Source organism: Morganella sp. HSTU-ASny43, assembly GCF_022819185.1.
Lineage (GTDB): Bacteria > Pseudomonadota > Gammaproteobacteria > Enterobacterales > Enterobacteriaceae > Morganella > Morganella morganii.
On record NZ_WSPG01000001.1, the window covers coordinates 113,986 to 290,711 of the forward strand.

Below are 176,726 nucleotides of genomic sequence, written 5' to 3' on the forward strand. Positions count from 1 at the left end.
CAGGACAGCCGTGAAATCGGCGAAGCTCTGTATGATCTGTACCCGGACACAGATCCGAAAACAGTGCGTTTCACCGATATGCACCAGTGGATCTGCGAACTGGAAGAATTTGACGATGCCCCTGAAAAATCTAACGAAAAAGTATTAGAAGCAATTTTGTTAGTCTGGCTCGACGAATTTGAATGATGTCTTTTGTTACGCGCATCAGGCCGCACAATTGTGTTAGCGTGCGGTCTCTGATGCGCGTATGCTGTTAGCGCCTCCTGTGCAGACCGGCACGCCGTGCATTCCTCAAATAAAATCTGACTGTTACGGCAGTCTAAAAGTCAAAAGAGAGAACGAAATGACGCAACTCATCATGCCTGTAACCTTATCGTATGAACCTGCTTCTCCGGCGTGGGGAGAGAAAGCCCTGGTCAGCGCGACTGACAAAGGAATGACCGTTCATTTAAGCCGTAAAGGGATGCTGTGCGCCGTGCAGAGCGCGGGCCGCAAAATCGATGGTCAGGGTATCCGTAATGTGGTACTGAGCGGCAGTAACTGGGATCTGGAAACCAGCTGGGCATTCTGGCAGGGCTTCCGTGGTCCGAAAGGCGCACGCTCGATTGAATGGCCGGAATTACCGGAAGCGGATAAAACCGAACTGGAACACCGTATCCGTATCATCGACTGGGTACGCGACGTTATCAATACCCCGGCGGAAGAGCTGAGCCCGGAACAACTGGCGCAGCGTGCGGTTGATCTGCTGTGCGGTGTTTCCTGCAATTCAGTCGGTTACCGTATCATCAAAGGGGAAGATTTACGCGAGCAGGGCTATATGGGGATCCATACGGTTGGCCGTGGTTCTGTACGTCCGCCGGTACTGCTGGCGCTGGATTACAATCCGGGCAAACAGGAAAATGCGCCGGTGTTCGCCAGCCTGGTCGGTAAAGGGATAACCTTTGACTCCGGCGGCTACAGCCTGAAACCAACTTCCTCCATGGACTCCATGAAATCCGATATGGGCGGCGCAGCCACCCTGACCGGCGCACTGGCAATGGCTATCAGCCGCGGCCTGCAAAAGCGCGTCAAACTGTACCTGTGCATCGCGGATAACCTGGTGAGCGGTAATGCCTTCAAACTGGGTGATATTATCCGTTACAGCAACGGTAAATCCGTTGAAATCATGAATACTGATGCGGAAGGGCGTCTGGTACTGGCGGATGGTCTGATTGAAGCGGACAAAGATAACGCCGGGTTTATCATTGATGCAGCGACCCTGACCGGGGCGGCGAAAACTGCCGTCGGTAACGACTATCACTCTGTGATGAGCTTCGATGATGCGCTGTACAATGAACTGATGTCAGCCGCTGATCAGGAAAAAGAGATGTTCTGGCGCCTGCCGCTGGCAGAATTCCACCGCCGTCAGATGCCGTCCTCCTTTGCGGATCTGAGCAACACCGGGGCACCGAATACTGCCGGGGCAAGTACCGCTGCGGCATTCCTGTCTCATTTTGTGGAAGATTACCGTAAAAACTGGCTGCACATTGACTGCTCAGCCACTTACCGCAAAGCGCCGTCAGACTTATGGTCTGCGGGTGCAACCGGGTACGGTGTGCGCACTGTGGCGGCACTGCTGCTGAAAAAAGCCGGACAGTAACCGGGTATTGCCCTGCTGATTCTGCTGTAAAACGGTCACATAACATGTGGCCGTTTTTCTGTGATATTTACGAAGACAGATGCTGAAATAAGGAGTTCTGTAATGGCGGATATACTCCCGGTACAGGAAGTGATGATTGAACAGGGCAGCGCACTGCTGCTCAGCGTACCGGAAAACAAACCGGACGCGGTGCTTGATGCGCTGACCGGCGTGTTTAAACAGCACAAACCGGTGCGCCGTGCATTTTGGGTAATGGCTGCCGAAAAAAACAATACTGTCCCAGATGAACCGGTGCTGCTGATTGTGCTGGAGCTGAATGAAGAGCAGGAAGTGGATACCGTGATCCGTCAGGCGGCTGAGGCTGCGATGGAGCACCTTGCTGACGGGGAGCATATTGATTTTTGTCTGTTAAATCCGGATGAAAATGACGGGCTGACGCACTTCCTGACACAGCACACTCAGGCATTCTATCAGCGCCGTCTCGGTGGCTGGCTGCGTAACGCCATTCCGGTAACAGAAGCGTAACAATAATTTATCCGGATGGTGAATATGTGTAGTGCATATATTCAGAATAATGCACTATACGCTTGTTTAGGCTTTGTTTACACTTCGTGAAATAATACCGAACAAGTGCCCGTTTTCCGGGCTCACCAGAAAGGATTGATTATGCGTTCTCCGATTGCAGGACAGGGTCCCGGCAAAAAACGCTGCATTGCAGTGCTTCTTGCATCAGCGCTGGCGCTCATGGGTTGTGATGACACCGGCAGTAAAACCACGGCGGCGGGCAGCAATGACAGCGCGCCGGCCAATAATAATAAAGAAAACTCGTCTTCTTCATCTGCTTCCTCTCCGTCTGTGAAAAAAACACAGGATGCCGCATCACTGGCAGAGCTGAGTAAGCGCTACGCCGGGAAAGATGTGACTATCATCGACGCCTCTGAGATCCAGCTCGACGGCGCAAATGCGATGGTGGTGACCTTCTCTGTTCCGCTGGATCCGAACCAGGATTTCAGTCAGTTTGCCCGTCTGGTGGACGTGAAAAACGGCAAGCTGGAAGGTGCCTGGGAGCTGTCGGATAACCTGATGGAACTGCGCATGCGCCATCTGCCGCCGTCACGGGAATTGCAGCTGAGTATCGATCGCGGCGTGCGCGGTATCAATGAGCGCACACTGGTTAATGGTTATGACTTAAAACTGACCACTGCGGATGTGGTACCGAGTGTCGGTTTTGCCAGCCGCGGCTCGCTGTTCCCGGCTGATGTCCTGCAGGGACTGCCGGTATTCGCGCTGAACGTGGACAGTATTGATGTCAATTTTTACCGCATCAAACCGGATTCCCTGGCGTCTTTCCTCGCCAGCTGGCAGTACGGCAACAATCTCCAGTACTGGAATTCTGATGACCTGCTGAATAACACTGATCTGGTCTATACCGGGCGTTTTGATCTCAATCCGCAGAAAAACACCCGTGAAAATATGCAGATCCCGCTGAAGGATATCAAGCCGTTACAGGAAGAGGGCGTGTATCTGGCGGTGATGCAGCAGGCCGGGCGTTACAGCTACACCATGCCGGCCACACTCTTTACCCTGAGTGATATCGGCGTTTCCATGCACAGCTATCTTAATGAGCTGGATGTATTTACTCAGTCGCTGGCGAAAGGCAGTGCACTGAAAGGCGTGGAAATCCGTCTGCTCGACAGCAAAGGTCAGCTTCTGGGCAAAGCAGAAACCGACAGCAGCGGTCATGCAAAACTGGATCGCGGGGCGGATGCCGCGCTGTTACTGGCGATTAATAACGGCCAGACCAGTATGATCGACCTGAAAAACCCGGCGCTTGACCTGGCAGAGTTTGATATCGCCGGTCCGCAGGGCTATGCAAAACAATTCTTCGTTTTTGGTCCGCGTGATCTGTACCGTCCGGGGGAAACTCTGGTAATTAACGGCCTGCTGCGCGACGGCGATGGCCATCCGGTTAAAGATCAGCCTGTCAAAGTGGATGTGCTGAAAAATGACGGTCAGGTGGCTTCCACCTTCGTCTGGCAGCCGGAAAACGGTCTTTATCAGTACCAGTATGCGATTCCGGAAAACATTGAGACCGGTAAGCTGACACTGCGTTTTGACCTCGGGGATAACACACCGCGCTTCTACAGCGTCAATGTGGAAGATTTCATGCCTGAGCGCATGGCGATGGAAATCAAAACCGACAAACAGCCGATCACCACACAGCAATCCGCTGATTTTGAAATTGAAGGCCATTATCTCTATGGAGCGCCTGCTGCCGGTAATCAGCTGACCGGGCAGCTGTTTATGCGTCCGGATCGTGAGGCATCCGCCAAATTGCCGGGCTTTGAATTCGGTGATATTCAGGAAGAGAGCCTGACCCGCACCCTGGATGAGTTCGACGAAACCATGGATGACGGCGGCGAACTGGCTTTCACCATCAGTAATGATTACTGGAAAGAGGTGAAATCGCCGTTTAAATTAATCCTCCAGGCAAGCCTGATGGAAACCGGCGGCCGTCCGGTGACCCGCCGTGCGGATGTCGCGGTATGGCCAGCCGCGAAAATGACCGGTATTCGTCCGGTCTTCGCCAAAAAAGAGGTTTACGACTACCGCACTGACAAATATGTGTCGCAGTACAGCATGGATGAAGATTCACTGGCTGAATTCGAAATTGTCTATACCGACCGTCAGGGTAATAAGTTAAAAGCGGATGATCTGAATGCGCGTCTGATTTATGAGCGCCGTGATTATTACTGGCGCTGGTCCGACTCCGAAGGCTGGTCATCCGGTTATGATCAGAAAGACCTCGTGATGTCTGATGACAAAATCAGTATCGCCAAAGACGGTACCGCAAAAGTGACCGTCCCGGTCTCCTGGGGGGCATACCGTCTGGAAGTGGTGGATCCGTCTACCGGGCTGACCAGCAGTGTGCGTTTCTGGGCGGGCTATTCCTGGCAGGATAACACCGGCGGTACCGGTGCGGTTCGCCCGGACCAGGTGAAACTGAAACTGGATAAACCAAATTATCACGCCGGTGATAAAGTTAAACTGAATGTGACTGCACCGCAGGCCGGTAAAGGCTATGTGCTTCTGGAATCCAGTGACGGCCCGCTGTGGTGGCAGGAAGTGGATGTGCCGGAAGGCGGCATCGATGTGGAAGTCCCGCTGAACAAAGAGTGGACACGCCACGACCTGTACGCGACTGCGGTGGTTGTCCGCCCGGGCGACAGCTCCCGTCAGGCGACCGTCAAACGCGCGGTCGGTATCCTGCATATCCCGATGGCCGATCCGGCCCGTAAGATTGATGTGACATTGGATACGCCGGCCCGCATCCGTCCGAATCAGGATCTGACCGTTAAAATCAAAGCAAAAGCACAGGACGGCAAAGCAGCACCGGAAAAAGTGAATGTGCTGATTTCCGCCGTGGACACCGGTGTGCTCAATATCACCGACTATAAAACGCCGGATCCGTATGACGCCTTCTTCGGCCGCAAACGCTACAGCGTGGACCAGTATGATGTCTATGGACAGTTGATTGAGGGCAGTGGTCGTCTCGGCACACTGCGGTTTGGTGGTGACGGCGGCGATGATCTCGATCGCGGCGGCCTGAAACCGCTGACCGAAGTGCAGATTATCGCGCAGCAGGCGGCACCGGTGGAACTGAATGCGCAGGGCGAAGGGACTGTTACTCTGCCGATTCCGGATTTCAACGGTGAACTGCGCCTGATGGCTCAGGCCTGGACGGACGAAGATTTCGGACATGCGCAGAATAAAGTGATTGTTGCTGCACCGGTGATCAGTCAGATGGCACTGCCGCGCTTTATGGCCGGTGGTGACCGTTCACAGCTGACGCTGGATCTGACCAACCTGACCGATGAAACACAGAATCTGACCGTGAATTTCAGTGCGGACGGCATGGTGCATCTCAAAGGGGCGGCAGAGAAAGAAGTCACCCTGGCGAAAGGCCAGCGCACCTCCGTGAATGTCCCGGTTGAAGCTGCCAACGGCTTTGGTCAGGGCGAGGTGTTCATGACGGTCAAAGGGCTGAAACTGCCTGATGAAAGCAGCAACACCTACAAAAACAGCTGGAAAATCGGTGTGCGTCCGGCATACCCGGCTGAAACTGTTTCTTACTCCATGTCACTCGGCAATGGCGGGGAATGGGCGTTACCGGCAGATCAAATCGGTTATCTGGATGCCGGTACCGTGTCCGGTGAAATGACGCTGACCAGCCGTCCGCCGCTGGATATCTCGCGTTACATCCGTGAACTCTATGCCTATCCGTACGGCTGTCTGGAGCAGACAGTGAGCGGGCTGTATCCGTCTCTGTACTCCTCTGAGGCTGAGCTGAAAAAACTGGGCATCAAAACCCAGACGGACGCCGGACGCCGTCAGGCGGTGATGACCGGTATCCCGCATCTGCTCGGCATGCAGCGCAGTGACGGCAGTTTCTCCCTGTGGGATAACAGCGGCGCGGAAGAGCCGTGGCTGACCGCATACGCGACAGATTTTCTGTTCCGTGCCGGACAGCGCGGGTTTGATGTCCCGGCGGATGCCCTGAGTAACGCCAATAACCGCCTGCTGCGTTATCTGCAGGATCGCTCGGTGATCAGCAGCAACTATTACGGTAACAGCGATCAGATGCGCTTTGCGGTACAGGCGTATGCCGGTTATGTGCTGGCACAGCAGCAGAAAGCACCGCTCGGTGCACTGCGTCAGGTCTATCAGCGCCGTGATGATGCCGCAAGCGGACTGGCACTGGTACAGCTGGGTATCGCCCTGAAGAAAATGGGGGATGCGGATCGCGGTAACGAAGCCATCCGTCTGGGTGTGATGAAGAACCGTGACAGCGTCTACACCGGCGATTACGGCAGCACCATCCGTGATGATGCGATGATTATTGCGCTGCTGAGTGAGGCGGATTCCAATGCGGATCAGCGTTACGGCAAGTTGCAGGCACTCTCTGCGGAGATACAGAATAACCGTTACTTCTCCACTCAGGAGAGCAACGCCCTGTATCTGGCAGGCCGTCAGTACATTAATCAGAGCGAAAAACCGTGGTCTGCCCTGATCAACGGACAGGCCCCGGCGGTCAGCCGTGACAGCGCACTGCGTGAAATCCTCACCGCGGCACAGCTGAACAACGGCATCAGTGTCGCGAACCGCGGGGATGCGGAGCTGTTCGGTCGTGTGAATATCACCGGCTATCCGTTACAGGCACCGCACCCGTCATCTGAAGTGCTGAAGATCAAGCGGACGTATATGGATCTGAACGGTAATCCGATCAGTATTGACCGTCTGAGCAGTGGTGACCTGGTGGCAGTCCGTCTGGATATTCAGGCTGACCGCAACGTGCCGGATGCGCTGGTGGTGGATCTGTTACCGGCCGGTCTGGAGCTGGAAAACCAGAACCTGGCGGCAGCCAGTGCAAGTCTGGCGGACAGTGCGCCGAACCTGGCTGAAGCTATCCAGGATATGCAGCAGGCCAATATCCGTCATACCGAGTACCGCGATGATCGGTTTGTCTCCCAGGTGGCGGTGGAAGAGTACCGTCCGGTGACGCTGGTCTATCTGGCCCGCGCGGTTACACCGGGTAAATACAGTGTTCCTGCACCACAGGTGGAATCGATGTATATTCCGTCCTGGCGTGCCACCGGTGTGACACCGGCGACACTGGAAGTGGTTCGTTAACAGCACCGTTTGTAGTCCGCAGCCTCCGGGCTGCGGCAGCAAAATATGTTTTATGCCCTTATAACAAACTATAAGGGCATTTTTATCTTAAGAATTCTGATAATGCGGTTTGATACATGAAAGTGTGGTTTAAACGTCTCGCGCTGACCGGCCTGATAACAATTGTTCTGACACCGCCGCTGCTCTGGCTGGCCGATAAAATCTGGCCTTTACCGCTGGATGAGGTGGTGATGGCGCGTACGGTTACGGCTGAGGACGGGTCACCGCTGTGGCGTTTCGCTGACAGTAACGGCGTGTGGCGCTACCCGGTCACACTGAAGGATGTATCACCGGAATTTATTGAAGCGCTTCTGACATACGAAGATCGCTATTTCTATCAGCACCCGGGCATCAACCCGGTGGCTATCGGCCGCGCGGCGTTGCAGGATCTGACTTCCGGACGTATTGTCTCCGGCGGCAGCACGCTCTCCATGCAGGTCGCCCGTCTGCTCGACCCCCATGACCGCACCCTGACCGGCAAACTGAAACAGGTTTTCCGCACCATTCAGCTGGAGTGGCACTATTCCAAAGATGAGATTCTGGAGATGTATCTTAACCGCGCCCCGTACGGCGGCACGGTGGAGGGTATTGGTGCGGCGAGCTGGATGTATCTCGGCAAACCGCCGTCGGAACTGACTGCCGGGGAAGCGGCACTGCTGGCGGTACTGCCGCAGGCACCAAGCCGTCTGCGGCCGGATCGTTATCCGCAGCGCGCGGAAGCAGCCCGTAATAAGGTGCTTGACCGGCTGGCCGAATTTGAGGTGTGGCCGCAGTCAAAAGTGAATGATTTAAAGCAGGAGAGTATCTGGCTGGCACCGCGCCAGGTGCCGCATTCCGCGCCGCTGCTGGCACGGCGTGTGGCGCAGGGGGTGAAAGACCCGGTGATCCGCACCACCATCAATCCGGCCATTCAGCGTCAGCTGGAGGAGATGGCCCGCAACCGCAAATATCAGCTGCCGGAAAAAACCTCGCTCGGCATTATGGTGGTGGATAACCGCGATATGAGTGTGAAGGGCTATGTCGGCTCTATCGATTTCTCTGATGACACCCGTTTCGGCCATGTGGATGTGAACAGTGCCTGGCGTTCACCGGGTTCCACACTGAAACCGTTTTTATATGCCCTGGCGATGGATGAGGGGCTGATCCACAGCGAATCTCTGTTACAGGATGTGCCGCGCCGTTTTAATGATTACCGGCCGGGCAACTTTGATACCGGGTTCAGCGGGCCGGTGAGTGTCAGTGAGGCACTGCGCCGTTCTCTGAATCTGCCGGTGGTTCAGTTGCTGGATGTTTACGGTCCGAAACGGTTCAGTGCCAAACTGCGTAACGTCGGTCTGGAACTGCGTTTTCCGCTCGGCAGTGATCCGAACCTGTCGCTGATCCTGGGCGGTACCGGGGCGCGGATGGATCAGCTGATTGCGGCCTACAGCGCGTTTGCCCGTCAGGGCAAAGTGGCACCGGTGCGTTTTCGTCCGGAAGATCCACTGGCAGAGCGGCAGCTGATCTCCCCGGGCGCGGCGTGGATCACGCGCCGGGTGATGGCCGGAGAGACACGGCCGCTGGCAGATGACCGGCTGGCGCAGGATGTGCCGCTGGCGTGGAAAACCGGCACCAGTTACGGCTACCGTGATGCCTGGGCACTGGGGGTGAATAACCGCTACACCATCGGGGTGTGGGTCGGCCGTCCGGACGGTACGCCGGTGGCCGGCCAGGCCGGGTTTGCAACCGCGATCCCGATCCTGTATCAGGTGGACAGTTATCTGCGGGCACGCGGCGGCAAAAAATTGCCGGATCCGAAACCCATCAGCGTCAGCAGTAAGATGATTTGCTGGCCGTCAGGGCTGGCGGCGGACAAACAGGATCCGAACTGCCGTCAGCAGCGGATAGCGCTGGTGCTGGACAATACTGTGCCGCCGACACTGCCGTCCGCAGGGCAGGAAAGCCTGTCCGGCACCAATGCGGTGATCTGGGTTAACGGACAGGGGGAACGGGTGTCGCCGGATTGTCCGGATGCACAGGAGAAAACCGTGGCGCTGTGGCCGATTGCGCTGGAGAGCTGGCTGCCGCCGGGTGAACGCCGCAGCCACCGTCTGCCGCCGGTGAGTAAAACCTGTCCGCCGTTGCGGGTGGAAGCGGCTCCGCTGCTGATTTCCGGGATCCGCGAAGGGGATGTGCTGCGCCGTCTGCCGCTGGCGAAAACCCTCGATCTGCGGGTGGTGACGCAGGGCGGAGAGGGCACTCAGTGGTGGTTTCTTAACGGCGACCAGGCGGGCAGTACTGAGTCCGGTGAGCCGCTGTTGCTGACGCTGGACACCCCGGGGCGTTATCAGCTGACGGTGCTGGATCTCAGCGGCCAGGTCAGTTCAGTCAGTTTTACTCTGAAATAGCAGAAACGGCGGGAACCGCAGCGGAAAAAGTGTGATACAGACGGAAAATCTGTGATCTGTTATGCGGAATACTTTGCAAAAATGTTGCGTAACTGTAGGAAAAACAGAGGTGAGCCCGTATAATCACTGCCTTACCACAAGGTGTGGACCGGTCTGCCGTCAGCCGCAAATAACAATGACAACAGCGCACATGCGCACAATGAGGTCAATTCATGTCTGTACAACGCACATTTTCTATCATTAAGCCAAACGCCGTAAAGAAAAATGCTATCGGGGCCATTTATCACCGTTTTGAAAGCGCCGGTTTCCGTATTATCGCCGCCAAAATGCTGCACCTGACCCGCGAACAGGCGGAAGGATTCTACGCTGAGCACAAAGGCCGCCCGTTCTTTGATGGTCTGGTGGAATTTATGACATCCGGCCCGATTATGGTACAGGTACTGGAAGGGGAAAATGCCGTGCAGCGTCACCGTGATCTGATGGGCGCCACCAATCCGGATAACGCCCTGGCCGGTACACTCCGCGCAGATTACGCCGACAGTTTCACTGAAAACGCCGTACACGGCTCTGATGCGGAAGAATCCGCTGCCCGTGAAATTGCCTATTTCTTCACTGAAGATGAAATCTGCCCGCGCTGATAACACAAAGCAGGAAAAAACCTGTGTTATCCTGCTTTATCAGTGAATTCAGTCTCAAAAGCCCGGTAATCCGGGCTTTTGCTTTTTTACCGGACAACAAGGACTGAGATATTGGCGTAGTGGATCAGTGCGGACGCGGTGGAGCCCAGGAAACGGCTTTTCATGGTCGGGTTTTTGGAACCGATAACAATCAGGTCGGCTTTAATTCTTTCTGCATTATCAAGAATGGCCTCTGCCGCACTTCCGATAAGTACACCGGTGGAAATCTGTTCTTTCTGTACAGCAAATTTTTCGGTGGCGGCATCCAGTTTTGCAAGCAGAGCTTTGATGCGCTGGTCTTCTGACTTGGCATTTTCGGTCATCACAGGGAATGTCAGACCATAGTCAAAAAGCTGTTCAGACGGAAGAATTACCGTAACGAAATGAAATTTCACATTTTTATCTTTGGCATAGTCGTTAATCTCAGTAATGACGTTCTGAGATAACGCACCGGCATTCAGATCGATCGGAACCAGTATAATTTTATGCATAACAACTCCTTTATTTCAGATTAAATGACCTGTAAAAGATGAGTGTTAATATTATTAATATCTGAAAAAATGATTTAAACAAGTACTATTATCCAATAAATCGATTTACATTTACGTGTTTTAATTTGCCATATCACCATTAATGTTTGTACAATGCCGCGCCCCGTTATGATACGGGGCTTTTATATTTCCGCCGTATCCGTGACGCAGTCCGTTTCAGCGGCTATCCTTATTCCTGTATCTGTGATGCGCGCCGCGTGTCACCGCCGAAAGTGTAACAACGAGGCAATGTTAACAATGTCAGAACTGACCACTCAAGACGCCTGTGTAACAGGCTCCGCACCGATTGCTCCTGAAAAAATCAACGGAAAAATTAATTTACTCGACCTGACCCGCAAAGAAATGCGCCAGTTTTTCGCCGATATGGGTGAGAAACCTTTCCGTGCTGATCAGGTGATGAAGTGGATTTATCACTATTGCTATGATGATTTCGATCTGATGACCGATATCAACAAAGTGCTGCGCACCAAACTGAAAGCGGTGGCGGAAATCCGGGCCCCGGAAGTGTCAGAAGAACAGCGCTCTGCGGACGGCACCATTAAGTGGGCTATCCGTGTCGGCGACCAGGAAGTGGAAACCGTCTATATCCCGGAAGATGACCGCGCTACTCTGTGTGTCTCTTCCCAGGTCGGTTGTGCGCTGGAATGCAAATTCTGCTCAACCGCGCAGCAGGGTTTTAACCGCAACCTGCGCGTCTCTGAAATTATCGGCCAGGTCTGGCGTGCCGCGAAAATCATCGGCTCCCTGAAATCCAGCGGCCGCCGTCCTATCACCAACGTGGTGATGATGGGGATGGGTGAACCGCTGCTGAACCTGACCCATGTTGTCCCGGCGATGGAAATCATGCTGGATGACTTTGGTTTCGGGCTCTCCAAACGCCGCGTGACGATTTCCACCTCCGGTGTGGTTCCGGCGCTGGATAAACTCGGCGATATGATTGATGTGGCGCTCGCTATTTCCCTGCACGCACCGACGGATGATGTGCGTGATGAAATCGTGCCGATCAACAAAAAATATAACATTGAGACATTCCTGGCATCTGTGCGCCGTTATCTCGGAAAATCCAATGCGAACGGCGGCCGTGTGACTGTGGAATATGTCATGCTGGATCATATCAATGACAGCACTGATCAGGCGCATCAGCTGGCGGCCTGTCTGAAAGACACGCCGAGCAAAATCAACCTGATCCCGTGGAACCCGTTCCCGGGCGCCCCTTACGGGCGCAGCTCAAACAGCCGGATTGACCGTTTTGCCAAGGTACTGATGGAATACGGATTCACCACCATTGTCCGCAAAACACGCGGTGATGATATTGACGCTGCCTGCGGACAGCTGGCCGGTGATGTTATCGACCGGACCAAACGGACACTGAAAAAACGCATGGCCGGTGAACCAATCTCTGTCAAAGCAGTCTGACAGTAATATTAAGTAACACTCCCCGGTGACTGTTTACGTTAATATACCTGCCTTACAGACAAGGAGGCAGTATGATAAGGACGTATTCCCCAGGATTAATTGCAGTAATGCTGCTGGCAGGATGCCGGACAGCACCCGTGACACAGACCGTACCGGCTGCGACCGGTACCCGTCTTGCACTGGGTGAGGCTTATCTTCAGGCCGGCCGGTATGATGCTGCACGGTATCATTTTGACCGGGTACTGAAAGCACAGCCGCAGCATACCGGTGCGCTGACAGGCGCGGCGCTGAGTGCAAAATGCGATCAGCAGCCTGAAATTGCGGAAAAATACCTGAATTTAGCCGTGAATTCCCCGTCAGGCAGTGATAGTGTGGTACAGTACATTTTGGCTTATGAGTGTCCGCCGGATAACAGTCTGTAAAACAATATAAAAGTGATGTTGTTTTCAGGATTATTTTTATCATTACGGGTGGCATGCAGTATGCCGGAATACGGAACTTCGGTGCGCGGAAGGGCAGATCTCCGCGCTTTCTCGTAACCAGAACTGTTTGTGTCCTGAAACTCATGAATAACTCTCAATCTCAAGATAATCTCCAACTCACTCTTGGCCAATTCTTAACACAACGTCGGGAACAACTTCAGTTATCACGGGAAACAGTCGCCGACAGACTTTGTCTTAAACTGACTACAGTGCGTGAAATCGAAGAAGATGCACTGAAAGAAGGCAACCCGACCTTTATCCGCGGTTATGTCCGTACGTATGCCAAGCTGTTGCAGATCCCTGAATCTGCGATCATGCCTTATCTTGATAAAATCGCCCCCGCTCAGATGACCAAAGTCCAGCCGATGAAAAGTGTGACTATCGGCCGCCAGCGTAAAAAACGCGAAGGCTGGCTGATGAAGTTCACCTGGCTGGTACTGCTGGTGGTTCTGGCGCTGGTTGGCGTGTGGTGGTGGCAGCAGTATCAGGCACAACAGGCTGATATTGCTTCACTGGCACAACAGAATGATGTCACCGTGAATGCTCCGGCAGATGTTCCGGGTACCGATCCGGCAGACAGCACCGCACCACAGACACTGAATGCCCCTGCCGGGACGCCGGACACCGCTCCGGCCGGTAATACCAATACCGCTGCACTGGAATTATCGGCAGCCACCCCGCAGGATCAGGAAATTGACAGCAGCAAGATTGTGCCGCTGCCGGGCAGTGACCGCGTACCGGCGGTTGTTAACCGTGCCGTAGACAGTGAAGGCGGCACGCTGCCGACCACCACACAGACACAGGATGGTCTGGTTCTGACCTTTAAAAACACCTGCTGGCTGGAAGTGACAGATAACAAAGGTACAAAAATTTTCAGCGGCACCAAACAGAAAGGGGATACCCTGGAATTTGCGGGCGCAGAACCTTACCGTCTGAAAATCGGCGCACCGGCTGCCGTGGATGTGCAGTTCAAAGGTCAGAGTGTTGACCTGAGTCATTTTGTTAAGGCAAACCGGGTGGCAAACCTGAGTGTGCCGAAAGCCGGTGAATAATTGGTTTATAAATTAAATCTTTACTACACAATAAACACAGCAATGATTAAGGACACAAGGATGTTCCGGAGAAAGACTTATGCATAATGAATCCCCGATAAAAAGACGCAAATCCACCCGAATTTACGTGGGAAATGTGCCGGTCGGTGATGGTGCACCAATCGCCGTACAATCAATGACAAACACCCGGACAACGGATGTTGAGGCGACCGTCAGACAAATTAAATCCCTGGAACGCGTCGGCGTGGATATTGTCCGCGTATCAGTACCGACCATGGATGCGGCGGAAGCATTTAAACTGATTAAACAGCAGGTCTCTGTACCGCTGGTGGCGGATATTCACTTTGACTACCGCATTGCGCTGAAAGTGGCGGAATACGGCGTGGATTGTCTGCGTATCAACCCGGGTAATATCGGCAGCGAGGAGCGTATCCGTCAGGTTGTGGATTGCGCCCGTTATTATAATATCCCTATCCGTATCGGGGTTAACGGCGGTTCACTGGAAAAAGATATCCAGGAAAAATACGGCGAACCGACACCGGAAGCGCTGGTGGAATCTGCCATGCGTCATGTGGACATTCTTGATCGCCTGAATTTTGACCAGTTTAAAGTCAGTGTAAAAGCGTCAGATGTGTTCCTGGCAGTCGGTGCTTACCGTCTGCTGGCACAGAAAATTGATCAGCCGCTGCACCTGGGTATTACCGAAGCGGGCGGCGCACGTGCCGGTTCTGTGAAATCCGCTATCGGGTTAGGTATGCTGCTGTCGGAAGGTATCGGTGATACGCTGCGTATCTCGCTGGCAGCGGATCCGGTGGAAGAAGTGAAGGTCGGGTTTGATATCCTGAAATCCCTGCGTATCCGTTCGCGCGGCATTAACTTTATCGCCTGTCCGACCTGCTCCCGTCAGGAGTTCGACGTGATTGGCACCGTGAATGCCCTGGAACAACGGCTGGAAGATATCATCACTCCGATGGATGTGTCGATTATCGGCTGTGTGGTTAACGGTCCGGGCGAGGCGGAAGTCTCCACACTGGGTGTGACCGGTGCGAAAACCCGCAGCGGGTTCTATGAAGATGGTGTCCGTCAGAAAGAGCGCCTGGATAACACCGATATGATTGATCAGCTGGAAGCGAAAATCCGTGCCAAAGCGGCCATGCTGGATCAGAATAACCGGATTGATATCAGTCTGGTTGAGAAAGAATAATCGCGGACCGGCTCATTATTGATGAGCCGGTTTTGTCTGTTTTGGCAGATATGCTGTTTTAAGACGATATATCCGCCTCCCGATATTGCACCCGCACAGGGTCGCTTTTATAATCGGAAACATATTTCATTGAGTTAAGAGAATTAACGTGGCGACAAAAATCCAATCTGTTCGTGGTATGAATGATTATCTGCCTGCTGATACTGCGGTATGGCAGCGTATTGAAAACACGCTTAAACGCATTCTGACAAGCTACGGGATCAGTGAAATCCGTACGCCGATTGTCGAGCATACCCCCCTGTTTCAGCGCGCCATCGGTGAAGTGACTGATGTTGTTGAAAAGGAAATGTACTCTTTTCAGGACCGCGAAGAAAATGTGAGCTTAACACTGCGGCCGGAAGGAACAGCGGGCTGTGTTCGTGCCGGGATCGAGAAAGGCCTGCTGTACAATCAGGAACAGCGCCTCTGGTATATCGGACCGATGTTCCGCCACGAGCGTCCGCAGAAAGGCCGCTATCGTCAGTTCCATCAGCTGGGTGCGGAAGTTTTCGGCCTGAGCGGTCCGGATATCGATGCTGAGCTGATTATGATGACCGCCCGCTGGTGGCGTGAGCTGGGCATTGCGGAGCATGTTACCCTGGAACTGAACTCAATCGGTTCGTTACAGGCGCGTGCAAACTACCGTGAAGCACTGGTTGCCTTCCTGGAACAGCACAAAGACAAACTGGATGAAGACTGCAAACGCCGGATGTACACCAACCCGCTGCGTGTGCTGGATTCCAAAGACAAAGTTGTTCAGGAACTCCTGAACGATGCACCGGCACTGTTTGATTATCTTGATGAAGAATCAAAAGCCCACTTTGACGGCCTGTGTGCCATCCTGGATGCTGCCGGTATTCAGTACCGCATCAATCAGCGTCTGGTCCGTGGTCTGGATTACTATAACCGCACCGTGTTTGAGTGGGTGACCACCGCACTGGGTTCGCAGGGAACTGTCTGCGCGGGCGGCCGTTATGACGGGCTGGTTGAACAGCTCGGCGGTCATAATACCCCGGCGGTGGGTTTTGCCATGGGTCTGGAGCGTATGGTACTGCTGGTTCAGTCCGTCAATCCGGACTTTGTGAGCGAAACTGCAGTGACCGATATTTATCTGGCCTCCTTCGGTGAAGGCAGCCAGGTTGCGGCAATGATGCTGGCGGAACAGATCCGCGACAGCCTGCCGGATGTGCGTATCATGACCAACTACGGCGGCGGCAACTTTAAACGTCAGCTGAGCCGTGCGGATAAAAACGGTGCGCGCATCGCCCTGATTTTAGGTGAGGATGAAATTGCCAACGGGACAGTCACTGTCAAAGAACTGGCCACCGGTGAGCAGCAGACGCTGGCACAGAGCGGGCTTTCCGCTCGTCTGAGCGAACTTTTAGGTTAAGGAGAGACGTGTGGAAGTCTATACCACAGAAAATGAACAGGTATCAGCGCTGAAGAATTTCTTTGTCGAAAACGGCAAAGCAATCGCGGCAGGTTTGATCATCGGTATCGGCGGTATTGCCGGCTGGAACTACTATCAGTCTCACCAGGTCAGCAAATTACAGGATGCGGCGATTGCCTATGAAACGGCGATCACAGCAAAAGGCACTCCGGCGGAGCAGACCGCCCGTCTGCAGGCTTTTGCGAAAGAAGCCAATAACAACTACGGTGCTATCGCCGGTCTTGATCTGGCGATGAAAGCGGTTGACAGCAACGACCTCCCGGCGGCAGAAAATGCCCTGAGCCAGGCGCTGACAAAAACCGATAATGAAGATTTAAAAGATCTGATTAATGCACGTCTGGCCCGTGTACAGCTGGGTCAGAAAAAACCGGATGCCGCGCTGGCGACCGTTGCGGCAGTGAAAGGGAAAGGCTGGGCGGCTTACGCACAGGATATCCGCGGTGACGCCCTGTTACAGAAAGGGGATGTGAAAGGCGCGCAGGAAGCCTACACCACCGGTATTCAGAGTGAAGGTGCCGGGACTATCAAATCCGTTATGACATTCAAACTCGATAACTTAGCCGGGTGAGGGGACTCTCGATAATGCAACTGCGTAAAACACTGCTGGTAGGATTAGTCGCCTCTGTGCTGCTGGCCGGCTGTTCAAGTGAACAGGATACTATCGTGATGTCACCACTGCCGGAAGTGACAAGTCAGTTCACCCCGGAAACCGTGTGGGATAAATCCGTCGGTGACGGTGTCGGTAAATACTACTCTCATCTTTCCCCGGCATGGGAAGGATCCAGTGTCTATGCGGCTGACCGCAATGGCCTGGTCAAAGCCCTGGATACCGATTCCGGTGTTGAAATCTGGTCAGTGAATCTGGCGGAAAAAACCGGTTTCTTATCCGCGGATATCCCGGCGATGTTATCCGGCGGTCTGACCGTTTCCGGTGAACACGTTTATGTGGGTACAGAGCGCGGTACGCTGATCGCCCTGAACGCGAACGACGGTGAAATCGCATGGACAGCCAACGCCGGTGGTGAAGTATTGTCCCGTCCGGAAGTCAGTGACGGCCTGGTGCTGGTGCATACCGGTAACGGCCTGTTACAGGCATTTGATACCGCGTCCGGCGAACAGCGCTGGAGCCTGAACCTGGATACCCCAAGCCTGTCTGTCCGTGGTGAATCAGCCCCGGCTGTGGCCATGGGTGCGGCATTTGTCGGTGGTGACAACGGTCGTGTCAGTGCGGTTATGCTCGGCCAGGGTCAGATTATCTGGCAGCAGCGTATTTCCCAGACAACCGGTACCACCGAAATCAGCCGTCTGAATGACGTGGATATGACCCCGGTTGTTGCTGACGGTCGTGTTTACGCTATCGCGTATAACGGCAATCTGGTGGCGATGGATATGCGCAGCGGTCAGATTCTGTGGAAACGCGATTTCGGTTCAGTCAACGAACTGGTGCTGGATGGCGAATCCCTCTATGTTGTTGACCAGGATGATAACGTCTATGGTCTGCGCGCAGCGGATGGCGTCACCATGTGGTCACAGGATAAATTACTGCACCGTAATCTCTCCGCACCGGAAATCTTTAACGGCTATCTGGTCGTGGGTGACGGTGAAGGTTATCTCCACTGGCTGGATACCTCCAACGGACAGTTCGTGGCGCAGAATAAACTGAACAGTTCCGGTATTCTCAGCCGTCCGTCGATTGCCGGTGATAAACTGATGGTGCAGGCCCGTGACGGACGCCTGTACCTGCTCCGCCGCTGACAGTAAACCGCTGTTTCCGGCATCACTCCGGCAGGGTAACTGACTGCGGAGTGGTTTCATTGACGGCTCCTGAATGACAGGGGCCGTTTCGTCTTTAATCTCCTGTATGGTGCAGGGGATTTTTTCAGTGTTATGAGGCAGTAAAAGCATGATACCTGTCGTTGCTCTGGTCGGGCGTCCCAATGTCGGGAAGTCCACATTATTCAACCGCTTAACGCGTACGCGCGATGCGTTGGTTGCTGATTTCCCCGGCCTGACGCGGGATCGTAAGTACGGTCGTGCAGAGGTTGAGGGACAGGAATTTATTATTATCGATACCGGCGGTATTGATGGCACGGAAGAGGGCGTTGAAACCCACATGGCCGCACAATCGCTGCTGGCGATTGAAGAAGCCGATATCGTGCTGTTTATGGTGGATGCCCGTTCCGGCCTGATGCCGGCGGACAGCGGTATTGCCAAACATCTGCGCAGCCGTGATAACAAAACCACCTTTGTGGTGGCGAACAAAATCGACGGTATCGATCAGGATCAGGCGCTGGGTGAATTCTACAGCCTGGGTCTGGGTGAAGTGGTGCCTATTGCCGCCTCGCACGGACGTGGTGTCAGTCAGTTGATCACCCGCGCACTGGTGCCGTTCTACGGCGAGCCGGAAAGTGAGGATGATGATCGCGAGTTAACCGAAGAAGAGGCTAACGCCGCTTACTGGGCAGAGCAGGAAGCCCTGGCACAGGCAGCAGAAACGGAAGACAGCGAAGAGGAAGATGATTTCAACCCGATTGATCAGCCGATTAAAATGGCGATTGTCGGGCGTCCGAATGTCGGGAAATCCACGCTGACCAACCGTATCCTCGGTGAAGAGCGTGTAGTGGTTTACGATATGCCGGGTACCACCCGTGACAGTATCTATATCCCGATGGAACGCGACGGACGTGAGTATATTATTATCGATACTGCCGGTGTGCGTAAACGCGGTAAAGTGACTGAAACGGTTGAAAAATTCTCCGTTATCAAAACACTGCAGGCGATTGAGGATGCGAACGTGGTGCTGCTGGTGATTGATGCCCGTGAAGGGATTTCAGACCAGGATCTGTCACTGCTGGGCTTTATCCTCAATGCCGGCCGTTCTCTGGTTATCGCCATCAACAAATGGGATGGCATGACCGCAGACGATCGTGAGCACGTCAAAGATATGCTGGAACTGCGTCTCGGCTTCGTCGATTTCGCCCGTATTCACTTTATCTCCGCGCTGCACGGCAGCGGTGTCGGTAACCTGTTTGACTCGGTGCAGGAAGCGTATGACTGCGCGACCCGCCGTGTCAGTACCGCACTGGTGACCCGCATCATGAAAATGGCAGCGGAAGATCACCAGCCGCCGCTGGTTCGCGGCCGCCGTGTCAAACTGAAATATGCGCATGCAGGGGGTTATAACCCGCCGATTATTGTTATCCACGGTAACCAGGTTTCGGATTTACCGGATGGCTATAAACGTTACCTGATGAACTATTTCCGTCAGTCACTGAAAGTGATGGGAACGCCTATCCGCATCCAGTTTAAAGAGGGTGAAAACCCGTTTGCGGATAAGAAAAACGTGCTGACAGCGACCCAGCTGCGGAAACGTAAACGCCTGATGTCTCATATCAAAAAAGGCCGTTAATCAGGAAAACCCGCATTTTTTAATGCGGGTTTTTTATTTTCCGGCATTTTACGGCTCCAGCCCGACGGCTTTCCATGCGTTCATCAGCACAGCAGTCACTTCCTCATCATAGTTCTCATCAGCGATAGTCAGGGTTTCGCGGGCGAAGGTGAGGAAATTACATTCCGGCGGCAGGTTGCCTCTGCGCAGCGTGTCGAACCAGATCTGTCCGGCCACTTCCCAGCTGTACCCGCCGAGGGCGGAGGCGAAGTGGTAAAATGCATGGTTCGGGATGCCGGAGTAACAATGAACGCCGCCGTTATCATTCTCCGGGTCATCCGGCAGCTCAATATAATCTCTCATATGTGCTACCTGTTTATCTTTGCCGATCACCGGGTGATTATAGGCATTTCCCGGTGACGAAAGGGAGCGCAGTGCTTTAATTCCGCTTTGTTTATTAAACAATGTTCTGCCGATATGCCAGTCCCCCTGATGGCTGGCGTGACGGCGGTGGTAATGACCCAGCATGACGGTAAACACATCACAGACCGATTCATTCAGAGCACCGGACTGATGGCTGTAAGTCAGCGGGGAAAGGTGATCAATCACAGCGTGGGAAAATTCGTGTGTGGCGATATCCAGCTGGGCAAAACTCAGAAACAGGGGAGTGACGCTCATTCCGGCATCCCCGGCACCAAACACCAGATGTGCGCCGTTCCAGAAGGCATTGCAGTAGCCGCGTCCGTAATGTGTCATGGCGGAGATAGTGGCATTGTTGTCATTAAAGGATTTGTAATCAAAGATATCATCAAAAAAACCGTAAATGATATCAAGATACTCAAACATATTATCGGTATCTGTATCCTGCCGCACAGGCATATGTGGCTGTGGGTTTTCTGCTTTCCGGTCTTCGCGGTAATACAGGTCCGGAACGGTGGTCAGGTTTTTCAGATGCATCACCCGGCGGTGTGCCTGCGAAGTACATCCGGATTCCGGCAGAGCAGCATAACTGAGAGGCATCATTTCTGTTTCCGGCAGGCGTCGGTAACCGAGCAACCGCTGCATATGCTGATAACATAACTGTGTCTCTTCGTGATCCCCTTCATGAAGCAGGCGTTTTTTCAGGATCCAGGGCGGTAAAAATGAATAGCGCGGGGCATGTGCTGACATAGGCGGTTCTCCTGTGGTTGGAATGACCATCTTTACGGAGAAAAATATTTACCGCAGCAGACTATCAGCCTGCTTTTCAGTCAGCACACTGTGAAGGGTTGTCAGACCCAGTCACGGGGAATAAGAAAATCACTCAGTGCGGCTTCCGGAGAACCGGGCTGCGGCTGGTAGTCATATTCCCAGCGCACCAGCGGCGGCATTGACATCAGGATGGACTCGGTCCGCCCGCCGCTTTGTAAACCGAAGAATGTGCCGCGATCCCACACCAGATTAAACTCCACATAACGGCCGCGCCGGTAGAGCTGAAACTGGCGCTCGCGCTCACCATAAGGGATGGAACGGCGTTTTTCCGCGATCGGCAGATAAGCCCGGGTAAAGCCGTTGCCGACAGCCTGTGTGAAGGTAAAGCATTCCTCAAAACCGGGTTTATTCAGATCATCAAAGAACAGGCCGCCGATACCGCGCGCTTCGCTGCGGTGTTTCAGATAAAAATAGTCGTCGCACCATTTTTTATAACGCGGCCAGGCATCTTCGCCCAGCGGCGTGCAGATATCCCGGGCGACACTGTGCCAGTGTACGGCATCTTCTGTGAAAGGATAGAAAGGAGTCAGGTCAAAACCGCCGCCGAACCACCAGACCGGGTCACAGCCGGCTTTTTCGGCAATAAAAAAGCGTACGTTGGCGTGTGCGGCCGGGACATACGGATTATGCGGATGAAGCACCAGCGAAACCCCCGTGGCCTGATAGTGGCACCCGGCGAGTTCCGGGCGGTGTGCCGTGGCAGACGGCGGCAGGCTTTCCCCGCTGACATGTGAAAAATTAACACCGGCCTGTTCAAACAGTGCACCGGATTTCAGTACCCGGCTGCGTCCGCCGCCGCCGGACTCCCGCTGCCACTTATCTTCGGTAAACTCAGCACCGGCGTCACAGGTGGCGAGTTGTCCGCAGAGGGAATCCTGTAATCTGAGAAAAAAATCTTTAACACTGTCACTATCAGGGATATTCATTACATCACGACCATTGAGCTGCTGATAAACTTTAGTATATCATTTTGTTTTTATAAGATATCACACCCGTTCCGTCACGGACACGGGCAGACAACCGGCAGACAGGTAACGGTATGGACATTCGCACATTTCAGCAAGGTGATTTTGAAGAGGTTGTTGCGCTCTGGGAGCGTTGTGATCTGGTCACCCCCCCGGATGACCCGGAAACCGTGATTGAGCGGAAAATGGCACATGATCCGGCCCTGTTCCTGGTGGCGGAAGTCAACGGCGAAGTGGTGGGCACACTGCTGGGCGGTTATGACGGATACCGGGGCTATGCCTATTATCTGGCAGTACATCCGGAATTTCAGGGACGGGGGATTGCCAATGCTATGGTGGCGAGGCTGGAAAAAAAACTGCTGGCGCGGGGATGTCCGCAGTTGCTGCTGTCGATTCCGGATGATAATACCGCCACGCTGAGCATGTTTGACAAGCTGGCCTACGACGAGTGTCAGCAGGACAGCCTGACCTACAGCAAACGGCTGATCACCGACCCGGAATATTAACTGCCGGGGTTGACCACACTGAGTGTATCGGCGGTTACCACAATCGCATGGCGGTCTTTTTCCATTCCGCCTTCAATGCGGATGGTATCATTAGGGGTGATAATCTTTTTCCCCCATAATTCCGCCGGAATTTTTACCTCGACGATACCGCTGTAATCCCCCAGCAGATAGTGCTCCGCTGAAATCTGAGACTGAATATTACCTTCCAGAATCACCCGGCTGTTATCCTGCAGATAGGGCAGTTGTTTGATGATAAAGCGCTGTGGTGTTTCACATTTTACTGTGCTCTGATGATACTCATAGGCAGAAAATGACGGCAGAGCCGCAGCAGGCTGAAACCAGAATGTACCTGTCAGAACAACCGCTGAAAACAGGTAAAAAGTCGATGATGTGAATGTCATTTCAGCCATAGCTTACGACGCCGGTAAATGAAAAATGTCGGTTATATACCAGGAGATATCTTATCGGAAATGTTACGTTACTGAATTGGTAAACATACCTATTTCGTTAAAATTATTTGATGTAATAATTCAGAATGAATGTTTTGTCAATTCCGGAGTCTGATATCTGAACCGAATGCAAAGGAGCAATGAATGAAGTGTTATCAGGCAATGAAGCTGGCCGCCGCGGCCGGTGCCGTACTGATGCTGAACGGGTGCAGTTCGTTTTCATGGTCATCATTATCGCCGGTAAGCTGGTTCAGCAGCAGTGGGCTGACGGTAACGGCACAGGGCGTCGGTGGTGTGAATAATCAGACGGCCATGACCGAAACGGCGATCAGTCAGGGACTGGACGATAAATACACACTGCGCGGTGGTATGCAGACCGAGCAGGGGCAGATCGTTAAAATTTTTGAAGGCCGGAAAGATGATAAAACGGTTATCCGTCTGTCCGGGCCGGAAAATGGCACTGTGCAGCGCATTGTTGCCAATGATGCGGATATCCGCACGGAATGGGACATCAAAACAGGAACCCTCTTTTCGGACATCTATCCGCAGGCCGTTGCCGGTGCCTGTACCCTGACCACTGAATTTGATGACAGCGCACAGGTTATCTGCCGTTCACCGCAAACCCCGCGTGTTTCCTATGTTTTCCGCGGAACCTGGAACGGCCCTGAAACACTGATGCCGTCAGATGATATTCTGAAAAACTGGACAGTCAGTTATATCGTCTGGGCCAATAAATAATCCGTAAAAATAAATGAACTTGCGGAATAACAAAGTAATTCCGCGTCAGTGATTTATGATAAGGCCATTTCCTGATCAGACTGACGATGCAAAGGGAGCAATATGTCACAAGCACAAAGCGGTATTCTGCCGGAACACTGCCGTTTCGGTATTTTTATTGAAGCAAACACCAAAGGTGATTTACCGGCGATCCGGCGTGGTTGTCAGGTTTTCCTGGCAGCTCTGAAAAAGTTACAGACACAGTTTGCGGCTGATCAACTGAGTGCCACGGTGGCATTCGGTCATGACCTGTGGCGTCAGCTGGGCAGTCAGAGCAGTGCACCGGAGCTGAAAAACTTCCGTGAACTGGGGCGCGGCCTGGCGCCGGCCACACAATATGATTTACTGATCCACATTCATTCTCAGCGTCATGATATCAACTTCTCGTTGGCACAGGCAGCGGTGGCGGCATTTGCGGATGCGGTTGAGATTCAGGGCGAAACCCACGGCTTCCGCTGGACGGAAGAGCGTGACCTGAGCGGTTTTATCGACGGCACCGAAAACCCGGAAGGGGATGAGCGCCCGGACGTGGCACTGATCGCAGAAGGGGAAGATGCGGGCGGCAGTTATATCCTGACTCAGCGCTGGGCACACAGCCTGAATAAATGGACCCGTTTTTCTGAAGAGCAGCAGGAAAAAATGATTGGCCGCACCAAAGCAGACAGCACAGAGCTGGATGAAAATGTGCGCAATGTAACCTCTCATGTTTCCCGCGTGGTGATTGAGGAAGAGGGCGAAGAGCTTTCCATTCTGCGCCAGAGCCTGCCGTACGGCACTGCCAGCGGTGAGCACGGCCTGTTCTTTATCGCGTACTGCGGTCGTCTGCACAATATTGAGCAGCAATTGCTGAGTATGTTCGGTGAAACCGACGGTAAATTTGATGATCTGCTGCGGTTCAGTAAACCGAAAACCGGGGCTTATTATTATGCGCCGTCGCTGGAACAACTGAGTGCGCTGTAAGAGGGTGTCACTTTAAGCCCGGAACCGGCTGATAACGGGCAAAAACGAAAAGTCGCTGTGAATACATCCCTGTAAGCTCAGGCGCGCCATCCGTAGCGCGCATGCTTTTCGTTTCCTTTGCCCGTTATCACCGTCATACTTTTCCCGCAGTGATGCACATTTTTGTGTCTGTTTTTATCCTTATTCCTCTGTACCTTCCCCTGAAGGCAACCTCTATCCTTCGTGTATACACAACACAGGAAGAGAAGAAACATATCGATGCATAATATCGTGAAGTAAATAATCACTATATATAATTCCATAATGATATAAGTAAATGGCTTGTGTCACTTTACGGATATATGCACACTGGCCGGAGTTACCTGAAACGCATCATCATAATGAGGTTCTCCGCCGTGAAACTGTCTGTCAACGCTGTATTACCTGCCGGTCTGCTGCTCCTTTCTGCTGTATGGAGCGGCGCTGCCGGTGCTGCTCAGTTACTGAACAGCTCCTATGATATTGCCCGTGAGCTGTTCACGGAAATCAACCCGCTGTTTGAAAAACAGTGGAACGCGGAACATCCGGACGATCCGCTGACTATCCGCCAGTCTCACGGGGGGTCCTCAAAACAGGCGCTGGCGATATTACAGGGACTGCGGGCGGATGTGGTCACTTATAACCAGGTGACCGATGTGCAGGTTCTGCATGATAAAGGTAATCTGCTGGCAGCGGACTGGCAGGCGCGTCTGCCGAATAACAGTTCTCCGTATTATTCCACCATGGCTTTCCTCGTGCGCAAAGGCAATCCGAAGCAGATCAAAGACTGGGATTCCCTGCTGCGTGATGATGTGAAAATCGTTTTTCCGAACCCGAAAACTTCCGGTAACGGTCGTTACACCTATCTGGCTGCGGAAGGTTTCTGGCAGCAGAAAAACGGTAAAAACAGTGCTAAAACACAGGAACAAATGAAAAAATTCCTCAGCAATGTCGCGGTATTTGATACCGGCGGTCGGGGAGCCACGACGTCATTTATTGATCGCGGGCTGGGCGATGTGCTGATCAGTTTTGAATCAGAAGTGAATAATATCCGCAATGAATATGGCGCGGATGATTATGATGTTATCGTCCCGGCGTCCAATATCCTGGCAGAATTCCCGGTGGCGCGGGTGGATAAAAACACGGAAAAGAACGGCACACAGGCTGTTGCTGATGCCTATCTGACTTTCCTGTACAGCCCGGCGGCGCAGGCAAAAATGGCGCAGTTTAATTACCGGGTGACTGATCCGGATGTGATGGCCGCCAATAAAGGCCATTTCCCGCCGGTGACCTTATTTAAAGTGGAAGATCAGTTCGGTTCATGGTCTGAAGTAATGACAAGCCGGTTCAATTCAGGCGGTGAATTTGACACCCTGATGGCTCAGGGACGCTGATATGGCAAGACGGGTGTTGCCGGGATTTGGCCTGTCCCTCGGGTTTACGCTGCTCTACAGCGGACTGATCCTGCTGCTGCCCCTCACTGCACTGGTATTACAGCTGGCGCAGATGAGCTGGGCGCAGTACTGGCAGGTGATCACCGGCCCGCAGGTGGTCGCCGCTTATAAAGTCACACTGCTCGCCGCGCTTGCTGCCAGTCTGTTTAATGCAGTGTTTGGTGTGCTGATGGCCTGGATCCTGACCCGCTACCGCTTTCCCGGCTGCCGTATTCTCGACGGCCTGATGGATTTGCCCTTTGCGCTGCCCACGGCGGTTGCGGGGCTGACACTCGCCACTCTCTTTGCCCCGAACGGCTGGTACGGCCGTTTTTTTGATTCGTTTAATATCACCGTGGTGAATACCTGGATTGGTATTGCGGTCGCGATGATGTTTACCAGTATCCCGTTTGTGGTCCGCACGGTACAACCGGTGCTGGAAACTCTGAAACCGGAGTATGAGGAAGCGGCAGAAACGCTGGGTGCTTCGCGTTTTCAGATATTCTGCCGTGTGATCTGGCCGGAAATCGCCCCGGCAGCGCTGGCGGGAACCGTTTTGTCCTTTACCCGCAGCCTTGGTGAGTTCGGTGCGGTGATTTTTATCGCCGGTAACCTGGCGTGGCAGACGGAAGTGGTGTCATTCCTGATTTTTGTCCGCCTCCAGGAGTTTGAATACCCGGCGGCTGCGGCGATTGCCTCGGTGGTGCTGATGACTTCGCTGGTGTTATTGCTGGCGGTCAATATTATTCAGAGCCGCGCCGGATTGCGTACCGGGAGGTCTCATGGCTGATACACTACGCCGCCGGCGTTTCCCTTGGCAGAAGTGGCTGCTGATTTCTGCCGGGCTGCTGCTGACATTTTTCATCCTGGTTATTCCGCTGGTGTGGATTTTTGTGACCGCGCTGTCTGATGGTATCGGCGGTGTGATCCGCGCACTGGCGGAGGCGGATATGTTGCATGCTATCTGGCTGACAGTGATCGTAGCGCTGATCACCGTGCCGGTGAATCTGATTTTCGGCACACTGCTGGCGTGGCTGGTAACACGGTTTCATTTTCCCGGCCGCCAGTTACTGCTGACACTGGCGGATCTGCCGTTTGCAGTATCGCCGGTGATTGCCGGGCTGTTGTATCTGCTGCTGTACGGCTCAAACAGCTGGCTGGGTGGCTTTCTCGAAAACTCGCTGAATACCCAAATCATGTTTGCGTTGCCGGGAATTGTGCTGGTGACGATTTTCGTAACCTGTCCTTATGTGGTGCGGGAACTGGTGCCGGTAATGCTCAGTCAGGGTGCACAGGAAGAAGAGGCCGCCGTGCTGCTGGGGGCCCGTGCATGGCAGATCTGGTGGCGGGTGACACTGCCGAATATCCGCTGGCCGCTGTTTTACGGTGTGATCCTGACCAACGCCCGGGCTATCGGGGAGTTTGGTGCTGTGTCAGTGGTCTCCGGCGCAATTCGGGGAGAAACCTTCACTTTACCGTTACAGGTGGAATTATTGCATCAGGATTATCAGACCGTGGCGGCATTTACCGCATCCGGTCTGCTGGCGCTGATGGCTGTTGTGACCCTGTGTATCCGCCACGGCGTGATGGCATATCAGGGATCCCGGAGGAAATATGAGCATTGAAATCCGTCATCTGACACACCATTTCGGTGCGGAGCCGGTATTGCAGGATATCTCGCTGTCGGTGGCGGACGGCGAAATGGTGGCGCTGCTGGGGCCTTCCGGCTCCGGGAAAACCACACTGCTGCGGATTATTGCCGGGCTGACCCCTCATAGCGCCGGAGAATTGTATATCAGCGGAGAAGAGGTTTCCGGGCTGGCGGCAGGCGAGCGCCGGGCCGGGTTTGTCTTCCAGCACTATGCACTGTTCCGGCATATGACGGTGTTTGACAACATAGCATTCGGGCTGACGGTATTGCCGCGTAAAACACGGCCATCAAAAAAAGAAATCCGCGCTAAAGTGATGTCACTGCTGGAAAAGATTCAGATGCCGCACCTGGCGGATCGCTATCCGGCACAGCTTTCCGGCGGACAACAACAGCGGGTGGCACTGGCGAGAGCGCTGGCGGCAGAGCCGCGTATTCTGCTGCTGGATGAGCCGTTCGGTGCCCTGGATGCAGGGGTGAGAACCGAACTGCGCCGCTGGCTGCGTCAGCTGCATCAGTCGCTGGGATTTACTGCTGTGTTCGTGACACACGATCAGGAAGAGGCGCTGGAGGTGGCTGACCGCATCGTGGTGATGCGTGGCGGACATATCGAGCAGGTCGCGGTACCTGAAAGCCTCGGCAATGATGACAGCAACCGCTTTGTAACAGAATTCCTCGGTCAGATAAACATTTTCCGTGGTGATATCGGTACGGATGGCGGGGTGCGGATTGGCGGTGTGCGCCAGCCGGTTGCCGCACTGACCGCCGGTTTCGGGCCGGTATCGGTATTTGTGCGCCCCTGGTCGCTGACATTGCAGCACACTTTTTCAGCCGATGCGGTTGCTGCCCGGATTGTGACCATCCGTTCACACGGGCATTACCGCACTGCGGTGGTAACCACGGAAGCGGCTGAAGATGAAGTGACGGTAATATTACCGCCGGACACCCGTGCCGCCGCCGGTGATTCTGTCTGGCTGACAATCAGGGAACTGCGGCTGTTTCGCGGCGAAGATGAACTGGCGCTGCTGCCGCAGGCACAGTGCGCATAAAGATGAAAATAATTCCGGTTGCATACTGCCTTGCGGCGGCGGTATGGTTTCCGTTTATGGCTCAGGAGGCAGAACAACGTGGCATCTATCAGTAATGGGATCGGTAATACCCCGCTTTTCCGGCTTGCACGGCTGGGTGAAGTCAGTGGCGCAGAAATCTGGGTCAAACCGGAAGGCAATAACCCCGGCGGTTCGGTAAAAGATCGTGCGGCGAAAAGTATGATTGAAGGTGCCGAACAGCGCGGGGAGATCCGTCCCGGGGATACGCTGATTGAAGCCACCAGCGGTAACACCGGTATTGCGCTGGCGATGATCGCAGCGATTCGCGGTTATAAATTAAAGTTGCTGATGCCGGAAAATATGAGTGCCGAACGCCAGGCCGCTATGAAAGCTTACGGCGCGGAGCTGGTGCTGGTCAGCCGGGCACAGGGCATGGAAGGGGCACGGGACCTGGCGCAGCAGATGGCAGCGGACGGGGAAGGTTATGTGCTTGATCAGTTTAATAATCCCGATAACCCGCTGGCCCATTACCGGACAACCGGCCCGGAAATCTGGCAGCAGACGGACGGGCGTATCACGCACTTTGTCTCAGCTATGGGCACTACCGGCACCATTACCGGGGTGGCGCGTTATCTGAAAGAGGTCGCACCGCAGATCAATATCACCGGTCTGCAACCGGCGGAAAACAGTCAGATTCCGGGGATCCGCCGCTGGTCACCGGGGTATCTGCCGGGGATTTTTCAGCCGCAGCTGGTGGATGATATTCTGGATATCACACAGCAGGAAGCAGAAGATACGATGCGCCAGCTGGCACAACAGGAAGGCATTTTCTGCGGGGTCAGTTCCGGCGGCGCGGTGGCCGGTGCACTGAGAATTGCAAAAGCGAACCCGGGAGCGGTGATTGTCGCCGTAATCTGCGATCGCGGCGACCGTTATCTCTCGACCGGCGTTTTCGGCTGAGACATTATCCCGCTGTTTTGCCGGTGTATTTCATGTGCAGCAGCGGGAACGGATTTCCCTCCCCATCCAGTTCAGAACGGCCTGTCTGTGTAAAACCCATATGGCGGTAAAAACCGACACCCTGCGGGTTTTGTTCATTCACATCCAGCTCATCTGCCTGTAACTGCTCAACAGCATAATTCAGCAGGAATTTACCGGTGCCTTTACCGCGAATAGCCGCATCCACAAACAGCATCTCAATCCGGTTCGCGTCTGTGCCGAGAAAACCGAGGATCACACCGTTTTCATCCTGCGCCACCACCACATTCAGGTTCGGCAGATAGGTATTGAGCAGCAGCGGATGCAGTTTTTCAATATCAGCCTCACATAAAAAATCGTGAGTGGCGCGGACAGATGATTCCCAGATGGCAACCAGGCGCGGGAAATGATCCGGTTTGGCGGGGGTGATAATTAACATAAAGAAATCCGTAAACAGAGGATACTGAGAATGGCCGGTGTCCCGGTATCCCGGGACACGCTGCGGGTGATCAGTTATTGGTATAACGTCTCTTCGGGGTGCAGATATACACCCAGGCTGGCGGAACGTTGAACAATACACGCTCTTTGCGGAAATGGAAATAACGGCGCAGATATTTCTCAAATTTGGTGGTGTACTGAAACAGAATAAACTGCCCGTCGCTGAGTTCGATATTGTCACGCACCGCTTTCAGAATACGCAGCCCGGTGCGGCGGTCAATTGACAGGAACGGCAGACCGGAGAAAATCACATTATACGGGCGGTTCAGTTTCTCTGCTGAGTCAGAAAAAATCCCCAGCCGGCCATCCTGAAATTTATTCAGCAGGCTGACAAAATAGGGGTCAATTTCATAGGCATCCAGTTTAGCCAGTGGATCCATCTGATCCAGAATCTGACGGGTAATTACCCCGGTACCGGCACCCAGCTCAGCAAAATGCTGCACACCGCTCCAGTCGACGTGACGGACCATTGCACGGCACAGCCAGCGTGATGAAGGGGTAATTGTTCCCATCGTGGCCGGCGATGCAATAAACTTTTTGATGTACGCGTAATAGCTCAGTAACGGTGAATAGTTTGATACTTCCATAATAAGCATTCCTTACAAACCCGGATACAACGCACGTGTAAATAGTCACGTCAGTGAAATGTATTCAATATCATATGCCGATTATTCTCTTTCCTCTACAGATAAATAAGGAATTTTTCAGACGGTGAAAAAATTAAAAAGTTCATAAAACTGTCATATAAAACAAAGCAATAGGGTGTTTTATTTTAGTTTTTAATTAACAGGCAGATAAGATTGATTTGTTATAAACAATAATCAGATGAATGAATGAGATAGCTGACAGGGAAAGCATAGCGGATTAAAAGGCGGTTAGTACAGGAATGAACGCGACTTTTGCAAAAGCTGACATTAACGGAATAAACATGACACTCCGTACCGGTATATTATTCTGGTAATAAGCCGGTACGGAATAAGAATTAACTAGTGATGTATTTTTCCGTGATCCATTATCGCCTGGCGGAGGCGCTGCTGTAATTCATAACGCTGTTCATACGGCAGCGGGTTGCTGTCACCCAGGCTGACCATCATTTCGTTCATTTCAGTGATACTGTTACTCTCAATGGCTTTTTCCACATCAGCAACACTCTGTGCATAATCGCTCATACGGCTGTCCTTATTCAGTCTGATAGTAATGCGGTTATCCTACCTGAACAGCGGTAAAAGCGTTAGTGCAAAACGGCGGTGATCAGGCCGCGTGATCATTGTGGCGGGACGGCGGCTCCAGCGGCGGCAGGCCGTGTGCGGCTCTTGCCCGGTCACAGGCGGCATTGTGTACACCGCTGACCCACGACTGATCAAACTCGCGGCACGGCGACGGGCGCTGTGCGTAAGCGCTGCACGCTACACACTGACCGACTTCCCCCTGAAGATTGATACAGCGCGGGGATTTCTGATCAGTGCCTTTCATACAGGCCATAAAGTCATTCACTTTTTCTGTCATCTCTGCCGGCACCACGCCGCCCGTACTGTCCGTTTCCCCGTGATAAAACGAGACCCGGAAATAGGCACAGCACGCCCCGCACTGCATACAGGGATTGGTGTCCGCATCAGTAAACGCAATTACATTGCTCATGATAGTTAACCACATTATGCAAACGCGGTGATTATTTCACCGCAGGCCGAGTTTTGTCCTGAATAAGCTCTCAGGGCGGATTATTATTTTTATTTTGCCGCGCAAATTCAATAAAAATAAACAGCAGCAGATCACAAAATAATGAATGAAATTAAAATAATAATTCTGCTTATGAAAGACAGGAAAAATAATTTACTGCATATAAAGGTATATTTCTGTTTTTAAAAGATAAAGTAAATATCCCTCCGGCGGTCTCTCTCTGCACGATATGCTGCTGAGTCTGATAACCGGTACCGTAATGCAAAATACAGCACGGTACGGTCTTTTCCGTTATGCTGTAGCCCTGTTAATCAGTCGCTGAGAATATAATGGAAACGGATGATCGCCTGCGCTGCCTGAAACAGTTGTTACAGACTTACACCGCAGAGCGCAGCGGCGGGTGGGATACGACCGTTCCCGGTCTCGCATTGTGCCGGTGGACGGCTCCGTCACAGGCGCAAACCTGGACTTATGAGCCGGGTATCGCACTTGCGGTTCAGGGCGCAAAACGGATCACACTCGGAGATAACACCTATTGTTACCGCCCCGGGGATGTATTGCTGACATCCGTGGATATCCCTGCGATTGCGCAGGTCTGTGAGGCATCAGAGCAGGCACCGTTTCTGGCTCTGCTGGTCAGTCTTAACCTCAGCGACCTTCCGGTACTGATGCAGGAAAGCGGTTTTCAGCTGCTGACTTCAGAACCCGCTGTACCGCAGGCAGTGTGTCCGGTCACAGAAGCGTTGCTCAGTGCGGTCTGCCGCCTGGTGGCGCTGCTGGAAAAACCGGACGATATCCCGGTCATGGCTCCGCTTATCCATAAAGAAATTCTCTATTACCTGCTGAAAAGCGGCCAGGGCGCACGGCTCCAGCTGATGGCCGCACATAATAAACAGTGCCGCCAGATAAGCGGCGTACTTAGTTACCTGAAAGCGCATTTTGATCAGCCGGTGTCGGTGGAGACACTCTGCCGCCGGGCTCAGATGAGCGAATCCTCTTTTCACCGCCATTTCCGCCGGGTCACCCGGATGAGCCCGCTGCAATATCAGAAATGGCTGAGACTTAATGAAGCCCGTCGCCTTCTGCTGGTGGAATCGGCGGATGCCTCGGAAGCGGCTTTTCGTGTCGGGTATGAAAGTGCCTCTCAGTTTAACCGTGAATACCGGCGGTTATTCGGGTTACCTCCCGGACAGGATAAAAAGCGGGTTCTTCTCTGACCGGTGTGTGATTTCCGGGCAAAATGACAGGATCAGGCAAACATCAGAGCGGACAGGCTAACGTATTTGCGGGACAGGCCGGTTAGGATAACAGGATTGACGACATCATTCCTGAGTGAGTAACACAATGAAAAACATCTTTATTATTAACGGTTCAAAAGAATTCGGCGGCTCTGACGGCAAACTGAACGACCATATGACCGATATCGCCCGCCGCCATCTGACAGAAAAAGGCATGAATGTCCGCGTTACCCGTATTGATGACGGTTATGACGATGAACAGGAAGTACTGAATTACCTGTGGGCGGATGTGATTATTTACCAGATGCCGGCCTGGTGGATGGAAGGGCCGTGGATTGTGAAAAAATACATTGATGAGGTATTTACACAGTCTGATGACCGTTTTCATATTAATGACGGGCGCAGCCGCCGTGACAGCAGTAAAAAATACGGCTCCGGCGGTGTGCTGACCGGTAAAAAATACATGTTATCCGTGACCTGGAACGCACCGCAGGAAGCCTTTGAGGATGAAAAGCAGTTCTTTGAGGGGCGGGGTATCGACAGTGTGTATTTCCCGCTCCACAAAACCAATCAGTTTACCGGGATGACATCACTGCCGACATTTTCCTGTTTTGACGTGGTTAAAAACCCGCATATTGATGCGGATATTTGCCGCTATCTGGCTCACCTGGATGTGAATATCGCAGGCTGAACCCTCAGCGGGCCACTGATGCCAGGCGCAGACCGAGAGCGATAAAGGTGGTACCGACGAGGCGGTCAATCCAGTAATGCGCTTTCGGGCTGCCGGAGATCCGTGCAGCCAGTGTCCCGGCAATCAGTGCCAGCGTGGTATCAGTGCAGAACCCGAGCAGGGCATAGGTTGCGCCGAGCAGCAGGAAAGATTCCGCATAATAACTGCCGCCTGCCGCAATAAACTGCGGGAAAAAGGCAATAAAAAACAGCAGCACTTTCGGATTGGTCAGTGTGGTGATAAACCCCCGGATAAGAATCGATTTTGCGGCTGCCTTCTGAATCACCACTTCTTCATTATCATCAGCGGTCTGCCCGCGCTTTCTGAGTGTGCCGAGGATCATTTTGGCGCCGAGGAACGCAAGGTACAGCGCACCGAGATACTTAATCACGGTAAACAGTGTCGGCGATGCGGCAATAATCGCCCCCAGCCCGACAGCCCCGGCAACAGCATGCACACTGCTGCCGAGCATCACCCCCAGCGCGGACAAAATACCGGCTTTGCGGCCGTTGGCCAGGCTTTGTCCCAGTACATAGGCAATATCCGGCCCCGGCGTTACTGCAAAGATAAAAACGGACAGTAAAAACAGCGGGTAATGGATAATATCCAGCATGTGACAGCCCTCCGGAGTCAGAGAAAACGTTATATTATGGCGGATATAATGCCATTAAGTATGATCCGCTGGCAAATGACATTTTTGCCGGTTATTTATACGCGTATATTGATTTGCTGAATTATATAAACTTGTTCAATATTTATAATGAATTACTCACTTTATAATTTATCAGTGTTAAAAAACGGGCGGAAAAAGAGTACGCATCAAAAGAGTGTTTCCGGATGGCAGATAGTGTAACAAAACGTAAAAGCACGGCTTTACATCCGGTAAAGTGTATTATACTCAGCTGCACCAATGGTACCGTATCATCAATTAATTAGCTGAATTAAAAGATGATATTTTACTTTTGGCCTTGTTTTTATTGTGGATATCGCCGGATATCTGCGAACTTATTTTTCATTGTAAATGATAATTATCTGATACTTATCACTGTATGCGCGGTTTATGCGGATAAACAATAATAACAACCTGATACCGTTGATTTGTGACAATAACGGCAGTGATTAATCGGAATTTCTTATCAACGGGTGACCGGAAGCCGTCGGTTACCCGACGATATATGTGACGCCGGAAAAACAGATTCCGGCGCTTACAATCCGCAGGAGATTGCAGTTGAAACGCCTATTTTTCAGACAACGGCGACGCCGTTTGCTCATCATATTACTTGTTTTCCTGACGATTCTGGCAGGTTACGGGGTATACAACGCCATTCTGATGAAGGCAAAAGGCGTTGAAGAACATTACACTCACCGCGGAGAGATTAAACAGTATTCTCTCCGTGACGGCAGCCAGCTGAAGCTGGATACCGAATCCCGTGCTGTGGTTGCTTACGATAACGGCAGCCGGTCAGTAAAACTGCTGTCCGGACGGGCACGTTTTGCCGTCAGCGAAAACCGTGAAGAACAGCGTCCGTTCCTGGTCACCGCTAATGGTGTGCGGGTGGAATCCGGCAACGGTAACTTTGTGGTGGATATTGCGGATAATAAAGTCTCCGTCTGCCCGCTGGATGAAACCGTGACCACGTTTTTTGACGGTAAAACCGAAACCGTGGGGCCGGGACAACGGCTGGAGATTCTGCCGGAAGGCCGGGCAAAAGTATTCCAGCGCCAGTACACCGATATCGACTGGTTATCCGGCTCACTGGTGCTGAATAATATCCCGCTGTCAGAAGCGATTGAGATGATCAACAGTTACCGCGCGGTGCCGGTAGTTCTGCTGAATAATGATAAGAAAGATATTATTGTGGATCGTGTGCTGCATCTCAGCCGTCTGGATGAAGAGGTTGAGGAGATGATGCGTTCCCTCGGGCTGACCCGTGAATCGCTGCCGGGCTCAGAGGCTTACCGCTGAGTTGCCTGTCCGGCGATAAAATCTGACTGTCCGGCAACAGCGGCGGTGTCTGATCACCGGTATAATGATGCGGAATATTACCCTGATTAACCACTGTACAGCAGCCGGAGAGACCGATGACATCAGCAGAAATTGAATGGGCCGATTTTGAAAAAGTGGAATTGCGTGTCGGTGTGGTACTGACCGCAGAGCTTAATCCGAAAGCCCGCAAACCCGCCTATATCTTTACTGTGGATTTTGGAGAGTGCGGGGTGAAAACCTCCAGCGCACAGGTTACCGCATTATACAAACCGGAAGAATTAACCGGGCGTCAGGTATTATGTGTGTGTAATTTTGCCCCGAAACGGGTGGCCGGAGTGAAATCAGAAGTGCTGATAACCGGCGCTGCTAATGCGGACGGAGATATCGTTCTTGCGGAGTTTTCCCTGCCGGTACCTGCCGGTCACCGCCTGATGTAACACCCCGCCGCCTGTCGTTTTCCGTACTCTCAGGGGCATTCCATGAAACGACCTGTTATCTCATTACGTAGCTACCGGCAGGAAACCCTGGAGCACAGTCATGATGACATGTGGCAACTGGTGCTGGGCGGCAGCGGCGCAATGGAACTGACTGTCGGCAGCGACAGCGGTTCGGTGGAGCAGGGACGGATGGCGGCGATCCCGCCGGGGTATCACCACCGTTTCTGCGGCACCGGTCATAACCGCCAGGTGGTACTTGAACTGCCTGCGGACAGCCTCTTCTTCACTTCCCCTGATTCTCTGTGGTCTGTGCTGCCGGATGCCACCCGTACTTATGTGGACTGGCTTATCAGTTATCCGCAGATGATTGAACAGCATCCGGAAAGTGCGCGTATCCTGCTGGCAGAGCAGCTTGCGGCGCAACTGCAGCCGGACGGGCAGGACAGGCGCTGGCTGCATACTCTGACACAACAGCTGACCGCGCGTCCTGATTACCCGTGGACGGTCAGTGAAATGGCGTCGTGCTGTGCACTATCGGCCAGTACTCTTCAGCGCCGCCTGCTGGCGGCCACCGGTAAAACCCCGGCGGTTTTTCTGACTGAAATACGTCTGCGCCGGGCACATCATCTTATCTGCCATACCCCGCTGACACTGCCGGAAATTGCCCTGCGCTGCGGTTACAGTACCCAATCTTCCCTGACCAGTGCTTTCCGCCGCTTTTACGGCGATACACCGGCCAGTCTGCGCATAAAAAAAGGGTGAGCCGGAGCTCACCCTTTTGCTTTTGTACATTATTTCAATCAGGCAGATTTGTTGTCTGCGCTTTGCAGCATTTTGCGTACCGGCACAATCAGCACACACAGCACTGCGGCACAGATAAGCAGGGCAACAGAAACGTGTGAGAAGAAGCCCGGCAGGTTCATCAGCTGATCCGGACGGACATTACCGCCCATGATACCGGCTGCAAGGTTACCCAGCGCACTGGCACAGAACCACAGACCCATCACCTGGCCGCGCATTTTCATCGGTGCCAGCAGTGTCATGGTCGCCAGACCAATCGGGCTTAAGCACAGCTCACCCAGGGTCAGCAGCAGGATACTGAAGGTCAGCCACATCGGGGAGACACCGGCGCTGGTTTCAATCACGCGCTCGGACGCCATCATCATCACTGCAAAACCACCCGCAGCGAACAGGACACCGAACATAAACTTGGTGATACTGCTCAGGTTCATATTACGGCGCGCCAGGGCAGGCCATAACCAGCTGAACACGGGGGCCAGTATAATGATAAACAGGGCGTTGATGGACTGGAACCAGACAGTCGGGATTTCAAAACCGAACAGGTTACGGTCAGTGTAATCCTTCGCAAACAGATTGAATGACGTCGGTTTCTGTTCAAACGCAGACCAGAACAGGGCGGCGGTGACTAACAGAATAAAACAGACAAATAACCGGATGCGTTCACTGCTTTCCAGACCGGCAAACACAAACAGGTAGATGAAGTAGAGAATAACCATCCCGGAGATGAGGTAAACCATGTTGGTGGCAACCAGCATCGGGTTGAACGGGATAACGCCGGAGGCGATCAGGACAGTGACAGCGGCGATAACCACAGCCGCCAGGCCAACCCACTTACCGACATTTTTGCGCGCGACAGTCGGGCGATCCCAGCTGGAGTCCAGACCCACTTCACCGTCATACTGACGCATCAGCGGTACCGCGTAGAAGCGGAACACCAGCAGGGCCACTAACATCCCCAGACCACCGATACCGAAGCCCCAGTGCCAGCCGAAGTTAGGGACTAACCAGCCGGTCGCCAGCGGCGCGATAAAGGAGCCCATGTTAATCCCCATGTAGAACAGGGAAAAACCGCCGTCACGGCGTGTATCGTCCTGTTTGTACAGCGTACCGACCATGACCGTCACACAGGTTTTAAATAACCCGGTACCGATAACGATAAACAGCAGACCGACAAAGAACAGCTTTGGTGACCAGATTGCCGACAGGGCAATCGAGAGGTGACCGAGTGCAATAATGATTGAGCCGTACCAGACCGCCATGCGCTGCCCGAGCCAGTTATCCGCCAGCCAGCCGCCCGGCAGGGAGGTCAGGTAAATCGCACCGGCAAAAATACCGACGATAGCGGAAGCCTGTTCACGCGGAATATCCATCCCGCCTTCATAGACGGTGGCTGCCATAAACAGGATCAGTAACGGACGGATACCGTAGAAGGAGAAGCGTTCCCACATCTCGGTAAAGAACAGCGAGCTGAGCGGGTAAGGGTGCCCGAAGAAAGTACGTTTTTTGTTTGTTGTTGATTGCATCTGTAATTTCCCAAAGGTTTATTCCGGAGAATAAGCCTGAAAATGGTAAGGATAAACAGTTCCTGTTAACAAAATGATACTTTTGTGTATCAATAAACATCCTGTCTTATTAAAGTATTATTAACACACTTATCGTGAATCGTATTCACTTAAAGCACGTTTTCTATTTTATAAACCATTTTTTAGATGAAATGTCGACAAAAATCTCATTTCACAAGACTTATTTATACAAAATGTGATGAGGTCTATTGACAGAAGATGTGGATTATGAGGCTTACGTATATTTGCAAAATTATTTTAAATCAACCAGTTAAAGTTGACTCATAACGGAAAGATGAAATTTCAGTAACAAATTGCTGACAGCGAAAAGTAACCGGATGAAAACCGGCGATATCTACCCGATATCGGCCGGTTTAATTTTCGGGGCGCTCTGCGATTTTATGCACCACCACGAATAAAACAGATTAAACAGTACAACCGCAGCGGTGAAATAAAAGACAGATGCGAAGCCGAAATGCGCAGCCACCCAGGCGCCCATTAACGGTCCTGTAACATTACCGGCGTCGCGCAGTGCCTGGTTATAGCTGAAAATCCGTCCGGCAATTTCATGGGTGATATGATAAATAATCAGGGTCTGGACGGCGGGCAGCAGAGCGGCATTGACGGCGCCGAGCAGAAAACGCAGGGCACCCAGCTGCCAGTAATGGGTGACCCAGGCCATCGGCAGAATAACAAACACAGACACTGCCAGCATGGCGATCAGTACCTTATCCGGCCCTATCCGGTCACTCAGTTTTCCGAGGCGCGGGGCGCTGATCAGCGCGGCCAGCCCCGGCACAGAGGCAATTAACCCGCTGATAAACGCCAGGTTTTCAGTATGTCCGCCCAGCTCACGGATATACAGGGTGATAACCGGGCTGACCGAACCTGCCGCAATCTGAATACACATGGTGGTGAAAAACAGGCAGATTACCAGGCGCGGATTTTTTATCGCTGCAAAAACCTGCTTTGTGTTGAGGGCATCTTTGCGTGACACCGGCGTGAAGTTTTCGCGGACAAAAAACAGTGTCACGAAAAAGCAGATAAACAGCACGCTGGCGGTGATATAGAAGACAGGACGCAACCCGGTGTGATCCGCCAGAAAACCGCCGATAAGCGGGCCGATAAGTGCGCCACTGACAGCGCCGGTGGAAAGCGTGCCCAGTGCCCAGCCGGTGCGTTTGACCGGCACCTGGGTGGCTATCAGCGCATTGGCATTCGGCACGAAACCGCCCAGCAGCCCGAGCAGGGCGCGCAGGAACAGCAATTGCCAGACATTCTGTGCAAAGCCCATCAGCAGCATGACAATCGCCATACCGAGCGCGGAGCGCAGCAGCATCAGCTTACGGCCTTTGCGGTCAGAGAGTTTGCCCCAGAAAGGGGCAGCGATGGCGGAAAACAGGAAGGTAATACTGAATGCCGCCCCCGTCCACAGATTGAGTTCCTCATGGTCTGTCACCCCGAGCTCTTCCACATAGAGCGGCAGAAAGGGCATGATCAGGCTGAAGGCGGCGCCGGTCAGAAAACAGCCGAACCACACAACATAAAGATTTCGTTTCCAGTTACGGTTGGGGGCTTTGTTCTGCATCAGGGTAGTAATTTAATTCCTTTTTTAATGGACTTTGTCCCGGTCATGATAGAGGGACGGTTCACCTTCCGGCCGTGTTTTGAAGCGCCGATGCAGCCACATATATTGTTCCGGGGCGCGTAAAATTTCTTTTTCCACAACATGGTTCATAAAGGTTGCGGCAGCCACATCATCATCTTCCGGAAAACCGTCCGCAGGGGGCTGGATCAGCAGTTCATAGCCTTTTCCGTCCGGCAGACGGCGCGGTGTGAACGGGATCAGTGCTGCACGACCGGCTTTGACCAGAATAGACGTACCGGTGGTGGTGGCGGCTTTCTCCACGGCAAACAGCGGTGCGAACACACTTTTGCGCGGGCCGTAATCGTGATCCGGTGCATACCACAAAATCTGTCCGTCACGCAGGGCGCGGATCATCCCTTTGACATCCTTGCGGTCGAGCATGGATTTGTTGGATCGCAAACGACCGGTGGTCTGCATCCAGTCCATCACCGGGTTATCGTTCGGACGGTAAACCCCGATGCCTGGATTGAGCATACCGAAAATCCGTGCGCCCAGTTCCAGGGTCAGGAAATGGATGCCTATCACGATAATACCTTGTCCGGATGCCTGTACTTTCTGAATATGTTCGCGGCCTTCCACCTTAAACCAGCGTTTTACCCGCCAGTCCGGCCAGAACCAGGCCATGCCGGTTTCAAACAGCCCCATGCCGACGGATTCAAAATTTGCCACCACCATCGCTTTGCGCTTTTCTTCCGGCATATCCGGAAAGCACAACTGCAGATTGCGGTCAGCAATCTCCGCGCGGCGTTTGAGAAAACGCATGGACAGACGACCCAGACGGGTGCCCAGCCGGTAAATCACCGGATACGGCAGCAACACCAGCACATACAGTACACCCAGGCCAAGCCAGGTCAGCCAGTAGCGGGGATGCAGAAACGAGCGTTGAAATTCAGGAGCTGTAATCATAGTCAGACATCGTTATTGTTTAAAGCATCAGCAGATGCGGGTTCATGTAAATGATATAACACTAAATTATACGTGGTATCGGTTGCAGATGTTAGTGCTCTGCGGTGCTGTTTTCAGCGTCCGTAATGCTGTTGAGCTGCGTGACCAGCTCCGCGAGGCTGCCCGCCGCCATTTTTTCCATCACTTTGGCGCGGTGCACTTCGACGGTTCTTACCGCAACATGGGCAATATCAGCGATTTCCCGGTTCATCAGTCCTTGTGCGACAAAACCGGCGATCTGACGCTCTTTCGGCGTCAGAGTCTGAAAACGGTCACGGATTCGGGCACAGGCCACGGCTTTGCCGGTTACCGCGGCGGCGCGGGTCAGTGCTGCCTGCAACGGTTGTGTGGCCACCGGTTTCTGCAGAAAATCCACCGCACCGAGTTTCATCTGTTCAACCGCCATCGGCAGGTCGCCGTGGCCGGTCAGGAATATCACCGCCAGCGTGCTGTGCCGCTCCTGAAGGATCTGATGCACACGGCAGCCGTCAAAATGCGGCATGCGCATATCCAGTAACACAATACCGTAAGTGTGCAGCGGTGCCTGTGCAATAAATGTCCGGCTGTCATTCCAGACACACACCTCATAACCGAGGCTCTCCAGCAAAAACTGACACGCCTGTGTCACAGCAACATCATCATCAACCAGGTGGATCACGGGCATGGGGATTCCTTTGTCGGTTCACTGAAGATAAGGGTAACACATAAGCCGGGCTGTTCGTCCGGGCCGGAACAATTTTCCATATGAATATCACCACCCTGGCTGCGCATCAGGCGCTGGCAGATCACCAGCCCGAGCCCGAGTCCTTCGGACCTGGTGGAGCGGAACGGGGCAAAAGGTTGTGTCAGCTGCGTTTCATCCATCCCGCCGCCGTTATCCTGCACCACCAGAATCTGTCCGCCGGGGGGGTGGTGATGCATCACACGGATGCAGTCCGCCCCGGCCTGCAAACTGTTACTGAACAGGTTGGAAAGCACCTGATCCAGCAGTGCCGGCGGTAAGTGTAATACGGCATCATGAGCAACGGTGTTATATAAAACTGCAGAAGGATATCGTTCTGTAACCCGCAGCAGTTTCCAGACCAGTTCCGGTACCGCCGCCACATTCTGCGGCACAGGTGCACCTTCCGGGGAGGATGGGCTGTTTCCCGCCCACAGCCGCAGGTTGCGGATAATACTGGCACCGCGTTCGGCCTGGCTGTCAATCTGCGACATGACCGGCAGCAGCGGATGTGCGGGATCTTCCCGCTCCAGCCGGATTTGCGAGCCCTGGGCGTAATGGCGGATAGCGGACAGCGGCTGATTCAGCTCATGCGCAAAACCGGAGGCCATCTCCCCGAGCACACTCAGTTGCTGGGCTTTTTCCAGATCCTGCTGCTGGCGCTGTAACTGTGAATGGGCGGCTTCCAGCTGGCGGGTGCGGCGGCGCACCCGGAAAGCAATCCACACATGATTGATACCGAGAAGCAGAAAAACCAGGGCAACCGAGCCTAACAGCCAGCTGTTTTTCCGGCTCCAGCTGATAATCTCCTGCCAGAACTGCCGCTGCTGCGGGTGCTGATTGACTTCCCTCAGCAGATTTTCCACCTGGCGGGTGGATGACGGCGCACCCCAGCGCATGGTTTTTTCGCCGTGGCTGTTAAGCAGCACCCGGGTGACTTCATCCGCCAGTTCGTCCGGTACACCGCTGCCCGCCGCAAATGACCAGTTCGGGTATAGCTCGCTGCTGGTCCAGCAGGGAATGGTGCTGTCCCGTCCGAGAAGCGGCCGGAAATCATCCTGGTGAATGAGTCCCTCTTTATCCATGGATTCAATCAGGCAGGCCGGAACAATCGCACCGGAAATTGCCTTATCCCGCAGCAGATAAAGCAGGGCATCGGCCGGAAAACCGGAGAACTGAAGATGGTAATCACGCGGCGGGTCGATACCCGCATCACGCAAGGCTTTATAGCCTAATAAATAGCCGCCGAAGGCATCCGGCGCGACTGCCCCGACTTTTTTACCGGTCAGATCCGCCGGAGTCTGATAAGGGCTCTCTTTGCGCACCAGCAGCACACTGCCGATCACATTACGGGTGGCGTTATCCGGCTCATAAGCCGAACGCAGGGAGACCAGCCAGCGCAGGGGAAAGTTGCTGTCCAGCTGGATAAACTGTGCCGGATTGGTGAGGACAAACTGAATCTCGTTATTGTGCAGCGCTTCCCGCATCTGATCCAGCGTCAGCGGCAGCAGGGTGAAGTGTTCACCGGGCAGGGCGCGGTTGAGCTGCTCTGTCAGCGGCTCCCAGTAATGACGTGTCGGTGCATCCCCCCGCAGTGCCAGCACACCGATGGTCCACTGTGCGGCAAATGAAAAAGAGGTGAAAAATAACAGTGCGGTCAGCAAACCTGTGCGTGCGGCTATCTGCATGTGTCCCCGGGTCAGTGCGTCCTGTGTCCGTTTTCTGAGAAAAATCTGTTGTTTTAGATCAATGTATTCCCCGTTATGTGGTTAACCACAATAGGGGGACTCTCCGGCAATTTTTACAATCCCCATAATGACATATCCCTTTACTCAACAACATGTTTATTCCTTTTTGGTTGAGTTTGAATACGACGAGCAATGAAGTTCCAAATACACCGGAGAGCAGTATGGATCTTGGCAAACGAAAATTTCTGCAAAACCTGGGCGTCCTGACAGCAGGTACGGCCCTGGTTCCGATGGCGGAGGCAGGTCTGCATTTTTCGCCGACCCGCCGTGAAGGCGACCCGTCAAAGCGCTACGGTATGCTGATTGATTTACGCCGCTGTGTCGGCTGTCAGTCCTGTACCGTCAGCTGTTCAGTTGAAAACCAGAGCCCGCAGGGGCAGTTCCGCACCAGTGTCAGCCAGTATCAGATTCAGATCCGCAATGAAGAGGCGACCACCAACGTGCTTCTGCCGCGTCTGTGCAACCATTGTGATAACCCGCCGTGTGTGCCGGTATGTCCGGTGCAGGCCACTTTCCAGCGCGAAGACGGCATTGTGGTGGTGGATAACACCCGCTGTGTCGGCTGCGCCTATTGTGTGCAGGCCTGTCCGTACGATGCCCGCTTTATTAACCACAGCACACAGACCGCAGATAAGTGCACCTTCTGCGCCCACCGTCTGGAAGCGGGGCTGTTACCGGCCTGTGTGGAATCCTGTGTCGGCGGCGCACGTATTATCGGTGACCTGAAAGATCCGTCCGGCACCATCAGCAAAATGCTCAGAGAGCATGAAGCTGCGATTAAAGTGCTGAAACCGGAAAACGGCACACTGCCGCAGGTGTTCTATCTGGGACTGGATGAGGCTTTCGTTCATCCGCTGGAAAACCGCGGACAGCCCGCATTATGGCAGGAGATCCACTGATGACTGAACAAGCGATGTTAATTCAGGAAGTGCTGGCCCGGCCGCAGGAAATCACCTGGCTGCCGTGGGCGGTGCAATACTTCTTTATGATAGGGATCGCCGCCTGTGCCGCCCTGTATGCCTGCTGGCAGCGCTGGCGGGGAGACAAACGGGATGCCCGCCTTGAGATGCTCGCGGTCTTTATCAGCATCACCCTCGGGATCGCCGCGCCGATGGCACTGACAGCGGATCTGCATCAGACCGCCCGTGTCTGGCATTTCTATGCTTATCCGACGCCGTGGTCGTGGATGCCGTGGGGCGCTCTGTTCCTGCCGGCGTTTACCGGCTGTATCGGTCTCTATTTCCTGGCGCTGGTGGCGGACAAAATCTGGCATAAGCAATTTAAACTGACCCGCTGGGTGGCACTCGGCAGTGCCGCATTCGCCATCGGCCTGCTGCTGTATACCGGCCGTGAGGTTTCAGTGGTGCGTGCGCATCCGATCTGGTTCAGTTACTGGATCCCGGTGCTGCTCTTCTTCAGTGCATTACAGGCACTGCCTGCCCTGATGATGCTGGGTGCCCGCCGTGAGCCGCAGTATCAGGCGCAACTGGCGCGTCTGCAGGTGGTTTCGTTACTGCTGCTGGCGGTGTGTATGGGATTCTGGATCGCCGGTGACACCATTTCCGGTGCCGCTATCCGCGCCCAGCTCCGTTTCGGCACAACCGGGTGGACACTGGCGATGGGTGAAATCGTTCTGTGGATTGCGCTGATGGTGCTGGCGGTCCGTCTGCTGACCCGCCGTGGCTCAGTCGCGTATATCACCGTTCATGCGCTGCTGACACTGTTCCTGACCTGGTCGCTGCGCTGGCTGCTGCTGATGCAGGTACAGACGCTGCCGAAATACAATGTCATGCACAATCCGTACAGCCTGCCGATGGGCACGGATGGTATTCAGGCCATTATCGGCACGATCGGTTTATGGATAGCTCTGGTGATTATATTCCGTGAAGGTATCCGCTGGGTTAATAACAAAGTACAGAATCAACAGAAAGTCGCGCAGGACGGGGGTGTACAACATGGCTAAGTCAACAAGACGTCAGTGGTTAAAAGCAGGTTTGGCGATCGGCGGACTGGCAGCGTTCGGTTACAGTTACCGCGATGTGGCGAAACGCGCCGTCGACGGGCTGATGAACGGTACTTCCGGTAAAGTGACTCTGCACCGCATTAACGGTAACTCGCTGATCCCGGAAGGGAATGCCCTGAAAGGCTGGCAGGCGGAAAACGCACAGGCGGTATCGATGACCCAGTGCTTCGGCTGCTGGACGCAGTGCGGGATCCGTGCCCGTGTTGATCGCGAAACCAATCAGGTGATCCGCATTGCCGGTAACCCGTATCATCCGCTCTCTCACGACCACCACATCGCCTATAACACGCCGCTGGCGGAAGCCCTGAAAAACATGGGCGGCGAAAGCGGCCTGGAAGGACGTTCCACCGCCTGTGCCCGTGGCGCGACACTGATGGAAGGGCTGCACAGCCCGCTGCGTATCCTGGAGCCGATGAAGCGCGCCGGTAAACGCGGCGAAGGTAAATGGCAGCGCATCAGCTTTGAACAGCTGATAAAAGAAGTGACGGAAGGCGGTGATCTGTTCGGCGAAGGTCATGTGGACGGGCTGCGTGCTATCCGTGACCTCGATACGCTGATTGACCCGGCACAGCCTGCACTCGGCCCGGTGGCAAACCAGTTACTGGTGACCAACGCCGGGGATGACGGGCGCGATACCTTTATCCGCCGTTTTGCCCAGAATGCCTTCGGCAGCAAAAACTTCGGCGCACACGGCGCTTATTGCGGACTGGCCTATCGCGCCGGCTCCGGTGCGCTGATGAACGACCTGGACAAAAACGCCCACGTCAAACCGGACTGGGATTATGTGAAGTTTGCCCTGTTCCTCGGCACCTCTCCGGCGCAGTCCGGTAACCCGTTCAAACGCCAGGGGCGTCAACTGGCCAATGCGCGGATCCGCGACAGCTTTAACTATGCGGTGGTTTCACCGGCACTGCCGCTGACCACTACGCTTGCCAATGACCACGGACACTGGATCCCAATCACACCGGGCACCGATTCCGCGCTGGTCATGGGTATGATCCGCTGGATGATTAAGAATAACCGCTATAACGCGGAGTATCTCGCCGTTCCGGGGGAAGCCTCCATGAAGCGTGTCGGTGAGAGCAGCTGGACAAACGCCACTCACCTCGTGATCACTGATGATGCACATCCGCTGGCCGGTCAGCATCTGACAGCTGAAGCCCTGAGCGGACAAACATCCGAAGAGCAGGTGTATATGGTGCTGACAGAGCAGGGTGAGCTGGTTCCGGCGGATAATTGTGACCGTGCGGTACTTGAAGTCAGTCAGCCGGTCACGCTGGCAGACGGCACCACGGTGAATCTGAAGAGCAGTTTCCTGCTGCTGAAAGAATCCGCACAGCGTTTTACCCCGGCAGAATACAGTGCCCGCTGCGGTGTGCCGGAAGAAACGATTGCTGCACTGGCGAAAACACTGACCTCATACGGCCGTCAGGCGGCGGTCATTTCGCACGGCGGGATGATGTCCGGTAACGGATTCTATAACGCCTGGGCGGTGATCATGCTCAATGCGCTGATCGGTAACATGAACCTGAAAGGCGGCGTGTCTGTCGGCGGCGGCAAGTTTAACGGCGCCAATGACGGGCCATGCTACAAAATGGACAGCTTCCCGGGCAAAGTGAAGCCGAAAGGCATGAACCTGGCGCGCAGTAAGTCGGTCTATGAAAAATCTGATGAATACAAAAACAAGGTTTCCGCCGGTCAGAACCCGTATCCGGCCAAAGCACCGTGGTATCCGCTTGCAGCCGGTCAGCTGACCGAGCAGCTCGGCTCTGCACTGGAAGGGTATCCGCACAAACTGAAAGCCTGGATCACCAATATGACCAACCCGCTGTACGGCATTGCGGGGATCCGTCAGGTGATGGAAGAGAAGCTGAAAGACCCGGCGTATCTGCCGCTGATTATCGGTATCGATGCCTTTATGAATGAAACCACCGCGCTGGCGGATTACATTGTGCCGGATACCCACAACTTTGAAAGCTGGGGATTCAGTGCGCCGTGGTCCGGTGTACAGACCAAAGCCACCACCGCCCGCTGGCCGGTTGTTGCGCCGCGTGTGGCAAAAACGGCGGATGGTCAGCCGGTAGCGATGGAATCCTTCTGTATTGCGGTGGCGAAAGCCCTGAACCTGCCGGGATTCGGTGATAATGCTATCGCGGACAATGACGGCAACACTTATCCGCTGAACACGGCGGAGGATTACTATCTGCGTGTGGCGGCCAATACCGCCTTTATGGGCGAAAAACCGGGGCCGGAAGCCAAAGAGGCGGATATCCGTCTGTCCGGGGTGGATCGCATCATGCCTGTTATGCAGCAGGTGCTGAAAGCAGAAGAAATCAGCCGTGTTGCTTATCTCTTCAGCCGCGGCGGCCGTTTTGCGCCGTATGAAAAAGGCTGGGACGGGGAGAAAACCGGGCCGCAGTGGAAACAGCCGCTGCAGATCTGGAACGCGGAAGTGGCGCAGAACCGCCATGCCATCACCGGCGAGCGTTTCAGCGGGTGTCCGGCCTATTATCCGCCGCGTCTGTCGGACGGCAGCGATATTGACCGCGTCTATCCGGCGGAAAGCTGGCCGCTGAAACTGATGTCCTTTAAATCCCATGTGATGAGTAGTTCAACCACCATGATTGAGCGCCTGCACCATGTGAAACCGTCAAACCTGGTGGCGATCAACCCGGCGGACGGCGAGAAGTTCGGCGTGCAGCACGGGGATCTGGTGCGTATCACCACGCCGGGCGGCAGTGTCGAAGCGCAGATCAGCCTGCTGACCGGTGTGATGCCGGGTGTGGTGGCGATTGAACACGGTTACGGACATCACGAAATGGGCGCACGTCAGCACTATCTTGACGGCGAAGCGCTGGCGATGGATAAACGCATCGCGTCCGGCATTAATATCAACGACCTCGGCTTCGCTGACCCGACCCGCCAGGTGGCTAACACCTGGCTGGACTGGGTAACCGGAGCGTCTGTGCGGCAGGGATTGCCGGCGAAAGTGGAACGGATTTCCGCAGCCTGATAACACTGTCTGCCTCAACCCATCATCCAACAATTATAATAAGTCGTAATGCAATACCTCTGACCACCTCCGGGTGGTCTTTTTTTTTGCCGCAGAAAACACAAAGGACACCAAATGGTGTCCCTCTTGTGCAGTCTTTGCGTGTCAGTGTCTGATATTATCTGACTGATTATAATATTCGCCGGACTCAATTTTATCGATACCGGCCTGAAGTATGTCAATCAACTGGCGGGCGACATCGGTCGTCAGCCACATAGTTTTATCCACTTCTGCATGTTCGGGAGACTGGGACTGATCCTGCAGATAATGCAGGCGCAGCATCATGGCGTCGTAACTGTCGACGGTACTGATATCCCATCCGATAACTGGATGAGTCTGGATCACGGTTTTTTTATCGTTCATGGAACCTCCTAATCATACGGCAAGATGGTTAAGTATCTCTGACTAAGAGCTAACGTCCCGTTAACAACGGGTGATATCAGTATAAGGTCTTTTCGCAAAGTAAAAAGGGGGGATCAGACTTTTATTATGCAAAAAACGGCAAAAACGCCTTCTCTGAACATAATAGTAGTGCAATAAGATGGTTTTTACCTTATTGCACTAAAAGTCTGAGTGTTTATACTTGGTTTATTTTGCTTAACGACAGATTTTAACATCCCAGCGGGCATCGGTTCCGGCCAGGAAAGGCACTAAAATATCCTCTGCGCCGTTAATGATTTCCGGGGTGATGACTTCCTGACGGGTTAATTCGATAAAGCCGTCATTGACCGGCAGACCATAAAACGCCGGGCCGTTCAGTGAACAGAATGCCTCAAAGTGCTCCAGCGCGTTCAGCTCCTCAAATACCGTGGCATAAGCGGCCAGTGCGGTCGGGGCATTGAACACCCCGGCACAGCCGCAGGAGGACTCTTTGCGGTGACGGGCATGCGGAGCGCTGTCCGTGCCGAGGAAGAACCGTTTGCAGCCGCCGGCCACTGCCTGACGCAGTGCTTCCTGATGTACATTACGTTTCAGAATCGGCAGGCAGAACAGATGCGGACGTACACCGCCGACCAGCATATGGTTGCGGTTAAACATCAGATGCTGCGGTGTCAGTGTGGCGGCGACATTATCATCCCCGTCCAGCACATACTGAGCAGCTTCTTTGGTGGTGATATGCTCGAACACCACTTTCAGTGCCGGGAAATCACGGCGCAGCGGGATCATCACATCATCAATAAAACGGGCTTCGCGGTCGAAAATATCAATATCGGCGTGTGTCACTTCACCGTGTACCAGCAGCGGCATACCATTGCGGGACATCATCTCCAGCACCGGATAAATATTGCGGATATCTGACACGCCGTGTGCGGAGTTGGTGGTCGCATTCGCCGGATACAGTTTACAGGCGGTAAACACACCTTCGCGGAAACCGCGTTCAATCTCAGCCGGGTCTGCGTTATCGGTCAGATAGCAGGTCATCAGCGGGGTGAAACTGTGCCCCTGCGGTACGGCGGCCAGAATGCGTTCGCGGTACGCAATGGCGGCATCGGTGGTGGTGACCGGCGGAACCAGGTTCGGCATCACAATGGCGCGCCCGAAAAATTCACTGGTGAAAGGCACAACAGTACCGAGCATCGCACCATCACGGAAATGGATATGCCAGTCGTCAGGGCGGCGGATTTTCAGGGAAGTAACAGGATGAGTCATTGAACCGGCTCCGAAATAAGTAAAGGATAACCTGATGGCGGGTGCCATAAGCCGGAAAAGAATGATAGAACGATTCGCCGGTAAATACCATGTTAATTTGCGCTTTTGCGTTACCGGCGGAGAAACGGTAGCTCTGTTGCAGAAACGGGCAGGGGGTTTCTGAATGTTTGTCCGGGTTACCGGCATCACGGGTCGGTTGTCGTAATGACCTGTTGTAAAATCCGCACTATTGCTTTGCACCTATATAGCATATGATCTATATTATAAGGACATAACGTGTGGAAGATAGTCACAACAGATAATTTTACAGCGTGGTTTGCAAAAACAGGAGTTAACAATGGGAAAGTCACTCAGACAACTGCTGGCTGAGGAAAAGCCGGAAGTCGCGGCTGCTGCACGGGTTCAGGCGGATGAGATCCTGCTGAATATCCATCTGGCGGAGCTGCGGGAGAAAGTGAAGAAAACACAGGTGGAAATGGCGCAGGCACTGGGAATAAAACAGCCGACAGTCGCAGGGATGGAAAAACCGGGGCGTGATGTCAAATTATCCACGCTGAGACGCTATGTGGATGCCATCGGCGGAAAACTGAATATTGATGTTGAACTGCCGGACGGCACGCATTATATGTTCCGGGTCTGATACGGGATACTGCGGATAAAACAGAGAAATAAACAGGAGAGGTAAACGTTGGCTCCTCCAGCTGGACTCGAACCAGCGACATACGGATTAACAGTCCGCCGTTCTACCGACTGAACTATGGAGGAACATCTTCAACGCGGGGTGCATAGTAGTGCGGCGGGGCCGGTTTGTCAAAATGAAAAATGACTTTTTGAATCGTTTGCTTTGTTTGTGATCACTTTGCAGGAAATAACAGCAAAAAGCATAATTTCTGCCTGTAAATCAGTCAGTCATGAAAAATAAAAACAGGCAGACAGAAATTACCGGATGGCATAAACGAAAAAGCCCGCTCAGTGAGCGGGCTCTTAAATATGGCTCCTCCAGCTGGACTTGAACCAGCGACATACGGATTAACAGTCCGCCGTTCTACCGACTGAACTATGGAGGAAGCGTGTTCCCTTGGGAACGAGGCGCATATTAACGGGGTGCCCCGGTTGTGTCAACGGGAAAAAGGCAATTTTATTCTGTTTGCTCAGCAAGTAACCCGGGTGAGTGAAAAACAGGCATAAACAGTGGCTTAAGCTGCACCTTTCATCCAGTGAGAGCGTGGTTTTTCCGGATGCGCTTCCGGGTACGCCATCAGATGCAGATCATAAAATGACACGGTACCTTTTGTTTCTGTCATATGGCGGATCTCCTGTTTCAGTGAATCACTGACCTGCGGGTGGTCAAGTAACGCCGTCAGGGTTTCCGGGGGCACAACTTCACTGACAAACCATTCGCCGTTGTAGCACACCCGCAGATCCAGCACGCCGATATCCGTAAAGCGGTAAACCGGTCTGACCTCAAACAGCAGAACCGCAGCCATTACCAGGAACAGAGCACTGAAACCGAGCAGCCAGTAAAAGCCGAAGTAGGGTGCATAATAAATAAGAACACCCAGAACAAGATAGGACACCACCATCGCCAGACATAAATAAGGATAGGTGCGGATAAAATGACTGCTGAAACGGGGTTTTCCGTCCCGTTTCTCACGCTGGTTGATATTATCAAGAGCGCCGGTAATAAGTGTTCTGACGACATCCATATGAATGACCTCCGCAGGTCTGCTGACTATTCTGATACATTATATTAACATGTCCGGTACACAACCGCGCAGAACAGTTACGGGCTTTGTGAGGGATAACTGTTATGATGCGAGGATTATTAAGAATAGTCTTATTTGGCTTAAGTCTGGCCTGATTGTCAGTTCAATACGCTGAAATCGCAGACAATTAACCAAACAAAAGTTAATAAATATGAGCTCTTTCACTTTTTTTAAAATTCACGGCAATAAATCAGTTGCTATTCATCCCCACTCATGAGTTAATGCTTGCGGCCCTAAAAAGAGCAGCTTTATGTATGACAACTGAGTTTGAGCGTTTAAGTTGAGTGTTATCCCGGATAGCCTTTGACCGTTTCATATGCTGTGTGCCTCCATTTAGTTTTTGCTTCCGGCCAGTACCTGCCAAAATGGCAATGCATTTATTTATATATAGGAAAGTCACATGTCTGACAAAATGAAAGGTCAAGTTAAGTGGTTCAACGAATCTAAAGGCTTTGGTTTCATCACTCCAGCTGATGGCAGCAAAGATGTTTTCGTTCACTTCTCTGCCATTCAGGGCGCAGGTTTCAAAACCCTGGGCGAAGGCCAACAAGTAGAATTCACCATCGAGAATGGTGCTAAAGGCCCGGCTGCAGCTAACGTAACTCCGCTGTAAGATATAGCCAAACCGAATTCCAAGCCTGCCGCGTAAGTGGCGGGCTTTTTTTATACCTGATTTTTATGCTAATCACACTATCGTGACGACCGGGAGCCGGATGATGCAGATTGACGACACAGTTTATGTCAAAACCGATGCGGATGAGCCGCGTGAAGGCCGGATATTGCTGATCGAACCGTTCAGTGAAGGTGTGATGTATCTGGTGGCGTTACCGGAATATCCGGAGGGAATTTGGTTTTTTAATGAAAAAGAGGGCGGGGATGGTGTATTCATCACGCCGAAAAATAATTTCTGACTTTACATATTTTCGCGGACATCCTATACTCCGCGCATCTTTTCTGAACAGAGGACCCGGATTTGGACAGTCACAGTTATAACTCAATTAACTGATCCGGCACACCTTTCTCTTCTGAAACTGTCTGCCGGAATGATAATGGCGGGCAGCACCTTTCTTGCGGTACTGCACTTTTTTATTGATACAGATGATCCGCCGGTTCCCGGTCGTATCACTGCTACAGGTATGCAGTATGTTTATTGTTTCTCACGCACTCTTTCCTCCTGGTTACTGAGCAGAATTTTCAGTCATTTTTACTTTTTCTGCTGTTAACACCTGACGCCATTGCGTCTTTCGGGTGGAGGTTACTATGTTTGCAATTCCTTATTTACTCAATTTACTGGCGGCGCTGGCACTTGGCGCCCTGATTGGTGCGGAGCGCCAGTGGCGTCAGCGGATGGCAGGTCTGCGCACCAATGCGCTGGTGGCAGTAGGTGCCGCTGTATTTATCTTAAGTTCGGTGACCACATCACCGGACAGCCCGGGACGTATAGCCGCACAGGTGGTTTCCGGGATCGGTTTTCTCGGGGCCGGCGTTATTATGCGTGAAGGCATGAATATCCGCGGGCTGAATACCGCCGCGACATTATGGTGCTCAGCCGGTATAGGTGTGCTGTGCGGACTGGGGGAATTTGGTCCGGCAGTGACGGCAGCACTGGTTATCTTATGCGCCAATATTTTGCTGCGGGAAGCTGCGCAGCGCATCAATGCCCGGCCGGTCATTCACGCCACGGACCTGGTGCAGGACTATAAAATCCGTGCCGTTTGTCATGAAAAAGATGAAATTCTGGTCAGAACCGTGATCCTTCAGGCGCTGAATGGTTCACATGTCCGGCTGCACTCACTCAGTAGTGCGGATACTTCCGGCGGAAAACTGGAGGTTTGTGCGGAAGTGCGTGCCACACCGGCAGAGCAGAAGGAGATAGAAGCCATTGTTTGCCGGGTCAGTCTGGAGAGAAGTGTCAGTGCGGTCAACTGGATGATTGCCTCTGAACTGCCGGTCTGATGCCTTTCTGTACGCTGGTCAGCAACTATCGATCTTTTTTTAATAAAGCCTTAAGGTTTGTGCCGGTGGTTATTCCACCGGCTTTATTCTGTGTATCAACAGAATATTTATATTTAGTGATAATTTTTGATGGAAGAGGCAGAGGATTTTTAGCTTATTTTAAGAATAAAGAACTAAATCTTCAGCTATCCGCTTGATGGAAAGTGCCGGATTAGTGTCACACTACGGCAGATTTTTTGTGGCAGTAAAGTGAGGTTACGGGGTGGAGAGCGTGACGTCTGTCATAAATATCGGCCCGGATTTCAGAAACTTTTCAGAAAATCAGCAATAAACCGTGATGACAATCACAATTTAATAACATTTTATCGCTAATCAGGCGATGGTATAAAAAGCGCAGGATCGCAAATTTTGATCTGCTTACTGATTTTCAGTGCTGCGGGATAAAGAGCACTGTTCTGCGGGACTGAATAGCGTGAAATAATTACCCTGAATCGTCACATGACTGCGATACACTTTTAATTTGTAAAAACAAAAGTATATAGTAACTATATGTTACTATATTGTAGGTTATTACTTCAGACACGATCCTATCTTTTAATGCTACATTTAATTAACGACTTTGCTAATAGGAAAATGCCGGGATTGTGATGGTATGATGCCATTTCTGTGACAGAAGGATGTCAGTGTGTTTTTCAGAACAGTAACCGGTTTATCAAAGAGGCGGCGAGTTTATAAAAGTATCATCCGAAGGTATATACATAACCTTATCAGCTCCGGAAAGACAAATAAGTGAGCATATAAAAAGAGAGAGCCATTATTTTTAAAAAGAAATAAAGACAGCCTGAATTGAAAACCACAACAATGAATTAAATTCATTTAATCTTCAGTTACCTTCCTTCCAAATAACCCCTTGGCTATAACATAAAGTTATCTTATGATTTATCATCATGAATGGCTATTTTTTGTTAAAAATAACTAAACATTGATCAGCGGGGATGTTATGTAATGCTCACAATTTCACATTGTTATTGCAGGGTCATAAACCGGGTGAAAATGAACAAAATCGAGCTTTATATAACCATTTAGGTGAAAAATAAGAGTTTTGTACCGCTATTTTTGCTAAGTATACCTTCGATAGATAGGGTAAAGCAGAGTTTCCCAATAAAGCTCATTGATCTGGATCAATATAGGCAGTCACATTATATGATTGGTGCAATGGACTTGAGTCACACACATTTTGAGTCGTATTCGCCTGAAGATTATTGACATTTGACTTATGGGAGTGATAAGTACGGTGAGTATTTGGGATATGGTGAGACAAAATATAATTAATAGTAAAATTGTACTAATGCATGGTGGGATGTTTATCTTTCTCTGCCAAAAACAAACATCAGTGGCTTGAATAGTTAATTTTGTGGTGCATAATAAATAACGTCTATAAATGATATAAGATGATTCAGACATTAAATAAGCTGGTGCTGATTTTAATCGTTACCTTTATTGTTTACAGGTATTCCTGATATGTATTTAATTTAAGTTTACTTTTGTGTGTTTCGCACGCATGCCGGATATTTATATGGATTGGCAGTAAACGATGGAATGAGCTTCTCCGGTATTTATTACATTACGTAAAACAGGATCTCCGGTATCACACAGCGCCGGAGATAGTTTCTGCTGTACTTTGTTGCTGCTGATATTCGGAAAGGAAAAAAAATGAGCCAGACGACTGATTTTCTGAAGCATATTTATGATATTAACCTCTCATACCTGCTGTTAGCCCAAAAACTTATTGCTCAGGAAAAAGCTTCTGCCATGTTCCGCTTAGGCATTAACGATGCAATGGCAACTACGTTAGCAAACCTTACGCTCTCTCAATTGGTCAAATTAGCGGAAACCAACCAGCTAATCTGTCAGTTCAGATTTGAAAGCAGCGAAACCATTGAAAAACTTACACGCGATTCCCGCGTGGATGAATTACAACAGGTTCATACCGGAATTTTACTGTCAACCCGTCTGCTGCAAACGCACGGCGCGGCTGGCACTGACTCACACGCAAGAAAAAGATAAGTATCATGGCCGAAAAAAGTATCATCAAAGAGGCTCAGGATATCCGTCTCGCGATGGAATTAATCTCTCTGGGTGCTCGTCTTCAGATGTTGGAAAGCGAAACGCAAATCAGCCGCGGACGCCTGATCCGCCTCTACAAAGAGCTGCGCGGATGTCCGCCCCCGAAAGGTATGCTGCCGTTTTCCACCGACTGGTTTATGACGTGGGAACAAAATATTCACGCCTCCATGTTTTATAACGCCTATGAGTTTCTGATGAACAGCGGACAGTGCACCGGTGTTGATGTGATAGTAAAGGCTTACCGGCTGTACCTGGAGCAGTGTCCTCCGGCGCCCGGTGAAGAGCCGCTGCTGGCACTGACCCGCGCCTGGACCCTGGTGCGTTTTGTGGAGAGCGGGATGCTTCAGCGCTCGGTCTGCAGTTGCTGCAGCGGGTCATTTGTTACCTACGCGCACATCCCTGAAAACAGTTTTACCTGCAGTTTGTGCCAGCCGCCGTCACGGGCAATAAAAAAACGTAAACTTTCCGCGCTTCCCGCCGATATAACGCTATATCGAGAGGATGGCATTGCCAAAGCGGTAATGTGACTGGATTGATTTGGTAAACAGGCAAATCCGTTTTGCCTGTCCTTCCTGAAAATTCCCTTTGACTGCCATCCGATACCTAACTGAGTTAAAGGGAATAGTGTGTTAATACTCATCGGATACATCATTGTTACGGGCACGGTCATCGGCGGCTATCTGATGGTTGGCGGCCATATGGGCGCACTTTATCAACCCGCTGAATTTGTTATTATTTTAGGTGCCGGTTTTGGTGCATTTGTCGTCGGTAACAGCGGAAAATCCATTGTTGCCCTGGGTAAAGTACTGCCGCGTCTGTTCCGGCGCTCCTCCTACAACAAAGCGATGTCAATGGATCTGATGGCGCTGTTGTTCCAGTTGCTCAATAAATCCCGCCAGCAGGGGCTGCTTGCCCTGGAAAAAGATATCGAAAATCCGCAGGAAAGCGATATTTTTTCCCAGTACCCGCGCATTCTCAAAGATCCGGCTGCACTGATGTTTCTGGTGGATTATCTGCGTCTGATGATCACCAGTAACCTGCAAAGCCACGAAATTGAAGCCCTGATGGATGAGGAACTGGAAACCTTCCGTCAGGAGAGCGAAGTGCCGGCTTCCGGCCTGAATATGGTCGGGGATTCCATGCCGGCATTCGGTATTGTTGCCGCCGTTCTCGGGGTGGTTAATGCGCTGGGTTCTGCTGACCGTCCGGCCGGTGAGCTGGGGGCGCTGATTGCGCATGCGATGGTTGGGACATTCCTCGGTATTCTCGTCGCGTATGGCTTTATTTTACCGCTGGCGTCACTGATTCGTCTGCGCAGTGGTGAACAGCTGAAAATGCTGGAATGTATCAAAGTCACTTTCCTTTCATCCTTACAGGGTTATCCGCCGCAAATCGCGGTTGAATTCGGCCGTAAAGTCCTGTTCAGCGCCGACCGTCCTTCCTTTACCGAGCTGGAAGACAAAGTCCGTGAAGTAAAAGTCAGCCACCGTACCGAAGCACAGGACGGGGAGTAAACCGACGATGAAACCGGGCAATACGCATGTTATCCGCGTCAAAAAGCGGGGCGGTCACGGGCACGGCGGCGGACACGGCGGGTCATGGAAGATTGCTTACGCTGACTTTATGACCGCCATGATGGCGTTCTTCCTGGTGATGTGGCTGATTTCTATCTCCAGCCCGCAGGAGCTGACTCAGATTGCGGAATACTTCCGCACGCCGCTGAAAACAGCGATCAACCCGGGAACAAAAACCGGGGATGCCACTAACCCGATTCCGGGCGGCGGCAAAGACATCATTTACAAAGACGGTGACACACTGCCGGACCCGGACAGCATGCAGGAAGAGCAGGGGCAGGATGAAGCCGGTCGTTTTGAGAAACTGAAACAGGATCTGGAGCAGGCGATTCTCAAAGACCCGCGTCTGAATGAACTGAAGCCGCATCTGCTGATTGATACCACAGATGACGGGCTGCGGATCCAGATTGTCGACAGTGCCAACCGCCCGATGTTTATGGTCGGATCCACTCATGTTGAGCCGTATATGCGGGACATTCTGCGGGCTATCGCGCCGATCCTCAATGACGTGCCGAACCGCATCAGTATTTCCGGTCACACGGATGACCTGCCGTATGCCAACGGCGGTAATTACAGCAACTGGGAACTGTCTGCCGAACGCGCCAATGCCTCGCGCCGTGAACTGGTGCGCGGTGGTATGGCCGAGAACAAAATTCTGCGGGTGGTCGGGATGGCATCCTCTATCCATCTGGATAAAAACGACGGACTTGCGCCGGTGAACCGCCGTATCAGCATCATTGTTCTGAATGAGTCGGAGATGGCAAATATTCTCCATGAATATGATGGTGCTGTTCCCATTACCGATTTACAGCAGCTGAAGCAGTTACCGGCGCCGCATACAGAGACACCGGCTCCGCCGGAGATCCCGCCGGAAAAAGTGCCGGAACCGGCGGCACCGGAGCAGACACCGCCGCAGAACAGCGCTGCGGCGGCAGATACAACACAATAAACAGGATGGACAGGTACTGCCGGATTGCCGGCAGTACCTGTCAGCCGTAACACAAGAAAAAAATTGGATAACCGCGATGGATATAACCGAGTTTTATCAAACGTTCTTCGATGAAGCCGACGAGCTGCTCCGGGATATGGAACAGCACCTGCTGGAGCTTGATCCCCGGGATCCGGACAGTGAACAGCTCAATGCTATCTTCCGCAGCGCGCACTCCATTAAAGGTGGTGCGGCAACATTCGGATTCACGCTGTTGCAGAAAACCACACACACCCTGGAAAACCTGCTTGATAAAGCCCGCCATGATGAGCTGACGCTGACGCCGGATATCATTGATGTCTTCCTTGATACCAAAGATGTGATGGGCTCGCAGCTGGATGCCTATAAGAGCGACACACTGCCGGATGAAGAAAGCTTTAACCGCATCTGTGAAGTACTGGGGCATGTGGAGCAGAGTGTGGCGGACGCCGCTGTTGTCACGGAAACCGCCGCGCCGGAACCGGTCAGTGAAACCGCAGAAATTACTGCCGGCTCAGAAGAGAGCAGCACAGTACCGGAAACCGGTTTTTCACATCATTTCACGTTCACGCTCAGTAAGTTAAAGGAGAGCGAAGTCGCTCTGCTGGCCGATGAGCTGTCGCTGTTCGGCACGGTATACAAAACTGAACAGGGTACCGATACCCTGAAAGTCTGGCTGGGCACCAATACCGCGATTGATGACATCAGCGGCGTGCTCTGCTTTGTGGTGGATGATTCTCAGATTGCGTATGAGGAAACACCGGCAGCGGAATTAACCGCCATGCTGGCCGCAGACAATACCCCGGCAGAGGCGGAAGAAGAAACCGTCAGCGCACCGGTTGCTGTACCGGCACCGGCAGCAGCATCGTCATCTGCTCCGGCGGCGCGCAAAGCACCGGCTGCGGCGGCAAAAAATAAAGGTGACAGCGGCAGCATCCGTGTGGCGGTGGAAAAGGTGGATCAGCTGATCAACCTGGTCGGTGAGCTGGTGATTATCCAGTCAATGCTGACTCAGCACAGCCAGCAGGTGGATCAGGCCGAATATGCGGAACTGCTCAGTTCGATTGTTCAGCTGGAACGCAACTCGCGGGCGCTGCAGGAATCTGTCATGTCTATCCGCATGATGCCGATGGATTATGTCTTCAGCCGCTTCCCGCGCATGGTGCGCGATATCGCCTCAAAACTGAATAAGAAAATTGAGCTGAAAGTGGAGGGTAGCTCCACCGAACTCGATAAGAGCCTGATCGAGCGGATTATCGATCCGCTGACCCACCTGGTGCGCAACAGCCTCGACCACGGTATTGAGAAACCGGACGTCCGCGCGGCAAACGGCAAACCGGAAGCCGGGACTCTGACCCTGGCGGCGGAACATCAGAGCGGCAATATCTGCATTGAAGTGCGGGATGACGGTGCCGGTCTGAACCGGGAGCGGATCCTGGCCAAGGCCCGTCAGCAGGGCATGGATGTGCACGACAACATGACTAACGATGAAATCGCGATGCTGATTATGGCACCGGGTTTCTCCACTGCCGAAGTGATCACCGATGTGTCCGGCCGCGGCGTGGGTATGGATGTGGTGAAACGGAACATTCAGGACATGGGCGGCCGTATTCAGATTGGTTTCACCGAAGGGCGCGGCACCGTGACCCGCATCCTGCTGCCGCTGACTCTGGCTATCCTCGACGGTATGTCCGTCAAAGTGGCCGATGATGTCTTTATTGTGCCGCTCAGCGCCATTATCAGCACACTCCAGCCGCGTCAGGAAGACATTTACCGCCTTGCCGGTGAGGAAAAAATGCTGCTGGTGCGCGGCGAATATCTGCCGCTGGTGGAAATGCATCAGGTCTTCGGTATCGAAGAAGCGGAACGTGATCTGGCGAAAAGTATCGCCCTGATTGTTCAGAACGCCGGTAACCGTTACGCCCTGCTGGTTGACAGACTGATCGGACAGCAGCAGGTGGTGGTGAAAAATGTTGAAAGTAATTACCGCAAAATTCCGGGGATCTCTGCCGCCACTATTATGGGTGACGGTTCTGTCGCACTGATTATTGATGTGGCGGAACTGCAGCGGATGAACAACGAAATTTTGTGCAAAAAGAAAATGAACACGTCACACGTCGTGATGCAATAAACAAAGGTAAATAACCATGTCGATGATGGATGAAGATTTAAACAAACTCGATGAAGAGAAAAACGGCGAAGGGTACCTGATTTTTACCCTGGGCGAAGAAGAGTACGGCATTGAGATCCTGAAAGTACAGGAAATCCGTGGTTATGAGCAGGTCACCCGCATTGCGAATACCCCGGATTTTATCAAGGGTGTCACTAACTTACGCGGTGTGATTATCCCGATTATCGATCTGCGTGTGAAGTTCTCCCATCAGAACGTCACTTACAACGACAACACCGTAGTGATTGTGGTCAATCTGAAAGATCGTGTGGTGGGGATTGTGGTGGACGGCGTGTCTGACGTGCTGGTGCTCAAAGATGAGCAGATTGCCCCGGCGCCGGATTTTGCGGTCACTTTATCAACCAAGTATCTGACCGGCCTGGGCACCATTGGTGACCGGATGCTGATCCTGGTGGATATCGAAAAGCTGCTTTCCAGCGAGGAAATGGCACTCATCGACAGCATGGCTGAATGATAATTCAGCCAAATGGTTTTGGTTAAGCCATCACTAAAGTTTTTTGTCGTGTGACCGATATCAAAAATACAATAACACTATGCCAGTAGAAAATTATGTATAGCAGAATTAAAATTGTATCAGGGCTTTTATCCGTTATTCTTATATTTGTACTGTTGCAGCTGGCATCCAGCGGGCTGATGTTCAGCAAACTGGGTGAAAACCGCGACAGTATCCACTTTTTGGATTCACTCCAGAGTCAGAGACAGGTTCTGACCCAGAGCTGGGTTAATCTGATCCAGGCCCGCGCCAATTTAAACCGGGCGGCAAACGGCTTTTTGCTCAGAGAGCACACCTTTAAAGACGATGCCACCCCGGATGAGCTGATCAAACAGGCCACCCGTCAGTTAGCGGATGCAGACGCTGCGTATGCCCGCTACATGAAAATGATGGAAGGCACCAGTTACGACAAGGCGAAGTTTGAAAAGCTGCTCTCCACGTATGAAACCTACCGTAATGCACTGACCCGGCTGATGTCCTATGTCCGGGAAGATCAGCTGGAACAGTTCTACACCTATGCCACATCCGGTTATCAGATGAAGTTCGAAGAGCAGTTTAATTCGTATTTCGACAGTATTTCTGCGGCGTTCCGGGGTGAAGTACAGAATGCGGAAGATAACTTCAGTGAATCCCTGTATATGCTGATTGCCCTGGCTATTATCCTTGCGCTGATCAGTCTTATCAGTTACCGCTATGTACAGCGCGGCATTATTCACCCTCTCAATGGCCTGGTAGACCGCATCAAAATCTTTGCTGCCGGTGACCTGACCCCGACAGTTGCGGTGAACGGTAAAAATGAAATCGCTGATCTGGGCCGCGGTGTGCAGCACATGCAGCAGGAGCTGATTAATACGGTGCGCGGTGTGCGCGACGGCAGCGAAAATATCTATCAGGGTACCAGCGAAATCGCCGCCGGTAACAATGATCTGTCTGCCCGTACCCAGGAGCAGGTTGCCTGTCTGGAACAGACTGCTGCCAGCATGGAAGAGCTGACCGCAACGGTGAAACAGAACACCGAATACGCCCATCAGGCCAGTGAATTTGCCGGTCAGGCTTCTGACATTGCCCGTGAAGGCGGCAAAGTGGTGTCCAACGTGGTGAATACCATGCTGAATATCGCTGACAGTTCACAGAAAATTTCCGATATCACTGCCGTTATCGACAGCATTGCGTTCCAGACCAATATTCTGGCCCTGAACGCGGCAGTTGAAGCTGCCCGTGCCGGTGAACACGGCCGTGGTTTCGCGGTGGTGGCGGATGAAGTCCGTAACCTGGCGCAGCGCAGCGCGGATGCGGCAAAAGAGATCAAAATCCTCATCGAAGACTCGGTATCCCGTACCGGAACCGGTGCCCGTCAGGCAGAAGATGCCGGCGAAACCATGACCAAAATCGTGGAATCCGTTACCCGTGTCACCGACATCATGGCGCACATTGCCACGGCATCCGATGAGCAGAGCAAAGGTATTTCACAGGTCAGTATTGCAGTTGCTGAAATGGACAAAGTGACGCAGCAGAACGCCTCACTGGTTGAGCAGTCTGCGGTGGCGGCAAATGTGCTGGAAGAACAGGTGGCGAAACTGTCACAGCTGATAGCCATTTTCCGCTTACCGGCCTTGAAGCACAGGGACGATAAACACACTGAACCGGCGGCAAGAACGATTTCCAATGTCGTGAAAACCCCGGATCTCAGCAAAATATCATCGAAGAATCATCAAGATGATGACAATTGGGAAACTTTTTAACGACGCGTCTGTGCTTTGCGCTGTCAGGGAAACCTGACGGCGCTTTTGTGCATCACAGCGATAACAACAACCGAAGCAGGTGAGCCCGGCCGGACGCAGTGGGGATAGCATTATGTTTGGTAAGAGAATACGGATTTCTGTCAGTTTATATCTGTTGCTTATTTTCTTTTGCGGCATGCAGATAGTGTCCAGCGGATTATCGCTGGGGATTGTTTCATCTGAATTATCGTCACTGGAACGGGTCGATCTCGGCTCAAAAAAACGGGCATTACTGGTGTCTTCTTATGAAGATCTGATGCAGGCCCGTAACCTGCTTACCCAGGTTGTTGTTCATATTAAAGTCGGCTCTGAAGAGAGCGATATCCGCCAGGTCAAAGCAGCATTTGATTTGCTGCTGGATAAAGCGGCGGAAGATTACAGCAATTTCAAATCCCAGCCGGTTCTCAGTGAAAAAGAGGATTTTGCCGGTATTGAAGAACAGTATCAGTCTTACCTTGGTGTGATTAAAGAACTGCGCGGTTACATTGATAACGCCAATATCCCTGCCTATGTGGAACACCCGACCCAGATGTATCAGGACAGAATGGGTGCGGTGGTGAATGATTATCTGGCGCTGCTGGATGAAGAGAGCCGCAGTGCGATTGAGTCCGGTACGTTCTATAACCGGATGGCGTGGATTATGTTCTTCGGCGTTACCGCCACCATTCTGCTGATTTCCGGTCTGGCTCATTTCTGGATGCGTTACAAAGTGATTAATCCGCTCACCAGTATGAGCGAGCACTTTATGCAGGTCGCACAGGGCAAACTGAACCAGAAGATAGAAGTGACCACCCGTGATGAAATCGGTGTGGTATTCGGTCAGCTTAAGCTGATGCAGGAATCGCTGGCAGAATCTGTCTCAAACGTTCGCCTGAATACAGACCAGATGTATACCGGAATTCGCGAGATTGCCCTGGGCAATAATAATTTATCATCACGGACAGAGCAGCAGGCTGCCTCCCTGGAGGAAACCGCTGCCAGTATGGAAGAGCTGACCGCAACGGTGAAACAGAACGCCGATAATGCCCGTCAGGCCAGTGAACTTGCGGTGACGGCATCGAAAACCGCCAGCCGTGGTGGTCAGATCACGGACAGCGTGATTGAAACCATGACCTCGATTGCCAACAGTTCGCAGAAAATCAGCGCCATTATCAGCGTGATCGACGGTATTGCTTTCCAGACCAATATCCTGGCACTGAACGCTGCCGTGGAAGCCGCCCGTGCCGGTGAGCAGGGACGCGGATTCTCCGTGGTCGCCGGTGAGGTGCGTGCGCTGGCACAGCGCAGTGCGGATGCCGCGAAAGAGATTAAATCCCTGATTGATGAGTCAGTTGACCGCGTCGGTCAGGGAACGCAACTGGTGGACAGCGCCGGTAAAACAATGGAAGAACTGGTCACTGCGGTGAACCAGGTGACGGAACTGATGAGCGAAATCGCGTCTGCCTCCAACGAGCAGAGCCGTGGTATCGAGCAGGTGGCAACCGCCGTCAGCCAGATGGATCTGGTGACCCAGCAGAACGCCGCACTGGTTGAGCAGTCAACAGGTGCAACAGCCGCACTGGAAGATCAGGCGAATAACCTGGTCGACACGGTCGCTTTCTTTGAGCTGCCGGATAACAGGGGCACTCAGTCCGGCTTTGCCGGCTGACAGTCCTGATCACCGCCTGACACCGGTTCGTATCGCAGACGCCGGTGTCAGGGGGTAACTGATCGGTTTGTACTGAAGACTGTCAGTGAATCGTTTTTACCGAAAGGACAACAAGTACGATGCTTTTTGCGCCACAGATAGAACCACTCACAGATGATGAGTTTGGTCGGGTGTGCCGGTTTATTCATAAAAAGTCAGGCATCGTCCTTAGCATGAATAAAAAGAATATGGTCTACAACCGCCTGTTAAAGCGGCTCAGAGACTGCAATATGAGCACATTCGCCGAGTACCTGCGTTTGCTGGAACGGGAGCCGCTGCACCCGGAATGGCAGGCATTTATTAACGCAATGACCACCAATCTGACCGCATTTTTCCGGGAGCCGCATCACTTTCAGACACTGACTGACTTTATCCGTCCCCGCCGTAACCAGCCGATCACTATCTGGTGCGCGGCTGCCTCGACAGGGGAAGAACCGTATTCGATCGCCATGACACTCAGTGATGTTCTCGGTGCGAACGCCATGAATGCCAAAGTGATCGCCAGTGATATCGATACCGAAGTTCTGGAGAAGGCCCGTAAGGGCGTCTACCGTATCGAAGAGCTGAAAAGCCTCAACGCCCTTCAGCGTCAGCGCCATTTTATGAAGGGGGTCGGGGAATATGAAGGCTATGCCCGGGTGAAACCGGCGCTCGGCCGGATGATTGATTTCCGTTATCTGAATCTGACGGACAACGACTGGCAGTTTCAGGGGCAGTTCGATGCCATATTTTGTCGTAATGTCATGATTTATTTCGATAAGGATATGCAGAAACAACTACTGGAACGTTTTGTTCCGCTACTGAAGCCTGACGGGCTGCTGTTTATCGGGCACTCGGAGAACTTATCACAGTTATCTTCGCGTTATGTCATCAGAGGACAGACCGTGTACAGCATTCAGGCGGCCGGGAGAAGTGATGAAAAAAATAAAAGTACTTTGCGTTGATGACTCGGCGCTGATGCGCCAGTTAATGCGTGAAATTATTAACAGCCATCCGGATATGACCGTGGTGGACGTGGCACCGGATCCGTATGTTGCGCGTGATCTGATTAAACAGCATGAACCGGATGTGGTAACGCTGGATGTGGAAATGCCGCGGATGGACGGCATCGATTTTCTGGAAAAACTGATGCGTCTGCACCCGGTACCGGTGGTGATGGTCTCCACACTGACCTCCAAAGGCTCGGAAGTGACGCTGAAAGCCCTGGAACTCGGAGCGGTGGATTTTGTCACCAAACCGCAGATCGGGATCCGCGAAACCATGATGAGTTACCGCGACCTTATCGGTGAAAAAATCCGTGCCGCAGCGATGTCAAAAATCACGCAGGGTAACCGCTTCCGCCGCCAGGAAAAAGTGACGGCAGCACCGGCGGTTATCAGCAAACCGCTGTCATCGTATGCCTGCCATAACCGCCTGATTGCGGTGGGCGCATCGACCGGCGGAACGGAAGCTATCCGTCAGTTCCTGGAGATGCTGCCGCCTGAGTGTCCGCCGGTGGTGATCACCCAGCATATGCCGGCCGGTTTCACCCGCTCATTTGCCGAGCGTCTGAACAAGCTCTGTGCGCTGACGGTAAAAGAGGCGGAACACGGCGATGTGCTGCGCAAAGGGCATGCTTATATTGCCCCGGGCGATGCGCATATGCTGATCGCGGATAAAGGCCAGGGTTACCAGGTGGTGCTTCAGCAGACACCGCCGGTGAACCGTCACCGTCCGTCCGTGGATGTGCTGTTTGACTCAGTGGCCGAATGTGCTGCCCGCAAATGCATCGCGGTCCTGCTGACCGGTATGGGTATGGACGGTGCGCGCGGCATGCTGAATCTGCGGCAGAAAGGCGCGGTCACGTATGCCCAGGATGAGCGCAGCTGCGTGGTCTTCGGTATGCCGCGCGCGGCGATTGAACTGAATGCGGTCGATGAAATTCAGGATCTCGTCAAAATTGCCCCCAGTGTGCTGGGCAGACTTGCTGCCGTTTCCGCCTGACGGAACCGGCAATTATTCATTGTATTATTGCAGGAGTGGTTATGGCCGCTAAAGATTTGAATTTTCTGGTAGTTGATGATTTTTCCACCATGCGCCGTATCGTGCGTAACCTCTTAAAAGAGTTGGGCTACAACAAAATTGAAGAGGCGGAAGACGGTGTGGATGCACTGGAGAAAATCCGTGCAGGTCAGATTGATTTCGTGGTGGCGGACTGGAACATGCCGAACATGGACGGGCTGGAGCTGCTGAAAACCATCCGCGCGGATGATGCACTCAAACATATCCCGGTCATGATGGTGACCGCCGAAGCGAAAAAAGAAAATATTATTGCCGCCGCTCAGGCCGGTGCCAGCGGTTATGTTGTCAAGCCGTTCACTGCCGCGATCCTCGAGGAAAAACTGAATAAAGTCTTCGAAAAAATGGGTCTGAACTGAGGGGCTTCAGCAGAAGGAAAGCAGGATGACGGAAAATAAATCAACGGACAGAAACAAAAACAGTGATGATGATTTAAAACAGATCATCACCCGGGTCGGTTTTTTAACGAGGATGTTAAGAGAAAGCATGCGTGAACTGGGATTAGAAAAGGGCGTGCAGCAGGCGGTCGCGACAATTCCGGACGGAAAAGACAGACTGCGCTACATCGCTCAGATGACTGCACAGGCGGCGGAAAAAACACTCAACGGCATCGACACTATCAAGCCGTTGCAGGTAAAAATGCACGAGGACGCGCTGGATTTGCAGGCGCGCTGGCAATCCTGTCCGTCAGCAGAGGTCGATCCGGCTCTGCAGGAATCCACCATGGCGTTTATCCGCCGGGTGATTGACGGCAGTGCGGTGACCAAAAGTGAGTTACTGGAAATTATGATGGCTCAGGATTTCCAGGATCTGACCGGTCAGGTCGTGAAAAAAATGATGGAAGTGGTGGAAGAAACAGAGAAACAGCTGCTGTTTCTGCTGATGGAAAACACCCCTGCGGAAATCCGTGCAAAACATCCGGTCGACAGTCTGAAAAACGGACCGCAGATTGATCCGAAAGGGACCAATGTGATGGCATCACAGTCACAGGTTGATGATCTGCTCGATGAGCTTGGTTTCTGATATAAAAAAACCGCAGCAGGGATGCCGCGGTTCAGAACGGTCAGTCTGTCACAACGGAAATCAGATACCCATTGCCTGCTTAATCTGAGCCATTGCGTCGCTGCCTGCTTTGCATGCTGCGTCCTGCTGCTCTTTCGGCAGTGTTGCGATTTGTTTTTTCGCTTCGTCAAACTGTTTCAGCATTGGTTCTAACTGTGCTTTGGCTGCTTCGTTGTCACCGGCTTTTTCAGTTGCTTTCTTCACTAAATCATCGACTTCAGCAAAGTATTTGTTACAGGTTTCAGTTGCACCCGGAACGGATGATGCTGATTTTTCTTCGCCGGAACATGCAGTCAGAGCCAGAGCCATTAAACCCAGAGAGCAGGCTAAAATTGTTTTTTTCATCAGTGAGTACCTTGTGATTATCGTGGAATAAAACAGTGGCAAATTATAAAGTACCGGTAACAACTGCCTATCGGAATTGTTCCTAATTTAACACTCCGTGCGAAATACGGGCTTTCATCAGGTTCAGCGGCTTAATTTGACTATATTGCGTTGCTGACCACTGCCTGCGGGTGTCACTGAGTGATTTTCTGCTGATAATTCCGTCACTCCTGCTTTAATCAGGGAATTACACCGTTAAGACCGGTCATTTTCCACCATTGAATTTGCCGCATTCTGTCATGCTATAGCCATAAGCAAAATCCCGGCAGACGGCGGAGGTGTGAGTGTCTGATGAAAGTGATGTGGAAAAAACAGAAGAACCCACCCCCCATAAAAAACAGAAAGCCAAAGAAGACGGACAAATTGTCCGCTCCAAAGAACTCAGCTCACTGATGATGATGCTGGCCGGTATCAGCCTGCTGTGGTTAAGCGGCGGTCATCTGGCGGGACAACTGCGTGATATTTTTCGTCAGGGATTTCTCTTTGATAACTTTTATCTGCAGAATCCGGGGCTGATGCTGCGTTTTCTCGGAAAAGTCATTGGTGAAGCGTTATTTGCGATGCTGCCGGTTGTCGGCGGGCTGGCGCTGGTCGGTATTTCTGCGTCGGCACTGGTCGGCGGACTGGCGTTTAACACCAAATCCATCAAATTTGACCTGACAAAACTGAGCCCGCTGAAGGGCTTTAAACGTATTTTTTCCATGAATGCGCTGGCCGAATTATTCAAGGCGATTCTTAAATCCCTGCTGATTGGCCTGGGCGCATGGATTTTTTTATGGCAGGCGTGGCCGTCCTTACTGCATCTGGCGATGGAATCCCCGTCAACGGCAATGGCCAATGCGATGCAGAAAGTGATTTTTGCCGGTTACCTTATCATCTTCATGCTGATCCCGATGGTGGCGTTTGATGTGTTCTGGCAGTTCCGTTCGCACCTGAAAAAGCTGCGGATGAGCCGCCAGGAAATCAAGGATGAATTTAAGCAGCAGGAGGGTGACCCGCAGATAAAGGCCAAAATTCGTCAGCAGCAGCGCGCGATGGCGCGTAACCGCATGATGGCGGATGTACCGCAGGCGGATGTGATTGTGACCAACCCGACGCACTACGCCGTTGCCCTGAAATATGACGAGAAAAGAATGACCGCGCCGAGAGTGCTGGCCAAAGGTGCCGGGGTGCTGGCGCAGCGGATCAAAGAGATAGGTGCGGAGAACCGCATTCTGCTGCTGGAGGCACCGCCGCTGGCGCGGGCACTTTACCGCCATGCCGAGGTGGGGCAGTCAATTCCGGTGGCACTGTATTCCGCCGTGGCGGAAGTGCTGGCATGGGTGTTTCAGCTGCGCCGCTGGCGTCGTGAAGGCGGCCTGAAACCGAAAAAACCGAAGAATTTACCGGTGCCAAAGGCACTTGATTTTGTTGGAGAAAATACCCGAAATGGCTAATCTGGCTGCACTTTTGAGATTACCGAAAACGATGCAGGGAGCACAATGGCAGCTACTTGCCGGGCCGGTCCTCATCCTGATGATCCTGTCAATGATGGTACTGCCGCTGCCGGCATTTGTGCTGGATTTGCTGTTTACCTTTAATATCGCGCTGTCCATTATGGTGCTGCTGGTGGCGATGTTCACCCGGCGTACCCTCGATTTTGCCGCGTTCCCGACTATCCTGCTGTTCTCCACCTTACTGCGTCTGTCACTGAACGTGGCATCCACCCGTATCATCCTGATGGACGGACACACCGGTCCTGCTGCTGCGGGCCGGGTGGTTGAGGCGTTTGGGCACTTCCTGGTCGGCGGTAACTTTGCCATCGGGATTGTGGTCTTTATCATCCTGGTGTTAATTAACTTTATGGTTATCACCAAAGGTGCGGGACGTATCGCCGAAGTCGGTGCGCGCTTCGTGCTCGATGGTATGCCGGGCAAGCAGATGGCGATTGATGCGGATCTGAACGCCGGGATCATCAATGATGAAGAAGCCAAACGCCGCCGTGCGGAAGTAACCCAGGAGTCCGATTTCTACGGTTCTATGGACGGGGCCAGTAAGTTTGTCCGTGGTGATGCCATCGCCGGGATTATGATCATGGTGATTAACGTGATCGGCGGCCTGATTGTCGGCGTGGCTCAGCACCATATGCCGCTGGGCGATGCGGCCAGCACCTATACCCTGCTGACCATCGGTGACGGTCTGGTGGCACAGATCCCGGCACTGATTATCTCAACCGCAGCCGGTGTGATTGTGACCCGCGTGGCGACAGATGAAGATGCCGGTGAGCAGATGGTCACCCAGTTGTTCAATAACCCGCGTGTGATGTGGCTGAGTGCCGGGGTTCTGGGTTTGCTGGGGCTTATCCCTGGCATGCCGAACTTTGTATTCCTGCTGTTCACGGTGGCGCTGGCATCTCTCGGCTGGTATCTGGTGAAGAAAAGCAAAGAGCCGGTCAAAGAGACGGATAACAATGTGCAGGAGCAGCAGTTCCGTGAGGCGAATAAAGTCACGGAAGCGACCTGGGATGATGTGGTGGCGGAAGATTTGCTGGCGATGGAAGTCGGTTACCGGCTGATTCCGCTGGTGGATAATGACCAGCAGGGCGAATTGCTCGGGCGGATCCGCGGGCTGCGCAAAAAATTTGCCCAGGAAGTCGGCTATCTGCCGCCGGTGGTGCATATCTGTGACAACCTCGAACTGGCACCGACTGCTTACCGGATCCTGATCAAAGGGGCGGAAGTCGGGCGCGGCGAGGCTCAGCCGGGCCGCTGGCTGGCGATTGACCCGGGCAATGCGGCGGGCTCTCTGGAAGGGGATGCCACACAGGAACCGGCATTTGGTTTACCGGCAGTGTGGATTGATGATGATCTGCGTGAGCAGGCACAGATTCAGGGTTACACCGTGGTTTCAGCCAGTACGGCGGTGGCGACACACTTTAATCAGATCCTGCTGGAATACGCCAGCGACCTGTTCGGCCGTCAGGAAGCACAGATGCTGTATGACCGCGTGAAGAAAGAGATACCGAAGCTGGCGGATGACCTGATCCCGGATACTTTATCACTGACCGTTTTCCACCGCGTGCTGCAAAATCTGCTGACTGAAAATGTCATGATCCGCGATATGCGCACTATTATTGAAACCCTGGCAGAGCAGGTTGGTGAGAACGGCGAGCAGAAAGATACCGATGTTCTGACGTCGCAGGTGCGGATAGCACTGGGCCGCGCTATTACCCAGCAGTGGTTCGGGGCATCAGGGGAAATTCAGGTGATTGGTCTGGATGCGGGGCTGGAGCAGATCCTGTTGCAGGCCGCGAAAAGCGGCGGCGGTCTGGAGCCGAACCTGGCACAGAATATCGAAATGCAGGCGATGAGTGCGGTACAGCACCAGGAAGCGATGGGTGCACCGACAGTATTGCTGGTCAATCATTCACTGCGTCTGATCTTATCCCGCTTCCTGCGCCGCAGTCTGCCGCAGCTGGCGGTGATGTCCAACCTTGAACTGAACGATCGCCGTCAGATACGGATGACTTCTATGATCGGCGGTTAATCACGGGTTAAACCATTACCATCATACTTTGCGGGAATCTGTGAAAACAGGTTCCCGTTTTTTGTATATTGAGCCGGTCAAATCATGACCGGCATTTTTTGTTGTACACAGATACAGCTTACTCCGCTGTATCGTTTTCATCCTCACTGACCACAAACCACGGTGTGTACAGTGTGCGCCGCTGATAACCTTTTGCGGTGATCACCTGATGCTCACGGCCGAGCGGGTCATAACAGTGCGTGTCGGCGTACAGATCCTGCCGCGCACTGTCATCACTGACATACCTCCAGTCATTGACAAAGTATGGCTGATACGTCCGGACGGCATGTCCTTTGTTATCATACTCAGTGCGGCCCGACACTGCCCAGCGTGCTGTTTCTTTCTCACTTTTCCGGCTTCCGGCTGCCAGTGAACCGTTTTTATTGCGGTGGAATGCGTCACCGTCCTCAAAACGGGCTGACTGCTGTAAAATCCGCCCGAAACCGTCACTGAAGGTGACCTGCTGACGGATTTGCTGTGTGCTTTTATCCGCCGGTTCGTCATCATAGCGATTAGTTGTCAGGGTCAGCACATGCGGCGGCAGTTTATCTGTACCGCTGTGCATCCAGCTGTCTGCGGCATAGACAAAACACTGCGCAACCGGCAGTTGTTTTTTCATCTCCGTGGCGTCCTGCACTGAATCCGGCAGTGTCAGCGGTTTCTGGCTGTAGCCGGTTTTCTGACCATTTTCCGTGCCGTAAAAACGGCTGCTGATCACCCGTCCCAGCGCATCAGTCTGTACCTGGCTGATATTGTCATTGGTATCGGTTATTTCGCAGACAGACAGAAAACGCCAGTCATATTTTGCCTGAGTGATAAGTCCGGAGGCATCGGTGTGTTTAGTGATAACACAGTGATGTTTATCGCGGGTCAGATGACGTTCCCCGATCAGCGGATTATCGCGGACGGCAACCGGCAGCAGGAACTGTTCCGGTGCACCGTAAGTCTGATGACCGGAGCGCGTAATCCAGACCTTTTTTCCTGTTTCTGAGGTACCGGCAAACAGGTAATCCGCTTTGATATAGCCGGTTTTCAGTAACTGCTCCGTGATATCTGTACCTGATTTTATGGCTGCGGTAATCGTCTCATCCAGCTCTGCAGTATCCGTATAACTCCGGCGCGGCGGCCAGGACGGAACTGTTACTGACGGCTGATTATCTTTATTCAGCCAGTAAGTCCTCTGTTGTCCGGCAAAGTGGCGTGCAGACTGGTTATTGCTGAGCAGGGCAGGCAGTGTTTCCGTATTTAAGCCCGTTGCCGGAACTAATCCGGATTTCAGAACAAAAATATCGCTGCGATCAGCATCAGGCTGCCCGGTCAGCCACTGTTCCTGTTTCAGATTGGTCAGGTGGTGCCGTGCATGCTGTGATAACGATACAATGAGTTGCAATTGCTGATCATCATAACCGGAATCAAACAGTGACGCGGGCAGGGTATCCGGCAGCGGGTTTTTTGCCGGTTTCGGACGGCGCGGATAATGAATCGTCGCTTCACGCAGCGGGTAACCGTACTCATCCGCACTGAGTATAACGGATTGTGAACACTGCGGATCAGCAGCCATGCGTTCATAATGATATTCACGGCTTTCTGATACAGACGGCCGGACTACCGGCATATCTGCATCCGGTGTGATCAGACGGACACTCAGCCGCTGTTCACTGACACTGTACGGTAAATCCTGTTGCGGACTGCCGTCTTTGCCGTATACCTCACTGCGCAGCTGCATCCCTTTTTGCGCGCGGCTGAGCCAGAATGCCTGTTTTTGCATCAGGGCATCAGAACAGATGGATTCTTTATCACCGCTGCCGGTTGTCAGCCGCGTAACAAACCCGGCAAAGGCATTTTTATCGCCCTGCCAGTACTCATTTTTCAGTTGTGTATCAACAGGGGTATAACCGGTGGCATACCAGTTACGGGTCAGTACCGGCATCGTCAGTACCCCGCTGGTGGCGCGGGCGGCGGTGGTATCTGAATCCAGTACCTCCACACAGCCGAAGCCGCGGAACTCCCGTTCACGGGCATCCCACACACCGTGGTGATAACGGGCTTCACTTACCAGTTTATTGCCGGTGATTTCATCGGTAGTTTCTGTTTTCCACAACGTATGCAGCGGGAAAGGCAGATATGAAACCGGTTCGCGGGTTTTATCATCCAGCCGGAACTGTGCGGAACTGCGGTAGCGCAGATTCTGCGACATCCCCGTCTGATTATTAATCTGATTCAGCAGCCACGGTTTTTCGGTGGTCAGATGCAGCAGATAATGACGCGGTACGGTATGGGGAACCGTCAGCAGCAGGCTGGCGACCCCCAGTCCCTGTACATCCGCTATCTGTAAACGGCAGGTCTTATTGTAACGGACGCCGGCAGGCAGCTTCACAGTGACTGGTTTGTCAAAACCGTTACCGCTGCGGTTACGGTAGATTTCAATATAATCACTGCGGGCATACAGAATATCGGCGGTACCGCTGCCGTCAATATCGGCGAGATAAACATATGCGGCATTGAATTCCGTCTGTTTTTTGCTGAAACCGTCCAGTGCCAGCGGCTGACCAAAGCGGCCGTGACCCAGATTCGGCCAGCAAAGCACTCCGCCCGCACTGATCTGTACCAGATGTTGTTGTCCGGAGCCGAGCACATCACTGAAAGCAACCAGTGTGGCGGCATCGCCGTCCGGTGACGGCAGGACAATTTTTTCTGATTGCGGAATATCTTTGGCGGATAGCCAGCCGTCTTTGCTGCCCGGCCAGATGCGCACACTGCGCGGACCGATGAGCACCAGGTCGGTGGCACCGATACCGTCGATATCGGTCATTTGTGCGGCGGGATGGCCGTATTCCAGCGGCAGGGCACTGAGCGGTGTAAAATGCAGCCACTGTTCCGGGTTATCTGTCTGCTGACGGTATTGCCCGTGTACGCCGGGCTGTGTGACAACCCACTGCAGACGGCCATCACCGTCAAGATCAGTCAGCATCGCACCGTTTTTCAGGGCGGGAATATTATCGAGCCGCTGCGGTTTATCCCATATTACCGCATTGACATCATCGCTCCCGGTATCACGGACCGGGGCGCGGTAATACCATGCGCCGCTGTCCTGATACAGGATCCCGGAAATACCTTCACCGTGCAGATCCAGATACTGCCACGGCTGCTGCGGATTGAGTTTACCCATCTCCGGCTGAGACCACTGCACAGACTCCGGAAAATCAAAGGTCTGCCAGCCGAAGGTCAGCGGCGGCAGAGACAGCATTTTGCCGTCATCCTCAAACGCCATCTGCCGGGCGGCAGTCAGTGTGGTGACAACGTGGGTTTCCTGATACTCAAACAGCAGGCGGGAAACCAGTGCCGGTACATCCGTACCTTCTGCTTTTTCAGCGAGCGTCTCCAGGCGGTGGAACATCAGCACCTGGCGGCATAAACGGCGGGTACGCAGATCAAACCCGTAAGCATAACCGGAGAACGGATCCTGACGGCACAACCAGCCGGAACCGGCGTTAAACAGCGGTTTTTCTGCCGGTTTAAGGGTGCGTCCGCCGTAGTCAAACACCAGCACAAACAGCCAGCCGGCTTTGGTGGCATCGTTGCCGTTGAAACAAGGGAATGTGCGTCCGGCGGTGATATTGCCGTAATGGACTTCACTGAGATAGCGCTGGCTGTGGCTGCCCGGATGGGCGGCTTTTTCCCGGTCGCTGCAATTGATGTCATCTTCCGCACGGTAACGGTAATAAATCTGCTCACCGGTGGCGGAGACCGAGGCGTTCAGTAACCAGCGGGCCGTGTGGCTGCCGTTACTGATACGGGCGGCAGATTCATAACCGAGCAGATGCACCTGACCGTCTGCGGCATACCAGAGCCAGAAATCCGGTTCGGTGGTACTGCCTTGCGGCTGCCAGTATTCCAGGCGGCTGAAATCACGCTCCGTCCGGGCGCGGTATGTAGTTATCTGATAAGAAACGGCCAGTTTTACACCCAGCAGGGTCTGACGTTTATCCGCCGCGCCGGGGACAGCCACCAGGACTTCACCGGCAGGATCCAGAAATTCATCGTCAGCGGTATAAGCAGGAACACCTTTACGGGTGCGGCGGCTGACCGCAGGAAGATTCACATCCCAGCCGATACCAAAGGCACTGTTACCGCCCTGACTGCTGTAGCTGAGTGAGAGAGAAGGGGAATAGCCGCGTCCGGCACTGACGGGCAGCGGCAGAGACAGCGACGCCGCGCCGTCCGGCCCGGCGGCCCCCGCCTGTCCGGAAAGTCCGGTCAGTGCACCGCCGCCTTTCGGCAGAGACGGCGCCTGAGGACTGATATTATCTGATTGTTGCATAATAGGCTCCAGAACGGGCAGCCCGCAGGCTGCCCGGGTCAGGATAAAAATTAACGGATGGTGTAACGGATATGGATGATGATATCGCTCAGACTGAGCAGCAGGGCTTTCTGCTCATCCTTTGTTGCTTCCGGGAAGCTCAGGAACAGGCTGCTGTCATTATCCACCGGGATCCCTTCAAACGGCAGCCAGTGGCCGTCATTGAAATCCAGCCGGAACTGACCGTCGTCATTCATACCGTGGGAGACGGCAATGGCTTTACAGCCGTCCGGCAGTCTGACATCGCCGCCGTAACTGAGCACGGCACGCACATCCTGATACGGCCCTGTCAGCGCCGGTAAGGTCACGCTGATCTGTTTGATTCGGCGTGTTTTACCCAGACGGGCAGGGTAGTTTTCCGCAATCTTCAGTGCCTTCAGGTTAAACGCGGCATATAACTCTTTATCTGCGGTCATTGAGAGCCCGGTTGCTGCCGGTGTATTACCGGAACCGCTGCCTTTCAGCAGCTCAGCAATTTTCTCTGCCAGATTAACCGGTGTGTCATACTCCTTATACACTTTGGCGAGTGAAACAGTACGGGTGACTTTCAGCGTACGGTGGTTCCATTTCAGCCATGCCTGCTCCATCTCTGTCAGATTCAGCAGCAGGGACTCCCCGGCCATCAGTCCGGCATTACTGCTCTGCCATGCGCCCGGTTTGATATAGCGCGTGGTTTCACCGGTCTGCCATGCAAACGCGGCTTCGGCCATCATGCAGCGGGTGGCGGTCAGGTCGTAGAAGCGGTAATAGATGGATGCCAGACGGCCGTGCAGCCAGCTGTAGAGTGCTTTATTGCTGAATTTGCGCTGCAGGAACTCCAGTTGTGCCTGAGTCTGCGCCTGCTGGATTTCCAGGTGTTCGCGCTGCATCTCTGTGGCGGTGCGGCGGACGGCCAGGGCTTCCAGCTGGGCATCAATCTGTTTCACTTCAGATTCGGCATTGTTTTTCTGGATTTCCCATTCCTGACGGCGGCGGCGCCATGCTTCAGACTGGCTGATATTATCCGCGGTAATTTTGGTGGCGGAGGCTGCCAGTGCGATACCGGAACCAATGGCTTTCGGGATACCGCCCCAGCGGCTGCCCCCGACGGCCAGACCAAAGACGTTCGGTGCCATATCGGCGGCGGCGGCAGCCATATTCAGCCCTTCAACGGATGTACTCAGTATTGCGGACGAGAGATACAGATCCATGGTCCGTTTTTCTTCCGCACTGACATTTTCATCATACAGCGTGCGGTAGCTGTCAAAGCGGGACTGCGCACCGGCACGGCTCTGTTCCAGTGTTTTCTTCTCGGCATCCAGCTCGGTGAGTGCCTGCTCCTGCATCCGCAGGGAGGAGAGCATCAGCTCACCGGCCTGGTTTTGCAGCAGTTCACTCATCGCTTCCGCATCCCGGCGCTCAATCAGCCCCTGGAGCGAGGAACCGAACTGCATCAGCTGTCCGGTCAGCGAACGGGCACTGTCCAGCGCCTGCGGGAAGCGCATTGCCGGGATGGCGGCAGACGGTAAGGCTTTGCTGCCACCGGAGGCTGCGGCTGCGGCACTGAGCAGTGCGGCCGGGTCAGCCGGTGCGGCAAAGACCGGCAGCGATAACGGCTGCCCGTCGATGGACAGGTTATTACGCAGATTAAACAGGCGCATTTCCAGGGTCTGCCAGTAGCCGAGCAGTTTTTCGTTCTGCTGCGGCAGGAACAGCCCGGTCAGGGTATTGGCAGTACGGACCTCCGGCAGGAGACCACCGCTGCGGATACGGCTGATTTCGTCATGGAACTGTTTTGCCTGTGTCTTATCTGCTGCGTCACTCAGTGCCGGGTTACCCCAGCCACTGCCGATAATCGTGATCGGCTTATCACCCAGTAATCCCAGCGCCTGCATATACCACATTTTCGCTTCATTGAGGGTATCACGCTCCAACATGCGGTAAGCGCTGTCACCACGGGCAATCAGCAGATCGAGCAGTTTCATCAGGGTGCTGACTTTGTAGTGCATCGGGTCATTCTGAGCGACCGCATCCGGGTCAACCGAACCCAGCGGATCGGCGTTCCAGGAAGTATCTTCCAGCAGCGGACGCACGCGCCAGTCACCGGTACCGCTGGCGGCAGGGCGCCAGATATAGCTTAACCAGCGGTTGGCTTCGGTAAAGTTCTGCTCCTGTAACAGACGCATGGCCACCATCATCGGGGTGTAATAGAACAGCTCCCAGAAATAGAGGGCATTGGCACCACTGAAGTCCATTGGTTCATCGGGCTGTGACAGACCGGATACCGATTCAAGGCCGGGGAAGGTGCCGTTGTGATGGCTTTTATCCAGTGTCCAGCCGTGCGGATTTTCTGTATTGTCAGTTGTGCGGTGCAGACGGATCGGATTTGTTGTGGTTTTCTGGTATTCCGTCTTAAGATATAAATTATCTTTATTGCCATGCGCGTTATCCATTCGCGGAATAAATAATGTCACCTCTGTATTACTGACAGCACTCAGTGTACCGCTGTAAACCGGAAATTTGTCGGGACTCGCGAAAACATTGCCGTAATAAAGTGTAAATCTCCTGTTACTGCCATGAATAACCGGGTCATACGGCTTCAGTGTCAGGGTGACATAAGTACCCTGTCCCGGCTTAGGTTCACGCAGGTTCTGGGTTTCCGGTGACAGCACCGCATCAATCCCGCTATTGGCCTTTTCAATTAACTGACGGGCAAACAGGGTATTCAGCCGGGTGCGGTAAGCATCCCATTCCATATACTGGGCGCCGCCTTCAGTGGTGTGCAGGGCGATGGCACGGGTTGATACTGGGGCATCGTTTTTCACCAATTCAACATGTAATTTATAATTACGGCTTCCGTGTACCGGGGTATTATCCTGATTCTTCAGACTGGCCAGAATGGAGAAATCCAGCTGGGAGCTTACGATGTGTTCCGTGACATCCAGTTTCTGGGCACTAAATCGGTATGTGAACAGAAGGGTTCCCTCTGCGGTGCTTTGTTTCGTATCGGCATTATGACCAACTTCGGAAAGCTCCAGCAGTACGTTACTGTTTTTATAAAGTTTGATGCCGGTGTTCAAACGGGAAGGGGTGCTCAGAACCAGTCGTTGTTTACTGACGTTCAGTTTGCCTATTGTACCTTGGTAGCCTGAATGCAAATTCACTATCTTATAATACTTGGTATCCGGTTCAAATTTTCCTAATTTCGGCAAGGAATAATAGTGGTTTTGTGTATCACTGCCTTCCCAGTTCAGCTTTTCGATTGAACCGGTGCCGTCAGAAAGCGTTATAATTACGCCGATATCTTTAGCGTAATCCGGTGCGTTTTTTCCGAACGGAATGCTCAGATAAAAAAAGTAATTCTGGGTGGAGTGATTGAGAAGGATATAAAAGTTATAGTCGCCCCGGGGCAGTTCATTTTCTCCGGGAGCCAGTGTCACACTCTCATACTGATATAAATCATATCCGAAATTCAGATAGTCTCTGGCAAATAGCCGACGTAACATGTGCGGCATGGCGGTAATATCAATTTTGGCTTCCAAAGTGGGTCGCACAGTTAAAAACTGTTTATTACCTTCTTTGTAACTATCTATTTTTTCGATAAAAATATTAGTTTCCAGTCCATAATATCCTTTCTGGTCTTCCGGTGTTATCGTTGATACCTTATAGTCACTTTCTTCCGTATTAATGCGGGTAACATTAAGGGTATCCAGCTGTAATTTTACTGCTGTCAGCAGGTCTTTGCTGTTCAGCAGTTGGGCTGTGGTCATATCGGGCCGGATCTGTAGTCCGAATGCATTTCCGGGTAATGTGCCCTCATCCTCTTTTTTGTAGCAGACAACGGTTATCGTATCTTTGGCTGTGTTTGTGGCACAATATAGCGCTTTATCTTGCTTCTTCTGGGGCTGGTTATTGAATTCATTGGTCACATCATAACTGAACGGTGATGCCCAACTGCCGTCATATTTAATATGCGTCAGTTTCAGGGTAAAAGACGAAATATCCTTTTTACCTTCGCCATCTTTCCGTACTTGTTCTTCAACCCATAGCAGATAAAGACGTGAACGGAAAATCACCGGACGCACCATATCCTGATACGGATTAACAGCACAGGTAATTTCTTTCCAGTCACTCCAGGCATTGGCAGCAAAATGACCGTTCTGACATTTGCTGTGATCCGCCTTACGCCAGTAATATTTTTTCGGCTCAGTCTGGCTGGCACCGATAAACCAGGTATTACCTTCATCAATATCAACCGCATCATGATAACCGCTGACCACTTTCAGGTTAGCGACCTGTTCAAAGGCGGTGAGATACTGGCGGAAGCCATCTTCCAGGGTGTCGCTGTTAAGCTCGCTCTGAGAAAGCTGCTCCAGCATGGTGTTCATCATCCCGGTCTGACCAATGCGGATAGTCGGGTCAATATAGTTTTCCGGGTAATACACCAGCTGAGACACACCCGCCCAGGTGCTGTAGCGCTTATTATAGGTATCCCAGTCTTTAAAGAACTGACGCTCAAGCACAGCGTTGTCTGCCCCCGGCTCATCACCGGCAACAGTGCGGTTGATATAAAGCTGAATACCGGCAATCGCATCCGCCAGCGGTGTGGTGGTGATTTCAGCACTGACTTTGCCGTCAATCAGCAGTGTACGCCAGATATCATCACGGTTTGCCAGCGGTTTACCCATAACCAGAGCACGGTACTCTCCGCTGAGGGCTTCACTGCGGCATGGCTCCGACTGGTTTTGCAGTTGTTTTGTCTGCTGTTCGTTCAGACCGGCCTGTAACAATCCGGCCAGTGTGGTGAGTTCTGCATAAGAAGGTGACGCATTTTCAGATACCGCCAGCAGATGGGTGATTTCTTTCGGGGTGATATGCAGATTGTCTGAAATATCAAGATAAACAGGGAGTTTGCCCAGCTGCGTCCATTTGGTAACCGGACTGTCGGGGATGTCCGCCTGCAGACCCAGAATCTGGCTGATAGTGATTCCCGGCACATTCAGTGCCTGCGCCAGAATTTTAACGGTCAGTGTACTGCTTTGCAGTGCATCCAGAACGGTACCGGCCTGCCCGCCGCAGCGGTTGACCAGGTTATGAAAATGACTGATTGCCTGTAGTCCGGAAATCGTTTTTACCGGCGCACTTGTTGACAGCACCTGAAGTTCTGTATCACTGAGTGCAAAGGTACGGATAACCAGTACGCGTTGTGCCAGTGCCTGGCAGTAAGCCGCAACTGATTTTTTTTGCGGAGGTGTCAGGTTTTCCAGCTGTATTTTCGACCAGAGTTCAGACGCTGATATGATCGGTGAATTTTGATCTGTATCCAGCCAGCGCAGTAAATATTCACTCTGTCCGGCGCTTTGCAACTGCATGGATGCCGCAATGACAGGTGCCATGGTGGAATACAACGTATCGGTATTGGTATTATCAATACCCCCGTTACGCAGCGCATCCAGCATTATGTCCATTTCTTTGGTCGGCGCCGCGGGGGCATCTGTGGTTAACAGCAAAAGTAATTGATCGGCAGATAAGTTTTGTTCGTTCAGCCATTGAGTCGTTTGCCACAGATAGTCCATCATCTGAAGGCGGTTATCCTGGTCCAGGTCAGTTTTTGTAAAGGGTGACAGCAACAGTAATGTATTTAACTGTGAAATACTGAGAGCCAGAGAATCGGCCAGTAAGCGAATAAGGTATAGTGTGCTTATTTTACTGGCATTATTCGTTATTACTGTTGAGTTGCCATGGCGGTTTGTCATCGCAGACAGTAATAACAAATCAATATTGTTCACAGAGAAAGCACGTTTCAGTATATCTCTGCGTGTATCTGTTGTGTCTGGTTTTAGTGAAATATCGCTATAATCCAATGAATAAACTTCACCATTGAGCGGCGGATTATTAAATATCCGGTCAAACTGGCTAAGCTGGCCGTCATAGCTGGCAGTTCTGATAGTCGCACCACTCAGGATTAAGGCATCATCGCTGCTGATATTGTAGCGTTTACGGTAGAGCAGGAATTCACAGAAGCGATGCAGTACGGTTGTGTCCGAATCTGTGTCTTTCAGTTTCAGGCGGGTTAATGCACGCTGGGTTTTCAGCGGAGTCATACCGGTGGCTTTGGCCAGGCGCAGAGTTTTGTTGAGGATGAGCAGCTAGGTAGAGGAAGCTAAAGCAGTGTTAACGGGAAAAAAATCACAAGATGAGTTAGCCCAATCATCTTTATTTTTTATCAGAAAACGGGTAATACTGATATGTATTTTATCTGTAGGTGATGAGTCCTCCAGTATTACAGGGATACTATAATGCTGACCTGCTTCAGGGATAAAATTTTCCTTAATGTATATTTCATCCTTCCAATAACCAGTAGGACTTATTTGGAAGTTCGGCCACTGAGGATAGCTATTTTTAACAGAAAAATTAACTAAAAATTGTTTGTCACCTTGCGGAACTAAGTCAATATAAAAAAATTCTTTGGGGTGATTATAGATTTTCTTTGTTATTCCTATGACTGTAATCTTTCCGTCTGTTTCAACAAAATGTAAAGGCAATGTGTTGATATGGGAATCATCCGGTGTTTTTGCGCCGTATTTTTCCAGCATCTCCTGAATCTCATCCCGCGGCAGCCCGTAATAATTCGCCAGCGCATCAAGATTCATCAGGCGGTCAGTATCAATTCCCGGGAAGTTTTTCTTCAGCAGCGCTTCGGTTGCTGCTTCACTTAATCCGTCTGTTTTTTCTGTCAGAATAGCATACAGTTCCGGTGAGATACCGGCGTATAACGCCATCTGTGCAGCGGATTGTGCACCTTTACTCAGCACATGGTCCGGCAGAACAAAATTCTGTTGTGCCAGGGCGTTACGGATCCCCTCAAACGGCGCGTTATACGGTGTTACACCACTGCGGCGGGAGGTTGCCAGGGTTTCATAATATTTGTTTTTGTCTGTCTGACCGGCTTGCGCCATCAGCGCCGTTTCCAGTTGCTCATTAGCCAGTGACAGGGTGGAAATCTCTTTATCCAGATTTTCCTGAGATAACACCAGCTTAGCCAGGTCAGGACGGCGTTTGTCCAGATTATTGACACTGTCTTTCTGATGCAGGCCACGGGCTTCGCGGTACAACTCAGTCAGATAGCCGGCCGGGGAGAACATGGAAGAGACCGCGCCGGGTGCGGCAAACTCATCGGCACGCGGCATGATAATGTCGTTATAGCCGTACGGCGTCGCGCCGTAAGTGCGGGCAGCGCCCATCTCTTTTTTCAGCAGCGGGTTGGCGCGGGTCAGCGCACGGGCAGTATACAGAATGTTGTTCTGCTGTTCTTTGATTGCCGCGCGGTGAAGTAGTTGCGCTTCTTCACGGGAAAGGCGGCTGCCTGTCAGGCTGCGAACTTCGGCAAGGGACATCGGCATAAAATCTGCCAGCGTCACTGTTTTACCACTACGTTGCTGATTCAGCTTTTCAAGAATTCGGGTTATTTGATCCATCGATAATGGCCTTATAAATATGCAATTCACATAAAGTGGGCTGATTTGTTGAGTTAATACACTGAATATCTGGTTATAAAGAGGCCTTTATTTCAATAAAGATTTCTTTTTCAGGGTATATAACCAGAGGACATACTTATTGACCGTTGAGAATGAGTCAAATAAATCTATTGACATGGTGTGCTGATTTTGTGGTGCTTTATTTATTTATTTGATTTTTAAAGCAGAAATGATTTTATTTTCAATGGGGTAATAATAGATTTGAATTATGAATTTATATTTTTATATAGGAATGGCTGTATATCTGATGTTATTCAGGATGCCGCCGGGCGGCAGTCAATAATATGAGCGTAAAGGGGGATACAATATTAATCAGAAAACAGAAGTGAGAACGGGAATAAAGATAAGGGACAGAGAATATTAAAATAATTAACTGCCGGGGAAAGGCAGTTAATTATCAGACGGAGATTTTTTTACCGAGTGCCGGTGTGCGGGATTCCTGGCCGTCAGCGCCGTAAGTCGCCTGGTTATTATGTTTTTTCATAAAATCCAGCCGCTCCTGATTAAACTGCATATGCAGTTTCAGCATCTGATGATTGCGGTAATTCATCTCTTTCAGCGTCAGAGTAAGGTCTTTAATCGCATTCCAGACAGTGTGCATGGTTTCATTATTGTCATAAGGTGCACACAGCCCGGCTTCCTGCTCAAGTGCCTGGCGGCGGGTTTCATTATGGCCGATCGCGGCAACCAGAAACCGTTTCTGTTCCGTGGCTTCCTGAAACGGAGACTGCGGAACACGCGGGTAGCCGAGTAACAACTCTTCATTTTTCATCACCTGATGCAGTGACTGTAAATGAGAGAGTTGTTGATCCAGCAGCGGCAGAAGTTGATCAGTCATTTTTATCGGCGCTGTCCATGGATAACATGCACTCATGCGCATCGCGCAGCAGACCGTCAGCGATTTTACCGGCATCCATCCGTAATGTGCCGTCTTTCAGGGCCTGTCTGATTTCTGCCACCCGTGCAGTATTAATGTCGTTTTTACCCGGCGCAAGCAGCTGCTTCTGAAGTTCACTCGGCGAAAATGCACTTTCGCGGACAGTCTCTTCTGCCTGAACTTTTTTATCGCGCACCGGCGCGGTCAGCTCTTTCGGGTCGCGGTTAGTCACTTTTGTCAGTGCTGAAATCGCGGATGTTTGCTCAATTGCCATATCTGTTTTCCTTTTCCCGATCTGTATGAGATGGAGGGGCGCCTCCCTTGTGCTCATTGTTTATCGGCAATCTTATCTGAAACTTTATAACTAAATTCATCACGCAGCATATAACTACAGTGATACTTTCACGCTGCCGTTTTCAAGGGCTTCACCGCTGACCACCTGACCATTCACCAGCCGGACCCGGATAGTAGTTCCGGCGGCGGCATTATTAATGGCACGGCCTTCATATTTTACCGAGAAATTATCACCATCCGCCATGACAAAAACGCTTTGTCCGGCTTTTATTGCCCAGGGTTTGCGGGTCATGGAGGCGACATAGGTCTGCCCGGCATCAATATTGCGCAGGGCAATGGCACCGCGGAGGGCTATTTTATCGGTAACCGCGCCCGCAGGCAATTTGTGAAGTAAACCGCGTTTTGTGCCGATATCCACAAGCTGAACAGTTTCACCGCGCTGAATCTGACGGGTTGCCACGTAATACTGGCCGGTGACATTGACTGTCAGCTGCATAAAGGTGCGTTTTTTTCCGCATAACACCGGCAGTGAAATATTGCCGGTGTTACGTCCGCCGGCAGGCAGTTGCAGTACCGGGTCTTTACAGGCAGGCCAGCGGTCGATCGGGGTTTTTATTTCGACAGATACCTGCATGGGTTTCGGGTGCAGCTGCCGGAAGTAATGATTGATCTCTTCCGGTAACCCGGCCTGTGCGGAGGTGGAAAACACCAGTAATCCGCTGATAAACAGGGTGCGGTAACGGGGTGTCATTCTCTTCTCCTTCACAAACGGGATTATTTCTGATGGTCGCAGTTTACGCAATTTCCTCACTGTTGAATCCGGTAAATAGGTTGGTTATTTCGCGTTTATCCTGCCATTAGATTTTCACGGGACGGATAATATACCTGTCACTAAAACAGGCGTAACACATCAACAGAGGGCAGACATGCTTGATAAGTTAAATGCCACGTTTGCATTTCAGCAGCAGGCACTTTCGCTGCGGGAAACGCGTCAGACAATCTTGGCATCCAATATTGCCAATGCGGATACCCCCGGGTATCAGGCACGGGATATCGATTTCAGCCACCAGCTGAAACAGGCGATGAATAACGGCACGGTGAAGAACGGCGGTCTGGCGATGGCAGTGACCGCGAAAGGTCATATCAGCGGACACGGTGCCGCAACACCGTCAGCGGTTGATCTGAAATACCGGGTGCCGTATCAGACATCGATGGACGGCAATACCGTGGATATGGATGTTGAACGCAGTCAGTTTGCTGATAACACCCTGAAATATCAGGCTGACCTGACCTTTATTAACAGCCGCGTGAAAAGCATGCTGGCCGTCTTACAGCAAGGGTAATTCTGATGGCACTACTGAGTATTTTTGATATTTCCGCCTCCGCACTGACCGCGCAGTCCCAGCGTCTGAACGTCAGCGCCAGTAACATGGCGAACGCCGAAAGTGTGGCCGGGCCGGACGGCGAACCGTACCGTGCGAAACAGGTGGTATTTCAGACCGCGCCGCAGGGGCGCTATGACATCGGCGGCGTGAAAGTCAGCCAGTTGATTGAAGACCCGGCTCCGCCGCGTCTGGAGTACAAACCCGGTCATCCGCTGGCGGATGAAAAAGGTTATGTGCGGATGCCGAACGTGGACACTGTGGGTGAAATGATCAACACCATCTCCGCCTCCCGCAGTTATCAGGCAAACCTGGAAGTGATGAACACAGCCAAAGTGCTGTTGCAGAAAACCTTAACCCTCGGACAGTAACGGAGTGAGTCATGGGGATTAATGCAGCAACCAATGATCCGGTCAATAACGACATTGATGCGCAGAAAAAACCGCAGAAAAGTCAGAGTGATGATATGCGGGACACCTTTCTGAAAATGATCGTCACGCAGATGCAGAACCAGGATCCGACCAAACCGATGGATAACACGGATCTGACCAGTCAGCTGGCGCAAATCGCCACCCTGGAAAGCATGAACAGCCTGAATGACAGTGTCAGCGGTATTTCAAAACAAATTAACTCCGGACAGTCATTACAGGCAACACAACTGGTCGGGAAAAATGTCCTGATCCCGGGCAGCGACCTGGTCCTGGTACCAACCGGTGACGGCACCACCCGTGTGAAAGCCGATAACCCGCCGCCGGGTGATGACACATCAATTGCGCCGTTTGCGGATGATAACGGTGGTGATGACAGCAGCGGCAGCGGATTTGAATCCTCGCCGTTCGGTTTCTTCCTCGCCAAACCGGCGGACAAAATTGAGATAACCATCCGCGACAGAAATAAAGGAATTGTCAGAACCATCACGATTGACGGTGAAACCAAACCGGATATCTACGACAAGACCTGGGACGGCCGCAATGACAACGGTGATCTGGTTGCCGATACCAAAGGGAAATACACCTTTGAGGTAAAAGCCACCATGAAGGGTGAAGAGATCCCGAAAAGCGGCGTCGTCAGACTGAAATACGCGAAAGTGAATGGCGTGACACCGGGAGCGGATGCACCGCTGCTGGATGTGGGCATAGGCAACAGCGTGCTGCTGTCTGAAATCTTTAAAGTGTATCCGTCAAATTAATAAGCAAACCCAATTGTCATGGAGGTGACATGTCTTTTTCACAAGCAGTCAGCGGCCTGAACGCCGCTTCATCCGGTCTTGATTCGATCGGTAACAACATTGCCAACTCCGCAACCAACGGCTTTAAAGGGGCGCATGCTTCTTTTGCTGATATGTTTGCCGGTTCCGGTGTCGGTCTCGGGGTTAACGTTGCGGCGGTTTCCCAGAACTTCAAAGACGGTGCTATCACCCGTACTGACCGCGCTACTGATGTGGCGATTTCCGGTAACGGTTTCTTCCGTCTGCTGGATGGTAACGGTGATGTGGTTTACAGCCGTGACGGTGAATTTCACCGTGACAAGAGCGGTAACCTGGTCAACAACCAGGGCATGATGGTCACCGGTTTCCCGGCGGGTCAGGATGCTGCCGGTAACACCACTATCCAGACGGGCGGCATTCCGCAGGCGCTGAATATCCCGACCGATATGATGGACGCCAGAGCGTCCGCCAAAGGTGAATTAACCATGAACCTGAACTCGGATGATAAGGCAATTACCGCTGCGTTTGATCCGGACAACCCGGATACCTACAACTTCAGCACCACCATGACCACCTATGACAGCCAGGGTAACACCCATGAAGTCGCGGTTTACTTTATCAAAACCGCTGACAACAAATGGAGTGTCAAAGCCAAAGACAGCAGCGATAAAACAGCGGCTGTTGAGGACCTGGGTGATATGGAATTTGACGGCAACGGCAAGCTGAAAGGTACCGCTGATTTTCAGTTCACTTATAAAGGCTTAAACGGTGCGGATGGCGGCACAATTGACCTGAGCTTCAATAAAACCCGTCAGCAGAAAGTCACCGAATCATCCGTCAGCAAAATTGATATCGACGGCTATCAGTCCGGTGAATACACCAGCTTCAAAATTGAGAATGACGGCACCATCACCGCCAGCTATTCCAACCAGCAGAAGCGGACTGTCGGCAAAATCGCACTGTCTGCGTTTGCCAACAATAACGGCCTGGCATCCCAGGGCGGTAACGTCTGGAAAGCCACCAATGCCTCCGGTAACCCGATGGACGGCGTTCCGGGTACCGGACAGTTCGGTAACCTGACCGGCGGCGCGGTGGAAGCCTCCAACGTGGATATGAGCCAGGAACTGATCAACATGATTGTGATGCAGCGTAACTATCAGTCCAACTCGCAGACCATCAAAACGCAGGATCAGATGCTGCAGACGCTGGTTAACTTACGTTAAGCATAAAGACAGAAGGTGGCCATGGATCACGTCATTTATACAGCAATGGGCGGCGCTAAGCATGCGCTGGAAAATCAGGCCATTGTCTCGAACAACATTGCCAACGTCTCGACATCCGGGTTTAAGGCACAGCTGTCCGCCATGCGGGCAGTACCGGTAAACGGCGATACAGAGCAGACCCGGACACTGGTGGTCTCCTCGACCCCCGGAGCGGATATGACTCAGGGGCCGCTGAACTACACCGGCCGTCAGATGGATGTGGCGCTTAATGAAGGCCATTTCCTGGCGGTGGCATTGCCGGGCGGGGAAGAAGCTTATACCCGTAACGGCAGCATTCAGGTTTCGGCGGATGGTCAGCTGATGCTGGGTGAACACCTTCTGCAGGGTGACGGCGGTGCGATTGATGTGCCGCCGCACGCGGAACTGACCATCGGCGGTGACGGTACTATCACCGCGCTGATCCCGACTGATCCGCCGACCATGCTCGGACAGATAGGCCGTCTGAAAGTGGTGGAAGCGAAACCGCAGGATGTTCTGCGCGGTGAGGACGGGCTGTTTCATCTCACTGCTGCGGCGCGTAATGCCAATGGCAATGAACTGCCGCTGAGTGAGCGCGGCAAAGTATCGTCCGGTGTGCTGGAAGGCAGTAACGTCAACCCGGCACAGGCGATGGTGGAAATGATTGCCAATGCGCGTCATTTCGAGATGCAGATGAAAGTGGTTCACAGCGCGGATGAGAATGCCCAGCGGGCCAATCAGCTGCTTGCGGTGAGTTAATATTCAGTAAGGAATTATCATGATCCGTTCATTATGGATTGCCAAAACCGGGCTTGAAGCCCAGCAGACGAACCTGGATGTTATTTCCAACAACCTGGCCAACGTCAGCACCAACGGTTTTAAACGCCAGCGTGCGGTGTTTGAAGATCTGCTTTACCAGAACATCCGCCAGCCGGGTGCCATGAGTTCCGAGCAGACCTCTCTGCCGACCGGTCTCCAGCTGGGTACAGGTGTACGTCCGGTCGCAACCACCCGTATTCATGCCCAGGGTGCGCTGAACAAAACCGGCACATCGACTGATATCGCCATCAGCGGACAGGGTTTTATCCATGTCCAGATGCCGGACGGTTCTGATGCCTATACCCGCGACGGTTCACTGCATCCTGATCAGAACGGTCAGCTGGTGACCTCATCCGGTTATCAGATTGTCCCGGCCATTATGATCCCGGAAGGGGCGCAGAAGATGGAAATCGGCCGTGACGGTACGGTTTCTGTCACCATGTACGGCGAAAGCCAGCCGCAGCAAATCGGGCAAATCACCCTGACCACCTTCATCAATGATGCAGGTCTGGAGAGCATCGGCGAAAACCTGTATATGGAAACTGCCAGCTCCGGCGCACCGACAGAAAGTGCCCCTGAAACCAACGGTGCAGGCCGTCTGTATCAGGGCATGGTGGAAACCTCTAACGTTAACGTGGCGGAAGAACTGGTCAATATGATCCAGACGCAGCGCGCGTATGAAATCAACAGTAAGGCCGTTTCCGCCTCTGACCAGATGTTACAGCGTCTGACACAACTGTAATCCCCGTCCCGGCGGTGAGGTTATCGCTGCCGGGGCTTTTTTACTGAGACACGCACAGAACAGCAAGAGTATTAAGATGACTGAAAGCGGCATTGTTCCACGGCAGCAGGATTGCGCAAGTTCTCCTGCCACTTCTGTTTGCGGGCGCGGACTGGTGACAGCGGCAGTGCTTGCCGTATCACTCAGCGGCTGTGCTTACATCAAACCCAAACCGCTGGTGGATACCCATACCACCGCGCTGCCGGTCGCACCGACTGCCCCGGCCGCGAACGGTGCTATTTTTCAGAGTGCGCAGCCTGCCTACTATGGCTACCAGCCGCTGTTTGAGGACAGACGTCCGCGTAATGTCGGCGATATCCTCACCATCAATCTGCAGGAAAACGTCAGCGCCAGCAAAAATTCCTCCGCTAATGCCAACCGTGCCGGAAAAACCGGCTTTCTTGCGTCCATTCTGCCCGGCTTTATGCAGGGCTGGCTCGGCGGCAGCAACACGGAGCTGGACGTAAAAGGTAACAGCGATTTTACCGGCAAAGGCGGCGCTAATGCCCAGAACACCTTTAAGGGCACTATCACGGTCACTGTGGATCAGCTGCTGGCGAACGGTAACCTGCATGTGGTGGGTGAAAAACGGATCGCCATTAACCAGGGTACGGAATCTATCCGTTTCTCCGGTGTGGTCAACCCGCGCACCATCGGGGCGGATAACAGTGTCAGCTCCACTCAGGTGGCGGATGCCCGTATTGAGTATGTCGGCGACGGCTATATCAATGAATCGCAGAATATGGGCTGGTTACAGCGTTTCTTCCTGAATGTGTCACCGTACTGAGCAGAGGTAAAGTGAGAATGAAAAAAGTACTGACCGGCCTGCTGATTGCGGTTTTAGGTTTGGCGGGTCTCCCCGCACACAGTGAACGGATTAAGGATCTGACCACCGTACAGGGCGTGCGTGAGAATGCGCTGATTGGTTACGGGCTGATTGTCGGCCTCGACGGTACCGGTGACCAGACCATGCAGACACCGTTTACCACGCAGAGCCTGAATAACATGCTGTCGCAGATGGGGATCACTGTACCGCCGGGCACCAATATGCAGCTGAAAAACGTGGCGGCGGTGATGGTCACCGCCAAAATGCCGCCGTTTGCCCGCTCCGGCCAGGCGATCGACGTGGTCGTTTCCTCAATGGGTAACGCCAAAAGCCTGCGCGGCGGCACACTGCTGATGACGCCGCTTAAAGGCGTGGATGGTCAGGTGTATGCGCTGGCACAGGGTAATATCCTGGTCGGCGGTGCCGGTGTCAGTGCCGGCGGCAGCAGTGTCAAAGTGAACCAGCTGGCCGGCGGCCGTATCAGCGGCGGAGCGACGATTGAGCGTGAACTGCCGGGCGGATTCGGTCAGAGCGGCGTGATTAATCTCCAGCTGAATGAAGACAGTTTTGCACTGGCGCAGGATATCAGCGACGCGGTGAACCGCATGAACGGTTTCGGTACCGCAACACCGCTGGATTCCCGCACGGTACAGTTACGGGTACCGCAGAGCAGCAGTGACCAGGTGCGTTTCCTGGCACGGGTGCAGGATCTGAATATCCGTCCGCCGCAGAATGAAGCCAAAGTTATCCTGAACTCCCGCACCGGCTCTGTCGTGATTAACCGGACCGTCACGCTCGACAGTTGCGCGGTTGCCCACGGCAGCCTCGCGGTGACGGTCGAGCGCCAGACACAGGTCAGTCAGCCGGACACGCCGTTTGCCGGTGGTCAGACCGTCGTGACCCGCAACACCAATGTCGGGATCCGTGAGCAGGACGGCACACTGAAAAAAGTGAATGCCGGGGCGAATCTCAATCAGGTTATTCAGGCGCTCAATACATTAGGGGCCACACCGACCGACCTGATGTCGATTCTGCAGGCGATGGAAAGTGCCGGTTGTCTGCGGGCGAAGCTGGAGATCATCTGATGAGCGACATACAGTTGATGCAGAGTGCGGCCTACGATGTGCAGTCGCTGGGCAGCCTGAAACAGCAGCTGAATGAAAAACCGCAGGAGGGGCTGCGTCAGGTGACGCAGCAACTGGAAGCGACCTTTGTTCAGATGATGCTCAAAAGCATGCGCGCCGCACTGCCGCAGGACGGATTGTTCTCCAGCGACCAGACCCGGATGCTGACCAGCATGTATGACCAGCAGATAGCCCAGAACCTGTCAGAAAAGGGGCTGGGCTTCGGCGATATGATGTTTAAGCAGCTTTCTGCGGATAATGAACCGGATTTGCCGCTGCGTTCATCAATGATGGCGCTGGATGATGCCACGGTGATTCAGTCCATGCCGCAGCAGGCAATGGCTCAGCTGATGCGGAAATTCAGTTCTGCGGGGGATGCACTGAGTTCACCGCTGAAAAAAGTGCGTGAACTGGGGCTTAACAGTCAGAATTTCATTGCAAAACTGACAGAGCCGGCGAAAGCAGCATCACAGAAAAGTGGTGTGCATCATCTGCTGATCCTGGCACAGGCGGCACTGGAAAGCGGCTGGGGAAAGCGGGAAATTCTGACCGCAGACGGCAAAACCAGTCACAACCTGTTTGGTATCAAAGCCGGTAAGGGTTGGGAAGGTCCGGTCACCAATATCATGACCACCGAGGTTATCAACGGTAAGACCATTAAAATGCGTGATAACTTCCGTGTTTACGGTTCTTATGAAGAGGCGATTGCCGATTACACCCGTCTGCTGACTGAAAATCCGCGTTATCACGGCGTGAAACAGGCGGCCAGTCCGGAGCAGGCGGCACAGCGTCTGCACAAGGCCGGATATGCCACCGACCCGGGCTATTCCGACAAGCTGATTGTCCTCATTAATCAAATCCGTGGCACACCCGCCGCCGCACCGGTGGCTTCCCGTGCTGTACAGGCGTACACCCTCGATTTGAGTGACATTTTCTGACAAATTCACGGCGTAAAAAAATGCAGTTAACACTAAATTTTTACGCCGTCTTTCCGATAACAAGGTAAGACATAATTTTAAACGGATGCTATCTGCGCTGCATTTTCAGTAAGTCGCCGGGAAAGCAGTCGCCAGAGAAAGGAAAAGCACATGCTGAATAATGTAATGAATAACGCATTAAGCGGAATTAACGCGGCCCAGGGCGGGCTGAGTGTTATTTCCAACAACCTGGCCAACGCCGGGGTGGGTTATTATCACCGCCAGAGCGCGGTATTCGGTGAAAACCCGGGCACAATGACAACCAACGGCTATTTCGGCAACGGCACCTATTTCAGCCATGTCCGCCGTGAGTTCGATGAATTCGTCAATATGCAGTATAACAACGCGCGTTCCCGCAGCGGCGACTACGAAGCATTCATGAAAAATGCCTCCGGGGTGGATGACCTGTTATCCAACAGCACGGATGATCTCGCCGGGATGCTGGGCAGTTTCTTCACCTCGCTGGACGAAGCGGCGAGTGACGCCAGTGACAAAACGCTGGTGGATGTCTTCCTCGGCAAAGCCAAAACCATGGTCAGCCAACTGAAGGAAGCTGACCGCCGTCTGCGTGAGATGGATAACGATGTTAACCATCAGATTGATAATAAAGTTAAAGATATCAATACCTATGCGGAAAAAATTGCCAAACTGAATGAGCAGATCAGCAACTCCCGTGCGGTTAACGGTGCAGAGCCGAATGATTTGCTGGATGTGCGTGACCGCCTGGTGAATGAGCTTAATTCTGTTATCGGCATCAAAGTGATCGAGCAGAACGGCAACTTCAACGTCTCGTTTGCCAACGGCCTGCCGCTGGTGACCGGCGGACGTGCTAACCGTCTGGAAGCGGTGGCTTCCGGTGCGGATGACAGCCGTCTGAGCATCGGTTTTGTTGATTCTGCCGGTAATGTCCGTGAAATCAAAGATGACCAGATCCGTGGTGGTGAGCTGAGCGGTGTTCTGCGTTCCCGCCGTGAAATTATTGACCCGGCAAGACAAAAGCTGAACCAGATGGCGCTGGTCTTTGCGGAAAAATTCAATGAAGTTCACCGCAAAGGCTATGATGCCAACGGCAAGACTGACAAAGATTTCTTTGCGGTCGGCAGCGGCAGTGTGGTCAGCAATACCCACAACAAAGGCAAAGCCGATTTTGATATCAAATACAACGATGTCTCCAAAGTCACCGGTAATAACTACGATGTCAGTTATGACGGCACCAACTGGAATGTGACCCGTCTGCCGGAAGGTATCGCAGTGACCGCGAATTTTGACGGTGCGACCGGCACCTTAAGTTTCGAAGGCATGGACATCAAAATCAGTAACAATACCGCACAGGCCGGAGATAAATTCCTGCTCAAGCCGGTGGATAATGTGATCGGTGGTCTGAACACGCTGGTGACAAATGCGGCAGATTTCGCCGCAGCGGACAGCACCGGTGGTGCCAGCAACAATGAAAATATCAAAGAGCTGGTAAAACTGCAGGATCAGAAACTGGTCGGCGGCACATCAACCCTGTCCGATTTCTATGCATCACTGGTCAATGATGTGGGCAGCAAAGCCAGCCAGGCACAGATTGATTCCGAAGTGCAGAACAAACTGACGGTCAGCTTCTATGAGCAGCAGCAGGGGATTTCCGGCGTTAATACCAACGAAGAAAGTGTCCAGATGCAGAAAATGCAGCAGTTCTTTAATGCCAACGCCAAAGTGCTGTCGACCGTTGATGAGTTATTCAACGTTCTGATGCGTGCATTCTGATTTTGAGTTAAGAAGGAAATTATCATGCGTTTCAGCACCAATTTAATGTTCAGTCAGCGTGTGTCGGATATGAACAATGCCACCGCCCGCTGGATGGAAGCAGGCAGTAAACTGGCGTCCGGTCAGCGTGTCAGCAAACCGTCAGATGACCCGCTGGCATCCGCGCAGGCGGTGCGTGTCACTCAGTCTGAGAACCGCAATCAGCAATATGCATCCACTCGCGGCTATGCCAAAACCGGGATGACATTGCAGATGAGCATTCTCACCCAGATGAATGAAGTATCCACACAGATGGATTCAACGGTTATCCAGGCCTCCAACCAGGGTGCGCTCAGCGATAACGACCGTGCATCACTGGCAGAACAGCTGCAGGGGCTGAAAGATCAGCTGGTGTCTCTGGGTAACACGACTGACGGTAACGGCCGTTATATTTTTGGTGGTTATGAATCAGATACGCCACCGTTTGAAGTGGATGCAACGACCGGCGATGTGCTTTACAAAGGCGGCGATAAATCCATTACCCAGAACGTGGGCAGTGATCGTGAAATGATCAGCTATTTTGCCGGTTCGGAAGTGTTTGTCACCACGACAAACGCGAAAGGTGAAAAAGTCGCTGATATGTTTACTGCGATCAACAAAGGTCTGGAAGCACTGAAAATTCCTCAGCAGAATGCCTCACAGGCTGATCTGGACAGAGCCAGAGCCGGGATGGATGAAGCAAACCGCGGTATTAAAGCCGGGATGGATAAAATCTCCAATATTGAAGCGAAACAAGGCTTGCAGTTACAGGAAATCGACAGCCTGGACTTCCTGTCACAGACCCGCCGGATCCAGAATGAAAGCCGTCTGAGCAGCCTGCTTCACACGGACTGGACCAGCACGGTATCGGATTATCAAAAAGAAATGGCGCTGTTCCAGGCCTCACAGGATATTTTTAAAGATCTCAACAGTATGTCACTGTTCAGTCGTTAAATTATCCGGTTTTAGTACTGAATTCCTTTGGCCGTCACTGCGACGGCCTTTTTTTGTGCCGGATACAAGTCAGCGGACAGGGACTATCACCGAATGTTCCGGAAAAGCGCCGGCCGGCCGCAGTTCTTCTGTCAGAAAATCAATGAATGCGCGGATACGCGGAGATTTGCGCGATTCTGCCGGACAGGCAATATGATAAATATGGGATACGGTAGTCCAGGGCTCCAGTACCGGAACCAGTTGCCCGTTTGCCACGGCTTTGCGGGCAATAAAGTCATGCATTATTGCGACGCCGTTACCGGATACCGCCATATAGTATGCGGCCATCACATCCTCATAAAATGCAGCGTCACCACGGGTTTCGATATGTTCAATCTTATTGTTTATCACCAGTGGCCAGCGCAGTGGTCTGGTCTGTTCCTGCAAATGCATCTGCAGGCAGTTGTGATGGCGGAGATCTTCCGGGGTATTCAGTGGCGGTGCTTTTTTCAGATAATCCGGTGAGGCATAAATCCGGAACATAGCGAAATCAACCGGGGTGGCTATCCAGTCGGGCAGGTAATTCAGCCAGCTGGTCATGACGATATCGCAATCCGTGCTTTCCTGGCGCGGAATGCGGAAGCGGAGATGAAAGTCGACCTCGATTTGCGGATAACGGCGGCGGAATTTCGGCATCAGCGGAAACACTTTCAGATAGGCGTAATCATTGGGCAGGCAAACACGGATTTTCCCGGCCGGAATGGTTTTCATGTCCAGCAGGGCATTCTCTGCATCATACATCGCGTCCAGCGCTGTCCTGCAATAGCTGAGGTATTGTTCTCCCGCTTCTGTCAGCCGCACATGGCGGGTGGTTCTGACAAACAGCGGACTGCCCAGCTTCTGTTCCAGCCTCGCAATGGTTTTGCTGACCGCAGCCGGAGAAATATTCAGTACCTGTGCTGCCTGTGAAAAGCTTTGCAGTTCGGCGGCACGGCAGAATAGTTCCAGTGTACCCAGCATCAAATCATCAAAATGACGCGGCATTATTAACCTCAGGTTGGTAATGAAGTGATATCAGAGTAGTTTATTTCACGCAATGAAGAAATATAATAATTTACATCAATTGCAAGTAATAAATCATAATCGAAGGCTATTTATGAAACCACAACAGCGGACTGCCGTCATTACCGATGCAGAAAGTTGTCTGGGGAAAGCGTTAGTCAGAACACTGCTTGATGAACACTACAATGTGATCGGCATATTCAGCAGCGATGAACACATGCAGAGTTTTTTGCAGGAACTGGATAATAAAACCGCATTTTTACCCGTGACCGGTGAAAGTCACTGTACTGATTTTGCCGGACAACTGATGCAGCAGGGTATTATTCGCTTCGGAAATATCGATATTATTATTCATAATTCCGGTGCTTTTCTCAGCAAAACTTATGAAAAAACGACACCGGATGATTTCATGCATTTAATAAACAGTAATATTTATAGTTTATTTAATCTGAGTCAATTGGCGATTAAAAACATGTTGAAAAATCACGGTGGTAAAATTATCGTGGTAACCTCCTGTATTGCCCTGCAACCGTCGCAGAAAATACCGGCTGCACTGAGTGTCCTGGCAAAGGAAGGCGTGCACGGACTGGTCAGAGCACTGGCGCTGGAGTATGCAAAGAAAAATATCCGCGTTAATGCGGTAGCACCGGGGTATATTGAGTCCCCGCTGAATACAGAACTCAATCAGGATTTTATTAATTTAGTCTCACCGGCGGATAAAGTCGGAACCATTAATGATATTATAGAAAGCATTCGTTTTCTGCTGAAATCTGACTATATTAACGGCACTGTAATGCCGGTGGACGGAGGTTATTCAGCAGGAAATTGGTAACCGTGTTATTTCTCAAGTCGTTTTCCGGATTATACACAGCAATATTCATTTGTACGCCATTACCGGATCCGGTAATCACTTTCTCGGTGATTACCGGTTTTTTATTTAAGGGAGATAAGCGGATACTTATGCTGCCCTGACACCGGATATGAGTCAGGTCAGGTTACGGAGAGGCAAACAGATTAAAAATCAGTGAGAGCTGCTCAAACGCCTGATGAATGACCCGCTCGGTAAAGCCCGGCAGGACGGAGATGATCAGGCCCAGCATGCTGATACCGACGGTCAGCGTCAGCGGAAAACCCACCACAAACACAGAAAGCTGCGGTGTCATCCGGTTCAGAATACCCAATGCGAGGTTAAGAATCAGGAACAGGGTGATAAACGGCAGCGCCAGCATTAACCCGTTGAGAAAAATATGGTTAGCCGACTGTACCAGCATGCGGAACCCTTCGCGGTTAAGCGGGGTGACCTGCACAGGAATGAGGTCAAATGAGCTTATCACAATATGGATAAGCCACAGGTGTCCGTCAAATGCGAGAAACAGCAGCAGAGTGATAAGGTTCAGGATACGTGCCAGAATCGGCATGTTCGGCCCGCCGCTCGGGTCAAAGAAGGTGGCGAAGGATAAGCCCATCTGAAGACCGATCACTTCCCCGGCGTGACGGACAGCGGCAAACGCCATCTGCATGGTCAGTCCCATCGCCACACCTATCACCACCTGCTGTAAAATCACCCACAGACCGGGGGCGGAAAACAGCGGGATATTTACCACCGGCAGTTGCGGGGAGACAATCAGAACAGTGAAAAAGGCCAGCATCACCCGCACCTTACTGATTGATTGTTTTTCATTGAAAAACGGTGCCGTACCCAGCAATGCCAGCACCCGGATAAACGGGTAGAATCCCTGGCTCAGCCACAGCGTCAGTGTTTCACTGGTGATACTTAACATAGATCAGCCGATGATAAACGGCAGATTGGTTAACAGTGCACGCATATAGTCAGTGAGCAGATTGAGCATCCACGGACCGGCAATCACAATCACACTGATAACAGACAGAATTTTCGGAATGAATGACAGGGTCATCTCATTCACCTGAGTGGCGGCCTGTAACAGACTTATCAGCAGACCGGCTGCCAGGGCGGCCAGCAGCAGCGGTGCGGCCAGCATCAGGGCGATTTTCATGGCTTCGGTGCCCATCGCCATTACGGATTCCGGTGTCATACTCTCTCCTGACTCATATTATCTCCTGACTAAAAAAAGCTTTGTGATAACGAACCGAGCAGTAACTGCCAGCCATCCACCAGCACAAAAAGCATCAGCTTAAAGGGCAGCGAAACCGTGGCGGGCGGTACCATCATCATCCCGAGTGCCATCAGTACACTGGCAACCACGAGGTCAATAATCAGGAACGGAATAAACAGCGTGAAACCAATCTGGAAGGCGGTTTTCAGCTCACTGGTGATAAAGGCCGGGATCAGAATGCGCATCGGCACATCTTTGGCTTCCTGAATTTCACCCACTTTGGCGATACGGGCAAACAGTGCCAGGTCGTTTTCGCGTGTCTGGCCGAGCATAAATGTGCGCAGTGGTGCAGTACCGCGATCCAGTGCCGTTTCCAGGCTGATTTTGTCTTCACTGAACGGACGGTAAGCATCTTCGTAGACTTTATCGAACACCGGTGACATCACGAAAAACGTCAGAAACAGGGCCAGTCCCAGCAGAACCTGGTTCGGCGGTGCGGACGGTGTCCCGAGTGCGTTGCGTAATAAACCCAGCACAATAATGATGCGGGTAAAACTGGTGGTCATCAGCAGCAGAGCAGGGATAAAGCCCAGCAGTGTCAGAAACAGCAGGGTCTGAACCGGCAGAGACCAGCTCTGGCCGCCGTCCGGCAGCACATGACTGACGACGCCCGGCAGTGAAGCCTGCGCCTGCGGAACCAGCAGAAACAGAGCGAGTGCGGGAATGGCGCGTTTGAGCAATGACATCATGAAAAATCTCAGCGTGGTTCGTCAGCCGGTACCGCATCTTTATTTGCGGTACGTTTGGTTTTCAGCAGTGCCTGAAAGGCGGAAGGGGCATCAGTTACCGCCGCCGGGTCAGCCGGACAGCGGTGCAGCAGATTAACCGACTGTGCGGTCACACCCAGAACCAGCCATTCACCCTGAATCTCCGCCACCACCAGCCGTTCTTTGTTTCCCAGAGAACAGGTGCTTCTGATACTCAGCAGCGGGTTTTTGCCGGCCAGTTTTGCGGTAAAGCCGAATTTGCGGACAAACCAGGTCAGTCCCAGGATCAGCAGAATAATGCCGCTGAGTGCGCCGGACATCTGAATCAGGCTGTCCGTGCTGTTAATCGCCTGAGAACCCACTGCGGGCGGCGGCAGGGCGACGGAAGAAAAAACGGCATTATCTGCCGTTTTCTCTGCGGCCGGTAAAACAGGGGTGCCGGATGCGGTCGGTGTCATATCAGCGGCTCAGGCGGCGCATACGTTCAGACGGGGTGATAATATCCGTGATGCGGATACCGTAATTGTCAGAGACCACCACCACTTCACCCTGGGCAATCAGATAGCCATTGATCAGGATATCCAGCGGTTCACCGGCCAGCCCGTCCAGTGCCACCACCGAGCCCTGGGATAAACTCAGCAGCTTCTTGATGGTCATTTTTGTCCGGCCCAGTTCCACAGAGAGACGGACAGGGATATCCATAATCAGATTGATATCAGACAGCTGATTCAGCGGATTCTGGCTGTCGAGATTATCAAACGCCTGGTTGTTCCCGGTTTCTGCTTTTTTTTGTTGTTCCATTGCCTCTGCCCACAGAGACTCGCCATCGTGTTCCGGGTTCATATCAGGAGTGTTGTTCGCCTCACTCATTGGTTTTTTCCTCGTCCAGAGTGTTTAATACAGGATTAATCAAATGTTCCACACGCAATGCATACTGGCCGTCCCGGGTGCCGTACTGACTGGTCAGTACCGGTACGCCGTCCACACTGACAATCAGGCGATCCGGTTTCTCCACCGGGATCACATCCCCTTTCTGCAGTTGCAGTAATTTTGAAATCCGCAGCGGGATTTCAGCAAAATTCGCGACCAGTTCCAGCTCGGAATGCTTCACCTGTGTCACCAGGCTGGATACCCAGGCTTCATTTTCCTGGTGACCGTGCTCCATAGGCGGGTTAATCAGCCGCTCGCGGATAGGTTCAATCATGGCAATCGGAATACAGATGCTCAGCTCACCCACGGTATTACCGATCTCCACCAGGAAGGAGGTGGTGACCACGATATCGTTGGGGGAGGTGGTGATATTGGTGAATTTCACCTGCATTTCTGAGCGCACATATTCCACATCCACTTCAGCAATCGGCTTCCACGCATCGCGGTAAGCGTTCAGTGCCAGTTTCAGCATACGGTGGATAATGCGCTGTTCGGTGTTGGTGAATTCCCGGCCTTCGGAACGGACCGGAAAACGGCCGTCACCGCCGAACAGGTTATCGACAGCGATATAGACCAGCGCCGGTTCAAAGGTGAACAGTGCGGTTCCGCGCAGCGGCGGCATATGCACAAGGTTCAGGTTGGTCGGCACCGGCAGGTTACGGGCAAATTCATGATAAGGTTCAATTTTGATACCACCGACAGTGATATCAGGACTGCGGCGCAGCATGTTGAACAATCCCATCCGGAACTGACGGGCAAAACGCTCGTTAATAATTTCCAGGGACTGCATACGCTCGCGGATAACGCGGCGCTGGGTATTCGGGTCATAAGGACGGACTTTGTCCTTACCTTTATTGAGTGCTGTGTCGGCAGGCTGCGGCTCTGACGGCGAGTCACCATTGAGCAGCGCGTCTATCTCTGCCTGAGATAAAATATTATCGCTCATCAGTTTTACCGGAGAATAAAGGTGGTGAATAACACATCCGAAATTTCCTGATCCGGCTGTCCCTGTACCACGGTCGGGGCTAAGGTGGTTTTAACTGCCTTCATCAGCTGAAGTTTGCCGTCATGGGTTCCGAGTATCTGCGGGGACTGCTGTGATAGCAGAAGTAACAGGCGGCTGCGGACTTCCGGCAGATACTCATGGAGCTGTTTGCGGGAACGCTCGTTGGCCAGACGCAGTGTCATATCAATATACAGCACACGATCACGGCCGTTATTCATACCGGGAAGATTCACGGTAAACGGTTCAATGCCCATAAAGATAGGCTCAGGCATATTGGCCCGTTTCTCGTCTGCGGTACCGGCGGTGGTACTCTCCTGGTGAGAAGACCACCAGCTGTAACCCCCGAAACCTGCTCCTGCGAGGGCAATCAGGGCGAAAATAACCAGTAACCCGGTATTGGAACCTTTTGAGGCATTGCGTGAAGACGACATGTTAACTGAATTCCTATTTCTTGATAGCAAAACCCGGCAGGGGTTTCATACTCTGTAAGCCCACCCATTATGGCGTGCTTCTGAAGGACTAAAGGGGGGAAAAACGAAACAAAAAGGCGGTAACTCGGGGCTTTAGTCCCCGGTACCGCCGTTATGTACAGGAATCAGGCGAAGGTATCGATCCCGCCGCGGGCGCGGGCGTCATGAAGTGCTGACGGGCGGACAAGGGTATCTGTGCTGACATTCACGCCGCTGATGCTTCCGGCAGACGTAATACCATCAGCACTGCCGCCGCTGTGACGATCATCACCGGAACCCTGCTGATTACCGTGATACTCCTGTCCGACGGAGCTTTGCGCCAGGTGGATCCCGCTCTCCTGAAGGGCGTTGCGCAGCACCGGCATCATAGATTCCATCGCGGCACGGACGTGGCTGTGCGGGGAGACAAAGTGCATCACCGCCTGATTATCCTCAATTTTAAGATGGATATTCAGGGAGCCCAGCTCTTCCGGATGCAGACGCAGCTGTGCCTGCTGTAATCCCTGACGGGAGAAATAGATCATATTCTGGCTGACCTGCTGCTGCCACAGTTCACTGCCGAGCTGCGCGGTCAGCTGCATGGACGGCTGAGCCACCGGGGCATTGGTCTGCGCAGCGGTACTCTGAGCCGCCGCCGGCATCAGTACCGGGCTCTGGACGGCAGTATGGCTGCCCGGTGCGGTGACAGTCTGAAAGGCACTGCTTTCTGTTTTGATACTGAACGCGCTTTTGCTGTTATCCGCACCGGTGGTATCAGTGGCGGACGTCAGCGATAACGGCACGGAAGTGTCAGCGGATTTCTTATTCAGCGGTAAAAAATCCTCCGGCAGTGCTTTCGGGTCCGGTTTCTGTGCATCGGTCAGTGAAAAACGCGGCTGATCCACACGCGGTTTGGATTTGTCATCCGTAAACAGGGTGCGTGCGTCGTTATTTTCATCCGTGATCAGCGGTTTATTACCGGTTTCAGCCAGTATGTCTTCCGGCAGCTCTGTGGTTTTGGTGACGTTTTTTCCGCTGTCATCAATCTGCAGCTTTGTGTCCGCGGCCGGTTTCTCTGCCGCGCGGCTGTCCCGTCCGCTCAGGCGCTCTTTCAGTGCCGCTAGCAGGGCATTGTCCGTTTCACCTTCTGTTTGCGGTAATGCAGGTGCATCATCCCCGCTGGTCAGCAATTTTGCATCCAGCTCAGGTGCGGCAGCATCCCCGGCAAGGCGGCGGGAGAAATTCAGTTGTGCCATGGTGTCGGCACCGGTCTGTTTTTCCTGTGCGGAGACCGCTTTACCCTCTGCGGCCTGTTTATGCGCGGCAGTGTCATTACGGGTCTGTTTTACCGCATGTACAGCCTGTGCCGGTTTTTCCGGGCGCGGCTGCTGTGCATCCATTACGGCCTGAAACGGCAGGGCGGTTGCCTGTGCATCTTCCGCACGCGGTGATTCCTGTTTATTCAATGCGTTGTCAGCAGAACTGACCACTTTGGTACCGGCATTGACATCCATTAACGGGTTCTCCATAAAGTCGCACGCTGGGCAAATTCATCCATCTGCTTTTGCTCCAGCCGGTTTTGTCGTTGATTTTTTGCATGATCCGCACGGCGGATCAGAGTATCGAAGGCATTGACGCGCTGTTGTTTTTCCTGCCAGTGGCGGTTGGCATCACTGACGCGCTGCTCCCACAGGTTCAACTGACCCTGCTGCTGTTCAATGGTCAGTTCGAGAGTGACCAGAAACTGCTGATAGTTCTGCCATTTATCGGCAGCCATCCCGGTATGCAGTGTCTGATTCAGCTTCTGCCGGTAATCAGCCTGATAATTCTCCAGCATGGTCAGTTGCTGACTCATCTGTGTGTGGGTCTGACGAACCTGCGCCAGTACTTTAGCCGCCTCTTCGGCGGCCTCTTCAGCTAAATTTAACAACGTGGTGAGTGCATGCGTGTTTGACATTGACGACCTCGTTATGCGTCCGGTATCACCTGACTGAGCTGCTCACAGGCGGCCGGGTAGTCACAGCGCTCATCGATATCCTGCTGCAGAAACTTCGCCATATACGGGAACAGCTGAATGGCCTCATCCAGCATCGGGTCACTGCCTGCCGCGTAGGCACCGACATTAATCAGATCGCGGTTGCGCTGGTAAGCGGAGGTCAGCTGTTTGAAACGCTGAATTTTCCGGTAATGGCTTTTCTCAATCAGCTCGGTCATGGCACGGCTGATGGAGGCTTCGATATCGATAGCAGGGTAGTGTCCGGATTCCGCCAGGGAACGCGAAAGCACGATATGGCCGTCAAGAATGGCCCGTGCGGAGTCAGCGATCGGATCCTGCTGGTCATCCCCTTCGGTCAGTACAGTGTAAAACGCGGTGACAGAACCGCCGTTTTTACCGTTGCCTGCCCGTTCGACCAGTGCCGGTAATTTTGCGAACACCGACGGAGGATAGCCTTTTGTCGCCGGCGGTTCTCCGATGGCGAGCGCAATTTCACGCTGTGCCATACTGTAACGGGTCAGTGAATCCATAATTAACAGCACATTGCGACCCAGGTCACGGTAATATTCCGCGATCCGCGTGGCATAAGAGGCACCCTGCATCCGCAGCAGCGGGGAAACGTCCGCCGGTGCCGCGACAACCACCGCACGCTGAAGTCCTTCCGCGCCGAGGATGTTCTCGATAAAATCTTTTACTTCGCGGCCGCGCTCACCAATCAGCCCGACCACAATAATGTCCGCCTGTGTGAAACGCGCCATCATGCCGAGCAGCACACTTTTCCCGACACCGGAACCGGCAAACAGCCCCATACGCTGACCACGTCCGACGGTCAGAAGGGCGTTGATAGCGCGGACACCGACATCCAGCACACTGTTAATCGGCGACCGTTCCAGCGGGTTGATTGGCGGCGTAATCAGCGGGGCGCGGATTTTGGCTTCCAGCGGCCCTTTGCCGTCCAGCGGGTTACCGGAGGCATCAAGGATACGGCCGAGCAGTTCATCACCCAGCGGCAACTGGCGGCTGGTCTGCCCGCCGCTTCCGGTGGATTGCGCATAGACACGGGCACCCGGCGCGATACCTTCCAGCTCTGCCAGCGGCATCAGCAGCATACGCGGCCCGTTAAAACCGACCACTTCACAGATAACTTCTTCGGTGTTCCCGTTGATCACGCGCTCGATGAAACAGGTGGCGCCGAGCGGCATTTTGATACCCTCGGCTTCCATCACCAGCCCGGTGATTTTGGTCAGACGCCCGTAATGGCGGGTCATCGCCACGCCGGACATCCGGGATTCAAAACCTTCCAGTGCGCCTATCCAGCGGCCAATCCGCGCGGTCATAACAAGGTCTCCGGCGCGTATAACCGGCACAGCTCCTGCCAGCGGGTGGCGACACTCATATCGATTTCGCCGTCATCCGCCACCACTCGGCATCCGCCTGCATGCAGCTGCGGATCCGGCACCAGACGCCAGCCGTTCAGACTGAGCTGGGTACCGATATGCTGCTCGATCATCTCAGCATGTGCCGGGTTGACCCGCAGTTCCGGCTGACCGGCAAACAGCGGTTTCTGCTGAAGCAGACGGCTGATCTCTTCGAGCAGTGCGGTACCGTCACAGACCGCAGGCTGACCGAGCACCTGGCGGGCGGCGGTCAGGGCAATCTGCAGCAGTTTGGTGGTTACCACGCTGTCAAAACTGTCGAGTGAGTAACTGAACTCAGACAGTAATTTCTGCCACGCTTCCGTGACCGGTTGCTGTTCTGCCAGTACCTGCTGACGGCCCTGTTCAGCGCCGTCCTGCAGACCCTGAGTAAATCCGGCATCATAACCGGCTTTCTGTCCCTGCTCATGGCCGGACTGAAAACCGCTGCGCTGCGCTTCTTCTTTCAGATTATCCAGCAGATTGATCTGCTCGAGCACCTCTTTCGGCTCCAGGCAGGGTACTTTGGGTTTTTCCGGTTCCGGCTCATCGGACAGGGCAGGGAGCACAGAGGAATTCAGATCCCACTGATTCAGCTCCCGCGGCTGCCAGCGCTTCCACGGCAGGCCGGTGTTTTCCTTATCAGACATAGACATCGTCACCACCACCAATCACAATTTCGCCGGTTTCCATCAGACGGCGGACAATCAGCAGAATAGATTTCTGTTCATTCTCAACCTGCGACATACGCACCGGTGAACGGGACTCCAGATCATCACGGACAATCTCAGCCGCACGGGTGGACATATTGCGCAGGAAGTGTTCGCGCAGCTCTTCGTTGCAGCCTTTCAGTGCAATAACCAGCGAGTCGTTGGAGACATCCTGAAGGATGCGCTGGATACTGCGGTTGTCCACTTCGATAAGGTTCTCGAACAGGAACATTTCGTCGATAATCCGCTGTGCCAGTTCGCCGTCGTAATCGCGCATTGCCCCGATAACACCTTCTTCCTGCTGACTTTTCATCAGGTTGATGATCTCGGCTGCGGTTCTCACGCCACCCATTTTGCTGCGCTTGAGGTTCTGGCCGTCCAGCAGATTGTTGAGGACTTCGGTCAATTCCGCCAGTGCCGCCGGCTGCACACCACCAAAGGTGGCGATACGCAGCATGATGTCGTTGCGCTGGCGTTCGTCGAACAGTTCGAGCACATCGGCGGCCAGGTTGCGTTTTAAATGCACCAGGATGGTGGCGATAATCTGCGGATGTTCGTCGCGGATAATATCGGCCACAGTCTGCGGCTCCATATAGTTGAGGCTTTCGATCCCGGACGCACTTTCGTGCTTCTCGAGGATATCTTCCAGCAGGCTGGCGGCGCGGTCTTCACCCAGCGCCTTAACCAGCACGGAACGCAGATAATCATTGGTATTGATGTTCAGCGCCGCATACTGAATCGCCGCTTCCTCAAACTCCGTCAGGACTTCCGCCAGCTCGGCATTGGAGACCTGACGCATGTTGGAGACCGCCATACTCAGCTGCTGGACTTCTTTATTGTTCAGGTGTTTAAAGACCTCGGCGGCCTGGTCCTCACCGAGCGTCATCAGCATGACGGCGCTCTTTTCTGTTCCGCTTAAATTCATTGTGCTTTTCCTAACCACTGACTGATAACCATTGCCACAACCTGAGGATCTTTATCCGCCATCTCACGGATACGCTGACTCTGAATTTCGGCGCTGACACGCTGACGGGTCAGGCGGCGGCGGGTTTTCTCGTCCATATCGTCACTGATAACATCATCAGCCACGAGCGGGGTCTTCATCTGAGTCGCCTTAAACATACGGGCTTCTGCTTCCGCCTGCTGTGCTTTGCGGTAACGCTGCCACTGCGGTCTGATACCTTTGCGCCACAGCAGCCAGCCCACCAGTAACAGCAGCAGGATCTTGCCGTACTCCAGTGCCTGCGCAATGATGACCGGGCTTGTGAAGAGCGACGGCTCTTCAGTTAGCTGACCTTCATCGGTAAAGCGGGAGTTGGTTATGCTCAGGCTGTCACCGCGGCTGACGGAATACCCCATCGCTTCGCGGGTCAGCGATTCAATCTCTTTAATCATTTCCGGCGGCAGCGGCTGCATTTCTTCGGTGCCGTCTTCTTTCTTCTGCGGCAGCCAGTTAATAATTACCGCGACAGAGAGACGGTCAACCACGCCAATCTGGCGCTGGGTATGACTGATTTTGCGATCCACTTCGTAGTTTGTGGTCTCATCACTCTGCGAATTAATGTTGCTGTTACTTTTATTATCGGCAGGAGATGCATTTTTGTTATCTTTTGTATCCGCTTTTGCTGTTTCAACTGGAGCTGCAGGAGCACTGACCGGCTGATTGGATAATGCCCCCGGCACGCCGCCCGGGCCGCCGTTGCTGTTCTGCTGACTCTGGCTGCTCTGACGCGAGCGGACAGCGGCGGAATCCGGCTGCTGGTTTGGTTTGTATTCTTCGGCGGTCTGTTCGACTTTGGAATAATCCACCTGAGCGGTTACCTGCGCCTGTACGTTGGCACGGCCGACCAGCGGGGCAAGCAGGTCTTCAATACGTTGTTTGAGACGTGCTTCAGTTTCCTGGGTCAGACGCATCTGCGACGTGCTGACAGACTGCTGGCTGTTATCATTGTTTGTCAGCAGACGTCCGGTCTGGTCAACAATAATAACGTTGGAGGAGGTTAATCCTGACACACTGCCGGAGACCATATGCACAATCGCACTGATCTGACCTTCATCCAGTGCGCGGCCCGGCAGCAATCCGACGGTGACGGAGGCTGTCGGTGATTTCTGCTCGCGGACAAACAGGGTCGGTTTCGGGATCGCCAGATGCACCCGCGCGGTCTGTACCGGGCTGAGTGATTCGATAGTGCGTGACAGTTCCCCTTCGAGGGCGCGCTGATAGTTCACCTGCTCACTGAACTGACTGATACCGAACTGCTCTTTATCCAGCAGTTCAAAACCGGTATTACCGCCTTTCGGCAGACCGGCCTGAGCCAGTTTCAGACGCAGCTCATGCACTTTATCAGCAGGTACCAGAATGGCACTGCCGTTATCCGCAAGCTGGTAAGGCATATTCATCTGTGTCAGCTGGCTGACAATATCGCCGCCGTCTTTGGCACTCAGGTTACTGAGCAGAACGCGGTAATCCGGGCTGCGCATCCAGAGGAACAGCGCAACAATAACGGCAATTGCAGCCGCGCCGGCGACCATCAGCGGAACCTTCGGATCAGCCTTAATACGGTCAATAATCAGGGCGAATCCCTTTTTGGTATCTCCGGTGTCTTGTGGTGCGGCACTCATAAACATTCCCTGCCTTGCAGATTTGACGGGTGAAAATAGTTTTGGCGAAACAACGTAATTTCCCTCTTTGTAACGTCACTTTTTTACGCTGCTATTATTCCCTGCAAATAACAAATCTAATGACAGAATCAGCCTGTGATTTTGGTGTTATTTACGGGCTTCAAGTTAAAAAGGGTGTGTTAGGGTATGCAGGCAATAGGATGTGACCGGTGTCTTTTTCAGCAGAAAATGGCTTCCGCAGTGCACATTTATCCCTGTTAACGGAAGAAAAAACATGACAATTCAGGCAATTGAGGGAGTCGTCTCCCAGCTGAATGTAACAGCAGCACAGGCAGCAAGCCAGACGAAACCGGTCGTTGATGCACCGGGGTTTGGTGATCACCTGATCTCAGCAGTGAATGAGATCAATACCACCCGCGTTAATTCAGCAAAAAAGGTGGAAGATTTCACACTCGGCAAAGCCGATATTTCCCTTAATGATGTTATGGTGGACATGCAGAAAGCGAGCCTGAGCCTGCAAATGGGTATTCAGGTACGTAATAAACTGGTGGCTGCTTATCAGGAAATTATGTCAATGCCGGTGTAAATATTATTATATGAATGCCCGAAGCTGCGGGCTTTCATATTTAAGTATTCTGCCAATACGGGGTTATTTATTAAAAAAATTCCGGTTATATGTTTTTCAATTACCCCGTTTTTATCTGCATTGTCACAAAAACTTCCCGAATCGCTTTAATCTCACTGCATGTGTGTTTAAATAAATGAATCATAAATACATATTGGTGAAAAAATGAAAAAAATTCTTCCTGTACTGATCGCTGTTTTATTTCTGGCAGGGTGTAAAGTGGATGTTGAAACCACGGTAAATACGGATGACCTGGTCTCTCATGAACACAAACTGGTCGCCGGTAATATCAATGTGGAAGTACCGGCCTGTAATGATTTCGAAGATTCACGGAAAGAATCAAAAAGTCTTATCAGAATTAAAGAGCAGATGCCGGCTGTCTTCTCCGGTGCGGAATACAAGGAATGTTATAAAGAGAAATTTAATTCCTATGCCAGTTTTATCGTTCCTGTCGGGGTCGGGTTTATCGCTGATGATATGAAGGCGGTAAATGCCGGGATTTATATCTTATCAAATGACGAGCTCTATGCCGGTGTGATGATCACGCCGGAAACGATTAAACGTTTGCAGTCGGCCAAAAAGTCTGCTCCGGGTGATCTGAAACTGCAAATGACGCTGGTGCTGGAAAAAGGTAAATTACCGATCCCGAATATTGCGGCGATGAGTGTGTTCATGACCGGTACGGAAGCGAAAAATAAACCGCTGATTGCGAGCCGTGTGGGTATCGTCGGGAAAGAAGTACGCTTTAAGTTATCTGACGTGTCTAATGCGTTACTTGAGAGCGGCAATATTGCACCGGTATTATACAAAGCAGAGATGCTGGAAAAGTTAGTGGCGAATCTGAAGAAAAATGACTAGCTGCTGTTGTCGTAAAAATAATAAGCCCCGGAGGGGCTTATTATTTTACAGCGGTGCCGAGGATACATTATCTCCGGATAGAACATCAACGGGTTTGATTATTATCATAAACTGATTTTTTCCGCAGCCAGACTATAAAATGCAATAACCCCATTGCACCATGACCAATAATATACGCTTCAATCAGTCCCGTCAGCGTTTTGTGCAGGTTACGTATTTCACCGGCATAAGCTGACCCCGCCGCCCATAATATAAACCAGGCTGTACCGGATAGTACGACCAGTACCAGTGCACCGAGACCCAGCCCCTGAACGCTGGTTGCCAGACCTCCGGGAGCGGATTCCGGTAATTTCCCGTGCAGCAGGGCGCGGCAGTCTGCCGCTATCTGCGAAAAACAGCCGAAAGCCCACGGATAATAGTGCTTTATTCCCCGCTGATGAAAGCAGAGAGCAATAAGCAGGGTACCGGAAACCCAGAATGAAAGACCGGTAATAATATGCAGCCAGGTAAAAAATAAGCGATAGCCGCTTGCGGGAATAACGCCGGTGACGGAAACAGACATCCAGTTGCTGATCAAAATCTGAAGAATAACGGATATAATGATAATGAAATGCAATATCAATACTGCCGGTGACTGATAAATACGCATAAACTGCCGCAGAGATGAGAATATTATCATTGGTATAACTCCGCCTGTAATAAAGATTAAATAATGTCTGCGTAATTATACTGATAATAGCACCGTTCCGCGGAATAGCGATTTAAATATCACCGGGCAACAGCGGAAAAATTAACCGGGAAACGGGATTACAGATATATCCTATATTGGTTATTGATGGCGGGTGCATAATCAAAGCGCAATAATATTAACGGTTGCATTGCTCGTTTTCAGGAGCATTCGATGCGTAAAATTCTGTCTGTGTCTGCTGTTGCGTTAGTTTCTGCATTACTGGCAAGCCCTGCATTTGCGGCCAAAACGGATACCTATAACTGTGACGGGCAAAAAATTAAAGTTGCTTTCCCGGATGCCAAAACTGCAGTGATGGTATACAGCGATGAAATTATTGTTCTGAAAGAAGCTGTTGCTGCCAGCGGTGCCCGTTATGTCGGCGAAAATTTCCAGCTTTGGTCAAACGGAAAAAATGAACTGAATCTGGCCAGCATCTCAGAGGATGATGCGGTGAAAGGCAAAGTTGCCGAAGATAAAGGCCGTACCTGTAAATTAGTGAAATAACAAAGATAATTTTTGTTGTACCGGATAAATAAAGAGAGCGGGTTTTCCCGCTCTTTTTGATCTGTTTATTTATGGTTTTTGCGGTAATACGTCCATTCCTCAACCCGCTCACCACCCGGTAAATTACAGTAACCGGTCCAGCCTGATGCCGCTTTAACGATTTCTGTTTTACCGCCGGATTGTTCACAATAAACGGATGCCGGGTTTGCCATACCAACGTTTGTACCTTTCGCCGGTACAGGATCCTTACTCAGTACGGAAATTAACTGATAACGGATATTGGGTGCATCCGCAGGCGGATTCGGAACATTCGTTGTTTTAACGGACACCCGGTACTGGTATCCCGGCTCATAAGTAAACCCGTCGATGCTCTGATAGAAAAATTCCCACTCTGCATCAGGGGATTCTTTTATTTTCATGCATTTCATCGGCGCAACACCCACGCAATCGGCGAGTTCAGAGTCAATATATAATGTCCTGGTATTCTCTGCTGCCTGGTCTGTCCGTGCATTCTGACTGCATCCTGCCATTAATAAGAAGAGCGGAGCAATAACATAGGCTGATTTCATCAGTTGTCCTTAATGAGTGTGTTAAAGTAGTGTGTTTTTACTCTGTTTTTGACAGCACAAAAATACTATTAGTTCCGTATCGGCGATTTTTTATCTGTATAAAGAGTACAAATGAAGAGATATAAAACAGTAGTGACAAGCGTGATAATGCTGGCCGGTTTTTATTTCCGTGTGTGGTTGTATACAGCAACCGGGATTACACTGGTGCAACGGATAAATAATAACCTGCGGGAACCGCCGGTTTCTGCTGAATTTTGGGATTCAGTATACCTGGCCGGTAAATTCCTGGTGGTCATTCTGCTGCTGGTATTGTCGGGTGATCTGATCCGTGTTTACCGTAATATCCGGCGGCACCCGGTAATAACTGTACCACGGACTCGTTTTTATCTGACGGTTACCGCACTGGCAGGTGGTGTGGCTATTTTCCTGCTGACCGTCAGTTATTGGTATCCGTTCTCCGTATAGTCACAGAATATTACAGGGTATAACCTGTAACCGGACTTCAGATCCGGCATCTTTGTATAAATTCAGCCGGTTTCAATCAGGGAATTGTGAAGTAAAGAAAGAGGATCTACACTATCCGCTGTACGTATTTCTCCTGACGATGCTATTTACAGGTGAGGTTATATGACAGCAATTGATATTTTCTGGGTCGGTATCGGCGGCGGCAGCGGTTCATTACTGCGCTGGTGGGTCGGTAAACTGACAGGCGAACGTTATCACGGCCATTTTCCGCTGGGCACCTTTATTATTAATATCTCGGGTGCGTTTATTATCGGTTTTTTAAGCACGTTATTCGTGATTGACTGGCATGACCGCTTCGGTTCATTCCTGCATGCGGCTGTTCTGACCGGTATTCTCGGCGGTTACACCACTTTCAGCAGTATGCAGCTGGATGCGGCAAAACTGGTGAATTCAAAACAGCGGATGCTGGCTTTCGGGTATTTGCTTATCTCTGTTGTGGCGGGTCTGGCTGCTGCCGCACTGGGTGTCTGGCTGGCGGCATGAGGATAACAATATGAATATGGTGATTCTTATTTTTATTGGCGGGGCATTCGGCGCAATCTGTCGTGAATTACTGATGCTTGGTGTGCCGTCTCTGCATGACGGATTTCCGCTTGATATTCTGGCGGCTAATATTATTGCCTCATTCCTGCTGGGAATAACGGCGGCATTATTACAGCGCAACCGGATTAATCAGTATGTCAATGCGCTGGTGGCCACCGGTATTATGGGCGGATTGTCCACATTCAGCAGCTTTGTGTACGGAACATTTGAAATAATGTCATCCCCGGCGTTACTGGGTACCGGAATAACTTATTTGCTGGTCAGTGTGATCGGCGGATTTGCAGCTGTCATGGCGGGGTTATATCTGGGAAATTGTGTGAAACCCGGTGTAAAAAATACCGCTGAATAGCAAAACGTTCCGGCCGGGCAGGGAACGACTGTCCGGCCGGAACAGATCAGGCCATTTTTTCATTATTTTAAGACACCGCGCTGATCAGAAAAACTTATTCTACTGGTTTAACATGAATCGAATAATCCGGGTCAGTGAATTGCCCGTAACTTTTATTAATCACCCGTTGTTGGTCAAGCTGTTTTATTTCTTTACTCAGAAAGTTGAGGTGATCCTGCAAATAAATTTTTGTTACCCGTTCATTTTCAATGATAGCCTGCAGTATTTCCACCAGTTCGCCGGTAACCGGCTGTTCTTTTTCCAGTTCATGAGATAACTGTGTCAGGTGTTCAACTGCACAAACATAATCAGTTTCACGGGCAATCAAATCATCCCATTCACTGTTTCTGGCCAGGGTAACGAGTTCTTCACTCAGTGTCAGTACATGTTGATATATATCGTGTAAATTGATGGTCGTTTGAATACTCACCTGATTATCTTTCATCCACATTTGCCCCGATTTGTTGCCATGTTGCCGCGAGATCGGAGAGCAGTTGATAGACCTCTTTTACGTAGGTCACGTTATTTTCGATATTTGCGTTGAGTAACCGCATAATCATATAGTCATACAGAGAGGCCAGATTATGTGCCAACTCACCGCCGGCATCATAATCCAGAGCCTGTTTCAGGCCATTATCAATAATATTAATCGCTTTCGACAGTTCCTTACCTTTGGCGGCAATATCATTTTGCTCCATAAAGATTTCGCTGCGGCGAAGGGCGCTGAGCGCCCCGTTAAACAAAATCCGGATCAACTGATAAGGCGAGGCATTGGTAATTTCACTTTCAAGATTAACTTGCTGATAAGCCTGATTTGCCTTGCGCTGATACATTATTTTTAACCTAACATTCTGCCGAGTGCTTGTGTGGTGCCACTCAGGGAGTTCATCATTTTGTCCAGATTCTGGAACTGACGGCGATACAGATCCATGGTGTTTTCGATCTGTTTATTGGTTTGTTCGATACGTTTATCGATACCTTTTTTCTTTTTCTCCAGACCGTCGGTGGCGTTATGAATCGTACCTTCACGGCTGTCTAATGTCTTTTTCAGATAATTAAAGTTTTCAGTGGCAAAACCGGTCTCTTTTCCGTCCCCCGCAAAGAACTCTTTAACACTGGAACCATTTTCTTTTAATGCTTTATCCAGAACTTTGTCATCAATCTCCAGGGTACCGTCTAACTTTTGCTTGATACCGAGTTTGCTCATGGTGTTGAGTGTACCGTCACCATTCGGTGTTCTGATTTGCCCGCGGATAGTATTCTGGATACCGCGTACCGTGGAATCACCAATCAGCGGACCATTACTTTTATCCGCCGCCTCACCTTTTTCTGTCTTGGTATATTTGGTCAGATCTTTACAGAGTTTCTGATACTCGTTATAAGCATCCACCCACTCTTTAATTTTCTTTTTGGCCGGTTCAATATCAGAAGAAACAACCAGCGGTTCAGTAATTGGTTTTCCGGCACTGTCTTTTTCAGTGGTTTTTTTCAGTGTCAGTGTCAGACCAAAAAAAGCATCTTTGACTTCGTTAGTCTGTGATTCCTGTTCGATACCATTTACAGTGAACAGTGCGTTTTCCGGTGCGGTCGTCTGCTTCATGCCGCCGTTACTGATAAATTTAACGGTACCGTCGGTTTGTTTTTCTGATTTTCCGCCGATGGCTTTATCCAGATCATCATCGCCGGTAACAGAAATACTGATAGCAGAATTGGTCCCCTGGGTTTTACTGATTAACACCAGGTGGTATTCACCCTGTTTATCTTTTACCACACTAGCAGAGACGCCTTTATCCGCTTTATTTATGGCATCAGCGACTTCAATCGGCGATGTTTTATCGCTGCTCAGTTTTATATCAAAATTCTTTTTCGCATCACTGCCGTCACCGATTTTAATGGAAACAGTTCGTTCAGCGTTGCTGTTACCCATTGATGTCTTACCGTCAGCAACACCTTTTCCGGATAAGGTCTGGTTTTTAGCCAGTCGCTCGATGCTGACATCATACTGACCCGGCTGTGCTTTACCTGTGGTGGACACACCAAAGTATTTATTTTCTTCACTGACTTTGGTGGTACTGATATCACCGTATTTTTTCAGTGCTTCAGAGGCGGATTTTAATTTTTCCAGTGAAGACTGTAACTTTCCGAAAGCACTAATCTGTGCTTCACACGCTGTTTTTTGGGCAGTTAACGGCTCCAGACGGCGCATTTCTGCTTTTTCCAGCATGTCCATTTGCTGATTAAGGTCCATATTTGCGCCGACGCCTAACGATGCTATGCCTGCCATGTACTTCTCCTGAATTTGATTGGTTTTACATAGTTATCGGTTGGCAGCGGAAGAATTTTAGCGTTAACGGCAAAAAATGATGGGCAGAGTTGCGCAGGGAAAGCAGGGTTATTGTCACCATTAAGATAAAGAAACAAAAATGAGCGTCGGGGGCAGCAATTTGATTACAAATCTCACAAAATGCGTTATCCGGATAAATGTGCCTGATATTGATAAAATGACGACTTTTTGTCTGTAAATAAAGTGAATTATCGCCCGTTAACAGTATTACTCCGCAGCGACGGCAAAAATAACTCACATTATTTCATACAAAAAAAGGAAATATCGTTATGGCACAAGTTATTAATACCAATGTTCTGTCACTGGTTACCCAGAATAATTTAAATCGTTCTCAGGGCGTGTTAGGAACTGCCATTGAACGTCTTTCTTCCGGCGCCCGTATTAACAGTGCAAAGGATGATGCTGCAGGTCAGGCGATTGCCAACCGCTTTACCGCCAATGTGAAAGGTCTGACCCAGGCATCCCGTAATGCAAGTGACGGTATTTCACTGGCGCAGGTAACGGAAGGTGCTATCAATGAAATCAACGATAACATCCAGCGTATTCGTGAGCTGGGTGTGCAGGCCAAAAACAGCACTAACTCGGCAAGCGATATCAACTCTATAAAAGAAGAAGTTGACCAGCGCCTGGCAGAGATTGACCGTATTTCAGAACAAACGCAGTTCAACGGCATCAAAGTTTTATCCGGCGATAAAAAAATGAGTTTCCAGGTTGGTACCAATGATGGTGAAACAATCGATATTGATCTGAAGAAAGTTGACCGTGAGGCGCTGGGTCTGAAAGGTATGGATTTCTCCACACTGAGTGCCGTGTATCGTCAGGAAGGTGCAACGAAAACTGCAGATGAATTTGACGATGGTGCCTCAACGCCAAATAAAGCAGCATCATTTGAATTCTCAGGTGTGACCTGGTCTACAGCACCGACAGAGCTGAAAGAAGCCAAAGATGAAAACGGCGTTGCAATAAAAGATACCTACCTGGTCACCGGTAAAATAGATGACGGTAAAGAGGGAACGAAAGATGTTACTTATGAAGCAAAAGTAACCGGTGTGGAAAAAGATGCTACCGGTACAGATTATCATGCTAACGTCAGTGTTGATACCAGCCGTGAAATCAAGGTACTGGCAGCAGGTACGAAACCTCCGGCAGATGAAATCCTGAAGACGCTGGATGATGCCCTGGCCAAAGTGGATACTCAGCGCAGCCAGCTGGGTGCATTCCAGAACCGTATGCAGTCCACCATCAATAACCTGAACAACTCTGTTAACAACCTGAGTGCCGCACGCAGTCGTATTCAGGATGCCGATTTTGCCGTTGAAGTTTCTAATATGAGTCGTGGCCAGATTCTGCAGCAGGCGGGAACATCAGTGCTGGCGCAGGCAAACCAGGTACCACAGTCAGTACTGAGCTTACTGCGTTAATCATTATTTCATTATAAATCAGGCAATTCCTCTGTGTTATGGTTTGGCCGGAACCACTGTTCCGGCTTTTTTTATGTCTGAGGAAACCATTTCTGCGACAATTTTCTAAAAATATTTACCAAAAAACCTAAAGTGGTCTCTCAGGGTGCCGATAGTGTTATTGCTGGCGAAAATCAGAAAGCCAAACAGATAAACGCTGTTTATTATTTTCAATAACAAGGACATATATCATGGCACAGGTTATCAATACTAACGTTCTGTCTCTGGTTACTCAGAACAACTTAAACCGTTCACAGGGCGTATTAGGCACTGCAATTGAGCGTCTGTCTTCAGGTGCCCGCATCAACAGCGCAAAAGATGACGCTGCAGGCCAGGCAATCGCCAACCGTTTCACCGCTAACGTAAAAGGCCTGGCACAGGCTTCCCGTAACGCTAACGACGGTATCTCTATCGCACAGACTGCTGAAGGTGCTGTTAACGAAATCAACGACAACATCCAGCGTATCCGTGAACTGACCGTTCAGGCGAAAAACGGTACTAACTCCAAGAGCGATATCGGTTCTATCCAGGAAGAAGTGAACGAGCGCCTGTCAGAAATCAAACGTATTTCTGAACAAACTCAGTTCAACGGCATTAAAGTGCTGGAGCAGGGCACTAAAATGAACTTCCAGGTTGGTGCAAACGACGGTGAAGTCATTGAACTGGATATGCAGAAAATTGATCTGGCTAAACTGGGTCTGAAAGATTTCGAACTGCCGACTTATACTGCTCTGAAATCAGATACTAAGCTTGATGCAATAGCAGAAAAAGCAGAGGCTGCTAAAGTAGATGCAACATTTACGACTGTTGATCTGAAAGGCCACGAACTGTTTGAAACAGCAACCGGTACTATCGTTGCTAAGAAAGGTGCGGATTATTTTGAAGTGAAAACCTTCGAAAAAGACGGAGCTAAAGCGACACAAGGTAACCTGGTCGTTGGTGATAAACTGACTGATATCAAGTCCAAAGCAGATGCTGACAAAGTCAACGATGCAACCACCAAAAAACTGGACGAAGCACTGAAAACTGTTGACTCATACCGTTCAAAACTGGGTGCATTCCAGAACCGTATGCAGTCTACCATCAACAACCTGAACAACTCTGTTAACAACCTGAGCGCAGCACGCAGCCGTATCCAGGACGCTGACTTCGCAACAGAAGTGTCTAACATGAGCCGTGGTCAGATCCTGCAGCAGGCGGGTACCGCTGTTCTGGCACAGGCAAACCAGGTTCCTCAGGGTGTTCTGAGCCTGTTACGTTAATTTACGTAGTTGCTTTAGCGTGTTTAAAAGGTCAGAATATTCTGACCTTTTTTTATAGGTGTTACCCATAACAGAACAAATAATATTCTAACTATTTGTTTTTTTATTCTATTAATGAACGCCTATTTTTCTTTTTGTCATATAAAATAACCGGAATTTTGCAAAATTTATGATAAAAATGAAAGAGAGTATTGCTATTTGTTAATGAGGTGATTTAGGATAAGGCAAATAAGGCGTGATTTACCTCACTACTCACCGGATTGAATTCTTTTCAGGGCACGATAATAAAAGCCTTTCATGAATCTCGAAGGGTGTTTCAGGTTGTGAGTGATTTGTATACCGCCGAAGGTGTTATCAACAAAAATAGCCTGTGGGAGCGTTATTATCCCCTTATCCGGCACGAAGCCCTGAAGTTGCAGGTTAGATTACCGGCAAGCGTTGATATTGACGACTTAATTCAGGCCGGGGGTATCGGCTTGCTGCATGCAGTGGAGCGTTTTGACGCCATGCAGGGTGCCACCTTTGCAACCTATGCGGTACAACGGATCCGCGGGGCAATGCTGGATGAATTGCGGGGAAGAGATTGGGCCCCCCGCAGTGTGCGCCGTCAGGCGCGGGAAATAACCAAAGCCGTGCGTGCGCTCGAACAGTCTCTGGGGCGTGCAGCCGCAGAGCAGGAAATCGCTGATTCGTTACAGATGGATATCGCAGAATACCGTCAGGTCTTAACCGATACCAATAACAGCCAGCTGTTTTCATACGATGAGTGGCACGAAATCCACGGTGAGAGCTGCGAACCCGTCCGTGATGATGATGACGGGGGCAACCCGCTCGGTTTGTTGGTAGACGAGAGTTTGCGTCACCAGGTGGTTGAGGCGATAAAACAACTGCCTGAACGTGAAAAACTGGTTCTGACTCTTTACTATCAGGAAGAGCTGAACCTCAAGGAGATAGGCGCAGTGCTGGAAGTGGGGGAATCCCGCGTCAGCCAGTTACACAGCCAGGCAATCAAAAGGCTGCGGGCGCGCTTAAAATCCATGAAGTAACTTTGACTTTATCTTTGATTTATTTTTATTAGACTAGACTACACAAGGCGCCAGAATATGTCTGTTTCAAAACAAAAGAAACGGCCCGTAAGCCGTTACATTAAAGACTTCAAACACAGTCAGACTCACTGCAGTCATTGTCACAAAACCCTCGATCGCATCTCCCTGGTTTTCAACGGTCAGCTGATCAATAAAGAAGCTATTTCTGAAATGACAGATATGATCGATGACACCACCTGGATGGGATTACAGGACAAATTTGTGGCACTCTGCCGTTTCTGCAGCGAGATCTACTGCAACAGTGCAACCGATTATTTCGATATCATGGCATTCAAACAGTATCTGTTTGAAGAAACGGAAATGAGCCACAGTACCGTGCGCGAATATGTTGTCCGTCTGCGCCGTCTCGATGAACTGCTGTCCTCCAAAGCCTTCCCGGCCACCACAGAATTCTCCACTGAAATTATCCAGGCTCAGCTGAGTGAAGATTTATCTGACTCCGCCCTGAGCAACTACAACATCGCACTGCGCAAGTACGAACAGTATCTTGACTGGCAGGGCAAACACTGATTTATCAGTCAGACCATTTTTTATCAGTAAATGATAAAACAAAGGGAACTCTCGTTCCCTTTTTCCGTTTTAAGACTCCGTGATTATCAGCCGATAGTCATCAGACTGGCGTTTCCGCCTGCCGCTGCGGTATTCACACTGACCGCACGCTCATGCAGTAACAGCATCAGCGGGATCTGTGTATCACCGTGACTGAGCCCGGCAACCGGCACAATTTCACCGCCGCGTGCAGCCACATCCCGGTTTACTGCCTGCAGGAGGTCACTGTCACCATGGAAAATCACACCGTTAAAGACCACACCATCCGCTGACCACTCTTCTGTCAGTGTGATTTGCGCGCGGACGCTGTCCGGCAGAGTGTTATACAGTGAACGGGTATGTTCCGCCGCAGGCCAGAGCTGACGGCAGCCCGCTGCCAGTGTGGCACCCAGTTGTAGCAAAGCATCCTGTTCTGAATCATTCAGGCCGAGAATGGTTCCGCGCGGCAGCAGATAATAACTGTTGCGCTCCCCGGTCGGCCCCGGCAGCAGACGGCAGGTACCGGCCTGTGATAACTCGCCGTAACGGATAACCGCTGTCAGCACATCGTGGCGGCGCTGCGCTTCCAGCCAGGTGAGGAAAGTATCAAACGGCGCCAGTAACTGTGTCCGCAGAGTGACATCCGGCGGATTGAGATCATCCTGTTCTGCCAGAAGGCTGACCACCGAATCATCAGGCTGTTCCGCCAGCAGACGGTGGAGATAAAGCGGGCCGCCTGCCTTCGGACCGGTGCCGGAAAGCCCTTCGCCGCCGAACGGCTGAACACCGACCACCGCACCGACAATGTTGCGGTTGACATAAATATTCCCGGCTTCAATCTGTTGCGTAAGCTGTGCGATAGTTTCATCGATACGGGTATGGATACCGAATGTCAGCCCGTAACCGGCGGCATTAATTTTCTCCGCCAGTTCCGGCAGCGTGTCACGCGGGTAGCGGACCACATGCAGGACAGGGCCGAAAATTTCCCGTGTCAGTTCAGAGACATCATCCAGCTCAATCAGCGTCGGCGGGATAAAGGTGCCGTTAAGAATCGCCGGTGAACCGGTTTCCATCCCGAAGGCGGACTGATACACCGGTCTGCCTTTACCACGCATTTGCTGAATATGCTGGCGGATACCGTTATGTGCCTCTTCATCAATCACCGGGCCGATATCGGTTGCCAGTATGTCCGGGTTGCCGAGACGACATTCCGCCATCGCGCCTTTCAGCATTTCAATGGTGCGATCGGCCACATCCTCCTGGATGCAGAGCAGACGCAGCGCTGAACAGCGTTGACCCGCACTGTCAAAGGCGGAACTGACCACATCGGTGACCACCTGTTCTGTCAGGGCGGAGGAATCCACGACCATCGCATTCAGGCCGCCGGTTTCGGCGATCAGCGGGATCACGCGGCCTTCGGTACTCAGACGGGCGGCCAGATTGCGCTGTAAAATCTTCGCGACCGCGGTGGAGCCGGTAAACATCACGCCCTGAACACGCGGATCACACACCAGCTGGTTACCGACTGTTTCGCCGTCACCCGGCAGCAGTTGCAGCACCTCACGCGGGACACCGGCGTCATGGAGCAGTGAAACGGCAACAGCTGCCACCAGCGGAGTCTGTTCCGCCGGTTTCGCCAGCACCGGGTTTCCGGCGGCGAGGGCAGCGGCTACCTGACCGGTGAAAATTGCCAGCGGGAAGTTCCACGGGCTGATACAGACCACCGGCCCCAGCGGACGGTGCGTATCACCGGCAAAGTGAGTTTTCACCTGAGAGGCATAATAATTGAGAAAATCAACGGCTTCACGGACCTCGGCAATCGCGTTGGCAAAGGTCTTACCGGCTTCCCGCACCAGGATCCCGAGCAGCGGCTGCAACTGATCTTCCATCAGCTGTGCGGCGCGGATAAGGATATCCGCCCGTTCCTGTGCCGGGGTGGCGAACCAGATCTCCGCTGCACCGGAGGCGGTGGCAAGGGCATGATCCACTTCATCTTCTGTGGCCGGACGAACGTGACCGACAATATCATGATGATTCGCCGGGTTTCTGACCGGCTGCGGCTCTGCCGGTGCGGACGGTATAAATGTTCCGCCGGTCAGTGGTTCACTGAGCAGATTGTCCCCGGCGTGGCTGAGCAGGGCACTCGACAGTGACGCCAGACGATGCTCGTTACTCAGATCCAGACCGGCGGCATTGACCCGCGTATTGCCGTACAGATTGCGCGGCAGCGGGATTTTCGGATGCGGCAGACCGACAGCACCTTCTTTGGCGGCCATTGCCTGAACTGCCGCAACCGGGTCTTCCACCAGCATCTCCAGCGGAATAGTGCCGTCGGCGATCCGGTTGACAAAGGAGGTATTCGCGCCGTTTTCCAGCAGGCGGCGGACCAGATAAGCCAGCAGGGTTTCATGGGTACCAACCGGTGCATACACGCGGCACGGCCGGTTCAGTTTGCCGTCCGCCACTTTGCCGACCACCTGCTCATACAGCGGTTCACCCATGCCGTGCAGACACTGGAACTCATACTGACCGGGATAATAGTTATTGCCCGCCAGCTGATAAATCGCGGATAAGGTGTGGGCGTTGTGGGTGGCGAACTGCGGATAAATCAGATTCGGTACTGACAGCAGTTTACGGGCACAGGCGAGGTAAGAGATATCCGTATAAACCTTGCGGGTATAGACCGGATAACCCTCCAGCCCGTCCACCTGGGCGCGTTTGACTTCGCTGTCCCAGTAAGCGCCTTTCACCAGACGGATCATCAGACGGCGCTGACTGCGCGATGCCAGGTCAATCAGATAATCCACCACGACCGGGCAGCGCTTCTGATAAGCCTGGATAACAAAACCGATGCCGTTCCAGCCCGCCAGCTGCGGGTCAAAACAGAGTTTCTCCAGTAAATCGAGGGAGATTTCCAGGCGGTCAGCTTCTTCCGCATCAATATTGATACCGATATCATACTGACGCGCCATCACCACCAGGTCGCGCAGGATCGGATAAAGTTCGGATATCACACGGTCATACTGCGCGCGGCTGTAGCGCGGGTGCAGGGCAGAAAGTTTGATGGAGATACCCGGCCCTTCATAAATACCGCGTCCGGCGGAGGCTTTGCCGATGGCGTGGATAGCCTGCTGATAAGAGACCAGATAGGCCTGTGCATCTGCGGCTGTCAGTGCGGCCTCGCCCAGCATATCGTAAGAATAGCGGAAGCCTTTGGCTTCATTTTTGCGGGCGTTTGCCAGCGCACGGGCGATGGTTTCACCGGTAACAAACTGCTCGCCCATCAGGCGCATTGCCATATCCACGCCTTTGCGCACCAGCGGCTCACCGCTTTTGCCGAGGATGCGGTTCAGTGAGCGGCTCAGTCCCGCTTCATTATGCGTGGCAACCAGCTTACCGGTGAACAGCAGTCCCCAGGTGGCGGCATTAACAAACATGGATTTGCTCTGGCCGAGGTGAGAATTCCAGTCACCGTGGCTGATTTTATCGCGGATCAGCACATCGCGGGTGGCTTTATCCGGAATACGCAGCAGTGCTTCCGCCAGGCACATCAGCGCGATCCCCTCCTGGGAGGAGAGGGAGAATTCCTGAAGCAGTCCCTGTACCAGCCCGGCGCGTCCGCTGCTGTTTTTCTGATTACGCAGCTTTTCTGCCAGACCGTAAGCCAGTTTATGCGTGGCCTGTGCGGCATCCGGGGAGAGTTGCGCCTGCGGCAGCAGCATAGCGACTGCTTCCGGCTCCGGAATGCGGTATGCGGATGTGATAGCTGCGCGGGTCACGGATTGCGGCAGGATATCACCGGCAAACTCCAGAAACGGCTGGCAGCTGACCGGCGGCTCAGCCGGTACAGTTTCATCTTCCTGTGCGGAAGGGATACCGGCAGCGGGCAGTGCGCCGTCCGGCAGAGAATCGAGCTGAGCCAGGTAATCAAAAATAGCCTGTCTGATCAGCCAGTGCGGCGTGCGGTCAATTTTTTGCGCTGCGGCTTTGATCCGCTCACGGGTTTCATCATCCAGTCTGACGCCCATTGTGGTACTCACCATGTTCACTCCTCATAAACGGCAACAGGTCATGCGTTGCACATTAATATCTATGAGGTTGCAACTTTGTGCAACATTGTTAAATAAAGAGATGTGCAAAGTGTGAATAATGTCGCTGTTTTATACTGATCTGAGAAAATGATTAAGAAACAAACTGTATTGGTTAAAATAAAATCATTATATAACAATAGTATATTGTCAGTTTTAAGGCGTATAATGATTAAATCAGGTGATTAACCGCATCACTTTCTGATGACATATCCCGTGATAAAAATCACAAATCTTCACTTTAGTATCGTTAATTAATTGTTGTTTTATTGTTGTTGTCGTTACTATCGGGCTGAACACAACTCATCACAGATTTAACAAATAATGATAATTGACGGGGCATTGTCTGTGCAGACCAGGGATGGCTGAGGCGATGTGCAACACAGTAACACCGGTGTGACGCGCATCCTGTACAGCGATTGGTACACGCAATGCTGATACGTGACGGACTATAAATTCAGTACAGGAACTTAATTATGACAATGACGCTGACCACACCGCTGATTGTGACATTTATTGTCTATATCGCCGGGATGCTGTTCATCGGCTATATGGCCTACCGCTCCACCAATAACTTCGACGACTATATTCTCGGCGGCCGCCGGATGGGCAGTTTTGTGACTGCATTATCCGCCGGTGCATCCGACATGAGCGGCTGGCTGCTGATGGGATTACCGGGTGTGGTTTTCTTCTCCGGTATTTCCGAATCCTGGATTGCCATCGGTCTGTGTATCGGTGCCTGGCTTAACTGGCGGATTGTTGCCGGTCGTCTGCGCCTTCAGACGGAAGTCAACCATGCGCTGACGCTGCCGGATTACTTTACGCAGCGTTTTGAGGATAAAAGCCGTGTTCTGCGGATTGTCTCTGCAGCCGTGATCCTGATTTTCTTCACCATTTACTGTGCTTCCGGCATCGTGGCCGGTGGTCTGCTGTTTGAAAGCACCTTCGGTATCAGTTATGAAAAAGCCATGTGGCTCGGGGCAGGGGCAACTATTGCCTATACCTTCCTCGGCGGGTTCCTGGCGGTAAGCTGGACAGATACCGTGCAGGCGACACTGATGATTTTCGCCCTGATCCTGACACCGGTTATGGTGATTGTGTCTGTCGGCGGGTTTGATACTGCACTGGCAATTATCGAAGCAAAAAGCCCGGCGTATGTGGATATGTTCCGCGGGCTGGATATTGTCGCGATTATCTCCCTGCTGGGCTGGGGATTGGGCTATTTCGGGCAGCCGCATATCCTGGCGCGCTTTATGGCGGCGGATTCTCATCACACCATCCGCAGTGCACGCCGTATCAGTATGACCTGGATGATCCTCTGCCTTGCGGGAACCATTTGTGTCGGTTTCTTCGGTATTGCCTTCTTCCAGCAGAACCCGGAACTGGCGGGCTCGGTGACTGAAAACCGCGAGCGGATTTTCATGAGCCTGACCTCTATCTTATTCAATCCGTGGATTGCCGGTATTCTGCTCTCTGCCATCCTGGCAGCGGTCATGAGTACCCTGAGCTGTCAGCTGCTGGTCAGTGCCAGTGCCCTGACGGAAGATATCTACAAACCGTTTTTCCGTAAGAATGCCTCACAGAAAGAGATGGTGCTGGTCGGGCGCATTATGGTGCTGGTGATTGCGGCGATCGCTATTTACATTGCGATGGATAAAAATAACAAAGTGCTGGGGCTGGTCAGTAACGCATGGGCCGGGTTCGGCGCAGCATTCGGGCCGGTTATCCTGTTCTCTGTTATCTGGAAGCGGATGACCCGTAACGGCGCACTGGCGGGGATGTTTACCGGCGCGGTGACGGTTCTTATCTGGATAGAATATAAGTGGTTTAATTTATATGAAATTATCCCGGGCTTTATTCTGGCCGGTATTGCTATTGTGGTGGTCAGCCTGGCAGGCCGTGAGCCGGACAAATCAGTTCAGGGACGTTTCGCTGAGGCGGAAGACCGTTACCTCGGACGGACTGAGTAACAGAGTATAAAAACAAAAATCCCGGCGTTGCCGGGATTTTTTTGTCCGCTACTTTTGTGTTTCCGCAAGGCGGTGCTTTCTGACATTCCGGTAACCGACTGCCAGCAGGATAAACCATAACGGCGTGGCAAGCAGTGCCTGACGGGTATCGCTCTCCAGTGTCAGCAATACAATTACAAAGACAAAGAAGGACAGACACACCCACGGGATCCAGCTGCCGAACGGTACTTTATAGACTGATGCGGCATGCAGCTCCGGACGACGGCGGCGGAACATAATGTAGCTGTACAGGATCATGCTCCAGATAAACATAAACAGGATAGCGGATACTGTTGTTACCAGAGTAAACACATGCATCACATCAGGGATAAAGTAGAGCAGAATCACCCCGACAGACAAACAGATGCAGGTGAAAATCAGTCCGGTGGCCGGTACTGCCTGTTTTGACAGACGGCAGAATTGTTTTGGTGCGCTGCCTTGTTTGGCTAACCCGAACAGCATCCGGCTGGTGGAAAACACACCGCTGTTTGCGGAGGATGCGGCGGCTGTCAGCACCACAAAGTTCACCAGGCTCGCTGCCGCCGGAACGCCGATCATAACAAACAGTTCCACAAACGGGCTTTTATCTGCCGGAATGGAGCGCCACGGCGTGACAGACATAATAATAATCAGCGCCAGCACATAAAATGCAATAATCCGGAACGGAATAGCATTAATGGCACGCGGCAGGGATTTCACCGGGTCACGGGTTTCCGCTGCGGCAGTACCCACCAGTTCGATACCGACAAAGGCAAAAATGGCTATCTGGAACCCGGCAAAGAATCCGATTATCCCTTTCGGGAACATGCCTCCGTCGGACCAGATATTGGATAACGCCGCCTCATGCCCTTCCGGTGAAACAAAATGTGTGCCGATAAGAATGCCGCCGATAATAATCAGCGCGACAATTGCGACAATTTTTATCATGGAAAACCAGAATTCCATCTCGCCGAATAATTTAACCGTTGCCAGGTTCAGGGACAGTAACAGTAAAATACAGAGCAGCGAGCTGACCCAGCGCGGAAAATCAGGTGCCCAGTGCATGATATAGCCGGTAATGGCTACCACATCGGCAATACCGGTTATTACCCAGCAGAACCAGTATGTCCAGCCGACAAAAAAACCGGCCCACGGGCCAATCAGGTCACCGGCAAAATCACTGAACGATTTATAATTCAGGTTTGACAGCAGGATCTCGCCCATTGCCCGCATGACAAAGAATAAGACAAACCCGATGATCATATAGACAAATAATACCGAAGGGCCTGCCAGTGAAATCGTTTTACCGGAGCCCATAAATAACCCGGTGCCGATTGCTCCGCTGATGGAAATCAGCTGAATATGCCGGTTGGTTAAACTGCGTTTGAGTTCGCCGCGTGGCGGCGTGGCAGGCGTTTTTTCGTCCATAAACAAATCCGTTAAGCTAAAAAATAACCATTATTTTTATTCATTCAAAAATGGTGCTGTAAGCGAATAGTGTGACACATTTCTCAGAATGAGTAACGAGAAATTTTCCGTTAAATTCATGGGGTTGTTGTGTGATATAGCCTGCAGGCTATTGTTTCGCATTAGTTTTTTTATGGGTGAAAATAATGTCACGCTGGTTTACGAAACATCAGAAAAGGGCATTTTTTGCAGTAACATTAATAAGAAAACCCAAACCGGCGGTAACGGGTCAGAATAGTATATTTTGGGGATTTTCCGGTTATACTGGTGATATATTTCAGGGGTGTTTTTTATTGCGGAATGGTATTTATGGACAAAAAAACACAGGGAATGACGATGAATTACCAGGTTGTCCCTTTTTGGATCTATTCAGGAAGAGTTGCCTTTTTTATATTACTCGCGGTGCTTACCGGTTTTTGGGGCATGAATGCATTTCTGCTTTATTTGTTATTTCACGGAATTGTCTGGCAGTTGGTGGTTTCTCTCCGGTTACATACATTAAAAGAGAAGGGGCTGGTTTCCCGCAGCCATGATATCAGCCACTGGATAGTGTATGTTTACAGCATACCGGTGAAAGAAGAGCGGGCGATTTTAAAAAATCCGTGTTTTGCACTTGAACAAAATATGAAGGATTTTTTCTTCCGCCTGCTGTTACTGAAAGGTATCACTCAACTGGGTTTTATTGTGCTGTTACTGATTCAGTATATCCGGACAGATACGGATATCGTCAGCCTGACCACCCTGTTTGCGGGATTATCCGCCATTATTATAGCCGTCATGCTTTACCGGACAGGATTGCTTATCCGTGCATTATCAGCCAATGCGTTTTATACGGAAAAACTGCAGTCAGAAAGTGGTTCTCTCTGGTATCAGCTCTGTTTTATTTCACATGGCTCAGTGAAAATGGCAGGGCTGGATAAATTACTGGCAATATAAAACGATCCCCGCAGTGCATATTATCTGCGGGGAATTTTCCGGACTGGTATTATTCAGATGGCGGAATCGCAGGTTATTTTTTGGCAATCGCCTTATCAGCGCGCGGCTCGACGGTAATGGAATGCTCAACCTAAAAAGATTTTTACGGATTAATCTGACAGGGGCTGTCATAACAGGTTCATGCAGGATAACAGGGAATGTTCAGATAACATTATAATCTGACACTCCCTGTTATATATACCTAACCGGCAGGGATGATGTTTTTTTTCTTTGTCAGAAATTTACGTGCTATACGCCACACGAAAATATTACCGGATAATACAATATTCAGACGGAATTTGTTTTTTCCCGGTTTTCTGATTAATGTAAAATCAGATTTATGGTAGCTGAAGTCTTTGATATAAGACTTTAAATCCGGGTAAAGACCGGTAGCCAGCATGTTCCACATAAACTGAATCTGCAGGCTTAATACTTTAGCGCGGACTTTACTGAAAACGGATGATTTATCCGGTTTATTATACGTCTCAGCGATGTAAGAAAGAATTTTTTTCCAGGCATCCAGGTCACTGATGTAATCCGCCTTCTTCCATTTTTTATTCATCAGTGATTCACTGTGATAAATATAATTGTATAAATACTCTTTAATATAGGAAAAGGCGCCTTTGTTCAGACATTCAAGGATAAATAAAACATCTTCACCCACAACCATGGATGAATCAAAAAATAAATTATTCTTATCCAGAAACTCTTTTTTCAGCATTAAACAGCAGATATCAAAATAATCAAAGTTCAGAAAGTCGGTAATAACGGTATCTGTGTTGTCATAGCATACTGACTGTGTAATATGGCCGTCGGAATGTATTTTTCTGAATAAACAGTAGGCGAAATCCCGGTCATCCTGTGTGACTTTACTCACCAGTGTCCGGATAAAGTCCGGTTCATAAGTGTCATCGCTGTCCAGAAAGCAGATATAGCATCCGGAGGCCGCTTTAATACCTTCATTACGTGCGGATGAAACGCCGCCGTTCTGTTTCCGGATATACCGGATGTGATCGTGGCTGCTCATATACTCCCGGCAGACGGCGGCGGTATTATCTGACGAACCATCATCAATAATGACTATTTCGACCGACGGCCAGGTCTGTTTTATCACACTGTCCAGAGCGCGGCCGATGAATTTTTCAGCATTGTATGCCGGAATGATGACCGAGACTAAAGCGTTGCTGCTCATATAATCGACTCTTAGCATATTGCTGGTTATTCAGTCACAGGATTTTTATATGTCTGATACTGATGTAAAAATGACGCCTGCAACGAAATAAACCATTTCCGTTCTGTCCTGTCAATCTTTAATGGCGGGGACAGCATACCGGAAGTGACAGACCGGTATACTGCGTCCGGTTTGCCCGGCATTTTATAACTGAACAGTATGCGGCTGCTTACTTATTCTTGTTGAAATAAGATGAAAACGGAATCGCATAACCGTCAGTTGAAAGGATCCGATCATGCTGTTTATCCGGTTCCGCAATCGACTGGTCTAATGAATAACCAAGCAGTTCAGATAAAATATATTTGTTCATTAATCCGCTGATCCAGCCATCCTGATTGCGGTATTTTTCAATAAATTCACAGCCATAAGACGGATTCCCTGATTTATATAAAAACGGAATCAGGAATTGATCCGCGCCTTTGGAAAAACCGTGGCCTTTACCGACAATTTCTCCGTGATCGGAGGTGTAGATGAAAATATAGTCATCGGTTACTGATTCAACTTCATCATAAAGACGGCCAATCACATTATCGGTGTGACGAATGGTCAGATCATAGTCACCGGCGTCATTCAGCTGCTGCTTTTCTGTTTCTGTATAATTTGTATAAGGCATGTGGTTGCCCCATAAATGCAGAATAATAAATTTGTATTCATCTGGCTCGGCCAGCGCCTGCTTTAATAACTCAGGCAGTTTCATGTCATTGTTTTCTTCCACAATAACAGTATTATTCCGCCGGGCAAGATAGCCATATTTTGAACCGTTAACGCCGACCAGAGACTGAGCGCCCAGCCAGTAAGTTTTGTATCCCTGATCCTGTGCTATTTCAATAACCGATTTCTGACGGAATAAATTTTCTTCGCTTTCCGGTGTGTAAAATGAAAGTGACAATGAAATGGAATCCCGTGTTATCGGGGAGGATGAATGCACTTTGTCTGTCACGCAGGCCTTGTCACCCATGAAAAATGCGTTCCATTTCCGGTGTTGTTTCTTTGGAATACCCGTAGATATGATATCTGGACGGAGATGATGATTCTCCGATGATAAAGATGATGAGTTTATTCTGTGGTTTTCCGGCAGACGCCAGCACCCGGTTTGGTTTCCGGTCAGGATAATTCTCCGTATACTTGTCATGGCTGAGAGCAACGGAGGAAACATACATAATATTTCCGGCGACAACAGGAAATTTCTCGCGGAGATACGTCCCCAGTTCATAAGGGTCTTCGCTGAAATTAATGGATAAATTACGGTATTCCGGGATGACTTCACGGAGCAGGGAAATCATCAGAAAGCCGAAAATGAACACCGGTGATAATGTAAACCAGCGGGGAAGGCGGAGTCTTTTTCTCCGGAAGCAGATAAAAATTAATACGCTTATGCACAGGGCAGGCAATATGATGGAATATAAATAGTGCCCCAGCATCAGTGTTGCTTCAGAATTATTTGTTTCCAGTGCTGAATCGAGAACACCGGCAGAAATTCGTTCGTGGAATTCGGTGAAATAACCGACTTCCAGTGAAAAAATTAGTGTAATAATAAATCCTGCAACGGCAGGCAGCCAGTGTTTACAGTTCAGAAGAATAACGGTACATAAAACCAAAAACAGGGTGGCTAAATGCGGGCCGGTTGAATCACGCTGATACAAGAATGTATTGGTGAGATAACTCAACAGCATGGCAGCGACAAATAACAGCGGGTATTTATATTTTTTCAGCATCAGGTCAAAGATCAATATTCGGAATAGGATTAAGTTTTTTCAGCACTAAATGCTAAAGGATATTTGACGGGAATACAATGGCTGTAAAAATAGTGTTCTTCATATTTTATTAATCAAATAATTTTTTATTAAAATCTTCCATAAAAAATTTATGTTGTCAGTATCATAAAGGGAAGTTATTGATGTTTTTTTATATCACCCGGCTGGATTAGAACAGTTTAAAGTGTTATAGCGAAACTGGTCATTAAACTTATTCCTGCTGCAAAAAGGCTAAATTCAGGTTGTTTTCCCGGAAATTATCGCCGATCCTTTCTGCTATTACGCACTGACGCCGGCCGGAATACGGGCTATTCAGTCAGGGCAGCCAACCGAAGGAGGTATTATGTGGAATATACACCCGACACGCAGTCGCTATGCATTACTGGCTCAGTATCTGTCGCCGCTGGATGCCAGGATTGAAGCCGGATTGCTGGAATCCGAAGGGATTGAGGTGATGCTGCTGGATGAAAATATTGTCTGGAATAACCAGATGTATGCTCAGGCTGTCGGCGGTGTGAAGTTGCTGGTTAATCAGGATGAGTTAACCAGAGCACAGGAGATTCTGGCGGATTATCATCACGGGGATTTCGGGATTAATGAGGAAGGGGAACCGGCGGCGGCTGAGCCGGAACCGGTGACTGAAAACAGTAAAGAAGATTATGTCAATATAGGGTTTGTGTTTCTTATTTTCCTGACGCTCGGCCTGGCTATTCCGTTTAAGGCGCTGCATCATCGCCTGAAAGAGAAAACAAAATAATGCCCGGATGACGGGAAACCCGCCATCCGGCAGAAACATCAGTGGTCGACAAACACAAACTTCAGCACAAACAGCAGGGCAACCAGAATCACACACGGATTCAGCTCTTTCCAGCGCCCGGTCCCCAGCTTCATCACAGAGTAAGAGATAAAACCAAGCGCAATACCGTCTGTGATGGAGAAACTGAACGGCATCATAATCGCGGTGATAAAGGCAGGTACCGCGTCAGTCAGGTCATTCCAGTTTACCCGTGCCAGGCTCGACGTCATCAGCACCCCGACATAAATCAGCGCACCGGCAACCGCATAGGCTGGCACCATTCCGGCCAGCGGGGAGAGAAAAATCACCAGCAGGAACAGGATCCCGACCACCACGGCGGTAAGCCCGGTCCGGCCGCCGACAGAAACCCCTGAGGTACTTTCAATATACGCGGTGACAGATGATGTGCCGATAAACCCGCCGATCACGGAGCTGACACTGTCCACATACAAGGCTTTCTGCATATTCGGGAATTTACCGTCTTTATCTGCCAGTCCGGCTTTATCGGTTACCCCGATAAGGGTACCCGATGAGTCAAACAGGTTAACCAGCATAAACGAGAAAATAATCCCTGACAGCCCGATATTAAAGGCACCGGCCACATCCACTTTACCCAGCACGCTGGTAACATCCGGCGGCATGGAGAAAATACCGTTATAGGTGACATCCCCCAGCCACCAGCCAATCAGTGTAGTAACCACAATGGAGATCAGCACCGCTGCGTGAATACCGCGGGAGGCCAGAATCGTGATAATAAAAAAGCCCAGTGCGCCGAGCCAGACGGAGTGGGCGGTCAGATCTCCCATGGAAACCAGCGTGGCCGGATTCGCCACAACCAGGCCGATATTTTTCAGCCCCATCATAGCGATAAACAGCCCGATACCACTGGTGATCCCCACCCGCAGACTCAGCGGGATATTGGCTATCATCCAGTAGCGGATGCGGAAGACCGTCAGCAGCAGCATGCCGAGTGCACCCCAGAAGATAGCCCCCATCCCTATTTGCCAGGAGTAACCCATGGCGCTGACCACACCGAAAGCAAAAAAGGCGTTCAGCCCCATTGCCGGTGCCAGTGCGACCGGCAGATTTGCCAGACAGCCCATCAGAATACAGCCAAATGCCGCAATCAGACAGGTGGTGACGAAGACAGCCTGTGTATCCATCCCGGCAGCGCCGAGGATTTGCGGGTTAACAAAAATGATATACACCATGGTAAGAAAGGTGGTTATACCGGCGATAACTTCGGTTCGTGCCGTGGTACCGTGTGCCTGTAAACGGAATAAACGTCCCAGTACACCTGTTTCCCGGATGGTTTCCGGTGTTTGACTATCCATTTTATGCTCCTGTCTCCCGGGGAAAAGATAACTGGTCTGATAAATGCATAATCAATGCCAGCATCGTAATGACATTCCGTGAGAAACCGTAATCATCCGGTTGTGTCGCAATAATTTGTAACAATTGCGGCGGGGATCACCTTTATTCCGGTACACCTCACAGGACAGAGAGAACACCGCGAATTCGCATTATCAATGTGAGAGAAAAACAGGGGGACAGTGATGAACAGTGAGAAAAATAAGCGCACCTGCACGCGCAGCCGCGAAGAAATGACAACACTCCTCGCCGTGGCCCGCAGTGAGGCACCGGCGGATTATCGTATTGATAATGTCCGGATTCTGGATCTGATTAACGGTGGTGAATTTCCGGGCCCGGTAGTGATAAGCGGAAATGCCATTGCCGGTGTCGGTACGGTATATAAGGATGCACCGGCGCATCAGGTCATCGACGGTAAAAATGCGGTGGTCGTACCCGGATTTATTGACGCACATCTGCATATTGAATCCGGCATGATGACCCCGGTCACCTTTGAGAGTGCCACGCTGCCGCTGGGAGTCACGACCATTGTGTGTGATCCGCATGAAATCGTGAACGTCATGGGCGAAGAGGGAATTGAATGGTTTCTGCGCTGCGCGGAACAGGCACAGCAGAATCAGTTTGTTCAGGTGAGTTCCTGTGTACCGGCATTACCGGGCAGTGATGTGAACGGCGCGGATTTCCCGCTGACAGAGATGCTGAAATACAAGGATCATTCCCATGTGCTGGGACTGGCGGAGATGATGAATTTCCCGGCGGTGATTGCCGGTGAGGCAGAAACGCTGGATAAACTGGATGCATTCCGCGATATGACGCTGGATGGTCACTGCCCGATGGTCACCGGGAAAGATCTCAACGGCTATATTGCCGGGGGGATTGAAAACTGTCACGAATCGCACCGTTATGAGGAAGGGCTGGAAAAACTGGCACTGGGAATGGCGCTGATGATCCGCGAAGGGTCGGCGGCACGGAATCTGGATGCACTGGCACCGCTTATCACCGCGATGAGCAGCCCGCAGTGTCTGTTATGCACCGATGATCGCAATCCGTGGGAAATCATTCACGAGGGGCATATGAATGCGCTGGTGTATCGTCTGATCAATCAGCATCAGATTCCGGTACATATTGCTTACCGTGTTGCCAGCTGGTCTGCCGCCCGGCATTTCGGGCTGAAAAACCTCGGGCTGGTGGCGCCGGGTAAACAGGCGGATCTGGTCCTGCTGCGGGACGAGAAAACAGTCGATATTCAGGCGGTTATGTGCGGCGGGCGCTGGGTGGATAAAGCGGCGCTGCTGCGTGAGCGGAAGGCTAAACAGGCAGCATCACGTCCGCCAATGCAGAATACTGTCCGCCGGCAGGCCGTGACAGCACAATCTCTTGCTTTTGTGCCGGTTGCCGGTCATGAGTACCGTGCTATCAGTGTGATCCCGAATGAACTGATCACCTGTGAGCAGCGGGTCAGCTGGGACGGACGCCGCTATGACTGCGATAATATCTGCTCGCTTGCGGTGATTGAGCGCTATGGCCGCCAGACACCACCGGCAACCGCATTACTGCATAATTTCGGTCTGACGCGCGGGGCTCTGGCGTCAACGGTCAGCCACGACAGCCATAATATTGTTGTCGCCGGTATTGATCCGATGGATATGGCGCTGGCGGTGAATCAGCTGATTGCCGGTGGCGGCGGGATGTGTGTGGTTGCGGACGGGCGGGTGCTGAGCCATGCGACACTGCCGATTGCCGGGCTGATGAGTGATAAAACGGCGGATGAAATCGCCGCTGAAATTGAATCGCTGAAAGCAGCCTGCCGCGATTGCGGGGTGATGCTGGATGAGCCGTTTATTCAGATGGCATTCCTGTCTCTGCCGGTGATCCCGACACTGAAACTCACCAGTCTCGGGTTATATGATGTGAACAAATTTGTTTTTACGCACAGTGAGTTAACCGCATAAACAGAAAAGGACAGAGACGTTTTGTCTCTGTCCTTAGTCACTATTCACTGCAGCGAAAACTACAGCACGCGGCTGAGAAACGCGGCGGTACGCGGGTTTTGCGGGTGATTAAATATCTGCTCCGGTGTGCCGGACTCCTGGATGATCCCCTGGTCGATAAAAAAGACGCGGTCTGCCACTTCGCGGGCAAAATTCATCTCATGGGTCACAATCACCATTGTCATACCCTCATGGGCCAGCGCTTTCATCACATTCAGTACTTCACCGACCAGCTCCGGATCGAGCGCGGAAGTCGGTTCATCGAACAGCAGCACCGTCGGATCCATCGCCAGGGCACGGGCAATGGCCACGCGCTGCTGCTGACCGCCGGATAAATTCTCCGGCCAGGCATCAATTTTGTCCGGCAGCCCGACTTTTTCCAGTAACCGTTCCGCTTTAAGCAGCGCATCGGCTTTTTTCAGCCCGGACACCATCAGTGGCGCCATGGTAATGTTATCCAGCACCGTCATATGCGGAAACAAATTGAAGCGCTGGAATACCATACCGGTATGTTCGCGCATTTTGTTCAGATCTGTTTTCGGATCACACACATCGGTGCCGTTTACCACAATCTCACCGGAATCCGGGCGTTCCAGGGCATTCAGGCAGCGCAGAAAGGTACTTTTTCCGGAGCCGGACGGCCCTATCACACAGACAACTTCCTGCGGACGGATATCACAGCTGATACCGCGCAGCACATGAGTATTGCCGAATTTTTTCTGTAAATTATTAACGTGAATCACTTCTGCTCAACCTTCTTTCGGTGTATTGAACCAACTGCGCCAGCAGGAATGTCAGCATCCAGTAAATAACGGAGATGACCAGGTACGGCTCCCAGTAAGTTGCATACGCGCCGGATACTGTCCGCGCGGCATATGCCAGGTCGGCAAGGCCGATAGCAGAGGCCAGGGAGGAATCTTTGACAATCGCGATCGCATTGTTACCCAGCGGCGGCAGAATACGGCGGAAAGCCTGCGGCAGGATCACCTTACGCATGGTTTTTCCCCAGCTCATGCCCAGTGCGCGGGAGGCTTCTGTCTGACCGCGATCGACGGACTGGATCCCGGCGCGGAAAATCTCGGAAACATACGCCCCGGCATTGAGTGTGATAGCAACAATACAGGAGAGAAATGCACCGTACTCAGAGCGCAGCATTCTGGCCGTGTCAGAGGTAATAATACCGCTGGTGACCATCAGGCCGTCACGCGGGTTGATAAACAGCGGCACCAGTGCGAAGTGAACCACCATGATCTGCACAAACAGCGGCGTGCCACGAAATGCACTGACATAAAACCGCACCGGATACTGCACAAAGAACAGCAGCAGCCATTTTGCCGGGCCGCGTTCGGCACGGGCTGTCCGGCCGAGGCCGAGCGTCAGTCCCCAGAGAGTCCCCAGGATGACACAGATAATGGTACATTTTATTGTCATCAGTGCCCCGTCCATAAATAACGGAGCGTATTCTTCTATAATTTCCCAGCGGAAAGCTGACATAACATCCATCCTGAAAAAACAGATCAAACCCGCCGCAGAAGCGGGTTTTTAATCAGATAAATAATGAATTACTGCGCGGGCAGGGAAGGTACGTCGTTATCGAACCATTTCTGATAGATTTTGGCGTAAGTACCGTCGGCAATAATTTTTGCCAGACCACGGTTAATTTTTTCCTGTAATTCCGTATTACCTTTAGCGACGGCAATGCCGAAATACTGTTTTTCAAAATGATTGTCGTAAATCAGTTTAAATTTCTTATCCGGATGGGTTTTAATATAAAACTTCACGACACCGACATCACCGACCGCCGCATCCACGCCGTCTTCATATAATTCCTGTAACAGCAGCGGAGTATTATCAAAGCGTTTGATGGCGGTGCTGGTTTTGCCGAGCACATCAGAAACCACAATATCCCCGGTGCTGGAGTTCACCACACCGACATTATATTTACTCAGTTCAGATAACGCGCTGATTGGTGAATTTTCATTCACCACAATTGCCTGTTCCGCCGGGAAATACGGGGCGGAGAAATCCACCATCTGTTTGCGTTTATCGGTGATGGTAATACCGGAAATTAAAATATCGCGATCCCCGGCGGACAGTGTGGCGAAAATACCTTCCCACGGCGTGTTGATTAATTTGACGTCAAAATCTTCGGCGGCAGCAACCGCTTTGATAATATCGATATCAAACCCTTCGAGTTGTTTTTCACTGTTTTCAAATTCAAACGGGCGATAGGTACCGCCGGCACCGATCACATAGGTTTCTTTGGCCTGGCTTACCCCGGTGAATGCTAATAATGATAAACAGCCTGCAAAGACTAATTTTTTAAACATGACAACCTCATTTTTATGCGTGATTTTTAATTAAAAATACATAAATATTCATTTAATGGCAATAACTATTTAAAAATAAGCAAGGCAGCAGCAGATGATCAGCCTGCGGAACAAAGCAGGCAGAGTCTTATACGGGAAAGTGAGCAATACAGAGCGGATGTGGCGGAATGTGCGGAGGTATGCGGTTCAGAATACACCGGCTGACATTAGCGGTGTGGTGCGTCACGGGTGAACCGCATCATTCCCCAGTAGCTGTTATGTGTTTTTTCTGTCATCCGCCAGCCGGATTGTTCCAGTGCGGGGCGCAGGGCGTGATTGATAATCCGGTGCGCCATGACCAGTACAGCGCCATGTTCCTGTGCATAGTCTGAGAGGATTTGTGCGGCACATTGTGCCCGTCCGCGTACCTGTGCCACAGAGGGAACAGATTTTCCGCCACCCGCCAGCCACAGCAGCCGGAATGCGGTTACCCACCACATCGGCGGCAGTTTTACCGGCATCAGCAGTGCAGGAGAGAACAGGGGAAGTACTGCTTCATGCAGTTCATCAACAATGGCGCGGGGTGTGATCCCGAGAATGGCCAGGGATGCCGTGGTACGAAACAGCGGACTGGCTACCGGGAAATAACGGGACAATTCTTCAGCGGACAGCGATAAAGGCGGAGCGGCCGGCGGGATAATTCCGCCCGCATCATATTCCGCCAGCCAGGCACAGAGGTTGCGCAGGGCCAGCGGTGTTTTTCTGTCCGGCACCGGTTCACCGTGGCGGATCAGCAGAATTTCCTGAATCATCAGGTATAAAAATATTTCAGCACATGGAAGAAAACCGGGGCTGCGAAGCAGAGGGAATCCAGTCTGTCCATCATGCCGCCGTGACCCTCAATCATGGCACCGAAATCTTTGATCCCGCTGTCCCGCTTGATGGCGGACATACACAACCCGCCCGCGAAACCGGCCAGGCAAATCAACAGTGAGAGCAGGAATGCCGCCCACGGGCTGAACGGTGTGGCCCACCACAGTGCCATACCGACACAGCTCGCACTGAGGATCCCGCCGATAAAGCCTTCAACGGTTTTGTTCGGGCTGAGTTTCGGTACAATCGGGCGTTTGCCGAACAGTTTACCGAACACATATTGCAGCACGTCAGAAATCTGAACCACGATCATCAGAAACAGCAGCAGGTTGATATTATCCGTGAAATCCGGAATCGGCAGTACCAGCAGTGCAGGAGCATAACTGAGGCAGTAAACCGCAATCATCACACTCCACTGGATTTTTGCCATGCGCTCCAGGAAGTGGCGGGTGTCGCCGGAGAGCACCATGCGGGTCGGGATAAACAGGAACGCATAGACGGGGATAAAGACCGCCAGCAGGTTATACCACTGAACACCGACCAGCACATACTGTACCGGCAGAATGATAAAGAAGCACCAGAACAGGGCACCGTGGTCGGCGCGGTGTGTCGGCGTCAGAGTGATAAGCTCACGCAGTGCCAGCAGGGACATAAAAGCAAACAGCACCACAGAGCCGATGGGCCCGATGCTGATAGCCACGGCGGCGATAATACACATCAGCCACCAGGCGCGGATACGGGCATTCAGGTTACTGATAACCGAGGTGTTTCCCTTAACCTGCTTCAGGATCAGGCCGATAACCGTTGCCACCGCCAGGAACCCGAACAGCCCGCTGAAGATCCAGAATAATTCATTATCTTTCATTATGTATTGCCTCTAACGCCTGGCGGGTCCGCACTAAAAAGTCCGCTTTGCTCTCTTCTTCCCCGGCCGGTTCAACCGGAGCGCCGAATGTGGCAGTGCAGATAATCGGCACAACCAGCCGCGAGCCTTTCGGCAGGACGCGGTTGAGGTTTTCCAGATAGACCGGCACCAGCACCGCATCCGGATTATTGCGGGATAAATGCCAGAGCCCGGCTTTGAAATCCTGAATCTTTTCACCGTCGCCGCGTGTGCCTTCCGGGAACAGAATCAGGGAATCCCCGGTATCGAGAACACTCTGCATCACATCCAGCGGATTCTCCGCCGGCGTGGTCTCCTGTTGTTCATCCTCTGTTGCCGGCTCGATTTTTTTACCGCGTGCAATCAGCACCGCACCAAAAATACGTTTGGCAATATAACGACGGAACCCGGTTTTATCCCAGTAATCCTGCGCCGCCACCGGGTGAACGCGTTTTCGCGCCGCACCGGTCAGGCAGGACCAAATCACCAGTCCGTCAAGGTGACTGGAGTGGTTGGCATAGTAAATACAGGGTTTACCTTCCGGCAGCGGGGCGTTCTGCTTTGCGCGGATCCCGGTCAGAAACCGGCATACCGACACCAGCAGCGCCGAGACAATTTTTTGATCCGGCGAAAACGTTTTACGGGTCATCCTTTATTATCCTTACGTAAATCAGCCATCAGTATGCGGGTACGGCGCACGGCGGTCCAGAGTGCGCCGAGGGTAATCACCCACAGTATGATAAGAAACAGCCACTGAGCCTGATACAGCGGGAGAAAACAGGCGGCAACGGCACCGGCGGTCAGCAGCGCCATCCGGTGCTGTTTGGCCATCGGGCCGGAAAATTTCTGCGGCTGCTCACAACTGCCGCCGAGCACCCGGACATAGGCGGTCATCACTGCCATCAGCGCCGCCGCCCAGCCGAGCTGCGGGGCATAAGCGATAAAACCGGCCAGTCCGTAACCGGCACCGATGAGGATCAGGCTGTCCGAAACGCGATCCGGCAAATCGTTAAATACGGCACCAACAGGGCTGCGCAGGCCGCCTTCGACCGCCACCATACCGTCAAGCAGATTACAGATAAGCCGTCCCTGTACCATCAGTGCGGCCAGCAGAAACAGGATGATACGCAGTACGGTGAGCTCGCTGTTCAGAGCACCGTAAAAGGCGGCAGCGGCAAATAATGCACAGACTGAACTGGCGACAGAGATACCGTTAGGGGTTGCACCGCGCTGTTGCAGCAGACGGGCGGCTGAGGTCGCCCAGCGGGTCTGCCGGGCTTTAATCGGACGTCGGTCCCTGATTTCTTCTGATTCCATATCCTTTCCGTCATGTGAAAATTAATCTGTTGATAATATAAGGTTTCGTAACTTATTAATAATAGTGATGCAGCAAAATTGCCAAATATTTCTTTACACCACGGCAGGTGAGGATAACGGTATATCTTAGCTGAAAAGCGACTAAGGAAAGCCGCCGCCCTTATGGCAGGATAACAGCATAACCAGGCAGACTATTATTGAGGTGATTATGTCAGAACATGCACGCCGTCCTTTGCGGACAGAAACCCGGCTGACGCAGAGCGGCCGTAACCCCGCATTACAGCACGGATTTGTGAATACCCCGGTATACCGCGGCTCGACGGTGGTCTTCCCGACGTATGATGCCCTGATCAACCGCCGTGCTGAATTTCATTACGGCACTGACGGCACTCCGACGATCGCGGCACTGGAGAATGCCTGGAGTGAACTGACCGGTGCGGCGGGTACGGTGTTATCCCCCAGCGGACTGGGCGCGGTGACACTGGCGCTGCTGACCACTCTGAAAAGCGGCGATCATCTGCTGATGACCGATTCTGTTTATCACCCGACCCGGCAGTTATGCGGCGGTCTGCTGGCAAAGATGGGCATTACCACCACTTATTATGATCCGCTGATCGGCGCGGGGATTGAATCGCTTATCCGCCCGGAAACAACCGTGATTTTCCTTGAATCCCCCGGCTCCCAGACGTTCGAGGTGCAGGATGTTCCGGCGATCACTGCCGTGGCGAAACGCCATCATGTGACAACCGTTATTGATAACACCTGGGCGACCCCGCTCTTTTTCCGCGCTCATGAACACGGCTGTGATATCTCCCTTGAAGCCGGTACCAAATACCCCGGAGGTCATTCGGATGTGCTGATGGGACTGGTTTCCGCTAATGCACAGTGGTGGCCGGAATTGCGCAAAACCTATGATCAGATGGCGATGCTGCCGGGCGCTGAGGATTGTTTCCTTGTGCTGCGCGGTCTGCGCACTCTGCATATCCGCCTGAAGGAAGCACAGCACCGGGCGCTGAAAGTCGCGGAGTGGCTGCAGTCCCGCCCGGAAGTCAGCAAAGTGCTGCATCCTGCCTTCCCGGAATGTCCGGGGCATGAGATCTGGAAGCGGGATTTCACCGGCTCTTCCGGCCTGTTCTCGCTGGTTCTGAATGCGGAATACACCACAGACGACCTGGCGGCCATGCTCGACGGGCTGGATATTTTCGCGATGGGCTATTCCTGGGGTGGGTTTGAAAGCCTGATAGTGCCGTTTGACTGTAGCCGTTACCGGACGGTTACTGACTGGCAGCCGGGCGGACTGACACTGCGTCTGCAAATCGGCCTGGAAGATACGGAGGATTTGATTGCGGATTTGACCGCCGGATTTGAACGGCTGAATGCCGCACACGGACAAAAAAAATAAGCCCGGAAATCCGGGCTTGCTTTCAGAACAATGGTATTAAATGTTCGGCAGATAACCGGCGCTTTTGATGAACTCGATAGAGATCACCAGCAGGCCGAACAGGAAGATAAAGATCAGCACACCGTTTCCGCCTGCAACACGGTAAGCACCGGCTTTCGGGTTCTGCCGTACTTTCCATGCTAATAATGACGGCAGGATCAGCGCCAGGAAGGAGAGCGCCATTGCGGCATACGCCAGCGCACCGGTGAAGCTTTTGTAGTACAGGGCGCAAATCAGCGGCAGGGCAAAGGTCAGGATCCCGGTTTGCGTACGGCCGAAGGCGGAATTTTTGCGGCGGAACAGGTCGGCCAGGTAATCAAATAACCCCAGCGCCACACCCAGGAATGAGGTAGCCAGTGCCAGATCCATAAACAGGCTGACCGCGATATCCACATATTTATTGGCCACGGTCTCACTGAGCGCCGTCAGTAAGCCGTCCAGGCCGGATTTCTGCGCCAGAATACCAAAGAAGGTATCGGACGGGATCGCGCCGAGGGTCGCAACCTGCCACAGCAGATACGCCACCAGCGGAATAGCACTACCAGTGAGGAAAATAAAGCGCAGCTTTTTGCTGTCGCCGTTCATGTAATTCACCAGGCTCGGCACACTGCCGTGGAAACCAAAAGAGGTAAACACCAGCGGGATAGCAGAAAGCACCAGTCCGTTCTGAATCGGCATGCTGACAAGGTTGGTCATATTCACATGCGGCATCATGACGGCGAGCATGATGATCAGGAAGATAATTTTACCGGTGAACAGGATACGGTTGATAAAATCAACCGAGTGCGTCCCGACACACACTACCAGGCCGCCAACGAGGGTGAAGATAATGGTCGCCGTACCCGGTGTAACAGATATTTGCCACCAGCTTTGCAGGCTGGCGGAGATCATTTCCCCGGCTCCGCCGATATAGGCAGTGGTCAGGGCATACATCAGCAACAACATGCTGAAGCCGGTCAGGAGCTGACCCGGTAATCCGAGGTATTGACGGGAGACGCTGCCTAAGCCGGTATCCGGTGAGCTGTACTGATACACTTCAACCATCAGCAGTGCGGTGTAGCTCATGATAGCCCAGAGGCCGATCAGAATGACAGCAATGACCGGAAATCCGATCCCTGCGGCAGCCAGCGGCATTGCCAGCATACCGGCACCGATCGTTGTTCCCGCAACAATCAGAACACTGCCGAGTGTACGATTTTTCACCAAAACCTCATGATATTTCAATCAATAATATGTGCGCAAAGCGTAATGAAAAACCGGAAAGGTGTCAAATTTAAATTACGTATATCGTAAAGATATCGTTACACCAATGGCATAAAAAAACCGGATTGCAGATCCGGTCACTAAACAGCTTACAATTCGATGTCGATATCACTCAGCGGGTAGCAACTGCAGGGAAGAATTTCACCGTCATTGATAAATGCAACCGGCCTCTGCCGGTAACCGACTTTACCGCGTTTCAGGCGGACACGGCAGGCACCGCAATAGCCTTCACGGCACTGGTATTCCACCGGGACGGATTGTTCGAGTGTATTGAGCAGGTTGTTGTGTTCTTCACTGACATAATGCAGCTGAATACCCTGCATGTTGCCATGCAGGGTGATTTTATAGCGGGGCATCAGAGTTCGAAGTTACTCAGTTCGTCAGTGTTGACTTCAGAGTCAATCTGACCGACCAGATAGGAGCTGACTTCCACTTCCTGTGGTGCCACCTGGACGTTATCAGATACCAGCCAGGCGTTGATCCACGGAATCGGGTTCGAGCGGACTTTAAACGGCAGCGGCAGACCCACTGCCTGCATGCGGATATTAGTGATATATTCCACATACTGACACAGGATATCTTTGTTCAGACCGATCATAGAGCCGTTGCAGAACAGATAATCTGCCCACTCTTTTTCCTGCTCCGCCGCACGGACAAACAGATCGTAGCAATCCTGCTCGCACTCTTTGGCGATTTCCGCCATTTCCGGGTCATCCTGGCCGCTGCGCAGCAGGTTAAGCATATGCTGGGTGCCGGTCAGGTGCAGCGCTTCATCACGGGCGATCAGTTTGATGATTTTCGCATTACCTTCCATCAGTTCGCGTTCGGCAAAGGCAAAAGAGCAGGCGAAACTAACATAGAAACGGATCGCTTCCAGCGCGTTGACGCTCATCAGGCACAGATACAGCTGGCGTTTCAGGGCGCGCAGGGTAACAGTAAAGGTTTTACCGTTTGCGGTATGCGTTCCTTCACCAAACATATGATATTCATTGGTCATGCGGATAAGATCATCATAATAGCCGGAAATATCTTCCGCGCGTTTGATGATCTCTTCGTTTGCCACGATATCATCGAATACCACCGACGGATCATTCACGATATTACGGATAATATGTGTGTAAGAACGCGAGTGAATGGTTTCCGAGAAAGACCAGGTTTCCACCCAGGTTTCCAGCTCCGGAATGGAGATCAGCGGCAGCAGCGCCACGTTCGGGCTGCGGCCCTGAATGGAATCCAGCAGGGTCTGGTATTTCAGGTTGCTGATGAATATATGCTTTTCGTGATCCGGCAGGGCATTGTAGTCAATGCGATCGCGGGATACGTCCACTTCTTCCGGACGCCAGAAGAAGGAGAGCTGTTTTTCAATCAGTGATTCAAAAATCGGGTACTTTTGCTGATCATAACGGGCGACGTTCACCGGCTGGCCGAAGAACATCGGTTCTTTCAGCTGATCATTATGTACCTGCGAAAATGTTGTATAAGACATTATTTATTCACCTTAAATTTTACACGCGCCGCCTTCACAACCATCATCGTCGGCGATGACCACTTCCTCAGGAAGGTCTTCCTGGGTATCTTCCGCGCCATCGCGGGTATTGTGGTAATAAAGTGTTTTCACACCGTATTTATAGGCCAGCAGCAAATCTTTCAGTAACTGATTCATCGGTACTTTGCCGCTCGGGAACCGGGTCGGATCATAGTTGGTGTTGGACGAAATCGCCTGATCGACAAATTTCTGCATAATCCCCACCAACTGGAGATAACCTTCGTTGCCCGGCATCTGCCATAACAGCTCATAGGCGGATTTCAGACGGTCATACTCCGGCACGACCTGGCGCAGAATGCCGTCTTTCGAGGCTTTCACGCTGATATAGCCGCGCGGCGGCTCAATACCGTTGGTGGCATTGGAGATCTGCGAGGATGTCTCTGACGGCATCAGGGCAGACAGGGTGGAGTTACGCAGACCGTGTTTTTTGATCTCTTCGCGCAGGCCTTCCCAGTCATAATGCAGCGGCTCGTTCGTCAGCTGATCCAGGGTTTTCTTGTAAGTGTCGATCGGCAGAATACCCTGTGAATAGGTGGTTTCGTTAAACCACGGGCATGCACCGTACTCTTTTGCCAGCTCATTGGAGGCTTTCAGCAGGTAATACTGAATAGCTTCAAAGGTGCGGTGAGTCAGGTTATTGGCACTGCCGTCGGAATAGCGCACACCGTGTTTCGCCAGGTAGTAAGCGAAGTTAATCACCCCGATACCCAGGGTACGGCGGCCCATTGAGCCTTTGCGTGCCGCTTCAATCGGATAATCCTGGTAATCGAGCAGGGCATCCAGGGCACGTACTGCCAGGATAGCCAGCTCTTCCAGCTCATCGAGGTTTTCAATGGCACCCAGGTTAAATGCGGACAGCGTACACAGCGCGATTTCCCCGTTCGGGTCATTCATATCGTTGAGCGGTTTGGTCGGCAGGGCAATTTCCAGACACAGGTTGGACTGGCGCACCGGCGCGATAAACGGATCAAACGGGCTGTGAGTGTTGCAGTGGTCCACGTTCTGAATATAGATACGGCCGGTAGAGGCACGTTCCTGCATCATCAGGGAGAACAGCTCCACCGCTTTCAGCGTCTGTTTGCGGATCGACGGATCTTTCTCATACTGCTCATAAAGACGCTCGAACGCATCCTGATCGGCGAAGAACGCGTCATATAACCCCGGGACATCGGACGGGCTGAACAGGGTGATATCCTGGCCTTTGATCAGGCGTTCATACATCAGTTTGTTGATCTGGACGCCGTAATCGAGGTGGCGGACACGGTTGCCTTCAACACCACGGTTGTTTTTCAGTACCAGCAGGCTTTCCACTTCCAGATGCCAGATAGGGTAGAACAGCGTTGCCGCGCCACCGCGCACGCCGCCCTGAGAACAGGATTTCACGGCGGTCTGGAAATGTTTGTAGAACGGGATACAACCGGTGTGGAATGCCTCGCCGCCGCGGATCGGGCTGCCGAGCGCACGGATGCGGCCCGCGTTGATACCGATACCGGCACGCTGGGACACATATTTGACAATCGCACCGGAGGTCGCGTTGATGGAGTCAAGGCTGTCGCCGCACTCGATCAGCACACAGGAGCTGAACTGGCGGGTCGGGGTGCGGACACCGGACATAATCGGTGTCGGCAGGGAAATTTTGAAGGTTGACGTGGCGTCATAGAACCGGCGGATATAATCCAGACGGGTCTCTTTCGGATAATGTGAGAACAGACAGGCCGCAACCAGGATATACAGGAACTGTGCACTTTCATACACTTCGCCGGTAACACGGTTCTGAACCAGATATTTCCCTTCCAGCTGTTTGACGGCGGCGTAAGAGAAATTCATATCACGCCAGTGATCGATGAACTCATTCATCTGGTCAAATTCAGCTTCGGTGTAATCGGTTAACAGATTTTCGTCATATTTACCGGCAGCCACCATTTTCTGTACATGGGCGTATAACGCCGGCGGCTCAAACTGGCCGTAGGCTTTTTTGCGCAGGTTAAAAATAGCCAGGCGGGCAGACAGATACTGATAATCCGGCGTTTCAGCGGAAATCAGATCGGCGGCGGCCTTAATCATGGTTTCATGAATATCCGCGGTACGGATCCCGTCATAGAACTGAATCTGGGAACGTAACTCGACCTGGGAGACAGAGACATTATTCAGACCTTCAGCGGCCCAGGTAATGACGCGGTGGATTTTGTCTAAATCGATACGTTCTTTGTGACCATCACGTTTGGTAACAAGCAGATTCTGGTTCATCAGTTGATATACCCTGTTTTGAAAATGACACTCTGTTGTGATTAACGCGCCGATAACGTGTATCCGCCCGATAAAAAACGATCCCTGAAACAAATGTTCCGGGAAAGTCAATAGCGGGTGCTGAGCGATTTAAACACAAGATGTAGTGTGTCTGTAAAAGATGGGTAACAAGATAATGATAAATGCGCTCAGGATCAAGTGTATAAAATCAGGATCTTTTGTGGATAACTTGAGGATAGTCACCCGCTGACAGAGTGGTAAGCACTGAGATCACTGACAAAATGAAACTGTGCTTACCTTATTACGCGAAGCGATAATTTTAGAAAAATGCGATTTGTTTGGCGTTTTATTAATCGCCGGAGTAATTAACTTGACACTATAAAATAAAACGGGTATGCAACATATAATTTACATCCACATTGGGTGCCAGCCAGAATTTATCGCTTAACGGATTGTAATGTAAGCCGATCATATGCTGCTCGCGCAGACCGGTATTATTCAGCCAGTCAATCAGTTCTGCCGGACGGATAAATTTTTTCGCATCGTGCGTACCGGGCGGTACCATCTTCAGAATATATTCTGCTGCGATAACGGCCATAAACCAGGCTTTTTTGTTGCGGTTAATGGTGGAGAACACCACATCGCCCCCCGGTTTGACCAGACGGGCACAGGAACGCACCACAGACGCCGGATCCGGCACATGCTCAAGCATCTCCATGCAGGTCACCACATCATACTGTTGTGCATGTTTTTCTGCGTGCTGTTCCACCGTTTCCTGCACATAGGTGATATCAGTGCCGTTTTCCAGTGCATGCAGACGCGCAACCTGAAGCGGCTCTGCGCCCATATCCAGCCCGGTGACGTCCGCACCTTCCCGCGCCATACTTTCTGCCAGAATTCCGCCGCCGCAGCCGACATCCAGCACTTTCTTCCCGAACACACCGTTAACCCGCTGCTGAATATAGGCCAGACGCAGCGGATTGATCCGGTGCAGCGGTTTAAATTCACCCTCAAGATCCCACCAGCGTGAGGCAACATCCTCAAACTTTTTGATTTCCGCAGGATCGACATTGGCTGTCAGCGGGGAAGCTGTGTCATTCATGGTCTCTTTCTCTCTCTTGCTGCGGCAGAACCTGCCGGAATACGCGATGGCGTCAGTATACAATGCCGGGCGCGGATGCGTCAGAAATAAAATACTCTCCCGATTTTTATATCTCCTTTTTTAAACATTGGCGATTTGTGGTATAGTTCCGCACCTTGAATCCGGAGTAATGAGGGATACTGGCTCCATGAGCGACAATGCCAAAGAAATCTTGCCCGTTAACATCGAAGAGGAGCTGAAAAGCTCGTATCTGGATTACGCCATGTCCGTTATTGTCGGACGCGCGCTCCCCGATGTCAGGGATGGTCTGAAACCGGTTCACCGCCGCGTATTATTCGCGATGAAAGAACTGGGTAATGACTGGAACAAAGCCTATAAAAAATCTGCCCGTGTGGTCGGGGATGTGATCGGTAAATATCACCCCCATGGTGACAGTGCTGTGTATGAAACGATTGTCCGCCTGGCTCAGCCGTTCTCAATGCGCTATATGCTGGTGGATGGTCAGGGTAACTTTGGTTCAATCGACGGTGACTCCGCAGCAGCAATGCGTTATACGGAAGTCCGTATGGCGAAAATTGCCCATGAACTGTTAGCCGACATCGACAAAGAAACCGTGGATTTTGTACCGAACTATGACGGTACCGAAATGATCCCGGATGTGATGCCGACCCGCATCCCGAACCTGCTGGTGAATGGTTCATCCGGTATTGCTGTCGGGATGGCAACCAATATTCCGCCACATAACCTGGGTGAAGTCATCGACGGCTGCCTGGCCTATATTGATGATGAAGATATCAGCATCGAAGGTCTGATGGAGCACATCCCGGGGCCGGACTTCCCGACTGCGGCGATTATCAACGGCCGCCGCGGTATTCTCGATGCTTACCGCACCGGACGCGGCAAAATTCATATCCGTGCCCGCGCTGAAGTGGAAACGGATGAAAAAACCGGCCGCGAAACCATTATCGTTAATGAAATTCCGTATCAGGTGAACAAAGCCCGCCTGATTGAGAAAATCGCCGAGCTGGTTAAAGAGAAACGTCTGGAAGGTATCAGCGCACTGCGTGATGAATCCGATAAAGACGGTATGCGCATTGTGATTGAAGTCAAACGCGATGCGGTCGGTGAAGTGGTACTGAACAACCTTTATCTGCTGACACAGATGCAGACCACGTTTGGTATCAATATGGTTGCCCTGCATCAGGGACAACCGAAGATCCTCAATCTGAAAGAAATTCTCAGTGCGTTTGTGCGCCACCGCCGTGAAGTGGTGACCCGCCGGACAATCTACGAATTACGCAAAGCCCGTGAACGCGCCCATATCCTCGAAGGTCTGGCGATTGCACTGGCCAATATCGACCCGATTATCGAGCTTATCCGCCGTGCGCCGACGCCTGCGGAAGCAAAAGCCGGGTTACTGGCACAGGCATGGGAACTGGGTACGGTTGCCGCTATGCTGGCCGGTGCCGGTGATGATGCCGCGCGTCCGGAAGGTCTGGATGAGCAGTTCGGTATCCGCGACGGTCTGTATCATCTGACCGAAGTTCAGGCTCAGGCGATTCTGGATCTGCGTCTGCAGAAACTGACCGGTCTGGAGCACGAAAAACTGCTCGACGAATACCGCGAGTTACTGGAACTGATTGCCGGTCTGCTGCATATCCTGCAAAGCCCTGAGCGTCTGATGGAAGTCATCCGTGAAGAGCTGGTGGCAGTGAAAGAGCAGTTCAACGATAAGCGCCGTACTGATATCACAGAAAACACAGCGGATATCAATATCGAAGATCTGATCAGTCAGGAAGACGTGGTGGTGACACTGTCTCATCAGGGCTACGTGAAGTATCAGCCGCTGACCGACTATGAAGCCCAGCGCCGTGGCGGGAAAGGCAAATCTGCCGCCCGTATCAAAGAAGAAGACTTTATCGAACGTCTGCTGGTGGCAAACACCCACGACACCATTCTCTGCTTCTCCAACAAAGGGAAGCTGTACTGGCTGAAAGTGTATCAGTTACCGGAAGCCAGCCGTGGTGCGCGCGGTCGTCCGATTATCAACATATTACCGCTGGATCAGGAACAGAACGAGCGTATCACCGCTATTCTGCCGGTCCGTGAATATGAGGAAGGTAAGTTTGTCTTTATGGCGACTGCCAGCGGTACCGTGAAGAAAACCTCCCTGCAGGACTTCAGCCGTCCGCGTAACGCCGGTATTATCGCCGTTAACCTCAATGAGGGTGATGAGCTGATTGGCGTTGACCTGACTGACGGCAGCAACGAAGTGATGCTGTTCTCTGCTGACGGTAAAGTCGTCCGCTTTGCGGAAGATGCTGTCCGTGCCATGGGGCGTACCGCCACCGGTGTGCGCGGTATCCGTCTGGGTGACGACGATGCGGTCGTGTCGCTGATTATTCCGCGTGGTGAAGGTGAAATTCTGACGGTCACCGAAAACGGCTACGGTAAGCGGACAGCGGAAGCGGAGTATCCGACCAAATCCCGCGCCACTCAGGGGGTTATCTCCATTAAAGTGAGTGAGCGTAACGGGAAAGTCGTGGGGGCAATCCAGGTCGGTGCGGATGATCAGATTATGATGATCACCGATGCCGGTACGCTGGTCCGTACCCGCGTCTCTGAAGTCAGTATCGTGGGCCGTAATACCCAGGGTGTGACGCTGATCCGTACCGGAGAAGAAGAGAAAGTGGTCGGTCTGCAGCGTGTTGCGGAGCCGGAAGAGGATGAAAATGATTTCTCTGAAGACGGTGAAGTGACGGATGCGGCATCTGATGATAATGCAGAAGAGAATAACGATTAATATCACCGGTTTCCGGTAATATAAAATCAGAAAAACCGATAAAGCAGGAACAATAATATTGTTCCTGCTTTTTATTTACCCCGGGGGTTTTGTAAACATTGCACAGTGGTATATCCTAGACATAACAGTCTGAAACCTCGTGAATATATCAGATTCATTATTGGCGGAGCCCCTTTGAGATACTTTTCATCTTTCCAGATATCACTGAAAATTTCGCGTTACCTGTTCCGGATCGTCGGTGTGATGTTATGGGGGCTGGGGGCGCTGGTGACGGTATTCTATTTACTGAATATCTATAACGGGATGCGCAATGATATCCGCCAGCAATATTATTCCGATTACGATGCCTTATTAGCCTATTTCCGGCAATCCACCGATATGACCCGCGATATCCGTTATATGAATGAACGGTTTGTCGAAAATAAAGAAGTACGGCCGGGAGAGCCCGCAGACCGGACCACCGACGGCTTTTTTATTGATTACCGGGCACTGAATACCAAAGGCGACTGCGCGGCCTTCCGCACCGGCAGCGGCCCGTATATTATTGCATTCAAAGATCTCCTGACGTACTGGCAGAACAATATCGCCGCACCGATGGGGCTGAATCAGGTCTTTCTGGTCGGCTCAAAAACCCTGTGTATGGTGTCATTTCCGATCCGCAACCTTTCCACCAGCAGCGAAACGTTGCGCAGAATGGTCAATGATTACTCTCAGAACTATTTCCGCCTGAAAAGTCAGGGGAAAGAGCGCACCATTTACTGGGCGGCGCCGGGTAGTAATCAGGGAATGGCCAGCCTGTTTGTGATGATGCCGCTGTATTATGACGGGCGTTTTCTGGCACTGATGGGTATTGAGCGTAATCTGCAGCTGGAAAACTTTAACCGCCTGCGCGATTTCCCGGCCAATATGGTGATTATTAATGAGCAGGATGATGTCGTGCTCTCTTATCCGGAAGAAATTAACACACAGAAAAATAAAGACCGTTATCTGGTGGACGATAATTATTTCGGCTATGACGACGAATTCACCCAACTGGTCTTTAAACGCAGACTGACGCCGTCGCTGCTGAGTGTGGTATATACCACGCCGCTGAGCTCAATCTATGAAAAACTGAAATTTCAGATCCTCAACGGGGCGATTCTTAATCTGATCTCTGCCATTATTATCGGGTTGTTTACCTGGCTGCTGGAACGGCGGATATTTATGCCGGCCGAAAACAGCGCCATGCGTCTGGAGGAGCACGAGCAGTTCAACCACAAAATTGTGGCCTCCGCACCGGTCGGGATTTGCATTCTGCGCACACTCGACGGTACGGCACTGCTGAGTAATGAGCTGGCTCATAATTACTGGCGTATGCTTTCGTTTGAGGATCGCAACCGTATCGGCCTGCTGATAAAAGATAAACGGCAGGGGATGGAAGATATGGTGACCCGTAACGGCGGGCACCTTCAGGTCAGTTTTGTGCATTCCCGTTACCAGAACGAGGAAGTGGCGATTTGTGTGCTGGTGGATATCAGCGCACGTGTGCAGCTGGAAAGCTCGTTACAGGATGCGGCACAGGCGGCAGAGCAGGCTAACCAGTCGAAATCCATGTTCCTTGCCACGGTCAGTCATGAGCTGCGCACGCCGCTGTACGGTATCATCGGTAACCTGGAGCTGTTACAGTCCATGGCGCATTCGCGGGATGCCCAGCGCCTGCTCGGTACGATGAATAACTCCTCGTCATTATTACTGAAAATTATCAGTGATATTCTCGACTTCTCCAAAATTGAATCCAAACAGCTGAAAATTGAGCCGAGAGAGTTTAACTTCCGCGAACATATTCATTTTGTGGTGGCAAACTACCTGCCGCTGGTGGCGAAAAAACACCTTTCTCTGTACTGCTTTATTGAAAAAGATGTGCCGGAGCTGGTCTGTAATGACCCGGTACGGATGCAGCAGGTGATCGCCAACCTGTTTAATAATGCGATTAAATACACGCATGTCGGGATGGTGTGCATTCACGTCTATGTCTGCGGTGAATATCTGCATGTGGATATTCAGGATACCGGCGGCGGTATCAGTGAGGACGAGCTGCGCCAGTTATTCGACCCGTTCTATCAGATTATGCCGAACACGGACAGCCCGTCGCAGGGTACCGGGCTCGGGCTGCCTATCTGTGAAAAACTGATTTCACTGATGGACGGTGACATGATGGTGGAATCGCAGAAAGAGGTCGGCAGCTTGTTCGGGATCCGCTTCCCGTGCTATACCGCCTATCCGTCCGGTCATCATGCGGATATTGCGCCGCTGACCGTACCGCTGGTCTTTGAGTTCCGCAACGGCGTGCTGGCGGATTATATGCAGCGTTACTGGCAGGATATTGCCCCGGCAGCGGTTCCGTTATCTGAATGCCCTGATATTGCCTGTGCGGTGGTGATCACGGACGTGGTGACCCCGGCGATGAAACAGGCGCGTCTGCTGATTGAACTGGATGCCGGGTATACCGACAAACCGGTGCCGATGGGCGGCAATCACTGGCGGCATAATACCCATCAGCTTGACGGGTTGTTTGATTTTGTCTCTGACCGCCTGAACAACCGCTGTCAGGAAGCCGATGATCTGCCGCCGCCGCCACTGCCGGACAGTCAGCAGGCAGCACATGTCCGGATCCTGATTGTGGATGACCATCCGATTAACCGCCATCTGCTGTCAGATCAGCTGCATCTGTTCGGCTTCCACACCGCAACGGCGGATGACGGGCTGGATGCACTCGACTTCCTCGAAACCCATGAGGTGGATATTATTCTGTCAGACGTCAACATGCCGAATATGAACGGTTATGACCTGACCCGCACACTGAGAGAGAAGGGGATGACACTACCGGTTATCGGGATCACCGCCAATGCGCTGGCGGAAGAGCGCGAGCGCTGTCTGGCTTCCGGCATGAACGATTGTCTCTCCAAACCGGTCTCGATGCAGGCGCTGCGCACCATGATGCAGCACTACATCCCGCAGGTCACGCCGCCCGGGGCTGAATAACCGGCATATAAAAAAACCGCCGTTCATCTGAATGGCGGTTTTGTATCAGTACTGTAAAACGTGTCCGGATTACTCGTCTCTGTGGCTGTCGATAGTGACAGACGAAAGGTAATTCAGCAGAGCGATATCGTTATCCACACCCAGTTTCAGCATGGCGGATTTTTTCTGGCTGCTGATAGTTTTGATACTGCGGTTCAGTTTACGCGCGATCTCAGTGACCAGATGCCCTTCGGCAAACAGACGCAGAACCTCACTCTCTTTCGGAGACAGGCGCTTATCGCCGTACCCGTTGGCATTCACTTTTTCCAGCAGTTTGGAAACGCTGTCAGGGGTGAATTTCTTTCCTTTCTGCAAAGAGGCCAGTGCTTTCGGCAGATCAGCCGGTGCACCCTGCTTCAGTACGATACCTTCGATATCGAGGTCCAGTACGGCACTGAGGATCGCCGGATTATTGTTCATGGTCAGCACAATAATCGCCAGGTCAGGATAATGGCGCTTGATATACTTGATAAGCGTGATGCCATCACCGTATTTATCTCCCGGCATGGAGAGGTCAGTGATCAGAACATCCGCGTCCAGGCGTGCTAAGTTATTGATGAGTGAAGTGGAATCTTCAAATTCACCAACAACATTAACCGTTTCCAGCTGTTCCAGGGACTTTTTTATCCCGAACAGAACAATAGGATGGTCATCAGCGATAATAACATTCAGGTTATTCATACTCTTGGTTACCTTGCTGCAGCAATTCAGTGACAATGGCATCAATTTCCCGGATACCTTCATCCACCTTCATTTTGTTTTTGTCAGCGATACAGCGTTCTATATCTTCACAGCGTGATTTCAGATAATCAAAGTCGAGCACAGCAAAGACCCCTTTGACCCGATGTACTGTCAGCGCCAGTGGCTGCAATTCACTTAATTCTGCTTCCGTGTACATCTTACTTATATCAGGAGGGACTGTGGTGGCAAACAAATCTTTATACGTACTTTGTGCCAGCTGATTTTTATATAACGCAACAACTTCCCCGACGGAAAGCGCTGCTGTATTAATACCCAGATTCCCGGGTAAGAATCTATCATCAAACTCATCCGAAGTTAAGCTTTGTTCGATAAGCAGCGTAATAGCATTCAGAATTTCATCATTGAAATTATAATTACACTCCACCAGGGAAGGCGTAATCATTCTGTGTTCAATAATGTCATTTCGTAAAAAGAGTATTGGCTTTCTCGCTTTCTTATCAAAGTCAGTCACCAGGATGTCATATTCATCTTGCAATAATGCGCGATTTTTATCAAATAAAATTCCGCCGTTTTCAATTATAATTGCGTTAATTATTTCCCGAATACTCGGATTAATGATATTGATCTTAAACAGCGTATCTTCCAGCACCTCTGACGGCTCACCGATCATCTCGGTGGCAGGCAGCGGCAACTCAACAGTGTAGTGTGTACCGATGTCCGGTTTACTGTCTATTTTCAGCTCTCCGCTGAGTTTTTTACATAATAAATCACACAAATAGAATGCCAGCCCCGAGTTCGGACGACCTTCCGTCTCCGCGACCTGAAACATAAACGGATCGTGCAGATTAACGAGATCAGATTGCGGCAGACCGGAGCCGCTGGCGATTATTTCCAATCTGATATTATTATGTTCATTTTTAAATATATTCTTAAGGCGAATAACCAATTTTCCGTATTTTAAATTACTGACGGCGTAATTCAGTAATAATAAAAATATCTTACTGATAATAGGACCGTCACCAATGTAATTCAGCTGTTTATTAATACTGTTATGGAAATAAAGCGGAATGCCTTTGTCATTTATCTGACGTGAGAATTGTTTAACGATATCTTCGACGGTCTGTGACAACAGGAATTCATCATTGGTCGGTTTCCAGTCATCACTTTCCAGGTCAGCCAGCAGAATAATATTTTCGATCCACTCACACAGATAACCGGATTCCGTTACCACTTTATCCATCAGCATGCCGCCGGCGGGATCAGTCACATACGGTGCCAGCGTATGCAGGTCATTACCGAGCTGTTTGACCGGCACCACCAGCTCTGAACGGATATTTGACAGCACAGACTGACGGGCTTTGATACTTTTCTTATACTCACGGTCAGACAATTGCAGGCGGCGTGCGGTCAGCGCTTCCTGATCCACATCCCGGAACAGAATCAGATAAGTATCATTCATATTACGGACCGGATTCATACTGACTTCATAAACCACGTTATCAATGGTGGTCTGGATCCGGCCCTGGTGCTCGCGGGCCATATCGCGGGTTTTGTTCAGGTCGCTGAGGGTCAGCAACTGACTGGCGATGGTATTACTGACCAGCCGTTTATTGGCGGCAAAATCATAAATCGCCAGCCCGATAGGCAGTTGCGCCACAATTTCATTGGTTATCGCCTCACTGTTTCTGGCCTGGCGGACCAGTGTATTGAGCGGGGAAATGAACCGTTTGCGGATATAAACAAGGCCGCCGACGGAGAGCATACTGAACAGGAAGACAGAAATTAACAGCCAGATATTGGCCGCCAGCATCTCTTCGGCCAGAGATAGCAGTGAGAGCTGATAAACCACCTGATACGGCATTTCACGCAGACGGTAACTGAGTTTCAGTGACAGGCCGTTAATACTGATCTGCACCGCATTCGGACGGTTGCTGAGGGTGTGGGTCTCGGCCGGGATCAGTGACAGATTGGACAGATCCAGATTATCCGGCACCAGGTTATTCACCGGTAAATCAAACGCCACCACGCTGGTCAACTGACCGGGGTTATTAAACATTGCGCGGTAGGTATAGTAATAGGTTGATTCTGACGGCATCTTGGTAAAGGAGGAGAGGGTTTCCCGCTCATCCAGCGCTGTGGAATCCGCCAGCATTTCCGCCCGTTTTTCATCGGCACCCAATGTCAGCGGGCTTTCGCGGTAGCGCAGCTCCGGACGCAGGGCAGAATGGGATGTCACCAGCAGCAGACTGTTATCCAGTCCGTTGAGGTAATATACAGAATTAAACTGATTTTCACCGCCCCACAGAATGGTCAGATAGTCTGAAAAACGCCGTGCGATGGCGTAGGTCTCATCATTGGTCTGGCCGAACAGGATGGCATCCACAACCGGCACACGGCTGTCAATCCAGTAAATATCATTCAGGATCTTATGCGGCGGAACGAGCTCAGGCCGCTTCTCGGTGTCCGTGGTATTGGCGAGCCGGAACAGCTCAGCGGACTGATAGCGGTACGTTTCAACCTGATGTTCTATCCGTGTGCTGAAACTGTAGAGTGCGCCTTTTTTGCTTCCCAGCCAGGCATCGTAATAGTTATATCCGTATAAAAAGAGAGATAAGACTAATAACGAAACAAATGATGCATAAAAGCCGGGTATCGCATAAGGCTTGGAATGTGACTGTCTGTACATATGTTCCGTTGCGACCTTATAGTAAGTACTTGACTGTAAATTCACCGGGAATTAATTCTATCATACTAATTCCCGTCACAATAACAGCAGTATTCCGCCGCAGGGCCGGTATGATGCACGAATGTTGAGCAGGCAGACAAAAAAATCGGATTTTTTTGCATATAGGGGTAGACAGGTTCCTCATTTTTCAGCATAATCGCGCCCCATGGAAGGATGGCCGAGTGGCTTAAGGCAGCGGTCTTGAAAACCGCCGACGGGAGACCGTCCTAGAGTTCGAATCTCTATCCTTCCGCCAAATTCGCCGGCTTAGCTCAGTTGGTAGAGCAACTGACTTGTAATCAGTAGGTCACCAGTTCGACTCCGGTAGCCGGCACCATATTAAACCCGTTAACTCTCAACCAGTTAGCGGGTTTTTCATTTGTGCTCACCAACCACACTCAGGGTCGGGTGGGACATATTTGGGACATCCTCACCAAAAACAGCATCGATTTGCTGCGCATGCTGGCTCAGATGACCCGGTGCCAGGTGAGCATACCGGCGTACCATTTCTATTGATTCCCATCCCCCCATTTCCTGCAATACGGACAGCGGTACTCCTGCCTGAATTAACCAGCTCGCCCATGTGTGGCGAAGGTCGTGAAAACGGAAGTTTTCTATACCGGCACGTTTAAGTGCAGTCCTGAACGCAGTATTACCGTCAACGCGCATTTTTCTGACAACCGGAGTCATTGAGCCGTCAGATCTGTTTTTAGCCTTCGTATGCACAAAAACATACTTTGTGTGATTGCCTATCTGTTCACGCAGGACGCGGCACGCAGTGTCGTTAAGAGCAACACCCAATGCTTTCCCTGATTTGGTCTGATCCGGGGGAATCCATGCTACTTTTCTCGGCATATCTATTTGTGACCATTCTAGGTTAATAATATTGGAGCGCCGCAGGCCGGTAGCCAGAGCAAATGTCACAACAGATTTAAGAGGTTCACTGCATTCATCGATCAGGCGTTTTGCTTCCCGCGGCTCGAGCCATCGGACCCGGTTATTCTTCGGTTTTGGCACCCGGATATTCGGGGCTTTATCGAGATACTTCCAGTCGCGTTCAGCGGCGCGGAGCAGTGACTTGATGAAAGCTAGGTAAGCAGATTTGGTTGCTACAGAAACCGGCTCTGATTTTTTACAGACTGCACGCCGCTTCCTGCCGGAAATATGCTTTTCCCAATTTTCTTTCAGCTTCTGATTTTTCAGCTTACTGACAGCATCATAGATTTTAATCTCATCAATATCTGCCAGGTGCATCCCTTCAAAGTGATCGAGCCAAAACAGTATTTTGGTTTTATCATCATCAAGAGATTTTTTGCCTGATTTTTCCTCGAGCCACCGCGTACAGGCAACCTCAAAAGTAACCTTCGGAGTTTCACCCAGTGAGTTTACGCGCCACAGCTCGGCCTTTCGTTTATCATGCAACTCCTGCGCTTGTTTTTTGTCCGTTGTACCAAGCGACTCCTTAATTCTTTTACCATTGTGCGAGTAACTGGCGTACCATATCTCGCCTCTCCGGAAGATTGACATATCCTTTCCTCTTCCGCACTAATCACGCTTTCCGGCGTATTGTGCATTTTGTAGTTGATGGCTGCAATGCAATTTGCACGGGTAAACTGCCACGGCGATTTGGGCTTAAGCGGATCTTTTCTCGAGCCGGAAAGCCTGCCGGAATCAATCCATTTTTTCAGGGTAGGGTAAGATATTCCCATGAAGGCACAGGCTTCACGGCTATCCATCGGGTAGGCGTCTACGGTCGGCCAATATAAAGTTAGGGCTCTGCCTCTGGTTAAAGTGGGTTTAGTTGCAACCCCCATACTTCATCCTCCTGCTGTAACGTACGCACGTAATACCCGGGCACTTTCTGCTCAGGAAAGCACGGGTGATTAAGTGGTTTGAATTTCGGTGTGTATTTGCCGAGTATTGCGGTGTGTTGTTCGTCTGATGTGTGCTGCATTAATTCCGTAAGGCAATCCCTTGCTATTCGTCTGCGTCCGTTCTCTGCTTTCTGTGGTGTTATAACTTAACGCTTTCGTCTACCTGATCATCCCTGCATTACGCTTCATCCTAAAACGGAACATCATAGTCAAAATCCATCGGTGGCTCATTCCGTGCTGGAGCTTGCTGCGTCTGCGGCTTCTGGCTTCCTGCCTGATTGTTGCTGAAATCCAACTGGTTCACGATAATCACCGGCGCTGATCGTTTATTGCCATCCTGACCTGTCCATTCCTCCATGATGAACTCGCCAGTAACCGTCACCTTCATTCCTTTTTTCAGATGTTCTGGCAATTTCTCAGCTTTCGCGCCGAACATTTTACAGATAACCCACGATGTCTTTTCGTGCTCGCCATATCCCTGTTTCACCGGTAGGCTAAACGATGCAACGGCTTTCCCTGCCGGAGTCCATCGTTGCTCACAATCCTTTCCGAGATTGCTGCTGACAGTAATCACGTTAATTGCCATTTATGCCGCCTGCTTAAGTTCGTTGATCCTGATGCCGGTGAGGCGCTTACATTCATCCTGTTTGTCGCTGCCGTTCAGCATTCGCCATACTTTCCTGTATTCAGCCTCAATCGTCTTTGTGTCACTTGTGACATTAAGAAATTCGGTATAGTCACCCAAAATCTGCTCTGGATTACGTGGAACAACATCGTGAACCTCTGTGTCAGCATCAATCGCAGTTTCTTCGGTAGGAATACAAAATGCCTGGAAAGCTGCGTATTTATAGGCGATAGACATTGCTTTGTTGGTTGCCTTGTCCCCGCTATCCATAGCTTCGCCAAAGGTGGTCACTGTGTGTTTGCTGCCGTCTTTCGTGGCAATGAAATCAAACTCAGCCTTCACCACGACATAAAATAAGGTGCCGCCTTTTTGTGTCTGTCGCTCCGTGACAGAACGCTCCATAATGCGAGGAAGGATAATCAGGCCATGCTTAACCAGCGCCGGGGCAAGGGCGTTGTATACAGCGTCGATCCCCCTGAACATAAACCCCTGTTGTGAATTCCTGCTCCCTTTTTTGATGCCTGTCTCAGCCAGTTCCTTGGCTACGGCACTTATTGCCTTATAGACTTCAGACATGATTAATCCCCCAATCTCTGGCCGGGGCGTGATTCCGCACGCCCACCGCCGTAATAATCAACACCACCGACACCGGTAGCTTTTCCATGTTCAGTCTTCCATTCTCTCCACGCCTGTGTCTCAGCAGCATTCCGTGCTGCTTTGATGTTTGCGGGTAGTGGGGGATAGTGAAGGGCGGTGATACGGCAGATGTTGTAAAGTGTCTCGGCCACCCGTTGCTCTGACAGTGAAGGCTCTCCGGTCGGTTTCCCCCGCCGTTGCAAATCCATTTGCTCAATTGCTGATTTCAGGGCGCGTTGATAATTGTCCTCATACGTTCCACCGGAGCCTGCGGGTTTCCCTATGCGTCGTGGATATTCCATCATGTGAATTCTCCGCTTAAAAATTCTGCCGGTACCCGTCCGTTTGGCAATCCGACACTTTCACGAAACCAGTAATCATCCTTTTCTTTCTGCTCTCGTTTCCTGCGCTGTTCGGCAATCCGTTGCCGTTCTACCTGAGCATCCTGTATTGTGTATGTGTTCATGCCGGTAGCCTCATTCTGCACTGATGGAGAATGCGGCTTGTTTTGGCGTTCTCCCTGCGCCAACGCCACTCCGACACAATCTGCTCAATCTGCTTTTCATCCATGTCAGCCTGATTGAACAACTCAATAACCTGTTCCTTGGTGTGTTTTTGTTTTGCAGTCATCAGCGACATATCTTTCTCCCGTAAGCTCTCATCTGTAATTGGTTAGCCAGATCCCAAATGCGGGACTTTCCGGTGGATATCGCTACCCTTGCCGCACATCGGGCAAGGCGTAAAAATGGCATAGAGATGCACGCCACGTCAGAACCGCACGCAGCGCGACAAGGTTTAGTTTTCATGTTGTTTACCTACGGATATACCTGAAAAATAAAGGATATATTGAAATTTTATTGATGCTGATTAAAATATATTTAGTGATAACAATGAGGAGCAGATTATTGAGGCTTTTGCTTTATTACCTTTGATTACAGCAACCATTCCTGGCGGTATCTTTTTCTTCCTGTCTCATTTATGTTTGTTTCCTTCTGATGGACATTAAGGCAGTTATATTCCAACTGCCTTTTCCATAAATTAATGGCGCATAATTTCACTCTGGAACAATGTCCGCTCCCCGGATATAGTTAGAAAAACTAAGGAGAGCAGTTATGAATTTAACCCCTGAACAACTTGAGACGATCATTGAGAAAGCTGTAGAAAAAGCTATAACCAAGTCATTCATCAGGTATCTGAAATTAACTATCGGGATTCCTGTTGTTGTCTTTATCTTCCTTGCGGTAATCGGATATTTCCTTTATCCGAGGTAATTCCTCCTATACACGTCCCTGTGCTATGTGATGTCCGAATAGTTATTCCAGCATTGAGAGAAAAGTTAAAATTTCAGTAAAATCATATGTTAATTTATGCTATAATATTATTCGGATGTTCAATGGATTATGGAGAGATAATGAGTGAGCTAATAAAAAAAGTAATTTTTCGATTCATAAAAGCTCCCAAAGTAATAAAAAATTTCGATGATGAAGAACGCGCATTACTGATATATTTTCTTAATGGAAAATACAAAAAAAGGAAAATCAGAATTTATAAAAAAGCAGCAAAGCGTTTGATTGATAAAGATGTTTTGGAAGTTGTTGAATCCAGCGTCCGCCCCGGAGTTAATCTAATTAAGATATCAGACTGTTACTATTCTATTCTGAAGCAGAAAATATAAATTTCAGATTACTGACTGGGTGCTCGTCTCCTGGGCTGTCAGACGCCAAGACACCCGATATATTTTAGGTAATCAAAAATGCTTTTATCTGTTGGCTCTATGTTCTCATTGTTGCACTCTTTGCAGCAGCTTCCGGCATACGCCTCTGCCTGAGCAACATGTGATGAGCTCAATTCAGTCGATGCAGTACTTATTGCTACACGTCATATCCATCTCCTGTTTTATTTAACCTAACATCCACCGTAAATGTGATGGGGTGAAGTGTCTGCTTTTAACCATATCAGATGAGGCACCGTGTGTTACAGATAGAAATCCGTTAAGATGCTTTTAACCCTATAAAATGAGATAAATAAGATGAATAATGAAGTGATTGCAAAGCGTCTGGACGCGCAGCATATTTTGCTGAAATCAATTTTTGACGCGCTGACTACCGAGCAAAAATCCGAAATTGAGAAAAATATTAAAAGTTTGAGTCAGGCAGCAAGGTACCCGCACATTCTGGAGTCATTTGATGAGCCAGAAGATGCAGAGAAAGCAGCACTGGACTTGCTCTACCTTAAGTAATACTTGGTCAGCCCATTCATAGGATGGGCTATGCTCTGGCCGTGATGCCAAATTCTGTTTTTGGTTTTGAATTATATCGCTTAGTTGAATACAGGGCAGTAGTGTTTAAGCAGCAGTTATCCGGTGAATCGTAAATCGGTGTACTGCATGCTGATGTGGCTTTTTCTACTCGGCTCATTGGGCTTTTGTCCGGTTCAGTTCTGAATATTTCCTCCAACTTCATTTTTACATTTTTGGTGGCAATCGCTTCAGCCTTTCTCCTGGCGTGACGCCTGTTTGCTGAGTTGCCACGTAAAAATTCAGGCTTGCGTGATTTTTTCACTATGATTATTGCCATATTTCCTCCAAACAGTCGGCTTTGGTGATTGGTACAATCATGCTTTGCTTCAATCCCGAAACCTTCTGAGAAGGTTGACGCTTTATCAGCGTCACCGTTCTGACAGCCAATGCACAGCTCGCTATCATCGTTTTTAAAGAGCGCCAACGTGCTGTGTTCCGTTGATGGATACGATAATATGCATTTGACGCAAATGCGTCAAGCGCATATTTAGGCTTGGGTAATGTTAGATAAGATTTAATATATTTATATTGTTGATTTTATTAATGATTTATCTTTTTTAAAATCGTCAAAATCTGGCGTAGATCACATGAGGTGGAACAAAAAATATACAATTATTTTCTGTCCAAGCGCTGCTGCGGATGTTATTGTTGAATAAATATACAGAGGTGATGAATGAGTGACGAACGAGAACTGATTTACAGTGAAGTATGCAGAGTAACAGGCAGAGCGGCTATTATGTTACTGGATTCACGGCAGATGATAACGAAAGGAAATATCAGGCAATTGCTGTACTCCCATAAAGAACAAGAAATAGACAGGTTTATGAATGAGGTCTATGAGGTTGCTATCGACCTGATGAGCGATAACTGATACAAAAAGCTCTCGCGGGGAGGGCTGGGGTTATGCTGCCCTTCACCTATGCGTTCACCGCCAGGATAGCCCTGCCAACTTTTATCACTGTCATATCCTTATTATGTATTTCTACACCTACCACCTTACTCTAAAATATGTCATCAGGCTGTCAGCCAAAGAATCGATGATTTGCATCTTCATCAATAATTTTTATTGCGTCAGAAAAACTGCCTATCATTCGGCCGTCGTAGTGTCGCCATTCATTATTATCAGTAGACCAGAACAGGGACCACGAGTTGCTGTTCCTGTTGTTTGTTATTTTGGCCAGCATTTCTTCTGCACGCCCGGTACTCCAGGACAGTTGTCTAACCTCGAAAATGATTACGCTATCGTCTTCAATACGATACTGAAGGTCATGTTCATCTCGGATATGCTTTGGTGGACGACGCTTTTCCATGAAATAGTTCATACATTGTTTAATTTGTACGACTTCAGTGTCATTGAATGCCATAGTTTGTCCTTAGAACTCGTTTGATTATCAGTACTGGCTTATGATTGTTCGCACTTATCGATAAACTTAGTCGGCTTTACAATCGCTGCCACATAATGCATTTTTTCCACTTCACGTGGATCAACTGTGATTGGCGGGTGAGTATTGTTGACGCTGGTGAATTGGTAACTACCATCTCTGGTTTTATTCAGTATTTTTACCATATTCTTACCTTCAACAGTGCGCACAAAGACCTCATCGCCGGATCTGACTACTGTGTTGGGCTCAACAACCACATACTCACCTGACTGAATCCTGGGCCACATACTGTCACCCTTAACTTTGAGGGCATAAGCGTCCTTATCATCGCTGTAAATTTGAACCCATCCCTCAAGGGCCTCTATCATATCCACTGCGCCATCAATCCCCAGGAATGCTTCCCCAACTACTTTAACCATGCCATTGGGGACGAATCCAACAAACTCAACATTATCATCTTGTTGCTGTGTAGTGGTATCGGAGAATAGGTCGGCTACCGTGACACCAAGAGCAGCCGCAATTTTTGTTAATGTGCTCTCGGAGTAGCCTTGGATATTCCTTTCAAGGCGAGAGATATTCCCCACGTCGCTATCAATAGCAGTGGCTAATTGCAGGATTGTTAATCCCTTCTGTTTTCTGAGAGCTCTAATTTTTGTTCCTATTTTCATATTATCATTCAACTTTATTTATGCGTCTCACACAAAGCGTATTGCGCATATCAAAGTATATGGTAATATGCGTATGGCGCATTCAAGGTGGAGTGAGATATGCAAATAACGCCTTTAAGGAAAATTCGTTTGGAAAAGCAATTAACAATTGCAGAGGTGGCGGCCGCAATTAACTACGATGTCGGGAACCTCAGTCGTTTGGAGCGTGGCGCTCAGACGGCATCACTTGAGATTGCTGAAAAATTGGTGAAATTTTACGAAAAAAAAATCACTGAAATGCAGATTTTGTATCCGCAGAGGTATATGTAGTTACCCTGGTTCTTTAACAATCGCAGAGCTGTTAGCTGCTACGGAGTCACTGATAAAGTGACGATTTACATATAAAACTACCTCACAGGATGTGAGCTACGGACTATCTATACCAAAAGGAATTTACATTATGGAAAATGCAAATCCACGCAAATCGTTCAACCGGTTTGTGTCAAATCATCTGATGACAACCGCTCATCAGGCAATCAGAAACACCACACAGACGGTCGTTGCAAAACTACTCGGTGTTCACGATTCAACAATCCTGCGCAGAACAGAAAAGTTACCGGAGATATGCGAGACATTGGCCGCAGCCGGTATCAGGGATTTTGTTTTGCCTGGCGAAAGAAAAATCAGTGAGGAGGAGTATCGGTTTCTGTGGAAGCAGATTGGTGAACTCTCTCAGATGAGAATCAAAGAAAATGCCCCGACTGTTGGAGCAGCAGAGGCGCATTAAGAAAAGCACTTAATATTTATACTGTATCAATAGCCAGTGTTGTTGAAAAGAGGGAAACATAAAGTTTCCCTTTTTTGATACAGCAATTAACGGAGTAATTATACATGAAAGTAATTACAAAACAAAGATATGGAGGTCGCTATGAATACAGCGGAAGTGTATGAATTCCCTGTTAAGCAGGAGCAACCACGAGTGGCAGACCTGGACGATGGTTACACTAAACTCGCCAACGAACTGCTGGAGTCTCTTTCATGCTGCAATCTGACAGCCAGACAGTTCCGGGTAATGTTGGCACTGATCAGAAAAACATACGGGTTCGGGAAGAAAAATGACCGGATAGCAGATTCTCAGCTGTCAGAAATTACCGGCCTGTCCCGTCAGAACGTTAACAAGGCAAAGAACGAATTAATTTCAATGAATTACATCGTGAAAGATGGCAATAAGATTGGGGTTAACAAGGAGGTTTCGGCGTGGAAAAATCAACTTAGAGACACTGTCTCTAATCTGGAGACAAAAAAAGTCTCTAAGTTAGAGACAAATGATGTCTCTGGTTTGGAGACACACAAAAGAAATACTTTAAAGAAAAAAGAAAATATATATACCCCTATATCCCCTAAACCTGAAAAACCGGCAAAGCCAGAACCCTTTGATGCAAATGCACACCCGCTGCCTGACTGGTTGAGCCGTGATACCTGGGTGAACTGGGTTACCTACCGGAAAGATCTGAAAAAACCGATCAAGACAAAACAGACACTAAACGGGCTGATATCCAGGCTGACTAAATTTTACGAGGCAGGGTATACACCTGAGAGCGTAATCGACGAATCGATATCAAACGGCTGGACTGGCTTGTTTATGCCGAAATCACCACCAACACGGCCGCGCATTGTCCGGCCTAAGCGTGTTCAGCAATTCATACCGGAGGACTTCTGATGGCAACAGCAGCACAGACTCTGGCGAGGTTTAACCGCATGAAGCCGGAGCACATCAAGCCAAAATTCACGAATGCCGCTGAGCTGATGGCGTGGCAGCGTGAGCAGGGCGCTATCGATGCGAAACGGATTGCTGACGAAAACCGTGTGGCTCGACTGCATAAAATCATGGGGCGTTCCGGTATCAGCCCGTTACACCAGGAATGCACGTTTGAGAACTATCTGGTGACAACGCCGGAACAACAGCGGGCACTCAGTAAATCACAGCAGTACGCATCTGAGTTTGGTAAATCATTTGGCGGATTTATTTTCAGCGGTAATCCCGGCACCGGTAAAAACCATCTGGCAGCGGCTATCGGCAACCAGATAATCCGGAACGGGAAAAGCATTCTGATTGCCACTCTACCAGACCTGATGATGCGTGTCCGTGAGACATACCAGAAAGGGGCAAAAACTACTGAGTCGCAGCTGATCAGCGACCTGTGTGAAGTGGATTTACTGGTGCTGGATGATGTTGGCGTGCAGCGCAATAACCTGAACGAAGAACTGATTATTTTTCAGGTGGTAGACCGCCGGTTATCGAATAAAAAACCGGTAGGTGTGCTGACCAATCTCAATTTTGACGAACTGGCAAAAGCATTGGGTGATCGGGTTATTGACCGCCTGAGAATGGGTTCGCCGACCGTTATCAATTTCACATGGGAAAGCTTCCGCAGGCAGGTTAAGTAGCGTCATAACCCAGGACAGGAGACTTTTTGAAATGATTGGAGCGGCCAGCGGGAATCGAACCCGCATCATCAGCTTGGAAGGCTGAGGTAATAGCCATTATACGATGACCGCAATGGTGGGTCGTGGGAGGCTCGAACTCCCGACCAATTGATTAAGAGTCAACTGCTCTACCGGCTGAGCTAACGACCCGAAGAAATTAAAATACACCCGTAAGAAACTAACGGCAACCGATAACCTCAGGAGGTTGAATGCAAAAACAGACATTCCTTCTCAGGAATATACAGATACTCAGAAATCTCAAGGCAGAGCTCGACAATCTCCCGCTTAACGAAGAATTCCCCCTCGAAGTAAAAATATCCGATCCGAAGCGAACCCTTCCCCAAAATGACATGTTTCATGCGCTGTGCGGCAATGTAGCAGAGCAGGGCATTGTATGGGCTGGCAATACGTGGGGATTGCAGGACTGGAAATGTATTTTCGTATCCGGACATGCAAAGGCGACAGGCCGTGACGGGACGCTTATTCCGGGACTTGAGGGAGAGATTGTACCGCTGGCAAGAGAAAGTACCGCAAACATGAGTAAGAAGCGCATGACAAGCTTAATCGAATATTCGCAGGCGTGGGCTATAGGTGAAGGTATAAAACCCCGCGCCGCACGATATAGGTTTAATCATTACGGACATCAGGAATAGGAGCAGGACGTATGAAAGAACCGCACATACACCGACTTCTCACCAATGACGAAGCCGATAATCTCTGCATTTACTACAGGCGTAAGGGATATAACCCGGTGAAGTCACTGAATATCAATCCTCAGTATTTCGACGTCACCGTGTATCTGCCGGTAGTCAGATATCTGAAACCAACACCACGGGCAATGATTAACAGGATATGGCGATGAATGACGAACAATTCAAAGTATGCGTTGACATAATCAGGGCATGTCGCGATCTGGATTCGTTCACCAATCACGAAGCTGGGCTGCGCACAGGAAACTCGACAGAGTTCATTAAGTGGTTTACCAACAAAATGCTGTATATCGGATGTTTGCGAAAGGTTGGTACAACGAGGCACAATCGCCATGTGAGTCAGTTATTTGCAATATCACCAGATGCTGTCACCAGACTGTATCGCTACATGCGTGAATCCAGTGGTGAGTTAGTGCCGGTTAGCGGGCATGGTGAGAGAAAGCTAATCGAATTTTGCGGGAAGGTGGTCAGCAAGGCATACATTGAGCCGGGGTTCGGTCGGTCAGATGTTACCTGGTTCGACTCGCTAGTGCAGGGAGTCAGGAGAAGAAATGGTAAAGCCCGCCGGAGCGGGCGACTGGTGTCAGCGGACAACTAAAACTGAGGTTTTGGCATAACGGACGACTGCCGCAGCAGTGGAGCCGAGTAGATAGGTAGAAATACTCGGACGACGGGAGCCGATGATAATCAGGTCTGCACTAATAGCTTCGGCACGTTCAAGTATTTTGTCTTTTGGGCGACCAATTACGATATATCTGTCTGCTCTGTCCTCCGGCAAACTGAATTTCCTGATTATCTCGCCTAATTCTTTCTTTGTGGAATCTATCAGTCGCTTTTCCAGATCCGCGACAGACAAACCACTTTCAAAACCACCATATGGGAATGCTGGTATAACCGCAAGAAAATGGATACGGGCATCTTCAAGTTTAGCGAGGCTTTCAACATGAGGAGTAACCATATCAGTGAGTTCTTTTTCCCATACATCAATCGGAACAAGGATATTTTTGTACATAGTTCCTCCGATATTCATTATTCACTCAGATTAATAATAGACCAGATTGGCTAAAAAGTGAGCAAAAAACGTTCAGCAGTTATTAATCAATGATCTTCGGAAAAAACTCCACTTTGCACCTAAAGCATGGTGGGTTCGCGTAATTATTTATTACAGGGGAGGGTTTGATGAACTGCGCAATATGCGGCGAAGGACTGGCCGACGATGAAGTTTATGTTTGCGACCAGTGCGCCGGTGAATGTCCGCATCTTGAAGTAGTCGAGAAGATAAAAGGAGATGGTGAGAGTGGCAAAGCAACCGCGGCGAAAATGCCTGATATGCCGAGAATGGTTTCACCCGAAATTCAGTAACGAATGGTGGTGCTGTCCGGAGCATGGCGCTGAGTTGGCAATAAAGCGACGAAGCAGGGAAAGGGAAAAGGCTGAAGCCAAATTAAGAAAGGAGCAGCAGCAAAAAGAACGTGAAGCAAAAGATAAATTAAAAATCCGCAAGTTAGCAGTAAAACCCACCTCATATTTCCGACAGCAAGCACAAACAGCGTTTAACCAATTCATCAGACTCAGAGACCGCGATGAACCATGCATCAGCTGTGGTGAACCTAATCCGCCTGATTTACATGGTGGGCAGTGGGACTGCGGTCATTTTCTGTCTGTCGGGTCACATCCTGAGCTGCGGTTTGAGGAGCGAAATGCCTATAAGCAATGTAAATCATGCAATGCGGGGGCCGGTAAATTCTCACACAAAAATAACACTGTAACGCAGAAATACGAGTTACGGCTGATTGAAAAATTTGGACAGGAGTTAGTTGACTGGTTACGCGGTCCGCATGAGATACCGCACTGGAAGCGGGAAGACTATATCCGTATACGCGATGAGTACCGTGCGAAAGTGAGGGAGTTAAAGCGTAAGACCTGAAATTACACCGATACCTGAACACTACGGTAATCAGGCGACACTGGCGACTGAGTTGAAAATAAACCGGTACACAGTCAGGACGTTTCACCGGGATACCTGGTGCGAAGCGTACATAATCTACATCGGTGTGCTTATGACCGAATTCGAGATGAAAGGCATACAGGAGTGAGAACAATGAGAGAGAAACATTGGAGCAACACTACTCTTCAGGGCAACTATACGGGAAGCGTCATTTCTGTTTTATCGGAAGATATTAAACCTCATAGCCTGCAAAATAACGAGGTAATGTATGCGTGATATTCGCCAGGTGTTAGAACGGTGGGGGGCTTGGGTTGTTGATAATCAGGAATCAGTATATTGGTCACCAATTGCTGCCGGGTTTAAAGGGCTGATCCCTGAAAAAGTTAAGAGTCGTCAGCAATGTACTGATAATGATGCTCTGGTGATATCCGGCATTATGGCAAAACTGAACATCCGCAACAGCGATATGCATGATCTGCTTTTTGATTACTATGTTTTCGGTAAGACGTTTATTCAGTTGGCCAAGAAATACGGGTGCTCAGACACTCACATAGGGAAAAAACTCCAGAAGGCAGAAGGGCTGGTGGAAGGAATGCTCATAATGGGAGATGTAAAACTGGAAATGGACGGTACATCACATCATGGAGGTATGCGGACATTTATGAACAAATTACATGATTTAAAAATTAATGCTTTACGATCGTAAAAAAGACGCTATTGTGATCAGAGTTATTTCTGTGTCGTATTGATTACAAACTGAAACCCCGTTTTTACGGGGTTTTTTTATGTTGATAAACAGATAAGATAATTTGTTTAAATCAGTCGTGATTTACGTGTAGTGATACGTAACATCTGAGGGATAAAATAATAAAGTTTGCTATTTGTGATCATCTGTGGCTTAATGGGGTCACTGGTTTGGAAGTACAGGCCTATTTATGCTAGTCAGTTTAAAGTCGTTCACCATTTAGCGTTATCCTCGATACCACTTCATTGCGAATTCCTTCTAATTAATTCCCATAAGTAAAAATAAAAAACAAACCTCATATGCCTTATGGCAATCAAAAAATTAAAGGAAATTCTATGTCTAATACAATGACTGGTTCAGTAAAATGGTTTAACGAATCGAAAGGTTTTGGCTTCATCTCTCCGGCAGATGGTAGCAAAGATGTGTTTGTTCACTTCTCTGCGATTCAGAGTGACAGCTTCAAAACATTATTTGAAGGTCAGAATGTTACCTTCAATATTGAAGACGGGGCAAAAGGTCCGTCTGCATCAAATGTGGTGGGTCTCTAAGGCGCACCAATGATAATAGCACTGTTTTTTCAGTGCCCCTGTTGCAGTGGAACACAATACCGGACTTCGCACTTTGATGTTTCTGCATCAAATCCGCATGGTGCAAAATGCATTTTTTGTAAAACGGTGATGCTGTTGTCCAGGCAATAGAAAAACTAAATTCCAAGGCCTGATAATATTATCAGGTCTTTTTATTATGCAGTAATTATTCCTTATCAGGAAAAAATGTATTCTCTGAATAAATTTTCTATCAGGCTTCTTCACCCAAGGTACATTTTAACCTGGATTGGTATCCTGTTGCTTTTCTGTTTGGTTCAGATGCCTTATCCATGGCTTGTGTTTTTAGGCGATAAGTTAGGTCGTTTTTCTGGTTTGTTCCTGAAAAGGCGGGTATCCATAATTAAAAAAAATTTAGAATTATGTTTTCCTGACAGAAATAAAATCCAGATAGAGAGTATGGTTGCAAGCAACCTGTCATCTTTAGGGATTGCATTATTTGAAACCGGTATTGCCTGGTTCTGGAATGACAAAAAAATTAATGAAATATTTAGAGTAACGGGTTGTGATAACTTTAATGATGTATATGACAAAAATAATGGTGTTTTAATTATTGGTATTCATTCCATGTCGCTGGAACTTGGGGGCAGAGTTATGGGGCTGTGTTTTCCTGTAAATGCTATGTATCGTCCCCACAACAATAAAGCAATGGAGTATATACAAACAAGATGCCGAAGCCGTTCCGGAAGCGGGATGATCGACCGTAAGAATCTGAAGTTTATGGTATCGGAACTAAAACGCGGGCAGGCTATTTGGTTTGCTCCGGATCAGGACTTTGGAACTAAAGGTACTATCTTCGCCCCTTTTTTTTCGGTAGCTAATGCTTCTACATCAAAAGGAGTGGCAGCTATAGCCAAATTATCGAAGTCGCCGATACTTACTGCAACGATGATAAGAAATAATGAAAGTGGTAAGAGGCCTTATGAATTAATAATTGGTAAAGAAATTGCTGATTTTCCGTGTGGAGATGACCTGGCAGATGCTGAGAAACTAAATCAGATTATTGAGGCAGAAATCATGCATGCTCCGGACCAATACTTGTGGGCACACAGAAGGTTTAAGACCAGACCTCCGGGAGAAAATTCTCTGTACAAATAAGTTACAAAGATTGTCATTGGGTGCCCTATACCCATTACTTATGAGCTGAAACCTCACAATCGCAGTTATTTATGTCTGCAATTTTTGTTTTTGATATGATTTCCGTTAACTGCAAAACGGGAACTATTATGAAAAAAATATTGTTGTGCCTTTTTTTGATTCACACGGATACTGCATACTCAGCGAATTGTGAGCTCGATACTCAGGATTCGGCATTATGCGAGGCGGCAAATGGTGGTGACGCTGGTGCCCAGGTTACAATCGGATCTTATTACTACTACGGTAATGGTGCTCCCATAGATTATAAAACGGCGGCTGACTGGTATACAAAAGCTGCGGTACAGGGTAATGAGTACGCACAATATTCTCTGGGGGAGATGTATTTTCAGGGGGAGGGAGTGCAACAGGATTACCGGCAGGCTATTGAGTGGTTTCATAAATCAGGTGAGCAGGGAAATGCTGGTGCTCAGTTTCGTCTTGGTGCTATCTATGAAGACGGTGATGGAGTTAATCCGGACTTTTTAAAAGCGGCAGAGTGGTATAAGAAAGCAGCTGAACAGGGAAATGCATTTTCTCAATACCAGCTTGCGAAAATGTATTATTACGGGAAGGGAATAGAACAGAATTACCGCGTTGCAGCGGAGTGGTATAAGAAAGCGGCCGATCAAAAATATGCATTTGCACTGGCAAAGTTGGCAGAGATGCATCTCTCTGGTGAAGGCGTTGAAAAAAGCCAACCAAAGGCCGAGTCATTGTATGATGAAGCATGTTTTGGTGGGTTTCAGTCGGCATGTGACAGCCTTGCGAAGCTGAATAAAAAAAACCAGCACTAATTATTTTCAATCAAATAATTTTTGTAAGTTCAGGCAATTTTTACATTCAGGCTAAATGTGTAAATATGCGGTTTGATTGTTAAAAATTATATTAAAGGTTATTTTCGTCGCCTATCTACTAATGACGGCTAATAAAAATTATGTATTTAATTGAATAATATGTGTTTTTACATCTTAGTCTGGTGTGTATCGATAACTTACAGGTTTAACTCTTCTGAGCTGTTTACATGTTCGGTCATTCTGAACAGCTAAATACTTCGGTATGATATGGACAGTATTGAGTGTCATAATTGTATATGAAAAAGCCCGCTATGGCGGGCGATATGTATTAGCGGACAACCAGGACGGATGTTTCTGCATAGCGGACTACAGCTGATGCAGTAGACCCAAGTAGATATTTGGTTGAAATATTTGGTGATCTTGAGCTGATGATTATTAAATCAACGTGTATTTTTTCTGCGGTAGTCAAAATCCCATCTATCGGAGTGTCAAGAATTGCATGATAATGAACCCGATCTTCCGGAAGATTAAATTTTGAAACTTCATTTTTAAGGTCAGCTTCTGCTAACTTTAATCGTTGATTATCTTCTGTAATGATTTCTTTTTCTATGCCGTATGAAAGGCCGATAAACATTTTGTAGCTTGGTATAACGACTAAAAAATGTATGTGCGGGTCATCAAACTTTGAAAGAGATTCGATGTGAGGGATGACATGGTTAACCAGTGCTTTATTAGAAGTGTCAATCGGTACCAGAATATTCTTATACATACTTTTCTCTCCGGTTTGCTTTTCACTATAAAGTATAGGACATTATTGATTATCGGAGGTAAATTATTGAGTAACAGGGGGCATCTTTAGTAGATTGTCTATTACCCTATAAATTCAAATGCCTTTTTAACTATTTTTATGCTGTAAAATCTGAGGTTGGTTGCTGGTCACGAAGTGATTTTTGTAAAGAAATGTAAATGAGTCATTGAAAGTCAAGATCTCATCCCTATATAAATAACGCATCAGGGTAAGTTATACCATGATGTGTATTTAAAAAGAATAAATTGAAATACTGAAGGAGGAATTATGCAGAACATTAGTTCTTTTTCATTATTTCCGGCATTATCTGATAGTTTGCTGTCAAATCGCTTTGACCAGATGGACCGTTTATTCAGTCAACTTACGGGCAACAGGCCAATAACCTCAGAACATCCATATAACCTGAAGCAATTAAATGATGCGCACTATCAACTGACGGTTAGTGTTCCCGGATACAGAGAAGATGATCTTGAGGTATCATTGAAAGGTGGCAAACTTAGTATTCAGGGTAAACAACCTGCAGAAGTAGTTAATGAATCAGAGAAATGGGTACACCAAGGGATATTAAAAAGCCAGTTTTCATTAGAATTTAACCTTGGTAAGAATGTCAAAATTCGGAATGCAGAATTATCCTGCGGATTGCTGACATTGGATATAGAGTATGAAATTCCGGAAGAAGAAAAACCACAGTTGATAGCTATTGAAAATAAAGATATAAAGGCTTAGTTTCTGATTTTTTGTTCCAAACCCGCCAATATTGGCGGGTTTTACAAGGCCTGAAAATTACAGTCCTAACATAATATATAATGCACCGTTGTTAATAGTATTTTGTGGATTAAAGGTATAACTACGGTGTAAGCCTCACTTCGGTGAGGCTTTTTTATTTTTCCAACTTGTAAGAATGGCTTTCATGTTAGGTTTTCCGAAGTTTCCGAGGGCCGTATGTTTGGTTATTCCGAATAACTGGATACTTGCTGAGAGACTCTGGTAGCGCAGGTCAGTTCGGTTGAACTGAATCAGTTTCTTATTTCAGATGCAAAAAAAGCCGGTTTGGGAATAACCGGCATAAGGAATAAGCGACATTATTTTATGGAAATTTCATTACCTTTTTATTATAGCGTAATAGTATGTATTTACAC

165 protein-coding genes and 6 tRNA genes (1 of these 171 running past the window's edge) are annotated in these 176,726 nt (G+C 51.0%); 95 read left to right on the forward strand and 76 right to left on the reverse strand.

All coding sequences use genetic code 11. The features are described from left to right. The 6 genes from iscX to ndk form a co-directional block, all read left to right on the forward strand. Nucleotides 1-186, forward strand: the 3' portion of a protein-coding gene (iscX, locus tag GN208_RS00545; protein WP_004236931.1) for a Fe-S cluster assembly protein IscX. The gene continues 15 nt to the left of window position 1, outside the view; the window shows 186 of its 201 coding nt (coding positions 16-201); the start codon falls outside the window, past its left edge; the stop codon is at nt 184-186. A 157-nt stretch (nt 187-343) separates the two neighbouring features. After that, on the forward strand, nt 344-1,639 hold the full coding sequence (gene pepB, locus GN208_RS00550) for an aminopeptidase PepB (RefSeq protein ID WP_015422612.1): 1,296 nt from the start codon (nt 344-346) through the stop codon (nt 1,637-1,639). 102 nt (nt 1,640-1,741) lie between these two features. Then, complete coding sequence (locus GN208_RS00555) at nt 1,742-2,164, forward strand: enhanced serine sensitivity protein SseB C-terminal domain-containing protein (protein WP_004236928.1); 423 nt, start codon at nt 1,742-1,744, stop codon at nt 2,162-2,164. A 141-nt stretch (nt 2,165-2,305) separates the two neighbouring features. Next, nucleotides 2,306-7,330 carry an alpha-2-macroglobulin gene (locus GN208_RS00560; protein ID WP_243828268.1) on the forward strand — a complete coding sequence of 1,675 codons (5,025 nt, stop codon included), beginning with the start codon at nt 2,306-2,308 and terminating at the stop codon, nt 7,328-7,330. Nucleotides 7,331-7,446: 116 nt separating this feature from the next. Then, nucleotides 7,447-9,756, forward strand: coding sequence for a peptidoglycan glycosyltransferase PbpC (gene pbpC / locus GN208_RS00565; RefSeq protein ID WP_004236925.1), 2,310 nt, complete (start codon nt 7,447-7,449; stop codon nt 9,754-9,756). A gap of 212 nt (nt 9,757-9,968) precedes the next feature. Next, nucleotides 9,969-10,394, forward strand: coding sequence for a nucleoside-diphosphate kinase (ndk, locus tag GN208_RS00570; protein ID WP_004236924.1), 426 nt, complete (start codon nt 9,969-9,971; stop codon nt 10,392-10,394). An 86-nt stretch (nt 10,395-10,480) separates the two neighbouring features. On the opposite strand, the gene GN208_RS00575 is transcribed toward ndk, so the two are convergent. After that, nucleotides 10,481-10,924 carry a universal stress protein gene (locus GN208_RS00575; RefSeq protein ID WP_004236922.1) on the reverse strand — a complete coding sequence of 148 codons (444 nt, stop codon included), beginning with the start codon at nt 10,922-10,924 and terminating at the stop codon, nt 10,481-10,483. Between the two features lie 297 nt (nt 10,925-11,221). Here GN208_RS00575 and GN208_RS00580 point away from each other — a divergent pair, with 297 nt between their 5' ends. The 8 genes from GN208_RS00580 to der all read left to right on the forward strand — a co-directional run bounded on the left by GN208_RS00580 (nt 11,222) and on the right by der (nt 20,036). After that, complete coding sequence (locus GN208_RS00580; protein WP_004241977.1) at nt 11,222-12,400, forward strand: bifunctional tRNA (adenosine(37)-C2)-methyltransferase TrmG/ribosomal RNA large subunit methyltransferase RlmN; 1,179 nt, start codon at nt 11,222-11,224, stop codon at nt 12,398-12,400. 137 nt (nt 12,401-12,537) lie between these two features. Then, entirely contained in the window at nt 12,538-12,822 is a 285-nt protein-coding gene (locus GN208_RS00585; RefSeq protein WP_164545837.1) for a tetratricopeptide repeat protein, read from the forward strand. A 143-nt stretch (nt 12,823-12,965) separates the two neighbouring features. After that, on the forward strand, nt 12,966-13,934 hold the full coding sequence (gene rodZ / locus GN208_RS00590) for a cytoskeleton protein RodZ (protein ID WP_036414380.1): 969 nt from the start codon (nt 12,966-12,968) through the stop codon (nt 13,932-13,934). Nucleotides 13,935-14,013: 79 nt separating this feature from the next. Continuing rightward, nucleotides 14,014-15,138: a flavodoxin-dependent (E)-4-hydroxy-3-methylbut-2-enyl-diphosphate synthase gene (ispG, locus tag GN208_RS00595; protein ID WP_004236917.1), complete on the forward strand. Its 1,125-nt coding sequence runs from the start codon at nt 14,014-14,016 to the stop codon at nt 15,136-15,138. Between the two features lie 148 nt (nt 15,139-15,286). After that, a complete protein-coding gene (hisS, locus tag GN208_RS00600) occupies nt 15,287-16,567 on the forward strand; it encodes a histidine--tRNA ligase (RefSeq protein WP_015422613.1) in 1,281 nt (426 codons plus the stop codon). 10 nt (nt 16,568-16,577) lie between these two features. Then, the gene (locus GN208_RS00605) at nt 16,578-17,195 is read left to right on the forward strand and encodes a tetratricopeptide repeat protein (RefSeq protein WP_004241983.1); all 618 of its coding nucleotides are present in this window, start codon (nt 16,578-16,580) and stop codon (nt 17,193-17,195) included. Nucleotides 17,196-17,209: 14 nt separating this feature from the next. Further along, entirely contained in the window at nt 17,210-18,382 is a 1,173-nt protein-coding gene (gene bamB, locus GN208_RS00610) for an outer membrane protein assembly factor BamB (RefSeq protein WP_004236914.1), read from the forward strand. A 148-nt stretch (nt 18,383-18,530) separates the two neighbouring features. Then, nucleotides 18,531-20,036 (forward strand): ribosome biogenesis GTPase Der, encoded by a 1,506-nt coding sequence (der, locus tag GN208_RS00615; RefSeq protein ID WP_015422614.1) that lies wholly within the window; start codon nt 18,531-18,533, stop codon nt 20,034-20,036. A 48-nt stretch (nt 20,037-20,084) separates the two neighbouring features. Here der and GN208_RS00620 read toward each other — a convergent pair whose 3' ends face one another. Beyond that, on the reverse strand, nt 20,085-21,185 hold the full coding sequence (locus tag GN208_RS00620) for a M4 family metallopeptidase (RefSeq protein WP_004236911.1): 1,101 nt from the start codon (nt 21,183-21,185) through the stop codon (nt 20,085-20,087). Nucleotides 21,186-21,286: 101 nt separating this feature from the next. Beyond that, nucleotides 21,287-22,192, reverse strand: a complete 906-nt coding sequence (gene hemF, locus GN208_RS00625) for an oxygen-dependent coproporphyrinogen oxidase (RefSeq protein WP_004236910.1) — start codon at nt 22,190-22,192, stop codon at nt 21,287-21,289. A 113-nt stretch (nt 22,193-22,305) separates the two neighbouring features. Here hemF and GN208_RS00630 point away from each other — a divergent pair, with 113 nt between their 5' ends. Then, entirely contained in the window at nt 22,306-22,737 is a 432-nt protein-coding gene (locus GN208_RS00630) for a GNAT family acetyltransferase (protein ID WP_004236909.1), read from the forward strand. Here GN208_RS00630 and GN208_RS00635 read toward each other — a convergent pair. Further along, entirely contained in the window at nt 22,734-23,147 is a 414-nt protein-coding gene (locus GN208_RS00635; RefSeq protein ID WP_004236908.1) for a NirD/YgiW/YdeI family stress tolerance protein, read from the reverse strand. The two genes, GN208_RS00630 and GN208_RS00635, sit on opposite strands and share 4 nt — an antisense overlap. 183 nt (nt 23,148-23,330) lie before the next feature. Here GN208_RS00635 and GN208_RS00640 point away from each other — a divergent pair, with 183 nt between their 5' ends. The 7 genes from GN208_RS00640 (at nt 23,331) to cysM (ending at nt 30,031) form a co-directional block, all read left to right on the forward strand. Further along, nucleotides 23,331-23,924 carry an RpoE-regulated lipoprotein gene (locus tag GN208_RS00640; RefSeq protein WP_004236907.1) on the forward strand — a complete coding sequence of 198 codons (594 nt, stop codon included), beginning with the start codon at nt 23,331-23,333 and terminating at the stop codon, nt 23,922-23,924. Nucleotides 23,925-24,026: 102 nt separating this feature from the next. Continuing rightward, complete coding sequence (locus GN208_RS00645; protein ID WP_004236906.1) at nt 24,027-24,923, forward strand: Dyp-type peroxidase; 897 nt, start codon at nt 24,027-24,029, stop codon at nt 24,921-24,923. 380 nt (nt 24,924-25,303) lie between these two features. Continuing rightward, complete coding sequence (gene cysP / locus GN208_RS00650) at nt 25,304-26,335, forward strand: thiosulfate ABC transporter substrate-binding protein CysP (protein WP_036418526.1); 1,032 nt, start codon at nt 25,304-25,306, stop codon at nt 26,333-26,335. A 1-nt stretch (nt 26,336) separates the two neighbouring features. Continuing rightward, a complete protein-coding gene (cysT, locus tag GN208_RS00655) occupies nt 26,337-27,164 on the forward strand; it encodes a sulfate/thiosulfate ABC transporter permease CysT (protein ID WP_004236904.1) in 828 nt (275 codons plus the stop codon). Then, nucleotides 27,157-27,999 (forward strand): sulfate/thiosulfate ABC transporter permease CysW, encoded by an 843-nt coding sequence (cysW, locus tag GN208_RS00660; RefSeq protein WP_004236902.1) that lies wholly within the window; start codon nt 27,157-27,159, stop codon nt 27,997-27,999. The genes cysT and cysW overlap by 8 nt, the downstream gene beginning before the upstream one ends. Continuing rightward, on the forward strand, nt 27,989-29,071 hold the full coding sequence (locus GN208_RS00665; protein WP_004236901.1) for an ATP-binding cassette domain-containing protein: 1,083 nt from the start codon (nt 27,989-27,991) through the stop codon (nt 29,069-29,071). Before cysW ends, GN208_RS00665 begins: the two co-directional genes overlap by 11 nt. Nucleotides 29,072-29,149: 78 nt before the next feature. Then, nucleotides 29,150-30,031: a cysteine synthase CysM gene (gene cysM, locus GN208_RS00670; protein ID WP_015422616.1), complete on the forward strand. Its 882-nt coding sequence runs from the start codon at nt 29,150-29,152 to the stop codon at nt 30,029-30,031. Nucleotides 30,032-30,035: 4 nt separating this feature from the next. Here cysM and GN208_RS00675 read toward each other — a convergent pair whose 3' ends face one another. The 4 genes from GN208_RS00675 to GN208_RS00690 form a co-directional block, all read right to left on the reverse strand. Beyond that, complete coding sequence (locus GN208_RS00675) at nt 30,036-30,488, reverse strand: acetyltransferase (RefSeq protein WP_004236899.1); 453 nt, start codon at nt 30,486-30,488, stop codon at nt 30,036-30,038. Nucleotides 30,489-30,558: 70 nt separating this feature from the next. After that, a complete protein-coding gene (locus GN208_RS00680; protein ID WP_004236898.1) occupies nt 30,559-31,134 on the reverse strand; it encodes a hypothetical protein in 576 nt (191 codons plus the stop codon). A 399-nt stretch (nt 31,135-31,533) separates the two neighbouring features. Further along, nucleotides 31,534-31,716 carry a DUF2526 family protein gene (locus tag GN208_RS00685; RefSeq protein WP_004236897.1) on the reverse strand — a complete coding sequence of 61 codons (183 nt, stop codon included), beginning with the start codon at nt 31,714-31,716 and terminating at the stop codon, nt 31,534-31,536. Between the two features lie 82 nt (nt 31,717-31,798). After that, nucleotides 31,799-32,185 (reverse strand): YkgJ family cysteine cluster protein, encoded by a 387-nt coding sequence (locus GN208_RS00690; RefSeq protein ID WP_004236896.1) that lies wholly within the window; start codon nt 32,183-32,185, stop codon nt 31,799-31,801. A 368-nt stretch (nt 32,186-32,553) separates the two neighbouring features. Between GN208_RS00690 and GN208_RS00695 the strand changes: the two genes are divergently transcribed. Both GN208_RS00695 and GN208_RS00700 read left to right on the forward strand, forming a co-directional pair. Beyond that, nucleotides 32,554-33,441 carry an AraC family transcriptional regulator gene (locus GN208_RS00695; RefSeq protein WP_004236895.1) on the forward strand — a complete coding sequence of 296 codons (888 nt, stop codon included), beginning with the start codon at nt 32,554-32,556 and terminating at the stop codon, nt 33,439-33,441. A 127-nt stretch (nt 33,442-33,568) separates the two neighbouring features. After that, complete coding sequence (locus tag GN208_RS00700; RefSeq protein ID WP_004236893.1) at nt 33,569-34,153, forward strand: NAD(P)H-dependent oxidoreductase; 585 nt, start codon at nt 33,569-33,571, stop codon at nt 34,151-34,153. Between the two features lie 4 nt (nt 34,154-34,157). On the opposite strand, the gene GN208_RS00705 is transcribed toward GN208_RS00700, so the two are convergent. Next, the gene (locus tag GN208_RS00705; RefSeq protein ID WP_004236892.1) at nt 34,158-34,805 is read right to left on the reverse strand and encodes a LysE family translocator; all 648 of its coding nucleotides are present in this window, start codon (nt 34,803-34,805) and stop codon (nt 34,158-34,160) included. Nucleotides 34,806-35,456: 651 nt separating this feature from the next. Between GN208_RS00705 and GN208_RS00710 the strand changes: the two genes are divergently transcribed. The 3 genes from GN208_RS00710 (at nt 35,457) to GN208_RS00720 (ending at nt 37,378) form a co-directional block, all read left to right on the forward strand. Beyond that, complete coding sequence (locus GN208_RS00710) at nt 35,457-36,158, forward strand: FecR domain-containing protein (RefSeq protein ID WP_004236891.1); 702 nt, start codon at nt 35,457-35,459, stop codon at nt 36,156-36,158. A 116-nt stretch (nt 36,159-36,274) separates the two neighbouring features. Beyond that, nucleotides 36,275-36,616 (forward strand): tRNA-binding protein, encoded by a 342-nt coding sequence (locus GN208_RS00715; protein WP_004236890.1) that lies wholly within the window; start codon nt 36,275-36,277, stop codon nt 36,614-36,616. A gap of 42 nt (nt 36,617-36,658) precedes the next feature. After that, complete coding sequence (locus tag GN208_RS00720) at nt 36,659-37,378, forward strand: AraC family transcriptional regulator (protein WP_004236889.1); 720 nt, start codon at nt 36,659-36,661, stop codon at nt 37,376-37,378. 38 nt (nt 37,379-37,416) lie between these two features. On the opposite strand, the gene GN208_RS00725 is transcribed toward GN208_RS00720, so the two are convergent. The 5 genes from GN208_RS00725 to ttrS all read right to left on the reverse strand — a co-directional run bounded on the left by GN208_RS00725 (nt 37,417) and on the right by ttrS (nt 43,981). Continuing rightward, nucleotides 37,417-38,940 (reverse strand): peptide MFS transporter, encoded by a 1,524-nt coding sequence (locus GN208_RS00725; RefSeq protein ID WP_004236888.1) that lies wholly within the window; start codon nt 38,938-38,940, stop codon nt 37,417-37,419. Nucleotides 38,941-39,334: 394 nt separating this feature from the next. Beyond that, entirely contained in the window at nt 39,335-40,579 is a 1,245-nt protein-coding gene (gene mdtG, locus GN208_RS00730) for a multidrug efflux MFS transporter MdtG (RefSeq protein WP_170927057.1), read from the reverse strand. Between the two features lie 12 nt (nt 40,580-40,591). Continuing rightward, nucleotides 40,592-41,533, reverse strand: a complete 942-nt coding sequence (locus tag GN208_RS00735) for a Kdo(2)-lipid IV(A) acyltransferase (RefSeq protein WP_004236886.1) — start codon at nt 41,531-41,533, stop codon at nt 40,592-40,594. A gap of 91 nt (nt 41,534-41,624) precedes the next feature. After that, nucleotides 41,625-42,236 (reverse strand): tetrathionate respiration response regulator TtrR, encoded by a 612-nt coding sequence (gene ttrR / locus GN208_RS00740; RefSeq protein WP_004236885.1) that lies wholly within the window; start codon nt 42,234-42,236, stop codon nt 41,625-41,627. Further along, on the reverse strand, nt 42,227-43,981 hold the full coding sequence (gene ttrS, locus GN208_RS00745; protein WP_004236884.1) for a tetrathionate respiration histidine kinase TtrS: 1,755 nt from the start codon (nt 43,979-43,981) through the stop codon (nt 42,227-42,229). Before ttrS ends, ttrR begins: the two co-directional genes overlap by 10 nt. A 221-nt stretch (nt 43,982-44,202) precedes the next feature. Between ttrS and ttrB the strand changes: the two genes are divergently transcribed. Genes ttrB through ttrA form a run of 3 tightly spaced genes read left to right on the forward strand, consistent with a single transcriptional unit; the run spans nt 44,203 to nt 49,077 of the window. Further along, a complete protein-coding gene (gene ttrB, locus GN208_RS00750; RefSeq protein WP_004236883.1) occupies nt 44,203-44,940 on the forward strand; it encodes a tetrathionate reductase subunit TtrB in 738 nt (245 codons plus the stop codon). Continuing rightward, entirely contained in the window at nt 44,940-46,004 is a 1,065-nt protein-coding gene (gene ttrC, locus GN208_RS00755) for a tetrathionate reductase subunit TtrC (RefSeq protein WP_004236882.1), read from the forward strand. Before ttrB ends, ttrC begins: the two co-directional genes overlap by 1 nt. Beyond that, nucleotides 45,997-49,077: a tetrathionate reductase subunit TtrA gene (gene ttrA, locus GN208_RS00760; protein ID WP_048884169.1), complete on the forward strand. Its 3,081-nt coding sequence runs from the start codon at nt 45,997-45,999 to the stop codon at nt 49,075-49,077. The genes ttrC and ttrA overlap by 8 nt, the downstream gene beginning before the upstream one ends. 144 nt (nt 49,078-49,221) lie before the next feature. Here ttrA and bssS read toward each other — a convergent pair whose 3' ends face one another. Both bssS and pyrC read right to left on the reverse strand, forming a co-directional pair. Then, a complete protein-coding gene (gene bssS / locus GN208_RS00765; RefSeq protein ID WP_004236879.1) occupies nt 49,222-49,479 on the reverse strand; it encodes a biofilm formation regulator BssS in 258 nt (85 codons plus the stop codon). 234 nt (nt 49,480-49,713) lie between these two features. Beyond that, nucleotides 49,714-50,766 carry a dihydroorotase gene (pyrC, locus tag GN208_RS00770; RefSeq protein WP_015422620.1) on the reverse strand — a complete coding sequence of 351 codons (1,053 nt, stop codon included), beginning with the start codon at nt 50,764-50,766 and terminating at the stop codon, nt 49,714-49,716. Nucleotides 50,767-51,103: 337 nt separating this feature from the next. On the opposite strand from pyrC, the gene GN208_RS00775 reads away from it, so the two are divergent. Further along, a complete protein-coding gene (locus tag GN208_RS00775; RefSeq protein ID WP_004236876.1) occupies nt 51,104-51,406 on the forward strand; it encodes a helix-turn-helix domain-containing protein in 303 nt (100 codons plus the stop codon). Between the two features lie 49 nt (nt 51,407-51,455). Here the strand turns inward: GN208_RS00775 and GN208_RS00780 are convergent. From GN208_RS00780 to GN208_RS00790, 3 genes are all read right to left on the reverse strand, one after another. After that, a tRNA-Asn gene (locus tag GN208_RS00780) sits at nt 51,456-51,531 on the reverse strand. Nucleotides 51,532-51,757: 226 nt separating this feature from the next. Continuing rightward, nucleotides 51,758-51,833 (reverse strand) — tRNA-Asn (locus GN208_RS00785). A gap of 129 nt (nt 51,834-51,962) precedes the next feature. Then, entirely contained in the window at nt 51,963-52,472 is a 510-nt protein-coding gene (locus GN208_RS00790) for a YlaC family protein (RefSeq protein WP_004236872.1), read from the reverse strand. Nucleotides 52,473-52,932: 460 nt separating this feature from the next. Between GN208_RS00790 and cspE the strand changes: the two genes are divergently transcribed. The 15 genes from cspE to GN208_RS00865 all read left to right on the forward strand — a co-directional run bounded on the left by cspE (nt 52,933) and on the right by GN208_RS00865 (nt 68,389). Continuing rightward, nucleotides 52,933-53,145 carry a transcription antiterminator/RNA stability regulator CspE gene (gene cspE, locus GN208_RS00795; protein WP_004240014.1) on the forward strand — a complete coding sequence of 71 codons (213 nt, stop codon included), beginning with the start codon at nt 52,933-52,935 and terminating at the stop codon, nt 53,143-53,145. Nucleotides 53,146-53,248: 103 nt separating this feature from the next. Further along, nucleotides 53,249-53,443 carry a protein DsrB gene (gene dsrB, locus GN208_RS00800; protein ID WP_015422621.1) on the forward strand — a complete coding sequence of 65 codons (195 nt, stop codon included), beginning with the start codon at nt 53,249-53,251 and terminating at the stop codon, nt 53,441-53,443. A 349-nt stretch (nt 53,444-53,792) separates the two neighbouring features. After that, nucleotides 53,793-54,488 carry an MgtC family protein gene (locus GN208_RS00805; protein ID WP_004236869.1) on the forward strand — a complete coding sequence of 232 codons (696 nt, stop codon included), beginning with the start codon at nt 53,793-53,795 and terminating at the stop codon, nt 54,486-54,488. 1,713 nt (nt 54,489-56,201) lie between these two features. Beyond that, nucleotides 56,202-56,555 carry a flagellar transcriptional regulator FlhD gene (gene flhD, locus GN208_RS00810; protein ID WP_004240016.1) on the forward strand — a complete coding sequence of 118 codons (354 nt, stop codon included), beginning with the start codon at nt 56,202-56,204 and terminating at the stop codon, nt 56,553-56,555. 5 nt (nt 56,556-56,560) lie between these two features. Continuing rightward, on the forward strand, nt 56,561-57,142 hold the full coding sequence (flhC, locus tag GN208_RS00815) for a flagellar transcriptional regulator FlhC (protein ID WP_004236866.1): 582 nt from the start codon (nt 56,561-56,563) through the stop codon (nt 57,140-57,142). A gap of 99 nt (nt 57,143-57,241) precedes the next feature. Then, the gene (gene motA / locus GN208_RS00820; protein WP_004240017.1) at nt 57,242-58,129 is read left to right on the forward strand and encodes a flagellar motor stator protein MotA; all 888 of its coding nucleotides are present in this window, start codon (nt 57,242-57,244) and stop codon (nt 58,127-58,129) included. Nucleotides 58,130-58,136: 7 nt separating this feature from the next. Continuing rightward, nucleotides 58,137-59,138 (forward strand): flagellar motor protein MotB, encoded by a 1,002-nt coding sequence (gene motB, locus GN208_RS00825; RefSeq protein ID WP_004236864.1) that lies wholly within the window; start codon nt 58,137-58,139, stop codon nt 59,136-59,138. Nucleotides 59,139-59,214: 76 nt separating this feature from the next. Beyond that, complete coding sequence (gene cheA, locus GN208_RS00830; protein ID WP_004236863.1) at nt 59,215-61,287, forward strand: chemotaxis protein CheA; 2,073 nt, start codon at nt 59,215-59,217, stop codon at nt 61,285-61,287. A 16-nt stretch (nt 61,288-61,303) separates the two neighbouring features. Beyond that, on the forward strand, nt 61,304-61,801 hold the full coding sequence (cheW, locus tag GN208_RS00835) for a chemotaxis protein CheW (RefSeq protein ID WP_004236862.1): 498 nt from the start codon (nt 61,304-61,306) through the stop codon (nt 61,799-61,801). Between the two features lie 95 nt (nt 61,802-61,896). Next, on the forward strand, nt 61,897-63,582 hold the full coding sequence (locus tag GN208_RS00840; RefSeq protein WP_004236861.1) for a methyl-accepting chemotaxis protein: 1,686 nt from the start codon (nt 61,897-61,899) through the stop codon (nt 63,580-63,582). Between the two features lie 112 nt (nt 63,583-63,694). Beyond that, nucleotides 63,695-65,269 carry a methyl-accepting chemotaxis protein gene (locus tag GN208_RS00845; protein ID WP_004236860.1) on the forward strand — a complete coding sequence of 525 codons (1,575 nt, stop codon included), beginning with the start codon at nt 63,695-63,697 and terminating at the stop codon, nt 65,267-65,269. A gap of 119 nt (nt 65,270-65,388) precedes the next feature. Further along, a complete protein-coding gene (locus GN208_RS00850; protein ID WP_015422623.1) occupies nt 65,389-66,252 on the forward strand; it encodes a CheR family methyltransferase in 864 nt (287 codons plus the stop codon). Further along, nucleotides 66,224-67,291: a chemotaxis response regulator protein-glutamate methylesterase gene (locus GN208_RS00855; protein WP_004236858.1), complete on the forward strand. Its 1,068-nt coding sequence runs from the start codon at nt 66,224-66,226 to the stop codon at nt 67,289-67,291. The genes GN208_RS00850 and GN208_RS00855 overlap by 29 nt, the downstream gene beginning before the upstream one ends. Nucleotides 67,292-67,332: 41 nt before the next feature. Further along, nucleotides 67,333-67,725: a chemotaxis response regulator CheY gene (gene cheY, locus GN208_RS00860; protein ID WP_004236857.1), complete on the forward strand. Its 393-nt coding sequence runs from the start codon at nt 67,333-67,335 to the stop codon at nt 67,723-67,725. A gap of 25 nt (nt 67,726-67,750) precedes the next feature. Then, the gene (locus GN208_RS00865) at nt 67,751-68,389 is read left to right on the forward strand and encodes a protein phosphatase CheZ (protein ID WP_004236856.1); all 639 of its coding nucleotides are present in this window, start codon (nt 67,751-67,753) and stop codon (nt 68,387-68,389) included. A 60-nt stretch (nt 68,390-68,449) separates the two neighbouring features. On the opposite strand, the gene GN208_RS00870 is transcribed toward GN208_RS00865, so the two are convergent. Continuing rightward, nucleotides 68,450-68,773, reverse strand: a complete 324-nt coding sequence (locus GN208_RS00870) for a DUF5339 domain-containing protein (RefSeq protein ID WP_004236855.1) — start codon at nt 68,771-68,773, stop codon at nt 68,450-68,452. 323 nt (nt 68,774-69,096) lie between these two features. Here GN208_RS00870 and flhB point away from each other — a divergent pair, with 323 nt between their 5' ends. Both flhB and flhA read left to right on the forward strand, forming a co-directional pair. Then, complete coding sequence (gene flhB / locus GN208_RS00875) at nt 69,097-70,248, forward strand: flagellar biosynthesis protein FlhB (RefSeq protein ID WP_015422624.1); 1,152 nt, start codon at nt 69,097-69,099, stop codon at nt 70,246-70,248. Then, nucleotides 70,241-72,337, forward strand: a complete 2,097-nt coding sequence (gene flhA / locus GN208_RS00880; RefSeq protein WP_015422625.1) for a flagellar biosynthesis protein FlhA — start codon at nt 70,241-70,243, stop codon at nt 72,335-72,337. The genes flhB and flhA overlap by 8 nt, the downstream gene beginning before the upstream one ends. A gap of 118 nt (nt 72,338-72,455) precedes the next feature. Here flhA and GN208_RS00885 read toward each other — a convergent pair whose 3' ends face one another. From GN208_RS00885 to flgA, 6 genes are all read right to left on the reverse strand, one after another. Next, nucleotides 72,456-76,697: a SpvB/TcaC N-terminal domain-containing protein gene (locus GN208_RS00885; RefSeq protein WP_087769852.1), complete on the reverse strand. Its 4,242-nt coding sequence runs from the start codon at nt 76,695-76,697 to the stop codon at nt 72,456-72,458. A gap of 50 nt (nt 76,698-76,747) precedes the next feature. Further along, nucleotides 76,748-82,819 (reverse strand): neuraminidase-like domain-containing protein, encoded by a 6,072-nt coding sequence (locus tag GN208_RS00890; protein WP_225903309.1) that lies wholly within the window; start codon nt 82,817-82,819, stop codon nt 76,748-76,750. A 45-nt stretch (nt 82,820-82,864) separates the two neighbouring features. Further along, nucleotides 82,865-84,193: a Tc toxin subunit A gene (locus tag GN208_RS00895; protein ID WP_004236848.1), complete on the reverse strand. Its 1,329-nt coding sequence runs from the start codon at nt 84,191-84,193 to the stop codon at nt 82,865-82,867. Nucleotides 84,194-84,650: 457 nt separating this feature from the next. Then, the gene (gene flgN, locus GN208_RS00900; protein ID WP_004236847.1) at nt 84,651-85,091 is read right to left on the reverse strand and encodes a flagellar export chaperone FlgN; all 441 of its coding nucleotides are present in this window, start codon (nt 85,089-85,091) and stop codon (nt 84,651-84,653) included. Continuing rightward, nucleotides 85,084-85,404 carry a flagellar biosynthesis anti-sigma factor FlgM gene (gene flgM / locus GN208_RS00905; protein WP_004236844.1) on the reverse strand — a complete coding sequence of 107 codons (321 nt, stop codon included), beginning with the start codon at nt 85,402-85,404 and terminating at the stop codon, nt 85,084-85,086. Before flgM ends, flgN begins: the two co-directional genes overlap by 8 nt. 114 nt (nt 85,405-85,518) lie before the next feature. Beyond that, complete coding sequence (flgA, locus tag GN208_RS00910; RefSeq protein WP_243828269.1) at nt 85,519-86,175, reverse strand: flagellar basal body P-ring formation chaperone FlgA; 657 nt, start codon at nt 86,173-86,175, stop codon at nt 85,519-85,521. Between the two features lie 175 nt (nt 86,176-86,350). Here flgA and flgB point away from each other — a divergent pair, with 175 nt between their 5' ends. The 11 genes from flgB (at nt 86,351) to flgL (ending at nt 96,505) form a co-directional block, all read left to right on the forward strand. Beyond that, nucleotides 86,351-86,767 carry a flagellar basal body rod protein FlgB gene (gene flgB, locus GN208_RS00915; RefSeq protein ID WP_004236841.1) on the forward strand — a complete coding sequence of 139 codons (417 nt, stop codon included), beginning with the start codon at nt 86,351-86,353 and terminating at the stop codon, nt 86,765-86,767. Nucleotides 86,768-86,772: 5 nt separating this feature from the next. Continuing rightward, nucleotides 86,773-87,177, forward strand: coding sequence for a flagellar basal body rod protein FlgC (gene flgC, locus GN208_RS00920; RefSeq protein WP_004236840.1), 405 nt, complete (start codon nt 86,773-86,775; stop codon nt 87,175-87,177). Between the two features lie 11 nt (nt 87,178-87,188). After that, a complete protein-coding gene (locus GN208_RS00925; protein WP_004236839.1) occupies nt 87,189-87,995 on the forward strand; it encodes a flagellar hook capping FlgD N-terminal domain-containing protein in 807 nt (268 codons plus the stop codon). 29 nt (nt 87,996-88,024) lie between these two features. Next, nucleotides 88,025-89,236, forward strand: a complete 1,212-nt coding sequence (flgE, locus tag GN208_RS00930; protein WP_004236837.1) for a flagellar hook protein FlgE — start codon at nt 88,025-88,027, stop codon at nt 89,234-89,236. Between the two features lie 21 nt (nt 89,237-89,257). Continuing rightward, nucleotides 89,258-90,013, forward strand: coding sequence for a flagellar basal body rod protein FlgF (locus GN208_RS00935; RefSeq protein WP_004236836.1), 756 nt, complete (start codon nt 89,258-89,260; stop codon nt 90,011-90,013). A 19-nt stretch (nt 90,014-90,032) separates the two neighbouring features. Continuing rightward, the gene (gene flgG, locus GN208_RS00940; protein ID WP_004236835.1) at nt 90,033-90,815 is read left to right on the forward strand and encodes a flagellar basal-body rod protein FlgG; all 783 of its coding nucleotides are present in this window, start codon (nt 90,033-90,035) and stop codon (nt 90,813-90,815) included. Between the two features lie 76 nt (nt 90,816-90,891). Further along, on the forward strand, nt 90,892-91,641 hold the full coding sequence (locus tag GN208_RS00945) for a flagellar basal body L-ring protein FlgH (RefSeq protein WP_004236833.1): 750 nt from the start codon (nt 90,892-90,894) through the stop codon (nt 91,639-91,641). Nucleotides 91,642-91,658: 17 nt separating this feature from the next. Then, nucleotides 91,659-92,765 (forward strand): flagellar basal body P-ring protein FlgI, encoded by a 1,107-nt coding sequence (locus GN208_RS00950; protein WP_004236832.1) that lies wholly within the window; start codon nt 91,659-91,661, stop codon nt 92,763-92,765. Continuing rightward, entirely contained in the window at nt 92,765-93,742 is a 978-nt protein-coding gene (gene flgJ / locus GN208_RS00955) for a flagellar assembly peptidoglycan hydrolase FlgJ (protein WP_015422626.1), read from the forward strand. The genes GN208_RS00950 and flgJ overlap by 1 nt, the downstream gene beginning before the upstream one ends. A 150-nt stretch (nt 93,743-93,892) precedes the next feature. Continuing rightward, nucleotides 93,893-95,533 carry a flagellar hook-associated protein FlgK gene (gene flgK / locus GN208_RS00960; RefSeq protein ID WP_004236830.1) on the forward strand — a complete coding sequence of 547 codons (1,641 nt, stop codon included), beginning with the start codon at nt 93,893-93,895 and terminating at the stop codon, nt 95,531-95,533. Nucleotides 95,534-95,557: 24 nt separating this feature from the next. Beyond that, complete coding sequence (gene flgL / locus GN208_RS00965; protein ID WP_243828270.1) at nt 95,558-96,505, forward strand: flagellar hook-associated protein FlgL; 948 nt, start codon at nt 95,558-95,560, stop codon at nt 96,503-96,505. A 69-nt stretch (nt 96,506-96,574) separates the two neighbouring features. On the opposite strand, the gene GN208_RS00970 is transcribed toward flgL, so the two are convergent. Next, nucleotides 96,575-97,528, reverse strand: coding sequence for a LysR family transcriptional regulator (locus GN208_RS00970; RefSeq protein WP_004236828.1), 954 nt, complete (start codon nt 97,526-97,528; stop codon nt 96,575-96,577). 112 nt (nt 97,529-97,640) lie between these two features. Here GN208_RS00970 and GN208_RS00975 point away from each other — a divergent pair, with 112 nt between their 5' ends. After that, the gene (locus GN208_RS00975) at nt 97,641-98,378 is read left to right on the forward strand and encodes an SDR family oxidoreductase (protein WP_004236826.1); all 738 of its coding nucleotides are present in this window, start codon (nt 97,641-97,643) and stop codon (nt 98,376-98,378) included. Nucleotides 98,379-98,541: 163 nt separating this feature from the next. Here GN208_RS00975 and fliR read toward each other — a convergent pair whose 3' ends face one another. The 13 genes from fliR to fliF all read right to left on the reverse strand — a co-directional run bounded on the left by fliR (nt 98,542) and on the right by fliF (nt 109,516). Next, a complete protein-coding gene (fliR, locus tag GN208_RS00980; RefSeq protein ID WP_004236824.1) occupies nt 98,542-99,327 on the reverse strand; it encodes a flagellar biosynthetic protein FliR in 786 nt (261 codons plus the stop codon). Nucleotides 99,328-99,330: 3 nt separating this feature from the next. Then, nucleotides 99,331-99,600 (reverse strand): flagellar biosynthesis protein FliQ, encoded by a 270-nt coding sequence (fliQ, locus tag GN208_RS00985; RefSeq protein WP_004236823.1) that lies wholly within the window; start codon nt 99,598-99,600, stop codon nt 99,331-99,333. Between the two features lie 29 nt (nt 99,601-99,629). Continuing rightward, nucleotides 99,630-100,370 carry a flagellar type III secretion system pore protein FliP gene (fliP, locus tag GN208_RS00990; protein WP_004236822.1) on the reverse strand — a complete coding sequence of 247 codons (741 nt, stop codon included), beginning with the start codon at nt 100,368-100,370 and terminating at the stop codon, nt 99,630-99,632. A gap of 8 nt (nt 100,371-100,378) precedes the next feature. Then, nucleotides 100,379-100,846, reverse strand: coding sequence for a flagellar biosynthetic protein FliO (gene fliO, locus GN208_RS00995; protein WP_004236821.1), 468 nt, complete (start codon nt 100,844-100,846; stop codon nt 100,379-100,381). Between the two features lies 1 nt (nt 100,847). Further along, entirely contained in the window at nt 100,848-101,258 is a 411-nt protein-coding gene (gene fliN, locus GN208_RS01000; protein WP_004240045.1) for a flagellar motor switch protein FliN, read from the reverse strand. Then, on the reverse strand, nt 101,251-102,264 hold the full coding sequence (gene fliM, locus GN208_RS01005; protein WP_004236819.1) for a flagellar motor switch protein FliM: 1,014 nt from the start codon (nt 102,262-102,264) through the stop codon (nt 101,251-101,253). The genes fliN and fliM overlap by 8 nt, the downstream gene beginning before the upstream one ends. Nucleotides 102,265-102,269: 5 nt before the next feature. After that, a complete protein-coding gene (gene fliL / locus GN208_RS01010) occupies nt 102,270-102,755 on the reverse strand; it encodes a flagellar basal body-associated protein FliL (protein ID WP_004236818.1) in 486 nt (161 codons plus the stop codon). 164 nt (nt 102,756-102,919) lie between these two features. After that, a complete protein-coding gene (locus GN208_RS01015; RefSeq protein WP_225806410.1) occupies nt 102,920-104,302 on the reverse strand; it encodes a flagellar hook-length control protein FliK in 1,383 nt (460 codons plus the stop codon). Further along, the gene (gene fliJ, locus GN208_RS01020; RefSeq protein ID WP_004236816.1) at nt 104,287-104,730 is read right to left on the reverse strand and encodes a flagellar export protein FliJ; all 444 of its coding nucleotides are present in this window, start codon (nt 104,728-104,730) and stop codon (nt 104,287-104,289) included. The genes GN208_RS01015 and fliJ overlap by 16 nt, the downstream gene beginning before the upstream one ends. Nucleotides 104,731-104,741: 11 nt before the next feature. Next, a complete protein-coding gene (gene fliI / locus GN208_RS01025; protein ID WP_004236815.1) occupies nt 104,742-106,106 on the reverse strand; it encodes a flagellar protein export ATPase FliI in 1,365 nt (454 codons plus the stop codon). Continuing rightward, nucleotides 106,103-106,834 (reverse strand): flagellar assembly protein FliH, encoded by a 732-nt coding sequence (gene fliH / locus GN208_RS01030; protein ID WP_004236814.1) that lies wholly within the window; start codon nt 106,832-106,834, stop codon nt 106,103-106,105. The genes fliI and fliH overlap by 4 nt, the downstream gene beginning before the upstream one ends. After that, nucleotides 106,827-107,819, reverse strand: coding sequence for a flagellar motor switch protein FliG (gene fliG / locus GN208_RS01035; protein ID WP_004236813.1), 993 nt, complete (start codon nt 107,817-107,819; stop codon nt 106,827-106,829). Before fliG ends, fliH begins: the two co-directional genes overlap by 8 nt. After that, a complete protein-coding gene (gene fliF, locus GN208_RS01040; protein ID WP_004240047.1) occupies nt 107,816-109,516 on the reverse strand; it encodes a flagellar basal-body MS-ring/collar protein FliF in 1,701 nt (566 codons plus the stop codon). The genes fliG and fliF overlap by 4 nt, the downstream gene beginning before the upstream one ends. Before the next feature lie 274 nt (nt 109,517-109,790). Between fliF and fliE the strand changes: the two genes are divergently transcribed. Both fliE and GN208_RS01050 read left to right on the forward strand, forming a co-directional pair. Then, nucleotides 109,791-110,102 carry a flagellar hook-basal body complex protein FliE gene (gene fliE, locus GN208_RS01045; protein WP_004236811.1) on the forward strand — a complete coding sequence of 104 codons (312 nt, stop codon included), beginning with the start codon at nt 109,791-109,793 and terminating at the stop codon, nt 110,100-110,102. Nucleotides 110,103-110,306: 204 nt separating this feature from the next. Continuing rightward, nucleotides 110,307-110,999 (forward strand): hypothetical protein, encoded by a 693-nt coding sequence (locus tag GN208_RS01050; protein ID WP_004236810.1) that lies wholly within the window; start codon nt 110,307-110,309, stop codon nt 110,997-110,999. A gap of 85 nt (nt 111,000-111,084) precedes the next feature. Here the strand turns inward: GN208_RS01050 and GN208_RS01055 are convergent, their stop codons facing one another. Further along, entirely contained in the window at nt 111,085-111,678 is a 594-nt protein-coding gene (locus GN208_RS01055) for a cytochrome b/b6 domain-containing protein (protein ID WP_004236809.1), read from the reverse strand. Between the two features lie 222 nt (nt 111,679-111,900). Here GN208_RS01055 and GN208_RS01060 point away from each other — a divergent pair, with 222 nt between their 5' ends. Continuing rightward, entirely contained in the window at nt 111,901-112,233 is a 333-nt protein-coding gene (locus tag GN208_RS01060) for an MliC family protein (RefSeq protein WP_004236808.1), read from the forward strand. Nucleotides 112,234-112,298: 65 nt separating this feature from the next. On the opposite strand, the gene GN208_RS01065 is transcribed toward GN208_RS01060, so the two are convergent. Further along, nucleotides 112,299-112,802: a DUF4377 domain-containing protein gene (locus GN208_RS01065; protein ID WP_004236807.1), complete on the reverse strand. Its 504-nt coding sequence runs from the start codon at nt 112,800-112,802 to the stop codon at nt 112,299-112,301. Nucleotides 112,803-113,006: 204 nt separating this feature from the next. Here GN208_RS01065 and GN208_RS01070 point away from each other — a divergent pair, with 204 nt between their 5' ends. From GN208_RS01070 to GN208_RS01080, 3 genes are all read left to right on the forward strand, one after another. Then, nucleotides 113,007-113,267, forward strand: a complete 261-nt coding sequence (locus tag GN208_RS01070; RefSeq protein WP_225806411.1) for a hypothetical protein — start codon at nt 113,007-113,009, stop codon at nt 113,265-113,267. A gap of 162 nt (nt 113,268-113,429) precedes the next feature. Further along, complete coding sequence (crcB, locus tag GN208_RS01075) at nt 113,430-113,810, forward strand: fluoride efflux transporter CrcB (protein WP_004236805.1); 381 nt, start codon at nt 113,430-113,432, stop codon at nt 113,808-113,810. A 10-nt stretch (nt 113,811-113,820) separates the two neighbouring features. Then, a complete protein-coding gene (locus GN208_RS01080) occupies nt 113,821-114,219 on the forward strand; it encodes a CrcB family protein (protein ID WP_004236804.1) in 399 nt (132 codons plus the stop codon). Between the two features lie 94 nt (nt 114,220-114,313). Here the strand turns inward: GN208_RS01080 and fliT are convergent, their stop codons facing one another. The 3 genes from fliT to fliD are packed head-to-tail and all read right to left on the reverse strand — an operon-like array spanning nt 114,314 to nt 116,542. Further along, nucleotides 114,314-114,703 (reverse strand): flagellar protein FliT, encoded by a 390-nt coding sequence (gene fliT / locus GN208_RS01085; RefSeq protein ID WP_004240057.1) that lies wholly within the window; start codon nt 114,701-114,703, stop codon nt 114,314-114,316. Beyond that, nucleotides 114,693-115,091 carry a flagellar export chaperone FliS gene (gene fliS, locus GN208_RS01090; RefSeq protein WP_004236802.1) on the reverse strand — a complete coding sequence of 133 codons (399 nt, stop codon included), beginning with the start codon at nt 115,089-115,091 and terminating at the stop codon, nt 114,693-114,695. Before fliS ends, fliT begins: the two co-directional genes overlap by 11 nt. A gap of 5 nt (nt 115,092-115,096) precedes the next feature. After that, nucleotides 115,097-116,542 carry a flagellar filament capping protein FliD gene (gene fliD / locus GN208_RS01095; RefSeq protein WP_015422629.1) on the reverse strand — a complete coding sequence of 482 codons (1,446 nt, stop codon included), beginning with the start codon at nt 116,540-116,542 and terminating at the stop codon, nt 115,097-115,099. 329 nt (nt 116,543-116,871) lie between these two features. Between fliD and GN208_RS01100 the strand changes: the two genes are divergently transcribed. From GN208_RS01100 to fliZ, 4 genes are all read left to right on the forward strand, one after another. After that, on the forward strand, nt 116,872-118,023 hold the full coding sequence (locus GN208_RS01100) for a FliC/FljB family flagellin (RefSeq protein ID WP_243828271.1): 1,152 nt from the start codon (nt 116,872-116,874) through the stop codon (nt 118,021-118,023). Between the two features lie 230 nt (nt 118,024-118,253). After that, nucleotides 118,254-119,324 carry a FliC/FljB family flagellin gene (locus tag GN208_RS01105; RefSeq protein WP_243828272.1) on the forward strand — a complete coding sequence of 357 codons (1,071 nt, stop codon included), beginning with the start codon at nt 118,254-118,256 and terminating at the stop codon, nt 119,322-119,324. A 323-nt stretch (nt 119,325-119,647) separates the two neighbouring features. Further along, nucleotides 119,648-120,370: an RNA polymerase sigma factor FliA gene (locus GN208_RS01110; protein WP_004240062.1), complete on the forward strand. Its 723-nt coding sequence runs from the start codon at nt 119,648-119,650 to the stop codon at nt 120,368-120,370. Nucleotides 120,371-120,427: 57 nt separating this feature from the next. Continuing rightward, entirely contained in the window at nt 120,428-120,940 is a 513-nt protein-coding gene (gene fliZ, locus GN208_RS01115; RefSeq protein ID WP_004236794.1) for a flagella biosynthesis regulatory protein FliZ, read from the forward strand. A gap of 86 nt (nt 120,941-121,026) precedes the next feature. Here fliZ and putA read toward each other — a convergent pair whose 3' ends face one another. After that, the gene (putA, locus tag GN208_RS01120; RefSeq protein WP_243828273.1) at nt 121,027-125,001 is read right to left on the reverse strand and encodes a trifunctional transcriptional regulator/proline dehydrogenase/L-glutamate gamma-semialdehyde dehydrogenase; all 3,975 of its coding nucleotides are present in this window, start codon (nt 124,999-125,001) and stop codon (nt 121,027-121,029) included. 527 nt (nt 125,002-125,528) lie between these two features. On the opposite strand from putA, the gene putP reads away from it, so the two are divergent. Next, on the forward strand, nt 125,529-127,016 hold the full coding sequence (gene putP / locus GN208_RS01125; RefSeq protein ID WP_032098801.1) for a sodium/proline symporter PutP: 1,488 nt from the start codon (nt 125,529-125,531) through the stop codon (nt 127,014-127,016). Between the two features lie 48 nt (nt 127,017-127,064). Here the strand turns inward: putP and cycA are convergent, their stop codons facing one another. After that, nucleotides 127,065-128,462, reverse strand: coding sequence for a D-serine/D-alanine/glycine transporter (gene cycA / locus GN208_RS01130; protein WP_004236791.1), 1,398 nt, complete (start codon nt 128,460-128,462; stop codon nt 127,065-127,067). Between the two features lie 462 nt (nt 128,463-128,924). On the opposite strand from cycA, the gene GN208_RS01135 reads away from it, so the two are divergent. Next, the gene (locus GN208_RS01135; protein ID WP_225806412.1) at nt 128,925-129,437 is read left to right on the forward strand and encodes a hypothetical protein; all 513 of its coding nucleotides are present in this window, start codon (nt 128,925-128,927) and stop codon (nt 129,435-129,437) included. Between the two features lie 241 nt (nt 129,438-129,678). Here the strand turns inward: GN208_RS01135 and GN208_RS01140 are convergent, their stop codons facing one another. Both GN208_RS01140 and GN208_RS01145 read right to left on the reverse strand, forming a co-directional pair. Beyond that, nucleotides 129,679-130,668, reverse strand: coding sequence for a glycosyltransferase family A protein (locus tag GN208_RS01140; RefSeq protein WP_004236789.1), 990 nt, complete (start codon nt 130,666-130,668; stop codon nt 129,679-129,681). A gap of 208 nt (nt 130,669-130,876) precedes the next feature. Then, entirely contained in the window at nt 130,877-131,920 is a 1,044-nt protein-coding gene (locus GN208_RS01145; RefSeq protein WP_080654106.1) for a sulfatase-like hydrolase/transferase, read from the reverse strand. 884 nt (nt 131,921-132,804) lie between these two features. Here GN208_RS01145 and GN208_RS01150 point away from each other — a divergent pair. Then, complete coding sequence (locus GN208_RS01150; RefSeq protein WP_004236783.1) at nt 132,805-133,218, forward strand: DUF2007 domain-containing protein; 414 nt, start codon at nt 132,805-132,807, stop codon at nt 133,216-133,218. A 38-nt stretch (nt 133,219-133,256) separates the two neighbouring features. Here the strand turns inward: GN208_RS01150 and GN208_RS01155 are convergent, their stop codons facing one another. Beyond that, entirely contained in the window at nt 133,257-134,591 is a 1,335-nt protein-coding gene (locus tag GN208_RS01155; protein WP_004236782.1) for an NCS2 family permease, read from the reverse strand. A gap of 222 nt (nt 134,592-134,813) precedes the next feature. On the opposite strand from GN208_RS01155, the gene adeD reads away from it, so the two are divergent. Next, complete coding sequence (gene adeD / locus GN208_RS01160) at nt 134,814-136,580, forward strand: adenine deaminase (protein WP_004236781.1); 1,767 nt, start codon at nt 134,814-134,816, stop codon at nt 136,578-136,580. A gap of 59 nt (nt 136,581-136,639) precedes the next feature. Here the strand turns inward: adeD and GN208_RS01165 are convergent, their stop codons facing one another. From GN208_RS01165 to GN208_RS01195, 7 genes are all read right to left on the reverse strand, one after another. Beyond that, nucleotides 136,640-137,362 carry an amino acid ABC transporter ATP-binding protein gene (locus GN208_RS01165; protein WP_015422633.1) on the reverse strand — a complete coding sequence of 241 codons (723 nt, stop codon included), beginning with the start codon at nt 137,360-137,362 and terminating at the stop codon, nt 136,640-136,642. Beyond that, the gene (locus GN208_RS01170; protein WP_004240080.1) at nt 137,349-138,113 is read right to left on the reverse strand and encodes an amino acid ABC transporter permease; all 765 of its coding nucleotides are present in this window, start codon (nt 138,111-138,113) and stop codon (nt 137,349-137,351) included. Before GN208_RS01170 ends, GN208_RS01165 begins: the two co-directional genes overlap by 14 nt. A gap of 68 nt (nt 138,114-138,181) precedes the next feature. Continuing rightward, complete coding sequence (locus GN208_RS01175) at nt 138,182-138,949, reverse strand: basic amino acid ABC transporter substrate-binding protein (protein ID WP_004236778.1); 768 nt, start codon at nt 138,947-138,949, stop codon at nt 138,182-138,184. A gap of 206 nt (nt 138,950-139,155) precedes the next feature. Next, nucleotides 139,156-139,740, reverse strand: a complete 585-nt coding sequence (locus tag GN208_RS01180; RefSeq protein ID WP_004236777.1) for a hypothetical protein — start codon at nt 139,738-139,740, stop codon at nt 139,156-139,158. Then, nucleotides 139,740-140,666 (reverse strand): phosphatidate cytidylyltransferase, encoded by a 927-nt coding sequence (locus GN208_RS01185; protein WP_004236776.1) that lies wholly within the window; start codon nt 140,664-140,666, stop codon nt 139,740-139,742. The genes GN208_RS01180 and GN208_RS01185 overlap by 1 nt, the downstream gene beginning before the upstream one ends. Further along, nucleotides 140,656-141,333, reverse strand: coding sequence for a lysophospholipid acyltransferase family protein (locus tag GN208_RS01190; protein WP_004236775.1), 678 nt, complete (start codon nt 141,331-141,333; stop codon nt 140,656-140,658). Before GN208_RS01190 ends, GN208_RS01185 begins: the two co-directional genes overlap by 11 nt. Then, nucleotides 141,330-142,001 (reverse strand): CDP-alcohol phosphatidyltransferase family protein, encoded by a 672-nt coding sequence (locus GN208_RS01195; RefSeq protein WP_004236773.1) that lies wholly within the window; start codon nt 141,999-142,001, stop codon nt 141,330-141,332. Before GN208_RS01195 ends, GN208_RS01190 begins: the two co-directional genes overlap by 4 nt. 208 nt (nt 142,002-142,209) lie before the next feature. On the opposite strand from GN208_RS01195, the gene metC reads away from it, so the two are divergent. Continuing rightward, nucleotides 142,210-143,403: a cystathionine beta-lyase gene (metC, locus tag GN208_RS01200; RefSeq protein WP_004236772.1), complete on the forward strand. Its 1,194-nt coding sequence runs from the start codon at nt 142,210-142,212 to the stop codon at nt 143,401-143,403. A gap of 36 nt (nt 143,404-143,439) precedes the next feature. On the opposite strand, the gene tyrP is transcribed toward metC, so the two are convergent. The 5 genes from tyrP to ubiG form a co-directional block, all read right to left on the reverse strand. Next, complete coding sequence (gene tyrP / locus GN208_RS01205) at nt 143,440-144,645, reverse strand: tyrosine transporter TyrP (protein ID WP_015422635.1); 1,206 nt, start codon at nt 144,643-144,645, stop codon at nt 143,440-143,442. A gap of 149 nt (nt 144,646-144,794) precedes the next feature. Then, complete coding sequence (yfaE, locus tag GN208_RS01210) at nt 144,795-145,061, reverse strand: class I ribonucleotide reductase maintenance protein YfaE (RefSeq protein WP_004236769.1); 267 nt, start codon at nt 145,059-145,061, stop codon at nt 144,795-144,797. Beyond that, nucleotides 145,061-146,191: a class Ia ribonucleoside-diphosphate reductase subunit beta gene (gene nrdB, locus GN208_RS01215; protein WP_004236768.1), complete on the reverse strand. Its 1,131-nt coding sequence runs from the start codon at nt 146,189-146,191 to the stop codon at nt 145,061-145,063. The genes yfaE and nrdB overlap by 1 nt, the downstream gene beginning before the upstream one ends. Nucleotides 146,192-146,203: 12 nt before the next feature. Beyond that, nucleotides 146,204-148,498 (reverse strand): class 1a ribonucleoside-diphosphate reductase subunit alpha, encoded by a 2,295-nt coding sequence (gene nrdA / locus GN208_RS01220; protein WP_004236767.1) that lies wholly within the window; start codon nt 148,496-148,498, stop codon nt 146,204-146,206. A 376-nt stretch (nt 148,499-148,874) separates the two neighbouring features. Then, a complete protein-coding gene (ubiG, locus tag GN208_RS01225) occupies nt 148,875-149,600 on the reverse strand; it encodes a bifunctional 2-polyprenyl-6-hydroxyphenol methylase/3-demethylubiquinol 3-O-methyltransferase UbiG (RefSeq protein ID WP_036418410.1) in 726 nt (241 codons plus the stop codon). A gap of 187 nt (nt 149,601-149,787) precedes the next feature. Between ubiG and gyrA the strand changes: the two genes are divergently transcribed. Both gyrA and rcsC read left to right on the forward strand, forming a co-directional pair. After that, the gene (gyrA, locus tag GN208_RS01230) at nt 149,788-152,403 is read left to right on the forward strand and encodes a DNA topoisomerase (ATP-hydrolyzing) subunit A (RefSeq protein WP_004236765.1); all 2,616 of its coding nucleotides are present in this window, start codon (nt 149,788-149,790) and stop codon (nt 152,401-152,403) included. A 174-nt stretch (nt 152,404-152,577) separates the two neighbouring features. Further along, nucleotides 152,578-155,424 (forward strand): two-component system sensor histidine kinase RcsC, encoded by a 2,847-nt coding sequence (gene rcsC, locus GN208_RS01235; protein WP_243828274.1) that lies wholly within the window; start codon nt 152,578-152,580, stop codon nt 155,422-155,424. 69 nt (nt 155,425-155,493) lie between these two features. On the opposite strand, the gene rcsB is transcribed toward rcsC, so the two are convergent. Then, nucleotides 155,494-156,144 (reverse strand): response regulator transcription factor RcsB, encoded by a 651-nt coding sequence (gene rcsB / locus GN208_RS01240; RefSeq protein ID WP_004236763.1) that lies wholly within the window; start codon nt 156,142-156,144, stop codon nt 155,494-155,496. Continuing rightward, the gene (gene rcsD, locus GN208_RS01245) at nt 156,137-158,851 is read right to left on the reverse strand and encodes a phosphotransferase RcsD (RefSeq protein ID WP_004236762.1); all 2,715 of its coding nucleotides are present in this window, start codon (nt 158,849-158,851) and stop codon (nt 156,137-156,139) included. Before rcsD ends, rcsB begins: the two co-directional genes overlap by 8 nt. 207 nt (nt 158,852-159,058) lie before the next feature. On the opposite strand from rcsD, the gene GN208_RS01250 reads away from it, so the two are divergent. Beyond that, nucleotides 159,059-159,146: transfer RNA gene (locus GN208_RS01250), tRNA-Ser, on the forward strand. Nucleotides 159,147-159,151: 5 nt separating this feature from the next. Continuing rightward, nucleotides 159,152-159,227 (forward strand) — tRNA-Thr (locus GN208_RS01255). A gap of 38 nt (nt 159,228-159,265) precedes the next feature. On the opposite strand, the gene GN208_RS01260 is transcribed toward GN208_RS01255, so the two are convergent. The 5 genes from GN208_RS01260 to GN208_RS01280 form a co-directional block, all read right to left on the reverse strand. Next, nucleotides 159,266-160,417 carry a site-specific integrase gene (locus tag GN208_RS01260; RefSeq protein WP_243828275.1) on the reverse strand — a complete coding sequence of 384 codons (1,152 nt, stop codon included), beginning with the start codon at nt 160,415-160,417 and terminating at the stop codon, nt 159,266-159,268. A 537-nt stretch (nt 160,418-160,954) separates the two neighbouring features. Continuing rightward, complete coding sequence (locus GN208_RS01265; protein WP_182090149.1) at nt 160,955-161,350, reverse strand: single-stranded DNA-binding protein; 396 nt, start codon at nt 161,348-161,350, stop codon at nt 160,955-160,957. Beyond that, complete coding sequence (locus GN208_RS01270; RefSeq protein ID WP_049240423.1) at nt 161,351-161,965, reverse strand: ERF family protein; 615 nt, start codon at nt 161,963-161,965, stop codon at nt 161,351-161,353. Nucleotides 161,966-161,967: 2 nt separating this feature from the next. Further along, on the reverse strand, nt 161,968-162,330 hold the full coding sequence (locus tag GN208_RS01275) for a hypothetical protein (RefSeq protein ID WP_214215620.1): 363 nt from the start codon (nt 162,328-162,330) through the stop codon (nt 161,968-161,970). A gap of 157 nt (nt 162,331-162,487) precedes the next feature. Then, nucleotides 162,488-162,664: a hypothetical protein gene (locus tag GN208_RS01280; protein ID WP_004240098.1), complete on the reverse strand. Its 177-nt coding sequence runs from the start codon at nt 162,662-162,664 to the stop codon at nt 162,488-162,490. Nucleotides 162,665-163,137: 473 nt separating this feature from the next. Here GN208_RS01280 and GN208_RS01285 point away from each other — a divergent pair, with 473 nt between their 5' ends. From GN208_RS01285 to GN208_RS01295, 3 genes are all read left to right on the forward strand, one after another. Next, nucleotides 163,138-163,296 (forward strand): hypothetical protein, encoded by a 159-nt coding sequence (locus tag GN208_RS01285; protein ID WP_155735002.1) that lies wholly within the window; start codon nt 163,138-163,140, stop codon nt 163,294-163,296. A 140-nt stretch (nt 163,297-163,436) separates the two neighbouring features. Next, on the forward strand, nt 163,437-163,700 hold the full coding sequence (locus GN208_RS01290; RefSeq protein ID WP_125460924.1) for a hypothetical protein: 264 nt from the start codon (nt 163,437-163,439) through the stop codon (nt 163,698-163,700). Between the two features lie 354 nt (nt 163,701-164,054). Beyond that, nucleotides 164,055-164,264 carry a hypothetical protein gene (locus tag GN208_RS01295; RefSeq protein WP_004240099.1) on the forward strand — a complete coding sequence of 70 codons (210 nt, stop codon included), beginning with the start codon at nt 164,055-164,057 and terminating at the stop codon, nt 164,262-164,264. Between the two features lie 28 nt (nt 164,265-164,292). Here the strand turns inward: GN208_RS01295 and GN208_RS01300 are convergent, their stop codons facing one another. After that, entirely contained in the window at nt 164,293-164,748 is a 456-nt protein-coding gene (locus GN208_RS01300; RefSeq protein WP_223302380.1) for a hypothetical protein, read from the reverse strand. Between the two features lie 249 nt (nt 164,749-164,997). Between GN208_RS01300 and GN208_RS01305 the strand changes: the two genes are divergently transcribed. Continuing rightward, nucleotides 164,998-165,195 (forward strand): DUF2767 family protein, encoded by a 198-nt coding sequence (locus GN208_RS01305; protein ID WP_036414486.1) that lies wholly within the window; start codon nt 164,998-165,000, stop codon nt 165,193-165,195. A gap of 151 nt (nt 165,196-165,346) precedes the next feature. Here the strand turns inward: GN208_RS01305 and GN208_RS01310 are convergent, their stop codons facing one another. Both GN208_RS01310 and GN208_RS01315 read right to left on the reverse strand, forming a co-directional pair. Next, nucleotides 165,347-165,688 carry a DUF3024 domain-containing protein gene (locus GN208_RS01310; protein ID WP_036414488.1) on the reverse strand — a complete coding sequence of 114 codons (342 nt, stop codon included), beginning with the start codon at nt 165,686-165,688 and terminating at the stop codon, nt 165,347-165,349. A 38-nt stretch (nt 165,689-165,726) separates the two neighbouring features. Further along, entirely contained in the window at nt 165,727-166,374 is a 648-nt protein-coding gene (locus GN208_RS01315; protein ID WP_036414490.1) for a S24 family peptidase, read from the reverse strand. Between the two features lie 99 nt (nt 166,375-166,473). Between GN208_RS01315 and GN208_RS01320 the strand changes: the two genes are divergently transcribed. The 4 genes from GN208_RS01320 to GN208_RS01335 all read left to right on the forward strand — a co-directional run bounded on the left by GN208_RS01320 (nt 166,474) and on the right by GN208_RS01335 (nt 168,801). Further along, on the forward strand, nt 166,474-166,683 hold the full coding sequence (locus GN208_RS01320; protein ID WP_036414492.1) for a helix-turn-helix transcriptional regulator: 210 nt from the start codon (nt 166,474-166,476) through the stop codon (nt 166,681-166,683). Nucleotides 166,684-166,813: 130 nt separating this feature from the next. Further along, entirely contained in the window at nt 166,814-167,140 is a 327-nt protein-coding gene (locus GN208_RS01325; RefSeq protein WP_036414494.1) for a hypothetical protein, read from the forward strand. A 141-nt stretch (nt 167,141-167,281) separates the two neighbouring features. Then, nucleotides 167,282-168,073, forward strand: coding sequence for a replication protein (locus GN208_RS01330; protein ID WP_049240430.1), 792 nt, complete (start codon nt 167,282-167,284; stop codon nt 168,071-168,073). Further along, nucleotides 168,073-168,801 carry an ATP-binding protein gene (locus GN208_RS01335; RefSeq protein WP_052927416.1) on the forward strand — a complete coding sequence of 243 codons (729 nt, stop codon included), beginning with the start codon at nt 168,073-168,075 and terminating at the stop codon, nt 168,799-168,801. The genes GN208_RS01330 and GN208_RS01335 overlap by 1 nt, the downstream gene beginning before the upstream one ends. Before the next feature lie 36 nt (nt 168,802-168,837). On the opposite strand, the gene GN208_RS01340 is transcribed toward GN208_RS01335, so the two are convergent. Further along, a tRNA-Gly gene (locus GN208_RS01340) sits at nt 168,838-168,912 on the reverse strand. 2 nt (nt 168,913-168,914) lie between these two features. Next, a tRNA-Lys gene (locus tag GN208_RS01345) sits at nt 168,915-168,990 on the reverse strand. 59 nt (nt 168,991-169,049) lie between these two features. Here GN208_RS01345 and GN208_RS01350 point away from each other — a divergent pair. After that, the gene (locus GN208_RS01350; RefSeq protein ID WP_046024444.1) at nt 169,050-169,493 is read left to right on the forward strand and encodes a recombination protein NinB; all 444 of its coding nucleotides are present in this window, start codon (nt 169,050-169,052) and stop codon (nt 169,491-169,493) included. Nucleotides 169,494-170,133: 640 nt separating this feature from the next. Here the strand turns inward: GN208_RS01350 and GN208_RS01355 are convergent. Next, nucleotides 170,134-170,562 (reverse strand): universal stress protein, encoded by a 429-nt coding sequence (locus GN208_RS01355; RefSeq protein WP_036414499.1) that lies wholly within the window; start codon nt 170,560-170,562, stop codon nt 170,134-170,136. 285 nt (nt 170,563-170,847) lie between these two features. On the opposite strand from GN208_RS01355, the gene GN208_RS01360 reads away from it, so the two are divergent. The 6 genes from GN208_RS01360 (at nt 170,848) to GN208_RS01385 (ending at nt 174,779) form a co-directional block, all read left to right on the forward strand. Next, nucleotides 170,848-171,477: a recombination protein NinG gene (locus tag GN208_RS01360; RefSeq protein ID WP_036415819.1), complete on the forward strand. Its 630-nt coding sequence runs from the start codon at nt 170,848-170,850 to the stop codon at nt 171,475-171,477. Between the two features lie 289 nt (nt 171,478-171,766). Continuing rightward, nucleotides 171,767-172,204 carry an antiterminator Q family protein gene (locus tag GN208_RS01365; RefSeq protein WP_046024441.1) on the forward strand — a complete coding sequence of 146 codons (438 nt, stop codon included), beginning with the start codon at nt 171,767-171,769 and terminating at the stop codon, nt 172,202-172,204. Nucleotides 172,205-172,578: 374 nt separating this feature from the next. After that, nucleotides 172,579-172,791, forward strand: a complete 213-nt coding sequence (locus GN208_RS01370; RefSeq protein WP_046024440.1) for a cold-shock protein — start codon at nt 172,579-172,581, stop codon at nt 172,789-172,791. 9 nt (nt 172,792-172,800) lie between these two features. Continuing rightward, the gene (locus GN208_RS01375; RefSeq protein ID WP_223302381.1) at nt 172,801-172,941 is read left to right on the forward strand and encodes a hypothetical protein; all 141 of its coding nucleotides are present in this window, start codon (nt 172,801-172,803) and stop codon (nt 172,939-172,941) included. Between the two features lie 75 nt (nt 172,942-173,016). Beyond that, a complete protein-coding gene (gene lpxL, locus GN208_RS01380) occupies nt 173,017-173,946 on the forward strand; it encodes an LpxL/LpxP family Kdo(2)-lipid IV(A) lauroyl/palmitoleoyl acyltransferase (RefSeq protein WP_036414508.1) in 930 nt (309 codons plus the stop codon). 71 nt (nt 173,947-174,017) lie between these two features. Then, complete coding sequence (locus GN208_RS01385; protein WP_079549287.1) at nt 174,018-174,779, forward strand: tetratricopeptide repeat protein; 762 nt, start codon at nt 174,018-174,020, stop codon at nt 174,777-174,779. A gap of 328 nt (nt 174,780-175,107) precedes the next feature. On the opposite strand, the gene GN208_RS01390 is transcribed toward GN208_RS01385, so the two are convergent. Further along, a complete protein-coding gene (locus GN208_RS01390; RefSeq protein ID WP_015422642.1) occupies nt 175,108-175,548 on the reverse strand; it encodes a universal stress protein in 441 nt (146 codons plus the stop codon). Nucleotides 175,549-175,854: 306 nt separating this feature from the next. On the opposite strand from GN208_RS01390, the gene GN208_RS01395 reads away from it, so the two are divergent. Next, nucleotides 175,855-176,313 carry an Hsp20 family protein gene (locus GN208_RS01395; protein ID WP_004242347.1) on the forward strand — a complete coding sequence of 153 codons (459 nt, stop codon included), beginning with the start codon at nt 175,855-175,857 and terminating at the stop codon, nt 176,311-176,313. Nucleotides 176,314-176,726: the final 413 nt, after the last annotated feature.

Bases quoted from the DNA above. Each gene is read 5' to 3' on its own strand.
- pepB (WP_015422612.1), top strand. From the start codon at position 344: ATGACGCAACTCATCATGCCTGTAACCTTATCGTATGAACCTGCTTCT.
- GN208_RS00555 (WP_004236928.1), top strand. From the start codon at position 1,742: ATGGCGGATATACTCCCGGTACAGGAAGTGATGATTGAACAGGGCAGC.
- GN208_RS00560 (WP_243828268.1), top strand. From the start codon at position 2,306: ATGCGTTCTCCGATTGCAGGACAGGGTCCCGGCAAAAAACGCTGCATT.
- pbpC (WP_004236925.1), top strand. From the start codon at position 7,447: ATGAAAGTGTGGTTTAAACGTCTCGCGCTGACCGGCCTGATAACAATT.
- ndk (WP_004236924.1), top strand. From the start codon at position 9,969: ATGTCTGTACAACGCACATTTTCTATCATTAAGCCAAACGCCGTAAAG.
- GN208_RS00575 (WP_004236922.1), bottom strand. From the start codon at position 10,924: ATGCATAAAATTATACTGGTTCCGATCGATCTGAATGCCGGTGCGTTA.
- GN208_RS00580 (WP_004241977.1), top strand. From the start codon at position 11,222: ATGTCAGAACTGACCACTCAAGACGCCTGTGTAACAGGCTCCGCACCG.
- rodZ (WP_036414380.1), top strand. From the start codon at position 12,966: ATGAATAACTCTCAATCTCAAGATAATCTCCAACTCACTCTTGGCCAA.
- ispG (WP_004236917.1), top strand. From the start codon at position 14,014: ATGCATAATGAATCCCCGATAAAAAGACGCAAATCCACCCGAATTTAC.
- bamB (WP_004236914.1), top strand. From the start codon at position 17,210: ATGCAACTGCGTAAAACACTGCTGGTAGGATTAGTCGCCTCTGTGCTG.
- der (WP_015422614.1), top strand. From the start codon at position 18,531: ATGATACCTGTCGTTGCTCTGGTCGGGCGTCCCAATGTCGGGAAGTCC.
- GN208_RS00620 (WP_004236911.1), bottom strand. From the start codon at position 21,185: ATGTCAGCACATGCCCCGCGCTATTCATTTTTACCGCCCTGGATCCTG.
- hemF (WP_004236910.1), bottom strand. From the start codon at position 22,192: ATGAATATCCCTGATAGTGACAGTGTTAAAGATTTTTTTCTCAGATTA.
- GN208_RS00630 (WP_004236909.1), top strand. From the start codon at position 22,306: ATGGACATTCGCACATTTCAGCAAGGTGATTTTGAAGAGGTTGTTGCG.
- GN208_RS00635 (WP_004236908.1), bottom strand. From the start codon at position 23,147: ATGGCTGAAATGACATTCACATCATCGACTTTTTACCTGTTTTCAGCG.
- GN208_RS00640 (WP_004236907.1), top strand. From the start codon at position 23,331: ATGAAGTGTTATCAGGCAATGAAGCTGGCCGCCGCGGCCGGTGCCGTA.
- GN208_RS00645 (WP_004236906.1), top strand. From the start codon at position 24,027: ATGTCACAAGCACAAAGCGGTATTCTGCCGGAACACTGCCGTTTCGGT.
- cysP (WP_036418526.1), top strand. From the start codon at position 25,304: ATGAGGTTCTCCGCCGTGAAACTGTCTGTCAACGCTGTATTACCTGCC.
- cysT (WP_004236904.1), top strand. From the start codon at position 26,337: ATGGCAAGACGGGTGTTGCCGGGATTTGGCCTGTCCCTCGGGTTTACG.
- cysW (WP_004236902.1), top strand. From the start codon at position 27,157: ATGGCTGATACACTACGCCGCCGGCGTTTCCCTTGGCAGAAGTGGCTG.
- GN208_RS00665 (WP_004236901.1), top strand. From the start codon at position 27,989: ATGAGCATTGAAATCCGTCATCTGACACACCATTTCGGTGCGGAGCCG.
- GN208_RS00675 (WP_004236899.1), bottom strand. From the start codon at position 30,488: ATGTTAATTATCACCCCCGCCAAACCGGATCATTTCCCGCGCCTGGTT.
- GN208_RS00680 (WP_004236898.1), bottom strand. From the start codon at position 31,134: ATGGAAGTATCAAACTATTCACCGTTACTGAGCTATTACGCGTACATC.
- GN208_RS00685 (WP_004236897.1), bottom strand. From the start codon at position 31,716: ATGAGCGATTATGCACAGAGTGTTGCTGATGTGGAAAAAGCCATTGAG.
- GN208_RS00690 (WP_004236896.1), bottom strand. From the start codon at position 32,185: ATGAGCAATGTAATTGCGTTTACTGATGCGGACACCAATCCCTGTATG.
- GN208_RS00695 (WP_004236895.1), top strand. From the start codon at position 32,554: ATGGAAACGGATGATCGCCTGCGCTGCCTGAAACAGTTGTTACAGACT.
- GN208_RS00700 (WP_004236893.1), top strand. From the start codon at position 33,569: ATGAAAAACATCTTTATTATTAACGGTTCAAAAGAATTCGGCGGCTCT.
- GN208_RS00705 (WP_004236892.1), bottom strand. From the start codon at position 34,805: ATGCTGGATATTATCCATTACCCGCTGTTTTTACTGTCCGTTTTTATC.
- GN208_RS00715 (WP_004236890.1), top strand. From the start codon at position 36,275: ATGACATCAGCAGAAATTGAATGGGCCGATTTTGAAAAAGTGGAATTG.
- GN208_RS00720 (WP_004236889.1), top strand. From the start codon at position 36,659: ATGAAACGACCTGTTATCTCATTACGTAGCTACCGGCAGGAAACCCTG.
- GN208_RS00725 (WP_004236888.1), bottom strand. From the start codon at position 38,940: ATGCAATCAACAACAAACAAAAAACGTACTTTCTTCGGGCACCCTTAC.
- GN208_RS00735 (WP_004236886.1), bottom strand. From the start codon at position 41,533: ATGATTACAGCTCCTGAATTTCAACGCTCGTTTCTGCATCCCCGCTAC.
- ttrR (WP_004236885.1), bottom strand. From the start codon at position 42,236: ATGCCCGTGATCCACCTGGTTGATGATGATGTTGCTGTGACACAGGCG.
- ttrS (WP_004236884.1), bottom strand. From the start codon at position 43,981: ATGCAGATAGCCGCACGCACAGGTTTGCTGACCGCACTGTTATTTTTC.
- ttrB (WP_004236883.1), top strand. From the start codon at position 44,203: ATGGATCTTGGCAAACGAAAATTTCTGCAAAACCTGGGCGTCCTGACA.
- ttrC (WP_004236882.1), top strand. From the start codon at position 44,940: ATGACTGAACAAGCGATGTTAATTCAGGAAGTGCTGGCCCGGCCGCAG.
- ttrA (WP_048884169.1), top strand. From the start codon at position 45,997: ATGGCTAAGTCAACAAGACGTCAGTGGTTAAAAGCAGGTTTGGCGATC.
- bssS (WP_004236879.1), bottom strand. From the start codon at position 49,479: ATGAACGATAAAAAAACCGTGATCCAGACTCATCCAGTTATCGGATGG.
- pyrC (WP_015422620.1), bottom strand. From the start codon at position 50,766: ATGACTCATCCTGTTACTTCCCTGAAAATCCGCCGCCCTGACGACTGG.
- GN208_RS00775 (WP_004236876.1), top strand. From the start codon at position 51,104: ATGGGAAAGTCACTCAGACAACTGCTGGCTGAGGAAAAGCCGGAAGTC.
- GN208_RS00790 (WP_004236872.1), bottom strand. From the start codon at position 52,472: ATGGATGTCGTCAGAACACTTATTACCGGCGCTCTTGATAATATCAAC.
- cspE (WP_004240014.1), top strand. From the start codon at position 52,933: ATGTCTGACAAAATGAAAGGTCAAGTTAAGTGGTTCAACGAATCTAAA.
- dsrB (WP_015422621.1), top strand. From the start codon at position 53,249: ATGCAGATTGACGACACAGTTTATGTCAAAACCGATGCGGATGAGCCG.
- GN208_RS00805 (WP_004236869.1), top strand. From the start codon at position 53,793: ATGTTTGCAATTCCTTATTTACTCAATTTACTGGCGGCGCTGGCACTT.
- flhD (WP_004240016.1), top strand. From the start codon at position 56,202: ATGAGCCAGACGACTGATTTTCTGAAGCATATTTATGATATTAACCTC.
- flhC (WP_004236866.1), top strand. From the start codon at position 56,561: ATGGCCGAAAAAAGTATCATCAAAGAGGCTCAGGATATCCGTCTCGCG.
- motB (WP_004236864.1), top strand. From the start codon at position 58,137: ATGAAACCGGGCAATACGCATGTTATCCGCGTCAAAAAGCGGGGCGGT.
- cheA (WP_004236863.1), top strand. From the start codon at position 59,215: ATGGATATAACCGAGTTTTATCAAACGTTCTTCGATGAAGCCGACGAG.
- cheW (WP_004236862.1), top strand. From the start codon at position 61,304: ATGTCGATGATGGATGAAGATTTAAACAAACTCGATGAAGAGAAAAAC.
- GN208_RS00840 (WP_004236861.1), top strand. From the start codon at position 61,897: ATGTATAGCAGAATTAAAATTGTATCAGGGCTTTTATCCGTTATTCTT.
- GN208_RS00845 (WP_004236860.1), top strand. From the start codon at position 63,695: ATGTTTGGTAAGAGAATACGGATTTCTGTCAGTTTATATCTGTTGCTT.
- GN208_RS00850 (WP_015422623.1), top strand. From the start codon at position 65,389: ATGCTTTTTGCGCCACAGATAGAACCACTCACAGATGATGAGTTTGGT.
- GN208_RS00855 (WP_004236858.1), top strand. From the start codon at position 66,224: ATGAAAAAAATAAAAGTACTTTGCGTTGATGACTCGGCGCTGATGCGC.
- cheY (WP_004236857.1), top strand. From the start codon at position 67,333: ATGGCCGCTAAAGATTTGAATTTTCTGGTAGTTGATGATTTTTCCACC.
- GN208_RS00865 (WP_004236856.1), top strand. From the start codon at position 67,751: ATGACGGAAAATAAATCAACGGACAGAAACAAAAACAGTGATGATGAT.
- GN208_RS00870 (WP_004236855.1), bottom strand. From the start codon at position 68,773: ATGAAAAAAACAATTTTAGCCTGCTCTCTGGGTTTAATGGCTCTGGCT.
- flhA (WP_015422625.1), top strand. From the start codon at position 70,241: ATGGCTAATCTGGCTGCACTTTTGAGATTACCGAAAACGATGCAGGGA.
- GN208_RS00885 (WP_087769852.1), bottom strand. From the start codon at position 76,697: ATGCAACAATCAGATAATATCAGTCCTCAGGCGCCGTCTCTGCCGAAA.
- GN208_RS00890 (WP_225903309.1), bottom strand. From the start codon at position 82,819: ATGACTCCGCTGAAAACCCAGCGTGCATTAACCCGCCTGAAACTGAAA.
- GN208_RS00895 (WP_004236848.1), bottom strand. From the start codon at position 84,193: ATGGATCAAATAACCCGAATTCTTGAAAAGCTGAATCAGCAACGTAGT.
- flgN (WP_004236847.1), bottom strand. From the start codon at position 85,091: ATGACTGATCAACTTCTGCCGCTGCTGGATCAACAACTCTCTCATTTA.
- flgM (WP_004236844.1), bottom strand. From the start codon at position 85,404: ATGGCAATTGAGCAAACATCCGCGATTTCAGCACTGACAAAAGTGACT.
- flgA (WP_243828269.1), bottom strand. From the start codon at position 86,175: ATGACACCCCGTTACCGCACCCTGTTTATCAGCGGATTACTGGTGTTT.
- flgB (WP_004236841.1), top strand. From the start codon at position 86,351: ATGCTTGATAAGTTAAATGCCACGTTTGCATTTCAGCAGCAGGCACTT.
- flgC (WP_004236840.1), top strand. From the start codon at position 86,773: ATGGCACTACTGAGTATTTTTGATATTTCCGCCTCCGCACTGACCGCG.
- GN208_RS00925 (WP_004236839.1), top strand. From the start codon at position 87,189: ATGGGGATTAATGCAGCAACCAATGATCCGGTCAATAACGACATTGAT.
- flgE (WP_004236837.1), top strand. From the start codon at position 88,025: ATGTCTTTTTCACAAGCAGTCAGCGGCCTGAACGCCGCTTCATCCGGT.
- GN208_RS00935 (WP_004236836.1), top strand. From the start codon at position 89,258: ATGGATCACGTCATTTATACAGCAATGGGCGGCGCTAAGCATGCGCTG.
- flgG (WP_004236835.1), top strand. From the start codon at position 90,033: ATGATCCGTTCATTATGGATTGCCAAAACCGGGCTTGAAGCCCAGCAG.
- GN208_RS00945 (WP_004236833.1), top strand. From the start codon at position 90,892: ATGACTGAAAGCGGCATTGTTCCACGGCAGCAGGATTGCGCAAGTTCT.
- GN208_RS00950 (WP_004236832.1), top strand. From the start codon at position 91,659: ATGAAAAAAGTACTGACCGGCCTGCTGATTGCGGTTTTAGGTTTGGCG.
- flgJ (WP_015422626.1), top strand. From the start codon at position 92,765: ATGAGCGACATACAGTTGATGCAGAGTGCGGCCTACGATGTGCAGTCG.
- flgK (WP_004236830.1), top strand. From the start codon at position 93,893: ATGCTGAATAATGTAATGAATAACGCATTAAGCGGAATTAACGCGGCC.
- flgL (WP_243828270.1), top strand. From the start codon at position 95,558: ATGCGTTTCAGCACCAATTTAATGTTCAGTCAGCGTGTGTCGGATATG.
- GN208_RS00970 (WP_004236828.1), bottom strand. From the start codon at position 97,528: ATGCCGCGTCATTTTGATGATTTGATGCTGGGTACACTGGAACTATTC.
- GN208_RS00975 (WP_004236826.1), top strand. From the start codon at position 97,641: ATGAAACCACAACAGCGGACTGCCGTCATTACCGATGCAGAAAGTTGT.
- fliR (WP_004236824.1), bottom strand. From the start codon at position 99,327: ATGTTAAGTATCACCAGTGAAACACTGACGCTGTGGCTGAGCCAGGGA.
- fliQ (WP_004236823.1), bottom strand. From the start codon at position 99,600: ATGACACCGGAATCCGTAATGGCGATGGGCACCGAAGCCATGAAAATC.
- fliP (WP_004236822.1), bottom strand. From the start codon at position 100,370: ATGATGTCATTGCTCAAACGCGCCATTCCCGCACTCGCTCTGTTTCTG.
- fliO (WP_004236821.1), bottom strand. From the start codon at position 100,846: ATGACACCGACCGCATCCGGCACCCCTGTTTTACCGGCCGCAGAGAAA.
- fliN (WP_004240045.1), bottom strand. From the start codon at position 101,258: ATGAGTGAGGCGAACAACACTCCTGATATGAACCCGGAACACGATGGC.
- fliM (WP_004236819.1), bottom strand. From the start codon at position 102,264: ATGAGCGATAATATTTTATCTCAGGCAGAGATAGACGCGCTGCTCAAT.
- fliL (WP_004236818.1), bottom strand. From the start codon at position 102,755: ATGTCGTCTTCACGCAATGCCTCAAAAGGTTCCAATACCGGGTTACTG.
- GN208_RS01015 (WP_225806410.1), bottom strand. From the start codon at position 104,302: ATGGAGAACCCGTTAATGGATGTCAATGCCGGTACCAAAGTGGTCAGT.
- fliJ (WP_004236816.1), bottom strand. From the start codon at position 104,730: ATGTCAAACACGCATGCACTCACCACGTTGTTAAATTTAGCTGAAGAG.
- fliI (WP_004236815.1), bottom strand. From the start codon at position 106,106: ATGACCGCGCGGATTGGCCGCTGGATAGGCGCACTGGAAGGTTTTGAA.
- fliH (WP_004236814.1), bottom strand. From the start codon at position 106,834: ATGTCTGATAAGGAAAACACCGGCCTGCCGTGGAAGCGCTGGCAGCCG.
- fliG (WP_004236813.1), bottom strand. From the start codon at position 107,819: ATGAATTTAAGCGGAACAGAAAAGAGCGCCGTCATGCTGATGACGCTC.
- fliF (WP_004240047.1), bottom strand. From the start codon at position 109,516: ATGAGTGCCGCACCACAAGACACCGGAGATACCAAAAAGGGATTCGCC.
- fliE (WP_004236811.1), top strand. From the start codon at position 109,791: ATGACAATTCAGGCAATTGAGGGAGTCGTCTCCCAGCTGAATGTAACA.
- GN208_RS01050 (WP_004236810.1), top strand. From the start codon at position 110,307: ATGAAAAAAATTCTTCCTGTACTGATCGCTGTTTTATTTCTGGCAGGG.
- GN208_RS01055 (WP_004236809.1), bottom strand. From the start codon at position 111,678: ATGATAATATTCTCATCTCTGCGGCAGTTTATGCGTATTTATCAGTCA.
- GN208_RS01060 (WP_004236808.1), top strand. From the start codon at position 111,901: ATGCGTAAAATTCTGTCTGTGTCTGCTGTTGCGTTAGTTTCTGCATTA.
- GN208_RS01065 (WP_004236807.1), bottom strand. From the start codon at position 112,802: ATGAAATCAGCCTATGTTATTGCTCCGCTCTTCTTATTAATGGCAGGA.
- crcB (WP_004236805.1), top strand. From the start codon at position 113,430: ATGACAGCAATTGATATTTTCTGGGTCGGTATCGGCGGCGGCAGCGGT.
- GN208_RS01080 (WP_004236804.1), top strand. From the start codon at position 113,821: ATGAATATGGTGATTCTTATTTTTATTGGCGGGGCATTCGGCGCAATC.
- fliT (WP_004240057.1), bottom strand. From the start codon at position 114,703: ATGAAAGATAATCAGGTGAGTATTCAAACGACCATCAATTTACACGAT.
- fliS (WP_004236802.1), bottom strand. From the start codon at position 115,091: ATGTATCAGCGCAAGGCAAATCAGGCTTATCAGCAAGTTAATCTTGAA.
- fliD (WP_015422629.1), bottom strand. From the start codon at position 116,542: ATGGCAGGCATAGCATCGTTAGGCGTCGGCGCAAATATGGACCTTAAT.
- GN208_RS01100 (WP_243828271.1), top strand. From the start codon at position 116,872: ATGGCACAAGTTATTAATACCAATGTTCTGTCACTGGTTACCCAGAAT.
- GN208_RS01105 (WP_243828272.1), top strand. From the start codon at position 118,254: ATGGCACAGGTTATCAATACTAACGTTCTGTCTCTGGTTACTCAGAAC.
- fliZ (WP_004236794.1), top strand. From the start codon at position 120,428: ATGTCTGTTTCAAAACAAAAGAAACGGCCCGTAAGCCGTTACATTAAA.
- putA (WP_243828273.1), bottom strand. From the start codon at position 125,001: ATGGTGAGTACCACAATGGGCGTCAGACTGGATGATGAAACCCGTGAG.
- putP (WP_032098801.1), top strand. From the start codon at position 125,529: ATGACGCTGACCACACCGCTGATTGTGACATTTATTGTCTATATCGCC.
- cycA (WP_004236791.1), bottom strand. From the start codon at position 128,462: ATGGACGAAAAAACGCCTGCCACGCCGCCACGCGGCGAACTCAAACGC.
- GN208_RS01135 (WP_225806412.1), top strand. From the start codon at position 128,925: ATGAATGCATTTCTGCTTTATTTGTTATTTCACGGAATTGTCTGGCAG.
- GN208_RS01140 (WP_004236789.1), bottom strand. From the start codon at position 130,668: ATGAGCAGCAACGCTTTAGTCTCGGTCATCATTCCGGCATACAATGCT.
- GN208_RS01145 (WP_080654106.1), bottom strand. From the start codon at position 131,920: ATGAACTGGGGACGTATCTCCGCGAGAAATTTCCTGTTGTCGCCGGAA.
- GN208_RS01150 (WP_004236783.1), top strand. From the start codon at position 132,805: ATGTGGAATATACACCCGACACGCAGTCGCTATGCATTACTGGCTCAG.
- GN208_RS01155 (WP_004236782.1), bottom strand. From the start codon at position 134,591: ATGGATAGTCAAACACCGGAAACCATCCGGGAAACAGGTGTACTGGGA.
- adeD (WP_004236781.1), top strand. From the start codon at position 134,814: ATGAACAGTGAGAAAAATAAGCGCACCTGCACGCGCAGCCGCGAAGAA.
- GN208_RS01170 (WP_004240080.1), bottom strand. From the start codon at position 138,113: ATGTCAGCTTTCCGCTGGGAAATTATAGAAGAATACGCTCCGTTATTT.
- GN208_RS01175 (WP_004236778.1), bottom strand. From the start codon at position 138,949: ATGTTTAAAAAATTAGTCTTTGCAGGCTGTTTATCATTATTAGCATTC.
- GN208_RS01180 (WP_004236777.1), bottom strand. From the start codon at position 139,740: ATGATTCAGGAAATTCTGCTGATCCGCCACGGTGAACCGGTGCCGGAC.
- GN208_RS01185 (WP_004236776.1), bottom strand. From the start codon at position 140,666: ATGAAAGATAATGAATTATTCTGGATCTTCAGCGGGCTGTTCGGGTTC.
- GN208_RS01190 (WP_004236775.1), bottom strand. From the start codon at position 141,333: ATGACCCGTAAAACGTTTTCGCCGGATCAAAAAATTGTCTCGGCGCTG.
- GN208_RS01195 (WP_004236773.1), bottom strand. From the start codon at position 142,001: ATGGAATCAGAAGAAATCAGGGACCGACGTCCGATTAAAGCCCGGCAG.
- metC (WP_004236772.1), top strand. From the start codon at position 142,210: ATGTCAGAACATGCACGCCGTCCTTTGCGGACAGAAACCCGGCTGACG.
- yfaE (WP_004236769.1), bottom strand. From the start codon at position 145,061: ATGCCCCGCTATAAAATCACCCTGCATGGCAACATGCAGGGTATTCAG.
- nrdB (WP_004236768.1), bottom strand. From the start codon at position 146,191: ATGTCTTATACAACATTTTCGCAGGTACATAATGATCAGCTGAAAGAA.
- nrdA (WP_004236767.1), bottom strand. From the start codon at position 148,498: ATGAACCAGAATCTGCTTGTTACCAAACGTGATGGTCACAAAGAACGT.
- ubiG (WP_036418410.1), bottom strand. From the start codon at position 149,600: ATGAATGACACAGCTTCCCCGCTGACAGCCAATGTCGATCCTGCGGAA.
- gyrA (WP_004236765.1), top strand. From the start codon at position 149,788: ATGAGCGACAATGCCAAAGAAATCTTGCCCGTTAACATCGAAGAGGAG.
- rcsB (WP_004236763.1), bottom strand. From the start codon at position 156,144: ATGAATAACCTGAATGTTATTATCGCTGATGACCATCCTATTGTTCTG.
- rcsD (WP_004236762.1), bottom strand. From the start codon at position 158,851: ATGTACAGACAGTCACATTCCAAGCCTTATGCGATACCCGGCTTTTAT.
- GN208_RS01260 (WP_243828275.1), bottom strand. From the start codon at position 160,417: ATGTCAATCTTCCGGAGAGGCGAGATATGGTACGCCAGTTACTCGCAC.
- GN208_RS01265 (WP_182090149.1), bottom strand. From the start codon at position 161,350: ATGGCAATTAACGTGATTACTGTCAGCAGCAATCTCGGAAAGGATTGT.
- GN208_RS01270 (WP_049240423.1), bottom strand. From the start codon at position 161,965: ATGTCTGAAGTCTATAAGGCAATAAGTGCCGTAGCCAAGGAACTGGCT.
- GN208_RS01275 (WP_214215620.1), bottom strand. From the start codon at position 162,330: ATGATGGAATATCCACGACGCATAGGGAAACCCGCAGGCTCCGGTGGA.
- GN208_RS01280 (WP_004240098.1), bottom strand. From the start codon at position 162,664: ATGTCGCTGATGACTGCAAAACAAAAACACACCAAGGAACAGGTTATT.
- GN208_RS01285 (WP_155735002.1), top strand. From the start codon at position 163,138: ATGAATTTAACCCCTGAACAACTTGAGACGATCATTGAGAAAGCTGTA.
- GN208_RS01290 (WP_125460924.1), top strand. From the start codon at position 163,437: ATGAGTGAGCTAATAAAAAAAGTAATTTTTCGATTCATAAAAGCTCCC.
- GN208_RS01295 (WP_004240099.1), top strand. From the start codon at position 164,055: ATGAATAATGAAGTGATTGCAAAGCGTCTGGACGCGCAGCATATTTTG.
- GN208_RS01305 (WP_036414486.1), top strand. From the start codon at position 164,998: ATGAGTGACGAACGAGAACTGATTTACAGTGAAGTATGCAGAGTAACA.
- GN208_RS01310 (WP_036414488.1), bottom strand. From the start codon at position 165,688: ATGGCATTCAATGACACTGAAGTCGTACAAATTAAACAATGTATGAAC.
- GN208_RS01315 (WP_036414490.1), bottom strand. From the start codon at position 166,374: ATGAAAATAGGAACAAAAATTAGAGCTCTCAGAAAACAGAAGGGATTA.
- GN208_RS01320 (WP_036414492.1), top strand. From the start codon at position 166,474: ATGCAAATAACGCCTTTAAGGAAAATTCGTTTGGAAAAGCAATTAACA.
- GN208_RS01325 (WP_036414494.1), top strand. From the start codon at position 166,814: ATGGAAAATGCAAATCCACGCAAATCGTTCAACCGGTTTGTGTCAAAT.
- GN208_RS01330 (WP_049240430.1), top strand. From the start codon at position 167,282: ATGAATACAGCGGAAGTGTATGAATTCCCTGTTAAGCAGGAGCAACCA.
- GN208_RS01335 (WP_052927416.1), top strand. From the start codon at position 168,073: ATGGCAACAGCAGCACAGACTCTGGCGAGGTTTAACCGCATGAAGCCG.
- GN208_RS01350 (WP_046024444.1), top strand. From the start codon at position 169,050: ATGCAAAAACAGACATTCCTTCTCAGGAATATACAGATACTCAGAAAT.
- GN208_RS01355 (WP_036414499.1), bottom strand. From the start codon at position 170,562: ATGTACAAAAATATCCTTGTTCCGATTGATGTATGGGAAAAAGAACTC.
- GN208_RS01365 (WP_046024441.1), top strand. From the start codon at position 171,767: ATGCGTGATATTCGCCAGGTGTTAGAACGGTGGGGGGCTTGGGTTGTT.
- GN208_RS01370 (WP_046024440.1), top strand. From the start codon at position 172,579: ATGTCTAATACAATGACTGGTTCAGTAAAATGGTTTAACGAATCGAAA.
- GN208_RS01375 (WP_223302381.1), top strand. From the start codon at position 172,801: ATGATAATAGCACTGTTTTTTCAGTGCCCCTGTTGCAGTGGAACACAA.
- lpxL (WP_036414508.1), top strand. From the start codon at position 173,017: ATGTATTCTCTGAATAAATTTTCTATCAGGCTTCTTCACCCAAGGTAC.
- GN208_RS01385 (WP_079549287.1), top strand. From the start codon at position 174,018: ATGTCTGCAATTTTTGTTTTTGATATGATTTCCGTTAACTGCAAAACG.
- GN208_RS01390 (WP_015422642.1), bottom strand. From the start codon at position 175,548: ATGTATAAGAATATTCTGGTACCGATTGACACTTCTAATAAAGCACTG.
- GN208_RS01395 (WP_004242347.1), top strand. From the start codon at position 175,855: ATGCAGAACATTAGTTCTTTTTCATTATTTCCGGCATTATCTGATAGT.